Here is a 180,530-nt window from a genome sequence, read left to right as displayed (position 1 = left end):
CCGCTAGTCCGTCTTATGCCTGTCGCATCTATTCAGGCGCCCTACGCTTTTCGTTGTTGTCTAGCTCCGGGCGCCAGATGCTCGGGTCATAAGTCAAATTAGCTTTGCGGCAAAGGGCGCCACGCCGCTAGTCCGTCTTATGCCTGTCGCATCTATTCAGGCGCCCTACGCTTTTCGTTGTTGTCTAGCTCCGGGCGCCAGATGCTCGGGTCATAAGTCAAACTAGCTTTGCGGCAAAGGGCGCCACGCCGCTAGTCCGTCTTATGCCTGTCGCATCTATGCAGGCGCCATACGCTTTTGTTAGTTCTCAGAAATCTGCATAAGAAGTTGTAATTCCTCTTCCGTCAATTCCCGGTAGGATCCAAGTGGTAGATTTTCATCTAAAGTAAGTGGTCCCATTGAAAGGCGCTTCAGATAGACAACCTGCTTATCGACTGCCGCGAACATTCGCTTCACCTGATGAAACTTGCCTTCTGTAATCGTCAATTCAATTTCCGATAGCTCTGCCGACTTCAAGATTTGGAGTTTACCCGGCTTCGTCAAATAAGCATCGTCCAGTATGACGCCTTCCGCGAATCGCTCTACATCCTCTTCCGTCACTACGCCTTCAATATGTGCATAATACGTTTTCGGCACACCTTTTTTCGGAGACAATAAATTATGAGCTAGCTTGCCATCGTTCGTCAGCAACAGGAAACCTTCCGTATCCTTATCCAACCTGCCCACAGGAAATGGCTCGAAGTGACGTTGGTCCTCATCCAACAAATCGATAACCGTACGATCTCTGTTATCTTCTGTCGCCGATAACACGCCTTGTGGTTTATGCATCATTAGATAAACAAATTCCTTATAGACAACTCGTTCGCCTAGTATCGTTACTTCATCTTTCAGCGTATCGATATGCAACGCGGCATCTTTCACTGTTTCCGCATTGACGCGGACTGCACCTTTTTTCATTAACTGTTTAACTTCTTTTCGTGAGCCGAAACCCATATTTGATAATAATTTATCTAACCGCATGTAGTTATCTCCTTAACCCTAACTTGTTGGTCAATCGCGTCAAGCGATCGCCGAATAATTTCTGTGCCAGACCTGTTTTGAACGACAAATAGCCGTAAATAGCCGCTCCTACGATGGCACAAATGATAACGTATAGAAGTGCATGTATCTTTCCGCTAGCGGGACTGATTGCCGTCAACCCTTTTAGGGTAGCAACAACCGAGATCAGCATGACAAGGTTTAACACCCCGATGAGGATTAACCTTCTAAATACCATCTGAGATTTGTAACCCAACGTCTTTTTAATGACTAAGATATTAATACCAACCGCAATGCCATAACCAATAGCAGTCGCTATAATGGCTCCGTTCGTTTCAAACGCTTTAATAAGTGGAATATTGAGCATCAGTTTGAATAACAGACCGAGCAACGACGTGAATACAATCCACTTATGACGATCGATACCTTGCAAGATGGCTGCTGTCACTGTATATAATCCAAACAACACGGCAACGGGTGCATAACTTGCTAAGATGGCAGATCCCATTTCACTCTTATCGTAGAGGGAATAATAGATTTCATTCGATAATGCCATTAAGCCTAGCACCATCGGAATCGTCAAAAACAACACGATTTGATACGTTTGATCGAGTGAGCGAGTAATTCCCTTTTGATTGTTTTTTGCATAATAACTCGTAATAACAGGAATGAGTGCCATTGAAAATCCGGTGGCAACCATGACAGGAATCATCACGAATTTATGTGTAAGCATATTTAACATACCCAAATACGTATCCGAAACTGTCGACTTTCCAATCGATCCCATCGCTTCATTGAATGTAATCATGTCGACAAATTGATAGAGCGGGTTAATGACACCTACCAGAACGAAAGGCACAATATAAGCCAGTACTTCTGTGTACATATCTTTAATGGATACATCACTTGCTGGGGGACTATTTGCTAGCAGTTGATCAAACTCCGGTTTGTAACTTTTCCAATACTTAAACAGAACCGCTAAACCAGCAAGGGCTCCGATAAAAGCCGCAAATACAGAAAAATTCACTGCTACCACCGGTGATTCATGCATGAAGTTAACAACGATGAATGCCCCTACAAGGACAACAACGATTCGGACAATCTGTTCCACTAACTGGGAGACGGATGTCGGCATCATCTTCTGATTGCCCTGCAAGAACCCGCGCACGATACTCATCAGCGGAACAGCGAGTAGCGCGTAACTTACCCAACGGATGACACTTGCAATCTCATCCACCGTAAAGACTTGGTCTTCACTGCTACGAACTAGCCTTGCAAGTGGTTCGGCCATAAAATACAGCGTCAAAAAGGAAACAACTCCAGTTATCGCCATGACCATCATGCCCGACTTAAGCATTTTTCGCCCCGTGGCATAATCACCAAGCGCATTATACTTGGAGACAAATTTTGAAATTGCTAGTGGAGCACCTGAGATTGCAATCGCTAGCGCAATATTATAGGGAACGTAGGCATATTGGTACAACGCAATATTATCTTTCCCGACTATTGCATAAAAAGGTACAAGATATAATAGACCGAGCGCTTTTGATAAAAATAGCCCGATCGTCAAAATGGCACTGCCTTTTACAAGATTCGATGACATGTATGATCCTTCCATTCTACAAAAATCTACTTTATACAGTTTACCCCCAGATGACACATTTCACAATGACTAGCCGAAATTTGTGTATAATAAAGAAAAACTGAAAGTGTGGTTTCCAATATGTATGACGTCATAATCATCGGTGGGGGTCCATCAGGATTGATGGCTTCTATCGCTGCGGCTGAAAATGGTCGCAAAGTTCTCTTGCTCGAAAAAGGAAAAAAGCTTGGTAACAAGCTAGCTATTTCCGGGGGAGGACGCTGTAATGTAACGAATCGCTTGCCGCAAGAAGAAATTGTGAAAAACATTCCAGGGAACGGTCGATTTTTATATGGGCCATTCTCCGTATTTAACAATGAGGATATTATTCACTTTTTCGAAGGGCTCGGTGTTGCATTGAAAGAAGAAGATCACGGGAGAATGTTCCCCGTTTCAAACAAAGCAAAAGATGTTGTCAACGCTTTGCTAACGGAAATGGATCGTTTACATGTGGAAGTGAAATTAGAGACGCGTGTTAAAAAGCTATTGATGAACGATGAAAAAATCCTAGGCGTCCGATTAGAGTCTGGTGAGGAAATCCGCGCACACGCAGTTGTCTTGGCTGTTGGTGGAAAAGCAGTCCCTCAAACGGGTTCGACGGGAGACGGCTATCCATGGGCCGAGAAAGCCGGTCATACAGTGACTACACTCTACCCTACAGAGGTGCCACTATTATCCAACGAACCGTTCATCGTGTCAAAAGAATTACAAGGGCTTGCCTTGCGTGATGTTGCGGTTTCCGTCTTAAACACCAAAGGTAAAACACTGATTACCCATCAAATGGACATGTTATTTACTCACTTCGGATTGAGTGGTCCTGCTATTTTACGTTGCAGCCAATTCGTCGTCAAAGAACGTATGAAAAACGGTAACCAACCCGTTGAAATGCGCATCGACTCCCTACCTGCCATGAATGAAGAAAAAGTATTTCAAACGCTACATGCGATGCTAAAAGAGGATTCAACAAAGGCTGTCAAAAATGTGCTAAAAGGACTCACACCTGAACGCTGGTTGCTCTTTTTATTCGACCGAGCTGGCATTGATCCGACCGAAACCGGCGCTCAAATGTCCGCTGAAAAAATGCGATCTTTAGCAAAATTACTTAAGGCTTTCCCGATGAATGTCAATGGATCACAACCAATCGAAAAAGCATTCGTTACTGGAGGTGGCGTCTCCGTAAAAGAAATCGTGCCAAAAACAATGGCCTCCCGTAAAAAAGACGGGCTCTATTTCTGTGGTGAAATCTTGGATATCCACGGCTACACAGGTGGCTATAATATTACGTCTGCACTTGTGACCGGAAGAATTGCTGGAATGAGTGCCGGGGAGTTTGCTTTAGAACAATGATGCATGAAAAAAATCCGCAGAAGAGGCTCACCTCTTCTGCGGATTTCATTATCTTGCTGAAGCAAGTAATCCTCCGGAGGATGTCACAAATTTTGAAAAGAGTTAATTGCGCAAGCGCAATTCAAAATTTGGACACAATTACGCCGAGGCGTAATTGATTATCCGGCAACTACAATATTAATCAGTCTGCCTGGAATTGCGATGACTTTTTTCACTTCTTTACCTGCTAGAAGTTCTTTCACATGCTCATCTTCCACTGCCAACTTCTCAAGTTCGTCCTTCGTTACATCTTTCGATACAACGATCTTCGCGCGTACTTTACCATTGATTTGAACAGCCATTTCAACTGTATCATCAACCAATTTCGATTCATCATACGTCGGCCATGCTTCGTACGTAATCGTATCGCTATGACCTAGTTTCTCCCACAGTTCTTCAGCTAAATGCGGCACAATTGGTGAAATCATTTTAACGAAGCCTTCCACGTATTCTTGTGGAATTGAATCAGCTTTATAACCATCGTTAATGAATACCATTAACTGAGAAATCGCTGTGTTATTACGCATTGCTTCAAAGTCTTCAGTCACTTTTTTCACCGTTTGATGATACACTTTTTCAAGCGGTCCGCCTGTTTGACCACTGATTTTCGCACTCAATGTACCATCCTCATTAACCAATAGACGCCATACACGGTCAAGGAATCGGCGTGCACCGTCGAGTCCGTTCGTTGTCCATGCTTTTGAACCTTCCAACGGCCCCATAAACATTTCATATAAACGAAGTGAGTCAGCACCGTGTGAATGCACGATATCGTCTGGGTTCACAACGTTCCCTTTTGATTTCGACATTTTTTCATTACCCTCACCAAGGATCATTCCTTGGTTAAATAATTTCTGGAATGGCTCTTTCGTTTGAACCACGCCAATATCGTACAGCACTTTATGCCAGAATCGTGCATAAAGAAGGTGAAGCACTGCGTGTTCCGCACCACCGACGTAAATATCTACTGGTAACCAGCGCTTCGCTAGTTCAGGATCGATAATCATTTCATCGTTATCAGGATCGATGTAGCGCAAGTAATACCAACAACTACCTGCCCATTGCGGCATCGTATTCGTTTCTCGGCGACCTTTCATGCCTGTTACAGGATGTACCACGTTAACCCACTCTGTAATATTCGCTAGTGGTGATTCACCTGTACCACTCGGTTTAATATCAGTTGTCACCGGTAATTTCAACGGTAAATCAGCTTCGTCAACCGGTGTCATTGTGCCATCTTCCCAATGTATAATTGGAATCGGCTCACCCCAATAACGTTGTCTTGAGAACAACCAGTCGCGAAGACGGAACGTAATTTTCTTCTCACCCTTGCCTTGTTCTACGAACCAAGCGATTGCTTTTTCGATTGCTTCTTCTTTCCCTAAGCCGTCTAGGAAACCAGAATTGATATGTTCGCCTTCTCCCACAAACGCTTCTTTTGAAATGTCGCCACCTGCTACAACTTCAACGATTGGCAGATTAAATTCTTTCGCGAATTCATAGTCACGCTCGTCATGCGCAGGAACCGCCATGATTGCGCCTGTTCCGTACGTAGCAAGTACATAGTCTGCAATCCAAATCGGCATTTTCTCGCCGCTCGATGGGTTAATTGCGTAAGCACCTGTGAATACACCGGTCTTCTCTTTCGCAAGATCCGTACGCTCAAGGTCACTCTTCATTTTTACATCATTAAGATATTTTTCAACTGCTGCTTTTTGCTCAGCTGTCGTAATTTTCTCAACCAACTTATGCTCTGGTGCAAGCACCGCGTAAGTTGCTCCGAAAATCGTATCTGGGCGTGTCGTAAATGCTTCAAACGACAAATCTGTACCGTCAATTTCAAACGTCAGCTGTGCACCTTCTGAACGACCAATCCAGTTACGTTGCATATCTTTCAAGCTTTCCGGCCAATCCAACTCATCCAAATCCTCCAACAGACGATCTGCATAATTCGTAATTCGCAATACCCATTGACGCATTGGACGACGCTCAACCGGATGCCCACCACGTTCAGATAACCCATCAATTACTTCTTCATTCGCAAGTACTGTACCAAGTGCTGGGCACCAGTTAACAGCCACTTCATCAACGTATGCCAAGCCTTTATTGTACAGTTGGATGAAAATCCACTGTGTCCATTTGTAATACGAAGGATCTGTCGTATTGATTTCTCGATCCCAGTCATACGAAAAACCAAGGTCATTCATCTGACGTTTAAATGTTGCAATGTTTTTCGCTGTAAATTCAGCAGGATCATTGCCTGTATCTAGCGCATATTGCTCTGCCGGTAGACCAAATGCATCCCAGCCCATCGGATGCAGGACGTTATAGCCCTGTTTCCGCTTGAACGAGCTCAAAATATCCGTTGCGATATAGCCGAGCGGATGCCCAACGTGAAGCCCCACACCTGATGGATATGGGAACATATCTAGCGCATAGAATTTCGGCTTTGACGGATCATCCGTCATTTTAAATGTTTGATTGTCCTTCCAAAACTGTTGCCACTTCTTCTCAATTTGACCGTGATTGTAACTCATGTAAAATTCCTCCTCTTCAAAATCTGTGACATCTGCGGGTCGACAGGATGTCGATCATGCAACGGGGAAGGATTGAATAGCATCCTTCCTTGTCGCCACAGGACGTGGCGCACTTAGGTTGCCTTCCTTTATTTTCATTCAGCAGTAGTTTTCTGTAGCTGACGCTTCGCTTTCAGTACAAATACATTTGATGAATGAAAATAAAAAACTCCCGTCCCTTAAAAAAATAAGGGACGAGAGTACTATAATTCCCGCGGTGCCACCCAAATTGACGGTAAAACCGCCCAACTTGATTCCTTAACGCGGAAAACGGCACGGGTTACTTATAAGTTCACCAATGCAGGCTCCAAGGCGAGTTCATCTCTGTCGTACAGGCTTCCACCAACCGCCTGCTCTCTAAAATCGACAGCAAAGATTACTATTCCTCATCAATGCCAAAGCTATTGCTATTAGTTTACCCGAATCTTAACATTTTAACAACACTCATTTTACGCCAACAATAACATCCTTAACAATTAACGGCGCTTCGGTTGATTCTACGACATTCTGAATCGTGAAACCCTCGAATACTTCTTTCAGTTCTAATCCTGCTGGCGTGACGTCTATCAATGCGCGTTCTGTTATTATTTTATGGACAACTCCTTTTCCTGTTAAAGGAAGTGAACACTGTTTTTTAATTTTTGCAGAGCCATCTTTTGCGACATGATCCATTATGACGATGATTTTCTTAGCACCGTGAACGAGATCCATTGCGCCTCCCATGCCCTTAATCATCTTGCCAGGAATCATCCAGTTAGCAAGATCGCCTTGTTCCGACACTTCCATCGCGCCAAGAATCGCCACATCGACATGTCCTCCGCGAATCATCGCAAATGATTCCGCACTATTAAAATAGGCTGAACCCGGGATCGTCGTGACTGTTTCCTTTCCCGCGTTGATCAAATCGGGATCGACTTCATCTTTGACCGGATAAGGTCCAATGCCAAGTAGGCCATTTTCCGATTGTAGGACAACGGTTTTTTCATCCGCAATGTAGTTCGCAACAAGCGTAGGCATACCAATCCCCAAATTGACATAGTTGCCGTCTTCAATTTCTTTTTCCGCTCGTCTCGCAATACGTTCTCGTATATTGACTTGTGTCATCTGTGAACACTCCCCTTCCCTTATCGTGTGGTTAGACGTTCAATTCGTTTTTCCTGTACAGCTTGCAGTAACCCTTGGACGTAGATGCTAGGCGTATGGACTGTTGCTGGATCTAAATCACCTGTCTCAACGATTTCTTCGATTTCTGCAATCGTGATTTTTCCGGCTGCTGCCATCATTGGATTAAAGTTTTGCGCTGTTTTATTATAAATAAGATTGCCAAATTTATCTGCTTTTGCTGCACGAATTAGAGCGAAATCCGCTCGAAGTGATTGCTCCAGAACATACTCTTTACCGTCAAACACGCGAATTTCCTTACCTTCAGCAACCATCGTACCGACACCCGCCGGCGTGTAAAACGCAGGAATTCCAGCCCCACCTGCACGAATTTTTTCAGCGAGCGTACCTTGCGGCGTTAGCTCCACTTCAATTTCACCAGATAGCACTTGGCGTTCAAACTCTTTATTCTCCCCTACATAAGAGCCAATCATTTTCTTAATCTGCTTATTTTTCAATAGAAGTCCAAGTCCCCACTCATCGACTCCACAGTTATTCGAAATGACCGTTAACTCCTTTACCCCTTTGTCAACAAGGGCCAAAATAAGCTGTTCTGGAATGCCCACAAGACCGAAGCCCCCTACCATTAGCGTCGCCCCATCTTCAATACCTGCAACCGCTTCCATTGCTGATGAATAAATTGGTTTCATCCTAACATCCCCCTTTGAATCGTTCGCAATAGATCCTCTATTTAATTAAATCAGACTATAGGAGATGTTGCAATGGTAGCCAATATAAAAACCGGAAAACCTATGAATGGTTTTCCGGTTCGTAACCCGCTTTCTTCAGCGGTCGATCGTAGAGCAATGTCGGGATAATGGCAATACTCACTAGTGCTGTTAATATGAATAACATGACTTGCATGCCATATAAGTCCACTAGTACGCCCCCTGCAAACGGGCCAAGCATCCGACCAATTGTTGCCGTAGAGTTGACAATCCCTTGATAGAAACCGTCTCTTCCTTTTGGTGCAAGCTTACTAGCCAGCGTCGGTATGGCTGGCCAAGCAAACATTTCCCCAAACGTCACAATAATCATCGACACAACAAACATTTTAAACGATCCTGCAAAACTGACGACAATAAATGAAATAAGGAATATCACAATACCAATGATAATCTGTGCTTTTAATTTGTGCTCTAACCGCTTGATAATCGGACTAATCAACGGCTGTCCCGCTACAATTAGTAGCCCATTCAATGTCCATAGGAAGCTATATTCCGTTAATGTCACACCGAGTGATAGGGCATGCGTTGAAATCGTTGTTGACCATTGCGAATAAATCAGCCAGGTAAGCAAATAACCTGACGTCACAATGAGCAAAGCATAAAAAGGCGCTTTGTGCTTGATTTTCTTCTTCTCTCGAATCACATTGGTATGTCTATCAGGAGCGATTTCGAGTTTTTTATAACCAAAGAATGCGATAAAGAAAAACAGTACATAAAAGACGAGATTCGCTGAAAAAATATAGTCAATGCTAGCAACAGCAACGAACCCGGCCAGTGCAGGTCCAATTGCGACACCAACGTTTTGTGCAAGATAAATGGAGTTAAACGCTTTCCTTCCACCTTCCGGCCAAACCGTACCTACCATCGCATACATACTTGGAAAAACGATTCCCCCACTAAAACCGAGAAGCGTCAAAAATGTGACATAAGGATACCAGTCATGTCGAAATACGAGGCCGACTAGTGCGATGATAGAAATCAGGATTCCCCCAATAATTGATCGATAGCCACCAAAACGGTCAAATAAATAGCCGCCCAGCAAGTTCCCCACGACCCCTGCTCCCGCATTCGCCATCAACACAAGACCTGCAACTGATAGCGATTTCCCTAAATAATCATGCATATAAATCGTATTCAACGGCCATAGAAAGGAATTCCCCATAACATTTATGAACATTCCAATCACGAGAAGCCATACTTTTTTAGGCATATTGTCTGCCTCCGTTCATTTACAAAGATGATTTGAGTGTATTCCTTTTTTTGCAATTCAACAATACGCCTGCAAAAAGTTCGATAATTCAGATGATGCGACTTCTAAAAACATGATACAATGTTCTATTAGAGGAGTTGAATATAGTGGAAAATAATTTATTCCCGTTTCCGTCTGAAGGGAAACGCTATCATACATGGTCACGCCATTTAAAAGATGAATTTGGCTTCAAAGTAATGAAAGTTGCACTTGATGCGGGGTTTGATTGCCCGAATCGGGATGGTACTGTCGCATTCGGAGGTTGTACGTTTTGTAGCGTGGCGGGATCTGGAGATTTTGCCGGCGATCGTGTCGATCCGATTGACGTCCAATTCGCCGAAATCAGCGAACGAATGCATAAGAAATGGAAAGACGGCAAATACATGGCCTATTTCCAAGCCTATACAAATACGCACGCACCACTACCAAAACTAAAAGAAAAATTTGAGGCGGCACTCGCACAAGAAGGCGTCGTCGCGATGTCTATCGCAACCCGGCCCGATTGTTTACCTGATGACGTCGTTGATTATTTAGCGGAATTAAATGAACGCACGTACTTATGGGTTGAACTTGGGCTTCAAACTGTCCATGAGAAAACGGCAAGGCTCGTTAACCGTGCACATGATTTTGCAACGTACGTCGAAGGGGTTGAAAAACTTCGCAAGCGTGGCATCCGCGTCTGTACACATATCATTAATGGTCTTCCCCTTGAAGATTACGATATGATGATGGAAACCACCCGTGAAGTAGCGAAACTTGACGTTCAGGGTATCAAAATCCATCTACTTCACTTGTTAAAAGGAACACCTATGGTAAAGCAATACGAAAAAGGGCAATTGGAATTCCTTGAAAAAGAGGAATACATTAATCTTGTCGCTGACCAGCTTGAAATCTTGCCACCAGAAATGATTGTGCACCGGATTACTGGTGATGGCCCAATTGAATTAATGATTGGCCCGATGTGGAGCGTCACGAAGTGGGAAGTATTGAACGGTATCGATAAAGAACTTGAACGCCGTGGCAGTTGGCAAGGCAAACATTTTGCAAAAGAGGTTGAAACACTATGAAGCTACTACGCATCCTGCCTTTCGCTAGACAGTTACTCCGCGACACAATTGTTCCAGGAGAAACCGTCATCGACGCGACTGCAGGAAATGGTAACGACACAGAATTTTTAGCCCAATTTGTCGGTGAAGATGGACATGTCGTCGCATTCGACATCCAACAAGCTGCACTCGAAGCCACCAGCAAACGCCTTGGCAACTTAAATGAGCGGGTCACTCTTGTACTGGACAGCCACGACAATGTTGAACAATACGTCAAAGGACAAATCGGTGGTGCCGTTTTCAATCTTGGCTACTTGCCACACAGTGAAGACTTATCCATCGTCACCACACCAGGGTCAACCCTTAAAGCCATTGACACCATGCTTAGTATGCTAAAAAAAGGTGGCATTATTGCGATTTCTGTCTATGATGGACATGAAGGTGGTCCAGAAGAACGTGACGCACTTCTCAACTATGTAAACAATCTGCACCAGGCAGATGTCCATGTCATTCGCTATGAGCTACTAAACCAACGAAACAATCCTCCATTCCTCATCGCACTTGAAAAGATGAAGGAATTTAAAACGGCTAGGCAAGTAGAATGATATAGAAAAAGGTTGTCACGATTTATCAGTGACAACCTTTTTTCATTCAAAAATTTCGGATATCCGCAATTGGACCAACCACTTTGAAACCTTCATGTTCCATAAATGAAATCAATTTCTCCGCTGTGTGCTCCGCACTACTTAACATCCCCTGCTCTTTGTAATCAATAAACCGCTCCAGTAGCGGAAACGCCTCTTCCCGACTCGCTCGAATCGTTTCCTGCATCCCCGTATCAATAATCCCTGGTGCGATAGCAACGATGTCAACTGGATACTCAGCATTTGCCTGTTCAAGCGTAACAACTCGCGAAAAATGATCCAGTCCTGCTTTCGTCGCGCAATATGTCCCCCATCCCTCATACGCATTGCGGCCCGCTCCAGATGAAATATTGACGATGCGTTTAGGACCTTTATAATCTTTTAACTTTGCGATAAATGTATTCGATAAAATCATCGGTGCTGTTAAATTGACAGACATCGCCGCTGCCATTTCTTCAGGGTGGACAGAACCAATCAATCCAATCGGATCAACCATCCCTGCGTTATTAACAAGTGTGAAGCTAGTCGCTGTTGCACGATTTTCTTCTATCAATGAATCAATCATCCCAGCAAGACCATCCGTTTGCGCTAAATCGGCAACAACAAAATCCTCCGTGTCCACAGGCACCGTCCTCGCAATGCCAATTACTTTATTCCCTTTCGCTCGAAGCTGTGTTGAAAGTTCTAATCCAATTCCCTTCGAAGCACCTGTTACGATAAACACATCCATTTGCTTTCACCTCTATTCACAATATACAACATAGTCGCAAATAAAAACCAATTTCCCCGAAGGAAAATTGGTCTTCATCGCTAACCTCAAATCGCAATAACTCCGATTGCAATAGCAATTGCTAGTAGAACAATACTGAAACCCCACATCATCATGAATGAATAGCGGATATGACGCCCCATTTCGAGTCCTGCTAGCCCTAAAGCAAGCCATAATGCCGGCGATAGTGGACTGACAAATGTGCCGATGATATTTCCGATAATCATGGCATAGGCGGTAGATAAAGAAGTTACGCCAAAACCGGTCACAATCTGTTCTACAACTGGAAACAGTGCAAAATAATAAGCATCTGTACTTAAAAGTAAATCGAATGGAACACCAAACACACCAATAATAATATGTAAATAAGGAATGATGAATGCCGGTAAAATTGTCACAAGATCCGAAGCAATTGAATTCAACATATCGGTTCCATTCAAGATCCCTAAAAATGAACCCGCTGCCAAAATAATGGTCGCCATAAGAATTGCACCAGGCGCATGATTTTGAATGCTTTTCATTTGATCTTGGACAGTAGGATAGTTAATAGGTAGCGCGATACCAACTCCAATCATAAACGCAAAGCCCGCTGGAATGATCCCCCATACTAATACCCCAATGACACTAATGGCTAAAACGACGTTTATCCAATAGAACTTTGGATTGCCCAATGACTTTTTCACTTGAGAATCTTCGTTGTCATCTGTCTCCAAAGATTCCTCATTTACCAAGCCTTTTTTGGCAATTAACCGTTTTTCACGATAACCCAATGCAACTGCTAATACGATTAATAATACAAGTCCGATTAGTTGAATTTGAATAAGCGGCCTCCACAATTCGGTGACATCCATTTCAAGCACAGCAGCAACTCTGCCTAGTGGTCCTCCCCATGGAACCATATTCACGATACTCGCACTTGTACCGACTAGCATCAGTAACAGGTAAGGATTCATTCTTAACCGTTTATATAACGGTAGCAAAGCTGGAATTGTAATAAGGAATGTCGAAGCTCCCGAGCCATCCATTTGCGCAATCGCAGCGATAATAACTGTTCCAACTGCTACTGCAATGACATTCCCACGTGTAAGCGCAATCATCTTATTGATAAGTGGATCAAAAACGCCGACATCTTGCATAATTCCAAAAAAGATAATCGCAAAAACAAACATGACCACTACACTAAAAACAGATTGCGTACCACTTGTGAAAAATTCACCAATCTGTTCCAAATTGAAACCAGCCGCAAATGCCCCACCAATCGGTACGAGCAACAGACCAACAAACGGAGAAACTTTTCCGCTAATAAGCAACACAACAACAATAAGAATCGTAATTAATCCAATAATACTAAGCATAATTTCTCCTTTCTAGTCAACCGTAGTTCACTAATGAAAAGGAAGAGTTATCTATGAAAGCGGATACATATTTCTGTAATGATAGAAATATAGTCTCTGCACAAAAATAACCTTCTCTATTTCAAGATTTTCTATACTCAGAAATTTATCATAGAGAGGCTAGATTAATAAGGTTATTTACTTTAAAACACTAATGAACATTGTGGACATTTTGTTCATTTTGTTCACGGACTATATTTCCGCTCTGGACGACCGATATCTCCATATTTAAGTTGAGCATCCGCTTTTTTTATCGACACTAAATACTCCAAATAACGCCTTGCCGTCGAGCGGCTTACCCCCACTTTGTTGGCAGCTTCTAATGCAGTCATCCCTAATCCGTCATCCATTTGTAAAATGTCTTTTATTTTATCTAACGTAATCTGATCGATTCCTTTTGGTAATTCCCCTTCATTCTCCTTTTCCAGAGCGTGGAATCGGCGCGATCCTGTCAAACGATCGATTTCACTCTGGTCGAGTTCCACCCTGGATGCTAAAAGATGAGTTTGGTCATAGTACCTTTTTAATGTTTGCTCAAAACGACCAAAATCAACCGGCTTCACAATATAATCAAAAATACCCCCACGTAACGTTTCCGCAATCGTTACCACTTCTTTGGCAGCTGTGACCATAATAACATCTATCTCGTTGAATTCTTGTCGAAGTTTCCAAAACAAACTTAGTCCTGCCGAATCCGGGATATAGACATCCAATAAAATAAGTTGAGGCAAGGCTGAATGACTGCGTAAATAGGCTAATGCTTCCTCACTTGTTTTCACGATTTCTAACACCGTAAACCCTGCTACCCGTTCAACAAACTGACGATTAATATCGGCAATTCGAAAATCATCTTCTACAATTAATACTTGAATGGTTTCATGCATCATTTTCTGTCCTTTCCCCCGAATCTTTCGGTATAGAAATCACAAAGCTTGATCCCCCAAGCTCTCCGACTTCCAAATAGAGTACCCCATTGACTTCCGCAATCAATTGCTGTGTCAAAGCTAATCCGAAACCACGGTGAACACCTTCTTTGGTCGTAAACCCTCGTTCAAATAGCCTGTCTGCATATGCTTCGGGTATCCCTTCTCCAGAATCCTCTATTTCAAAAATAAGATCATTCCCGATATCCGTAAAGAAAATCAAGATTTTCCGATTAGCAGGTGAATTGTCTCTAACGGCATCCATTGCATTATCAATAAGGTTCCCTATAGCGGTTAGCAGTGCTTCAGTTTGTTTTTCACTTAAGGGCGACGCTAATACACTTTCTTCCTGGATCGATAAATCAATACCTAGCTCATTTGCCTGATTTAACTTACCTAACAAGAGTCCGCTCACCAATGGATCAGCTACATTCTGAATCAACAAATAAATCCAGTTTTTCTGCAACGCACTTTCCTTTTGAATATAGGTAATGGCTTGTTCTTTTTTATTTAATTGAAGCAATCCTAGAATCAGGTATAACTTATTCGAAAATTCATGTGTTTGAGCACGTAAAGCATCCGCATATTGCTTGACCCGCGTCAATTCTTTCGTTAAAAAATCAATTTCAGTCTTATTTCGAAAGGTGAAAACAGTCCCTATACATATGTCTTCAATGTAAATGGGTACTTTGTTGACAAAAACGATTTTTTTACCAATCATCAGCTCTTTATCAACTTGGGCGTTACCGTCATTCAAATAATCCATCAACTGATGCGCAGGTGATAGTTCATTTATCTTTTTTCCTATATACTGTTCAGGGTGAATGGTCTGGTCCAAAAGTAGACGCTGTGCAGCAGAATTAATCATCGTAATAACACCGTTTTGATTAACAGCTATGATGCCTTCATGGGTGGACTGGAGAATTGTCTCTTTCTGTAATAATAAATGAGCAATCTCTTCCGGTTCGAATCCAAACAACATTTTTTTGATATAGGAAGCAACAAGTACTGCCCCAATAATCGCAACAAACGTGATGATGACTAACACAAGCCATAGTTGATTGTTATAAGACTGGATAACATCTTCTAAATCATCAGCCAAAAAACCAACTGAAACAATTCCCACAATCTTCCCGTCTAAGTACACAGGTACTTTGGCTCGTAGCGAGCTGCCCAATGAGCCAACTGCTTTTGAAACATACGACTCGCCATAAACCAATGCTCTCTCGCTGTCTTCACCTATCATTTTCTGCCCAATTTGATCGACACTCGGATGCGCATACCGTATTTCTTCCGTATTTCCGACCACAATGAACTCCGCGCCGGTTGCTTCTCGAATTGGTGTAACAATTGGATTGATAATAGAGGCCGGATCTGCGTGTCCAAATGCGCCTGCTAGTTCAGGAATACGTGCCACACTTTCCGCAACACTGAGCGCACGCTCCCCCAATTGATCTTCCAAAGTGTCCGACATGAACTGATCGATGAACAGCCCAATAACAGCAACTATAGCTATAACAAGAATACCTATCAAAAATATCAATTTCATTTTCAAGTTAAACGTAACGTTTGGTTTCAAATGGGTGTTTTTAAGGTCGCTTTTTTGAAAATGAATCATCGGAACAATCTCCTTACAATTGAATAAGTATATAAGCTCGAAATATAGCAGACTTAAGTGGGAATAGCAACGTGTGCCTCTACCAAAAACGTCTACTTTGTTGGAGGTTTAGCCAAAATAAAAAGCTTGCTCATTCTCATGAGCAAGCCTTTCTATCGATTATTCTAGTATTTTAATTTTGACGTTTTTACGGCCCCATTTATACGCTTCGTTTTTTGTTGGGAAAAACACATCAATTTTGTTACCTTTGATGGAGCCACCCGTATCTCCCGCGATTGCATAGCCGTAACCTTCCACATGGACTTTCGTTCCTAGCTTAATGACCTTCGGATCGACCGCGATTACCTTCATGTCCGGGTTACTTTTCAAATTAATGCCCGTTGCAGTGACGCCGCCACAACCATTACAATTCGCCGTAAATGCGCTAGCTGAAACCGTAAACTCTTTGACCACCTTGTCTGAATCTGAACGTGATGGTGTTTTTGAAACTGCTTTGACTGCAGCTTTTGGTGCAGCTGCTTTTTTCGTTTTATTCCCTCCAGAAACGACTGTTAGTTTCTGATTCGGATAAATGATCGTCGATTTTAAATTGTTCCATGCTTTTAAATTAGAAACGGATACATTATGCTTTTTCGCAATAACGGATAGCGAATCCCCACTCTTCACTGTGTAAGTGGTAGGTGCCGCCCAGCTTTCATTTGCCCCGCTGACCAATAATGCAATCGTAATGATGAGTGTTCCAAGAATTTTTCTCAAGTACTCTACTCCCTGCTTTTTTAGTCTATACTTATCTTAGCAGGCTAATATTACAGCAAGATTACAATCGTCCACCTTTCCCGTTACAAAAGCAAATGGAATATTACATGATCGGAGTGTTATAGCGTGGCGAAAGTATCTGTTCGCAGAGCGAATAAGAATGATGCGAAACCCCTTGCAGACGTACTAGTAAGGAGTCAATGGTTTACATACAAAATGCTCTACAGCAAGGAATACATACAAAAACTGATCGACAAATATTACAATGTGGAACGTATTGAGAAAGAAATCGTCTATATTGGTGAAGAATGGCATGGCTATTTTATTGCAGAAATGGACGGTAAGATTGTGGGGGCCATCGGTGGTGGGATGAATGATGATGCAGCAGGAGAAGTATACGTCCTATATTTAGACCCTACCCTACGAGGACAAGGAATTGGTACTCGTCTGCTAGACTTCTTTACGAAAATTCAAAAGCACACATACGGTGCCCAAGAACAATGGGTTTCTGTCGCAAAAGGCAATGATTATGGCATTCCTTTCTATGAAGCACGGGGATTTGTCTTCCAACAAGAAGAACTGGCATACGGGACAACAGAAGAAGATCGAGACATATCCTTAAAGTATAAACGTAACATTTAAGGAGGCTGACAGTGAAATATAAAAAATGATATTGTTAAGCATCGTCATCGCGTTCCTCACGGCTTTTATCCTACCGAAAATGGGGAAGGCTTTGGGCTTCCGTTGTCCTGGGTGATTTATCATGGTTTTAAATCCATCGAGAATGCCATTGAATTATTGCATGTCAGCAATTTTAGTAGCAACAGCTTTGACCTAACGATGCTTCTCGTCAATTCATTTATGATTTATTTTATCCTACTCATTCTGTATAAGGTTTTGAATAAAGTAAATGCAGATATCAAGTAAGAAAGGTGACTTCCATGATTGCAATTGCAGGATACATTAGGGAAATGATTCCTTATATAATCATTATATTGCCCTTCATTCTCATTTTTCGCACCATTTATAATAAGTTACGTGGTGTAGACAGAATTCAGCTACCTCGTGAAATCGGAGTGGTTAGCTTTCTGTTATTTATGACCGCATTATTTTCACAAACGATACTGACGTTTTTATATACAGGTCCAGTTGTTACTCGCACATTTGCGAACATCAATATAATCCCTTTTAGAGTCTTTCGGGATAACTACTATGCGATCACCGAATTGAATTATTGGCAACCCTTTATCATTAACTTTTTAGGTAATATCTGCATCTTCATGCCAATTGGTTTTATGGTTCCATTATTATGGAATCGTTTTAATCGACTTTGGAAAGTTGCGCTCTTTGGATTTGGAATTTCCTTCTTTATTGAAACTATGCAATTATCCCAAGCAAGGAGTACCGACATTGATGATTTATGGCTGAACACATTAGGAAGTATACTCGGGTATAAAATGTATTGCTTCACCGTAAAAGTGTATCCTCGGGTCGCTACCCTGTTTAGAAAAGATTAATTTCAACTCGCGATATATTGCATATATCAATAGCAGTCGTTTTGCTGTATAATGATTACATAATACCTTATACAGGATGGTGATTCACAATGCCGATACCTACAGATCATGCAAAACCGATCCGTATTACCGCAAAGGAAAATGCATTCAACCAGCTTCAGCAATGGATTATTGATGGAACCTTACATGCAGGCGAAAAGCTAAACGATACAGAGCTTGCCAGCGCGCTAGGGGTAAGCAGAACGCCAATCCGTGAATCTTTACAATTGCTTGAAGTACAGGGATTCGTCAAAATGTACCCAGGGAAAGCAACTCAAGTTACCGAAGTGGACAAGAATTCGATTACAGACCTTCTTCCCCCACTTGCCGCCTTGCAAGCATTATCCGCAGAACTTGCAATCCCACATCTATCTGATGAAGCCATTGAATTACTGGAAAGTACCAATGAACGATTTGCAGAAGCGGTGCATACAAAAGATTACTTTTCAGCCTTAAAAATCGATGAAGAATTCCATCAAATCGTAGTCGATATAGCCAATAATTCATATATCCATTCGATGGTTGCCTCGCTTCAGGCACATGTTAGACGATTATTTTTCCATAACTCTATCGTCTTAACTGTACAATCGATTGATGAACACGCCAAAATTATTCAATTACTGAAAGAACGTGACGCTACAACCGTTTCTGCCATCATGCGGGATAACTGGTTGAGAGCGATTGATGAATTTCATTCACTGACGTCTACTAAAGTCGTATAACAAAAGCCGGCTCCCTTCAATGAGGAACCGGCTTTTTATTTGCATCATTCAAGATTTCAGCAATACTTGTTTTGTTGCGGCTTTTTTATATCGAATAATCTGCCGTATGTAGAAGGCAGTGACACCCGCAGTCAGGATTGCACCAATGAAAAGCGATATCGTGTAGTCCATGTTAAAGCCTTCAGGTGCGTAGAAAATATACGTACAGACGACGCCGGTCATAAATAAAGCAGGTACTCCCGCAATATAATGCGATTTCCCGACATTCATTAAAAATGCAACGGCTGTCCACAACATGACCGTTGCAGAAAGTTGATTCGTCCATCCGACATAACGCCATAAAAACGTGTAGTCAATTGTCGACAATAAGAACATCGGTATGCCTAACGCAAGTGTAATTCCAAGAACAATGATCTTTTTATCAGGATTAACCCATTTAGAAATCATTTCAGTCGCAATCATCCGAGAAGAGCGAAGAGCAGTGTCACCCGTTGTAATAGGTAAAATAATCACTGCTAAAATTGCCAGGATGCCTCCAACCGTCCCTAATAGAGAAATTGAAATTTCATTTACAACTCCAGCAGGTCCTCCAGCTGCCAGGGCATCCTGTAAACCACCAGTCCCTCCGAAGAACGTCATCCCTGCTGCAGCCCAAATGAGCGCAATCACACCCTCGGCTATCATTGCACCGTAGAAGATTTTACGGCCTTCCGACTCTTTTTTCATCGTACGAGAAACGATTGGGCTCTGAGTCGAGTGGAATCCTGAAATTGCACCACACGAAATCGTCACCATAAGAAGCGGCCATATCGGCAAGTCACCCGGGTGTAAGTTCTCCAATGTCAGGTTCGGAATTGGCTGCCCCCCAAAAACAAGTGCGACAGCGATTGCAACTGCCATAAAGATAAGGATAGCACCGAATATTGGGTAAATTCTACCGATAACTTTATTAATTGGTAAAATTGCGGCCAGTATAAAATAACCGAATACGAGAATGAGTGCCGCCATAAAGCTAAGTGGTGTAATTTGTGCAATCAACTGAGCCGGCCCTGCAGTAAATGCAGCAGCAACAAGAATCATCAAGACGATCGAAATGAGCGTGATTGATTTTTCAGCAAATCCTCCTAAATATCTTCCGACAATCGTCGGGAACTGAGCCCCACCATGTTTCAGTGACAACATACCGGAGAAATAATCATGGACCCCTCCCGCAAATATGGCTCCAAAAACAATCCATATGAACGCAACAGGGCCATACAGCGCTCCTGCAACGGCACCGAAAACCGGGCCAAGCCCCGCAATGTTCAATAATTGGATGAGCCATCCCCTCCACCAGCTCATCGGCACATAATCCATGCCATCATTCACTGTGTATGCCGGTGTTTCCCTGGCATCATTCACCCCAAATGCTTTTTCAACGACTTTCGAATAAACTGCGTAGCCGGCAAATAGTAAAATCAAAGATGCAAAAAAAGTTACCATTTACGCTCCTCCTCTATGTATATATCGAATACACAAACTATTATATATTATTAGATATATAAAACAAGTGGAAAAATTGATGAAGGCGATAAAATGTTTTTATGCTTTCAATGACACCTCGGCGTAATTGCGTCCAAATTTTGAATGGCGCTTGCGCACGTCTAATCTCCAGGCGCCAGCCGTGCGGGTGACTAACTTCTTTCAAAATTTGTGACTTCCCCTGGAGGCTTAACTTGATTCAGCAAGGGTTTGAACCCCTACTGAAATTGAATGGCTATTTGACAGTCATCTGTCCACCAAGTACCCATGAACGATTTGCAGAAGCCTTGCATATAAAAGATTACTTTTTAGCCTTGAAAACCGATGGGAAATTCCATCAAATCGTTGTCGATAATTCGAATATCCATTCGATGGTTGCCTCGCTTCGGGCCCATGTTAAACAATTATTTTTCATAACTCCATCGTCTTAACTGAACAATCGATTGATGAACACACCCAAATTATTCAATCACTAAAAGAACGTAACGCCACAACCGTTTCTACTATCATGCGGGATAACTGGTTTCGGACGATTGATGAATTCCATTCGCTGACGTCTACTACAGTCGTATAACAAAAGCCGGCCCTCGATGAGGAACCGGCTTTTCATTTGCTTCATACAGGATTTCAGCAAAACTTGTTTCGTTATAGCTTTTTAGAACGGATAATCTGCCGAACATAAAGGACAGTCACAATGGCAGTCAGAATCGCTCCGATAATTAGCGATATCGTGTAGCCCATGTTAAAACCTTCAGGTGCGTAGAAAATATACGTACAAACGACACCGGTCATAAATAAAGCAGGTATTCCCGCAATGTAATGCGATCTTCCTTTATTCATTAAAAATGCCACAGCTGTCCACAACATGATCGTTGCAGATAGTTGGTTTGTCCATCCGACATAACGCCATAAAAACTCGTAGTCGATTGTCGATAAAAAGAACACCGGGATGCTTAGCGCAATTGTAACGCAAAGAATGATTATTTTGTTATCTGGATTGACCCATTTAGCAATAGATTCAGTAGCAATCATCCGAGAAGAACGGAGAGCGGTATCTCCCGTCGTAATCGGTAAAATAATCACCGATAGAATAGCTAAGATACCCCCAACCGTTCCTAAAAGAGTAATCGAAATTTCATTCACAACACCAGCAGGCCCCCCCGCTGCCAAAGCGTCCTGTAAACCGCCAGTTCCTCCGAAGAAGGTCATTCCTGCCGCAGCCCAAATAAGTGCAATCACACCCTCTGCTATCATGGCACCATAGAAGACTTTACGGCCTTCCGATTCTTTTTTCATCGTCCGGGAAACGATTGGGCTTTGTGTCGAGTGGAAACCAGAAATCGCACCACACGAAATCGTCACCATAAGAAGTGGCCAGATAGGCAGGTCGCCCGGATGCAAGTTCTCCAATGTCAGGTTCGGTATTGGCTGATCACCAAATACGAGTGCGATAGCAATTGCAACGGCCATGAAAATAAGAATAGCCCCGAATAGCGGATAAATTCTACCAATAATTTTATTAATCGGCAAAATCGTAGCCAGTATAAAATAAGCGAATACGAGAATAAGTGCCGCCATAAAGCTAAGCGGAGTAATTTGTGCGATCAGCTGAGCCGGTCCTGCCGTGAACGCGGCAGCAACAAGAATCATCAAAGCAATCGAAATAAACGCGACCGCTTTTTCAGCAAATCTCCCTAAATACTTCCCAACAATTGTTGGAAATTGTGCGCCACCATGTTTCAAAGATAACATTCCGGCAAAGTAGTCATGTACGCCTCCTGCAAAAATACAACCAAAAACAATCCAAATGAACGCGACCGGCCCATACAATGCACCTGCAACCGCTCCAAAAACCGGGCCAAGCCCAGCAATGTTCAATAATTGGATGAGCCAACCTCTCCACCAACTCATTGGCACGTAATCCATGCCATCATTCACCGTATAGGCTGGTGTTTCCCTAGCATCATTCGCTCCAAATGCTTTTTCAACAACTTTCGAATAAACTGCGTAACCGACGAAAAGTAGAATCAAAGATGCAAAAAATGTAACCAATTACGCTTCCTCCTCTATGTATAAAAACGTAAAACTCACTACTATGTGATGCCGAAATAAAGATTTTCTTCAAACCCGCTTCAGCGCTTACACGCAGTCTATATAACTATTCAATTGTTCAACTTAGATTGTTGAACAAAGTATTGATAGTAATAAAAAAGACCTTTATCACCACTACTCTTAAAGTGATAAAGGTCCAACTATCATTTTTATGCCTGCACTGAAGTCGTTTTTAGTAAACGCGCGACAATACCTGTTATTAGCATGATCGCAAGAACCGGTAACAACCAACCAAGGCCTTGACTATAGAATGGCAACACGTTTTCATAAAAAGTCACAATCGGCGTCATCCATCCAAAATAGTCGATATTCAATGATTCACAAAGTGATTTTAACCCGTCGATTGTACTAATCATAAATGTGACAACCGTCGCAGATACATATACCAGGCGTGAATGATGGAACAATGGTGATGCAAATGTCAGTAGCATTAATGAAACGGCTAACGGATACAAGAACATCAAAACAGGAATGGAATACGTAATAATATTCGCCAACCCGAAGTTCGCCACCACGAAACAGAACGTTGTAAAAATCGTTACGAACACTTTATAACTAACTTTCGGCATTAATGTATGGAAATACTCGCCACACGCCGTCATCAGACCGATACTTGTCGTCAAGCAGGCAAGTAGAATAACAACCGCCAACATCACCAGTCCAAATGTGCCAAGATAATGTGTAGAAGCTCCACTTAGAACAGGTCCTCCCGTATCAAAATGACCTAGTAGACCTGTACTAGTAGCGCCCAAATACGCAATTCCTACATAGATAATCGCAAGGAATGCTGTCGCAACTGCACCCGTTTTAGCTGTCGCAGCTAAAATGCCACGCTTACTTGTGACGCCCATTGACTTTATGACATTGATAACGATGATTCCAAACACGAGCGACGCAAGTGCATCCATCGTATTATAACCTTCCGTGAATCCTTTCATGAATGCTCCACTTACATAAGGTCCTTGTGGAGATTCCATTGCGCCCATTGGTTTCACAACCACCATGATCAGCAATATAAGAAGTAAAATAATAATACCCGGTGAAAGAACCTTACCAACACGGTCAACAATTTTCGCCGGATTGAGAGATAACCACAATGTAACTCCGAAGAAGATCAAAGTGAAAATAATAGATGCGATTTGCATATTGCCTTCACTAATAAAAGGAGCTATTCCAATATCAAACGCAACTGCCCCTGTACGTGGCGCTGCAAAGAACGGTCCAATTGTTAAATAAAGAAGTGCTGTAAAGATCACAGCATAGAGCGGATGGATACGACTAGCAAGATCTTGTAAGTTCCGGCTACCCGAGAACCCAATAGCTAAAATGCCTAGGAACGGCAACCCAACGCCTGTAATTAAAAAGCCGATTGCTGCCGGCCAAAGATTTGTGCCTGCATATTGTCCAAGCTGAGCTGGGAAAATGAGGTTGCCTGCTCCAAAAAACAAGGCGAATAACATAACACCAATCACAAGATACGATGAAAACGGTAATTTTTTCTGCATAATTTCAGTTCCCCCTTAGATGTCAAACTCGATTACGTATATGCAATATATCACTGAAAATAATAATACCTCTTTCACTAGCGAAATGCAATATATTGCTGAAAGTTATTTGAAAATACTACTCAAATAATTTAATTAACATGTTCCATTGAAGCCTCTTCGGCCTATGGTTTCTATAGAAGTGTTCCGACTATAATAATAGTTGACTCAAAAAACACCCGTACGACAAAGACTTCATGCCATACGGGTTTAGGTTTAGGTTTAGCTTTAAATTTATTTAACTACAAACTTCGTATGACTATGCCCTTCCCTTGACTTGTTCACTTCTAGAATCGCAGGTAATGCTGATTTCAATTCTTCGACATGGGAAATGACACCAATCATCCGACCCGACTTCTGTAAATCAATTAGCGTATCAATTGCTTTGTTCAATGATTCTTCATCGAGCGAGCCAAAGCCTTCATCGATAAACATAGTATCAATCGACACCGAGCCTTGGAAGCTTTGTATGACATCTGCCATTCCGAGTGCTAGGCAAAGGGACGCATTGAATTTCTCACCGCCCGACAACGTTTTCACATCTCGCGTTTGGCCCGTATAAGCATCATAGACATCCAGGCCTAATCCACTCTGCTTGCCACGTACTTCTTGTCGATCGCTACGCATTAAGACAAACTGACCACCCGACATGTCTTTAAGTCGTAGGTTTGCAGATTGAATAATCCGCTCCAAATATTCGATTTGGATAAACCGTTCAAATGACAGGCGTAATCCATTATGCCCTCTCACAACATCATATAGATCGGTCACTTGCCCAAATTCTTTTTCGAGCGCCGCAACGATTGTCATGGATTCTCCTATTTTTGTTTGCAATTCTGTAGCTATTTTTGCAAATTCAACTGAGCCATTATACGCCTTTAAAGCTGTTTCATATGTGACTTTCAATTCAACAAGTACTTGGTCTATTCCGTTTATATCAATTTTCTCTTTCCCTTGTAGCAGTGCCGCAAGCTCTTTTACAGCCTCACGTACAGCATAAAATTGTTGTTTGAAGTTCTCAATCTCTGCTTTCAACTTCTCCCTTGATACTTCGTCCATTTTTGCTTCGTGATAGGCTTGCACTGTTGGAAATTCTGATTTTTGTAACGCCTCTGCAAAACGTTTTTCCGCGATATGTTGTTTTTCTTCCGCCTCAACAAGTGCATGTTTCCCATGAATTTCAGCAGATTTACTAGTCGTTATACGTTCTCTTCCTTCTTCGCGACGTCTCTGAATCATTTCCCATGCAGAATCCAATTCTCGTTTTTGTTGCGTCAATGCGGCAATATGTTGTTCTAGTACTTTCAAATCCCGAATATCTTCCGGAATCGCGTTCAGCGTCTGTTCGAAAAGGGCTTGTTCTTTTTCATATGATGCATGACATTCAAACACAGCTCGTTCGATTACCGCCTTATTCTGCACCAACTCATCAGCTATTTTGCTTTGCTGCGTTAATGTATCCTTCATTTGGCTCAGCTCTTGTCGAGTTGCACGAAGTGCCGTCACTTCTTCTCCCAATCGCTTCTTCCATACATGCAATTTGCTACTTTCTGCCTCTACATGCTCAATATCAACATCCATTTGGACGAGCTCACTTTTTTTCGCCGTCACTTGCTTGAAAGAACTGTCATAATTCGCTATAGTTGTCCGGTAATCACTCTCGATGCGAGCAAGCTTGTCGTTCGCCTTTTCAAGTTCTTCCTTCGTAACCTCAACCTCACCACGATGCGCTTTATCCGGATGATCACCACTACCACATACAGGACAAGCTTCCCCGTCGTGAAGAGTTGCTGCTAATGTTGCCGCTTCGTTCATGAGCCAATCTTGCGCTAACATTTCGTATTCTTTTTTACTCTCCACATACAATATTTCCTGTTTATTACGCTCATCAGCAAATATAGACATTTGTGCTACCAATCCAATAAACTCATCGACAATTCGACACTTTTCAGTAGTGGCAGCCAGTAATTCGACTTGTTCATCAAACGTCATGAGTAGCTTTTCTAATTGCTCTATCTGATTTTTGAGGACGTTCACTTTTTCTATTTCAATTGCTGATTTTTCCGTTGTTACTTGTAAAGTGTCATGGCGTGTCTGCAATTCTTTTTTTAGCGTGACAAGCGCCTCTTTTTTAGATGCCAACGCTGCAACCTTTGGCAAGGAGTCATGTAAACGAATCAAGTTCTCCGCCAATTTCTCACGCTCGGGCTTCTTTCCTTCTTCTATTGTATAAAGCGCTTCAATCTCTTCTACTTCTTTTGCAATCTGCTGAACGGTACGAACAGCCTTTTCAAGATGCTCTGTTTTTGTTCCCACTTCTTTCTTAAGCTCTACAAACTGTATTTCCAATTGTTCAATCGCCACTGCACGTTCTGCATCTCCAAGCCGCTTCGCTTCTGTTTCTAAAAATGGGACCTTGTTCGATAGCTCTGCATATACGTTTTTTCTATGCGCTAACTCATCGAATCGCTCATTTACTCCTTTTGCTACATGGTACTTTTCAAGCATCTCGGCATGCTGTTGAACAGCCGTCTCGTAATGCTGTTTATCAACCTTTCTTTTTTCATTATAAAATAACCGCTCCGTCTCCAATGCACTCATCACTTGATTGTCGTTATAGTTATCATTTGCCAATACGGCAAAAATAGCAGATTCACGCTGCGGTAATAGCGATGGGATTTGCTTAATCAGTCCATCTTTTTGTTGCCTTTCGCTGATAAGAGCAGCCTGCGCTACGTCTTTCTTACCTTTCAGCTTGTCCACAATTTCACGATACGGCTCTGTCCTGAATATTTTCCGCATAATCGTTTCTTTATTTTCTGTATCGGATGTGAGAAACTTTCGGAATTCCCCTTGTGGCAACATAACAATCTGGCTAAATTGGGCCTGTGTGAGGCCAATCAATTCCTCCGCTTTCTTATCAATTTCAGAAACAATTTGTCGATCCACAAACGGTACTTCCCCATCAGCTGTCACTTCGTAAAACTCATATCGGACTGCTGTTTTCGTTTTATTGCCTTTTTTTACATACGGGATTTGCCGCAGTATACGGTACGTTCGGTTATGTATGGAAAACAGCAACTCAACCGTTGTCGGCACTGCATCGTCGGCAAAGTCACTCCGCATGGCTCCACTATCTGTACGGTCTACTCCGCTCGCTTGTCCGTAGAGCGCAAAACAAATACCATCAAAAATTGTCGTTTTTCCAGCTCCAGTTGCACCTGAAATCACGAACAATTGGTTACCTTCTAATTCTCTAAAATCGACGACTTCCGTCCCTTTATACGGCCCAAATGCCGTCATCGTTAATTGGATAGGTCTCATAATTTGTTCCCCTCCTTGTGCATGACTTCGTGAAGCACCTGTGCAAACAGCGCTTCAGTTTCTGCATTAGCCTCTTCACCCTTCATTTCCTCATAAAATGCTTTAAAGAGCGCTAGATCATCCTGTTTTCCATGCTCTACTTGATGTTCGTTTTCTGTCTTACTTGGCGGCATGATCATTTTCCGTTCCACATGCATCGCATTTGGGTATACGGATCGAATTTTTTCCATTGGGAATAAAATCGGTGTGTCATCAAGTAATTTGACGAAAACATAGTCCTCACTTATTGGATGTAAAAGAATATCATCCATCTTACCTTCCACCGTACGCATATCGTGCTGCGGTTTCAATTCTCGTTTTTCCACAGTCACTTGCCCTTTGGCATCCAGTTCAACGACTAAAAATCCTTTATGATGATTTTGTTCCGAAATCGAATATTTCATGGGTGAACCAGCGTAGCGAATGGTTTCATTCAGTACATAATGCGCCTGATGCAAGTGGCCAAGGGCTGTGTAGTGAAATGGCTCGAATAGTTGCGCTGATACATATTCCGCACCACCGATTGCCAGAGGGCGTTCTGAGTCACTAGTATTTTCCTCACTTTCACCGTGAGAAGTCACAAATGCATGTCCAACAAAGACATGACGCGCATCTTCGTGCATGTTTTCACGAATACCAGCTGTCACTTTTTTCATCGCATCATTGTGATTCGAAATCATGTCGTCACCATGAAGATGTTTTACAACAGAGGGGTCCGCGAACGGTACTAGATGAAAATGAACCTCACCGAATTCATCAGAAAGTACGACGGGCTCAATGTCCTTCGTCATTTGACCGGTCATATAATAACCGTTTGCGCGCATCAATCCGCTACCAAAGTTCAGACGCCCCGGGCTATCATGGTTACCACCGATAGCAAGTACGGGTGTCTTCAGTTCCATAATGATTGTTTCAAGCACTTCATCCAGTAATGTAACTGCTTCAGTTGGCGGTACCGCCCGGTCATACAAATCACCCGCAATCACGACTGCATCCGGCTTTTCTTCTTTTATTGCCTCAATGAACTGATCCAGCACGTAGCGTTGACCATCTGTCATATATACACCTTGAACCAGTTTACCTAAATGCCAGTCTGCCGTATGAAAAAATTTCAACTTCATGTCCCCTTTCAAACCTCTTTTATACTACTTTACAGGACTAAGGCATAAAAATGAAACGGCAGTCGGACAACTTTCATTCGTTGTCTTAACTGCCGCTTCATATTCCTTTATTCAAGTAATCCTTTATAAATCATATCCGCATTCCATCTCAGCATTTTTATATACGTGTCGCCTTCGTCTCCTGGTTTCCCCAGAGAATCCGTAAAGATTTTCCCTTTAATCGGCACAGTTGTTTCCCGCGACACCATCTCCATACTTCGGGGATCGACACTTGATTCTAAAAATAACCCCGAAACATTTTCCTCATTGATAATAGAAATAATACTTGTTAGCTGTTCGGGTGTCCCTTCGTGGTGTGAATTGATTTCCCAAATGTAAGCGGCCCGAAAATCATACGCTTCCGAGAAGTATTTGAAAGCCCCTTCACTCGTGACAAGGATTCGCTGTTGTTCTGGAATCTTATGCATTTTATCTGTAATTTCTTCATGAAGAGCTTGTAGCTCATTGATGTAAGCAGACGCATTTTCATCGTAGTTTTCCGCATGGCTAGGATCTACCTGTTTCAATGCATCACGTACATTTTCTACATACGTAATGCCATTTCGTACATCAAGCCAAGCGTGGGGATCTTCTTCCCCTTTATGTTCAGTTGAATTTAGGTGCATTGGCTTAACCCCTTCACTGACACGGAAAACATTAGCATCTTCCCCTGACTTCCCAGCCGTTTCCATCAACTTCGTAAACCATGCATTTCCTTCTTCCAAATTGAGCCCATTGTAAAAGACAACATCCGCGTCTGTTGTCAGGGCGACATCTGCTGGGAGCGGATCATATTGGTGCGGGTCTGATCCGATTGGCGCAAGACTGTAAACTTCTACCAAATCTCCACCGACGTTTTTCACGATATCGTAAACAATTGAATAAGTCGTGACGATTTGTAGCTTGTCACCCTTCTCTTTCAGAGCAGACGTACCTGGACTACATGCAGATACGATAACTGCAGTAACTAGCATGGCAAACAGCCATATACTTTTTTTCATTTATCAACTTTCCTTTCATCCTTTATTGCCACTTACGAGACGGCTGATTTTTGTTTATTGGTTCTGATTGAGCGCCACAATAGACCTTGTTTCGGCGAGAATATAAACGCTATGAAAAATAACGCTGTTGCGACGAGGACAATCGTTGCACCCGATGCCAAATTGTACGTAAAACTTAAATACAAACCAGTGACCGCCGAAATCGTTCCACAAAGAGCCGAAAGGAAGATCATGATAGAAAGCCTATCTGTCAATAAATAAGCTGTCGATGCAGGTGTGATGAGCATGGCTACAACTAAAATAATCCCTACCGTTTGCAGTGATGCAACTGTAACAAGCGTTAGCAAGACCATCAGGAAATAATGAATCATCTTATTTGGAAGTCCGTATGCTTGGGACATAATCGGGTCAAACGAGCTGACCAGCAATTCCTTGTAGAAAAGAAAAACGCTGACTAACACGATAATACCAACAATCAACGTCATCCACATATCCGAAGGTCTAACCGCTAACACATTCCCAAACAAAATGTGATACAAATCCGTACTGCTTTTCAACACCGTAATGAGGATGATCCCCGCAGCAAATGCAGCTGTGAACATAATCCCGATTGAAGAATCATTTTTAATACGACTATTTTGGTTAATGAACCCAATACCAACAGCCGTTAAAACACCAGTTATGACGGCACCGATAAAAAAGTTAATACCGAGCATAAAGGAGATTGCAACCCCCGGCAAAACAGCATGTGAAATCGCATCTCCCATTAGCGCCATGCCCCTCAAAATGATGAAGCAGCCAATAACGCCACTAATAACGCCAACCATCACAGATGTGATAAGTGCTTTCTGAAGAAATCCATAATGCATCACCGCTTCAATAAAGTGAATCATTTCGCCATCACCTCATCTAAAAAGGATAATTGGCCGCCGTATGCACTGGCAATTGTTCGTGGTGTAAATACTTCTTTCACACTGCCCTTTGCAATTAACTCCTTGTTCAACAACAATAGCTCATCAAAGTACTTTTCTGCTTTGGTTAAATCATGGTGGACGACAATAATTGTTTTGCCTTCATCCCGCAACTCTTTTAATATGTTGACAATCATCTCTTCACTCGTCACATCAATTCCGACAAACGGTTCATCAAGTAAAAACAAATCTGCCTGCTGCGCCAGCGCCCTTGCTAAGAAAACACGCTGTTGCTGGCCACCCGATAACTCACCGATTTGCCGATTCTGGAACGCCAGCATATCGACCTTTTCCAGACACTTAAGCGCCAATTCCTTTTCTTTCCGACCCGGTCTTTTCAAGATGCCAAGGGTCGGATACGTGCCAATCAAAACAGTATCCTTTACCGTAATTGGAAAATCCCAGTCAATTGTACTACGCTGCGGAACATAGGCGATTCGTTTACGAACCTCTTTCAACGAAGCGCCAAGGATGACCATTTCCCCCTTATCTGCTTGAATCAAGTTTAGCAATGCCTTTAGTAAAGTAGACTTACCCGCCCCATTCGGACCAATAATTCCGACTGATGTCCCTTCGGAAATCGTAAAGTCAACATCATGCAGCACTTCTTTTCCGTAATAGGACACATGTAAATTCGAAACAGTAATTGCGTTTTTCATTTTACGACACCTCCATATTGCTATTGATATGCTCAAAGTTTCCTTAAGGCAACTTTAATTGTAAATTTTTTTGCCTTAGGGAAACTTTAAAGGCAAAAAAATGTATCTAGCACTCTTTCCCTCGGGAAACTTTCTGTCTTCATAGTAAAAGATTCAAGAGGAAATGTAAAGCAAAAGTTTTGAAATTATTTTTATTTCTCCAGAATACTAGGCAGCTGATAAGCAGTGAACGCAAAGAAGAGGATACCAAGTATATGGAATCCTCTTTTTATAAAACGCAAACCTTATAGATCACTCAACGAAATAATTTCTCCCGTTACCGCATCCACTGCTTCTGCGGCATCTAGTAGTCCGCAGAGTATATACTTCCCAGTTATTTCATCATAAACATAAGTTGGATCAAGTGTGATATACGGTACCATCTTTTCAAACGCTTCGTCATGCGTCACAACAGCTTGTTCGGCTGACGCGAAGGATTCGAATAGACCACCTAGTCCAAGCATCCCTTCATTATCAAAGAAATTCACAGCTACCATCGTTCCTGGGTCAATTTGGACAACTGCTTTCCGCTTAACAATCGACAGGCTTTCCTCGTTCTTTTCACAAAACGCTATGATTAAATCCTCTTCTCGCTTCATACTTTTTAGCGTCCACTGGCCCGATTCATCCGGCAACTCCGAACGCATGACATCACAAACAATCGCAGTCGTTTTGCTAATTTCTTCTGCTGTCAACGTCAGTTTCCCTGCCGTACCTAGCTCACCAAATGCCTCTTCTACAGTCGCCTCATAAACATCATAAGGAAATTCTATTCGATGAAGTTCTTGTTCAAGTGGTTCATCCCATTCCAATCGTTTGCCAACTTCTATTTCTGAACGTTCAGCCCATACAAATGGAATCACTCGTGCTCCATCGACTGCGACATACACTTCATCCATCGCATAAACTGGAACGAAACATTCTTTCGTGTCAGATGGCAGCTCGACAAGCTGCAATTGTTGTTTCACAAGCGGTTCAATGTCTTCAAGCGTCAATGTAAATGCTGATTTATCGACAGACTCTTTTGGAGGCTTGACGCCATCCCAAGGGAAGTTAGTCAATTTACCGGCATCATCAAATCGAACTTCAAACGAACTTGATGGCGATAGTTGAATACCATCTAGTTCGATTTCGAAATCAAATCCAGATGAGTATGCATCCGTCAATTTTATATCTTTTCCATAGACCAAACCGGTTTCTTGTTCTAACCAGTCTGTCACTTCCTTAATGGTCCTGTTCGGAAATTGTTTTTCTGTCGCAAATGATATTTCGCCGGCAAATGAAAGCCCTATAAACTTGTTTTCTGGAATTGAATAGCTGATAAATGCTGTCCCTAATGGAATCGTTCCATCCTCAACGAGTTCAGTTACCTCTTGCGGATACCATGTCATTTCAAACACATAGAATGCCTCACCCATCGTATCTCGTCTTCTATAAACCCCATGTTTCTCCAACTCATACGCATTCAACCCAAACTTCGCGTGCGCTGCGTCTATAATCAGTTGTAATCTCTTATCCATGCTTCCACCCTTTTCCTCAATATGTAGTCAAAAAGAAAAGCCGATTGCACATAGCAGTCGGCTTTTTAAATCATTCAAAAAATACTTTATCGACGTTATATTTCGCCCGTTGTGTATTGATGATATACGTTTCGTAAATTTCACGTTCCATCGGATCTTCAACAATGATAACAGCAATTTCCTTCACTTCATTGCGGTGATCTTTGATTGGAGATACTGTGTCCTCAAAATGCTTTTTGACACGTTGGCGTAATTTACGCGCTTTCCCTGCAAACAACAATTCACCTTTATTGTTATAAAATAAGATGATACCGCCTTTATCGCGTGGAATTTCGTGTAAATCGATAAAGCCGTAAATCGGTTTAATCGGCGCAACACCCGGAGCCATTTCTTGTTTACGCTGCACAATTGTTATATCTGGATTCGGTACTGTTATTGTAATCAAGTTCACTTCACGTCCTCTTCTATTCTGAACTCGAATTATACCACAATACCACGAAAAAGGCGAAGCTTGAAGTTACTCTTCTTGATCTACGAACAGCTTTAATTTCCTTATGACTAGCTCTGTCGATCCACTATTTTCAAATTGGACAGCATAGCTGTCAGATCACTCTTCTATTTATTCAATATATGGGTTTTCTTTGAAATGCCCTATCGTTGACAACACTGTCAATTGGGAGGAAATATATGTTGGTGTTTAAGACATATCATTTTCCAACCAGCAAATAATCACACCTAGAAAAGCCGATTTCAAATAGGCGAACGATTGAAGTCGAAACAGTCATTTCCTAGTACAGCACCTAAGTCAATAAGTAATTGTAATTTTCGTTGACCTTTCTATCAGCATCCTGTAAAATACTGTATAACATTTAAAAGCGTTGAAGAGAAAAGTAAAGTGCATAGTATTTCTAACAGAAAGCTTCGGAAGCTGAAAAGAAGCAGAAAGACTCCACTTGAACAATGGCCTCTGAGCTCTGCGTTGAACGTGCAATTTATGTGCATCAGTAGATTAGCAGCGGGAGTTGGTACCCGTTATCTATACCACAGTCTAAAATCCATCACGAAAGGATTTTGCACTTGCTGAGGTTGCCTATGTGAATAAGCAACAAAAAAAGGTGGTAACACGAGCATTGATCTCGTCCTTTTCAATCAATGAATGATTGAAAGGGGCGGGATTTTTTGTTTTTCAATTTCATATACTAATCAAATGAGGAGAGTGTTTCATATGACAACAGGTTTATTGGTTTTTCAATCAGATTTCGGCAAAAGTGACGGTGCGGTCAGTGCTATGCACGGTGTAGCAAACTCCGTTCAACGTGGGATTCCTATCTATGAAATTACGCATCAGATTCCTCAATATAATATTTGGGAAGCCTCTTATCGGTTATTACAAGCCATCGGTTATTGGCCAAATGACACCGTTTTTGTATCAATTGTTGACCCAGGTGTAGGTTCAGATCGACGTGGGATTGTTGCAAAAACTGTAAACAATCACTATATCATTACGCCCGATAACGGCACGTTGACACATGTGGCACAATTCATTGGCATTAGCGAAGTTCGGGAAATCGACGAAACTATCAACCGGCTTCCGAACTCTGGAGAATCCCATACATTTCACGGGCGCGATATTTTCGCGTATACAGGCGCACGGCTCGCTGCTGGTGTCATCCAATTTGAAGATGTAGGGCCTATACTTAGCACGGAGAAGATTATTGCTCTGCCTTTGAAAATATCGAAAATTATTGATGAAGTCATTACAGGCAATGTCGACATTATCGATAGACCTTTCGGTAACCTTTGGACGAATATTAGCCGGACACAATTCAAAGAAATTGCACAACAGCATGGGGACTCATTCGAAGTCGCAATCACAACGGATGGCCGCACGATTTACAACAACATCATGACTTTCGGTCGATCATTTGCGGATTTACACATCGGTGAGCCGCTCGTTTATGTCAATTCACTTGACAATATCGGCATCGCCATCAACCAAGGATCATTCGCAGATGCTTACCGTGTTGGAACCGGAACAAATTGGCAAGTCACCATTCGTAAAGCCCCAAGGATTGTTTATGAATAATCCAGCCTACCAAAATGAGTAAGATTGAAAAATATTTATATCTGATAAAAATAAAGAATGCCATTGAATCCGCTACAGCACTAGGGTTTGCCTCCCGCCAAAAGCCAAAAGACAGCCTCGCCGTCAGTCTTTTGGCTTCGGCTACCCCTTTGAAGGCGCCTGCGCTGTATTATTTGTTCAACATATATAGGCTGCGTAAACATGAGTGAACACTATTCCCCCAAGATATCCCCACTCACTCATTCACGTCCAATTTCTTATGAAAATAAAGCACTAAATCATCATCATTTTCACATTTTACATACTGCTCTAATTGTTCATCTTGATACCAAACTCCTGTTCCATCCGGTATATAACCTCTTTTTACATACATTCTTTGGGCGGAACCATATCCATAGTGCAACCCTACTGCGAATGATACGAATTCACTGTGCTTTTGTGCTATACTTTCTGCTACGTCCATCATCTTATTTCCAATACCTCTTTTTTGGAATTTAATAAGAACATTAAAGTCCACAATTTCGGGTATGTTTTTATGCGCATAAGGACCGTTAGTAGCATTTGGAAGTAATGTAACATATCCAGCTACTTCACCGTTTACTTCAGCAATAATCACTGACTTCTCATCTTTTTCTTGCTGACAATAATAATCATAGAATAACTTAACTGGCTTGTCCCACTGTTGTTCCGCGAACCCATCCACAAATTCCTGGATATCACTTTTAATCATAGAACGAATAAGGACATGATCATCGTTATAATAAATCATTTTAGTAGCACTCCTTTATTTATCGAATAATATATATACTCACAACTAACCTAACATTTCAAGAAATATAATACTACACCCTCATACAAATAAAAGGTGCGTATCTGCTAGAAAAAGCAGACACGCACCTTTTATTTGTATGATATGAATTGACTTTGGAATCCCTTACAAGACACCTACATACTTGTTCGGCATGTTCTTATAGCGCTCCTGTTCATTTTAGGAACTGCTGATCAATATCTCCGTAATCCCCATCATCGCCAAAAAGCTTCAGTAATTGTTGCTTCGCTTTGTGTTTCACATCATCATCAATATGCTGAATGATTTTAAAGACGGCAGCCGCAATCACACTCGCGTCATCTACAATACCCACCACTGGGATAAAGTCCGGGATAAGATCGACTGGAAAGATAAGATAACTCAACGCACCTACAACAATCATTTTCGATGATTTAGGCACGCCTGGACTTTTTGCTGTGTAGAATAGTAGCAAACTGTAGTATACCGTCTGCTTCCCAGCTTTTTTACCATAATTCTTTATCTTGTCCCAAAATTTTTCGTCTGAATAATGGTTTTCTGTCATTTCTAAATTAGACTCCGGATTAAAGTTCTTCAATATAGTTTCATACTGCTGTTTTTTATTGGACATAGTAAAACCTCCCACATAAGCACTTATTACCTTAATTCTACATGGAACGCATGATAAAGTCATTTGTTAGCACAATGTCCCTCACCTTCTTTTTTCATCCCAACTTTCATACGATGAACTATTCTATTGAAAAGAGAGGACATCTATCATGGAACTTCCTGTATCAATTGTATCCAAGAAATTACCCCATGCATCCCCAAAAGTGACCGTGTACTATCCCGTTGTTGTCCATTTACCAAATACCATTGTGCAAAGTACCATCAACCATGCCATCGTCACGACTTTGAATAATATACTAGTTGAACAGAGTTACTATAAACCCCAACTTGTGGAATTAGTAGCGTACTTCGAACTTAAAACCAACCAACGTGGCATCCTCAGCTTAAATCTCATAGTCTATTCATTCACCGGTGGCGCACATGGCACGACCATTATTAAATCGCTGACGTTTGATACAAAAACAGGAAAACAATACGAGTTAAAAGAGTTATTCAAACCCGGCAGTCATTACGTAAAAATAATATCTGATATCATTAGACAACGCATCAAGGACTGGAATATCGAATTATTAGATCCGCCATTCAAAGAAATTCGTAGTGACCAAGACTTCTATATTGCAGATACTACGCTCGTCATCTACTTTCAGCAATACGAAATCACAGCGGGAGTCTGGGGATTCCCATATTTCCCAATTCCGATTTTGGATCTCGCGGATATTATTGAACCCAATGGACCACTTGACCGAATGATGGCGTTCACCTAAAAAATGCCATTACCGAAACTTCAACACTGTTTCGGTAATAGCATTTTTTATTATGATTTACCTTTCTTAAACCTCATCCATCCAAATACTGCAAGCAATCCCGCGATAAATACGAATCCCCCGATAATTAAGTAAGTTGGTTTCTCACTATATATGGGGCTCGTAACATGTGTTGGAACCTGCCCTTTACCGAGAATAGTTAAATCTTCTGAGGCATCTCCCAGTGCTTTTGTTGGGCTGCAAATTGTTGTAGACAACGATTTCCTTTTATACATATCGGATAGATTAGCGTACACCAAATACGATTGGCCAACAATAAATGCTACGCCGCAGTCTCCACCACCATAACCTGTCGTTATTTCAATTTCCGTCTCATTAGTGCCTTTCCATGTTTCATTGACAGCAAAAAGGACTGTCTTGCCATAATTGCCTAAGAACCCATTGTTGTCTTTTACTTTGATTACTTCTCCACTGAAGACTACCTGGGCATTTGAAAAGCCTTCCTCAGGCGACGGAATTGCCGCGCAAGAACAAGCAGCTGCAGGAATGGGTTTCAGAAAAAACAATAAAAAAACAAGTAGACAGAATGGGTACATATATCTTATTTGCCTCACGAAAACGCACCTCTTCCTTCTAATTCCTATTAGTCCGTTTTGCGTGAAACTAAGTTACAACATTTCAAATTCTTTAAAAGAGTCTATGATCTAATTCTGCTAGTACCTCTCCAATTTTCCGATCATGAATCACTACATCTGCATAATCGTCAAATAGTGTTGGTTCCAAATTCACAATGACAAGCTTTGCCCCCTGTTCTTTGGCCAAAATAGGAAACTGATTGGCTGGCGTGACCGTAAGTGAAGAGCCAAGTACAATAAATAAATCAGCTTGTTCACTCGCATCACTTGCTTTCATGAATGTGTCCTCCGGCAGTCCTTCTCCGAATAAAACCACAGAGGGGCGTAACTTACCTCCGCAAGTACAATAGAACGTTTCCACCTCATACATCTCATTACCATATACTTGACCGCATGACTGACAATGGACTTGTTGCAATGTGCCATGCAATTCCATCACATTGTCAGATCCAGCAACCGAATGAAATCCATCGACATTTTGCGTAATAATCCCTTTTATGACGCCTTCCCTTTCCCATTTAGCCAAAATATCATGGCCTTTATGTGGACTACAATCTTTCATGTCCACTACCCGCTTACGGTAAAACCGGAAAAATCGTTCTACATCTTTGTTCAATGCCTTAGTGCTTGCAACTGCCGACGGATCTTCCTTTTCCCAAAGCCCCGTTTTTGAAGAACGAAAATCAGGCAGCCCACTTTCTGTCGACATCCCTGCACCTGTATAAACAACTATATTACTTGACTTTTTAATTAAATTATATAACAATCCACTCTCTCCCTTCCATTTAACAAACAACACATCTCACATCGCTAACTCCATAAAGAATGAAGAGATAACATTTGTTATTCCCTTCCCATCGAAAAGAAACAGTATTATTGCCCAGGAAATAAGTCACTTTATCTATAGATTACCCAAGTCAATATTACAAATAAAAATATTTTCTATTTTAATAACATCAACAAAACGAAAGATTGCGTATTTTCTATTATCTATTTACATCACTCTACCATTCAGGTACGTTAAATTCATATGCGATAAGATCGAAGGGATGAAGATAGATGACACGGACACTTGTTATAAGCGATATCCACGGTGAACTGGAACTATTTGAACAGCTTTTAGCCAAGGTGCAATATGATCCACATCATGACCAACTTATTCTGCTAGGTGATTATGTAGATCGGGGACCCCATTCAAAAAAAGTACTCGACAAGGTGATTGAACTAAAAGCACAAGGTGCCCTCGTCTTAAAGGGCAATCATGAGGATATGATGATTAAAGCACTGACAACAGACGATGAACACGCTTGGAAGCATTGGGCACACCGCAATGGAGGTAGCAACACTTTACAAAGCTATGGCTTCAGCGAAGAGGAATTTATAGTCCCGGAAAACGTAGAATTCGTCAAACCCGAGCTATACTCAGATAAACTAACGGGTCATCTAGAATTTATTCAATGCTTGGATTCTGTCATCGTAAGTGAGGACTATATCTTTGTCCATGCTGGCATCCATCCAACCTTGCCTATTGCTGAAACAGACCCCTATGTCCTTATGTGGATTCGTGAGGATTTTTACAATGGTTATCACGGGGACAAGACCGTCATTTTCGGTCATACCCCTACAACCATCCTTCATGATAATAAAAACAACCATGCGATTTACTTTGGTAAAAACAATATTATTGGCATTGATGGCGCAGCTGTCTACGGCGGCCAATTAAACTGTCTAGAGCTACCGACTAAAATCATGCATTACGTGAAGAAATGATATACTACATACGAGGTGATTATCCATGACAAATAAAAACTATGAAGAACTAATCCCCACCCGAATTTTTATAGGCGGGGTAGATTCTATTGACGATTTACTTGCCAATGAAAAAATTGATGTCATCTATGACCTACGTGCTGAAGTGAATGGTCCGCTTTCAAATGACATTAGTATTCACCAACCAATCGTTGACGAAGCTGAAGACCAAGATCAATCCATTCAAGCAGCCGTTTCAGAAGTAGTTAATGCCTATAACGCCGGTAAAAATGTCTACTTCCACTGCAATACTGGACGTGGACGAGCTGGGACTGTTGCTACAGCCACACTTTTGGAACTAGGTCTAGCAAAATCTGTGAATGAAGCGGAACAACAAGCTACAGCCATCCGACCAACCATTAATGTAAAACCTCAATTCAAAGAAGCGCTAAAAAGGATTTACGAATGTTAAGATAAATGCCTGTAGACTAAGCACCCCTGTATCATAAACGCCAGTCCCCTAAACTTAACGGAGACTGGCGTTTTTTGTTCATCTACTTAGCATAACTTCCTTTCGCTTCTGATTCCACTTGATCAGCAAATAACCAAGGAAAACGAGGAACACGAGTGCCGCTGATGTCAAATAGACATTCTGATAGCCATAGTGAATGGCAATTACCCCGAGCACATATGACCCAATTGCCAGTCCTGTATCAAACAATGTGAAAAATGTAGCCGTCGCATAGCCACTTCTTTCATGTTTCGTCGACTGCACGGCAAGGGTTTGTAAACAAGGAACAAGTGCACCATACCCCAACCCAATAAAGGCAGCAGCAACTAAAAACAACACAGCTGAATCCATGAATGCCAATAAAATTAGCCCAATGATAAATAATAGCATCCCAGGGATTATTATATAGTGTGGCCCTTTTTCATCAAAAACCTTGCCCGTATATGGACGCGTTAGAAGCATAACCGCCGCAAACACGAAAAAGAATGTGCTAGCAAAAGCCAACAGATTTTTTTGCTGTGCAAAAATCGATAAGTAGGATAGAACACTCGCATATGAAAAGGCGATCAAACTGCCAAGGAAGGCAACCGGCAACGCACTTTTTTCAAACAAATCACCTAGCGCCAACCTAGTCTTCACTTCATTGTTAACCAGAATTTCCCCAGCGGGAATAGACAACGAGGTAAACACACCAATCACCATCAACACGCTCATAACAATAAACAGTACATCGAACGAAAAAGACTGAACGATAAATAACGCGATAAACGGACCCAGCACAACCGCCAAATTCGTTGACATTGTATAATAACCAAGCCCAGCTCCACGACGTTTTACCGGTACATTATCAGCAGCAAGCGACCCACTTGCAGTCGTCGCAATACTAAACCAGACCCCTTGCACAAAACGTAATATCAAAAGGCCCGTAAATGGTTCTATAAAATAATAAAGTATTGTACAAATTAAATAGAAAAACAAACTGAGCCACAACATTTTTCGTTTACCAACAACATCTAAAATTTTCCCTGTAAACGGTCGAACGATAATTGCTGAAAGCAAAAAGATCGTCATCAGCAAACCGGCCTCTTCATCCGTCCGGCTTAATACATCTTTCGCATATAAGGGCAACGTAGAAACCAACCCGTAAAATACCACGAAAACGGAAAAGTTCGTACAGAACAAACTAATAAATGATTTTGTCCAAATAGGGTCTTTCTTCATGGAACTACATCTTCCCTTCTTTGTCCAGCTTTCTCAATAACTCCTTTAACAACTCTTGTTCGTCATTCGACAACCCTTGTAAAAATTCATTCTCAAACCGGATAATCGATGCTTCGATATCTGGAAATTTAGCGGCTGCCACTGTTGATAACCGAACAACCTTTTCCCTACGGTCCTGTCCTTCTTGCGTCGTCAACCAACCGAGTACTTCTAGACGATTGACCGTTCGTGTAACTGTAGGTGCTTCAACATTTAAATACTTCCAAATATGTGTTAGCGTCATCTCGCCATGTTGATGCACACAATATAAAACGGTCCATTGAGCCGCAAACAAATCATATTTTTTCAATACCAGATTTAATTCCTTACTCAATAAGCGCGTCTTTTGAAAAATATCATGGAATAGCGGATTCAATCTTCCATCTCCTTTTATTTACCTAGGTAATTATTAAATTATACTTCGATTGTCGAAACTTGTAAAGAACATAGCTTCAACAGGCGTTTTCGACGCAGGGATCGCCAATATGTACAATAAAAAAACAGACCTGCAAATTCGCATGGTCTGCCTGTTTTCTTCTATATTACTTAGTTTTCGCACTCACTGGCCCTTTCCACTTCATCGACACGAACATAGTCAAAACAAGCACGACTAGTCCAAGGACGAATGGATACAGCATATGCACATCAAACAAAAGCCCTGCAAGTAGCGGTCCCAGAACGTTTCCGATACTCATATAAGCATTGTTCATGCCCATTGCGAATCCTTGTTCATTGCCAGCCAATTTAGAAATAAGCGTGGTCAGAACAGGTCTTAGAATCGAAGTTGATAAGAAAATAATCATTGTTACGCCGAAAAACATGATATAACTCGGCGCAAGAATCGACAGTAAAAAACCAACCGCTGCCACACCAAGGAAAATATTGAGTACAGCTGCTTCACCAAACCGACGGACAACCCGGTCGACAGCGAATAGCTGAATAATTACACTGATAATACCCGTCGACGTGACCATAATCGCAATATCCTTTGGAGATGCCCCGAATTCATTATCCACAAAAAGACCAAGCACCGATTCATATGCCATTAACCCAAAACTCATAACCAATGTAATGACTAAAGGGATAAAATACGGCTTGTTGAATGATTGTGCAATTTCTTTCATCATCGGTTCCGACTTCACATCTGGCGCATCAAGTGTGTAATCCTTACTTTCCTTCAGCATCACTGCGGAAAAGATAACGGCTCCCACTCCGACAATTGCTGAAATAAGGAGCGGCATTTTCAAACCGAAATCTGCTAAAAATCCACCAATTCCTGGTCCAATAACAATCCCAAGTGACATCGCCGCCGAAATATAACTATTGCCCTTCGCACGCTGATCCATAGTGGTGATATCTGCAACGTAAGCAAAAATCGCGGGGATTAATAGCGCTGCCCCTACTCCACCAATCACACGTGACAAATAGAGAATCCAAATGGAGTCAGAAAAGTAAAAGACAAACATCGACAAAGCTAATCCACTTAGCCCTGAAATAATCATAACTCTCCGTCCGTACTTATCTGCCCACTTTCCTGCAATCGGTGACATAATCAGCTGTGCACCGGCAAATATCGCTATCATCAAGCCCGCTGCTGTTCCAGCTTGACCAATCGATAAAAGATATGCGGGTAAAATCGGGATAATAATACCGAAACTTCCTATTGCAATAAACATATTAATCATTAATATGAGCATTTTCTTTTTTTGATCTTGTGACAATTTAATCGACCTTCTTTCTAGGCGCCACTTTCAAAATTGCGCCGATTACCCATTATAATGAGATTCGAAAGAATAAGCCACATATTTATTTCACAAAAACCAACTTTTTTCTTGATGATTCCCTAAATAAGTTAACTAAAGAATATCTTCAAATCCACTTCGCTGCCTACGCTCAGTTTGTATACTTTATACCTAAACTATGCAGCAGTGATTTTCCCATCACGCGGTAACGCCAGCCCAACGAGCCCCATAATCGGTAAAAATGACACAATAATCATTGTCGTATAAATACCTAGATGATCCATCAATATCCCAATGACTACAGCACCAATGGCCCCCATACCGAATGCAAGTCCGACTGTCAGTCCCGCCATTGTGCCAATTTTACTTGGCACAAGCTCTTGTGCATAAACGACCGTTACTGAAAAACTAAGCATAATGAAAAAACCGATAAACAGTAGTAAGACAATAACTCCCCATAATGGAACATACGGCAAGAAAATACAGAGTGGAATAGGAACAGCAAGTGACATGACAATGACATTCTTTCGACCGATTTTATCGGCCATTGGCCCGCCGAAAAATGTTCCGACCGCCCCGAGAGCTAGAAAGAGAAAAATATATATGAGGCCTTCCCCACTTTGCAGACCATATTTCTCCATCAAATGAAAGATGAAAAAGCTTGTAATACTCGTAACATAAAACGAACGAGCAAAAATAATAACAAGGAGCAGTGACAGTGCAATCCCTACTTGCTTTTTTGTTAAATCACCGATAGATGATAACAGTACTTTCTTGCGCTTATTCAATTTTTCTTGGTCCAACTGATCTTTATACCAGGCCGAAATTTTCATCAAAATGAAAATCCCTAACGCAGCAAAAATCATAAATAAGGCGGCACTTTTCTGACCAAAAGGTACCAATATGTATGCACCTATTAATGGAGCGAGTGCTTGTCCTGAATTCCCACCCACTTGGTAGATCGATTGAGAAAGTCCTCGTTTCGAGCCTGCTGCCATAAACGATACACGCGACCCTTCCGGATGAAAAATAGCGGAACCGAAACCAAGTAACATGACCGAAACGACTATCAGCCAATAGTCCGGCGCCAAGGCAAGCCCTCCAATTCCGACAAGTGAAAATAACATACCCGCTGGTAACGCATACGGCATCGGCTTTTTATCGCTTATATAGCCCACGACGGGTTGCAAAACAGATGCAACCATATTCAATGCAAAGGCTATGAAACCAAGTTGGGTAAACGTCAGCCCCTTGTCTTCTGCGAGAACCGGGAATATTGCTGGAATAACCGCCTGTAGTGTGTCGTTTAGCAAGTGACAACCAGCAATCGCAAACATAATTGGATAGACAGGATTGCTTAGATTCGTTGATTCTTTTATTGTTGTCATTTAATCCCTCATTCTTTCTATTACCTCAATAACTTAATAGCCTCATTATAACGCAACTTTAGAAAACTTGAATAACTGAATTCCAAAAAAGATCGATTGCTTCACTCGCCACCGAAAAGACCGGTAATTTATACATAACTATAAATAAGTTCGCACTCTATTGATTATTCAATAGAGTGCGACTAGTGTATAATAGAATTCATCAAACTAATGCGAGGAGATAATGACATGAATATTCTAATTGTCGGAGCTGGCGCTATTGGTGGTTATTTTGGTGGTAGACTCTCGGAAAAGGGACAGGATGTTACTTTTCTAGTGAGGGAAAAACGAAAAGAAATACTTGAAAAGACAGGATTAAAAATTGAAAGTATCAACGGTAATGCAGATCTTGTCCCCCACCTAATTACAGCCAGTGACGTTGGAGAGACATTTGATTTGATACTCGTGTCAACGAAGTCCTACCACTTGGCACAAGCTATCGATGATATCCGACCTTTTGTAAAGGATGACACAATTATTTTACCTCTATTAAATGGCATCGGTCACCTCGATCAATTAATAGATGCCTTTGGAGAAAATGCCGTCATTGGAGGACTTTGCTTTATCGAAACGACACTTGACGAAAACGGCACCATTCTTCAAAAAAGTCCAAGTCACCAACTGATTTATGGAGAAAGGTCTGGTGAAATCACACCTAGAATTGAAAAACTGCAAGAAGTTTTTGATGGAGCAAATGCTTCTTTTGAACTTAGCACACAAATCACTCAAGAAATGTGGCATAAATATTTATTCATCACAACGATGTCTGGTATCACTTCACTTATGGAATCGCCAATTGGTCCAATCATGGAACTAGAAACGGGCAGACATACTGTGAAATCCTTATTGGAGGAAATCGCGGCGATAATGCGCGAAATGGAGGCTCCTATCAAGAAATGCATTACAACTGACCTATTCAATAAAATTGAAACGATGTCCTATGATATGAAATCCTCCATGCAACGTGACTTGGAAAAATCCCTTCCTCTAGAAGCAGATCATCTGCAAGGATTCTTATTACATCATGCACAAGCTACCCCAGTTCCAATTCTTGAAACAATTTATACGAAGCTTAAGATTTACGAAAAAAGTAACTAAAACAAAACAAGACCGAGTCAAAATGACCAGGTCTTGTTTTTTCAATCTTGATGACATCTCCCAATTAAAGCGAATCGAATGAGAGAACAATCACTTCATATCCCACTTATCGCTTCTTTCCCCTTAACAAAGTACGATTCGATTTTATCCACAGCCAACGGTTCGCTAAAGATAAAGCCTTGCACTTCATCGCACCCATGCTCGCGTAAAAATTGGAGTTGCTTTTCGTTCTCAACTCCCTCTGCAATCACTTTCAATCCAAGATTCTGAGCCATCCGGATAATCGTAATGACAATATTCGTGTCACTGACGCTCTTTTCAATATTCCAAATGAACGATCTGTCAACTTTCAATCGATCAATTGGGAATTTCGTAAGATAGCTCATGGAACTATAGCCTGTTCCAAAGTCATCAATACTTATTTTCACGCCAAGCTTTTTCAATTCTTTCAGTGTTGGAATAGCATGTTCGACATCCATCGTCATCGTTTCAGTTATTTCAAGTTCTACGAATTCGGGTTTCAGTCCGGTATCAGTTAAAACGGATTGAACCAAATCGGGTAAGGTATTGCTAGCAAATTGATATGATGATAGATTAATAGCCACACTAAAAGGTGGAATGCCCATACTCTGCCACTTCTTATTTTGTTGGCAGGCTGTCCGTAGCACCCACTCATCTATTTGTGTGATAAGTCCCGTTTCCTCAGCTAGTGGGACAAATTCACTCGGTGATAACATTCCAAGTTCCGGATGATTCCACCTCACCAATGCTTCCACACCAATCATACTATTTTTTTTGATGTCGATTTTCGGTTGATAATAAAGGACCATTTCGCCAGAGTCAATCGCTTTTCGCAAGGATGCTTCCAATAAAATTTTAGCATGTGATTTTGGATCCAATGCATCTGAGTAAAGGACATATTGATTTTTCCCTTGTTTCTTTGCTTGAAACATAGCCGTATCTGCTTTAATACGGAGTTCTTCCGCTGTTCGTCCATTGTCAGGATAGACAGAAATCCCTATACTTGCGGTAATATGAAAGTCATAGCCTTTTATGACGGATGGTTCATTAAAAATCCCTAGTAACCGGTTACCGATTTGTTGAATTTCATCTGGGCAGTTAACTGGGAGAAACAAGATGAATTCATCCCCACCCACTCTTGCGATAAAATCATCTTCTCCAAAATTACCGACAAGCCTTTTCGCTAGTCTTTTTAAGACAAGGTCCCCATCCTTATGCCCTAATGTATCGTTAACAATTTTAAAACGGTCCAAATCCAAATGGATAACGGCAAGTTGATGCCTCACTTTATTGCTATTCATCTCTTCGATCATCGCCGCTAAATTAGTGGTTAGTGATTTTCGATTTGGCAGTCCAGTTTGCACGTCATGATTCGCCAAAAAATTGAAACGTTGCTGTACTTTGTACACATCAGTAATATCACGTATTTGTGAAAATACACCCATAATTTGATTGCTCTTATCATAGATAGGGAATGCATCAAATAAACAGAAACGTTGTTTAGGATCCCCCTCTTCACCTAGCGTAATATAGACTTCATCAAATCGCTTCTTTTCACTGAGAACAGCTACTATGTACTTCCCAATGTTCGGTAAATTCCGTACATGATTCCCGATTACACAACATGCCTGTTCACCAAGAAGTTCTTCTGCTTGAATATTAAATTCAAGCACCACGCCATCCCGATTGGTCGTTAGCACTCCGTACCTGCTATTATCCATCATCACTTGATGAAATACATTCAACTGTCTATTTTGTTTGCGCAAAACTAGTTCTCTTTCGATCGAGTCAACAATCGCAGACAACAATGTTGTAATCATTGGATCTTGAAACGCTATATCTGTCATGATCGTAAACGAACCAAGAATCTCATCCGTTAGTGTATTTTTAAATGCCACACCATAACAGGCAGTAGATTGTAAGGGCAGTTGATAATGTGACTCACCTATTATTTCTACAGGTCCCCAGTGATGAGCAAGTGAAAGATTAATGACATTTGCCCCCATCTGACTTTCCGTAAACTGAATACCTGGTTGAACGCCAAGGTAATTTGCTTGTTTTTCGACTTGATCGTCTCCGACCATGTCAAGAATAACACCATTACAATCTGAGACTGAAACAAGGATGGGAATATTTTTCAATGACTCAATAATTTTTTTGCTAAAAAAACGGGTAACCGAAATGATTTCTTCATTTTGACCCGATTTCGCTAAGCAATCCACGTCAGCTGAAATAGTCGTTGGGCTAGGCAAGTCTTCAGGGTTTATGCCTACATTTCGACATTTTTCGTTCGCTTCAGCAATCAATTCAGCGATTGTTTTCAAGTCTCTTCCCCCTCTTGCTCTTAAAAATTACCGTTTATTTCATTTCATCATACCATGGAAGAATTCAAAACGCATTACATAATTCGACATTTTTCACACTTCAAAATTATTCGTTCAGTTTGCTTAGGTCATTTTAAGGATACATCATCTTGCGCTTTATCTGCCCCCGATACTAGTAAACTCGTTGTCAATCCCACACAAAAAATAGTGGCTAATGATAGAGTCAATTGAACGGTAAGAATCACGAAACTTCCAAACGTAACAATAAATATATCAATCACAAAAATCATCAAGCCCGGGTTAACTTTTAGCTTTCTTGCAATCATTTGCCCCAGTAAATCAGTTCCGCCTATGCTGATGTCTAAACGGAGCATGATACCAACACCCATCCCTATGACAATTCCACCACAAACGGCAGCTACTAAGGGAGATGTGACAAGCTCCTTTCCAATGGTTTGCAATGGAGAGACCAAATCAATGATAAAGGATGACAACAGCATCCCATGAATACCGTTAAAAAAGAACGGGCGATAAAATATCCATGCTACTAAAAAAATCGGTATGCTCACTAGCAAAAACGTAAACCCAACTTTGGCCCCTGTCAAGTAATGGAATATCAAACTAATACCGACCGCACCACCTTCCAACAGCCCAAATGGCACTATGAAAACATTAAGGCCAATTGCAACGAGTGCACTTCCAATCACTATCACTATCGCTCTTTTTAAAATATCCACGGAGCCCCCACCCATTTCAAACACTTTATAGATATATATGATGGACTCGGACAATTCATTTCAATTAAATAGGCGTAACTGGAATTAATTCCACCGAAATGACGCAGAGTATAGGTGTGTACAATCATCAGGTCAAATACCATTAAAAAGGAGGCAATCATTTAATGAAAGAACCATCCCATTCTAAGTCCAATCAAGAACAGTTAGACATATTGACCAACAGACAGGGACACCCCGTTACCAACAATCAAAATTTACGAACAGTCGGTAATAGAGGTCCGGCCGTACTAGAAAACTATGATTTCCTTGAAAAAATCAGCCACTTTGACAGGGAACGAGTCCCTGAACGCGTCGTCCATGCACGTGGAGCTGGTGCACACGGTCATTTCGAGGCATATGGTACCGCTGGCGATGAACCTGTGTCTACGTATACACGAGCCAAACTCTTTCAAGAAAAAGGCAAAAAAACACAGGTATTCGTGCGTTTTTCGTCGGTCATCCACGGTGGCCACTCACCCGAGACATTGCGGGATCCCCGTGGCTTTGCCGTGAAGTTTTATACGGAAGACGGAAACTGGGATCTTGTCGGCAACAATTTAAAAATTTTCTTTATCCGTGATGCGATTAAATTTCCAGATATGATTCACGCCTTTAAACCAGATCCGATTACGAATATTCAAGATAGCGAACGTTTTTTCGATTTTTGTGCGAGCTCTCCCGAATCATTCCATATGGTGACATTTGTTTATTCACCCTGGGGTATTCCTGCCAATTATCGGATGATGCAAGGTTCCGGTGTCAATACGTACAAATGGGTGAATCAGGAAGGTGTAGCGGTACTTGTGAAATATCATTGGGAGCCAAAGCAGGGCATTAAAAACCTAACCCAACAACAAGCTAGCGAAATCCAAGGGACAAGTTTCAATCATGCCACACAAGATTTATATGATGCCATCAAAGAAGGTGATTACCCCGAATGGGAGTTGCTTGTCCAAGTAATGAGTGATGATGACCATCCAGAGCTCGATTTTGATCCGCTCGATGATACAAAGTTATGGCCGGAAGATCAGTTTCCGTGGCTCCCTGTCGGAAAAATGACATTAAACAAAAATCCTGAGGATTATTTCACTGAAGTGGAACAAGTAGCATTTGGTACTGGGGTTCTAGTGGACGGCCTCGATTTTTCCGACGATAAAATGCTGCAAGGGCGGACATTCTCCTATTCTGATACACAACGCCATCGAGTTGGAGCCAACTATTTGCAACTGCCCATCAATTCCCCCAAAAAGCGGGTGGCAACGAACCAAGCTGGCGGACAGATGCAATATAAACTCGACCGTGCTCCTGGCCAGAACCCACATATTAACTATGAACCCTCGATTTTAGGCGGATTAAAAGAAGCCCAGCAAGATGGTAAAGAATATACGCCTTTTATAGAAGGAAACCTCGTGCGGGAGTCCATAGATCGTCAAAGCAATACAAAGCAAGCCGGAGATACTTATCGCAATTTTGAAGAGTGGGAACGAGCTGATTTGATTTCAAATTTAGTGTCTGACCTTGCAAATTGCGACTCGCGCATTCAAGAAAAAATCATTGCCCTTGCTGAGGAAGCTGATAATGAATACGGTCGACGATTACGGGAAGGATTGGCTCAAGCAGCTCAAGGGGGGTCTAGCCAGAAGCCGCTTGGCAATCGCGATGGCAACACAGCACCTGATGAAGCCGTGAAAAAAGGACATGACGCCGAACCTTATTAAAAGCAGCTCACTCAATGGAGACAATCCATTTGAGTGAGCTGCTTTACTTTCTGTTCAGTTTTCACAAAAATATTTTTGATTGCTGAATGAAAATCAACCTGTTCTTATAGCTTGTTCTCAAAAAAAATAATGCGATTACTGAATGGATCAATAACTGTCAGTTCCGTCATTCCCCACGGAGTTTCTTCAAGACAGGGACGTGCGAAATCATAGACTTTCGAACAAAGTGTTGAATGGAGTCCTTCTATATTTTCAACTCCAATTCTAATGGCAGCTCCAGGGCTACAATCACCATGATGCTCTGACAAGTGAATAACACAATTTCCTCGTGACACTTGAAGATAGAGTGGTAATCCCTCTTCGAACCGATGCTCCCAATCTACTGTAAAATCTAAATAATCCACGTAAAACTCCATTGTTTTCTGCCTATCGAAAATGCGAAGTATCGGAATCATTTCACCCATCATCACTTGAGATTTGTAGTCCATCAAAAGCCCCTTTCACATTACATCATGTGATACAAAATAAGCCGCAACATAGGTATCAATTATGATCATTTCTCCGATCTAGGAATAGCAATAGGCAAATCGGTTGTTTTTAAACCTTAAAAATCAAAGTTATCCGGATCTGGACCCACTCGGTGATTTTGATTTAAGTTATTGATGCGTTCTATATCTTCCGCTGTTAATTCAAAATCAAAGACGGTTGCATTTTCAGCAATGCGATGTGCTTTCGTCGATTTTGGAATGGTGACAACACCATTTTGTATATCCCAACGTAAAATAATTTGGGCAACGGATTTGCCATATTTATCGGCGATTTCTTGAAGTTCTGTGTTATCAAGCAACTGGCCCTGCATAAGTGGAGACCATGCTTCCAACTGAATCGCGTGTTGCTGACAAAACGCTTGCAGTTCTTTTTGCGTCAAACGTGGATGGTATTCCACTTGGTTGACCATCGGCCTAATCTCCGCATCTTTCAACAAATCTTCAAGATGGTGAATTTGGAAATTACTAACCCCAATCGCTTTCACGCGTCCTTTTTTATACAACGTTTCTAATGCACGCCAAGCTTCTTTATATTTACCAGCTACTGGCCAATGAATAAGATAGAGATCCAAATAATCTAATCCTAGTTTCGTTAAGCTCTCTTCGTATGCCGCGATTGTCGCTTCGTACCCTAGTTCAGAATTCCATACCTTTGATGTAATAAACAACTCTTCCCTCGCAACCTTTGCTTCATGTATCCCTTGTCCCACTCCTGCTTCATTACCATAAATAGCTGCTGTATCGATACTGCGATAACCATGTTCGATCGCACCCTTGACTGCATTCACAAGCTCTTGACCCTCTTCGACTTTAAAGACACCTAAACCTAACCAAGGCATTTCCACACCATTATGCAACGTTGTTGTAGATTGTAAGTTTTTCATTATTGAATGACCTCCATTTTTTAATTTAAGACAGCTTTAATCGCTGTTGATCTTTTCGTTCCAACCTTCGACTGACACCAGTTAATATGGCTGCAACCAACACCATCACCGCACCAATCCAAGCAGTATGAATGAGCCCTATTGAATCTGTTACCACTCCACCCACATACGCACCAACGGCAATTCCCGCATTAAATGCAGCGATGTTCATAGCTGAAGCGACATCTACCGCACTTGGAACATAACGTTCAGCTAACATGACGACATATACTTGCAGTCCCGGTACGTTCATAAATGCAAACAAGCCCATGAAGAGTATCGTTACTAAACCAGCTACTTTAAATGGTGCTGTAAATGTTAAAATGAACAGCACAATTGCTTGTACAATAAACATATAAAACAGCGCATGAATGGGATTTTTATTTGATAGCCTTCCACCAATCATATTACCGATGGCAATCGCAACCCCATAAAAGAGTAAGATAACTACAATTGTTCCTTGTTTAAATCCAGTTATCGTCTGAAGCAAAGGCGAAAGGTAAGTGAATACAACAAATGTCCCACCATACCCCAGCGCTGTAATGCATAACACTAGCAATATTCTACCATTCGTCACGAGCTTAACCTGATCTCGAATAGTTGTTGGAGCACTCTGCCGTAAATCAGACGGAACAAGAATACTGTTCGCAATAAACCCGACAATCCCTATGACGACGATTGCCACAAAGGCAAAACGCCAACCAAACTGTTGCCCAATAAATGTACCAAACGGAACCCCGGTAATCGTTGCAACAGTAAGTCCCGTAAACATGATCGAAATCGCGCTTGCCCTACGATTTTCAGGAACTAAATCAGCAGCAATCGTCGATCCAATCGACATAAATACACCATGTGAAAAGGCTGCAATGACGCGAGCGACCAACAAAATTGTGACACTTGTTGCACATGCCGCAATCCCGTTCCCTACTATAAAGATTACCATAATCCATAATAATAATGACTTCCGTGGCATTCTTGAAGTGAGTGATGTTAATATCGGCGCGCCTATCATTACACCTACTGCGTACAATGAAACCGTAAGCCCTGCCGTTGTCACCGAAATATCTAAGTCTTGGGAAATCAGCGGTAAAAGTCCCACGCTAACAAATTCGGTTGTTCCAATTGCAAATGCACTGACAGCTAGTGCAAGCAGTGCAAATATACTTCGCTTTTTATCCAAAGTCATTCTACTCCTGTCCTCTCCTATTGTTGTATGAAGATAAAAATCGTGTAATTCGTCGACAAATGTTAGTATGAATCATAGGGATTCAAATGAAAAGTACGCACTTTTAAGTACTATAGGAACCCAAAAGTTACATAGGTACTTATAAGTTCCTATAGATAAGGAGAATATGCATGAAACAAAAAAAGTATAATATATCCGTCGAAGCAACATTAGAAGTAATCGGAGGAAAGTGGAAATGTGTCATTCTATGCCACTTAACACATGGAAAAAAACGGACAAGCGAGTTAAAACGTCTCATGCCCGACATCACACAAAAAATGTTAACGCAGCAATTACGGGAGTTAGAGGCAGATGGCGTGATTAACCGAATTGCCTACAACCAAGTCCCACCAAAGGTAGAATACGAACTAAGCGAGTACGGCTTAAGTTTAGAAAGCATATTAGATTCGCTATGTGCCTGGGGAGAAGTTCATATTACGAAGGTCTATGGAGATAAATTCACCGTCTTAGAGGATAGTATTTTAAATGATAAGCTGAAATAAAGAACTATGATTAAGGTACACCTACCCATAGAATATATTTGTTCAATTTGTCCGCATAGAAAAGGGATTCCATAAAAACGGAATCCTTTTTCTATACACCTAAAAATGCTTCAGGATACTTAACTGTTCCCTGTACATTATCCAACGCACCTTGTTGTAGTTCAATAACCATGAATGCTTCATTAGGCACATCAAATGGGGCTTTAATTCCTTTCTCACTTGCAATAATGAAACCGAACTTTGGATAATAATCGCTATGCCCTAATACAACGACAGAATCGTAGCCAAGCTCCTTACTTCGCTTCAAACCCTCTTTTTTTAACAATGAACCGATCCCTTTGTTCTGAAAGTCTGGCTTGACTACCACTGGCGCAAGAGCCAAAGACTGAACAGAGCTTTCTGCCGTTTCAATGGTGATTAAACTAAAAAGTATATGGCCGATTATCTCATTCTTTTCGCTTTCAAATACTAAAGTGAGCTCGGGTATAAACGAATCTGATGTCCGAATAGCAGTAATTAGATTCGATTCACCTTCCTGCCCAAAAGCGAGATCATTCACTTCCTTGATGGCTATAAAATCTGCCGGTTGTTCAACACGGATTATCGTCAAAACACTTATCCTTTCACACTTCATTCCATTTTTCTACACCAGAAGTATACCATTCATTGACATTGAAAAACGGCTTACGCTTTTATCAGCACGTAAGCCGTTTTTTAAATTGGTTATTTTGTAGGAACGACTTCAATTCGATCTTTCTCAGTACCCGCCACAACTACCGCAGCAGATGCATCACCAACAATATTCACTGTGGTACGCATCATATCCAAAATCCGATCAATCCCTGCGATAAGCGCGATTCCTTCGAGCGGCATATTGACCGAAGTTAACACCATCGCCAGCATAATCATGCCGGCTCCAGGGACACCAGCCGTACCAATACTCGCCAATATTGTGATTAATACAACGGTTAATAGTTCCATGAACGACAAATTCAATTGATAAAATTGTGCGATGAAAACGACCGCAACACCTTGGTAAATTGCCGTTCCATCCATATTTACAGTCGCTCCTAACGGAAGCACAAAACTTGAAATCCTATTTGGCACACCAAGATTTTCATTCGTATTTTTAATCGTTAAGGGCAAAGTCCCTGAACTACTTGCTGTACTAAAAGCGACAAGGGCAGCAGGTGAAATCCCTTTAAAGAATTTAATAGGGCTCATTCTTCCCCAAGTTTTCACAGCAGTTGAGTAAACAATGACAGCATGCAGGATACATGCGATGAAAACGGCTAGGATCAATTTTACGAGTGGCAATAAAACAGATAGTCCATACTGTCCTACAACTGGCGCAAGTAGTCCCAAAACGCCTATGGGTGCCACTTTCATGACAATACCGGTAATTTTGTACATAACTTCTGCAAAACCTTCAAAAAATCGATAGACCGGCTGTGCTTTCTCACCAATTAATGTAATCGCCAAACCGATGAATAATGCGAAAAAAATGATTTGCAAAATATTCCCTGCTGCTAATGATGTGAACGGATTTTCAGGTATGATATTCAAGAGAGTGGTAATAGCGCTTTGCGGTTCCTGTGTAGCCGCCTCAGGTATGCTCAATCCTTCGGTCGCAATCGTTACTCCTTTACCCGGAGCTATTGCAAACGCTACCAAAAGACCAATCACAATTGCTACTGCAGTTGTCGCAAGATAATAGACAACCGTTTTAACCCCCATTTTCCCTAGCTGCTTTGGATCAGATGTCCCCGCAACCCCAACGACCAGTGTAGATAAGATGAGTGGGGCAATGATGAATTTAATTAATCGAAGAAACAATTCTCCAAATGGCTTCAAAAAGTCGATAGAGCTACCAAAAATACTCCCTAAAATAATAGCTAAAACAAACGCAAAGAAAATTTGAGTGACTAGATTGAACTTAATCTTCATTTTCCTATCCCCCCTTTTATGATTTTATTCAACTCCGACCTAGAACATGCTTAAATGAAAAAACACACCCCGCAGAAATTTCTTTACGGAGTGTGTCTTGTTCATCATTTCGTTAAAACCATCTACCCACAATCGGATAATTATACGTTTCGCCATTCAGCGTTTTGATGATTCCCATGATTGGAATGATAATAGTCATCAAAACAAATATAATGAGAAACGGTAGTCCTATAAGAAGGAAAGTAAACAGAACCGACACAAAAATCAACACGCCCATCACAAGTTGAAATAAAATCGCTTGAATCGATACTCTTTTCACTTCTGAATCCGAAACGACAAGATAAATAATAAATGGAACTAAAAAGGGAGCAAAGAAAGCACTTGCGTGAACCAATACTTTCAACCCTTTATTCTCCATAGAATAATGCTTATTATCCATAATAAAAACCTCCCTACCCTATCTAGTATCTTATTATACGAATGAGATAAAAGGAAGTTTCATTTATTTCAATTGGAGCAGTTCAAACATTTCATTGAGCTTATCGACATCGACTTGTTCATTTAGGTCATCTGTTAAACCATATTTTTCTTTTAGGGTTAAAATTCGCTTTACACTTTCATTAAGCCGTTCTTCCGTAATGCTTCCTTCATCAATAGCCGTTTCAAGAGCGTTGACTGTATTTACTTGATTGTTGGTATCGCCAACAACAAGGAGCAAATCACTTCCCGCCATAAAGGACTGAACAGCCGCCTCTGGAACTGTATAGTCATTCGTAATTGCCCCCATCACCAAATCATCTGTAATAATTACCCCATCAAATTCCATCTCAACCCGTAGCAACCCTGTGATAATCTCCTTGGACATGGATGCGGGATACTCTGGGTCCAATTCTGGAAATAAAATATGAGCAACCATGACAGCATCAGCACCTTCATCAATCGCTTGTTGAAAGGGAAAAAGTTCGACATTTCGGAGCTTTTCCAACGTTTTTTCTACTTTTGGCAACACCTTATGCGAATCAACAACCGTATCTCCATGGCCTGGAAAATGTTTCACAACTGGAATAACGCCACTGTCCATCATGCCATGCATCATCGAAACACCCAGTTTCGCAACTTGCTCTGGATCAGCCCCTAACGACCGATCCCCAATCACTGGATTTCCCGGGTTACTATTGACATCTAAAACAGGCGCAAAATTCATATTGTAGCCAAAATCGTGGAGTACTTCCGCTACATAAGTGCCCGCACGATAACTAACTGTTTCATCATGTCGTTTACCGATCTGTGCACTCGTCGGCAGTTTTGGAATCCCAGCTGGCAACCTTGAAACTCTTCCCCCTTCTTCATCGACAGACATGAATAAAGGGATTTTATTCGACGCATTTGCCCTCTTTATGGCATTGATAAACGTTAACATTTCCGGCGTTGTAGAGACATTTTTCCCCATCAAAATAACGCCACCAACATGATAATTGCGAATGAGTTGATCTATCTCTTCTGAAAATGACTTGCCCTCTACTCCTATCATAAGTAACTGTCCAATTTTTTCTTTTACTGACATTTTGTCAATCATCTCATCTATCGGCGAGACGATAACTTCCGGTGGCTCGATATTGACTGGCACTTTTTCCGGAGGCGTAGTCATCGTAGACGATGACTCATTTTCGCTACTCTTCTGTGTAGATTGAAAACAGCCCGAGAGTAAAAGTAAACAACAGCAGACCATGAATATGATTGTAAAGGCACGATTCATCATCACTCCACCTCAAATTTCACAGTTATCTCATGTCATTTCCATCGATCGATTGCGGTTAGAATTGTTGTAAGTGACACAGTTCCTTTCTGCATAGGTGGTGGGCAGGATTGATTATATGTGAATATCTTGCTATTTATGTTATCTATTCGATCGTCCAAATCTGCGGTTGCATTAGCTAAATAACAGGCTGCTATCGCTACCACTTCATCGCGGATCTCATGCTGTAATTTTAACCAACTCGGTTTATAGCCTGCTTCTTTTGCAATTCGTTGGAAATGCTGAAATGTATCCCCGGAAAAGTAGTCTTGAGACAATGGTTTCCCTTGCCCCCTCAGGTTGTCCATGCCGCCCTCTGCCGTATGTTTTTTTAGAATATCCCCCATGAGGTCATTGTACGGTGGAATGAAATGATCCTCTTTCATCAATAGCACCCCTTATTTTTTTAGTTCTAAAATATGCTTCTGTTCAACTGTATAGTCCAATTTCATTTTTTCCAATTCTAGCTTCATTTTCTCAGTTTCCACGATAAAGTTTTGCTGTTTTAATTTTTCCAGTTCGATTTCATCCCGAATAAATTCTGCTTTTAACTTCACAACTCTACGATTATGATCTGTCAAAATTGCAGTAATCGGTACAGCCATGACCATTCCAACTATTATTACCCCTTCTAACAATAGAATCGCTCCCCTACATATTTCTGACTACTCCAATTATACAATATTCCAATTGTTTGTCACATAGTTAATAATCGCTTTATTCAAACTCCAAAAGGGTAAGACATAAATAGATGGGTATACTTGCACAATAGCCTGATGGAAAGGAGATTTTCTACATGAATTACACACTTGAAGAAGCTGTAAAAAAATACGCACTCCCTTTTGAATCAGATGCTGATCTTATGCCAATTCTCGAAGCCATCGGTGATGCAAAAATCGTTCTACTTGGAGAAGCGAGCCACGGGACTTCAGAATATTATACAGTCCGGGCACAGCTGTCAAAAATGTTAATTGAACAAAAAGGTTTTTCTGCCATCGCCATTGAAGGTGATTGGCCATCCGCCCAACATGTCAATCGACATATAAAAGGGTATGATGACGAACAAAAAACGACTACGGAAGTGTTACAAGCTTTTAGCAGATGGCCAACATGGATGTTGGCGAATAAGGAAATAACCGAGTTTATCGACTGGTTGAAAACGCATAATAACGCTAGTATCGGGGATTACAAAGTGGGATTTTACGGGATTGACCTGTATAGCCTGTGGGAATCAATCGAAGAAATTATTCGTTACTTAACCAAAACCAATCCCACGGGTGTGGATCTTGAACTAGCGCATAAAGCCTTCTCCTGTTTTGAACCTTTCAATGGTTTACCGGAACATTATGCAATATCTACTGCACATTTTCCGCAAGCATGCATTGACGAAGTCAGCAACTTACTCTCATCTATCCGTTCTCATGAAGACCATTATCAAGGTAAGCCGGAAGACAGTTTGAATATAAAAGTGAATGCATTGGTCGCCAAAAATGCCGAAGAATATTACCGTGCCATGCTGCAAGACAATGCCCGTTCCTGGAATATTCGGGACGAGCATATGGTAGAAGCCATCCGCGAAGTACGGAACCACTACGGGGAAGATTCAAAAATCATCGTCTGGGAGCATAATACGCATATTGGAGATGCTCGGGCCACGACAATGCAAGAGGATGGCATGCTAAACGTTGGACAATTGCTCCGCGAACAGTATCAGGAGGGGGAGGTTTATGCAGTAGGTTTTGGCACTCATCGAGGTACGGTCATTGCAGCTGAAAAATGGGGAGTACCATTCAAAGAAATAGAAGTTCCTCCTGCTCGCCAACATTCATGGGAAGACCTCTTGCACAATACAGGAGCCGATGACAAGCTTTACATTTTCGATGACGATAACCGAAAACACTTTGCCAGTTGGATTGGTCACCGGGCAATTGGCGTCGTTTACAATCCTGAATTTGAGGCCTTCGGTAATTACGTGCCAACCAAAATTGGAAACCGATACGACGCCTTTATTTTTATTGACCAGACGAAGGCACTGAAACCACTTGTGTTGGAAGAAAAAGCGACCACTGGTTGAAACCCGTGTATCAAAAAAACAAACATGATGGACACTTCCGTCATGTTTGTTTCCCTTAATCATTTTCAGCAATATCTTTCAGTATAGAAAGCTTGTTGTCCCAAAACTGTTCATAGAAAACGAGCCATGTTTGTAATTTTTGCAGTGGCTTAGCTTCTAAGCAGTAAAGCTTTTCACGGCCTACTTTTTGTGAAGTGACGAGCCCAGCTGATTCTAATACATGAAGATGCTTCGTTACCGCAGTCCTGCTCATTGTGAAATGACTACTAATCATTGAAATCGGTAATTCTACACCTGCTAGCAACTCAAGCAGTTTGCGTCGTGTCGGATCAGCGATGGCTTGAAAAACATCGTACTTCTGCGACTCTTCAGCCATTTAGGCTTCAACTACAGTTTTCATTTTTAAAACAAGTCCATCCCATCCGCCAGACATACGTGAACGTACTTCTGTATGCGGCTCACCGAACTCCGTCTGTTTTTCTTCATCCCATCCTGCGTGAATCAATGTCAATTCGGTTTGACCATCTTGTTCTTGTAATTCAAACGTAATGAGCCACTCCTCGCCCCACTCAAACGATAAGCGGTTTGGGGGATTCACTTCCGTCACTTTACATGCGGAATTACCCCAAGGCCCTGCTTGAATGATAAATTCTTTCCCTTCAATCGGCTCCATATCGTTTGGCATAAACCAAGCAGCAATCCCTTCTGCTGTAGCGACATAGCCCCAAACTTTTTCGATTGGTACGTTTATGACGATATTTTTTCTTACTTCTGCGAAATTTTCATTCATTGACATCTGAACTCCTCCTACCTAATAAATACAACCATTTGGTTTCATATCGAATTATATACAACCAAATGGTTTCACGTCAATGTTTTTCATTCAAAAAAAGCTAACTGCACTTGGCAATCAGCTTTTCTACACATCTTTATTTGCCCGCAAATGTTGCTGGCATCACGACACCCAAAACTTCCCCTGTTGCACAAATCGCATCATCAGCAAATACCTCAACAGACACTTTAAATTTCTTCGGATGAATTTCTTCCACTTTCCCAACCGCCTTCAACAAAGCCCCGTGCGGCGTCGGTTTCAAATAATTAACGTTCAAAGAGGCCGTGACAAAACGCGGAGGTTCTTCCCCACTCCCCGGTTCATGTCCATTTTTCCGATGAAGTGCCAGTGAACAGGAACCTGTTCCATGACAATCCACCAGTGAAGCGATTAATCCACCATAGACAAACCCAGGAATTGCGATATGTTTAGACGATGGTTCGTAAAACGTCACCGTCTCCTCTCCTTGCCAACCTGTCCGAAAATGATACCCTTCTTCATTTAAACGGCCACACCCAAAACACCAAGCGAAGTCATCTCCGTAATCATCTTGAATCCCATGGATTACTTCTTTCGTCATCGTCATCGCAACCATCCTCCCCCTTCTACATTGCATCACAATAATTATAACACTCTGTCAATTAGTCATCCAAAATATCTTTCAAAAACTTCTCCCGATGATCCAAAAAATATTTCGTAATCTGATAATGCTCTGTCATTTCGTAATCCACTTCTTTGATTTCTCCATCATCAAAACTCAAGATAGTTGCATCTGGGTAGCCTAAAATAATCGGTGAATGTGTTGCGATGATAAATTGACAATCTTCCTCTTGAACGAGGTCATGCATAACGCGCAAAAACGTCAATTGCCGTTGGGGAGATAAAGCGGCTTCCGGCTCATCGAGTAAGTAAATGGCTTTTCCCCGAAATCGATTTAGAAATAATGACAAAAATGATTCACCATGTGATTGATGATGTAGTGATTTCCCACCATAATTTTGATAAGTACGGTACGCCTCACCTGGTTGACTTGCCACCTCATCAAGATGAGAAGCATAATGATAAAACGATTCAGCTCGTAAGAAGAAGCCGTTCGTCACTTTTGGCATCCACGACAATCGTAGATAATCACTTAATGCACTTTCTGACGCATCCACTTCGTATGCATTATTTCTTCCTCCACCTGCAGGATTAAACCCGCATAAGTCTGCAATCCCCTCCAGAAGTGTCGATTTCCCCGAACCATTTTCCCCAACGAAAAATGTCACTCGATTCGTCAAATCCAATTCCGTCATGGATTGAATGGCAGGAATTGAGAAAGGGTAGTTCTCTTTCGCTGTTACTTCCTTATGAAGAAGTGTTATTTTTCTTAAAAACAATCGTTTCCCCTCCAATGATAAATTTTCCTGTGTGGATAAACATATCCTTTATAGTCACAAGTACGCTACTAACCAACATCAGCTGCGTATACTAAAGAAACAAATGCGGGAGGTATTAAATATGAAAATGAGAGCATTCCTACTCATCGCTATTCTAATTGGCGGCTGTTATATGATGATACAGTCACATAACGACTATAGCGAAAAAGAGTTTACAGAACTTCTTGGCAGCATGGATGCATCATTCAACACATTACTTTTCACAAAACCCTCTACTTCTGGAGATACCATTGAAACTTGGCATGTCAATGATTCTTCCGAAATAGACAGTTTACTGGACTTCCTTCAAGATTACCATGTCCGGAAATTAAAGCCCGAAGAAATAAATGCGAATGACGAATTCCAACAGTTCAGTATCCAGTTGCAAGATGACAACGGGAATAGTCTAAGGATTATTGTCAATGAAAATCTTATTATCCAAAACTCCACCCAGTACTATGAGATTATTGACGGTCCACTTAATGTAAACTGGATGGTACAATTCTTTATAAGTAATCAAATTTGAACGGAAAAGGCATCTGTCTTTTCTGTTCTTACATATATCTTTCTGCAAAGTCCCCTCAATCATATATACTAATGATAACGTTCTAAAAAAGGAGCACGATTATGGATTTTAAAAATATTGGGGAACAGGTCATTCAAAAATATCAAGAAGATGAACAGCTGATGATCCGCTTATTTGTGCAGTGGTGTGCTAATCATCAGTTAGATCCTCACGAGTTGTACAAACGTGCCTATCCACACCAACAGCAAAACGCCGCGATGGAGACCATCATTAAACAAGCAGATGACGAAGATGACATCCACATCGATAACGAAACAACGCTTGATGTTCTGCAACTATTCGGCAATGAAGACCTGGCCTTTGTTGTAGCCGATGAAATTGAGCGGCTCGCTCAAAAATAAGACGCTCACAATTATTATTTATGAAGGTATGACAAAACCTCATCTATGTAGCTATCTAAAGGTTTCCCGGAATCGACTCTGAGACATTCGAGATCTAGGGGCCTTTTGCTATTTCCCACCCATTTTTCAAATGCCTCTTCAGAAGCAACCTGGTGAATTTGACTAATCATCCTTGTTCGGTTCTTTAGCCTCTTCTGAATCTCCTCTATGTCATTCAAATAGCATTCCACATATTTGTAATTAGCATGATGTTTCTCAGAGACCTTAACTCCCCTCTCTACCATTTCTGAATAAAAGCAAGGACTATCCAATATCACGCTATGCCCTTCGGATAAGTGAAAATCGATTAGTGACCATTCGATATCGTACGCTACTTTCCCGGCAGCGTTTGCCTCAATCTGAGTTGTTTCCAAAGATTTTAATATAGCCGATTTGACTATATCATGATCGATAATTATGGCGTCCGTCGATTTAGCAATAATTCTAGAAAGCGTTGACTTTCCCGAACCTGGAAATCCTGACATTTGTAGAAAAAACATTAAATACGCACCCTCTTTACTTTCTTTGTACCGATATTCAAGCACTTACAATTCATAGATAATACAAATACAACACATGATATCCGAATATTCCTAAGAGGTTGATTCATTTGTACTTTTACTCCACTTTACTATATACTACTATTTAGTTCGACATCCGTAATAAAGGGAGAGATGAGATTTGGTTAAAAGTTTGCCACTGCGTTCAGAAGTACATATAGAAGAAACGTGGAATTTACAAGACCTTTTCAACACTGAGGAAGACTACAATGCAGCAATTGCTGAGCTAGAAACAGCAGTCGATACGTATGCCGAAAAATTCAAGGGGCGCCTTTCCGATGCGACAGCGGTTAACGAAGCCTTGAAGGGCTCCGCGGCCATTTATGAGAAAATGGTTCCAATCGGCACGTATACAAGCCTATCGTCTAGTACGGACCAAACAGATGACGTAGCCCAAATGCGTTCCAGTAAATTTGGTTCACTAGCGGCGAAGATCAATAGTAAACTCTCATTCATCAATAGTGAAATTTCCGAGCTGCCTGTTGCAACTTTGAAAGATGCGATGCAACAAACTGCTGAATTTGAAAACTACTTAGAGAAATTGATTCGACAAAAAGACCATCAATTACATCCCGAAGTCGAGAAAACACTCGCCGCATTTTCTTCAACATTCAGCGGCCCATATGGCTTGTATAACACTACAAAAATGGTCGATATGGCATTTGATGATTTCGAAGCGGACGGTCAGCAGTATCCCCTAAGCTATGTCTCTTTCGAAGGCGATTGGGAATCAGAAGCAGATACTACGAAACGTCGGGCGGCATTTGAAGCCTTCTCTACTAAATTGAAAGACTATCAACATACAACTGCAAAAACGTATGACATGCACCTGCAAATCGAAAAAACAACATCTGATTTGCGTGGCTACGATACGATTTTTGATTACCTATTGTTCAATCAAGAAGTTGATAAATCGATCTATGATCGCCAAATCGATTTGATAACTACTGAACTGGCACCACATATGCGTAAGTATGCTAAACTGCTGCAAAAAGTACACGGCTTAGATAACATGACGTTCGCCGACTTGAAGATTCCGCTTGATCCTACGTACGAACCTACCATTACAGTCGAAGAATCGAAAACGTATATCGATCAGGCGTTGGCGATTATGGGTGATGATTATTTGACTATGGTCAAGCGTTCTTACGATGAACGTTGGATTGATTTTGCGCAAAATAAAGGGAAATCGACGGGTGCATTCTGCTCAAGTCCTTACGGCAATCATCCGTATATCCTTATTTCATGGACAGGCAGCATGGAGGACGTCTTTGTCCTTGCACATGAACTTGGCCACGCAGGGCATTTCTATAATGCCAACCGTGAACAAAATATATTCAATGCGCGTCCTTCCCTTTATTTCATCGAAGCACCTTCCACGATGAATGAAATGTTGGTTGCCAATCATTTACTGAAAAACTCGGATGATCCGAAATTCAAACGTTGGGTAATCTCCTCCATCGTATCGCGTACTTACTACCACAACTTTGTGACACATTTACTAGAAGCCGCTTATCAACGTAAAGTTTATGAGCGTATTGATGCGGGTGGTAGTGTGAATGCGGGTGTCTTAAACAACTTGAAACGCGGCGTTCTAGAAGAATTCTGGGGAGAAGACGTCGACATTACTGAAGGCGCTGAATTGACATGGATGCGCCAACCGCACTACTACATGGGCTTATATCCATACACATACAGTGCTGGACTGACTATTTCCACTCAAGTTTCCAAACGTGTTTTGGAAGAAGGTCAAACAGCTGTCGATGAATGGTTGGAAGTCTTGAAAGCCGGCGGAACAAAATCGCCTGCTGATCTTGCCAAAATGGCTGGTGTGGATATTACAACAGACCAACCGCTTCGCGACACAATCGCTTATATCGGCGAGTTGATTGATCAACTCGTTGTGTTAACAGAAGAAATCGAAGGTACAAATTAAAGAGTCGAAACAAAAAAGAAACCATCCAAGTCAATTGGATGGTTTCTTTTTTTGTACTATGCATAAATGATTATTTCATCCACTCCGGTTTACCGAAACCTTGAAATTCCTCATCAATTACTTTTTCAAATTGTGCTGATTCAACAATTTCTTTAATATCTTTAGCAAATTGTTTGTCCAGATTTTCTGTTTTCACTGCTACGACATTACGATATTGATCGGGCATATTTTCTAATGCTAATGCATCCAGCAAATCCATACCTGCCGATAATGCAAAGTTTCCAGGAACCGCTGCTAGATCTGTGCTCTCAACTGAACGGGGAAGCTGTCCTGACTCAATCGGCAAAAACTTCAAATTCTTATGATTCACTGTAACGTCTTTTTCCGACGCTTTCAGTATTTCGATATTCGGATCAAATTCAATAAGACCTTCATCTTGTAATATAATTAGCGCGCGAGCCGCATTGACAGGGTCATTCGGTAATGTAATCTTTGAACCGTCTGTAATCTCTTCAATGGACTTGAACTTATTCGAAAAAATACCCATTGGAGCTGTCGGTACGTTTATCAACTTGGATAATTCAAAGTTATTTTCTTTAACAACATTATCTAGATACACTGTATTTTGAAATAAGTTAGCATGTATCTCCCCATTTGCTAGTGCTTGGTTCGGCTGAATATAATCACTAAACTCTTTCAGCTCCACTTTATAGCCTTTTTCCTCTAATCCCGGGATAATCGCCTTTTTCAACATATCACTATATGGGCCTGCTGTTGCGCCAATTGTTATGGATTTCTCGTCATTCGAAACATTTTTGTCTTTTCCTCCACAAGCAGCCAGTACAGCTACTAGGGCAATCATCATACAAGTAATCAGTAGTTTTTTCATGATGTCATCTCTCCTCTGTTATCGTTTATCAACTGATTTTGAAATCCAATCTCCTGCAAACTGAATAATTTGTACAAGCACAATTAAAATAAGTACTGTTACAACCATGATTGTTTCGTCATAACGGTAGTAGCCATAACGGATGGCCAAATCTCCCATTCCACCTCCGCCGACAACCCCTGCCATTGCGGAATAGGCAACCAAACTGATGACAGTCAACGTCAGCCCTTGGATAATACTTGACTTTGCTTCCGGTAATAATACGTTGCGGATGATCATCCAAGGACTTGCACCAATTGAAATCGCCGCTTCAATGACACCCTTATCGATTTCTCGAAGTGAAGTCTCCACAATTCGTGCAAAAAATGGAATGGCCGCTGCTGACAAAGATACACTAGCTGCCGTCGGACCAATTGACGTACCGACTAGAAGTGTAGTCAAAGGAATGAGTAACACAAGTAAAATGATATAAGGAATGGACCGGACCATATTGGTGATGAAACCTAGAATCGATTTCACTATAATATTTTCTAGGAACAATCCTTTATCCGTCGCAAATAGTAAAATGCCCAATGGTAACCCAATGATCAACGCAACAACAAGTGAGATCCCCACCATGAAAAGTGTTTCACCAAATGCCTTTGTCATATCTGGCAGTAATTCAATGATTTGTTGTACATCAATTCCCATTGCCGATCACCTCCACTTGTACATGACGAGATGATAGATATGCGATGGCTTGCTCAACAGCCGCCGGTTCTCCCAGCAACTCCATCACAAATATTCCCAGTGGCATTTCTTGAATATACTCAATCGATCCATGCAAGAAATTACCCGTTACGTTGTATTTTTGGATAGTTTCAGAGATAACACTCTCACCTGCGACATTTCCTTTGAACATCAATTTCACAATACGTCCTGTGCAATTTGCTAAAATAGCTGCCGGAACGTCAAAGGACACTACACTGCTGATGAATTCTTTCGTTAGTTCTTCTTGAGGATCCGAAAAAACATCATACACTTGTCCTTCTTCAATCACTTTTCCATTTTGCATAATCGCCATGCGATTACAAATTTCTTTTACCACATGCATCTCATGCGTGATTAACACAATTGTAATCTGTAGCTCCAAATTGATTTTCTTTAATAATCGTAAAATCGACAAAGTCGTATTTGGATCCAAGGCGGATGTTGCTTCATCACAGAGTAAAACGGATGGGTTATTAGCAAGCGCTCGGGCAATTCCAACTCGTTGCTTTTGCCCTCCACTCAATTGTGCAGGATAGACATTTCGTTTATCCGACAAACCGACCATTTCAAGCAACTCTGCTACACGGTCACTAATTCGAGCCTCAGGTGTTTTTGCTGCACGTAATGCGAATGCAATATTTTCATATACCGTCTTTTGGCTAATTAAATAAAAGTGCTGAAAAATCATACCGATTTTCAATCTTGCTTGACGCAAGCTTTTCCCTCTTAACTTCGTCAAATTAACGCCATCTATTAAGATTGTACCTTCCGTAGGCTTTTCCAATAGATTCAAGCAGCGAATCAGCGAACTTTTCCCAGCACCTGAATAACCGACAATGCCGAAAATGTCACCCTTGTTAATCTCGAGCGAAACGTTATCGACACCTCTTACAATCCTATCTTTAGTTTGATAAATCTTCGAGACCTTTTGGATTTGAATCATTGACTTCTCCTCTTTCTATTCAATCAACTACGCTGTGGATTTTTATGTAATTCGGAAAAAATTCTGATCAATATAATAAAAAATACCTCTTTCATAAATGAAAGAAGCACCGAAAATATCGTTTCAGCTTATCTTTCAGAATAACATTCACTCTGTAGGAGTTGGCACCTTCCTCGTTGTATACAAGGGGTTGCTGGACGTCATCGGGCCTATCCCTCGGTCGCTCATGATAAGTTACATATGTAATTGTTTGAAGCTTAAGTTATATAGTAGTCTGAACCAACTAAATTGTCAACACAATAATACAATTGACAACTAGTGCAATATTGCTATTAAGTCAATAACTCCTGTATACTAGCATATAAATAATTGACTACTCAAATGAAAGAGGTAATCCTATGACACTCTCAAATCGGTTGAAAAATTTACCACCACACTTCTTTTCATCACTCGTTCGAAATGTAGAGCAAGCACTTTCGGAAGGACGAGACGTGATTAACTTAGGGCGAGGCAATCCAGACCAACCTACTCCACCCCATATAGTCAAGGCTTTACAGGAAGCCGTTGAAGACCCAGCTACGCATGGCTATTCCCCTTTCAGAGGGATTGCAGAATTCAAACAAGCTGCTGCAGACTTTTACAAACGCGAATTCAATGTCGATATCGACCCTAAAACGGAAGTAGCGGTTCTATTTGGTACAAAGCCTGGATTAGTCGAATTACCCCTTGCTTTGATGAATGAAGGGGAATTACTTTTACTACCGGATCCTGGTTATCCAGATTATTTATCAGGTGTGAGCTTAGCAAATATTAACTACGAAACTATGCCCTTACTCGCAGAAAATAATTATTTTCCGGATTACAGCGCCTTAACTGACGAACAAAAAAAGGCAAAGTTAATGTATTTAAACTACCCAAACAACCCAACAAGTGCCACTGCAACCATTCCGTTTTTTGAAGAAACGATTGCTTTGGCTAAGTCCAATGACATTGCCATTATGCATGACTTTGCTTACGGCGGAATTGGCTTTGACGGCAAAAAACCACTTAGTTTCCTACAGGTAGAGGGTGCTAAAGAGGTCGGAATTGAAATGTACACCTTGTCAAAAACGTATAATATGGCCGGTTGGCGCGTAGGATTCGCGGTCGGTAATGCCGAAATTATTAAAGCCATCGGTACCTTGCAAGATCATTTATTCATCGATATTTTCCCAGCCATTCAACGCGCCGCTGCCGTCGCATTATCAGGCAGTCAAGACTGTGTGGATGAGCTGATTGCTCTATATGAAAGTCGCCGCAACGTTTTAATCACTGAGTGCAATCGAATTGGTTGGAATGTGGTGGCTCCCTCCGCGTCATTTTTCGCGTGGCTACCTGTTCCCACAGGCTATACAAGTGAATCGTTCACAGACCTTCTTTTAAATAAGGCCGATGTAGCCGTTGCGCCAGGTCATGCTTTTGGCGTGCACGGTGAAGGCTATGTACGCGTCGGATTATTAGAAACAGAAGATCGTTTAAAAGAAGCCGTTGCGCGTATTGAAAAGCTCGATTTATTTTCGTAATCAAAAAAACTGGCGGACTGCAAATAGTCCGTCAGTGCTTTCAGTTATACGCATAAGTTTCTTTTGCGAGAATCACTTATCGAAACCCCATTTGTCTCCCTAGGTTTTAGGTAAGTTTTTTACTTCGAAACTATTTATTTTATCAATCTATTTTTTGAGCATCCTACTGTTTGCCATAAAAAAGACTACCCAAACCAAAATGGATAGTCTTTACACACTTACATCGATTGATGATTAAAATTACTAATTACCCTTTTTTTGCATCATCTTCTCTTTCCAATCGATCTACAAGTTTTTCTAATAATTTTCCAAGCTTTTCAGTGTCTGGATTTATCGTATTATTTTGCGACTTCTCTTTTTTCAATTCATCGATTTGGCTTTGAAGTTTATCTATATCTTGCTGCTGCTGTGCATCAGAAATTCGCCCTTCTTCTATCGAAATCGCTCCACCAATCGTTTGCAATGCATCACCCAATGTTGATATGGCTGACCCCAAAAGCGCAATTTTAGCGCCCCGATTTAAGGAGTCATCATTAGACAATAGTTTATCATTAATGATTGGATAATCTCGTCGCAAAATCATCGCCCCTCTAACCATTTTGTTGAATGATTATTTTAGCTTTCAGGCTATTATATGTTATCAAGTGTGGTTGAGGACCTTCCAGGTGAGTTTCCGATGATGATGAGTACAGTAGCTTAATGAATTTCACGCATGATAAATCCAAGCTGCACAGAATCGGCAATTCGCTTATAGCCTATTTCTTGATAGATTTTATTGGACGTCGGGTTCATCAAATCCGTATACAGCACGCAGAAATCATAGCTTTTTAATAGTTCCGTTGAACAGGACGCAACCATCGTCCGGGCATAGCCCTTTTTTCGCTCCTCATGTGGGGTAAATACGAGAGATACCGTGACACCATGCTTGCTAGGACGTGATTTTTTCATCATCGACACAACTTTCCCACCATGCTCCCACAAAAACACTTCACGCTCACTTAAAAATGCAGCCACACGCTTTTTCACGTCTTCAATCCGAGTAATTGGAAGCCCCGTATCTTCCTCAAAAATGGTGTACCACTTCTCGATAATTGAACAATCTCCTTCATCCGCAAAACGCCAGCTCCCCGGGCTTTGTAGAAGTGTTTCATTCACTTCATCGAGCCGATACAATCCTTGGTCCATCAACAATTGATGGGTCATTCCTGTTTGCGCCTCCCATTTCTCTACGAAGCAATATGCCCACGCCTTGAGGCTAATGACGGAACTGATTTCAATTTCATGTTGCAATAATTTCTTAATTAATAAATCCATGCTTTCTTCTACTCGTTTTTCATCAACAAAAATTAGGTTTAACGGATGTGGAGGTGTCATTTGAAAGAGGGCTAGCACTCTCCCATCCTCTTCAATTGTCGCCATGAAAGGATTTTCATAGCGTCCTGCTTTAATCGCTTGCAGTACGCCAGAAAAGAGACTGTAGACATCTTCCCCCTCAGCTAAAATCGGCTCTACTTGTAACGCAAATTCATGCACATCAGCATATTGTTTAAACTCCATTCCCATCCCCCCAAACTCTATTTAAAAAAGGATATGATACCTTCCTCAAAAAAAGAAAGGTACCATATCCTTCAAATTACCCGAATACTTCGCCACTGTCTAGGCTTAATTGCCACTCAATACCGAACTTGTCCGTTATTTGGCCGTAGCATTTACTGAAAAATGTTTCTTGCAGCTCCAAGTTTACCTTGCCGCCCTCTTTCAGTTTACTGAACACAGATTTGATTTCAGCCCCGTCTTTACTAACGACCGCAAGGGTAATGTTGTTCCCTTGAGTAAAAGGCGATCCCGGAAAAGTATCCGAAAACATCACATTGCTGCCACTTATGTTAAGCCGTGTGTGCATCACTAAATTTTTCGCTTCTTCTGGAAGAGGATACTCCGGGTTGGGTGGCCCTTCTCCGAAAGTCATGATTTTGGGTACTTCTGTTTCAAAAACCTCTGCATAAAACATCACTGCCTCACGACAATTCCCATTAAAATTAAAATAGATATCAACAGCCATTTCCCTTCACTCCTTCGATTTCATTCTGAATCCAGCTATCCCAACTTTATCATTTACCTAACTGCTTATACAATCGGGAAGTAATTCATTTGTGCCAAAGTTCGTTCGTACTCTATATATTCCTTTGATTGATGAAGTTCGCTACTTGATTTTAATGTAGTTAATGCACTTTCAATTAAAAACTGTCTCGGCTTCTCTTTATTAATCAGTATTTCTTTTTGTATAAAATATAATAACTCTACATACGTCGTTATTTTTGGATCTTCTAGATCAAATTGCTTTTCAATTAACTTTTTCATACTCAAAGTGGCAAATGAAAATTCGTTATTGAAATAATTTTGATTATTCGATTGTGACAGCAATGTACTCATCTTTTCTGGTGCAAATAATTGAATATCCTTTTGACTCACATCATCGAGAATGGTCATCACTCGATGCAAACAATAAGTGGCCATTTGCTGTACCGTTAACATGCCGTTTTGACGGTTACTTGTATACAAAATATTTTGCATCATCCCAGTAAAAAGCACAGCGCAATCTACCAAATATTTCGCTTGATTTTCCGAAAAAATATCTAAAAAACGCTCATAGATCCAGGTCGTAAAAAAGTCTTTTGTCTGCTTAATGTATTTGATAAGTTCCGGTTCATTTGACACAAGTACCTCTTCAATAAGCTGGATTATTTTATTTTTACGATTCATCTCCATTATAAAAACAATCTGTTTGATGAAAACTTCTTTGTCCCTAATATCTTCTCCAATGAGCAGCTCGTCCCTTTTCATTCTCATATCTTCTTGTAGAAGATTGAATACTGCTTTAAATAATTCACCTTTGGAAGGAAAATAATTATAAAAAGATCCCTTTGAAATACTACTATGGTCCAAAATATCTTGAATCGATGTGCCATGATAGCCTTTTTCACTAAATAATTCATGCGCCTTATCTATCACATATCTTTTTTTCTTATTCATGGTTATCTATCTCTCCTAGGTGATTATGTGCTTATATTATTAATTCTATCATAACACTTTTATACCACAGGTACATTTGTGAACTATCAGTATGTTTTTATTGCTCTTTTCGTTTCGAAGGTGTATTATAAACCTCTCAATACTTACGGTTTACATTTGAACCGCCAGTCTAAAAAAGCAAAGGGGAATATTTTTATGTCCGCGAAACAGATAAAGCCTTCATATGGTTTGTTGGCAATTTTAATGACGGGTGCATTCGTGGCGTTACTTAGTAATACTTTGTTAAACGTCGCACTCCCTTCCATTATGAATGAATTTGATGTCAGTCCCGCAACCGTACAATGGTTGTCGACTGGTTATATGCTCGTAAACGGGATTTTAATTCCAACCACAGCATTTTTGATCAGCAAATATACAGCTAGGCGCTTGTTCTTAATTGCCATGGGGCTCTTTACGATTGGTACATTAATAAGTGGATTCGCACCGAGTTTTTCAATCCTCCTCGTAGGACGCATGGTGCAGGCTTCCGGGGCTGCCTTAATTATGCCTTTGTTAATGAACGTACTCTATACATCATTCCCTCCTGAAAAACGTGGTTCTGCAATGGGGATGTTCGGGATTGTTATGATTTTTGCTCCCGCCATTGGACCTACATTATCCGGCTGGGTTATTCAACACTATAATTGGTCCGTGTTATTCTTTATGATGGCGCCTCTAATGGTTCTCGTGTGGGTTTTAGGATTCTTTAAACTACACGATAAAAAAGAAAGTAGTAACGCTAAAATCGATGCACTATCTGTTGCTTTATCAGCCTTGAGCTTCGGTGGTATTTTATACGGATTTAGTTCGGCTGGTAATCACGGTTGGTCTGCTCCAAGTGTGTATTTTACTATTATTGTTGGTGTACTGTCATTAGCTTGGTTAATTCTTCGACAATTTAAGCTTGATGAGCCAATGCTAGATTTCAGAGTCTATAGATATCCAATGTTTGCTTTATCTTCTGCCATTTCGATTACTTTAAATATGGCTATGTTCTCAGCTATGCTATTAATGCCAATCTATCTCCAAAATATTCGTGGCATTTCGGCGATGGATTCGGGCTTAATGATGCTACCAGGCGCATTAATTATGGGGATAATGATGCCGATTACCGGTAAAATATTCGACAAATACGGGCCTAAAATCTTGGCCTATGTAGGATTAACAATTGTGGTCATCACGACATTCTTGTTTGGTCAATTGACCGATTCAACAGAATATATTCACTTAGTTGTAATCTACTCCGTCCGCATGTTCGGGATTTCAATGGTCATGATGCCGATCATGACTAATGGTTTAAATCAAATCCCGCCTGCTTTAATCCCACATGGTACGGCGATGAACAGTACCATTCAACAAGTATCAGGCGCGATTGGTGCTAGTTTGCTCGTCACGATTATGTCGAATCGTACATCTGTACACGCAGAAAATATGCTCGCTGAAGCCATGGCGAAGTTAACGACTACACCCACTGGCGAAGCGTTAGTCGAATTGCAACAACATATCACAATGGAAGCAACCATTTCCGGAATAAATGATTCGTTCCTAGTCTCTACAGGAATCGCCGTTGTGGCATTTATTCTATCGATCTTTATTAAAAGAACAACGTTTCCAAAACCACTAGAAACCAAATAAATAGAAATACAACTAGGGCTACTTCAAAGTCGGAACAACGACTTATGAGGTAGCCTTTTCATGTAGAGCCTATACATGTTTCAACCTAATTGCTTTCATAAATGCTAGCCAATGTGAAGACAATGGAATAGACAAAGAGGAACTGAAAAGGATGTCCGATTTTTGCCCAGCATTATGGCTGGAAGAACAAACACCTGATGACGTCGAAGTTTGCTGCGAATGCAGTCTTGATACACATGGCACACGCATGATTTGAGGCGAAGGAAATCCGGAGGCGCATATTCTAATCATTCTTGATAATCCCGGAGCTCGCGAGGATCGGCAAGGCAATTCATTTATTTGTGGAACACGGCAAACCCCACAATAAGCTGCCATTGACATTGGTTTGAAAACAGCAGATTTATCTGAAGCATGATTGATATTAAATTTCCCAACTGCCCTAGCCTTCTCATCGATGGAATGCAGGTGCTTGTTTTGCTCGATTCAAGCGAAGTAATTGCTTAATTAGAATTAACGGAACCTTCCAATCGATATGAACGTATTAACTAGTAGGGCTTTAATGAATAATCACTAACATTACTACTATTGGTTTCCGATTCTAATCACAGAAGAATATTGGTTGTTAAAATGATAAGGAGGAATGATGATGTATTCAAAACCGTTCAGTAAACATCGATTTATGAAAACAATGGGAGGTATTCTGTTTTTATTTTCTTCTTGTTTTTTGATTGTAGGGTGTTCTCAAGAAAATGTGGAGAATCAAGGCGAAGTAGTTGCTCCATTGGAAGATAAAAACAAAGCTGCGATTCGTGCTGTTCTTGAAAAGGAATTTACGGGTCCAGATGAAGAATACCTGCGTTTAAGCGAGGAATTATATAGGCAACAAACGGATCCATCGTATGAAGGGTACGTCGATACAAGTGTGTTACCTCCAGACACAGAAGAAATCACTTCATATGTAGAAAAAACCTACTCGTCTTATTTTACGGAATTAGGATTTGATTCCTTTGTTAATGCTACACCTGCTTTCATGTACCATCATTACCCAGCCGATCATCAATTAAGTATCGAAGATATCGAAGTGGTGCAAGGTATTAAGCCAAAAGCACCAAATCATTATGATTTTACTGCCCAAGTAGAATATATAAACAATGTTGGAGAAACTACGCAATTCAAGATAAGCGGGACGGCAATTTGTTCAGAAGAAGGAAAAATCGGAAGGATTATGATCGATGACGGAGGACTGTTTAATAAAATCAATGAGGATCAAAATTAGATAAGGTACAGTGTGGTATTTCCTTTATAGGGCACTTTCCCCTTACCTTTTCCATTTAAATTAACCACTGAATTAGCAACGGTATTAACACAATATTTTCGCCTTACAATAATTATTGTTGGTCATGTAATTCGTGAGTCAATTTAAATGTTGAAATAGGCGTGACTTGTGTTTAAACGTTGATGTATAGGCATTTTAAAGACCGCTAATTCAAGTGCGAATTAGCAGTCTATTTAGTGCTTTATTTTGTATTTAGTACCACTCAACTGAACGGGTTACCTGTAAAGATGCATATCTTTTTCTATGTAAGGCAGGTACTACTTCACCAAAGCATCGGTTTTTGCACCATAAGCCAAAGCATGATTAGCATTAAGCCAATATAATACCACGAAGTTTTGTTCAAACGACTCAGCATAACATTTTTATCAGCGCCTGGGTCGTGGAATTTCCGAAGCACTAACGTAAACCCTCTCGATAGGAAAACCGCAGATAACAACAAAACTGCAAGCGTCATGATTACCCATGACGTATACCATGGCCAAGGTCCAAGGATTAATAGGAGGACACCGGTGAAAACGAGGACATGTCCCGCATGCATAACGATACGGATAACGACGTTGATGACAGACAAGTAGGCTTGCTCAATGACTGCATCAACGCCCCGTAAACGTCTAATAATCGGCATAAAAATAAATAATGGACCTATGGAAAGAACCGCACTGACGATGTGTGAATAGACGAGTATTCCATAGATAACCTGTTTCATTTCAATTTATCATTTCTTAACCGGACTATATTCATGTACCCATACCTTCATTTGTGGAAGCCAAGGCATTTTCGCGTGTGCATGCATAGACATCATCGATTGTTTATACGCTTCTAGATCCGCATAGCCTTCTTGCTGCGCAAGTTCGTCTGTCAGTTCACCAAGCGTTTGTACGTAAAGTGCGTCGATTGTAAACTCTTGACCATCTAGCACCATGATTTCTCCTGGATATGCATAGACACCGTTACGGCGAGTAGCAGTTTTTTCGCCATGTAGTACTTTTTGTACGTCTTCTGGTATTGTAACCAATCGTTCAATCGAACATGTTTTTTCTGGAAATCCAGTCATATAAATCGCTCCATTTCTCAATAGTTCTCTACCCTATCATAACGATTTTTCACAGCTTTTGCGACATATCCGCAAGTAGTTTTTTATGCAGTAAGACCGATGCATTCATCTCGACACGCATCGGTCACAATTGACTAGATAGCTTTCACTTAGCAGTTAAATCATTTCACAGAGGATTTACAACTGCTTCATTAAATTCGCCATTTCAATGGCAGCCGCCCCTGCATCCCATCCTTTATTACCGGCCTTTGTTCCAGCACGCTCAATTGCTTGCTCGATGGTATCGGTAGTCAAAACACCGAAGATGACAGGAATACCTTCTTGCATATTGATAGCTGCAACGCCTTTGGCAACCTCGTTACATACAAAGTCAAAATGTGGTGTTGCACCACGGATTACCGTACCGAGTGTGATAACCGCATCATAGTTACCTGAAGCTGCCATTTTCTTCGCAACAAGTGGAATTTCATAAGCTCCCGGTACCCATGCTACGGCAATATTGCTTTCATCTACGCCATGACGACGTAACGCATCTTCAGCTCCACCCAATAGTTTTCCAGTAATGAATTCATTAAATCTTGCAACGACAATCCCTATTTTAAGTCCTGTTCCCACTAAATGTCCTTCATAGATTGTTCCCATTGTAAATCCCCCTTAGCTGTGCAATATATGCCCTAGTTTATTTTTCTTCGTTTCCATATACATCTTATTTGCATCTTTTACTGGCATTTCAATTTGAATACGTTCCGTTACTACTAACCCATGCCCTGCTAATCCGGCAATTTTACGCGGGTTATTGGTCAACAGATGAATAGATGTTAAACCGAGATCTCGTAAAATCTGTGCGCCAATCCCATAATCTCGAAGATCATCTGGAAATCCTAATTTTTCATTGGCTTCAACTGTGTCATAGCCTTCTTCTTGAAGTTTGTACGCCTTCATTTTATTGACAAGCCCAATTCCTCGCCCTTCTTGACGCATATAGAGCAGAACGCCTCTTCCCGCTTTTTCAATCTGCGCAAGCGCCGCATGAAGTTGCGGTCCGCAATCACAGCGACACGAACCAAAGACATCACCCGTTAAACATTCTGAATGAACCCGTACAAGAATGTTTTCAGCGTCTTTAATATTACCTTTCACTAAAGCGATATGTTCACGGCCAGTTAATGTCTCTACGTAGGTCACTGCCTTAAATTGACCGAAATCCGTCGGCAATTGTACATCGACAATACGTTCAATCAGCTTGTCATTCTCCCGACGATAGGCGATTAAATCTTGTATCGTTAAAATTACAAGATCAAATCTTTCAGCAATTTCTTGTAGCTGCAAACCTCTAGCCATCGTTCCATCGGCATTCATGATTTCGCAGATAACGCCAACTGGTTCTGCTTCCGATAGTCGCGCCAAGTCAACAGCGGCTTCCGTATGACCCGCGCGTTTCAACACACCGCCTGGTTTTGCAATCAACGGAAAAATATGTCCCGGCCTTCTAAAGTCGGTTGGCCCCGCGTCTTTTCCAAGCATCTTCAATACGGTTTCTGAACGTTCAAATGCAGAGATTCCAGTATGACAGTCCGAATGATCAATACTGATTGTGAATGCAGTTCCGTGCGCATCACTATTATGTTCTGTCATGAGGCCAAGTTCGAGCTTTTTTGCTTTCGCCTCATCTATCGGCACGCAGATAAGTCCACGGCCTTCCGTCGCCATAAAGTTAATCATTTCAGGTGTAGCAAATTCACCAAGCGCAACAAAGTCACCTTCATTTTCCCGGTCCTCGTCGTCGACAACAATGATAGCTTTTCCTTTTTTCAGTTCTTCGATCGCCTTTTCTACGGTCGTGTACATCTATAATTCCCCCTTAACTAAGGAATCCACTGGAGGTGAGTGTATCCATTGTTACTCCTCCAGTTGAATTCGTTTTGTTTGTCATCATTAGCCGTTCCATATATTTTGCGAGCATATCGCATTCTACGTTCGCTCGATCACCTGGCTTCTTTCTCCCTATGATGGAGTCACCTTGTGTGACAGGAATAAGCGAGATAGTAAAACCCTTATCTGTCACACCAAAGACAGTAAGTGAAGTGCCATCCACTGTTACCGAACCTTTCGGGATAAAATACTTCAATAGTTCAGTAGCAACACTGATGTCCATATAAGTCGCATTTCCTTTTGGTCTAACCGACATAATTTCTCCAGTACTATCAACATGCCCGCTGACTATATGGCCACCAAAACGACCATTTGCGGCCATCGCACGTTCTAAGTTAACCGGATTTCCCGTACGCAACGTATGGAGTGTCGTCGCTTGCACCGTTTCCGGCATAACATCTGCCGTAAATTGCGTATTCGAAAATCCAGACACAGTCAAACAGACGCCATTCACTGCAATGCTATCGCCTTTTTTGACATCGCTTAGAACCGTTGTGCAACGAATAGCTAATTGGAGTGAATTCGGTCCTGGCTTAACTGCTGAAACAGTTCCAATTTCTTCGACGATACCCGTAAACAAATGCGTCAATCCTCCTTGTGGAACTTGGCATGCAATCGGATATCATCTCCAATTTGTCGCACATCTAAAAAACGGAGTGATTCACTATCCGCCATCAAGTTCCGAGTTTCGTCCATGAATAAAGAAGTACCATTGCCAATCAACTTCGGTGCCATATACATATACAGTTCATCTGCAAGTCCTGCATTGATAAAACTAGAATGGATCTGGCTACCGCCTTCAACAAACAACGTCATGATCCCTTTATTCGCAAGGCGCTTTAGTACTTCATCTAAAAAAGATTCGCTTTCTGATATCCTTTCAATTGAAACGAAGGGATGTTCAAAAAAAGCGTTTCTCGATTTTGGAGAATCGAGTGTAAAAATAATCGTTTCTACAGCGCCGTCTGTGACGACATTCGCTATTGGTGGCGTCCGAAGATGCCGGTCTAAAATAATTCGAATTGGATTCTTTCCACCATGGGGCAAACGGGTGGTGAGGAAAGGGTTATCGTGAAGTACGGTTTGTATGCCTACCAAAATAGCATCATGGGTATGGCGGAGGTGATGGACATCGGTTCTTGCTGCATCCGAAGTAATCCATTTGCTGTCCCCAGTCTGCGTTGAAAGACGACCGTCGAGTGTTGCGGCGGCTTTCAAGGTGACATACGGTTTCCCGTATTGAATAAAATGAAAAAATGCTCGGTTCAACTGCTCTGCCTCTTCCTGTAAAATGCCGGTGATCACTTCAATTCCAGCAGCTTTAAGAAGCCCGATTCCTGTGCCATTAACGGCAGGATTCGGATCGATGGATGCCACAAAAACGCGGCGAATACCGCTTGAAATAATGAGATCTGTGCAAGGAGGTGTTTTCCCTGTATGGGCACACGGTTCCAGCGTCACGTAAAGATCCGCGCCGTCCGCTTCTGAGCCCGCCATCCTTAAGGCATGCACTTCCGCGTGCGGCGTTCCCGCCTTCAAATGCGCACCTGTCCCAATAATCTGGCCGTTTTTCACACAAACAGCACCGACAAGTGGATTCGGCGAGGTTTGTCCTTCTGCACTGCGCGCTAAATTAAGGGCTAATCTCATATAATCATAAGGGTCCATTGGCATTCCCCCTTTCAATCATTATGAAAGGGCAGAGATCAATTGCGCCTCGGCATAATTGCGTCCAGATTTTTTCGAGCGGGCTCGAAAAGCACCACTGAAAATCTGTGACATCCGCCGGAGGCTTTAACTTGATTCAGCTGGGATTTGATTCCACTGAAACAAGTTAATAAGCATCATACGTATAGTTAAACAACTTCTCCCATCCAGACTGTAACTGTCGGTGCCGGAATTTCACCAGCTCCACCGCCTTCCACTGAAGGAAGGACGGGTCACGGACTAACGAGCGATTGCTCGATCACCGCCGGTAAGGAATTTCACCTTGCCCCGAAGAGTTTTTCTATAACGTACTGATGCTAAGTTAACATACTACTTCAATTTAAGCAAAAAAATACTCGGTCCGATTGTTCGGAACCGAGTATTTTCTACGTTTCTCTCTTAGTTCTTCAAGTCTTCAATCGAGCCAATATCCATATACTGCGGCACTACAAGACCGACTTTAACACCATCCACACTTACGCCGAGTTCTTCATATTGCCCTTCAAATTTATCGGCATATGCCTTGGCTGTCAATGGCAACCATGCGGCAAGGGATGCATCGGCGCTACCATCTGCCACTGCCGTCCACATTGGTCCCGATTCTACTTGCATTAGGTTCACTTGATAGCCCATGTCTTCCAACACAAGTTTCATAACGTTATGACTGGCGATTTCACTATCCCACGCCACATAAACAAGCTTAATTTTGTCGCCATCTACTTTTTCTACACCAGCTGTCCACTCCGCAACCTTGTCCGGGTTCGCATCTATCCAACTTTGTGCAGCGACTTGTTCCTTTTCACCTTCATAAATCGCTTTCATCACTTCATTCATATCTTCTTCTGTCCACTTGAACCGGGAAAGAATTTGATGGGCTTCTGGGAGATCATCCGCTAAGCCAAGTCTGCCAATTGTACGAATTTGTTCTTCCCCTCCGTACAGTCCTTTTGGGTCTTTCAGGAATTTCAAATCAAATTCCGCAAACTTCCAATGTGGCGTCCAGCCAATTACAACGATTGGCTGTTCTTTATCATAAGCCCTTTTTAAAGCTGCAGTCATTGTTGCACCTGAACCTGAAACGACTTTCATACCTGTTAGCTCATACTCTTCGATTGCTTTTTCCGTTGTCGACATAATATTAGCACCTGGGTCAATGCCAATAATTTGATAGTCAAGTGATTCTGCAACTGACTTTTCTGTATCCGTCTGCCCTTTCCCATCATCTTTGCCACATGCCGCAAGTCCGAATGCGAGTAGAGCAACCGCCCCAAGTCCTACTACCTTTTTCACGATGTTCTTTTTCATAATCCATTTCCCCCTTGTTTTTCTATTTATTTCCCAATCAGTTCAGCTGGATACTATTTCAAGCTGATATAAAAAATAAACCCGAAAAAGCACTGTACCTTACAGCGTTTTTCCGGGTTTATGGTACTATTACTATTTCTTCAAATCTTCAATCGATGTGATGTCCATATACTTCGGTACAACAAGACCGACTTTAACACCTTCCATGTTAATACCAAGTTCTTCGAATTTGCCTTCAAATTTATCGGCATATGTTTTATGCGTTAATGGTAACCAAGCCGCAAGCGATGCATCTGCGCTGCCGTCAGCAATCGCTGTCCATAGTGGACCTGCCTCTACTTGTGTCAATATCACGTTGTAACCCATTTCTTCCAAAACCAATTTGATCACGTTATGGCTAGCAATTTCGCTATCCCATGCAACGTAAGCCAATTTGATTTTATCGCCATCTACTTTGTCTACACCAGCTGTCCACTCAGCCACTTTGTCCGCGTTGTCATCAATCCAGTTCTGGGCAGCAACCGCTTCTTTTTCACCTTCTTGGATGGCAATCATGACTTTACCCATATCCTCTTCTGTCCATTTGAATTGAGACAAAATTTGGTAGGCTTCTGGTAGGTCAGCTTGTAATCCAGTTCGACCGATTGTTCGGATTTGTTCTTCATCACCGTACGCGCCTTTTGGATCTTCAAGATATTTTAATTCGTATTTCGCGAATTTCCAATGCGGTGTCCATCCAGTTACAACAATCGGCTCCTCTTTATCGTAGGCTTTTTTCAAAGCAGCTGTCATTGCTGCACTTGAGCCTGATACAAGGTCCCATTCAGTTAAATCATACTCTTCCATTGCTTTTTCAGTTGCTTCCATAATACCCGCGCCTGGATCAATCCCAGTGATTTTATACTTCACAGACTCGCCGACAGTTTGCGTTGAATCTGCCCCTGCTTTTCCATCATCGTTCCCACAAGCTGCAAGCCCTACTGCAAGTAGAGCTACTGCTCCAAGTCCCAAAACTTTTTTCGTAAGTCTCATTATAAAGTTCCCCCTTGTTTTTTCTTTCCAGCGTGCTGTGTCACTCGGTCCAAAATAATTGCCACGATAACAATCGCTAGACCCGCTTCAAATCCAACACCTGTTTTCAATTGTGTAACCGCCCGGTAGACTTCTTCACCAAGACCTGGTGCACCAACCATAGAAGCAATAACCACCATCGATAATGACAGCATGATACTTTGATTGACCCCCGCCATAATGGTCGGTTTAGCTAGCGGTATTTGCACTTTCGTCAATCGCTGCCAAGTCGTCGAACCAAATGCTTCTGTTGCCTCAATCAAATCTTTAGGAACCTGTTCGATTCCCAGCATCGTCAAACGAATAGTTGGCGGCATCGAGAATATAACCGATGCGACAACCCCTGGAACGACTCCAATATTGAAGAAGAAAATCGCCGGTAACAAGTAAACAAATGCCGGCATTGTCTGCATAAGATCCAAAATGGGATTAATGATTTTGCGTGCACTCGCTTGTTGCGAACCCCAAATACCAAGTGGAATACCTATCACAATCGCTATCGTGACAGAAGTGATCACCAATGCAAGCATCTGCAACATCGGATACCAGTAGCCTAAATAATCGATGAACAATAATCCAATCAACGACATCAAGGCAATTCGGCGCGTGGAGATCAACCACGCTAGCAAGGAGAATAGAACGGCAAGCAGAATAGATGGCACCATGTCAAGTCCTTCCACTGACCCTTCAACAATCCCCGCAAGTACATCTGAAATACCATCAAATACAGTGCCAAATGTAGTCACAAGCCAGTCGACCCCATTATCAATCCAATCAGCAAACGGTAGACGAGGTAAGTTATTCATTTGACTTCACCTCCGAATCTGTTTGTTCGGCAGAATCGACCATAGCATCATTATTTATAAACTGATTATCGCCTGCCAATGCACCGATTAGTGCACCTCGAATAATAATTCCTTGTAGCTTGTTATCATCACTTACAACAGCAACAGGTATCGATGCGGTTGAAACGATATCAAATAGATCAATTAGCAACGTCTCAGCGGGCATCATTGGCAGATTTGAAATCAAAACTTCATGAAGGGTTTTGCCTGATTCAGTTGCATCGACAGCATCCTGCGCTGTTACCGCACCAAGGAGTCGATTCCCTTTATCAACCACATAGATGGATGAAATCCCAAGGCGTTTCATCAGTCGCAATGCAACTCGCGGTCCTCGATCAACTTGTACCGTATCGGCTTTTTTCATAATATGGCCTGCTGTTAATACTTTGGACAAATCAACATCTTCAACAAATCGTTCAACGTATTCATTTGATGGATCCATTAATATTTCTTCCGGAGTTCCGATCTGAACGATTTCTCCGTCCTTCATCAAAGCAATCCGATCGCCGATACGAAGTGCCTCATCCAGATCATGGGTAATAAAGATAATCGTTTTTCCCATATCATTATGAAGCTGTAGCAATTCGTCTTGCATATCTTTGCGTATCAATGGATCCAGTGCACTAAACGCCTCATCCATTAATAAAATATCTGGTCCATTCGCTAACGCTCGAGCAAGACCTACGCGCTGCTGCATTCCACCACTTAATTGGTTCGGATACTGATCTTCGTATCCAGCAAGACCAACGAGTTTTAAAGATTCTTTCGCTTTTTCCTGACGTTCTGCTTTTGCCACGCCTTGAATTTCCAGCCCATATTCCGTATTTTCAAGAATTGTTTTATGAGGGAAGAGCGCAAAATTTTGAAAGACCATACCAATTTTTTTACGTCTCACTTCACGAAGCTGTTCTTTATTCATCTTGACGATATCCTCACCGTCTAGCAAAATTGTGCCCATCGTCGGGTCAATCAATCTGTTGAGCAACCTGACAAGCGTTGATTTCCCACTACCGGACAAGCCCATAATGACAAATATTTCACCTTCATAGACATCAAAAGATGCTTTTTTCACTCCGACAGTTGCACCAGTCGCTTTTAATATTTCGCTCTTCGTCTTTCCTTCATTCAGCAGCTGAGCCGCCCGTTTACTGTTTTTACCGAAAATCTTCGTCGTGTTGTGCACTTCGATTTTCTTCTTAGCAATTTGATCACTCATACGTCCACTCCTTACAATTATCAATTACGCCTCGGCGTAATTGCGTCCAAATTTTGAATTGTGCTTGCACAATTAACTCCCTTCAAAATTTGAAACATCCGCCGGGGGCTTAACTTGAATCAGCAGGGAGTTTAAACTTTTGTTTCCGATGCCCCGCTTTCAGTACAAAAGTATTTACTGATTCAAGTTAAAACTTTATGAACACTCACAAGTATAGACCTAGAAAAATATAAATTCAACTGTTTAGACCAATTTAATAGTTTGTACAGAAAAAACTGTACAAACTATAATTATTATAAATTGCTTTTTTCCTACGGATATAATACGCTATAATAAAATAACTGGGTCGACTTACATATGCCGATAACAGTGGAGGGAAAACTTGCATGAACGGTAAAGAAAGACTTGAAAAAACGCGTGAGCGGGTTATTGAATCCATCGCACAAAATATACATCTTTATGGCCTTACACCTTCTTCCGGGAGACAGTTTGGCACCATGTTTTTTCATAATGAGCCGTTGACATTAGACGATATGACGGAAGAACTCGGGATGAGCAAAACGAGCATGAGTACTTCTGTACGAGCATTATCCGATTTAAAATTAGTAGAGCGCGCTTGGAAACGAGGCGTTCGAAAAGATCTTTATCAAGTAACGGATGATTGGTATCAAAGCTTTATTGATTTATTTTCAATTAAGTGGAGAAAATCTGTAAACCAGCATTCCATAGCGGTTCGTAAATCGTTAGCCGAACTCGAAGAATTAGTAGTGGACCCAACAATCAGTGAAGAAGTAAAAGAGCTTGCCCAGATAGATATTGAAAAATTACAGTATATGCGTGATTATTACGCATGGCTTGATCGACTTGTCGACGCTTTCGAAGATCATGACATTTTCAATCTTGTACCGATTAAAAAACCACAAACAGATACTTCAGAAAAGTGAACATACAAAAAGACGGTGCCAGGAATTTAACCTGACCACCGTCTTTTTATTAATCTTTTTTCGATCCATTATATCCATTTTCCCCAAATGGTCGTAACTCCTCCAGCCATTTCTCCAATAACTTCTCTAGGATTTTCTTTTTACTTATCCCTTGCCAGTCCTTTTCATCTACCACTACTAGCTCCACAAATTCAAATTGTTCTTTCCCATAGTCATTCCAATCCGCTTGAAGTTCCTTCTGTGTGCTAACACCATTGTTTAAGCTAAATTTTAAGCCGTTTAAGGTTTTAAAATTCGGTGTCGAGCCGACAAACAGTTTACCATTGGCTACGTTCTTGATTTGAAAGATACCATATCTCGTTTTTTCCTCTTTCGCCTTCAATTTCAGTTCTTTTTTATAATCCATTTCGCTACCCTCTCCATTTACTAAATTGGACACACGACGGTATTCGCTGCCTTCATCATTACGCACTAGCAAGCCCCGATCGACCAGCTCTCGACGTAACAGCATATAGTCCTCAAAGATGTCCACCAAGATCGTATTGACTTCCTTTTCTGTATAGACTTTTCCAGGTCTAAACAGCAATGCCACTTCCGCTACCAACTGTTCTCTCTCATACTCTTTTAGCTGGTACGATATCAATCGACCGTCCTCTTCAGAAAAATAGCGCACCAATTCTGCCGGCGGTTCAAACGTTTTCTCAATCGACACATCACTAATCGGCCCACTCGCCCCCGTTGCTTGTTGCTGTTTCAATAAATTCATGACAGCCACAAGCGTTTTTGCTTGTTTCTCTTTTTTCCGTAACGCAAAGCGATGATTGCGAATCGTCGATAGGCTACCAATTTGTAGCTCCTGCTGAATTTCCTTATCTGACTTCCCTGCATAGATCAAAGACAACAGTTTCGTTTGCTGGTCGGACAGCCCCGTACTTTCCTTCCCTCCGGACAATAGCTGTTCAAAAGCGGAACCATGCGCCGCCTCAATATGATGCTCCATATAGCGCCAGTCTTCAAAAAGCACCTCTCCAACAGGATAAATAACTCCCATAGCCACCTTTTTATCGCAAAATAAACAGCAATAATCACGATTTTCTTCTACATACCCTATTTCCATTACTTCTATAGAAAAATTCTCCGATATGTCCATAGAGATAAACACCTTTCGCATAAATCTTATTTTACATAGACAATAATACGATTCGTCTACGGATTAGTCAAATTTTATTCAAATCAAAAAAACCGTACCCCATGGGATACGGCTTTCTAGCTATTGACTATACGATTCATCCATTACGTACTCTTCTAGCAAAATCTACAAATTGGAACTTATCTGGACGGTGACGGGATTCTGTATATTGAAACAAACTCGTATCTTCCAAATAAACCCTACTCTTAATGACCACCACATTGGAATGATGCTCCAAATCTAGCAGTTCCCGATCCTCTTGTGTAGGCTCTTCCACTATGATTTCTTTTCGAGCATAGCTAATTTTCAACTGTAGCTCACTTTCCAAATACTCATAAATAGAATCTTCACAGATCTCTTTCGTTAGCATCGGAATGAAATCTTTATTAAAATAATCTTTGTCCAAAATGACTTTCTCGTCGGAAATCTCTCTAATGCGAACAACTTTCCATACGGGTTCGTTCACTTTGACGTCCAATTTAGACTGTAGCTTTTGGTCAGCTTTCACAATGGAAAGTTCGTTTACAATCGTATGCGTTGGAAACTTCAAATTGGTGGCCAGTTCTTTAAAACTAACGATTCCTGAAACAGGAAAATCGAATTTATTGCGACTAATAATGACGGATCCTTTGCCACGTACTTTTTGAATATAACCATCTTGCGCGAGTAAATCTAGCGCTTTCCGAATGGTTTCGCGAGACACTTCGTACGTCTGCGCTAGACTATTTTCCGAAGGAAGCATCGTTGAGTTGCCCCAATATTTCGTCGTTGTTTTATTGACTAAATCGTGATAAATCGTTAAATACTTTTCCATTACTCTACCTCATTATCTTACATAATACACAACGGATTCATAAGGTCTTAGTGTTAATTTCTCAAATGTGATTGCGGAATCTGGATAATTAGAGTTAACTATCGTCGCCATTTCCATTCCCTCTAGAGAAATATCAACGCTAATTTCTTCTTCGTAAAAATTGCTCACTACAAGCAATTTTTCATCATTCCAATTACGCGTATATGCAAAAACATGTGGATGATCCACCAGCAATGGCTGATAATCTCCTGCTACTATAATAGCATATTTCTTTCTCAAAGCGATTAACTGTTGATAATGATAAAAAATAGAGTTCCGATCGGCTATTGCTTGATCCACATTAATGGTTGGATAATTAGCCGTCACAGGAATCCAAGGAGTCCCCGTCGTAAATCCAGCTTGAGATTCAGCTGACCATTGCATAGGCGTTCTCGAGTTATCTCGTGATTTTTGCTGTAAAATACCAATGATTTCTTGCTCTGACTTTCCTTCTTTTTGCATTAATTTATAAGCATTTAATGACTCAACATCACGGTAATCATCGATACTTTCGAAATTATGATTGGTCATTCCTATTTCTTCACCTTGATAAATATAAGGAGTACCATTCATCATGTGTAGCGTTGTCGCAAGCATTTTCGCCGATTCTTCATGATACTTTCCATCATCGCCAAATCTAGACACAGCACGCGGCTGATCATGATTGCACCAAAACAGCGCATTCCAACCGTTTCCTTCATGCATACCAACTTGCCAATGAGTCAGGATTTCCTTCAACTGAATAAAATCAAAAGGCGCCTTGGTCCACTTTTCACCATTTGGATAGTCTACTTTCAAGTGATGAAACTGAAATGTCATATCCAGCTCTCGTCGGTCTACTTGGGTATAAAGAATACAGCTATCCAGTGTTGTTGAAGACATCTCACCGACTGTCATTAATTCATAAGGTGTGAGAATGGCTTCATTCATTTCCTGTAGGTACTCATGAATTCTTGGTCCATCTGTATAAAACCTTCGTCCATCCCCGACATCATCATTTGGGAATTGTTGATTTTTAGAAATTAAATTGATGACATCTAGACGAAAACCGTCAATCCCTTTCTCCGCCCAGAAGCCCATCATTTCATATAGTTTTTTGCGAACCGCTTCATTTTCCCAATTTAAATCCGCTTGTGTCTTGTCGAATAAGTGCAAATAATACTGATCAGTTTCTTCATCATATTCCCAAGCAGATCCGCCAAACTTTGACTGCCAATTATTCGGTGCTCCCCCATCGACGCCGTCTTTCCAAATATAGAAGTCACGGTAGTCATTATCTTTGGAACTGGCAGACTGCTTAAACCATTCATGTTCAGTTGATGTGTGGTTTATCACAAGATCCATAATTAAGCGCATACCTCGTTTATGCGTCTCATCTAGTAGATTTTCAAAGTCCTCCATCGTTCCATAGGTCTCATCGATCGAATAATAATCACTAATATCATATCCATTATCATTCTGTGGAGACCGATAAATCGGTGTTAGCCATATCACATCGACCCCCAATTCTTGTAGATAGTCTAACTTATCCATAATTCCCTTAATATCGCCCGTACCGCTTCCCGCCGCATCCTTAAAACTCTTCGGATAAATTTGATAAACGACGGCTTCCTTCCACCATTGCTTATTCATCTAGAAGCACCTCAATCTACTAATATTAATCTCTATTGCGTTTTGCAATTAAAAATGTAATCACAAATGGCACAACAATCACAACCGCCATCCCAATACCGAATGCAACCCATCCACTAGGTACAATGGATAATATGCCTGGAACACCGCCAACTCCAATTGAAGTTGCTTGAACCTTTTGCATAGTAATAAATGCTGCAGCTATGGAGGATCCAATCACCGCGGCTATAAACGGATATCTAAAGCGTAAATTCACACCAAACATGGCCGGTTCTGTAATCCCAAGCCACGCGGAAAGACCAGATGTCCCTGACAAGCCTCGTAACTTCTCATCTTTCGTTGCAAGCATCATCGCAAATGCGGCGGAGCCCTGTGCGATATTTGATAGTGCTAAAATAGGCCACAAGAATGTAAAACCAGTACTACCAATCAACTGTAAATCTACTGCTAGAAATGTATGGTGCATACCTGTAATGACCAATGGTGCATAAATTGCTCCATAGACTAAACCACCCAAAATCGCATACGAATCAAATATAGCCACCAAACTATCTGTAATAAAGTTTCCAATTGTAAAGGTAATCGGTCCAATCAAGATAAATGTTAAAACACCCGTTACTAATAAGGCAATCGGTGCAACGACTAATAAATGCAAGGAATCCATGACACGCTTTTTAAGAAATAGTTCCATTTTTGCTAATATCCACGATGCAAATAACACAGGTAATACTTGACCTTGATAACCAATTTTATTGACTTCTAAACCAAATAAGTTCCACGTAGGAATACTATCATTGGCTAATGCCTCACCGTACCCCCATGCATTCAGTAAATCGGGGTGTACTAAAATCAGACCAATGACAATTCCGAGTAATTCATTACCACCAAATCGTTTGACGGCAGACCATCCTATTAAGGCTGGTAAAAAGACAAATGCTGTATTAGCAATAATATTAATCATATCGGCTATGCCAGCCCATTGCTGATGCACCTCAATGAGTGACTGTGTTTCGTAGAAAATCCCTTTATTCGCAAGAATATTATTGATCCCCATTAATAGACCAGCTGTCACAATTGCCGGTAAAATCGGGATAAAAATATCGGCCAGCGTTTTAATAGCACGCTGTAAAGGATTTTGCTTTTTAGCAGCAGCATCCTTTACTTGCTCTTTTGTCGCCCCAGCCATTCCAGTTTCCTGTGTCATAGCGGCATGTACTTTATCAACTGTCCCTTGACCAATCACGACTTGAAATTGACCGTTCGCTGAAAATACTCCCTTAACAATTTTCATATCTTCTAATGCTTTTGTATCAACTTTCCCCTCGTCATTCAAAGCAAAACGTAGCCGAGTAACGCAATGTGTAACCGCGGCAATATTTTCTTTACCACCAACCGCCTCAACAATATCTCTTGCTTCTTTCGAATACTCCATCCCTATTTCCCCCTAAATTCAGTTCAAATGAACGTTCATTAATGTAGATTGACCAGCGATAACTGTCGTTGCTTTACTTACATCAAAACTTTTCACAGCATCACCGTTTGTCAAAACGACAGGTGTAATAGTACTACTAGCCTTGTCTTTAATGATTGCCATTTCAAACGTAATCAGCTTATCTCCCACCTTCACTTGGTCTCCCTGTTTAACAAACGCCTCGAACCCTTCTCCTTGAAGAGAAACTGTCTCTAGTCCAATATGAATTAAGACCTCAAGACCAGACGTACTGCGCACCCCTATCGCGTGCTTCGTTGGAAATAGTTGAACGATTTCTCCATCAAATGGTGCGATGACAATCCCTTCACTAGGTTCAATTGCAATTCCCTCACCTACCATTTTTCCTGCAAACACTGGATCAGGCACTTCCTCCAGCGGACGAAGTGTTCCACTCAGTGGAGCCATAATCACTTGTTCTTTCGATTGCACTTTTTTACCGAATAGTTTCCCAAACATTAGTTGCCCTCCCACCTTGTATATACATGTTTTCATTTCATAATAACTTGTACATACATGTTTTGCAAGCGTTTTCACAATTAAAATAATCAGTGAACTTCACACTTAGAATTCAGGGGATGAGACCGAAGAAAAGCATGTGCACACTTTAAAATAAAGTGCGCACATGCTTGAGGCATTCCTATTCCTAGTCGTTCAACTTCGATACTGTCGCTTCCAACTCAACCTCGACATTCCCCTTAATCGCCCGACTAATCATACAAGACGTTTCCGCCTTTTCGGCCAATTTTTGCGCGAGCGCCTCATCTTTCTTCGTCGCATCCGATTTCAATACGATATATGGTTTATGGATAATTTTCTTATATGTAATGACGCCATTCGTCACATCAACAACACCGACAGACGCCATTGTCAACGCTTCCTTCTCTAACTTACTGCGCTCCATCATGGCTGCGAGTGTAATAATATAACAAGTAGCAGCTGCCCCTAACAACATTTCGTCTGGGTTTGTCCCGATCCCAGGCCCATCCATTTCTGGTGGGATGGATACTTCCGTTGTTAAATTTCCTGCATCGATTGTTCCTACATCATTCCGTAAACCAGGCCAGTTCGCTTTCAAATGAAAGTGGTGTTCCGCCATTTTTAATTCCCTCCATTCCTTCTATCATCTATATAGTACTGCTACTCATAAGAAAAAAGCCATTCACAACGTTGTGAATGGCCTTTGCATGTTGTTAATCCGCGAACACGTGCCGCCACTCCTCTTTCTTTGCCAGCATGTTTTTCGCCAGTTCTTTTGCGCCTTCTAAGCTATGACTTGCCGCCCATCCACATTGCACTTCATTGCACGCAGGTACTTCAGTTGCAACGACTACATCTTCCAATGTCTTTTCCAAAATCACAAGGATATCCTCATAATCATCGTGATTGATGACGGATAAATAAAAACCTGTCTGACAGCCCATTGGACTCAAGTCAACAACTTGATCTGAGTGATTGCGAATGTTTTCCGCCATTAAATGTTCAATCGAGTGAAGAGCGGGCATTTCCATATGCGCTTTGTTTGGCTGCGTAAAACGCACATCGTATTTATACACTTCATCGCCATTTTTTCCTTGTTTCGTACCCGCTAAACGCACAAATGGCGCGGCTACTTTTGTATGATCCAAATTAAAACTCTCGACATTCATCTTCACCATCTTCATTCCCCCCAGTAGATAGTCGACCTAATCATGCAATCTATTATTCCGACTTCTTCACTATGCTTAACACCTTAGTTATACCATAATTCCGACTAGAGTGTTAAGTTAATTTATTCAGAGTAAAAAAAAGCCTCCCGACCCATACGTCAGGAGACTTCATACTTTTATTCAACTACAACCTTAAACACTTCATGCTCATGTAACCCATTGTCATCTTCAACGTGAATTTGGATGTTGAACGTACCTGACTCTGCAAATACATAAGAAGCATCATATTCGCCCGCTTTAGGTTCCGCGGCCTCGCTCCAATCATGCTTGTCAGGGTTCGCCTCATTCCAAATTTCATAGCGCACTCTCGCTTTCTCCAGAGGTGCTCCATCCATCTGTAAGTCAACAACAAGCTCTACATCACTTTCCGCCTTCACATTTTCAGGCACTGCAAAACGCATCGCAAACCCTGCTACCGGTTCCGCATGCTCGTGCTCTCCATGCTCTTCGCCGTTATGTTCTTCCTCATATTTCCCACCATTACCGACCGTCACTTCTTTTTTCGGCATGGTATGCAATCCTCTCGCTGTCACATGCACCTGCACATGAAATAATCCATCATGATCAAAAGTCGTTTCGGCAGCATACAAACCGTCCTTTTTATTTACGGATTCAATTTTCACACTTTCGTCTTTCTTACCTTCTTCCCAAATTTCAAAAAGAACTTCATCTGCATCTTCTACTTCTTCGTCACCTTGCGTCACAACTGCCTCCATTTTTACGGTACCATTCACTTCAACTTCTTCCGTCACTGTCAAATCTACGGCGATTGGTTGAGGCGTTTCATCTACAACTGCATCCTTCGGCTTGTCATTGCTACAAGCGGCCATCGTCGCTAACACAAGGACTAGTATAAATATCCACGATTTACGTTTCATTCAAATTCCCTCCAGTGTCTTTTTACTTAACGTCGTACCATTAATTCAGTATTATTATATAAGATAAGTAAGAAATAAATGTGAAGTCCAATATTTCACATGGTCTTCACATCTATTTGAGAAAATAAGGTATGAGGTTTATCTTATATATCAATTACGCCTCGGCGTAATTGCGTCCGAATTTTGAATTGCACTTGCGCAATTAACTCCCCTCAAAATTTGTGACATCCGCCGGAGGCTTAACTTGAATTAGCAGGAAGCTTTGATCCCTCTGATTTATAGGCATATTAGCATCTCCCCCGCGACTTATAGAAGAGGAGACTTCTGCTAAATCAAGTGAAATGAGGTTTTGTGATGAATAAATCCACCATCATGATTATAGACGACGAGGAACAAATGCGGCAATTGGTTCGAACTTTGTTAGAGAAAGAAGGGTACACTGTCATTGAAGCCACAGATGGCGTACATGCACTGTTCTTAATCGACAAAATGGCTCCACAACTCTTAATTGTCGATGTCATGATGCCCTATATGGACGGCTTTACATTTGCGCGAGAAGTGAAGCGTAGTTCGGATATTCCGCTTATCTTCCTTTCGGCTAAAGGAGAAGAGTGGGACAAAGTTCAAGGTCTAAAACTCGGGGGCGACGATTATATTGTCAAACCATTTTTGCCTGGCGAATTACTTGCAAGAGTCGAATCCGTATTAAGGCGTTCTTATCTAAATAGACCAATGACCGATATGTTAACTGTCGGCCCAATTGTAATTGATCCGGAAGCGCATACGGTTACATTGGACGATACGCCCCTATCATTAACACCAAAGGAATTCGGTTTGCTACATTTACTTGCGAAAAATAAAGGACGCGTCTATACAAGAGAACAATTGTTACAACTAATTTGGGGGGATAGCCACCAAAGCAGTTCGCGGACCGTCGACACCCATATCAAGACACTTCGCCTTAAAATGGATGGCGCAGGAGATTTGATCGAAACGGTTTGGGGTCTCGGCTATAAATTCGAGGTGTAAGATGAAAAACCTAACACTTAGTAAGAAAATTTTAATTGTACTAGGTACTAGTATCGGGTTTGCTATTCTATTTTCGTTTTTCTTTATCCATTACTTGTATTCCAAGCTGTACTTATCGACCGTTGAAGAATCCATCATCCATCAAGGTCAAAAAACAGCAGCTCACTACCATTATGGGGAATTAAGCGAAGAAATCATCGATAAAATTCAGTGGTATAATGTTATCTCGGAATACGAAATAATTGTTGTTGATAATTTAGAGGAGCTAACCACCTCTTTCCCCTACAAAATAAATTATGAAACCCTTGTCGATGCCGATGACAAATTGATTTTAGAACAAGGTTCATACGTCTTAAAGGAAGGGTTTGTAGAAGAACTTGACCGCGAAATAATAGGTGCTATTTTCCCTATCAAAAGTGAGGATAAACTACTTGGTTTCATTTACATTTATGTCCCTCTCGCTGCAATCCAAGATGTATTCCGGGAAAGCATTCCCCTATTGATCGCTGTAGGTGTTCTATTTTTCTTCATTCTTTTTTTGGTTGTCAATCGCGTTTCGCAATCTTTGTTTAAACCGCTTCAAGAACTACAACTACTTTCTGGTGAAGTATCAAAAGGGATTTATTCCAAGCGAATTGAAACGGCTAGTGATGACGAAATCGGGCAGTTGGCACAGGCTTTCAACTCCATGAGCCTATCACTAGAACAACAAGAAGTACGAAAAAAAGAGTTCATTTCAAATGTCGTGCATGAGCTGCGTACGCCGTTAACCTATATCGGCGGCTACACACATGTGTTAAAAGAAAAGATCTATTCATCTCCAGAAGAAGCTGAAAATTATTTATCGACCATCGAAAAAGAAACTGTACGCCTTAATAAGCTAATTAATGATTTAATTGAATTGAATCATTTACAAGAAGATATGTATTCAATCGATCGGCAGCCAATCGCCATCGCTCAATTATTATTCGATACAATTGACCTGTTCGCCATTCATATGACAGAAAAAGGATTACGTTTAGCATCAACGATTGAAGAAGAACTGATTATTATGGGTGATGAAAAAAGAATCCAACAAGTTTTTTACAATACAATTGATAACGCTATCAAATATTCTGAAGAGAATGGAGTCATTGCCATTACGATGAAGGATAATGATGACTTTGTTCAATTCTTAGTGACAAACAAAGGCACTCATATTCATGATGAGGATCTTAAACGAATCGGCGAGCGTTTTTTCCGCACAGATAAAGCGCGGACTCGAACAACAGGCGGAACTGGCTTGGGGCTCACCATCGTCAAGGAGATTGTACGCTTACACAACGGTCTATTTACGATTACTAGTGATGCTGAAACAGGTACGACCGTATCCATTCAATTGCCTGGTTTACTAACCCAGGAGAAAGAAGGCACCTAATATGAGAAAAATAACCGGTCTACTCTTTTTTGTTGCCCTCACATTATTGCTGTCTGCCTGTAGTAACAAATCTTTAGCCGGTAAGCCCTTGACGTCCTTTTCATTCACAGATCAAAACGGGCAAGCCTTTGGAACCGACGAGTTGATAAATACCGTTTGGGTCGCCAATTTTGTCTTTACACAATGTGATACCGTTTGCCTACCGATGATGTCCGAAACAGCTGCTATCCAACAGCAACTAAAAGAACAGGGCCTACACGCAGAATTCGTGTCGTTCTCCGTTGATCCTGCAGTCGATTCACCTGAAGTAATAAAAGAATATATCGGGCAATATACGGACGATGAATCGAATTGGCATATGCTGACAGGGTATTCCCAAAAAGAAATTGAAACATTTGCGAGGGATACATTCAAAACCATTGTTATCAAACCAGAATCATCCCAACAAGTCCTTCACGGCACAAATTTTTATTTAGTCGATCAACAAGGAAAGATTATCAACGAATATAATTATATCGATTCTTCCTATGCCGAAGAATTGATCAAGGATATCGAAGGATTACAAAAAAACTAAACAAAAACAGCTCTTGGGTACCGTCACCCGAGAGCTGTTTTATTTTCTTGCATAAAATACTGGTGAGAAGGGCTTGGAAACCTTTATTTTCACTGGACTATTTCCGGTCCGCTTTCGGCAAATTAATCTTGGCAGATTTACCGAGGGGCGGTGTGACTAGAAATGACTTCGTCATTTCTAGTCATTCTTTTTTCGGTTATTCTGTTGTGATTAATTGCCTGTCGCGTACCTACAATGTTCAAGTGAAAAATGCAGTTCTTTTGAAAGAAAAGAATAGATGACCTTCTATAGAGAATCTAAGTGCCCGAAGATACAATTTCGGGCACTCTAACACTCTGTATATCGCGTTTTTTTCTTACTTTTAGCAAAGTGTAAGCTTCTAATCAAAGGAGGAACGCACTACAATTCCACCTCTTGTGACGCCTTATCGCAAGTGACACTTCTTTAATAAAAAATGAAAAAACCATAAAGAAAGCCTCAGCCGCCAAAATTGTATCTTTGCCGGCCACTTTCTAGGTAAGAAGGCAGCTGTTCTTTCGTCCCCAAGAGCTTTAGCACTGCGTGTATCTACTCTGTTGGAGAGCGGCGGATGAAGGACCACCATACGATTACCAAAAAAAATGTGTAGGGATGCGACAAAGTCGTATTCCTACACATCCAGACATTTCGGTAATTGCATAGAAGTCATTCAATCCAAAGTGTTCCAAATGCACCTATACACGTAGTGCCTAGTGTTTGATTCAGTTATCTACTAGTTGCTTTTGATTAATCAACAGACGTGGGATTGTTATTTTCTTTTCGATCGAGATTTTGCAAAGCCGATTAAAGCAGGAAGGACTGACACAAAAATAATGAGTAGCAGGACAGTTGAAAAGTTTTCTTGAATGAAGGGAATATTGCCGAAGAAATAGCCCGCCATCGTACAGAGTCCAACCCATAAAGCAGCACCTACAACATTATAAAAAAAGAAGGAATTATAACTCATACGACTAGCCCCTGCAACAAAAGGAATAAACGTACGAATGAATGGCATAAAGCGTGCGATGACGATCGTTTTACCACCATGTCGATTAAAGAAATTCTCTGCTTTCGCCATTTTCTCTTGATTGATAATTCGACCAATCAAGCTATTTGGTCGAATCGAAGTCCCTACTTTTTTACCAATTTGATAGTTAACCGTATCGCCTAATACTGCCGCTGTAAAGAATACGAGGAGTAGAAGGGCAATGTTAAATGCACCCCTTGTAGCAAATGCTCCACTTGCAAACAGCAACGAGTCACCTGGTAAGAAAGGAAAAATAACAATTCCTGTCTCCACAAAAACAATTGAAAATAAAATCCCATACGACCATACGCCAAACTGTTGAATGATTTCAACCAGATGTTGATCGATATGCAAAATAAAGCTGATTAAGTTCTGAATGATTGTCATATATGTACTCTCTTTCACTATTACTCTTCAGATCGTCTAAATCTATTACACCTCGGCATAATTTATTCCAAAGTTTGTAACACCCTCCGGAAGATCACTTGATTCTGAAGGATTTAAACCCTCATATACTAAGGAAGCCATTTTGCCTTCATCCCACAACTTACAGTAGTTGCCGACTTCGACTAAAGTAACCTGTTTCATCATACTTCTTTCTACGGACGTTGTCACGAAATAGATAATAGAAGATTCACATATAGCTAAACTTATAGGCGATTTGGGATAACAATTTCTTTCAAATTTCCTTCGACGTTTTCTTGTCCTTAATTATTCGGATGAACCACTCCCCCATTTTTTCGTATATAGTAATAGTATCTTATGATAGGAGTGGAAAAACATGCTAACAAATGAACAATTACACACCATTGAAGTTCTTCAAAAAGAGTGCGAACAGACCGACAATATTCAATTAAAGTTAAACTGGGATATGCTGCGACAAAGGGACGACCTAAGCATGGATTTCTTCTATGAAGAAAACGGGCAACTCATTGCTTATTTAGCCTTATATGGTTTCGGCTCCACAGTAGAAGTTTGCGGGATGGTCAAACCTAGCGCAAGAAGAAAGCACCACTTTTCCACGCTTTGGCTACAGGCACTGCAAGTGATTCAAGAAAAAGGCTTTCAAAAGATTTTATTGAACACGCCTGACTCTTCAGTAACCGCTAAAGAATGGTTGGCGACACAATCGTGCACGTATGACTTTTCAGAGTTTCAGATGCAGTGGGAGCAGCAGCTACTTGAAAAAAGCGAAGATATCCTGATACGCCAGTCGCTACCTTCTGATGTTGACTTCGAGGTACATCTCGATGTCCTTGCATTCAATTTGAGTGAAGATGACGCTCGGATTCATCATGAAGATATTAAAGATAGAACGGAGGAACATCGTTTTATCATCGTGGCTGATGGCACCGATGTTGGTAAAATCCGCGTGAGCAAAATTGACGGAGAGGCTTATATTTACGGTTTTGCTATTTCACCGGAATTCCAAGGAAAAGGTTACGGTGGGAAAACGTTACGAAACATCGTCAAACAACTACACGAAGAAGGATACAGCGTTGGACTTGATGTCGAGGCAAAAAATATGCATGCCCTTCGCCTCTATGAAAATATCGGATTCAAGTCCATTCAGGCACAAGATTATTATTTGTGGAATTAACATAGCCTCCCCTGTGCACTCGGGGAGGCTATCATTTCTTACTTATATTTCCGCAATACCAACATGAAGATTGAAATCATCATAAATGCAACAAACGATAAAAATGGTATCGTTATAAAACCAAACCAGTTTATATATTGCCCTGAACATGGCACCCCGTTCGTACATGTACTGAATTCATGTAATGAAGGGATCTTTTGCAAGGCATAATGATATCCTGCAACGAGCATGCCGATAAAGGATACCGGAAGCACATACCTGTAAATCGTTCGGTCGTTCCGGTAAAATGCAATCCCAAGAAAAATGACAAGCGGGTACATAAGGATTCGTTGATACCAGCAAAATGTACATGGACTAAAGCCCATCCGTTCACTAAAAAATAAACTCCCAACCATCGCAATGATCGATGTCAACCAGGCAAGGAGGAGCGGCTTACTGACCACTAGCACTCGCCTCTTCCACCATCTTGATAAAGTCATTTATCGTATTGCCTTTAAACTCTTTACCACCTATAAAAATGGTTGGAGTTGACGCAACCCCAAGTCGATTTGCTGTTTTCATATCTTTCTCCCAAGCATCTTTACCCGCATTTTCACCAAAAGCTTTCATGACCTTATTTGTTTCCTCTTCAGTTGCAATTTCCGCTAATGTCTCTTTCAAAAAGGATTCCGTATATAAGTCTACTCTTTCATACGATAAGTCCGCAGGTTGCTTACTAAACAATAACTCATGGAAAGACCAGAACTTCTCGTTTCCTAGTTCTTGATAGACCGTTTCTGCAAATTGGGCAGATCGATTTGAATCGATGTTAATAAAAGAATAATTCATAAAATAAAACTTGGCTTTCCCGGTTTTAACAAGTTGCTCATTAATAATCGGAAAAAGTCTATCATTAAAATCTTTACAACTTGGGCATTTGTAATCTCCAAATTCAACGATTTCAACAGGTGCTGATTCCTCTCCTAAAAATGGTTGCCCTTCATAGTCAATGACGACCGATTTTTCATTAACATCTGCTAAAACAACGATTCCTACGATTAAAATAACTACTAAACCTACAATCCAAAAAATTTTCTTAGACAAATTAAAACACTCCTAATTCAGACTACACGACGTAGTGTAATGGGGTAAAAAATTTACGCCAACACTAAGGCGTAAATAAAAAGTGCACAAATCAAGCTAAAAATGGTTAATGATAGCAACATCGACTTCACTGGAAGCTTCCACTCAATTTCGGCTAATGGATTTAACATATAGTCTATCCGATAATTTACAGACGTATCCGCAAAAGACGCATAGGCAAAAGGCATTTTTTCATACTTACTTACTTTAAGCATCTTCAACAGCGCACTGCCTAAGTTGACAGATGTCTGTTGTTTTTCGATTGCATATTCATCCGCCAATAATTCCTTAACGATTCTAAAGTTCTGATTACACCACTTTAGAATTGGAATGTACCACATAGTGGACGAGCAAAGTGCCATCAAAAAGATGTTCAAAGGATCACGATGTTCTTTATGATACATCTCATGAGATATGACAGCATGTAATTCCTCATTCGTTAATAGATTCATCAACCCCGTTGATATGACGATTTTAGGACGTATAAACCCCATTGTTATCGCCAGTGGCATTGGGTGCGAGATAACAATACACGCATCTTGTCCTTCTCCATAAGTCCGATTCATGTCGTTTGTAAGCCTAATTTCCCTATATTGCTCAAACCGCTTTTTCATACGAACTGCATGATAGAATTGTGATCCTATTTTCCATAGGGTAATGAATAACGTATAGATCACAAGTATATCCAGCACATAACCTAGTGAGGACAATCCGAATGTTTTCATCCAGCCATGACAGACAGCCACAAGATTATACCGAATGCTCCAGCCCGCTACCTTTGAGATGAAATACAAACCCATTTGAAGAAAAATGGCTCCTGAAATAACAAGTGACACAAGTAGCATGATATTCGATTGACGTTTATACATGCCCTACATATCCTTTTTCAATTCTTTGATTTTCGCCTCAAGCTTTGCGACAAGGTCATCATCCACGTCTTCTAATGCATCTAACATATGACTAACGACAACGCTACCAAACTCATCCATCAGCTCATTGGTCATTTCTTTTGACTGCGTATTTAAAAACTCGATTCTCGATTGAACTGGCTTATACATCGATGATCTTCCTTCTGTCCTCTTTTGAAGAATTCCCTTATCGACTAAGCGATTCATGACCGTCATAATTGTATTGAAATTCATCAATTTCTCTTGTTCAAGTACTTGTTGAACTTCTTTAATGGTCATTTCAACATCATTCCATAAAACGTCCATAATCTTAGCTTCAAGCGGTCCAAAAAAACGATTCAGCCCACTTTCATTCATTTTAAACTTTCCAATCCTCATGGTTTGTCACCTCACACTACTTACTGTAGTTCAACAAATTTATCACGTCAAGAGTTGTTCATAAAAAATAGTTCCGTTAACCATTTTGTAACATTTTCACGCCCATGCTAAAAGGTGTTTACCTATTAAGACAACGTGAGTAAGTTTTTACAGTGAAAACTGTTATGATATGCTTATCTATTTTTCATTTCGGGCATCTTAACATTGGAGGTATTGCTATGCATGAACCAGATTCACATGCCGTCTGCACCATTACGTATCATCTCGTCGAACGTATTGCAGGTTGGTATGATCAAACAACAAACCGCACCGCCCATTTCATCCATTTATATTCCGATACGATTTCAACCGCCAAAAACACATTCAAATTAGAGCATGTATTTGATATGTCTTATAAACCTTTCTCAGGTGGAGCTGGGCTATTCTATTTGCATACAAACCAAGGTGTGTTTATGTTCGAGGTCGATACCGATCCGACGTTCTTCATTCAAGCGTATAGAAAATTACAAGGATGATTTCCTGTCCACGTGTTTATAATGTGACCTTTATTGGCAATGATAAAGGAGACACATTAACGGGAGGGAATTTACAATTGGCCATACAACGAATTGTAGAAAATGCACTACAAGCGAAAAGTGAAATTGAAGATTTGGTAACAAAAGGATATACACATGATGATATCTATGTATTTGCACATGATAAAAAAAGAGATAGTCATATCAACGATGCACTCGATACAGAAACAGTCAGCATGAAAGATCAAGGATTCTTGAAAAGCTTGAAAAACATGTTCACTTCTCGCGGCGATGAGCTACGCAGTAAAATGGAAGCAGCAGGCCTTTCAAAGGACGAAGCAGCACAAGCTGAAATGGAGCTCGACCAAGGAAAACTAGTCATCATCGCGAAGAAATAATCCCATCCCATTTGCCTTCCCCCGGGCGAATGGGATTTTCATTTTTCCGTCTTTTCTACAATTCAATACATTCAGTGGCACAATCCACCCTTCATTCGGTATGATAGATACTGAAAGTAGGTGCAGTTTTTGGATAACAAATTGTGGAAGATTGGTTTTTTCTCTGGACTAACATCTTTTGTTCTTCTCATACTTGGGGTACGTACCGTTTTAGGTCTAGAGCTTGAATGGAAAAACTATTTGGCGTTTGGAATATTTGCATTGATTGTAGGTATTTTCTCCTCCCTATTGTTATTTTACAAGTTAAAAATTGCTTTTCGAATTTTTATGATTGCAGTCGTGCTTGGATTTGTAGAGCTTTTCCGTAGCTTCTTGATGAACACAGATGGTGTTGGCGACTTGGCCGGCATATTGTCTTTATTCATTATCACTTCATTCGGATTAGGCATCGCCTTTATGGTACAGGCCGTTGTGATGATCAAGGGAAAAAAATAAATAAAATGAAAGAGCGTGCGATTCCTATTTAGATAGGAATTGCACGCCCTTTTCAATTTAAGCCCACATCTAGTTTATTCTTTGCTGTTAATGAACAACTTCCCTTTCGCTTCTTGTCGTGCTTCGTTTTTGAATCCATCCACAACTTTCACTTCGATTACCGCACCTTTTGCTACAGTTCCTAATGGCACCGTCCAGTACCCAACGTAGTGGCCCGGAGTTGTTTCAACAATTGGAAGTTCAGTAGCATTCGCCATATGATAATCTACATCTGTTAAAGGCATATGAATGACAAAGCTTGCCTTATGCCCTGGTTCACTATCAAACTGGATTTTCACACTTTTACCAGTAACTAAATGAAGATCTTTGCCCGGTGTTAAGTTTTCGATCGTTGGTGCATTGTATTGAGCCGTTACGGTTACTGTTCTTGTAACTTGATTGTTCGCACTATCGGTTGCGACAACTGTAATTTCGCTCACACCATTATCAAGCAAAATCCGCTTCGAATACTTGCCACCGACAATTGCCGCCTCAAAACCATTCACTTGTACTGATTTGAGGTTGACATCTGAAACCGTCCCTTCGACTGTTATCGTTTCACGATTCGTCTTATCCCCGTTTTTCGGATTGTCGATTGTCAGTTCAGGATTGATCGTATCAAGTGTGACTGTAACTGGAGCCGATTCACCTGTTACTTTACCACCCAATTTCGACACGGCAATCATCTCATTTGCACCCTCAACGAATTTAGTTGGGATCGTAAATTTCCCGTCATCGCCAACTACAACAGAACCTACTTTTTCTCCGTTGTTCATTAATTCGATTGCCGTCGTTGGAGACGCTACTCCTTCGATTACCCCATTTTTCTCATTCGTAATAAAGCCTTGTGTTGGAGATGTAATAACCGGTGCAAGAACGTCATAGTTGACACGTGCACGGATCATATAGTTTCCTTCCTCTTCAGGTGAAGGTGACCATGATCCCGAAGCAAATTCATAGCTTCGTCCAGCGTTCAGCCCATCTTCATCTGTCGCAACTCCAGGTGCATTTGTAATACTCTGCGTCTGAACATAGACCATATAGAAATCGCTATTGACTACAATATTGTATTCAGCCAAATCAACGACTGTCCATGTACCGTCACGTTTTGCTTGTGCGTTAAATGGACCAGCGAGCTTCTTACCTGGTGCACCATCCACACCTGTTGCATCCCACACCTCTACTTTAAAAGCAGTTCCGCCTGGTTTAGGCCAATCCTTATCATAGAAGCGGAAAACTCCATCTGTAACGACCGCAGATTCTTTCCCAGCTGGAAGAGTCATTTTCACTCCCCAAGCATTTCCAGCTTCATAAAATGCTTGGGCATTTTCTACTGTTCCATCATCGTAACCAATTTCACCACCTGGGTACGTATAATACGGCTCAAGTTCAATATTCACTGCCGTATCGTTACCGATTGAAATGGTAGTTCTCTGACCACTGTAACCCCTTGTAAACACTACTAGCGTGTAATCTCCCTCATAAGCAGTGATGGAATAGTTTCCATTAACATCTGTCACTACAGGTGTGATATTGGCATCTTCTAGGAGAAGTAATTTCGCTCCTTCGATTCCTTCACCTGTCGATTTGTCTGTAATTGTACCGCTAACCGTTGCTTTTGGCGTTTCTTCTAATATGAAATTCGCTTGCGTCGATGTATCCGCCTCGATTGTTACGGTTTGTTCTGTAGATTGATATCCATAAGCTTCCGCTTTTGCAGTAAATGTACCGGCACCATGCATTAGCGAATATTTCCCATCGGCAAGGTTTGAATAGACTGAACGCCCTGTTTCAAGTACACTCACTTGCGCTCCTATTGGTAAAACCAAAGGGTTGAAATCCCCCTCGTCTGGTGTTGCAGGCAATGCTGGTTTTATTTTTGTTAAGTCAATCGCTTCTTTGAATAAATCTTTTTCCTTCTCTTTAATCACGTCTGGATTTTTATGGTTTGGTTTTTTGAAACTATCAAGACCACTTATTTCAGGATTCTCCGTTCTTCCTTTGTCATCTTGATTAACCCCTTTTGAGACTTTTCTCATTTGCGATGTATCAACTAAAGAGACATCATCGATATACCAGCCATCTCTGTCAAAGGCACCATCCGATATTGCATTGAACCCGATATAGACGCGCTGACCGCTATACGCTGACAAATCAACTTCCGCATCAAGCCAACTAGTTGACCGGTCTTGAATTTTCACTAATTTTGTCCATTCCCGCTTATCCGTTGAAATGACGATATGACCATAATCAAAAACTCCTGCGGTCGCCCAGGGTTCTTCGAAGTGATACCAGTGTTTGAACTGTAGGTAAACGTTCCCTTCTGGCAAGTCCACTGGAGGCATCTGGAGTGTCGCGTTCATTTTACTGTCATACAGACCTTCAAGGTTTGTGGCATACACTTTTTCACCAGATACTGCACTTCCAGGGCCAGACGTCGGTACGCCCCACTCCCAAGAATCCATTGCCCCAAATGAAGTCCAACCGATTGGTGTCTCCTCAAAATTTTCGAAATAGCCAACTGTAATAGCTGGTTTCACTTCAGCTGTGTAATTTTCACTTATTACTTCATTGTTCCCGAAGTCATTGATTGTCCATTTGTAAGTGAACGAATCACCAGAGATTTCTTCACCTGGAATCGTTACTCCATATTCTCCGGACTTATAATCTCCAGACTTCTGAGTGGCATCCACTGCTATCCATTCGCCGTTCGTCCCTTGGTAGTTCAGTACGACAGATGCAACGCTAATGTTGTCACTCACTTGGATTGTCAAATCGAGATCCATCCCCATATACGTTGCTACAGGCGTAGTATTCGTAAATGTTGGAGCTTCATTATCCTCCCCTTGTTTTCCTACTTGGCCTTCAAGTTTTCCAAGACCATTAATAATTGAATATACAGCCTCATAAGCATCGACAAGTCCATATCCATACCCATGGTTCGGAGACTTTGGATATTCGCTATCCGTCAATGGTGTTGCCGTCTCTAAGAGAATTTGTTCCATTTCATCGACTGTCAAGTTCGCGTTCACTTGACGAAGCATTGCCGCGACCGCAGAAACCGCCGGGCCAGCCATTGATGTTCCATTCCAACCACCTTCATAGCCACTCCCTGGAACTGATGAACGGATGTTTACGCCAGGTGCAGAAATATCCGGTTTAATTTCCTCGTACGGTGATGGGCCACGTAAAGAAAAATCCCCCACTGTATTGTTAATGTCGGTTGCACCGGTTGCAAATGATTCCGGATAGTTTCCCGGAGATGCTACCGATCCTGGTCCCCCGGGGTTATATATATCCGTGTTTCCAGCTGAGAATTCAGGAAAAATTTCTGCTGCTCGCCAGTTTTTAACGACGTCACGATACCACTCATCAAGACCAGCACCCCCACCCCATGAGTTATTCACAACATCAGGAGCTAGGTCGACACGCGTGTTGCCATTTGCATCTGTCGGGGCTAAAATCCATTGTGCCGCTGCCAATAGATCACTATCGTATCCCCCATCCTCTGAAAATGCTTTGACAGCAATCCATTTCGCACCCGGTGCGACACCAATTTGGTTAGAACCATCTGGCTCGCCACCAACCATCGTACCGGTGACATGTGTACCATGGCCCTCGTCATCATGAGGGGTTGTTTGCGCTGTTCGTCCTACGGTTGCATCAAACCAGTTGAAATCATGATTCACTTCACCTGTCGCTGCGTTGTAGCCGCGGTATTTCTCTTTCAATGCCGGGTGATTCCATTGGACGCCCGAGTCGATGCTCGCAACGACCGTTCCCGAACCGTCAATCCCCATGTCCCAAACTTTTGGGGCATTGACCCTGTCAACATTCCATTCAACATTAGCGATTTCGGACTTAGGTGTTACTGCATTTTGGGTTTTCGTTGTATAGAGTTGTCGTGTTTCATTCGGTAGAATTTTTTCAACTTCAGCGAATGTCGCTACTTTTTCCGCCACTTCTTTTGTAGCTGTAACAGCCATTCCGTTGACAATGTAATACGACGTAATATCTTTAGCATTCCCTGCCTTAACTTGCAAGTTCAAATACTGCTTTACATTTTGTTGTGATTCAAAAGATGTCATTTTCAATTCAGATACAACAGCGGAACGTTGCATAAGCACTGACTTCTTTGCCGACAAATTTGCATCACCGGCATCTTGTTTTGCTTGCGCTGCTACTTTTTCCGTGTCTGTATTCTCTTTAAATTTTATGAGAAAAGTAACTTTGTCCTCTTTTTTGAATGTTTCTAGCAAGCCGCTGCTCACTTTGTTCTCCAAAAGAACGTTGGAATCATTTAATGATTGATGCGTTTTTTTATTTAGCTCCGCATGTGCTATTCCCGGTACAATTAAGGACAGTAGCATGATTAGTGTTGCAACAATACTAAAGATCCTTTTACTATTCCCCTTCTTTTTCACCTTCAACTCATTCCCCTCCAACTTTTATAACGATTGCGTCCTACTTTTTCAAGCTGTCCTGCCAAAAATATACCCCTTGTCCCCTTTCAAAATAAATTAATGTAGTACTCTAGTTGCCGACAATTACCATAACACGTCCTAATGGGATATTTTGTCGAAAAAAGTCTTTAATCCCAAAATAGTAGTTTATGGTTATCGAACTCTAGCCATTGTTGACTAGGTAAGAGTACGTTAACCTGGCTGTCATCGAATTGTGGGTTATTCTGTTACAATTTGATGTTTACGACAAAAAAGAGTACCGGGAAAATTCGCCCGATACTCTTTTGTCTTTCAACACTTCAATTACCTTAGGGTATTATTTATCGACATTCCGAGATCTAGTTTATTCTCCGGTGTTAATAAACAACTTCCCTTTCGCTTCTTGCCGTGACTCGTTTTTGAATCCATCCACAACTTTCACTTCGATTACCGCACCTTTTGCGACAGCTCCAAATGGTACCGTCCAGTAACCAACATAGTGACCTGGAGATGTTTCAACAATCGGTAGTTCAGTAGCATTTTCACTATACATGTCTACATCTGTTAAAGGCATGTGAACGACAAAGCTCGCCTTATGACCTGGCTCACTATCAAATTCGATTTTCACACTTTTACCAGTAACTAAATGCAGATCTTTGTTCGGTGTTAAGTTTTCAATCGTTGGCGCATCGAATTGCGCTGTCACTGATACTGTTTTTGAAACCTGATTGTTTGCAATATCGGTTGCGATAACTGTAATGTCGTTCACACCATTATCAAGCATAATCCGCTTCGAATACTTACCGTTGACAATTGCCGCCTCAAAACCATTCACTTTTACTGATTTGAGGTTGACATCAGAAACAGTCCCTTCGACTGTCACCGTTTCACGATTCGTCTTATCTCCGTTTTTCGGATTGTCGATTGTCAGTTCAGGATTGATCGTGTCAAGCGTAATGGTAACTGGAGCAGATTCACCCGTTACTTTACCACCCAACTTCGACACGGCGATCATTTCATTTGCACCTTCAACAAATTCCATTGGGATAGAGAATTTCCCATCATCCCCAACTATAGTAGAACCTGCCTCTTTTCCATTATGCATCAATTGGATTGTCGTCGTTGTAGACGCTACTCCTTCGATTACCCCGTTTTTCACATTCGTACTAAATCCTTGTACTGGTGATGTAATAACCGGTTCAATCACTTCATAGATGACACGGGAACGGATCATAAAGTTTCCTTCATTTGTAAGCGAAGGTGTCCATTTACCTGCATCATATTGATAGCTTCGGTTAGCGTTCCGGCTATTTTGATCCGACGCAAGTCCAGGCGCTAATGATCTACTCTGCGTCTGAACATAGACCATATAGAAGTCGCTATCGACTTTAATATTGTATTCTGTCAAATCAACGACCGTCCATGTACCGTCTCGTTTTGCTTGTGCGCTAAATGGACCAGCCAGTTTCTTACCAGGTGCACCATCTGCACCTGTTGCATCCCACACCTCAACTGCAAAAGCAGTTCCACCAGGTTTAGGCCAACTTCCATCCGTGAAGCGGAAGACGCCATCGGATACGATTGCAGATTTTTTTCCAGCAGGAAGAGTCATTTTCACTCCCCAAGCATTTCCAGCATCAAAAAATGCATATGCATTTTCATCTGTTCCATCATCGTAGCCAATTTCACCGCCTGGGTACGTATAATATGGGTCAAGCTGAAGATTCACTACCGTGTCGTTGCCAATGGAAATAGTAGTTCTCTGACCACCGTAACCTCTTGCATACACTACAAGTGTGTAGTCTCCTTCGTAAGCAGTGATGGAATAGTTACCATTTACATCTGTCACTACAGGTGTAATATTTGCATCTTCAAAGAGAAGTAATTTCGCCCCTTCGATTCCTTCACCTGTCGATTTGTCTGTAATTGTACCGCTGACCGTTGCTTGCGGCAGTTCTTCTAGTATGAAATTCGCTTGTGTCGGTTTATTCGCCCCGATTGTCACGGTTTGCTCTTTAGATTGGAATCCATAAGCTTCTGCTTTTGCGGTAAATGTACCGACACGATGGATTAACGAATACTTCCCGTCAGCAAGGTTTGAGTAGACCGAACGACCTGTTTCAAGTACACTCACTTGCGCTCCAATCGGTAAGACCATCGGGTTATAATTCCCACCACCTGGTGTTGTTTCTTTTGCAGGCAATGCGGGTTTTATTTTCGTCGGGTCAATCGCTTCTTCGAATAAATCTTTTTCCTTCTCTTTAATCAAGCCGGGATTTTTATTGCCTGGATTTTTGACACCATCAAGGCCTCTTTTTTCGGTAGTCACATTACTTTCTTTGTCACCTTGTTTAACCCCTTTTGCTACTTCACCAGTTTGTGATGTATCAACTAAAGAGACATCATCGATATACCAACCATTCCCTGTGACGTTTCCATCCGAAAATGCATTGAATCCGATATAGACGCGCTGACCGCTATATGCTGACAAATCGACTTCCATCTCGCCCCAAGCACTTGATCGACCTTGAACCTTGAGTAGTTGTGTCCATTCCTTCAAATCAGTGGATATGAAAACATGCCCGTAATCATAGGCTTGCCCTGCTGATGATTGCTCAAAGTCATGCCATTGTTTAAATCGCAAGAAGGCATTTCCTTCCGGCAATTCCATTGGAGGCATAAGGAGTGTCGCGTTCATATTACTCTCATATGGACCTTCAAGGTTTGTCGCGTACACTTTTTCACCAGATGCAGCTTTACCAGGGCCTGATGCCGGTACGCCCCACTGCCAAGAATTCATGACCCCAAATGAGGTCCAACCGATTGGTGTCTCCTCAAAATTTTCGGAATAGCCAATTGTAATAGCTGGCTTTACTTCGATTGTGTAATTTTCACTGACTACTTCGTTGTTCCCGAAGTCATTGATTGTCCATTTATAAGTCAACGAATCGCCAGTGATTTCCTCAGCCGGAATCGTTGCTACAAATTCTCCAGATTTATAATCTCCAGACTTCTGAGAGGCATCCACAGCTTTCCATTCGCCGTTTGCACCTTTGTAGTTCAGTACGACAGATGCCATGCTAATGTTGTCTCTCACTTGGATTTTCAAATCGAGATCCATTTCCGCATACGTTGCTACAGGCGCAGTATGAGTGAATGTTGGGGCTTCATTATCCTCCCCTTTTTTCGCCACTTGACCTTCAAGCTTTCCAAGACCATCAATGAGTGCGGAAACAGACATATAAGCGTCGACAAGTCCATATCCATATCCATTGTTCGGAGTTTGTGGATATTCGCTATCTGTCAAAGGGACTGCCGTATCTATGAGAATCTGTTCCATTTCATCGACTGTTACATTCGCGTTTACTTGACGAAGCATTGCCGCGATCGCTGAAACTGCCGGGCTCGCCATCGACGTTCCATTCCAGCCACCTTCATAACCACTACCCGGAACGGATGAACGGATGTTTGCACCAGGTGCAGAAACATCTGGTTTAATTTCCGCATACGGTGATGGGCCACGTAAGGAGAAACCTCCCACTTTATTGTTAATATCGGTTGCACCGGTTGCAAATGATTCCGGATAGTTACCCGGAGATGCTACCGATCCTGGTCCCCCTGGGTTAAACATATCCGTGTTTCCAGCTGCGAATCCAGGAAATATTTGTGCTGCGCGCCAGTTTTTAACGACATCACGGTACCACTCATTAAGACCAGCCCCCCCACCCCATGAGTTATTCACAACATCAGGAGCTAGGTCGACACGTGTATTACCATTTGCATCTGTTGGGGCCAAAATCCATTGCGCTGCCGCCAATAGATCACTATCTAATCCCCCATCTGCTGTAAATGCTTTGACAGCAATCCATTTCGCACCTGGTGCTACACCAATTTGGTTAGAACCATCTGGCTCGCCACCAACCATCGTACCGGTAACATGTGTACCATGCCCTAGGTCATCATAAGCTACTGCTTGTCCTGCAGTTGCATCAAACCAGTTGAAATCATGATTCACTTCACCTGTCGCTGCATTGTAGCCGCGGTATTTCGCTTTCAATGCAGGGTGATCCCATTGGACACCTGTATCGATGCTCGCGACGACCGTACCCGTACCGTCAATACCCATGTCCCAAACTTGAGGGGCGTTGACCCTGTCAACATTCCATTCAACATTGGCGATTTGGGACTCAGGTGTTACTGCATTTTGAGTTTTCGTTGTATAGAGTACCCGTGTTTCATTCGGTAGAATTTTTTCAACTTCAGCGAATGTCGCTACTTTTTCCGCCACTTCTTTTGTAGCTGTAACAGCCATTCCGTTGACAATGTAATATGACGTAACATCTTTGGCGTTCCCCGCCTTCACTTGCATGTCCAAATACTGTTTGACATTTTGTTGCGATTCAAGGGATGTCATTTTCAATTCAGATACAACAGCGGAACGTTGCATAAGCATTGATTTTTTTGTCGACATTTTCGCCTTTTTGGCGTCTTGTTTTACTTGCTCTGCTACTTTTTCCGTATCCGTATTCTCTTTAAATTTTATGAGAAAAGTAACTTCGTCCTCTTTTTCGAATGTTTCTAGTAAGCTACTGCTCACTTTGTTTTCAGTAAGTACTTTGGAGTCATTTCGTGATTCGTGCAGTTTTTTATTTGGCTCCGCATGTGCTATTCCTGGCACAATTAAGGATAGTATCATGAGTAATGTTGCAAAAATACTAAAGATCCTTTTAAAATTCCCCTTCTTTTTCACCTTCAACTCTTTCCCCTCCAACTTTCACAATGATTGTGGCCTATTTCTTCAAGCTGAACTACCAAAAATATACCCCTTGTCCCCTTTCAAAAAAATTTAGTACTCTAATAGTGTCCGTTGTGAAACTCTAGTTGCCGCCAATTAACATAACACGTCATTATGGGATATTTTGTCGAAAAAAGTTTTTCACTCCAAAATAGTAGTTTATGGTTATCGAACACTAACCATTTATGACTAGAGTTCGATAACCTGGACAGCATTGAATTGTAGACTACTTTGTTACAATTTAATGTTTACGACAAAAAAGAGTACCGGGAAAATTCACCCGATACTCTTTTGCCTTTCGACACTTCAATTACCTTAGGGTTTATTTATCAACATTCCGAGATTTAGTTTATTCTCCGATGTTAATGAACAACTTCCCTTTCGCTTCTTGTCGAGCTTCGTTTTTGAATTCATCCACCACTTTCACTTCGATTACCGCACCTTTTGCGACACTACCTAATGGTACCGTCCAGTAACCAACGTAGTGACCTGGAGATGTTTCAACAATCGGAAGTTCAGTAGCATTTGCAATCTGATTGTCTACATCTGTTAGAGGCATGTGAATGACAAAGCTTGCCTTATGCCCTGGCTCACTATCAAATTCGATTTTCACAGTTTTACCAGTAACTAAATGAAGATCTTTGTTCGGTGTTAAGTTTTCGATAGTTGGTGCATTGTATTGAGCTGTTACTGATACTGTCTTTGAAACTTGGTTGTTCGCACTATCGGTTGCGACAACTGTAATTTCGTTCACACCATTATCAAGCAAAATGCGCTTCGAATACTTGCCGTTGACAATTGCTGCCTCTAAACCATTCACTTGTACTGATTTGAGGTTGACATCCGAAACCGTCCCTTCGACTGTTACCGTTTCACGATTCGTCTTATCTCCGTTTTTCGGATTGTCGATTGTCAGCTCAGGATTGACTGTGTCAAGTGTAATCGTAACTGAAGTAGATTCCCCTGTTACTTTACCACCCAACTTCGACACAGCGATCATCTCGTTCGCACCTTCGACAAGTTCCGTTGGGATAGCGAATTTTCCATCATCACCAACTAGAGTAGAACCTGCCTCTTTTCCGTTATTTATCAATTGGATTGTTGTCGTTGGAGTCGCTTCTCCTTCGATCATCTGATTTTTCTCATTCGTAATAAAGCCTTGTGCTGGAGATTTAATGACTGGTGCAAACACCTCATAGTCGACACGCGCACGGATCATGTAGTTTCCTTCTTCTGCAGGTGAAGCAGACCATGCACCCGAAACAGATTGATAACTTCTGCCAGCATTCGGCCCGTCTTCATCCGTCGCAAGTCCAGGTGCACTTGTACCCGCCTTTGTCTGCACATAGACCATGTAGAAGTCACCTTTGACTACAATATTGTGGTCTGTCAAGTCAACGACCGTCCATCCGCCGTCACGTTTTGCTTGTGCGTCAATTGGACCAGCGAGTTTCTTACCTGGTGTACCATCCGCACCTGTTGCATCCCATACTTCTACTGCAAAAGCAGTTCCACCAGGTACTGGCCATTCCGTATCCCAGAAGCGGAAGACGCCATCTGTTACGATTCCAGATTCTTTCCCAGCAGGAAGAGTCATTTTCACTGCCCAAGCATTTCCAGCTGCGTTAAACGCACGTGCATTTTCCGCTGTTCCATCGTCATAGCCTATTTCACCACCTGGGTACGTATAATACGGCTCAAGCTCAACATTTACTGCCGTATCATTCCCGACTGAAATGGTCGTTTTCTGACTATGGTAACCCCTTGCAATTACATTAAGCGTGTAGTCACCTTCATAGGCTGTGATGGAATAATTACCATTTACATCAGTGACTACAGGTGTGATGTTGGCATCTTCAAGGAGAAGTAAAGTCGCTCCTTCGATTCCTTCACCCGTAGACTTGTCGGTAATTGAACCGCTTACCGTTGCTTGCGGCATTTCTTCCAATGTAAAATTCGCTTTTGTCGATTTATCCGCCTCGATTGTCACGGATTGTTCTTTAGATTGGTATCCGTAAGCTTCCGCTTTCGCAGTAAATGTACCCACACCATGATTGAGTGAGTATTTCCCATCAGCAAGGTTTGAATGGACCGAACGTCCTGTTTCAAGTACACTCACTTGCGCTCCTAATGGTAAGGCCATCGGGTGGTAACCCCCCCCGTCTGGCGTTGTTTCTTTTTTAGGCATTGCAGGTCTTATTGTTGTTGGGTCAATCGCTTCTGCGAATAAATCTTTTTCCTTCTCTTTAATCACATCGCGATCTTTGATGCCTGGTTTTCCAAGACCAGTTTTAACCGTATTTCCTTTGTCACCTTGTTTAGCTTCTACTGATAATATACCCGTTTGTGATGTGTCAGCTAGAGATACATCATCGATATACCAGCCATCTCTTACAACGCTGCTATCCGAAAAACCATTGAATCCGATGTAGACGCGCTGACCGCTATATGCGGACAAATCGACTTCCGCATCAAGCCATGCATTTGATAGTCCTTGTACCTTGAGTAGTTGTGTCCATTCCTGCATATCCGTAGATATGAAGATATGACCGTAATCATAAGCTGTTCCTGATGATGATTGTTCGAAGTTATGCCATTGTTTGAACTGCAAATAGGAATTTCCTTCTGGCAAGTCCACAGGAGGCATAAGGAGTGTTGCGTTCATCTTACTGTTATACGGACCAGCAAGGTTTGTAGCATACACTTTTTCACCAGATGCAGCATTTCCAGGACCAGACGTCGGTACGCCCCACTCCCACGTATTATTTTCTCCGAATGAAGTCCAACCAGTAGGCGTAGTTTCGAAATTTTCGAAATAGCCGACTGTAATGCCCTGCTTCACTTCGATTGTGTAATTTTCACTTTCTACTTCGTTGTTTCCGAAGTCATTGATTGTCCATTTGTATTCAAACGAATCACCTGCAATTTCCTCACCTGAAATCGTCACTCCATACACTCCAGCCTGATAATCCCCAGACTGTCGAGTAGCATCCATTGCTTTCCATTCGCCGTTTGTACCTTTGTAATTCAACACGACGGATGCAACGCTAATGTTGTCACTAACCTGGATAGTCAAATCGAGATCCATTCCCTCATATGTTGTGCCTGGCGCAGTATGAGTGAATGTTGGGGCTTCATGATCATCCCCTTGTCTTGTCACTTGGCCTTCAAGCTTTCCAAGCCCAGTAAAGATGGAAGATACAGCCGCATAAGCATCGACGAGTCCATATCCATACCCATGATTCGGAGTCTGCGGATATTCGCTATCCGTCCTTGGTGTTGCTGTTTCTAAAAGAATTTGTTCTATTTCATCGACTGTCAAGTTCGCGTTCACCTGGAGGAGTAATGCCGCTACCGCTGAAACTGCCGGACCTGCCATCGATGTTCCATTCCAACCACCTTCATATCCACTCCCTGGAACGGATGAACGGATGTTCACGCCTGGCGCAGAGATATCCGGTTTAATTTCCGCATACGGTGATGGGCCACGTAGAGAAGAACTCCATACTTTATTGTTAATGTCAGTTGCACCGGTTGCAAATGATTCCGGATAATTACCCGGTGATGCTACCGATCCCGGTCCGCCTGGGTTTGTCGCCGTCGTGTTTCCTGCAGAGAATTCGGGAAAGATTTGTGCTGCGCGCCAGTTTTTAACGACGTCGCGATACCACTCATCAAGACCTGCTCCTCCGCCCCACGAGTTATTCACGATATCTGGAGCCAAATCGACACGCGCATTTCCATCCGCATCTGTTGGTGCTAAAATCCATTGTGCAGCAGCCAACAAATCTCGATCTGTTCCTCCAGCTGCTGTAAATGCTTTAACAGCAATCCATTTCGCTCCCGGTGCGACACCAATTTGGTTAGAGCCATTTGGCTCGCTACCAACCATCGTGCCGGTAACATGTGTACCATGCCCATTGTCATCATAGGCTGCTGCTTGCCCTCTAGTCGCGTCAAACCAGTTAAAGTTATGATTCACTTCACCTGTCGCCGCATTGTAACCGCGATATTTTTCTTTCAAAGCTGGATGATTCCATTGGACACCTGTGTCGATGCTTGCAACGACAATTCCAGAACCGTCAATACCCATGTCCCAAACTTGGGGGGCATTGACCCTCTCAATATTCCATTCAACATTGGCTACTTGGGAAACTGGTGTGACTGCATTTGCTGTTTTCGTCGTATAGAGTTCCCGCGTTTCATTTGGTAGAACTTTTTCAACTTCAGCAAATGTCGCTACTTTTTCCGCCACTTCTTTTGTAGCTGTAACAGCCATTCCATTGACGATGTAATAAGAGGTTATATCATTTGCATTGCCCGCTTTAACTTGCAGGTCAAGATATTGTTTTACGTTTTGCTGTGAAACAAGAGATGTCGCTTTCAATTCAGATACAACAGCTGAACGTTGCATAAGCAATGACTTTTTCGCCGACAGATTTTCTTTACCGGCATCTTGTCTTGCCTGCTCTGCTATTTTTTCTGTGTCCGCATTCTCTTTAAATTTTATGAGAAAAGTAACTTTATCCTCTTTTTTGAATGTTTCTAGTAAGCTACTGCTCACTTTGTTCGCCGAAAGTACGTTGGAGTCATACAAAGATTCGTGTAGTTTTGTATTCGGTTCCGCATGCGCGATTCCAGGTCCGATTACAGAAAGTACCAAGAGTAACGTTGCAACAATGCTGAAGATTTTTTTAAGATTATTCCTCGTCTTCTTCAACTTCATTCCTCCCTCCAATTTTTACAGCGACTAGATCCTACTTCTTCAGGCCCATAAAAAAAAACACCCCTTGCCCCCTTCCTAAAACCTAGTGTAGGTACTCAATGGTGTCTATTGTGAAATTCTAGTTGTCACATATTAACATATCATAACTTAATTGTATATTTTGTCGAATAAATACCAGCGTTAACAAGTTAGTAATTTATGACTATTAAACTACTTTTTGTTCCAGACATAAAGTAATACACCCAACAGCTACTTATAACGAGGTAAGTATAATTTAACTTGTCTATCATTGATTTTTCACGACAGCTTGAATTAAAGATGACTTAGATAGTTTATGAATCATAAGGGAGAAATAAGTAAATAGTACTAGCGAATAATGCTGAATAATATTTCCCAATACTATTCTCGGAAAAAGATGACTTTTCATCTATCATAAACGCTCCCATTACTCCGGATATCTAGTTAAATGGGTACTTAGTCGAGGCTTTCGAATAACTTTATAAGAAAGCACGATAGCAAGCTACACCGCTTCAAATGGTAGATCATGATGTCAGTAAACTTTGAGATTTTCTTGAAAGATTTCTAAGTGCGTCACCTAAGCCGAGTTAGCAGCTGAAGAATATATCTCCTTCCCCCATTTACTGACTTTGTTTATCGCGACAAAAAGACGCATCCACCATGTTACCTGGATGCGTCTTGCGTATTTAATGTGATTACTTCGCTTTCTCTTTCTTAATCTGCTTACTGCGTAACTGACCACATGCTGCGTCAATGTCTGTTCCATGTTCAAGACGGACACCGCCATTGATGCCTTTTTTACGTAGTGTTGCGTAAAACGCATTAATCGCCTCTGGTGTACTGCGGCGATACTGGTCATGTTCATCAACTGGGTTGTAAGGAATCAAGTTGACGTAGGATAAGTGGCGCTTATTTTCAAGGAGTTTTCCTAATTGCTGCGCTTCTACCACATGATCATTGACGTCTTGCAACATAATGTATTCAAACGTGATTCTACGGTTTGTCGTTTCCAAATAATAATCAATGGAATCCATCAACGTTTCAATTGGGAACGCTTTGTTAATTTTCATAATGCGTGTACGTAGATCATTGTTTGGTGCATGCAAAGAAACCGCCAAGTTTACTTGGATATTTTCATTCGCAAATTCTCTAATTTTTTGTGGATTTCCACTTGTTGATACCGTGATATGGCGTGCACCAATAGCTAGTCCTTTTTGGTCATTGACGACACGAAGGAAGTCCATCAAGTTGGTGTAATTATCGAACGGTTCGCCAATTCCCATGACAACAATATGACTTACACGATCCTCTTGCTCTTTTGCATCAAGATGGAACTGCACTTTCATAATTTGTTCCACGATTTCGCCTGCGTTTAAATCGCGGCTTTTTTTCAAAAGTCCACTTGCACAGAAGCTACAGCCGATATTACAGCCGACTTGCGTTGTGACACAAACAGAGTGACCATATGGGAATTTCATCAATACCGTCTCGATTAGATTGCCATCTTGCATTTTAAATAGGAACTTAATCGTTCCATCTGCCGATTCTTGTTTCACGGATAGCTCTAATGTTTGAATCGCAAAGTTGTCTTCCAACAATTGAATACAGTCTTTGTTTACGTTTGTCATTTCCGCAAAACTTGTGACACGCTTTTTGTACAACCAATCCCAAACTTGGGATGCACGGAACTTTTTATGGCCTCGTTCTAATAACCATTCTGTCAGTTGCTCCATTGTTAATCCATATATAGAATTTTTCATTATTACCCTCATTTCAAAAAATGCAATTCACATATTATACTACAAGAAATAAGGAAACGGAACAACTAATTTAATTTATCCGCGTTAATCATGTTCTTTTTTGATCATAAAAAAACTGACGAATCATAAAGATTCCATCAGCTTTTTTACATAATTCAGCTCTTAAGAAACATGTTTATCTAGATTCCGCAAGACGTTAAAGCCGAAACAGAAGATGCCTATTAACGTCACCACTCCTCCAATTGTAGCAACTGGGAAGTACACATCACTTACTCCTAAAATGGCAAGAGCAATTGCAATCATCATGACAGGTAAACCAATATTATGAAGCCAAAAATGTGCTTTTGCTAAAATGGTTTTCTCTAAATTTGGATGATGATGATAAATAAGACCGACCAAAGCCAACGACATCCAACCAAGCAAAGTGATATGAACATGAACGGTAGTCATGTTAAAGACGTGCATAACGGACATATACAATCCAAAAGAAATTCCAATCATGAAATAGACGACAGAAATCTTAAGCAATTTTTTCGCCATTATTCCCCACATCCCCCTATTGTTTCATATACGCCTAGAAGACTAGCGCTCATACATCCTATGATTTCGGCGATCTAATTATTGTTCATCCCTACTATTTTTCTTTCCCCAATAAAAAACTAGGGCACCCAAAATCTCATGGGTCCCTAGTTTCTTAAAGTGCATTATGCATTTTTTGCTCTTGCTTTGTCTTGCTTGATTTTCATCACCAGCGTAACGATGTTCAACAGGCATAACACGGCGAAAAAGATGCCCATGCCTACTTGCCCTTTGGCAAAACGCGTGAATGTGAAATAAGCCATGAATATGATTAGTGCGAAATCTATGTATTTAGAACCCAACATGCCACTAAAACCTCCTCGTCTACCACTATCTATTGTCCAAGTATATCAGCTTCTAGTCGACACACAATATACTACTTGATGGCGGGGTACAGCCTTACCTATTCAAAAATCTTTACAATGTATAAATTATGCATAATCTCCCCTCTGCGTAGCCGCTATCTTCTGTTACCGATCGACTATTTTTTCATGAAAACAGTCCTTCAATACAGTTTCAATAAAATACTTTTCAAAACTTCAAATAGACTCTTGCTTTTCCATTATTCAATAATGTATAGTTTATTCAAATATAAATATTATCTAAAAATTCAATACTGTCAGGAAGGAGAACTTATGGCACAATTCCATTTAACCCCGAACTCTGTGCAAGAAATACTAGAAACCTATGATGAAGATGTCATTGTCACCAATCGTGAAGGAATTATTATTAAAGCGACTCGAATTAGCGGTCAGCATTACGGGATCGAGGCAGAAGAGCTGATTGGGAAATCTGTTTATGATTTGCAATCGGCAGAGATTTTTTCTCCAGCCATCACACCATTAGTACTTCAACAAAAAAAGAAAGTCGTCACGATACAAACGACACCCTCAGGTGCAAAAGTGCTCATTACAGGTATGCCTTTTTTCAACGAAAACGGAGAAGTAGAGTTTGTCATCAGCTATTCTTATGACGTTTCAGAATTACTCGTCATCCAGGAATATATGAAAGAGCTAGAATTTGAAATGTCAAAAGTGCAAGAGGAGTTACATCTTCTTAGGAAAAAGTCGCTTTCCACGAGTGGCTTGACGATTGAGAGCAAAGATACAGAGGAAGCCTATACAGTCGCATATAAAGCTGCTCCCCTCGACGTTTCAGTCATTCTTTACGGCGAGCAAGGCACTGGCAAGACGACAATGGCGAAAGAAATCCATAAAGAAAGCTCTCGCTCCAACGGCCCTTTCATCGAACTGGACTGTGCAACAATTCCAGAATCGTTGTTCGACAAAGAACTGTTCGGTGAGCAAATTGGCGTTGGCAAATCTTCTTCTATTTCACCAGGGCTTCTGTCGATTGCACAAGGTGGCACCTTATATTTGAAGAAAATCGATCGATTGCCTCTCCACTTACAAGCCAAATTATTAAAAACGTTGAAAGAGGACAGCTTTAAACCGCTTGGTAGCGCGAAGCTTCATACACAGGACATACGACTCATTTCCTCTACTGAAACGGAACTATCTCAAGCAACATTCGATAATCAATTTCTTAAAGAGCTTTACTATTTCCTAAATATCATTCCGATTCACCTACAACCACTAAAAAATAGAAAAGAAGATGTAAGCGCATTCATTGCATACTTCTTGCATTATTATTCAAAAAAGTATAACTCGAAAAAGTTATTGTCGGACAGTGTTTTCAATCTACTATTAAAGCTTGAGTGGAAAGGTAATATCCACGAGCTACGTAACGTAGTAGAGCGCATTGTCGTTCAAAGTACAGATGAAATCATTGGCATCAACGACTTACCACCCGAATACCGGATCCAATTTGAAGAGGGATTGACCGACATTGATCTGGACGGACAAACGCTTACGAATATTTTAGAAAACGTAGAAATGAAAGTGTTGAATAATGCACGCCAACGCTATAAGACAACGACTGAAATGGCAAAAATACTCGGCATTAGCCAGCCTTCCGTTGTAAGAAAACTAAAAAAGTATACACTTCCTGAGTAAGAATACTTGTTATTTCATAAATAAATAAAAATTAGTGTTGATTTATAAATATACATTCGTATATACTAATCCACATAACTATATTCAGATATAAATAATTATTCACTATTGGAGGAATCATTATGCAAAATCAAATAGAACAACAAGACTGGCTTCATATGGTCGATTCGATTGGTAATTTCCTTGCTCCTAGCATGGCCAAGGATCATCCAAATCTTCCCGTCGTTAAAGCGGAAGGCTGTTACTACTACGGTGTGGACGGAAAAAGGTATTTAGACTTCACGTCAGGTATCGCCGTCGAAAATGTCGGCCATCGTCATCCCAAAGTTGTACAGGCAATCAAAGACAGTGCAGATCATCTCATCCATGGACCATCTGGAGTCATTATCTATGAATCTATTTTAAAATTAGCAGCAGAGCTACAAAAGATTCTTCCACCGAAACTCGATAATTTCTTTTTCGCGAATAGCGGAACTGAAGCGATTGAAGGTGCGTTGAAACTCGCTAAATATGTGACGAAAAGACCATATGTCGTTTCTTTCACAGGTTGTTTCCACGGCAGATCAATTGGCGCGCTTAGTGTCACAACATCTAAAAGTAAATACCGCAAATATCTTCAACCTTCTTGGCTGACGTACCAACTGCCTTATGCCCTTCCCGAATATCTACCTGAAGGAGCAGATCCGGACGTATACTTCGCCGAAAAGCTTGAACGTGATGCACAGAAATTATTTAATCACCAAGTGGATCCTGAAGAGGTGGCTTGCATGATCATCGAACCTATTCTTGGCGAAGGCGGCTACTTTATCCCCCCTGCGTCATGGTTGAAGAAAATACGTGAAATCTGTGATCGCCATGGTATCCTTCTTATTTTTGATGAAGTTCAAACCGGTTTTGGTCGTACAGGGAGTTGGTTCGCTGCACAAACATTTGATGTTAAGCCTGACATCATGGCCATTGCAAAAGGAATTGCCGCAGGACTGCCACTTAGCGCAACTGTCGCTTCTAAAGAATTAATGGACCAATGGCCACTTGGTTCACATGGGACAACATTCGGCGGTAATCCTATGGCCTGCTCAGCAGCACTCGCTTCGTTAGAAGTTATTCATGAAGAGAAATTGCTGGACAACACAAAAGAGATGGGTGCTTATGCAATTGCCCGATTATTGGAGATGAAAGAGGAATTCCCTATCATTCGGGATGTTCGGGGTGTTGGACTCATGATTGGCATCGAACTTGGGGATCCAAAAACTGGCGAGCCTTCTGGTAAAACCGTTATGGATGTACTCGATGAATGTCTTGAAAACGGAGTACTCTTCTATTTATGCGGCAATTCAGGAGAAGTTATTCGAATGATTCCGCCACTCACCATCAACAAAGAGCAAATCGACACAGGTCTTGATGTATTAAGAGCGGCACTTCAAAAGTATTCAAACTAAAATAATTGTGCTAACGCTCATAAATTACACTTAAAATGGGGGAAATGACATGTCGGTTGTATACAAAAGGGATGCCGTTAAATCAAAAAGTGCCGTATGGAAATTCCTAATTCCATCATTCATAGGCATACTTCTATTTCTCGTTCCGATTAAAGTGAACGATGAGGTGACAATTGGGGTCGGGGTCCTCGCCTCGTCACTGCTAAAAACATTTGGGGACTGGATTCCCCAGTTTATCATTATTATGTTGGGCTTCACTGTCCTTATGACACTAATAACCGTCACACTTAAACCCGGATTCATCATCAACAATACTTTCTTAAAAAGTGTATTCCATGTTGGTATTTTCGGGATTACCATGCGCATTATCGGTTTTTCAGTCGGGATTATGGCGTACTTTCAAATCGGTCCTGAATTCATCTCTTCCCGCAATACGGGTGGGGTTGTGCTCTTTGATTTAGCGCCTGTTCTACTTACTTGGTTCCTTTTTGCCGGAATCTTACTTCCACTCTTAGTCGAATTCGGCTTGATGGAATTTGTCGGGTCTTTAGTAAAAAAAGTGATGCGTCCAGTATTCACTTTACCGGGTCGTTCATCCATTGATACGATGGCTTCATGGATGGGTGCGGGAACTGTTGGGGTCCTTGTGACGATGAAACAATATGACGAAGGCTACTACACTAAACGCGAAGCAGCCGTCATTGCGACGACATTTTCCATCGCATCCGTAGCCTTCTCACTGGTGATTGCCAATGTCGTCGGACTCGGTCACTTATTCATACCGTTCTATATCACTGTTACAGTTGCAAGTATCGTTGCGGCCATCATCATGCCGCGAATTCCACCTTTATCACGTAAGGCGGATACGTATTACGAACCCGTTGGTCAACAAATTGATGAAGCTCAGCCTGAAGGTATTTCAAACCTTCAGTGGGGATGGAAACAAGCACTCGACAAAGCAAACACAGCGAAAAGCCCGAAAAGACTTATTCAAGATGGCGTGGAAACAGTTCTCGATATCTGGCTTGGACTTATTCCACTCGTCATGAGTCTTGGGGCAATCGCACTGATTGTCGCGGAATTTACACCTGTTTTCAATATCATCTCTTACCCGCTAGTTCCGTTATTAGAATGGATGCAGCTACCTGAAGCAGCAAAAGCCGCTCCAACAATGCTTGTCGGATTCGCAGATATGTTTTTACCCGCGGTTATCGGTAGTGGAATTGAAGCTGAAATTACACGATTCGTCGTGGCTGCTTTGTCCTTGACGCAACTTGTGTATATGTCGGAAATCGGCATTCTCATTTTACGATCAAATATTCCTGTTAGCTTCCTAGACTTGTTCGTGATCTTTATCCAACGAACGATTATTACACTACCTATCATTGTATTAATTGCACACTTTATCGTCTTTTAAGTAGTGAGATCAAATTCGGCTTAAAAGGGGTAGCTTCGGCTATCCCTTTTAAGCCATTTACAACTTGTCAAAATAGCGGATCTAACAACAATAATAATTCAGAATGGTGGACATACGATGAAAAAAACGGAAGATTGGATTCCGAGTTTTGAAAGCCACTTGGAATCGCAAGCCTATGAGAAACTTAGGAAAGAAGCCTTCGATTACATCGCAAGAGGAGCGGGTGTGGAAGCGACGATGCAAGAAAATCGCCATGCCTTCGACAAGTGGAAAATTCGTCCGCGCGTTTTGCGAGATGTATCAAAACAAGACCTTACAGTTTCACTTTTCGGTAAGACCATGAAAACACCAATCCTTCTTGCCCCGATCGGCGTACAGCGAATCGCTCATCCCAATGGTGAACTCGCTTCCGCAAAAGCTGCGGGGAATTTAGAAGTTCCCTACATTGTCAGTAGTGCAGCATCCTATTCAATGGAAGAGATTGCGCAAGTGCTGGAAAACAACACGCGATGGTTTCAACTATACTGTTCTCTCGAGGATTCTGTCACAGAAAGCCTTGTCAAACGTGCAGAAGCGAATGGCTACAGCGCAATTGTCATCACAGTCGACACGCCAGTACTAGGTATTCGTGAGGCTGATCGTCGAAACAGCTATTCACCTCTTTCCGAAGGCAATGGCTGTGGCAACTATCTGTCGGATCCTGCATTTTGTAGCCTGCTGGAAAAGTCACCCACCGAAGACCCCGAAGCAGCCTACAAGAAACAAATTGACATCATTGATCGACCTGGGCTCCATTGGGATGAATTACAAAAAATACGTTCCTATACAACATTGCCAATCCTACTAAAAGGTATTTTACATCCCGATGATGCACAACTTGCACTTGAGCATAATATCGATGGGATTATCGTTTCCAATCATGGCGGACGGCAATTGGATCACTGCATTTCATCTTTGGATGCACTGCCAGACATTTGTCACGTTGTAAAGGGACGTATTCCAATCTTGTTCGACAGCGGAATCCGTAGCGGAGTCGATGTTTTCAAAGCACTCGCGCTTGGTGCTAACGCAGTTTTACTGGGTCGTCCTTATATTTATGGATTAGCGGTGGATGGAGAAACAGGTGTAAATCGTATCATTGAAGACATTCTCCATGAGCTAGATGTGACGATGGCGCTTGCAGGCGTACGCACTATCCATGAAATTCATTCGAATCTGCTTGTACAAGCATAATTAAAAAAACTGTAGGCCCTTCAAAAAACAAAGGGTCTACAGTTTTTATGTTGTAAGAATCTCTTTCAACGTTTCAAACAAACGTGCCATCCGCTTATCTGTCCCAATTGTAATGCGTACATAATTATCAATCCCTGGCTTGTTAAAATACCTCACGAGGATCCCCTCTTTTTTCAATTCATCATATAGCGATTCTGCAGAAATTCGTTCGTGACGGGCAAATACAAAGTTTGCTTGTGAGGGAAGGACAGTAAATCCAAGTTGCCCTAACTCCACGGTCACTTGCTCCCTCGTCGCAATGATTTTCGCCGTGGTCTCATTAAAATACGCTTCATCCTCGAATGCCGCTTGAGCACCAACCAGTGCAAGCCGATCCAAAGTATACGAGTTGAAAGAATCTTTAATGCGAACTAAAGCCTCTATTAAAGATGGGGAGCCCATCGCAAAACCTACACGTAAACCCGCCAACGACCGCGATTTCGATGTTGTCTGGACGACCAGTAGATTATCATATTGATGAATCATTTCAGCCGCAGACCTTGATGCAAAATCGATGTACGCTTCATCAATGATGACAACTCGATCTGGGTTATTTTTCACAATCTCTTCAATCAAATCCAGTTCAGCATAGAGGCTTGTTGGCGCGTTCGGATTGGGTAAAATGACGCCACCTTCAGACCGAAAGAACTTGTCGACTGGCAATGTAAAATCCGTATTCAACGCAACTTCCTCATAAGGAATATCAAACAGCTTGGCATACACCGGATAAAAACTATAGGTAACGTCTGGGAATCGAATCGGTTGACCTGGCTCAAAAAATGCCATAAAGGAAAATGCTAATACTTCATCCGAGCCATTCCCAACGAATACTTCTTCAGCAGCTAGCCCATATTGCCGCCCAATCGTTTTGCGTAAATCATCCGCAGTTGGCGATGGATACAATTGTAGATTGCGCTCCATCTCCACACGAATAGCCTCCACTACTTTCGGGCTCGGCGGATAAGGATTTTCATTGGTATTGAGTTTCACAATATCCTGTTGAATCACTTGCTCCCCCGGCACATACGGCTCCGTTCGTTTTACCATACTACTCCAAAATTTACTCATTGCGCAGCACTTCACGATTCGGGCGTCTTTTTCTCAATTCGTTTTTGACATCTGCCACCGTCACGCCAAGTTCTTCCATCAAGACAAGCGAGTGATAGGTCAAATCTGCTAACTCGCTCGTCACCTCTGCTTTATCACGATTTTTCGCACCAATGACAACTTCTGTTGTTTCTTCCCCGACTTTTTTCAGGATTTTATCTAACCCTTCGCGGAATAAGTACGATGTGTACGATCCTTCTATAGGATTCTGATGGCGCTCTTTGATTTCTTCAACTACTTCTTGCACTACTTCCCGATTAGAAATTTCTTGTTCAAAAGCCCTTTTTGAAAAGCAAGTCACTTCACCTGTATGACAAGCCGGACCTTGTGGTACGACTTGTACTAAAATAGCATCTTGGTCGCAATCGAATAGCAAACGTTGCACTTGTTGACGATTGCCTGACGTTGCCCCTTTATTCCACAATTCCTGCCTAGAGCGGCTAAAAAACCACGTTTCTTTTGTATCAATTGTTTTCTGCAATGCTTCTTCATTCATATAAGCAAGCATCAGGACCTTTCCTGTCTGATCATCTTGAACGATTGCAGGAATAAGCCCATTGTTATCAAATGTCAATTTACCGATTTCGATTGTCAAAGTTAGTCAGTCCCAACAGGTGTATTTTTCTCAGCTAGATATTGTTTTAATTCGCCAATCTGAATATCTTCAAAATGAAAGACAGATGCCGCGAGTGCTGCGTCGGCTTTCCCCTCCGTTAATACCGTGTGGAAGTGTTCAGGCGTGCCTGCCCCTCCACTTGCAATGACTGGGATATTGACTGCTTCTGCTATCGCGCGTGTCAATTCGAGATTATAACCATCTTTGACGCCATCTTCCCCGATACTGTTGACGACTAACTCACCGGCACCTAGCTGTTCCCCCCGAACTGCCCATTCGATGGCATCGATTCCCGTATCTTGTTGCCCCCCCTTGGCAAATACCGACCATTTTGAAGGTCCTACTTCGTTGACATCCATCGATAAGATGATCCGGTCAGAACCAAATTTCTTTGCCGCCTCTTCAATTAGAGATGGATTATTGAGCGCTGCGCTGTTAATGGATACCTTGTCGCCACCAGCCTCAAAAACCTTTTCAATATCCTCAATCGTCCCGATACCACCGCCAACTATAAATGGAATTGGTACTTCTTTCGCAATTTCGGCAATCAAATCGAGAAACATCGGACGGTTATTCGTTGACGCAGCAATATCGTAAAATACCAACTCATCCGCACCATCAGCCACATACTTTTTTGCTAATGTTAGTGGATCTGCCACTTCTTTCACCTCTAAAAACTTCTTCCCTTTTACCACTTTTCCGTTATCAAAATCTAGACATGGAATAATTCGATTAGTTGCCATCATTGTCGTCCCCCAAAAGTTTGATTAAGGATAGTTTCCCTTCGTATAACGCTTTGCCGATAATTGCCCCATACATATTCAATTCTCGTAACATTGAGATATCTTGTTCTGTAGAAACGCCGCCCGATGCAATAATGTCGATCGTCGACGCATTGTTCATCATTTCTAATTCAACTAGATTCGGCCCTTGCAACATGCCATCTTTCAAAATATCGGTATAGACAACCGTTTGAACACCAATTTCCACCAACTGTTGGAGCAGATCAACCGCTTTGACGTCACTCAATTCTGTCCAGCCATCTGTTGCAACGAAACCATTACGCGCATCGATGGACACTGCAATTTTGTCACCATATTTCTCCACTGCTGCTGTTAAAAATTGCTGATCTTGGATCGCTGCTGTTCCAATAATCACACGGCTAACTCCAGACGCAATATGGGCATCAACGATTTCCATCGAGCGGATTCCACCACCAACTTGGATGGGAATCGATACACTCTCGGCAATCGCTTGAATAGCATTTTTGTTCAATGAATCACCCGTTTTTGCGCCGTCCAAATCGACGATGTGAATGTACTGAGCGCCTTGCTGTTCCCACTCTTTCGCCATCGCAGTTGGTGAATCATTGTAGATAATTTCTTGGTCATAATCCCCTTGAATCAATCGAACACATTTCCCACCGCGAATATCAATCGCTGGAAATAAAATCATGATGACACCCCCTTTATATCGAGTCTATTTATCTTTCACTTAACCCGCTGCATTGGAGCAGCTGGACAAAGGAAAAACCTTACAGCATGCCTTTCGTCGATGGAACACCTTTCACTGCCGGATTAATCGTACTTGCCACTCGTAGTGCTCGGCCGAATCCTTTAAATATCGATTCGATGATATGATGTGTATTCTTTCCATATTGCAAATTGATGTGTAAATTAATTTTCGCGTTATTTGTGAAGGCTAGGAAAAATTCTTCAACGAGTTCCGTATCGAAATCACCAACTTTATCTTTCATCCCTTCAACATTGAAAACAAGAAATGAACGTCCACTAATATCCAGTGAAACCGTAGATAGCGCTTCGTCCATTGGCGTAGACACTGTCGCATAACGTTCAATGCCTTCTTTCGTGCCGATACTGTCATAAAACGCTTGTCCCAATACAATGCCAATATCTTCAACGGAATGGTGCTGATCTACTTCCGTATCGCCGTCACAATCGACCTTCAAATCAAAGCGTCCGTGCTTTGTGAACAATGTCAGCATGTGATCGAAAAAACCTACCCCTGTTTGAATAGCCGTTTTCCCGCTGCCATCAATGGCGAAATCCAATTCAATTCTTGTTTCTGCCGTTTGTCTTGCAATCGATTTACTACGCATTGAATCCCACCTTTCTAACTTGAATCGAATTTGCATGGGCTGTTAAACCTTCCGCATTCGCTATGGTGATGATGTCATCCGCCACGTCTTGCAATGCTTGCGCTGTATAATGGATAATACTCGACTTTTTCATGAAGTCATACACACCAAGTGGTGAAGAGAATGCTGATGTTCCACTCGTTGGCAACGTATGATTCGGCCCTGCCATATAATCACCCAGTGCTTCTGGTGAATAGTTCCCTAAAAAGATAGCTCCAGCATTATTAATATACGCCAGTTGTTCCATCGGATTTTCTACCATCAGCTGTAAATGTTCGGGCGCCAGTTCATTGACGAATTGAAACGCTTCATCTAACGAGTCTACAAGGACAATACGTCCATTATCCCTAATGGATGTTTGAATAATGTCTTTCCGATCTGCCCGCTCTATTTGCTCCGCTACTTGTTGTTGAAGTGCTTCAGCAAATGCTGGACTTGTCGTCACGCAAATCGCTGTTGCACGTTCGTCATGTTCTGCTTGGGACAACAAGTCGGCGGCCACAAATTCTGGCAACGCTGTATCATCCGCTACGACGCATATCTCACTCGGACCCGCGATCATATCAATCGCAACATCTCCGAACACCCATTTTTTTGCACGTGCCACATAGGCATTCCCGGGACCTGTTATCTTCACTACTTTTTCTACGGTTTCCGTCCCATAGGCCAACGCGGCAATCGCTTGTGCCCCGCCTACTTTATAGACAACGTCGACGCCTGCTTCCCGTGCTGCCACAAGGACATGAGGATTCACTTTGCCGTTTCGTTGCGGTGGTGTCACCATCGCGATTCGTCCAACGCCTGCAATTTTTGCCGGGATGGCATTCATCAAAACCGTTGAAGGATACGCCGCTTTCCCGCCTGGTACATAGATACCTACACTAGCAAGGGGTGTCACTTTCTGACCAAGGACAATCCCTTGTTGTTGATTGATGAACCATGACTTTTCTTTTTGCTCTTCGTGGAATACCGTAATGTTGTTCTTCGCTTTCCGCAATGCAGCGAGGAATTCTTCCGTAATCTGTGCTTGTGCTTCCTCAAACTCTTCATCCGTGACAATAAGGTTATCCAGCCGTATGCCGTCAAATTGTTCGGTATAGTTGACTAGCGCTTGATCACCTTTTTCACGAACTCTTCCGATAATTTCAAGCACATTTTTATCAAAGTCGAGGTCATTATGTTGCACTGCTTTTCCTTGTTCGTTGTCATCTGTATATTGTTCAACTGTCACAATCCGCATGAATTCTCACTCCAATGCCCCTTTTAAGTCTGAGATGAACTGCTGAATTTGGGTTGTTTTTGTTGCGTAACTTGCTTTATTGACGATCAATCGTGCACTGACATCGGCAATCGTCTCTAAGACGACCAAACCATTTTCCCTTAATGTCGCACCCGATTCCACAATGTCGACAATGACATCTGACATGCCGATAAGTGGCGCCAATTCCACCGATCCATTCAATTTGATTGTTTCAACGCGAATCCCTTTGCCTCCAAAATAGTCTTTTGCCACAGCAGGATATTTTGATGCAACCGTCAATGGTGTGCTACTTGAGAACTCCTTATCTGGAAATCCAGCTACCACCAGCTGACATTTACTAATCCCAAGATCCAATAGTTCATAGACATCAACAGGGTCTTCCATAATTGTATCTTTGCCGACAATCCCAATATCCGCTGCCCCTTTTTCTACGTAAATGGGTACATCGACAGCCTTTACAAAAATAAGTTTCACTTTGTTCGCATCATCGAAGATAACCAATTTTCTACTTCCATCATGGAACTCTGAAAATCGGACACCTGCATGCTCCAAAAACGTTAGCGCCTGGTCGGCCGTGCGCCCTTTCGCCATCGCGACGGTAAGATGTGTCATGAAGTCGCCCCCTTAACCCCTACTAGTAGATCCAATACTTCGTTCAAATCAAAGAAAGGAATCGTTTTCTCTTTATAATCCAATCTATTATTTTCATTTTCAAGTTGAATGGTGTAAACGCTTTGCTGTCGGTTCACCTGCTCTTTATGCCTCGGAAACGACAGCACGCTATAATTGCGTTCCCTTAATTCATTGGCAATAGCAATGGCCTGCTCTAACTGTGTGTCTTCGTAGATGATATTGACATCAATCGGGAAACGACCAGTGACTTCTCTATTTTCAGTCGCTTTAACCAATGATTCTATTTCACATGCAAAGCCAATTGCCGGTAGCGTTGCACCAAACTCATCACCTAGGCGATCATAACGCCCCCCCATCAATACGGGTTTGCCAAATTTCTCAACATAGCCCTGGAAAATAACATCCGAATAATAACCCATATGATTGATCAGCCCTAAATCGCTGACAATATACTGCCCTAAACCATACATGTTTAATATCCTATACACATCCATTACATAATCCAGTGTGTCTTGCATCTTCGTTGTCAAAGCGATGCCTCGTGCCCGTTCACATACTTCAACCGGGTTACCATATAACAATGGAATCCGTTCGATTGCATCACGCACTTCCGCATCGATGTCGAGGCGTTGAAGGAATGGACCAATTTCCACCACATTTTTTGCTTGGATAAGTGTCTTCAACTGTTTAATTTGTTGCGCCGTTAAAGGGAGGTCTTGGACTAGTTCATTGAAAAATGCCGCATGACCGATTTCGATTTTAATATCCATAAACCCTAAATCCTTCATCGTATGACAAGCAAGGGCAATGACTTCTGCATCCGCCTCAGGGGAACTTTGGCAAAAATATTCAACCCCAGCTTGTGTACTTTCAATATTGTCATTGCGATCGACTGGCTGACGAAATACTTCTTGAACGTAAAAGTATCGAAGTTCGTTTGCTAGTTCTGGATAATTCTCCGCCAATTCTTTTGTAATTGGAATCGTCATATCAGGACGTAATACTAATACTTGCCCCGTATAATCGATGACTTTAATCATTTCATTTTGATTAATCGAACTTTTTACATTAGAATATAAATCATATTGCTCAAAGGCAGGTGTTTTAATCCGTTTATAGCCGTACGTTGTAAAGCGCTTATTAACTGTCTTAATGATTCGTTCCACTTTTTCATTGTCGTAAAACATTTGTTCAGGATACATTTCATTTTTGACCAATTCCAACAACCTCACTTTACCACTTTACTAGACTAAAGTTATTTAGTACTATAATGCTATACAGACGAAATGTCAACAAGAGGAGATGAATTTTTTTATGTTTGATTATCATGTTCACAGTGCTTTCTCTGCAGACTGCCCCATTCCGATGGAAGAAATGATCGAAGGTGCCATAAAAAAAGGATTAACGGAAATTTGTTTCACAGAACATATCGATTACGACTATCCGTATGATGAAATCACTTTTGATTTTGACAAAATGGACTATGCCAACAAAATAAAAGAGATGCAAAAGCAATACGAAGGGCGTATCCGCATTAAAAAAGGCGTTGAAATCGGTATACAACCACATTTAGTCAATACATATAAGGAGCTAATGGACAAGGAAATATTCGATTTCATCATCTGCTCCATGCACACCGTGGAGAAAAAAGGATTGCACTATGGCGAATTTTTCGAGAATAAAACATTAGAAGAGTCATATGGCATTTATTATGGTGAGCTATTATACTGTGTGCAAAACTACAAACAATTTAACATCCTTGGCCATATTGATCTTGTAAAAAGGTATACAAAACAACATTGCGACAACCCGTTTCACGATGAACTACGAGAGATATTCAAGACGATCATTCCTGAAGGGAAAGGAATTGAGTTGAATACATCAGGCGTTCGCTATGGGATAACGAGTGGCTTGCCAAGTGACGATATTTTGAAGCTCTATAAGCAAAGTGGCGGAGAAATCATTACACTTGGTTCCGACGCACATAAACCAGAGGATATTGCCTTCCAATTCCGTGAGTCACTGCAATTGTTACAATCTATTGGATTCAACTATATTACGACGTTTGACGAGCAACAACCTACATTCCATTCAATCGAACGTTTGCTATAAGTTAAAACGGTCTCACCTTCTGCGAAAGAAGGTCAAGACCGTTTTTGACATTCTTTTATCTACCTTGACTACGATACATAAAATTGACAAACATTTTTGCCGCTTGGGCACGTGTTGTTAGACCATTTGGCATGAATTTACCGTCAGATCCACTAGCTATCTTAAGTTCATACAGCATGGAGATTGAATTGGCTGCATTTGCACTGACGTTGCCTACATCAGAAAATGGGAGTGGTTGCGTTGCTTTATAGGGTACGCCTGTCATACTTAAATACGTACGTTCCAGCATCATGGCAAATTCCGCACGTGTCACTGCATCATCGGGTTTGAAAGAACCATGGTTTCCTACCACTATGCCATATTTATACGCTGCATTGATGTCGGCTTGCATTTGCTTACCGTAGTGAGAAATGTCTTCAAATGGGGCTACCTCATCTGTTCGTAACATCAGTCCCCGAACAAAGATGGAAGCTGCTTGTGCACGCGTTAGGTGTTGATTGGGTTTAAATGTGCCGTCTTCATAGCCACTTATGATCCCAGCTAATGCCGCTTGCTCGATATAGATTTTCAAGTTGCTATCAGCAATATCCGAGAACAACGCCGGCGTTGGTTTCGGGATTGGTTTTACTGCCGAACCTTTTGTCGTTACATTGACGGTTGGATTATAGATGCTTTTATTTCCGGCTTTGTCGACTGCGACAAGTGAAAAGGTATACGCTGTATTCTCTGTCAGCTTTTCTACTTTATAAGAGGTGACATCTCCGTTAACCGTCGCGACTTTTTCTTTCCCTTTGTAAAGTTCGTAACTTGTGACCGCTACGTTATCCACAGCAGGCTGCCAGCTCAGGCTAACTGAACTCCCCTCAATTGCCCCCGCTGTCAGTACACTTGTAGATACCCAAGGATAGTTCTTCTGCATGCTTGTCCAAAATTGTTCCGTTACTTTTTTATAACCCGCCTCACTCAAATGTATGTTTTCCGGATTTGGAAGGTAAGTCTTGTAGTCTGCCGCAATTTGATCACCTGTTGCTACCAAAACTGCTTGTGTACCCGATAGCCCCGTGGCGATGGCCTTGTTTACCGCATCTTGCATCAGCTTGAGCGATGGTTGCAGCTCAGCAGGCATATAAGGATATGAATTATAATAGCCCATGACATATACTTGTGCCTTAGGATTCATTTGCATGATTTGCGCCATCATCTGTTTGTAATTGGCACTGACTTGCTGGAGTGTTGTCGCCAATGCTTGCTGATCAACGGTTGCCATCCCTGTTTTCAGGTCTTTTTTCAGAAGAGGCAAGACATCATTTGCCCCCGCACTGATTGTAATGACTTCTGCGTCTTTGATGGACTGTTGAAGTTGGGCTGTCTTTTCTTTATATCCAATGCCGTAGACATCTTTTGTTACATTCTGTTGAATGTCCTTCAGAACATCTGCCGTTTTATACCCTGGGAATGAAAAACCTTTATTATACGACTTCAACGTTCCTGTAGCCTGAAAGTGCTCCGCAAGGAAATCCGCGTAGCCTTTGCCTAACCCATTGTTCGGTGTGACGCCAGCTGCCAGTGAATCGCCTATAGCGAGATAATCGATTGGCAATGTCCATGTTGGAGCGCTTGTATCTAGTTCATCTGCTGAAATATGATGTGGGACTGCCGCCATTTGTAGCAGTAGTGCACCTGCAAATAGAAATCGATAGTTGAATTTTTTCTTCACTTCGCTTACCTCCTGTTTTTCGATTTAGTGAGTTTCTGTCATTACGCAGAATATGACCATTCTCACTTATTCGACATAGAATAGTTATTTTCCTGCACAACTATTATAATAATAACTATTTTCAGTCAAGTTAATATTGAATTCACCACAATTCGGATACTATCCGGATTTAAAAGCAACCGTTCTATTTACTAATTCCACTTAGAGAGTTGTAAAAAAAAGCAGTTCTATTTCTAAAAAGTTATATTTTTCACGTCAGTTAATTAACCATTTCCTCGCATAAAATACTGGTGAGAATTACTTGAAAACCTCTATTCCACTGGACCATTTTCGTTCCGCTTTCGGCGAATTAATCACGACAGATTTCGGCTATCCTGTTGCGATTAATCGCCTGTCGCGTACCAACATTGTTCAAAAGAAAAATGCGGTTTCTTAAAAAGAAAAGAATATGCATCTAATCAAAGGAGGAATGCACTACAATTCCTCCCTTATGATGTGTTATAGAAAGTGAAACTTCATTACTATAAAAATAGAATTACCATTAAGAAAGCATCTATACACGTAGCGCCTGGTATATGATCAAGTTTGTTATTGGTTGACCTTGGTTAATCAACAGTCGTGTTATTTTATTGAATTAATTATTCAACTTCAATCATTACCCATAAAAAAAACACATCACCTCTAAATAAGTGATGTGTCTATCTCCCCACAATATACGTTTTCACCAACGCAATCCGTTCTCGAAAGTTCGATTTTGCCTCGACCACTTTCGGTGTTTTTGCCGCTACTACATCGGATTTGAGATCCAAACTACCCGCGATTTTCTGTGCTCTTGCTAGATGAAAATCACTTGTAATAATCGTGATGGCATCTACGTCCGGCGGTAGTAGTTCTTTTGAGAAAAGAAGATTTTCATAAGTCGAAGTAGAAGCCGATTCTAGCAACAGTCGACCTTCTTCAATCCCATTTTCCGTTAAAAATTGTCTCATCGCTTCCGCTTCACTCATCGGCTCATCAGGACCCTGCCCGCCAGATAAAATCAGTGTCACATGTGGATTTTCATTCGCATATGCTAATGCGGCATCCAAACGGTAGCGTAAGGTTAATGAAGGGCTATCCTTCTTTACTTTCGCTCCTAACACAATCGCATAGTCGTTTGTCCCATCTGCAGCTGGACGCACACCGGAAGCGATCCACTTTCCAGTTTGCCACCAACCGAAAATCGCAACACCAATGAATGCCATACATACGACGACTACCATTCGACTACGTACTTTCATGTAATCACCTCAATCTCCACTTCTTTTTCCTTCAATAAATCCGTGTAAAACGGATCCTTTCCAATTGCATAGACACGATCGCAAATGTTCATAATTTCGTCCATATCATGTGATGTATAGATAATCATTTTCTCTTCATTCTTCGCTAAATTATGCAGATACGTACCGATTTCCGTTTTCGATTTGAGATCAATGCCGACAGTCGGTTCGTCTAACAACAGCAGTACCGGATCATGCAGAAGACTGATTGCCAAATTCAATTTCCTTTTCATACCACCAGACAGAGACTGGACGCCTTCCTTCCAGTGCGTCAACTGCATGTCCAAGCACAACTGCCTGCACTGGTCTTTAGTACGTCTTTTCCACGACAACTTTTCAAAGAACAGCATATTCTCCTCTACCGTGAATTCATCCCAAATCGAAATATCCTGTGGCACATAACCGATTTTCCGCCGGACTTTCTTCACATCCTTGCTATAAGAAAGCCCTTCTAATTGAATCTCCCCTTGCGTAGGTTGCATCACTGTCGCCAATAGTTGCAACAACGTCGATTTCCCAGCACCATTTTCTCCCACAAGGCCGATAACTTCTCCTGGTTTCATGCAAAAAGACATCTGATGAATAACCGTCTTATCCTTATACTTTTTTTGAAGTCCAGACACTTCAAGCATACGTTCCCTCTCCTTTCCATACCCATAAGCCAAGTAATACAGAAAGCACTAACAGCCAAATGAACGGAATGGACCCATTCAATAATGCGTGAATCGGGCTAAGTGCTTCCACCCATGGCCAATTTCTCAAAAGCCCCTCTATCGGTACAATTGCTCCACCCACAACCACAAGGAACAGCGCGAGTGCTATGCCGCTTATATAGTACATGAATAATTGTTTGAATACGCTAGCCGTTAGGAAGGCCAGCAGATTGATGGTGAGTCGGAATGCGAAAAGTGATACGACAACTTGAATAGAAACTTTTTCGTCAAATAATCTCTGAAAAATGACGACCGCGAGTAAGTCCACAGCCACTAACAACAGCGTATATAGCAAAAATGTACGCTGTGCGTATTGCTGAAATGACATCGTTGTAAATTGCCAACGCGAACGCATCGCCAATCGATTTTCCTTCAACACCCAATCGAACAGGAAAAACACTATAATCATCGCAAACAGCGCCCAAACACCCCAGACTTGAACAATCGACAACGATTGTTCAGTCGCATCTTCCTCTTTGTCAAAAAAAGAAAAACTCGATTGCAGTAATGCTCCGTTTTGCTGCCGTTCCCGACTACTATCTATAATTTCCGCATAACTCCACTCATCTTCTTTCCCAGCATCTTTGAATAAATGCTTGATGACGAATGCCGCTTTTGAACGTGCCGCATCTTGTTGCGCGAATGACGTAATCGTTTCCACGACCGCTTGGTAAGCATACGATCGATTCGAGGAATACGCTTCAATCAGTTGATTGCGCCGCCCTGCAATAATATTATCGGCATAGCCTTCACGGATGACAAATACACTATCTAGCTCATGCTGCTCAAGCTTATGCAGTGCCTCATCCAACTCCATATAGTGAATGTGGAGAAGGTCCGTATTCGCCATATCTGCTACCAGCTGCTGTGCCAGTTCCGATTGCTCTTCTACTATAATCGCAATCGGCACGGTCATCTCTTCCTGCCAAACCCCAACACTTTTCATCATCAACACCGTTAAAACAATTGGCAATAGCAACCAACACACTAAACTTTTCCATTCCTTACGCCAACGCATCCAGCGGGTGGACACAATTGTCATCGGCCCCACCTCTCTTTCCCAACCGTCGATAGCCACACACTCATTAGCCCAACGGTAGCCGCCATGGTCAGCGACGTGAAGTCAGCATAATTACGTCCTTCTACTACAATATCAATCATCCACTGTAGACTATCATAGGAATAGACATAGGGTAATACACGCTGAACCACTAACGGAAAGTATAAGGTCGGTATCACCGCGCCACTTGTAAAAATGAGCGCAAAGGTCAATACCCCCTGCAATAACAACCCCATTTTCTGCGATGAAACCCAGATATCCAGTAACGCAATCCCCACTAGCAACAACAAGGCATACAAAATGGCAAACGATGAAAATCGGATATAGTCAATGAAATACATCTCATACTCAACAAATTGGCTAATCCCAATAAACAGCAACGTAGCGCAGACAAGACTTCCCATCAGAGCTACAACCATGCGCGCGAAAACGCGTTGCCACATGCTTACACCTACTAATGATAAACGTATTTGCATCGCCGGATGTTCCTTTTTCCCTAAAACGGTGTAAAAAGCTAGCAACCAAATCGACAAGCTGATAAACCAGCCCGCCAAAGCATAATAGTGCGTTGGCGTCGACGTTGCAACATTTTCCAGCACTTTTTCATCCAATATCATATCCTTGCCAAGTGTATACATCGTAAAATCCATAAATTGCTGCAGCATCAATTCTTGCCGTTGCTCCTTTGACATGTTCGTCTTTTTAGCATAGTCATTGATGGTCAGAATATTGGCCTGAGCCGCTCCGATATAGCGTGCCATACTTTCTACGAGTTCTTTCACCAGATAACTGTCTGTTGGCCTCGCGGGGTTCCCAACAATCGGTAGTATCACAGACTCCCCTTCATACAAATCCGCCGTAAATCCTTCCGGAAAAGTAAAATACGTACTGATTTCATTTAGAGCCATTAATTGTTGTGCTTGTTCAGCTGACAATGCAATGATTTGGATGTATGAATCTTCCGCACCTATTTCTTCCAACAAGCTACTGAATAGCTGAGATTCCTTCGTTCTATCCTCATCAACCAGCGCCACTCGAATCGAAGAATTATCATCTGGCACTACTAAAGCCATGACGAGCCCCAGCAACAAACCTATCAAAACAATTGGAAATAGAAAAAGAAGAAGAAGGGTCGCCCACTTCTTCCTCAGCAGTTTTGTATTTTGCTGTATAAAAAACAATAATCTTCTAAGGGATAGCACGCGACCCACTTCCATCCTTTAATAAAGTTCCCCTTCAACTTTGCCAATTAGATCATAAAACCAATTTTCCACTTTCGATACTTCAGATTCGATAAAGCTTTCAATCTCCGCCTTATCCATTTGGCCAATATTCACAGTGCCATCTGTTTCTTCAGGCATATTTACTTTTTTCACGATTTTCCCTTGTTGTTTCAGGTGAACATTGAACATTTCTACATCCGCATTTTGGTCACTTACCGAGAATGTGTGATCCGCCTTCATTTCATCACTGTCATGCGTTGCACTGCCTTTCCAAGTAAGGGATGGCTCGTCAAAACCGTTCGAAAATGCAAATGTACGCGTAAATGAACGTTTGTTATCGACCAATTCCTCTTTGCCCTTGTAACTAATTTTCATATCCTCGACAGAAATGGCAATCGTATCATTTGCTTGTTGATCTTTCCATGCCAACTTCCCTGTAAAGTCCACTACACTTTCGTCACCAAAAGAATCAGTCACCGTAAATTTGTAATCCCATTGCTGATCCGCTTTCTCAAGCAATTGCGTACCCGTTAGCTTAACTGTCACTACATCATCCGCACTGCTACCCATTGTTACCACAAAGTCGCGTTGCACAATCTGATTCGATTGAAGCCAAATCGTCGATTGAATCCCATTAGGTATGGCTAATGTATCTACAGCCTTAATCGCCTCTTCAATTCCTTTATCAAATTCTTCAACAACTAGGGTAAGATCACTTGGTGAAAAGTCTCCCGCAAATGAGGAAACACCCAATTGATCCTTCACGATTTCTTTCAGCTTTTCATCTTTTTTCGCTTTAGCCAATACATCTTTCAACAGTGTCTTCACTTGCTTTTCAGAAAGATCCATTGTAATCTTCTTCGCTTTCACCTTTTGATCGGCTACAATAATTTCTTCTTTGACACTTGTAAATGCATCTTCCGGAAGTTCTTTCACCAAAAACTCCACATACTCTTTTTCTATGTAACTTTCCGCTTCTTTCATAGACGCAGGTTTGATTTCAAATAAATCGGCTAGACCAAGGTTTTCATTGCCTTCGAAATCTGCATCAAACTCTCTCATCAATTTACCAAAATCCTTATCATCAAAACGGATAAGCTCTTCCATAAATGGCAATGCAACTACTAATTTTTCTGTCGTCGCAAAAATTGAACCGAAATCAACGGTAACATTTCCAAGCTTTCCACTTAACGCCGCTTCAAGTTCTTTCTTCTTCGGATTGTATACTTGGTCCATAGATACTGTCACACTATTGACGATGCTTTGAATCTCCTGCATTTCAGGGGCAACCGATGGGTCATTCCATTCACCAGAAAGATCATACTTTGTTTCTACCGGCTTCTCTTCTTGAACCTTCACCCAATTCAATTCATTTTTATAACGGTCTTCCACTAACGTACCCATTTGTTTGTACGTCTCCACTTCAGCCAAAAAGTACTGTGTTTTCGATGACTTCGTCAAAATAAAAAAGGCCGATACACTTCCGCCTACTACAACTAACGCCGTAACAATGAGTACAATCAAAGACTTAAACGTTTTTTTCTTTACTACAGTTTCATCCAACTATTTCTCCCCCTTACTATCTATCGTGAATTAGAAATAATTCACATTTTTTCATATTATCATAATCTATGCGGTTACTCAAAGAAAATGTTGGAAATAATTTAAAAAGGCCCTCCACATCAATTGTGTGGAGAGCCCCGCTTATCGCATCGATTATTTTATCTATAAATATTGAAATAAAGAATCTTACCAACAACGCTCGGGGCTTAAGGAAGGATTGAACTGCATCCCTCCTTTGTCTTCCCGCTTCGGCTACCCCAGTAGACACCTTCGCTGGAGATTAGATAGAACCCAATTGTTCACCAAATCTAGACTTCAACGCCTAGGTGTTTACGCTGTTACTTATTAACCGTTTCTGTTTTATTCACCGTGCTATGCACTTCTGTTGGTAAACCCCATAGTTTGATGAAACCTACTGCTGCAGATTGATCAAACGCATCATCTGACGTATAAGTCGCCAATTTTTCATCATACAGAGAATTTGCGGATTTTCTTCCTTCCACAATCGCGTGCCCTTTGAACAATTTGACACGAACTGTCCCGTTTACATACTGTTGTGTTTCTTTAAGGAATGCTTGCAATGCATCACGCAATGGCGAGAACCATAAACCGTTATAAATCATTTCACTTAATTTATGAGAAATCACTGGTTTGAAATGAGCAATATCTTTTACAAGTGTAATGTCTTCCAGTTCTTTATGTGCTTTCAACAAAGTGATGGCACCCGGACATTCATACACTTCACGTGATTTGATCCCCACAAGACGGTTTTCCACATGGTCAATTCTACCGACACCATGTTTACCAGCGACGTCATTCAACTTCAAAATGAGTTCACTTAACGGATAATTGACGCCGTCAATACTGACCGGAACACCTTTCTCAAAATCAATTTCGATCACATCAGCGGTATCTGGCGCGTTTTCGAGTGAAACTGTTAGCTCATAGGCATCCTCAGGCGGTGCAGCCCACGGATCTTCCAAAATGCCACACTCATTGGCACGTCCCCATAAGTTTTGGTCAACAGAGTACGGGCTGTCCAAGTCGATTGGAATTGGAATATTTTTTTCTTTCGCATAAGCGATTTCTTCTTCACGTGACCAGCTCCACTCACGGACTGGCGCGATGACTTCCAATGATGGGTCAAGCGATTTAATCGCGACCTCAAAACGAACTTGGTCATTCCCTTTACCTGTACAACCATGTGCAACCACAGTTGCATTTTCTTTATGAGCTACTTCAACCAATTTTTTTGAAATTAGTGGGCGTGATAGTGCTGACACCAGCGGATATTTCTCTTCATAATAGGCTTGGGCTTGAAGGGCAAGTAATGCATATTCCTGTGCAAATTCTTCTTTTGCATCAATGACATAACTATTCACGGCACCCACTTGCAAAGCTTTCTCTTGAATAAACTTCAAGTCTTTCCCTTCTCCAACATCTAAGCATACCGCAATAACAGCATACCCTTGATCTGTCAGCCATTGCACCGCTACCGAAGTATCTAATCCACCTGAATACGCTAAAACCACTTTTTTCTTTTCCATCATATATGTCCCCTTCCATACGTCTGATTGAATGTTTATACATCTTTAAGTATTTTTATAATAACACATTTAGGATGTAACGCAATAGTTTTTATGCAAAACTCAACAATAATAGGTAGCGGTTGGATCCTTCAAACCTGCTTCGGCGCTAGGGAAGGATTGAACTATAGCTTTCGCTTCGTATATGCACACTATTCAAGAAACTCCTGCATATAAAAAATCGTCTACGCATAAGTAACTTGCGTAGACGACCTTTTGACTTTGACATATCTTAACTAAGACCATGTGCAACCATCGCGTCTGCGACTTTCAAGAAGCCTGCAATGTTCGCACCCATGACTAGATTACCCGGATGGCCAAAACGCTCTGCAGCATCCATGCAACTTACATAAATATTTTTCATCACAAGATGAAGTTTTTCATCCACTTCTTCAGTCGTCCAAGACAGACGCATGCTATTTTGCGACATTTCCATTGCCGAAACAGCCACACCGCCTGCATTCGCTGCTTTTGCAGGTCCAAATAAAATGCCATTCTCATGGAACAATGCCATTGCTTCTAGTGTACAAGGCATATTCGCACCTTCCCCAATCGCCTTCACAGAATTGGTCACTAGCATACTTGCAGCAATCTCATCAATTTCATTTTGCGTTGCACAAGGCAAGGCGATATCGCAAGGAATGGACCAAATCCCTGAACAATCTTCATGATACTCAGCATCTGCATGATCTTTGGTATAGTCGGAGATTCGTTTGTTCTCTACTTCTTTCAAACGTTTCACCGTATCCAAGTCAATGCCGTTCTTATCATAAATATAACCGCCAGAATCACTACATGCGACCACTTTCGCGCCCAATTGTATTGCCTTCTCCATCGCATACGTAGATACATTGCCCGACCCTGAAACGACAACCGTTTGCCCGTCAAAACTCAAATTTTTCTCTTTTAACATTTCTTCAACGAAATAGACAGTTCCATAGCCCGTCGCTTCTTTACGACCAAGGCTTCCGCCATGATTCGGATCTTTTCCAGTGAAAACACCAGCCTCGTATCCGCCTTTCAAGCGATTATACTGTCCAAACATGTAACCAATCTCTCTTTTCCCAACACCAATATCCCCTGCTGGAACATCTCGATCCGGACCGATATACTTACTCAATTCTGTGATGAAGCTTTGCGTAAAACGCATAATCTCCCGATCCGACTTCCCTTTCGGATCAAAATCAGAACCGCCTTTACCTGCCCCAATCGGTTGACCCGTTAATGCATTTTTAAAAATTTGTTCAAAAGCAAGAAACTTCATAATACTGCTGTTGACGGAGGGATGAAAACGGATACCACCTTTATAAGGTCCTAGATCACTATTAAACTGGACACGGAAACCACGGTTCACATGAACTTTCCCTTGATCGTCTTCCCATGCAACACGAAATGTAATGATTCGTTCCGGTTCTGTAATACGCTCAAGTATTCCATTCGCAATGTATTCAGGATGCTTGGCAAAAACGGGGCGAAGGGAGTCGAAGATTTCTCTTGTCGCTTGAAGAAATTCCTTTTCATCTGGATTACGCTTCTTCACTAATTCATATACTTCATGAACGTAATCATTTGCCCTTTTTTTATTATCAGTCTGCATTGAATTCAACTTAGTCATTCGCACTCATCCCTTTCTTAAAAAGCTATATGTTAAAGGAGAATCTATTGAATCTCCAATATCAATCGTCTATCGCTATGTCAAAATATTTACTCTTTTTTACATATTATCACTGAATATGTAGGTAGATACAAACTATTTTTTATGGATAATCAATAATTATACTATATTGTGTTCTGTTTATGTATGGCGAATTGAAAAAATATTTACTTTTCCCCAAAAAGAGTTTATTATGGAGTTATTCAAACTGACTCATGCGAACCATACATGTTTGAAAATCGATGGCTAATAGAAAGTAGGAGAGTAATATGAAAATCGGCAAATTTTTTCGAGCATCAATAGGTGGGGTTGTCATGCTACTCATGACTTTCGCTTTCTTACCTGCCTTAATGATTAATCCAGATATCGAGATCCTTCAAGCCTTCCTCGACTATATCAATAAAGACTAAGTCGACGATTTCATAAAAGCAGCCTAGAGTCTTCATCTCTTGGCTGCTTTTTTAATGTATCCATTCCTCTATCAGCCGATTGAACCGTTCAGGCTGGGCAAATGAAAAGCCATGGCCTACTTTTGAAATCACTACACATGAACAATCTTGATAACTAACCATAATCTTTTCGGCTGATTCCTTCATTACTCCTTTCTCCTTATCACCCACTGTTACTAGGATTCGCGTAGTCGTATCGGACGTATTTTTCGGCAGTTCATACCCCATATTCTCTTGCAGCATTTCAATAAGCGTATAGAGGCTCATTTTCACACTGTCTTCATAATATTGTTCAAAATAGAGGTCATCAATATACAGTTGCTTTGCTTGTATTTTGGAAAATGTCCTGTTCTTGATGAAGGGTGCCGTCAATTTGATGGCTGGGGCAATAAATGGTATCGCCATTTTCATAGGTAAGACAAGAGCACTATTAATAACTGCCGACTGGACAAGGGTCGGTGCTAAACTTATTATTGCAAGCGTGATTTGTGCCCCTATCGAAAAACCGACGATGTTGACCTCGCGTCCGTTCTTTCGTTCTTCGATGAGCTCAATGATTTCCAGTGCATTGCCCTTAATTGAAAAAGAGGATTCTGCACTTCGTTCACCATGTCCTTGCAATGTCGGAACGAGACAATGGTAATCGGTAAAATAATCTACTTGTTTACCCCACATCCAACCGCCAACACCACCACCGTGTAAAAACAACAAAAGAGGCCCTTCTTTATTGCCATATTCCTTAACATGCATACTCGTTATTCACCTCCACGCCTAAAAGTACGAGCAGGTTTCACTCGTACTTCATTCCATCATGAACTATCAGACTACCATAATATTCACAGCACTAGTATAAGTTTACGTAATTTTCCGTATGTTAAAGTTATCCGTCAATAACAACCAGTTTTGTGGGAATGCTAAGCCAAGTTTCCAGTACATCATGCCACGTAAACCAAACTCTTTGACCAAATCGAATTTGGCTTGGATACTTCGCGCATCTTCAAACCATACTTCATGTTGCACACCCGCATCGTCTGTATAGTTAAAATGCGGCGCTTGGGCAACGTAATCATAGCTAATATCTACCTCTTTAGCGACTGCAATCGCTAATGCTTGTTGTGGGCTGAGTGCTTTTGCTGCCGAACCACCTTGAGTTGGATACGGAGTCGACCAATCATAGCCGTATAAATTTTGACCTAAGAAGATTTTCTCGGGCGGAATTTGACTCACTGCATATTCCACAACATCTCGCACTGGACCAATTGGGCTTACAGCTTGCGGTTCGCTATACGTATAGCCCCATTCATACGTCATAAGGGAAACGAAATCAACTATTTCTCCGTGTGCTTTGTAATCATGCGCTCCGTAAATCCCGGTTCGTATATCGCTCGCTTTTGGGGCCAACGCAGTCGACAGTGTCAACCCTGCTGGATGAAAACGGTCTCTTGCTCTTCGCAGAAAGTTATTATAGAGCTCACGATCTTCTGGATATAAGAGTTCAAAATCAAAATGAATATCTTTGTAGCCGATTTCATTGGCAATTTGAATAAGATTGCTGAATAAACGATCTTGGGCTGCTTGGTCTGTAAAGATTGCATGCGCCAAGTCCGCGTTAAATGCAAAATCCTCCAAGTTACTGACGACGAGCGCATTTGCAGCCCCAGCCGACTTTGCAATATTCGGGATGTTAGCAATCGACGGTGCTTTTACTGAACCATCTCGTAACACTTCGTAACTAAACATCGCGAGGTATGTTAATTGGGAGACACGCCTTCTTACTTCATCAATCATCGATTGCGCGACTGGTGTTCTTGGCTCGACATACAATAAAGACTCCGCTGTCACTTTCGGTCTTGGTGGAATGTAGAGACGCTGTCCAACTTGGAGCGTAGCGGATGGAGAGATGCCATTGATGGTCGCTAATTCGTTAACAGTCATTCCGTATAATTGGGCAATCACATACAAAGATTGACCCGGCTGAACCCAATGATAACTTCCTGTTATAGGAATGACCAACGCTTGACCTACTACAATTCGAGAAGGATCTGGAATTTCATTGGCTTGTGCAATATCTTGATAACTAATGCCATAAGCTTGAGCAATTCCGTACAAACTTTGCCCCTTTTGAACAACATGAATTTGCATGCTAATCATCTGCCTTTCATCTACAAAAATGTCCTCTATCTAAGCCTATTTTTGTCGGATGGCAATTATGCCTAATTTTTGGCGTATAGATTGCATGTCTCCATCCATACTACTGTCGATGAAAATATGCAGTCTTTAGGAGGAAATATAGTGACGCAAAATCCATTCGGCCAAACACATGAAAATATGCATACAGGGCCAGTTCCACAACAGATGAATCATGGAGGGCATGAATTATTTGATGTCCACGAAGCATTATCAGGCACTGTCGGAGCGCTTAACCAAGCGATCTTATTACGGCCACATGTCCAAGATCCGGAGTTATTGGATATGTTAGATCGGCAATACCGCTTCACCTTGGACGAATATAATATTACCGTCGAAGCCTTTAAAACCGGACAGAATCCATCGCATCCAACAGGACGGTATGAGATGAAAGAAGGAAATGACTTTATTTACGGGATGAAACCCGCGCAGCCTAAAAAACCGATTCAATCAGCGGCAGAAATATCGGATGAAATAATTTCGGGCTTCTTACTCGCTTCTGCCAAAGCCGGTGCCTCGATGAAAACGGTAGCCGCAACAGAAACATGTAATCCGGTCGTCCGCCGCGTACTCGCTGACTCTGTACCAAATTGCATAGAGATGGCCTATGAATTGTCCATATATCAAAATAAGCATCACTATTACCAGATGCCACAGCTTGCCCAGCCAGATATGCAACAATTGTTGAATTCGTTTGCGACGGTAGGCCAACCGGCTATGCCAAATCATACGATTCAATAATTTCGATATATAGAAAAGGTGCTAACTATAAAAGTTAGCACCTTTTCATGCGTCGTTCATCTCAAAATCGAATTAACAATATGCTTTGGTGAATTTTCGAATAGTGACAAATAATGTAGCGGGTGACTTTTAGGGAACAGTGTTTTTCGAATGGCATGGGGGCTTTTCCCCCTCGTCGCAAGCGCTAATACTTCCCGTTGAACACCTTCCAAATAGTCTAACTTTTTCTCTATCACCTGTCGCCCCTTATGAATCACTCCCGCATGTGAACATACATAAGTATCAAAATCATACGTTAGCAATTTCTTTAAAGAGTCGATAATAACCGGAACGGATTCAAATGCAAAAAAACTTTTCGGTGTTGGGTGCACATACAAATCACTGCCAAACATCCAGCCTTTCTCACGATTAAATAACGCCACATGATCATGCGCATGGCCCGGGGTGTGAATGATATCCCATGTATAATTAGCTGTTGTAAATTGGTCGCCTAACGCAAGTGGTTGGAAAGATTGTCGCTCTCCCCAAAATACTTTGCGATAAAAAGGCAACTTCATCCTCTTTTCGCAGTTTTCAATACCTGATTCATGAATATAAATCGGGATGTTTTGATGCGCTTGAATCCAATGGGCTGCACCCGTATGATCTTCGTGATGATGCGTTAAAATTACATCCTTGACTGCCCACTCCTCGAAACACGGAATAAGCTTGTCCCTCATGATCGGCGGCCCTGTATCAATCAGTAATCCATCTATTACATAGACCGAGACAACCATTTTTTGCTTGCGGAACGATACCATCATCTCTGCTTGCAATAGATCGTCGTGCGCTTTTATGTTCATGCCTACCTCACCTACTCATTTTGATTTTGCGTAAAATGGCTTCGGTGCGTCGGCTTCAAAACGAACAAGCTCTCCCGTTCCTGGATGTGTGAGCACTATTCGAGTTGCATGAAGGCCTAGCCGTTTGATTGGATTGCCTGTTGCCCCATATCGCTTATCGCCGACAACGGGATGACCGAGGTCTTCCATATGGACACGAATTTGGTTTTTACGCCCCGTTTCAAGCTCCACTTCCAGCAAGGAAAACTGTTTATTGGATTGAATCGTTTTGTAATGTGTCACAGCATGTTGTCCGCCGTTGTCCGTTGGATTTGAATACACTTTGAAGGTTTTACTTTCTTTCAACCACGATGCAATCTTACCCGATTTTTTACGTACGGTTCCTTCTACAAGTGCAATATAGACGCGTTCTTTCACGACTTTACTCCAATTGGATTGCAAAGCTTCCTTCACTTCTTCACTTTTCGCAAATAGCATAACACCCGACGTATCTTTATCTAGTCGATGTACGATAAAAATTCGCTTATTCGGATTGCCATTGCTGACATAATCCCGAACTTGTCGATAGGCAGTCATTTCAGTTTCATTTTTCGATGCAACTGATAGAAGACCCGCATCTTTATTGATGACGATAATGTCATCATCTTCATGCAAAATGCTGACACCAACCAGCGTCTCTCCTTTTATCGCCGCTTGATTTTTAATAATTTCAACGGTCTGCCCAGGTAGAAGCGGGTGATTATGTTGTTTCACCATTTCCCCGTCAACAGTTACTTGTCCCCGTGTTAATATAGATTTCACTGCATTTCGACCGCTACCCGCCATACTTTCCAATAAAAAGGGTAATAACCCCGTCGATTCTTTCACTGTATAAACGGATGCATTTACTTTTTTTCCTGCTGAACTTTTACGACTTTTTTGCATATTAAAAACTCCTCACTCTCTCCTTACATTATCCTCAAATTGCCTCCACATTACAAACGCTGTATGATTAAACAAGGGAATTATTTATATTACGGAAGAAAAAGGGGATTTTTATGCGAGTTGCAATATTCGATTTCGACGGAACACTATATGCAGACGAAACGTTTCAGCTATTAATGAATCATCTTAAACATCATCCCGTACACCATCCAAAGTTTAAAAAATTTTACCGAGCCATTCTTCGGCCTTATATCAGCCACAAGCTAAAACTGCTTCCTGAAGCCAAGATGAAAGAACGTTCCATGAAAATCTACTTGGATGCACTTGGTCATCTATCCAAGGTAGAGTTAGATCATTATTTCGAAGAGCTGGCCGATAAAGTGCGACAAGGCTTTAACGCCGACGTCATCTCGCGCTTGGAACAGCATATTGCCGACGATGTACATGTGATGCTCGTCTCAGGTGCCTATACACCACTTTTGCAATCCGTCACTAAGGAATTACAATTCAATATCATTATTGGAACAGACGTCCCTTTAAATGGGAAAATTATAGATGTCCAAGCACCGATTGATCATATCCAAGGCCCACGGAAGAATGAAAAAATAAAAGAGGCATTGGAAGGGAAAGACATCGATTGGCACAATAGTTTTGCATACGGAGATAGTTTTTCAGACATCCCCGTCCTCGAACTCGTCGGGAATCCAGTCGCAGTTCGTCCTGAGCCACGATTACAAGCTCTTGCAAAACAGCGAAACTGGGAAATCATCTAAAAAAACGAAGCCATCTCGGCTTCGTTTTTTACATTCAGAGTCCCTCTCCGGGCAATTTCCAGTGTGTCTAACTCCTGGCGCAAGATGCTTGGGTCATAAGCCATCTAATCAGGCGCCCTGCGCTTTTCTTATGAAAGTGCTTTTAAGCCAACAACACCGGCGACAATAAGCATGACACTCACGATACGCCCTGTACTTTTTGACTCCCCAAAGAAAAACATATTCACAAGAACAGCCCCTGCAGTCCCAACACCAATCCAAACCGAGTAGGCAACACTCACTTGTAAATACTTAAATGACATATATAAAAACGCAAAAGCAGCCCCGAATCCACCAACATACAATAAGCTACTACTCACTGTTTTTTTCTGACTGTATTTCTTCAGTCCCACGACACCGATAATTTCACTGATTGCTGCAAGTAAAACATATAGCCATCCCATAGTTATTCAGTTCCTTTCGCTGCTTTTTTCTCTTCTTTATCATCAACCAGCTTCAAACTGATAACGCCGATAACCAGTACTACGATGAAGAAAATCTTCCCCGCACTCAAACTCTGTCCGAAAAAGAAAACATCCATTAACGCTGTGCCCACTGTTCCTATCCCTGCAAATACTGCATAAACCGTACCTGTCGGCAGATTTTCACATGCCTTCGATAAAAAATGAAAATCGACAAATATAAAGGCAACGATAAAAATCCAATGCCACCACGCACTTGCTACGTTAAAGCCAAATATCCAAACCAATTCGAAAAAACTCGTCATCGCGACATAGAACCACGACTTATTCATTGAAAATCCTCCTCAAGTTATGACTGACTGTCATTCATTATGCTACAAAATGCTATCTATTCATGCATACCCAGCGCATGCCTCAAAAAATCATTCACTTCCACTTGTTGGATGCGTGCCTGATCTTCTTGCTCTGAATCGTATAAATAAATTTGTTCCGCGGCTGACTCAACAAGCCCAATAATCATCTTCGCCGTACGGTCAGCGTGAATGGATGGACGAATGATGCCCTCTTCCTTCGCTTCCTGCAAACGTTCGCTAAGCCATTGATAAAAAGGTGCATAGACTGTTTCCCACTCTTTTAAATGCTCGGTTGAAGCAAGACCTGAGTAGATGAGCGCCTGTATTTCATGATAGTCATGCGTCACCTGAAAAATGGCTTCTACGAGTTGTTCCAGTTTCACTGAAAAAGTGGCAGATTCCTGTACAGATGCTTGCACAATAGTCATCGTTTTCTCCACCATTACCTCAGCAATTGCTGGCATAAGTGATAATTTGGATGGAAAATATAAATAGAACGTACCTTGAGCAATCCCGGCTGCTTTCACGATATCCGAAATCTTTGTTTTTTCGATCCCCTGCTCCCGAAAAACTTGAATCGCGGCATGAACAATCATCTCTTTCTTATTCATCTACGTATCCTCCTCACGCATGACTGACTGTCATTCATTTTATCAGGTCATTAGCCACAATGCAATCTCCCCGGTTGTTGTTCATTCATTCTAAAAATTAATTCTTAAAAGTTCTGTACGCCATAAACTTACTAACAAAGGGAATGGAAGCGCTACGTTTTTATAATTATTAGAATCAATTGAATTTTTAAACTTGTGTTAACCACGGATTTATGGTAAAAATCTATTACTAGCAAAAACTGTTGGGAATGGGGGATGTTCTTTGACGAATCATTATCGATCTTCATTAGAGATGCACCTGGTTCATACGGGAAAAATGGAAACTGTCTCTAAAGTTCCGCTTGCAAACAAAGTGGATCTTAGTTTAGCTTACTCTCCGGGTGTAGCTGAACCATGTATAGAAATCTCCAAAAATCCCACAGCAGTATACGACTACACCATCAAGGGGAATCTGGTGGCGGTCGTGACAGATGGGACGGCTGTGCTAGGTTTGGGGGATATTGGACCTGAAGCAGCACTCCCTGTTATGGAAGGAAAAGCAATGTTATTAAAAAGTTTTGCTGGTATCGACGCTTTTCCAATTTGTTTAGCCACAACAGATGTTCAGGAAATTGTTCAGGTAGTGAAAGCGATCAGTCCAACCTTTGGCGCCATCAATTTAGAAGATATCTCTGCACCACGATGCTTCGAAATCGAAAAAAGATTGCGTGAAGAATGCTCAATTCCAGTATTCCACGATGATCAGCACGGAACAGCCATCGTCGTTGGAGCCGGATTACTCAATGCTTTAAAAGTTGTCCATAAAGACATGAAAACTGTTAAAGTTGTGGTCAATGGCGCGGGGGCAGCCGGTATTGCCATTACGAAACTTCTGCTGAACATTGGTTTCGAACAAATTACCCTCTGCGATTCACAGGGCGTTATATACAAAGGAAGACCGAATGGCATGAATCCCATGAAGCATGAAATTGCAGACATGACCAATCCCCAGGGCTTAACAGGTTCCTTACAAGAGGCAATGACAGGATCGGATGTATTTATCGGCGTGTCTGTCGCTAATTTATTGACGAAAGAGCTGATTGAGTGCATGAATGACGATCCGATTGTCTTTGGTTTGGCCAACCCGAATCCAGAACTCGCTCCCGACAAAGCACACGAATTCGGGGTTCGTATCATTGCAACCGGACGATCTGATTATCCAAATCAAGTGAATAACGTCCTTGCATTTCCAGGTATCTTCCGCGGCGCTCTAGATGTCCGCGCAAGTGAAATCAATGAAAGCATGAAGTTAGCTGCAACCTATGCCATTGCTTCACTGATTCAAGACTCTGAACTCAGAGATGATTATATCATTCCGGATCCTTTTGATGATCGAGTTGTAAAAGTTGTTGCTCAGGCAGTTAGTGATGCTGCAGTCGAATCAGGTGTGTCCACTAGTCAAGAATTTGTAGTTTTGTAATTCTGGTCTACAAAAAGCGTCATCTACACGGTTTTATCCGGTTTATGACGCTTCCCCTTTATTTATGATTATCACTCTTCTCATGAACATGAAGACTTCCATCCGTTTGGATTTCCGCATAAAATACTTGATCTACCTTACCGATCCCTTGTTTTTTCAGCTGATCATAAACCCACTCTTCCGTTAAATGCAACTCTGTCAAATTCTTTTTAACAATCTTCCCGTCAGCAATGATTTCAGATGGAAGATATTTAGGTTCAGGTGCAGGAGCATGTACATCTTTTTTTGTCGCGGGTTCCTGATCTGCTTTTTTCAATACACTTAAGTTCCCATTCGTCTCAAATATCGCATATTGAACTTCTTTAATAGAAAAAATCCCCTGCTCACGTAACATCATGTTCAAATCGCTCAGATGGAGTCGTGATTTTCGCATTGCCTCCTCGACGAGTCTCCCTTCATACATAATGATTGTCGGTTGGTCGTCTAGAATGACTCGTGCCTTCTTTGACTTAAGCGCGATATAACTCATTAGCAATGTCAATAATGCCCACCAGATCATGGCAATAACCCCATCTACAAATGCCGTTTCTTGCTGAGCTGCAATTTCTGCTGCAATCGAACCGATGGTGATGCCTGTTACATAATGGAAGAAGGATAACTGAGAAATCTGCTTCTTCCCCATAAATCTGGCAAGAATGAGTAAAACAATGAATGCAACCGTTGTCCTAAATAGGGTTTCCCATGCATGAAAATCCAGTAATTCATTTATGCCCATGATCACACACTCCTGTCATTCTGAGATTATTCCCCTAAGACAGAGCGCCTATACATAAAACTGAAGAGGTAATAGATGCTTTGGTGTCAACAAGTAAGAAAAAGCCACGAACGGTATCACTTACCGGCGTGGCATCTCAATCATATTTTTGGTTAGTCAAGTTTCACTCTTAAAATGGCTCCTGTATTTGCGTCAACTTTCACTTCATACTTATGGCCTTCTGCTGTTCTAATATCAATCTCATAGACCAACATACCATCGTCGTAATCCAGTTCTGCTTTTATAACCTGTCCTGGCACACGTTGCAATGCAATCGCCATAGCTTGATCGATTGTAATCCTGCGATATTGTGGATTTTGCCAATGGTTTGCCCAATGTTGATTTTGACTTTCTCGATTTTGATGCGTCACCCATTTCACTCCCATTCAAAAGTTATGCAGTCCTTCACATTCTATTCAAAAGGGGGTAAGATGTGCCTAATTCATTCTACAATGGCGGTGAGTATCCTACAGGATGAGGCGATGAATTACTTACATTTCCACTCATGCTCCAATATACCGTAGATGAATGAATCCCGCCAACCGTCTTTAAGAAGCAGAGTTTCCCGGAGTCTTCCTTCCATCACCATTCCAACTTTCTCTAAAACCCTAGAAGAAGCACTATTACGCGGATCACATGTCGCGTATATTCGATGAAGGTTTAAATCGTTAAAACCAAAATTAACGAGTAAAAGAGCCACTTCAGTTGCATAACCACGTCCCCAATAATCTGGGTGAAAGATGTATCCAATTTCTCCTTCACGGTTAACCGTATCCCTGATAGTTATTTCTCCAGAGCCGATCATCGTAGCTGTCTCCTGTTCAAAAACTGCAAAGACAAAACGACTACGTGGTTGTCTCTTTGCATCTTGTAGTACTTCATCAATAAACATTAAAGACTCTTCTTCAGTGTTCGGCCCCCACGGTTGGTATTTACAGACACTTTCCATAGATGCATATTTATGTACATCGGGCCAATCACCCTTCACCATTTCCCTCAATTGAATTCGATTTTCAGATTGCTGTTCATCCATATACTCTATTCCTTTCTTATACATTTCCATAATTGCTTGAATGAACAAAGAAGCACAAAGTACATGATCTGTACGTAGTGCTTCTTTGTTGCTTCAACCATTTTCTTGCAGTTAATAACCATTTCAATCAGTTTTTTCTTGTTTCTCTTCCGACTTTGGATTCATCCAGAAGCGAGCCATAGGCTGTTCTGCGTTCGCCAATAGTTTTGCTAGATAAGCGGCTGTCATCGTATAGCTGTGTTCTAATTTCTCGGTTAAAACATTGGTGCGTTCATACAGTAGGCTACGGAGATGATCTAATTGCCTACCCATTTTCTCCGTCACGCCTTCTTGATTGACCAGTCTGCTAATAACATCTTTTTGGGCATTCTCTTGCCGTAAAATTAATTTAGCTAATTGTTGTTGTTGGTCCAACTGCCTAGTCATTTTTACCGCCATATTGTTCGTTGATTCGCTAATCGTATCCACTTGCATTTTGAATTCCTTGTCTACTGCATGTTTATCCTCCAATATCTGATGGAGTTCTTGCTGTTTCTTATCCAGCTTCGTCAACGATTTTGAGACATTTTTTTCAAATTGCCCATGTCGTGAATCATTGTCTTGCAGTTCTTTTACACGGTTACGAACGTTATTTAATTGATTCGACTGGTTCTTTGTTTGTTGTTTGAGGAGCATTTCCAGGTCGCTGATATGACGATTAAGTGAAGCATTCGCTTCCTGTTGCTCCTGCATCCATTCCGCTAACGTATCTATTTTAGAATGGCCTTGATTTTGCGCTACTATTGCTGCATCATTTTTAAAAACATCTGGGTGCTCATCACTATTCATAAACAACCCCATTTGCCCAACCTCCTCGTCATACTATCTTATGCAACTTGCGACAAGGTGGTCATTGAGCAGTTATGCCCATTCAAACGGTGTCTCTTGATAGACGTAATAATTCAACCAGTTGGAAAAGAGCAGGTGAGTATGGGAGCGCCATGTATTTAATGGTTCTTTGTTTGGATCGTTATTTGGAAAATAATTTTCTGGCATGTCAATATCGACACCTTTTTGGATATCACGTGCATACTCTTCCGCAAGTGTCGTGGCGTCATATTCAAAATGACCCGTAATCATAATGTGTTTAGCATCGTTAGAAATGATGATGAACGCACCAGCATCCTCAGACTTCGCCAGTAGATGCAAACGCTTATCATTTTCGATTTCTTCCACAGAAACAGCTGTGTAACGTGAATGTGGCGCTCTAAATTCATCATTAAACCCACGTGCCAAATCGATGGTTGGGTCTGATAGACGATGAGTAAAGACTCCTGAGCATTTCTTCGGCAAGGTAAATTTATCAATTCCATAATGGTGATACAATGCTGCCTGTGCGCCCCAACAAATATGTAAAACAGACGTCACATTTTCTTTAGTCCAGTCCATAATCTGTGTCATTTCATCCCAATAATTCACATCTTCAAACTGTAAATGCTCAATTGGCGCACCCGTAATGATCATGCCATCAAAACGTCGATGTTTGATATGTTCAAATGTAGTATAAAAATTGTCTAAGTGAGACTTGCTAACGTTTTTCGATTCATGCGTGGCCATATTCATAAACGTCACATTGACCTGCAACGGTGTATTGCCCAATAAGCGCAGAAGTTGCAATTCTGTGCGCTCTTTTTCCGGCATTAAATTCAAAATAATAATATTCAATGGTCGGATGTCTTGAGACGTTGCACGGTTCTCATCCATGACAAATATTTTTTCCTTTTTTAATAATTCCCCAGCCGGCAATCTTTCAGGTATGTTGATTGGCATAAGATTTCTCTCCCTTTTCAGTATATTATGTATGCATTTTAAGCATAAAAAAACCCTCTTTTCTATAGGATAAGAAAGGAGGATTTGCGTTACGCTCACAGTTCTTATCTCTCAAGAAAAAAATCTTGATGGAGGTAGCACCTTTCTGACAATGTCAGAGGTTGCTGAAGCTTCATCGGGCCATTTCCCTCAGCTTCTCTTGATAAGAATATTCAATTAGATTCCATTATACTATTAAACTTTTTATTGTAAACAGTCTTTTTATTTTCTCAGGGCGATATCGGCTATATTTTCCAACTAACTGCGAGGAGCTTACAACCATTTGCGCAAACTCTCCACCCAACTTAAAATCGCTTTTCGACAATACAAGAAGTTAACACCATTTTGACATGATCACCGTCATGATTATTTCTTTTCAAACAAACCTGTTAGTCCTATTTCCAATGTTTTTCATGCTTCTATCTCCGAATAGAACAACCATTTCAGAGCCATATTAACATGGTACTACATGTTGGAAAGGAGTTTTTTTCATGGGAAGAGACAACAAACAAGGTAGCACCAACAATTCGCGTTCGTTACCCCAAACACCGAAAAGGCAAAAGATTCAACCGGGAGATATGCAAGAGGAGATTGCTCGCGAGTTTGAGGAATTGAGCAGTCTTAGACCGAAGCGAGAGCGAATGAATCCAAACGAGCGGAAAAGAAAGTGAATCATTTTTTGCGTTGATAGCGCCTAACCTACCATGAAAAAAACGATACCCCGCGCAGCGAAATAGGCTGTGTGGGGTATTATTTCATCCCCTGTAATCACTCGGGATGCTCCCTTCCTTCTCTACATCCACAGGCCAGGAGATAATTGTTGTGCTATCCCATACATTTTGACTTTCAATCTCCATCAACATCTGTGAAATGCTTTCATCGAGTGCTTCTTTACTCAACGCTTCGACCAGATTTTGCGGATTCGCATAAGGTTCACCCGGACATTCTAGCAAACCATCTGTTGTCATGAAAATGAGATTTGTCCCTTTTCTCAATTCCCTTGTCCCAGATGAGTAGCATGGAACAGTTTTTTCAAATGTATTCACTTGCCCAATCCACTCGAAGAACTGTCTTTGATTCAGTTGAAATTGGTTGAGAGCAATTAGTTCTGGATGCAATAAATAGACCAGGCAGTCTCCGACGGAAAACCACCATATATAGTTATCTTTCCTTACAACGACAAGACAAGCTGTCTCTCCTGTAACATGTCTACATGCAGCCAAAAATTCATCAGATTGAAAAATGTCAAGTAGCTTACCTTCCAATTGTTTAAACTTTGGAGGCCCCTTTATTGATAAGATCCTTAACAGATCTACTTTATATTGTTCAATTGTATGGATGACAAGTTCTGCACTTTCGGCACTTTTATGCGCATCAAGGATAACCGCGAATTCCCAATCTTCATGTTGCCAGACAATGCAGCCATCCTCATTCTTTGTTTGGCCCACCGAAGAATTACCGCCAAAACGCCCCACTGTTACTCGATTGAACCACCGAACATCACGCTTATCAATATAATCCTCTTCACTTCCAACCCAAGAGAAATCATTCATGATGGGTTTCCAAATAGGATTTGATTCGACGGAACCCATCTGTCTTGATTAGCTTGACATGTTTATCAAATATGAAATAATACGCTTTCATCTCATTCTTTCCTCTCGATAGATATAAAACAATCATGGATTACTTAGGACTCTCATGCCCTTCACTACTCAGATTTTTCTCCTTGTAATATGTATTAATAAATTCAGTAATAATAGGCATTTCAGGAGGATTTAGTTTAATTGGTAGCTCATCATAATGAACAAACTTTAAATCCAGCACTTCATTTTCATCCTTCTTCATGACACCGTCATATTCAGTACAAATATAAGTAGTGATGACATTGTACACTTCATCACCGTGCGGATATTTATAATAAAATTCTTCACCCGAATAGACATTGAACAACGATAGATTTTTAGCGACCAAATTAGTTTCTTCGTATAACTCACGCTTCGCTACTTCTTCCAATGTCTCTCCTGGTTCCATAGCGCCTCCTGGTAATCCCCAACACTTGTTATCCGATCTTAATTGCAACAGCAGTCGATTCATTTTGTCTACCACAATCACATTAGCGCCCGGCATAATGAGCGGACGTTGACCAACCAGTGCCCTTAACTCTTGTATATATCCCATATGAAGACCCCTTATAAGTAATTAATAGAACTATTATTTCGATTGTCCATACTCACCAATAGAATTAAAAAACTCCTCTTTCGATGTTAAGAATAACGAAGGCAGTGTTTTTCTGCGCTATAGCACAACTTCATCTTTCCACAAACGAATGTATGTCCAAACCTTGCGATTCTACGACAATTGCTTTCATCCCTTTGGTAGTCGTCGTTTCATGGCCTTCGCCGATTTCCCATACTACTGCATCCCCTGTTGTGACTCTCACTTTATCTTCATTGCCGGTTCGAACCCAGCCTTCTCCATCAATAATTAAAAGGATTTGCGGCACAGCAGCATCATGGTAACCAATGATGCCGCCCTCTTCTAAATGTACGATTCCTACATGTGACGGTTCCTTAGTCATCAATAGCTTTCTCATAATAAAATTCGAATCATAGTTCGTGATGTTCCTTCCGGATATTTCATCCATCCTGAATATTTTCATTCTGCTATCTCCCTGGAAATTCAGAATCCAAATCATATGTTGCCGTTTGAGTTAAACACCAAGTATTTTCCTTTTTCAATACTGAAATTGTACGGTCACTGTAGCGCTAATCGTGATTTGTCCTTGTTCAATCGGTGTAGAAGCGCTCATTTCTTTCGCTGCATACATTCGCGGTGCGACAGGTCCTCCCTTTTGCTCCTCAACAATTTTAATAGGAGTAGGGTCAAGCTGTAGTTGCATTGTTTCAGCTATCGTTTGCGCTTTTGCCAATGCGTTCTTTAATGCCAAACTCAATGCTTGTTGATATTCAACTTGTTCGTTTGCAACTGTGAATTGAATATTGGATACTCGGTTTGCACCATTTTGAACAGCTACATCGATAATATTCCCGGCTTGATTGAAATTTGTGGTCTCAACGGTAATCGCGTTGATGACCTCATATCCTCTAAATAGTTGTTTCCCCTCCACGTAATCATATTGCGGATTAATGTTGTAAGAAACGGTTTGTATGTTCTCCCTAGGAATCCCCAATGTTAAGAGCGATTCAATCACTTGATTCATCACATAAGCATTTTCCTGTTGCGCCTGACTCAGTTGTGTATTCTCCGTACGTACTTCCAACTGGATTTGAACAGTATCCGGTACAACGGATAGACTTCCTATTCCTGTGACCGTCATGATACGCCGAGTCTGATTCATAACTTGATGTACATAAGGATAATACATAGGTCTCCGCCTTTCCTGACATGCATGTAGTGTAGTTAAATACTATGCACAATAACAGGAAAAGAGTATTGCGCTAACACCTAACGAAGATACATCCACTTTTCCAGAACTGCAAAAATGGCCTTGTTACTCTCAGCACCGACTTCTTTTGAGTTCAACATGACATAAACTGACTTTAAGAAATTCTTCACGGTTCGTTGAGTATGATAGGCACCTATAGACCAATTGGCTCGCTCTAGTTGGCTGTCAACACTCACATTTACTTCTTCAATCCACGTTTGAATATCCTTCTCAGCATTTTGATGTTTCAGTAATGAAGCAATGATGATTGCCAACCTTTCCTCCTCTTCATCCAAATAATCGACTTGCTGATACAAGCAATGTTGAATGGCTTGGAGAATTCGACTGATGTCCTCTTGTTTAAGCTTAGGATGTTTGGCCACGGCATCCAACGCATCAGCACCATGTGCAATCGCATGCGCCCAACCTTTACCTTCGATAAAGCCTCGTGCATCTTTTTCTTCCATCATATAGTGAATGACATTATGTACCGTTTGTTTCACAAGTTCTGATTCCACAACATTTTTCTCTAGGTCATATTCGATTATCGCTGCAATGACAAGTGCAGAAAAGGATCGTGTAAAAACGGAATCCGTTCCAGACTCGCCAAGCCCGTAAAATAGGTAGTCCTCTTGTATGACTACATTAAGTAACGACTGGATTTCTTCTGCGTTTAATTGATTCGAAAAAATCATCTTTGCGAAGCTTCCATATATGAATGTATCGCGTAATTCACTATCTGGACTTCCAATTTTCTTCAACATCTCTAGCCTAACTTCCAGAGTTAACTCCGAAATTCTATCATCAAGATAACTTTCTAACGTAGTTGTCAACATCACTAGTCCCACTCCTATTTAGCTGTGCTATATACCAGCACTTTTTCTATTTTTACTTTTTCTTTACGTCAATCAACTCAAATCGTTCGCAAACAAGAAGCATGTCCTCTGAAAACGTAAGTCTATGATGCTGTAATTCATTTGTGAAAAATGTTACGTGAGCTGATTTCCATGCCTCATAAGGCCCTTCTCCTTCAGCAATCGCAAATTCCTCCGACACTTTATTCATCGGTACAAGCGATACTTCAACGGTTTTAATAATGGCAACTGGCTGTTCTTCGCTATTTAAAATAATGCTATAATCATTTATCCTGGGCAATGGCTCATTTTCTAACTCATAAAATACATGCCCTGAACACGTCGCAGTCTTTATTCCATCCATTACAAGTTGTGCGAGCTCGTCAGGTGAACCACCAAACATCCATGCAGTAACAGAAGTTGGTTTCTCCTCCGCCTTCCAGAATTCATGCCAATAGGTTTGTGCTGCGTTATTCATTGTTAATGACCGCCTATTCCTCTTAAACTTTTTATAAATCTTGTTTTAATAAGTCCGCAATGGCGAAATAAGGTGCAAACAAGCCCCGCTGTATTGCGGCTTAATCACAATTGGTTTCATCATGCCATCAAAACTTATGATTACATTCTCTTCTTGTATCCCTTTCAGTGCATCTAGCATAAAGCGACCATCAAATGACATGTTAATGTCGTTCTGCCCATCGATTTGTATGATTCTTTGATATTCTTCAATCATCCCAACTTCTGTCGCGTTTGATGCTATTTTAATCCTTGCATCATCTACAATTTCTAAATGGACGTTGTTATTTTTCCATTCCGTCGAAAAAACACAAGCTCGGTCAATCCCCTCCATTAGTCCTTTCGTGTTAATCGTTATTGTCGATTTTGATTCCGTAGGAACTAGAGATTGGACATTTGGATAAGTACCTTCTACTAACCTCGAATAAAGCGAACTGTTAGCCGTCTTAAATACGATGAAGTTACTCGTATAATAGATATCGACGTTTGAAGAATCTGACTCCTTCAGATGCATCAACTCGGACAAACTTGAACTTGGAACAACGAATGATTCCTCCATTACGGATTCAATATGTACTTCTCTACGCGCTAATCTATGTGAGTCAGTCGCGGTGCAAATCAGTTTGTTTTTTTCAAACTCCATTTTCACACCCGTTAGTGCTGGTCTAGACTCATTTTTTGAAACTGCGAATACAGTTTGCTTAATCGCCTCTGTTAATTTGCCAAACGGGACTTTTACGTTATTTTGATGATCCATCTCTGGAAGTTTTGGATATTCAGTCGCATCAAATCCATTGAGCCTGGTTTCAATATTCCCAGATTGAATCGTAATTGAAGTATTAGATTCCACTTTCATATGTATATCACCAGGTAACTTCTTCAGCAATTCATGTACATATTTTGATAAAACAACTATACTTCCTAATCCGTTAATGTCCACAACTTTTTCTCCATTAATGAATAGAGGAATTATTTTTTCTATAAAAACATCCGAGTTGCTCCCCGTTAACGTTAAACCACTTTCAGTAGCCTCTATTTTTATGCCGGCAAGTATCGGCATGACACTTCTAGTTGAAATCACTTTATTGATATCAGACATCGCACTTGTCAATAAAGCACAACTTACTTTAAACTCCATACGAACACTCCTATATGATTGGGTCTACATTCATCACTTCAACGCGATTCCATTTGGACCCCCAATTCTTTTCCCTAACCCTTTTTTCATACATCACCATGCTATCTTTTGATGCATAGAAAAAAGGAGTCGGCCTCACTATCAAATTGACAGCATCTTGTATACCATGAGGCGCCGTCAAGATGACGTTGTTTTCTTCATCCATTTTCACACCTAACGCCGTTGCCGTTTCTGGAAATTTTGCGATTGCATCAACAGACGAAATATAGGGTGGTAACTTATTTGCCATATGCATTCTCGCCTGATTTTTAACAGACCAAGGGACAGTTGGAAGTAGCTTTTTCAGTACTTCCTCATGACTTTTTTCCACACTCTCTTCAAGATTTGTTGGATCATAATAAATCACGTCAATATCCTGCATGGCAGTCCTGTCATCAAAACCATGCAGTATGTCCCAAATTTTCGAACGAACAAAACCAGCACAAATCCACCAATCAAGTAGATTCAACGATTTGGCGCCTGTTAATAGTGCCATCATCCATTCATCTTCTTGAATAAGGAGAATTACGTCTTTCTCATTTTGAATGGACATCATTAATCCAGTACTCCCTACCATCGTCACTACGATTCATAAAACGGTAATCAATCAAAAACCGTCTAATCGTTGCAAAGTCCCCATGAACGGTCTTCAACAATTCGTTAATCTCTTTTTCCAAATAGACTTTTCCTGTATCAAAACGCTTGATGATTTCTTGTGCAACAATGTATTTTCTTTTTTCCTTACTGGGAAACACCTCAAGCGTGCCATTTACACCCTGCTTGAAATAATTTCCCAACACCTTTTCTCTTTCTTTATCCGTAATTACAAAACGTTCTTCCATCATTCTCTCCCTTTCAAATCGGCAAGTACATCCCATCCAAATGCAACTTCACTCAACTTCTTGCCATCGATCTCGATTTCTGCGGTGTCGATTTTCTGTCCTCCAAGTGCTTCATAAAAACGGCACGCTGGATTTTCTTCGAGTGCCCAAATGAGCATCGAGTTTAGTTTCTTCTCTTTTAAATCCTCTACGACTGATTGGAAAAGCTGTTGTCCGAGTCCTTTTCCTTGCTGTCCCTCTAGTAAATAAATTGCATAGAGCTCACCAACAAAGGCTTCATAGTTACCGGTACGCTCTTTTCCACCTGAAGCGAATCCCACAATTTGACCGTTCTCGTCTTCTGCTATGTATACATTATTCTGATTTATTCCACTCATCCAGATCTGCTCGCGATTTTCATAAGACAGATTTTCTAAGAACGTATCTGGCACAATTCCTTTGTATGTCGTCCTCCAGCTGTCGACATGAACTTTCGCAATGCCAGCCACATCCTGTAACTCCGCCTTTCGAATTAACAATTCAGCCACTCCCTTCTTTATCGTTAAGCTTCTGTTCTAACAGGTCGTAATGAGGCATCGTCAATTCCCTTAATTTCAAACCACCCTCTGCCAAATCGACAGTAAGCCTGTTAAATTCTTTCCAAGCCAATTCATATTCACTAGTAGAAATCTTCTCGTTCTTCAAGGCAACTTCCAACTCATCTCTATCTTTTTCAATGATTTCTCCTGTTGGCAATATAATGAGATCCAAATACAAATCATCCATCCACGGGCCATTTTTCGTGCAATACCCGTTCTCTTTACAGATATCGATATACCATTGAACAATGTTTCCAGATGAATCTAACACAGTCGTGATGGAATAAAACTGCCCTTCGGGAAAATGCTGCATCCAATAGTAGCCGTTATCAGCAATGCAAACTGTCCTACTTTCATAGCTCATAAAAAGGGGTTTCCTTACTTCTTTCATATAAAGTAGACTTACATATCCTTTGAATGTTTCCGATTCGATAAAAAGTTCCGTATATGCCGTTTTCACACGCTTCCAATCATACCTGCTGCCATATTTCCTTTTGAGCATCTATTTCCTCCTTTCATCTGGCCTAAGTTTGTAATATATCCTTCGCCATATAATAAGCACTTACGGAAAACAATTGAGTAATTTTCTGATTGCGGATCATCTCATCGATTTCATCGAAAGGGAACAGCTTCACTTCAATTTCTTCGGTTTCATCTAATTCCTGTTCGCATTCTTTGAATGCATCCAACATCAAAAAGGTAACAACCTTATTCGTTTGAGTAGCTGGGTTTACCATGAACTCACCCATTTTTATCGGTGTCGCCTCTGAAATATAACCGGTTTCTTCACAGACTTCCCTGCGTATCCCCTCCTCATAGGACTCGCCCTCTTCAAGTTTCCCTGCTGGAATCTCCAAAAAAGTTCCTTGACCCGCATGACGGTACTGTTCCACGAAAACAACTTGATAATCTTTCGTTATTACAACTGCATTTACCCAATCGGCATACTCTTGGACATAATAATCATCAATGATGATTCCGTTTGGCAACTGACATGTATCTTGTCTTAAGTTGCCAAACGGAGTTTTATAATGATACGCTGACTTAATCGTTTTCCATTTCCCCAATAAAATCCCTCTATTTCTTCACATACATTAGCCCAATTGCAGTATATGCGTCGTTTCCGAAGCAGAATTATCTAATTCAAAACCATTTGATCGATAAAAAGCATCCGCCTTCGAAGATTCTGTCCTCACCGTCATTTCATTGAATGTACCGCGTGAATGATCGATAATCTCTTTCAGCAACAGTGATCCAACACCTTGTCGCCTCGCATCGTCTAGCACGTAAAACCTTTGCAACCGGGCAACTTGTGTATCATCAGAGAAAGGCGACTGATTGACGCCGCCAATTGCAACAACATCACCGGTTTCATTTTGAACAGCAAATAGCGCTTCTCCTGGTTTGTTAAACCGATTGGTGCCATCTTGAAAATCATTAACTAAACGCGTCAAAAAACGATAGCCTTCCGTTTCACTTTCCTTTACCAAATGAGATATCGGTATTGCCTGTAAATCCTCAACCCGTTCCACTGTAAATGTCATTGCTTTTCCTCCTATCAATCAAATGATTTCAATATACAGTCTACTTCTACAAACGCACCGATAAAACCTTTATAGGAAACTTAATTAAACACACCTTGGCGTAATTGAGTCCAAAGTTTGAATTGTGCTTGTGGGCGACAGGACCTCGCGCTTTAGTGGTAAAATAATATGTAAATTACATGTATTCTGAAAGAAATTACTTCTCATGAGACGGAAAAGTTTTTCCATAAATATATTTTTTTGTATCTATTATTTTATTTGTAGCAGCTAGTAGGGATCTTGTGAATAAAGAAAAGATAGCGCAGTTAGAATACCGCACTACCTTCTTTAACTTAAATGAAGTGGTGAATTTCTGCCGAATCAAGTGAAGGAATCCTCATTCACGGGAAAAACGCCAAGAATCGAATAGGATCCCAAGCATTTCCTTGTTTATTGAAAACGATTAGTTTTTTCTAACACCGAGGTTCTTGAGCAAAAAGCCTCCGTTAAATTGACTTGCTTCATAGGAGATAATAAATGCTTTTGGAGCATATGAGAGTACAAACTTCCTTAACTTATGCTCACAATTCCGCTTTGCTAATACTTTCATCACAAGTCGCTTGCCATCCTTACCGTCCGCTACCCATGACGTTACCCCATAGCCCTGTTCACGAATTTTCTGCGGCAACTCGAACTCTAGTGAATCTACAACCACATCAAAAACGATATAACCAAGTGCCAAATATGCCTCAATCTTACTTCCGATATAAACACCCATTCCCCAGCCAATACAATACGCCGCGATATTGATTGGCTTATCCAAATTATCGAGGACAATTGTCAATCCCATTAGGTAGACAAACACTTCACCCATAGACAAGATGGATGCCACAAACCGGTATCCTTTAATAACAAGAATAACCCTTAATGTAAATAAAGAAACATAAACGATATTAATTGTGATAATGGTAATTAGTATAGTTGACATAGGATCCCCCAAAAAAATTAATATCGAACGTAATTTGATAATCATGATAAAATAGCCACGACCACTAGATAATACTTCGCAATTATTTCAGTCATTAAAAACTCCTTGTGACACACAGGATTTCATTGTAGGAAACCCCGTATGTACAAGGAGAATAACTATATTAGCCAAAGTCCCTTGGCACTTCTGTTGTCCATGTTTTATTGAATACTTCCGTTTCACCTTCATAGGCAACCAGGTGATTCGTCATATAGAATAGCTCCTCATCCGCCGTCATGCTACTGCTACAGGCAAGACTCGTTTGCCATTCCCCACGCCCCACTGTTAGCGTCCAATCGCATTGCACTTTGGCCGACAATGGATCCCCCTCAGCAATTGTGTAGATATTGCGATTCGTGCTGCCATACTCAATCCCATTCTGAACGATTCTCCGTGCTCCTTCATCGGAATAATCATCGAGCGTCCAAACATTCGAAATGATGTCATGCCGAATTTCTCTTGTTCGATTGGCTTCACGTAAGATATCCCGGTCGATCACGGCCGCTGTTTCAGGGTGACTAAAAGGTTTTAATTCATTATCAAGAGCTTTCCCCGACCTCATTGGTAATCGTAAAGACGTCTTGTCATTTGTAAAGACCGTCAATGTGACAGGCTCTGGTGAAGGCCATGCATGTGGCCAATAAGTCGGCGATATTGCTAACTGCCAACGATGGCCAGCAGGTAATCGATGTCCAATGTCATTCATCTTGACTGACACCGTGTATCTTTTTCCAGGCTCTAGATGTTCGGGATATTCGTGGCTATCACGGTGTGTTAAATTCAGCATCCCCCACGTCACCCGTGTGGAAGAACCATCTGGTGCTACGTCATTCAAGCGAACCGCCAGTAGAGCATTCGGTTGGTTGGATGCCAATTCCACTATAAACTCTGGGGACCCTAGGATTTCCATCGCTTCCTCAAGTGGCTCGGACACGAATACGACGGAAAGGCCATTTTCAATCCGCTGATCCGCAGGAAGATCGCCTCGTTGACCAAATGGGCAAAATACCCCAGCATATAGACCATGTTCTTGTACACTTGAAACAATAATTTCTTCTTCCGTCGCAAGTTTCTCACTAAGACGCTGGGTGCTAAGGTAATAAGATGCTTGTTCGTTATCCTGACGTGGCCATTCATTTTCAGCGACCCAATGCCCTGGTCGCATCGTATAATCTGTCTTTGGCGGCACACTATCTTGTACCCAAGCACGTAACATCGGTTCTTCCATAATTCCTGTATCTATGTCTTTTAACCAGTGATCCCACCAGCGCAAACATTCTTGTAAAAAGCCAATTTGCGGACCAGGAACAGCGACTTCAGGGTATTCATGCGCCCAAGGGCCAATCAGTCCTTTACGCGGACCTTTTAATCCCTCGAGCAGGCGTGGAATAGCATTGGTATAGCCATCTGCCCATCCACCCACCGCATAGACGGGAATATCAATCGCATCATAATTTTCACAAACAGAACCGTGTTTCCAATATTCGTCGCGTCGTTGGTGTCTCATCCACTCCTCAACAAATGGCGGTGTTTTTTCTATTCGGTCTAACCAACCTTGCCTCCAAGCATCCCCGACAACCGCTGGATCTGCGGGACGGGCATTATAAGCAAGCATTGTAGAAGCCCACCAAAGCATATCCGATGCAAGAAGAACTCCACCTTTATAGTGAACATCATCCGCATAACGATCATCCGTAGAACAAAGCGTAATAATCGTTTTAAGTGCGGGATGACGGCGTGCGGCAACCTGTAAACCATTAAATCCGCCCCACGACTTCCCAATCATACCTACTCCACCTGTAAACCATGGCTGCTCCGAGATCCACGTTAGCACTTCAAGCGCATCATCCTGCTCTTGTGGTAAATATTCATCATAGAGAATGCCGTCTGAATCTCCACAACCACGCATGTCCACCCGAATACTCGCGTAGCCATGACCGGCAAAATATGGATGACGAATGGAATCACGCAATGCTGTAAAATCATTTTTACGATAAGGAATGTATTCTAAAATTGCCGGTACTGGATTCTGTTCTGCATCTTCTGGCAACCATATTCGTGCGGCCAAACGCGTACCATCAGCCATTGGAATCCAGACATGTTCAATTTCTCGGACCTTCCTAGGAAAGTCAGTCTTGATAGATCGATTTGATTCACGAACGTTGAAAACCATGAAATTACCTCCGTTTTTTTTCAATAGAATGACAATTTATTGCATACCGTTATTTTTTGTTAGCCTTCTTCACTACTGGTTCATCTAGCAATGACGTTGGATAGTCTTTCTTTAACCATCTGATTAAGGAGATAGCCAGTAGCAAGTAAATAATGATAATCGGAACAGAGACGATGACAGCCGAAGTCTGAATTACGCGTAGCCCTCCAACTAACAACAAAGCAATCGCGATAACAGCTAAAATTGCCCCCCATGTCATGCGGTGCCATCTTGCTGGCTCCTGTCGATCTTTTAACTCTTTTGTTGCAATCGCAGAAAGAATATACGTTGCCGAATCCAAAGATGTCGCAAGGAAGATAAATCCTAACACCACAAAGAACGGCAATACAATTTTACTTAATGGCAATGTCTTTAAAATTTCAACAATGGCTGCGGGTCCTCCGTCAGCTTCGAGAATATCCGTTACCGGCAATAGATTCGACAACTGCAGATTTAATGTATATCCACCAAATACGGCGAAATAAATCCAGCCGCCAATTGACCCCCATAATAAGACATGCGTAATGAGCTCGCGGATCGTCCGCCCTTTAGAAATTCGTGCAACAAACAGTCCCATAAATGGAGCTGTTGCAGCGAACCAAGCCCAATAGAAAACCGTCCATGCTTGTGGGAATCCACTTTTGTTAATCGGATCTGTATAAAAACTCATAAACGCGAAGTTCTGTAGCATTAAGCCGAAACTGTTTGAGAAATTTGTCAGGATAAATAATGTAGGTCCTACAAGAAAAACAAACGCAGCTAAAGCCAAAGCTAGATAAACGTTGATGTCACTTAATTTACTAATCCCTTTATAGAGACCAAGATAGGCACTCGAACAATAGATGACTGTAATAACAGAAATAATAGCGATATTAAGCCCAAGTGATTGGTCCACTCCTATAATTTCCCCCACTACAGCTGACATCATAGGTACCCCTAGCCCTAATGATGTACCCAAACCACCTACCAGGCTCCAAATAACGAGAATATCGATGGTCTTTCCAATCCATCCATCTGCATATTTACCAAGAGCGCCCCCTAATGCCACACTCATTTTTAAAGAGGGACGTTTTTTCACAAAGAACGAGTACGCAATGACCACAGTCGGAAGCGCATACAAAGCCCATGCAGATATTCCCCAGTGGAATAAACCGTATGCTACTGCCCATTCTGCCGCCTCCGCGCTTTTAGGTTCAATCCCAAAAGGAGGCCCTAAATAGTAGTACATTGGTTCCATCATGGACCAAAACATAATACTCGTTCCCATTCCAGCGGTAAATAACATCGCTCCCCACGTAAATGTGGAGAACTCCGGTTTACCTTCGCCTAATTTTATCTTTCCGTAACGGCTAAAGACTAACCATAAAAGAAATATAAATGCACCAAAAGTCAGCATTTGAAATGCCCAATCTAACTGATATGTGATGGATGTCATTACATTATCCAAATAGGGTTCTGCTGTTTCCCGATTCAATACCAGCATCACCATTGCACAGACAATGACTACTAACGATGTCCAAAAAACGAACGGATCGATTTTTACTTTCCCCATTACTGCCACCCCTTTACTTCCATTTATTCCTTGTTAAAGGAATTTGAAGATTAGTTAAATATGATAGGATTAGATTATAATCATGATTATAATTTTCCGTACGGTTATGATATCATATAAGAATACCTAAAACAATAAATATTCTAATAGTTCTTATTTGGAAATTTATATCATGAAAGAATGGTATTATTACTACATACGAGGTGAAAAACTATGAACAACAAGAAGATTCAAATGAGTCGAATGTGGAAGTACTTTGTAGATGCTACCGCGGAAATCATTGATGAGGAAGGAATCGAAAGTGTCACGATAAGAAAGATCGCAGACAAAGCAGGATATAACAGTGCGACAATTTACAATTATTTCTCGGAAATTTCCCATCTTATCTTTTTCGCTTCCATGAAGTTCTTAAAACCTTATACTGTTGACGTCACGACTTATATGGAAAAAGGAAATGACCCTATTGAAAAATATTTACTGGCTTGGGATTGTTTTTGTAAACATTCATTTGAAAAACCACAAATCTTCCATGCAGTTTTCATCATGGATCTAGGTGAGTTTCCCGAGAAACTCATTCAAGATTATTACAAAATCTATCCATCCGATCTAATAGCTATCCCAGGGGATTTAAAAAGTTTTATTTTTGAAAGAAATATAAATAAAAGAGGGCGATCTCTTTTAGATAACGCATTAAATGAAGGCTATATCAAAGAAGAAAATATTGACGCCATTAATGAACTGACGATTCTTGTCTGGCAAGGTATGTTGACAAATATCTTAAATAATCGATGCGCTTATAGTATGGAAGAAGCGAAGAAAATTACCATGAACTACATTTCTGAAATCGTAAATAACGCCAATCTATTTGACATGCCCCTAAAAAAAGTGGAATGATTAAGGTCAATAAAAAGCTGTATCCCTTTCGCTTGCCTCAAGGGATACAGCTTTTTAATTTATTCAATTTTACACTTATGGTTTTTCATCTCCATCAATCTGCGCTTGTGAAAAACCACGCCCCAGAATTTCAGAAGCGTTCAAAAAGACAACAAATGATGTCGGTTCATAGGTTTGAAGCAGTTTTTTTATGTAAACAGCCTCAGATTGTTCAACAACACATAAAATCATGGTTTTCTCTTGATTGGAGTAACCACCAATTGATTTGATTTTCGTTAAGCCACGGTTGATTTCATTTTTGATAATGGCTTGTACTTGTTCTTCTTTGTCGGTAATAATCAGTACTAATTTTGTTGGTGATGTTTGCAATTGGACGAAATCGATGACTTTACTTGTGACGTAAATGGCAATCATTGCGTAAAGTGCAAGCTCAAAGTTAAACACAAACGCTGATGTGAGCACAACTAGTCCATCGACAAGTAGCTGCGAAAATCCGCTCGAAAGGCCCGTGAATTTTTTCACCAATTGAGCGATCAAAGCCGTCCCACCTGTCGAACCATTCCCGCGATACACAATCCCCAATCCGACACCGAGCAGAATGCCCCCATAAATCGCACTTAACAAAGGATTCTCAACGTAAAGCTTTATGTCTGACGTCAGCCAGATGACAAATGGCACAAAAAATGTCCCGACAAGTGTTTTTAAACTAAACTCTTTGCCGACAAGGACCACACCAAGTATTAATAAAGGGATATTAATAAGCCACTGTACGTAAGCTGGATTAAATAGAAAAAGCTCGTACAGAATCGTACTGATACCAGAGACACCACCAGCTGCCAGTCGTGCAGGCAAGAAGAAAATATTGAAGGCCAAACCGACTAGTGCCGCCCCAACGATAATTTGAAGATAGTCAAATACAATTGTTTTTTTTAATTGTTGTATCACCATTTTGTATATACCCCACTTTCAACCATTCCATTCTAAGAACAAAATCGCAATGTCCTCATCTTCTTTAAGATTAGCCGCTTTTATAGATAATCAACCAGAGCTTCATAGCCAAAATAGAAAGACATAAGCGTTAAAATACTGAACACTACCTTTTCTACTGTGCCCCCCGTTTTCGTCGTCACTGGAAAACGGACTGTCATGCGCAGCGGAAATAGTAGTTTGATACCATTTTTTGTCGCCATATCCAATACATAGTGGCTAACCATTCCAACTAAAAATCCAGCCTTCACTGCCTCATTGGGTATGAATGCATTCAATAACATTGCGATAAGCACCAAAAATAACAGACTGTGTGTAAATGTACGATGACCAAATACCCCATTGATGAACTTCGATAAAAGGGGTAATTTCCTACCGACTGTACTACCCGAATGGCAAATATCCGGAAGCAGTGCGCCAATCACTCCTGCCCCCAGCATAAGAATCGGATCGTGATTTGTAAATTGTGCATAAGCAAGACTTGCTGCGATGCCGCCTACGATGTGTGTATTTCCTGTCATGCTTTGTTCTCCTTATCTCTCTTCAAAATCATTCCTTCACCAGTATAAGCCTTGTTGCAGTGCCTGGCACGTAGATTTTGTCATAAACAGCAAATCCCTACCTTCAAACAACGGATTTCAGAATAGTTCCACATAATTAAGTATTTAGACCTATATTTGTATATGTTACTTATTCAGTATATTATAGAGAAGTAGTGTAAAAAATATAATATAAAGGAGGATATTATGAGAAGCTTAGGTATTGTAAGAAAAGTGGACCAACTTGGTCGCATTGTCATCCCAAAAGAATTAAGGGGCACACTCCACTTGGACACGGGTTCTCCCATGGAAATTTTCGTAGATGACGACAAAATCATTTTGAGAAAGTATTCCGTTAATGAAGCTTGCATCGTAACAGGAGAAATTACACCCGATAATAAGGTCTACTCGAATGGTATGTATTTAAGCCCACGGGGTGCAAAGATTGTGTTAGAAGAATTGGCGCAGCATAACTAAGACAATTCTCAAGTGGTGAATTGTTCGCTCGACAATTATTATTTGTAAAAAGTGGTCATTTCCCAACTATTTCATTTGAATTTACACTGCAATTGATGTACACTATTTTTAGAAGCTGCGTTGTTCGTATCAACATTAAGTTTTAACCTTTAAGCTGTAAAAGGGAGTTTTATCTAGAAATAGGAATGGCACGCCTCATTCTTTTGATAATGAGGACAAACAGGAATATTTCTGCGAACACCCACTTTGAGGAGTGGTGGTTTAAAACTTTCTAAGACCGTACGGCAAAGGCGGCTATGCTTTTAAACCCTTGTGTATCAAGGGTTTACAGACTAACATCATCCTGCAAAGGGTGATGTTTTTTTGTTAAGGAAATGCCATTGATATAAAACTGCTGTAAAAATTCCTTATAATCGATCAAGACCACCCCACATATAGAATTAAAAAAAATGGCTACTCCACAATGGAATAGCCTTCTTTCTCTATTGGATTACCATCCCCAATTAGAATGTCTGCGGTTACACTCTCTACAGCGACATCTAAAATCATCTTCGCGGCGGCGATCAAAGCGATCCCGATTATCGCGGTTAGACCTAACTTCTCTACACTCACAAATCAATTCCACTCGATCTCTGCGTCTTCTATCTTCAAAACACATGTCCTTTCCCCCCTCCAAACTCTTAATAAGTCGGCCGACCTTCTATATAGTATATGGACGAGCAAAGGTAAGGATTGGACGACTTGTTTACTAACGTGAATCTTTATTTTCAAATTACACAAATCCCTACGATAACATGAATCCTGCATATTAATTAACTTTTAGAAATCTTGCTTTTTTTTAGCTTTTTCGATAAAATTTTCATAACAACATTTTCCAAAGGAGGTTCCCGTGACACATGTCGCATGTCATCTATAAAATAAAAGACTTTGAAAAACAGAAAATGCCCCTTAAACTTGTCTATATTTCACGCTCTGAATATGGAAGGGACTGGCATAGCACGCCACATTCTCATCATTTCACTGAATTTTTTTATATTGTGAAAGGCAAAGGATTCTTTGTTTTGCAAGATCGGGAGGTTCCCGTAAAGGAAAATGATTTAGTGATTATCAATCCTTTTGTCGATCATACTGAAAAATCTAGCCCACAAGACTCCCTGCAATACATTGCAGTAGGGATAGAAGGACTATCGTTTTCAATGCCCGAACATGAAGATGCGAAAAAGGATATCTATATCTATCAAGGGAATCGCGAGGATAATATATTTTATCTGAACAAATTATTAAGAGAGGCTCAAAATAATGAAAGTCAATCCGAGTCTATTTGCCAAAACATTATAGAAATTCTTATTATTAAGATTCAGCGAGAAAAAAATTTCAATGTAGAAAAAAACGATTCTAAGCGAATGAATAAAGACGTAGCTTTCATCCGTCAATACATTAAGCATAATTATCGCAACAAGATTACACTGGACAAATTGGCCGAAACCAGACATATTAATAAATACTACTTGGCGCATTCCTTTAAGAAAGACATGGGTATCTCCCCCATTGAGTATCTAAACAAAATCCGGATTAAAGAATCTAAACTACTGTTAGAAACGACTGATTTCAAGATTGCGGATATTGCTGAAATGACCGGTTTCTCTTCCCAATCATTTTTTTCCCAATCGTTTAAACATATTACCAATCAAACCCCTTCCAAATATAGAAAGGACGCGAAAAAATTTTGAGAATCAATTACGCCTTGGCGTAATTGATTCTCAAAATTTTGAAGGAAGTTAATTTGATTCAGCAGAATGTTAGTCCCCCCTAAATTAAATCGCAAACCGGCATTCATCCCGCTGGTTATTGAAATGGAGGACTTCTGCTAATGCAAGTAAAAAAGGAGGGGCCCAAGTCGTTTTCTCGACTTTAGGCCCCCCTCGCTCGCTTAAGCGCGTTAATCTATTTGTTTTTCAATCACTGTGTAGCCGCACGTTAAACGGAATTTCTGCCATCCTCAGCTTTCACTCCATTTAAGAATCAATGCTTCAGCACTATTTTTTAGAGCGGTATATGCCTCTAAGTTGATTGCTTCATTTTTCAGCTGCTGCTCCAACAGGAGAACGAACGCCTCCATATGCTTCACAACTTTTCCACCTTCCCCTTTCTCTTCATAAAGGGCAACCGCTGTTAAGTGAAGCTTCAACTGGCGGGCTGTACGCTCGTCAGCAATTCCACCATCTTGTTCAAATGACTCGACAAGTGTCTTAATACTTTCTGCACTCACTTCCTCTTCACCTGGATCAGTCGAATCTGGATCCTGGTATTCAATGAGTGGTGTAATATAAACAGATGGAATGGATGGTGTTCCTTCATTCACGATTTCAATTCTCACATAGTCTCCCTGCGACACTTGTATAGACTGTGGAGCAATTATTAACGATGTACCATCATTTGGTAATGTAACTGGCTCTTGTAACTGTTCACCGTTCAATGTGAACAGTAATTTCACATCACCATTTTGATTTGGCCTTGACGCAGATGCTTGACGGAGATATGGTTCATTGTCTTTAAACGTCAATGAAATCTCTCCTGTTTTCGGTGCTCTAAAGGCCATTGAATGTCCTTGTTCACCACTTCCTTTTGTCAACGAATCAACGAGGAGACCATGCGTATTTTCTGTAATTGCATCACCGATTGCCCCCTGAAGTCCGACCGCAGCCCAGCTGCTTCCTTCCCAGGTAGGATACTGCGCACTAAAATTCGCCATGTTCATATATTCTTGATTGACTTTCTTTTGTGCATACCATACATTGCCTTGCTGTCCTTTTGTAAAATCAAGAGCATACTGGTAGGTATTTTTTTCTTTCAATGTATAGCTATTTTCCTCTCCATTTTCCGCAACAACCTTCAAGAACATACCATTAGAAACTGTACCCGTATTCACTTCATTCTCACCGTTGAAAATCTTTACCTTCGCTGTGTCATATACCGCAACGTTATGTTTAACCTCTTCTACAGTTGTTGGATTATTTTCTAGCATTGGCATAAAGATCGACTTGCTGTTCTCGTCAATGATGTATGCCGCAGCAAGAATTTGATTGTGACCATTTTCCATTTCTATATTTGATTGATAAGCACCAATATCTGGAGCACCAATCAACTCATTACCGAAGAAATCCTGCCCACCATTGTTTTCAATGTATTTACCTTTTCCAATGGCTGGAGAAGTCGCCTGTAATTGATAGCCATTAAACGCATCACGATTATGCGTCACGTTCCCTACTTTCGGGTTCATATTTGTCATGATCCCGATAGGACCCGTACCCGGATCAACAAACTGCGGATCCTCCGTTACGGCATATGGATCATTCGGGATATTCTCATAGTTGTAGTACAGATTATGACTATACGTCATATTTGAACCCTTGATCCAATCTTCACTTTTCAAGGCACCTGCATTGTAAATAATATTATTTTCTATCAGCGCTGTGCCGCCCGTCATTCCAGTACGAATAAATGGCACGCCTTCTTTAATATAGAAGACATTATTGTAGAAATGTGCCTTTGGATGGCTTGGTAAATTCAAAACACCGCTTAAATCATTTTGACTTATATTGTAGCGGAAGATACTGTTAATCGCTTCCGGTAAACAAATCATAATCGCACCACCGGCATTGTTATGACTATAATTATATTGATAAATCGTCCCATCCCCAGAGTCAGCATCCCATGCTTGACCATCTTGGTTATAATGAGTATCAAATACTTCATTGTATTGGAAAACGGCATTTTTTGATTTCCAAGGCCAAATACCCGCCGCTACCTTCCCAAACCCGGTTTGATATACTTCGTCATTTATTTCTTTTGCAGCACCATCTGCAACATTATATTCGATAAGCGGTCTATCGAGATACATGGCAGTGATTGCATCGCCGCCAGCGTCTTTAATATAGTTATTGCGAATGATGACATTGCTTGAACCATATTTTGCAATCGTCTCATCAGGAATAGCCGCTTTTCCAGAAAAAGGACCAAAATAGGCGGTGTAACCAACTGCAATTCCCCAGCGACTTACATTATTGACTGTATTATTTTCGATGACGATATCGTTATATCTTGAAATACCCGTCTTAGCTTCATTTAAAGGCTTGAATACAGTAAAATAAATCCCACCGTTATTCATATGTTTATCGTACACATTGCCACGGATATTATGGATATTCAACCCATTCAAATAGATATGATCGATTGTCCCTTTATTTTGCGCAACAGCTGCAACGCCCGTACGATTCATCTTATTAAGATCGCTATATTTTTCTCCGACCATCATCGGATCATTCGAAATCTCTAAATTGTTAATTTCGATGTACTCCACATCATAAAGTAAAATGGAGGAGGAAACATAGCCTTGCCTCTTATGGCTTGGATTATCTAATTGTGTCCCGTAATTTTGATACCAAATCCCTTGTCCATTCGTTTGAATGGCTGGGTCATCTCCTTCTCCGTAGCGATCGATAATAATTGGAGCCTCTTCTGATCCACTACCTTGAAGATGAAGATAGCCATCAATGAAGACCGATCCCGCTTCAAGCAATACCCGATCCCCTGGCTGCAATTCGATGTCATTTATTTTCTGCAAGCTATAAAAAGCCTGATTTTTTGCTGTACCACTATGACTATCTCGCCCATTTAGTGTGCTGACATAATAGGTTGTACCGCCTTCCGCTGCCGCCACTTGTCCTCCTAATATAGGTGCATAAGAGGAAAAAACTAAAATGGCCGTTAAAAACAGGAAAAATATTCGTTTCATCATTCTATTCTTCCCCCCCAGGTTGTATTTCATAGCCAACTCTAATTTCAGCAGCAGAACCGAATAGTTTCCCTGACTCTACTGATGTGCTTTCTTCCGCATGTAACTTAATGTATCGTGCAGAAATCTCGTCAAAATAAGCGTATTTCGTTTCATTATTGGACTGCCAACTATTCTCACCTAAAAGGGCCACTTTTTCCCATTCATCCTCAGCGTTGTCCTTCACATAAATGGAAAACTTCGTAAAGATTCCATTCACTCCACCTGTTTGACGAGGCACATATTTCAACATTGAAATGGGTTTTACTTCTTGTAAATCTACACTAATCCAAACATCCTCTTGCTTGGCTCCAGCCCATGCTGTATGCCACATGGATCTATTATCATCATCAATCGCTTTAGCTGCTTCTTCACCAGCTTGATGACTTCCCGCACTTGCAATCATGCCCTTAGGATCATATTCATGATAGACTTTTGCTGTTTCAAGTACATAATTAGACTTCACGCCATTGCCAAAGGTAACCGCTACTACATCACCATTTCCGATAACATCTCCAGCATTCAATACCTTGTCGTTGCGCTTCACTTCAAGCACTGTGCTAGCTGTCTTTTTAATATTAGCAATAAGTGAATCTACCGTTGTACCCGTAGGAATATTGACAATTTTATCAGCTAAAACAGTATAGACATCTGAATTAATCGTTTGCACATCTTCTTCTACTCCATCAAATTCATGGACTCCGATATCAGGAAGAAGACCGATTGGTTGTTTAAAGAAGTCTGTTGTTGCATTATTGCGGATGTAAGCACCTTTATTGATGGCAGGTGAATCCTTTGTTAATTTATACGCAGCAAATTGTTCAATTGGATGCGCGACACCAGTAGTAGAGTCAGGTGCCTTCCCAGCGTTTTCGAATAGCGGATCTGCAACAATCGCAAACTGGTCATTCGCTGGAATTGACTCATATCCGTAATACAAATTATTTGTAAATGTTTTATTATTCCCTGGATTCCATTCATCATTTGGATTATTCGAGCTTGCATTATAGAAAATATTATTCGCAACATAAGCCACGCCACCACGTTTTTGCGGTTCCGGATGGTGTACTCGTGTGCTACGATCTCCATCTACATAAAACACATTATTATAAACCTTTGCCAACGGATTTCCTTGGAATGTCAGGAAAGCTTTTAAATCATTTTGGCTAATATTATATCTGAAAGTGCCATTCACTGAATCAGTTAAACAGACGAGCAATGCACCGCCACCGTTATTATGACTATAGTTATATTGGTAGATTGTGCCGTCTGAATAGTCAATATCCCAGGCTTGTCCATCTCCGTTTCCTTCGCCTACAGTATCAAATACCTCATTATATTCGAACAAGGCATTTTTCGTTTTCCAAGACCAAATTCCTGCACTAAATGACATCCAGTAACCAGGGTAGCCATCATCTAAATCAGCACCTGACTTATCCGAAACATTGTTTCGAATAACTGGACGATCCGCATACATAATAACAATTGCATCGTTTCCTGCCTCTTGAATGTAATTGCCGTCTATTAAAATCTCAGTGTGACCATACTTACTGGCAGTTTCATCGCTAATTTCAGCTTTAATAAATTGGTTATGCTGATACGTGTACCCTACAGCAATACCTGAACGATGCACATTTTGAATGCGATTATTTGTAATCCGAATATCATGATATCTCGCAATACCTGTTTCCGCTTCGTTTTCCGGCTTAGAAACATTAAATTGAATCCCACCATTATTCATATGCTTATCTTCTAAATTCCCATCAATATCATGGATATAGAGATTGTCTAAATAAATATGCTCCATTGTACCGCTATTTTGCGCAATTCCCGCGACACCCGTACGACTCATGCGCTGTTTAAGCTGTTCACTTTTTGACTGCATATAATCCCAATCATCGGATTGATTTGTAATTTCTAGTTGACTGATTTCGATAAAGCTTGAGTCATATAGTAAAATCGTAGATGACACATAGCCTTCTTTCTTATGTCCTGCATTATCGAGTCCCTGAACATAATCCTGATACCAAACCCCTTGACCATTCCCATTAATGACCGGCTTATTTCCCTCGCCATAACTTGTGATGATAATTGGATTTTCAGCTGTTCCATGGACATTTCTTAAATGGATAAAGTCATTGAAAACCGAACCAGACTCGAGCAGAACCCGATCACCCGGCTGCAGTTCAACTTCCTTTAGTTTCTCTAATGTTTCCCAAGACTTTGCTGCCGTCTTGCCATCACTGTTGTTATTTCCGTTTTGACTACTAATATAATAATCTCTACCAGCCATTTGTTCTGCTTGTACAGTGCTTGCAAATAATAATGACTGCATCGGTAATTGTAAAACAGCTAATAACGCCATCATACAAAAGATTCGCCTAAAGCTTTTCATAGCCATAACCTCCACTTCCCCCTTATCTTAAGTGCTTTTTCGTAAATGAATACAGTTTTTCTCGGTCGTCACTTACTGAAAGTTCCTCTGCCCTTTTCGCAACAATTTCCTCAT

174 protein-coding genes, 1 other RNA gene, 3 riboswitches and 2 other annotated features (1 of these 180 cut by a window edge) are annotated in these 180,530 nt (G+C 41.3%); of the genes, 44 read left to right on the top strand and 131 right to left on the bottom strand.

Annotated features, from left to right (window positions below; genetic code table 11):
- Nucleotides 1–300: 300 nt before the first annotated feature.
- Nucleotides 301–1,020: a pseudouridine synthase gene (locus tag ACIQ0H_RS10395; protein ID WP_403414029.1), complete on the bottom strand. Its 720-nt coding sequence runs from the start codon at nt 1,018–1,020 to the stop codon at nt 301–303.
- Nucleotides 1,021–1,024: 4 nt separating this feature from the next.
- Nucleotides 1,025–2,641, bottom strand: coding sequence for a putative polysaccharide biosynthesis protein (locus ACIQ0H_RS10390; protein WP_403414027.1), 1,617 nt, complete (start codon nt 2,639–2,641; stop codon nt 1,025–1,027).
- Nucleotides 2,642–2,761: 120 nt separating this feature from the next.
- Between ACIQ0H_RS10390 and ACIQ0H_RS10385 the strand changes: the two genes are divergently transcribed.
- The gene (locus ACIQ0H_RS10385; protein ID WP_403414025.1) at nt 2,762–4,027 is read left to right on the top strand and encodes a BaiN/RdsA family NAD(P)/FAD-dependent oxidoreductase; all 1,266 of its coding nucleotides are present in this window, start codon (nt 2,762–2,764) and stop codon (nt 4,025–4,027) included.
- A gap of 158 nt (nt 4,028–4,185) precedes the next feature.
- Here ACIQ0H_RS10385 and leuS read toward each other — a convergent pair whose 3' ends face one another.
- The 4 genes from leuS to ACIQ0H_RS10365 form a co-directional block, all read right to left on the bottom strand.
- On the bottom strand, nt 4,186–6,603 hold the full coding sequence (gene leuS / locus ACIQ0H_RS10380; protein ID WP_403414023.1) for a leucine--tRNA ligase: 2,418 nt from the start codon (nt 6,601–6,603) through the stop codon (nt 4,186–4,188).
- A gap of 226 nt (nt 6,604–6,829) precedes the next feature.
- Nucleotides 6,830–7,044, bottom strand: a binding site (T-box leader).
- Nucleotides 7,045–7,086: 42 nt separating this feature from the next.
- Complete coding sequence (locus ACIQ0H_RS10375; protein WP_403414021.1) at nt 7,087–7,746, bottom strand: 3-oxoacid CoA-transferase subunit B; 660 nt, start codon at nt 7,744–7,746, stop codon at nt 7,087–7,089.
- Between the two features lie 20 nt (nt 7,747–7,766).
- Complete coding sequence (locus ACIQ0H_RS10370) at nt 7,767–8,453, bottom strand: CoA transferase subunit A (protein WP_403414019.1); 687 nt, start codon at nt 8,451–8,453, stop codon at nt 7,767–7,769.
- A gap of 100 nt (nt 8,454–8,553) precedes the next feature.
- Nucleotides 8,554–9,741 (bottom strand): MDR family MFS transporter, encoded by a 1,188-nt coding sequence (locus ACIQ0H_RS10365; RefSeq protein ID WP_403414017.1) that lies wholly within the window; start codon nt 9,739–9,741, stop codon nt 8,554–8,556.
- Nucleotides 9,742–9,884: 143 nt separating this feature from the next.
- Between ACIQ0H_RS10365 and mnmL the strand changes: the two genes are divergently transcribed.
- Nucleotides 9,885–10,847, top strand: coding sequence for a tRNA modification radical SAM protein MnmL/YtqA (gene mnmL, locus ACIQ0H_RS10360; RefSeq protein ID WP_403414515.1), 963 nt, complete (start codon nt 9,885–9,887; stop codon nt 10,845–10,847).
- On the top strand, nt 10,844–11,431 hold the full coding sequence (mnmM, locus tag ACIQ0H_RS10355) for a tRNA 5-(aminomethyl)-2-thiouridylate-methyltransferase MnmM (protein ID WP_403414015.1): 588 nt from the start codon (nt 10,844–10,846) through the stop codon (nt 11,429–11,431). Before mnmL ends, mnmM begins: the two co-directional genes overlap by 4 nt.
- Before the next feature lie 46 nt (nt 11,432–11,477).
- Here mnmM and ACIQ0H_RS10350 read toward each other — a convergent pair whose 3' ends face one another.
- The 5 genes from ACIQ0H_RS10350 to ACIQ0H_RS10330 all read right to left on the bottom strand — a co-directional run bounded on the left by ACIQ0H_RS10350 (nt 11,478) and on the right by ACIQ0H_RS10330 (nt 16,930).
- Nucleotides 11,478–12,200, bottom strand: coding sequence for an SDR family NAD(P)-dependent oxidoreductase (locus tag ACIQ0H_RS10350; RefSeq protein ID WP_403414013.1), 723 nt, complete (start codon nt 12,198–12,200; stop codon nt 11,478–11,480).
- Between the two features lie 86 nt (nt 12,201–12,286).
- Nucleotides 12,287–13,594 carry a CitMHS family transporter gene (locus tag ACIQ0H_RS10345; RefSeq protein ID WP_403414011.1) on the bottom strand — a complete coding sequence of 436 codons (1,308 nt, stop codon included), beginning with the start codon at nt 13,592–13,594 and terminating at the stop codon, nt 12,287–12,289.
- Between the two features lie 224 nt (nt 13,595–13,818).
- A complete protein-coding gene (locus ACIQ0H_RS10340) occupies nt 13,819–14,517 on the bottom strand; it encodes a response regulator (protein WP_403414009.1) in 699 nt (232 codons plus the stop codon).
- Nucleotides 14,510–16,174 carry an ATP-binding protein gene (locus ACIQ0H_RS10335; RefSeq protein ID WP_403414007.1) on the bottom strand — a complete coding sequence of 555 codons (1,665 nt, stop codon included), beginning with the start codon at nt 16,172–16,174 and terminating at the stop codon, nt 14,510–14,512. The genes ACIQ0H_RS10340 and ACIQ0H_RS10335 overlap by 8 nt, the downstream gene beginning before the upstream one ends.
- A gap of 159 nt (nt 16,175–16,333) precedes the next feature.
- Nucleotides 16,334–16,930, bottom strand: a complete 597-nt coding sequence (locus ACIQ0H_RS10330) for a 3D domain-containing protein (protein WP_403414005.1) — start codon at nt 16,928–16,930, stop codon at nt 16,334–16,336.
- A 126-nt stretch (nt 16,931–17,056) separates the two neighbouring features.
- Between ACIQ0H_RS10330 and ACIQ0H_RS10325 the strand changes: the two genes are divergently transcribed.
- The 4 genes from ACIQ0H_RS10325 to ACIQ0H_RS10310 all read left to right on the top strand — a co-directional run bounded on the left by ACIQ0H_RS10325 (nt 17,057) and on the right by ACIQ0H_RS10310 (nt 19,208).
- Nucleotides 17,057–17,572, top strand: a complete 516-nt coding sequence (locus ACIQ0H_RS10325; protein ID WP_403414003.1) for a GNAT family N-acetyltransferase — start codon at nt 17,057–17,059, stop codon at nt 17,570–17,572.
- A 111-nt stretch (nt 17,573–17,683) separates the two neighbouring features.
- Nucleotides 17,684–17,857 carry a hypothetical protein gene (locus ACIQ0H_RS10320; RefSeq protein WP_403414001.1) on the top strand — a complete coding sequence of 58 codons (174 nt, stop codon included), beginning with the start codon at nt 17,684–17,686 and terminating at the stop codon, nt 17,855–17,857.
- Between the two features lie 14 nt (nt 17,858–17,871).
- Complete coding sequence (locus ACIQ0H_RS10315) at nt 17,872–18,447, top strand: VanZ family protein (RefSeq protein WP_403413999.1); 576 nt, start codon at nt 17,872–17,874, stop codon at nt 18,445–18,447.
- Nucleotides 18,448–18,536: 89 nt separating this feature from the next.
- On the top strand, nt 18,537–19,208 hold the full coding sequence (locus ACIQ0H_RS10310) for a GntR family transcriptional regulator (protein ID WP_403413997.1): 672 nt from the start codon (nt 18,537–18,539) through the stop codon (nt 19,206–19,208).
- A gap of 48 nt (nt 19,209–19,256) precedes the next feature.
- Here ACIQ0H_RS10310 and ACIQ0H_RS10305 read toward each other — a convergent pair whose 3' ends face one another.
- Nucleotides 19,257–20,690 (bottom strand): carbon starvation CstA family protein, encoded by a 1,434-nt coding sequence (locus ACIQ0H_RS10305; protein ID WP_403413995.1) that lies wholly within the window; start codon nt 20,688–20,690, stop codon nt 19,257–19,259.
- A 233-nt stretch (nt 20,691–20,923) separates the two neighbouring features.
- Here ACIQ0H_RS10305 and ACIQ0H_RS10300 point away from each other — a divergent pair, with 233 nt between their 5' ends.
- Nucleotides 20,924–21,160 (top strand): hypothetical protein, encoded by a 237-nt coding sequence (locus tag ACIQ0H_RS10300; protein WP_403413993.1) that lies wholly within the window; start codon nt 20,924–20,926, stop codon nt 21,158–21,160.
- A 214-nt stretch (nt 21,161–21,374) separates the two neighbouring features.
- Here the strand turns inward: ACIQ0H_RS10300 and ACIQ0H_RS10295 are convergent, their stop codons facing one another.
- From ACIQ0H_RS10295 to ACIQ0H_RS10255, 9 genes are all read right to left on the bottom strand, one after another.
- The gene (locus tag ACIQ0H_RS10295; RefSeq protein ID WP_403413991.1) at nt 21,375–22,781 is read right to left on the bottom strand and encodes a carbon starvation CstA family protein; all 1,407 of its coding nucleotides are present in this window, start codon (nt 22,779–22,781) and stop codon (nt 21,375–21,377) included.
- Between the two features lie 209 nt (nt 22,782–22,990).
- A complete protein-coding gene (gene brnQ / locus ACIQ0H_RS10290; RefSeq protein WP_403413989.1) occupies nt 22,991–24,346 on the bottom strand; it encodes a branched-chain amino acid transport system II carrier protein in 1,356 nt (451 codons plus the stop codon).
- 273 nt (nt 24,347–24,619) lie between these two features.
- Nucleotides 24,620–27,709 carry an AAA family ATPase gene (locus ACIQ0H_RS10285; protein ID WP_403413987.1) on the bottom strand — a complete coding sequence of 1,030 codons (3,090 nt, stop codon included), beginning with the start codon at nt 27,707–27,709 and terminating at the stop codon, nt 24,620–24,622.
- On the bottom strand, nt 27,706–28,863 hold the full coding sequence (locus tag ACIQ0H_RS10280; protein ID WP_403413985.1) for an exonuclease SbcCD subunit D: 1,158 nt from the start codon (nt 28,861–28,863) through the stop codon (nt 27,706–27,708). The genes ACIQ0H_RS10285 and ACIQ0H_RS10280 overlap by 4 nt, the downstream gene beginning before the upstream one ends.
- 113 nt (nt 28,864–28,976) lie before the next feature.
- A complete protein-coding gene (locus ACIQ0H_RS10275; protein WP_403413983.1) occupies nt 28,977–29,909 on the bottom strand; it encodes a metal ABC transporter substrate-binding protein in 933 nt (310 codons plus the stop codon).
- Nucleotides 29,910–29,941: 32 nt separating this feature from the next.
- Nucleotides 29,942–30,802, bottom strand: coding sequence for a metal ABC transporter permease (locus ACIQ0H_RS10270; protein WP_403413981.1), 861 nt, complete (start codon nt 30,800–30,802; stop codon nt 29,942–29,944).
- Entirely contained in the window at nt 30,799–31,539 is a 741-nt protein-coding gene (locus tag ACIQ0H_RS10265; RefSeq protein WP_403413979.1) for a metal ABC transporter ATP-binding protein, read from the bottom strand. The genes ACIQ0H_RS10270 and ACIQ0H_RS10265 overlap by 4 nt, the downstream gene beginning before the upstream one ends.
- A 284-nt stretch (nt 31,540–31,823) precedes the next feature.
- Nucleotides 31,824–33,098: a hypothetical protein gene (locus tag ACIQ0H_RS10260; RefSeq protein ID WP_403413977.1), complete on the bottom strand. Its 1,275-nt coding sequence runs from the start codon at nt 33,096–33,098 to the stop codon at nt 31,824–31,826.
- 70 nt (nt 33,099–33,168) lie between these two features.
- Entirely contained in the window at nt 33,169–33,543 is a 375-nt protein-coding gene (locus tag ACIQ0H_RS10255; RefSeq protein WP_403414512.1) for a nucleotide excision repair endonuclease, read from the bottom strand.
- Between the two features lie 424 nt (nt 33,544–33,967).
- Nucleotides 33,968–34,245 (top strand) — a binding site (T-box leader).
- 78 nt (nt 34,246–34,323) lie between these two features.
- Between ACIQ0H_RS10255 and ACIQ0H_RS10250 the strand changes: the two genes are divergently transcribed.
- Nucleotides 34,324–35,184 (top strand): SAM hydrolase/SAM-dependent halogenase family protein, encoded by an 861-nt coding sequence (locus tag ACIQ0H_RS10250; protein ID WP_403413975.1) that lies wholly within the window; start codon nt 34,324–34,326, stop codon nt 35,182–35,184.
- Between the two features lie 235 nt (nt 35,185–35,419).
- Here ACIQ0H_RS10250 and ACIQ0H_RS10245 read toward each other — a convergent pair whose 3' ends face one another.
- Together ACIQ0H_RS10245 and ACIQ0H_RS10240 are read right to left on the bottom strand one after the other, a co-directional pair.
- Nucleotides 35,420–35,953, bottom strand: a complete 534-nt coding sequence (locus ACIQ0H_RS10245) for a GNAT family N-acetyltransferase (protein WP_403413973.1) — start codon at nt 35,951–35,953, stop codon at nt 35,420–35,422.
- A 214-nt stretch (nt 35,954–36,167) separates the two neighbouring features.
- Nucleotides 36,168–36,602, bottom strand: a complete 435-nt coding sequence (locus tag ACIQ0H_RS10240; protein WP_403413971.1) for a YkvA family protein — start codon at nt 36,600–36,602, stop codon at nt 36,168–36,170.
- Between the two features lie 148 nt (nt 36,603–36,750).
- Between ACIQ0H_RS10240 and ACIQ0H_RS10235 the strand changes: the two genes are divergently transcribed.
- Nucleotides 36,751–37,365, top strand: coding sequence for a DUF3298 and DUF4163 domain-containing protein (locus ACIQ0H_RS10235; protein ID WP_403413969.1), 615 nt, complete (start codon nt 36,751–36,753; stop codon nt 37,363–37,365).
- A gap of 50 nt (nt 37,366–37,415) precedes the next feature.
- Here ACIQ0H_RS10235 and ACIQ0H_RS10230 read toward each other — a convergent pair whose 3' ends face one another.
- Both ACIQ0H_RS10230 and ACIQ0H_RS10225 read right to left on the bottom strand, forming a co-directional pair.
- Entirely contained in the window at nt 37,416–37,979 is a 564-nt protein-coding gene (locus tag ACIQ0H_RS10230; protein WP_403413967.1) for a hypothetical protein, read from the bottom strand.
- Nucleotides 37,980–38,052: 73 nt separating this feature from the next.
- Nucleotides 38,053–38,766, bottom strand: a complete 714-nt coding sequence (locus ACIQ0H_RS10225; protein WP_403413965.1) for an NAD-dependent deacylase — start codon at nt 38,764–38,766, stop codon at nt 38,053–38,055.
- A 293-nt stretch (nt 38,767–39,059) separates the two neighbouring features.
- On the opposite strand from ACIQ0H_RS10225, the gene ACIQ0H_RS10220 reads away from it, so the two are divergent.
- Nucleotides 39,060–39,770, top strand: a complete 711-nt coding sequence (locus ACIQ0H_RS10220; RefSeq protein ID WP_403413963.1) for a metallophosphoesterase family protein — start codon at nt 39,060–39,062, stop codon at nt 39,768–39,770.
- A gap of 25 nt (nt 39,771–39,795) precedes the next feature.
- Nucleotides 39,796–40,221, top strand: coding sequence for a protein-tyrosine phosphatase family protein (locus ACIQ0H_RS10215; protein ID WP_403413961.1), 426 nt, complete (start codon nt 39,796–39,798; stop codon nt 40,219–40,221).
- A 78-nt stretch (nt 40,222–40,299) separates the two neighbouring features.
- On the opposite strand, the gene ACIQ0H_RS10210 is transcribed toward ACIQ0H_RS10215, so the two are convergent.
- The 4 genes from ACIQ0H_RS10210 to ACIQ0H_RS10195 all read right to left on the bottom strand — a co-directional run bounded on the left by ACIQ0H_RS10210 (nt 40,300) and on the right by ACIQ0H_RS10195 (nt 44,650).
- A complete protein-coding gene (locus ACIQ0H_RS10210; protein ID WP_403413959.1) occupies nt 40,300–41,481 on the bottom strand; it encodes an MFS transporter in 1,182 nt (393 codons plus the stop codon).
- A gap of 4 nt (nt 41,482–41,485) precedes the next feature.
- The gene (locus tag ACIQ0H_RS10205; RefSeq protein WP_403413957.1) at nt 41,486–41,854 is read right to left on the bottom strand and encodes a MarR family transcriptional regulator; all 369 of its coding nucleotides are present in this window, start codon (nt 41,852–41,854) and stop codon (nt 41,486–41,488) included.
- 208 nt (nt 41,855–42,062) lie between these two features.
- Nucleotides 42,063–43,241, bottom strand: coding sequence for an MFS transporter (locus ACIQ0H_RS10200; protein ID WP_403413955.1), 1,179 nt, complete (start codon nt 43,239–43,241; stop codon nt 42,063–42,065).
- Between the two features lie 197 nt (nt 43,242–43,438).
- On the bottom strand, nt 43,439–44,650 hold the full coding sequence (locus tag ACIQ0H_RS10195) for an MFS transporter (protein WP_403413953.1): 1,212 nt from the start codon (nt 44,648–44,650) through the stop codon (nt 43,439–43,441).
- Nucleotides 44,651–44,878: 228 nt separating this feature from the next.
- Between ACIQ0H_RS10195 and ACIQ0H_RS10190 the strand changes: the two genes are divergently transcribed.
- Nucleotides 44,879–45,787, top strand: a complete 909-nt coding sequence (locus tag ACIQ0H_RS10190; protein WP_403413951.1) for a ketopantoate reductase family protein — start codon at nt 44,879–44,881, stop codon at nt 45,785–45,787.
- 95 nt (nt 45,788–45,882) lie between these two features.
- On the opposite strand, the gene ACIQ0H_RS10185 is transcribed toward ACIQ0H_RS10190, so the two are convergent.
- Entirely contained in the window at nt 45,883–48,132 is a 2,250-nt protein-coding gene (locus tag ACIQ0H_RS10185) for an EAL domain-containing protein (protein ID WP_403413949.1), read from the bottom strand.
- A 128-nt stretch (nt 48,133–48,260) separates the two neighbouring features.
- Nucleotides 48,261–48,869, bottom strand: coding sequence for a YitT family protein (locus tag ACIQ0H_RS10180; protein ID WP_403413947.1), 609 nt, complete (start codon nt 48,867–48,869; stop codon nt 48,261–48,263).
- A gap of 164 nt (nt 48,870–49,033) precedes the next feature.
- Here ACIQ0H_RS10180 and ACIQ0H_RS10175 point away from each other — a divergent pair, with 164 nt between their 5' ends.
- Nucleotides 49,034–50,626: a catalase gene (locus ACIQ0H_RS10175; protein ID WP_403413945.1), complete on the top strand. Its 1,593-nt coding sequence runs from the start codon at nt 49,034–49,036 to the stop codon at nt 50,624–50,626.
- A 104-nt stretch (nt 50,627–50,730) separates the two neighbouring features.
- Here ACIQ0H_RS10175 and ACIQ0H_RS10170 read toward each other — a convergent pair whose 3' ends face one another.
- The 3 genes from ACIQ0H_RS10170 to ACIQ0H_RS10160 form a co-directional block, all read right to left on the bottom strand.
- Nucleotides 50,731–51,114 (bottom strand): glyoxalase superfamily protein, encoded by a 384-nt coding sequence (locus tag ACIQ0H_RS10170; RefSeq protein WP_403413943.1) that lies wholly within the window; start codon nt 51,112–51,114, stop codon nt 50,731–50,733.
- A 116-nt stretch (nt 51,115–51,230) separates the two neighbouring features.
- Nucleotides 51,231–52,061 carry an aldo/keto reductase gene (locus ACIQ0H_RS10165; RefSeq protein ID WP_403414510.1) on the bottom strand — a complete coding sequence of 277 codons (831 nt, stop codon included), beginning with the start codon at nt 52,059–52,061 and terminating at the stop codon, nt 51,231–51,233.
- A 22-nt stretch (nt 52,062–52,083) separates the two neighbouring features.
- Entirely contained in the window at nt 52,084–53,283 is a 1,200-nt protein-coding gene (locus tag ACIQ0H_RS10160) for an MFS transporter (RefSeq protein ID WP_403413941.1), read from the bottom strand.
- A 170-nt stretch (nt 53,284–53,453) separates the two neighbouring features.
- On the opposite strand from ACIQ0H_RS10160, the gene ACIQ0H_RS10155 reads away from it, so the two are divergent.
- A complete protein-coding gene (locus tag ACIQ0H_RS10155) occupies nt 53,454–53,825 on the top strand; it encodes a winged helix-turn-helix transcriptional regulator (RefSeq protein ID WP_403413939.1) in 372 nt (123 codons plus the stop codon).
- A gap of 91 nt (nt 53,826–53,916) precedes the next feature.
- On the opposite strand, the gene ACIQ0H_RS10150 is transcribed toward ACIQ0H_RS10155, so the two are convergent.
- From ACIQ0H_RS10150 to ACIQ0H_RS10125, 6 genes are all read right to left on the bottom strand, one after another.
- Nucleotides 53,917–54,435: a GNAT family N-acetyltransferase gene (locus ACIQ0H_RS10150; RefSeq protein ID WP_403413938.1), complete on the bottom strand. Its 519-nt coding sequence runs from the start codon at nt 54,433–54,435 to the stop codon at nt 53,917–53,919.
- Between the two features lie 113 nt (nt 54,436–54,548).
- Nucleotides 54,549–55,766: a dicarboxylate/amino acid:cation symporter gene (locus tag ACIQ0H_RS10145; RefSeq protein WP_403414507.1), complete on the bottom strand. Its 1,218-nt coding sequence runs from the start codon at nt 55,764–55,766 to the stop codon at nt 54,549–54,551.
- A 118-nt stretch (nt 55,767–55,884) separates the two neighbouring features.
- Nucleotides 55,885–56,190, bottom strand: coding sequence for a magnetosome magnetite crystal formation protein family (locus tag ACIQ0H_RS10140; RefSeq protein ID WP_403414504.1), 306 nt, complete (start codon nt 56,188–56,190; stop codon nt 55,885–55,887).
- Between the two features lie 84 nt (nt 56,191–56,274).
- Nucleotides 56,275–57,528 carry a beta-N-acetylhexosaminidase gene (gene nagZ / locus ACIQ0H_RS10135; protein WP_403413936.1) on the bottom strand — a complete coding sequence of 418 codons (1,254 nt, stop codon included), beginning with the start codon at nt 57,526–57,528 and terminating at the stop codon, nt 56,275–56,277.
- Between the two features lie 35 nt (nt 57,529–57,563).
- Nucleotides 57,564–57,953 (bottom strand): DnaJ family domain-containing protein, encoded by a 390-nt coding sequence (locus ACIQ0H_RS10130; protein ID WP_403413934.1) that lies wholly within the window; start codon nt 57,951–57,953, stop codon nt 57,564–57,566.
- A gap of 12 nt (nt 57,954–57,965) precedes the next feature.
- Nucleotides 57,966–58,205 carry a hypothetical protein gene (locus tag ACIQ0H_RS10125; RefSeq protein WP_403413932.1) on the bottom strand — a complete coding sequence of 80 codons (240 nt, stop codon included), beginning with the start codon at nt 58,203–58,205 and terminating at the stop codon, nt 57,966–57,968.
- Between the two features lie 158 nt (nt 58,206–58,363).
- Here ACIQ0H_RS10125 and ACIQ0H_RS10120 point away from each other — a divergent pair, with 158 nt between their 5' ends.
- A complete protein-coding gene (locus ACIQ0H_RS10120; RefSeq protein WP_403413930.1) occupies nt 58,364–59,641 on the top strand; it encodes an erythromycin esterase family protein in 1,278 nt (425 codons plus the stop codon).
- Nucleotides 59,642–59,696: 55 nt separating this feature from the next.
- Here ACIQ0H_RS10120 and ACIQ0H_RS10115 read toward each other — a convergent pair whose 3' ends face one another.
- The 4 genes from ACIQ0H_RS10115 to ACIQ0H_RS10100 all read right to left on the bottom strand — a co-directional run bounded on the left by ACIQ0H_RS10115 (nt 59,697) and on the right by ACIQ0H_RS10100 (nt 61,852).
- Entirely contained in the window at nt 59,697–60,017 is a 321-nt protein-coding gene (locus ACIQ0H_RS10115; RefSeq protein ID WP_403413928.1) for an ArsR/SmtB family transcription factor, read from the bottom strand.
- On the bottom strand, nt 60,018–60,437 hold the full coding sequence (locus ACIQ0H_RS10110; protein ID WP_403413926.1) for an SRPBCC family protein: 420 nt from the start codon (nt 60,435–60,437) through the stop codon (nt 60,018–60,020).
- 133 nt (nt 60,438–60,570) lie between these two features.
- Nucleotides 60,571–61,053 (bottom strand): PaaI family thioesterase, encoded by a 483-nt coding sequence (locus tag ACIQ0H_RS10105; RefSeq protein ID WP_403414501.1) that lies wholly within the window; start codon nt 61,051–61,053, stop codon nt 60,571–60,573.
- Nucleotides 61,054–61,114: 61 nt separating this feature from the next.
- Complete coding sequence (locus ACIQ0H_RS10100) at nt 61,115–61,852, bottom strand: AAA family ATPase (protein WP_403413924.1); 738 nt, start codon at nt 61,850–61,852, stop codon at nt 61,115–61,117.
- 121 nt (nt 61,853–61,973) lie between these two features.
- On the opposite strand from ACIQ0H_RS10100, the gene ACIQ0H_RS10095 reads away from it, so the two are divergent.
- Both ACIQ0H_RS10095 and ACIQ0H_RS10090 read left to right on the top strand, forming a co-directional pair.
- Nucleotides 61,974–62,417 carry a hypothetical protein gene (locus ACIQ0H_RS10095; RefSeq protein ID WP_403413922.1) on the top strand — a complete coding sequence of 148 codons (444 nt, stop codon included), beginning with the start codon at nt 61,974–61,976 and terminating at the stop codon, nt 62,415–62,417.
- A gap of 101 nt (nt 62,418–62,518) precedes the next feature.
- A complete protein-coding gene (locus ACIQ0H_RS10090) occupies nt 62,519–62,818 on the top strand; it encodes a hypothetical protein (protein ID WP_403413920.1) in 300 nt (99 codons plus the stop codon).
- Between the two features lie 14 nt (nt 62,819–62,832).
- Here ACIQ0H_RS10090 and ACIQ0H_RS10085 read toward each other — a convergent pair whose 3' ends face one another.
- On the bottom strand, nt 62,833–63,357 hold the full coding sequence (locus ACIQ0H_RS10085; protein WP_403413918.1) for a P-loop nucleotide/nucleoside kinase family protein: 525 nt from the start codon (nt 63,355–63,357) through the stop codon (nt 62,833–62,835).
- A gap of 181 nt (nt 63,358–63,538) precedes the next feature.
- On the opposite strand from ACIQ0H_RS10085, the gene pepF reads away from it, so the two are divergent.
- Nucleotides 63,539–65,353, top strand: coding sequence for an oligoendopeptidase F (gene pepF, locus ACIQ0H_RS10080; protein ID WP_403413916.1), 1,815 nt, complete (start codon nt 63,539–63,541; stop codon nt 65,351–65,353).
- Between the two features lie 70 nt (nt 65,354–65,423).
- Here pepF and ACIQ0H_RS10075 read toward each other — a convergent pair whose 3' ends face one another.
- Genes ACIQ0H_RS10075 through ACIQ0H_RS10065 form a run of 3 tightly spaced genes read right to left on the bottom strand, consistent with a single transcriptional unit; the run spans nt 65,424 to nt 67,935 of the window.
- Nucleotides 65,424–66,242: a MetQ/NlpA family ABC transporter substrate-binding protein gene (locus tag ACIQ0H_RS10075; protein ID WP_403413914.1), complete on the bottom strand. Its 819-nt coding sequence runs from the start codon at nt 66,240–66,242 to the stop codon at nt 65,424–65,426.
- Between the two features lie 18 nt (nt 66,243–66,260).
- On the bottom strand, nt 66,261–66,932 hold the full coding sequence (locus tag ACIQ0H_RS10070) for a methionine ABC transporter permease (RefSeq protein ID WP_403413912.1): 672 nt from the start codon (nt 66,930–66,932) through the stop codon (nt 66,261–66,263).
- Nucleotides 66,922–67,935: a methionine ABC transporter ATP-binding protein gene (locus ACIQ0H_RS10065; RefSeq protein ID WP_403413910.1), complete on the bottom strand. Its 1,014-nt coding sequence runs from the start codon at nt 67,933–67,935 to the stop codon at nt 66,922–66,924. The genes ACIQ0H_RS10070 and ACIQ0H_RS10065 overlap by 11 nt, the downstream gene beginning before the upstream one ends.
- 125 nt (nt 67,936–68,060) lie before the next feature.
- A riboswitch (SAM riboswitch) is annotated at nt 68,061–68,171 on the bottom strand.
- A 162-nt stretch (nt 68,172–68,333) separates the two neighbouring features.
- On the opposite strand from ACIQ0H_RS10065, the gene ACIQ0H_RS10060 reads away from it, so the two are divergent.
- Nucleotides 68,334–69,497 (top strand): pyridoxal phosphate-dependent aminotransferase, encoded by a 1,164-nt coding sequence (locus ACIQ0H_RS10060; protein WP_403413908.1) that lies wholly within the window; start codon nt 68,334–68,336, stop codon nt 69,495–69,497.
- A gap of 247 nt (nt 69,498–69,744) precedes the next feature.
- Here ACIQ0H_RS10060 and ACIQ0H_RS10055 read toward each other — a convergent pair whose 3' ends face one another.
- The 4 genes from ACIQ0H_RS10055 to ACIQ0H_RS10040 all read right to left on the bottom strand — a co-directional run bounded on the left by ACIQ0H_RS10055 (nt 69,745) and on the right by ACIQ0H_RS10040 (nt 72,530).
- Nucleotides 69,745–70,080 (bottom strand): hypothetical protein, encoded by a 336-nt coding sequence (locus tag ACIQ0H_RS10055; protein ID WP_403413906.1) that lies wholly within the window; start codon nt 70,078–70,080, stop codon nt 69,745–69,747.
- A 113-nt stretch (nt 70,081–70,193) separates the two neighbouring features.
- On the bottom strand, nt 70,194–71,054 hold the full coding sequence (locus ACIQ0H_RS10050; RefSeq protein ID WP_403413904.1) for a GNAT family N-acetyltransferase: 861 nt from the start codon (nt 71,052–71,054) through the stop codon (nt 70,194–70,196).
- 76 nt (nt 71,055–71,130) lie between these two features.
- Complete coding sequence (locus ACIQ0H_RS10045; protein ID WP_403413902.1) at nt 71,131–71,559, bottom strand: VOC family protein; 429 nt, start codon at nt 71,557–71,559, stop codon at nt 71,131–71,133.
- 65 nt (nt 71,560–71,624) lie between these two features.
- A complete protein-coding gene (locus ACIQ0H_RS10040; protein ID WP_403413900.1) occupies nt 71,625–72,530 on the bottom strand; it encodes a TetR/AcrR family transcriptional regulator in 906 nt (301 codons plus the stop codon).
- 195 nt (nt 72,531–72,725) lie between these two features.
- Between ACIQ0H_RS10040 and ACIQ0H_RS10035 the strand changes: the two genes are divergently transcribed.
- Complete coding sequence (locus ACIQ0H_RS10035; RefSeq protein WP_403413898.1) at nt 72,726–74,204, top strand: DHA2 family efflux MFS transporter permease subunit; 1,479 nt, start codon at nt 72,726–72,728, stop codon at nt 74,202–74,204.
- Nucleotides 74,205–74,850: 646 nt separating this feature from the next.
- Nucleotides 74,851–75,480, top strand: a complete 630-nt coding sequence (locus tag ACIQ0H_RS10030; RefSeq protein ID WP_403413896.1) for a hypothetical protein — start codon at nt 74,851–74,853, stop codon at nt 75,478–75,480.
- 322 nt (nt 75,481–75,802) lie between these two features.
- Here ACIQ0H_RS10030 and ACIQ0H_RS10025 read toward each other — a convergent pair whose 3' ends face one another.
- From ACIQ0H_RS10025 to ACIQ0H_RS09980, 10 genes are all read right to left on the bottom strand, one after another.
- Nucleotides 75,803–76,246, bottom strand: coding sequence for a hypothetical protein (locus tag ACIQ0H_RS10025; RefSeq protein WP_403413894.1), 444 nt, complete (start codon nt 76,244–76,246; stop codon nt 75,803–75,805).
- A gap of 9 nt (nt 76,247–76,255) precedes the next feature.
- Nucleotides 76,256–76,594 carry an ASCH domain-containing protein gene (locus ACIQ0H_RS10020; RefSeq protein WP_403413892.1) on the bottom strand — a complete coding sequence of 113 codons (339 nt, stop codon included), beginning with the start codon at nt 76,592–76,594 and terminating at the stop codon, nt 76,256–76,258.
- 177 nt (nt 76,595–76,771) lie between these two features.
- Complete coding sequence (gene ribH / locus ACIQ0H_RS10015) at nt 76,772–77,236, bottom strand: 6,7-dimethyl-8-ribityllumazine synthase (protein ID WP_403413891.1); 465 nt, start codon at nt 77,234–77,236, stop codon at nt 76,772–76,774.
- 12 nt (nt 77,237–77,248) lie between these two features.
- Nucleotides 77,249–78,442: a bifunctional 3,4-dihydroxy-2-butanone-4-phosphate synthase/GTP cyclohydrolase II gene (locus tag ACIQ0H_RS10010; protein WP_403413889.1), complete on the bottom strand. Its 1,194-nt coding sequence runs from the start codon at nt 78,440–78,442 to the stop codon at nt 77,249–77,251.
- 13 nt (nt 78,443–78,455) lie between these two features.
- On the bottom strand, nt 78,456–79,115 hold the full coding sequence (gene ribE / locus ACIQ0H_RS10005; RefSeq protein WP_403413888.1) for a riboflavin synthase: 660 nt from the start codon (nt 79,113–79,115) through the stop codon (nt 78,456–78,458).
- The gene (gene ribD, locus ACIQ0H_RS10000) at nt 79,112–80,194 is read right to left on the bottom strand and encodes a bifunctional diaminohydroxyphosphoribosylaminopyrimidine deaminase/5-amino-6-(5-phosphoribosylamino)uracil reductase RibD (protein WP_403413886.1); all 1,083 of its coding nucleotides are present in this window, start codon (nt 80,192–80,194) and stop codon (nt 79,112–79,114) included. The genes ribE and ribD overlap by 4 nt, the downstream gene beginning before the upstream one ends.
- A gap of 190 nt (nt 80,195–80,384) precedes the next feature.
- Nucleotides 80,385–80,533: riboswitch (FMN riboswitch) on the bottom strand.
- A gap of 99 nt (nt 80,534–80,632) precedes the next feature.
- Entirely contained in the window at nt 80,633–81,538 is a 906-nt protein-coding gene (locus ACIQ0H_RS09995) for a glycine betaine ABC transporter substrate-binding protein (RefSeq protein WP_403413884.1), read from the bottom strand.
- Nucleotides 81,539–81,670: 132 nt separating this feature from the next.
- Nucleotides 81,671–82,570, bottom strand: a complete 900-nt coding sequence (locus ACIQ0H_RS09990; protein ID WP_403413882.1) for a glycine betaine ABC transporter substrate-binding protein — start codon at nt 82,568–82,570, stop codon at nt 81,671–81,673.
- Nucleotides 82,570–83,415, bottom strand: a complete 846-nt coding sequence (locus ACIQ0H_RS09985) for an ABC transporter permease (RefSeq protein WP_403413880.1) — start codon at nt 83,413–83,415, stop codon at nt 82,570–82,572. The genes ACIQ0H_RS09990 and ACIQ0H_RS09985 overlap by 1 nt, the downstream gene beginning before the upstream one ends.
- Complete coding sequence (locus tag ACIQ0H_RS09980; RefSeq protein WP_403413878.1) at nt 83,408–84,670, bottom strand: quaternary amine ABC transporter ATP-binding protein; 1,263 nt, start codon at nt 84,668–84,670, stop codon at nt 83,408–83,410. The genes ACIQ0H_RS09985 and ACIQ0H_RS09980 overlap by 8 nt, the downstream gene beginning before the upstream one ends.
- A 386-nt stretch (nt 84,671–85,056) precedes the next feature.
- Here ACIQ0H_RS09980 and ACIQ0H_RS09975 point away from each other — a divergent pair, with 386 nt between their 5' ends.
- Nucleotides 85,057–85,614, top strand: coding sequence for a GbsR/MarR family transcriptional regulator (locus ACIQ0H_RS09975; protein ID WP_403413876.1), 558 nt, complete (start codon nt 85,057–85,059; stop codon nt 85,612–85,614).
- Between the two features lie 49 nt (nt 85,615–85,663).
- On the opposite strand, the gene ACIQ0H_RS09970 is transcribed toward ACIQ0H_RS09975, so the two are convergent.
- The 8 genes from ACIQ0H_RS09970 to ACIQ0H_RS09935 form a co-directional block, all read right to left on the bottom strand.
- Entirely contained in the window at nt 85,664–86,764 is a 1,101-nt protein-coding gene (locus tag ACIQ0H_RS09970) for a DUF2087 domain-containing protein (protein ID WP_403413874.1), read from the bottom strand.
- A 136-nt stretch (nt 86,765–86,900) separates the two neighbouring features.
- Nucleotides 86,901–87,617, bottom strand: coding sequence for a trehalose operon repressor (gene treR, locus ACIQ0H_RS09965; protein WP_403413872.1), 717 nt, complete (start codon nt 87,615–87,617; stop codon nt 86,901–86,903).
- A gap of 12 nt (nt 87,618–87,629) precedes the next feature.
- Nucleotides 87,630–89,288, bottom strand: coding sequence for an alpha,alpha-phosphotrehalase (gene treC / locus ACIQ0H_RS09960; protein ID WP_403413870.1), 1,659 nt, complete (start codon nt 89,286–89,288; stop codon nt 87,630–87,632).
- Nucleotides 89,289–89,313: 25 nt separating this feature from the next.
- On the bottom strand, nt 89,314–90,720 hold the full coding sequence (treP, locus tag ACIQ0H_RS09955; protein ID WP_403413869.1) for a PTS system trehalose-specific EIIBC component: 1,407 nt from the start codon (nt 90,718–90,720) through the stop codon (nt 89,314–89,316).
- Between the two features lie 18 nt (nt 90,721–90,738).
- Complete coding sequence (locus ACIQ0H_RS09950) at nt 90,739–91,236, bottom strand: PTS sugar transporter subunit IIA (RefSeq protein WP_403413867.1); 498 nt, start codon at nt 91,234–91,236, stop codon at nt 90,739–90,741.
- Between the two features lie 187 nt (nt 91,237–91,423).
- Nucleotides 91,424–91,876, bottom strand: a complete 453-nt coding sequence (locus tag ACIQ0H_RS09945; RefSeq protein ID WP_403413865.1) for an OsmC family protein — start codon at nt 91,874–91,876, stop codon at nt 91,424–91,426.
- 94 nt (nt 91,877–91,970) lie between these two features.
- Complete coding sequence (locus ACIQ0H_RS09940) at nt 91,971–92,435, bottom strand: S-ribosylhomocysteine lyase (RefSeq protein WP_403413863.1); 465 nt, start codon at nt 92,433–92,435, stop codon at nt 91,971–91,973.
- 167 nt (nt 92,436–92,602) lie between these two features.
- The gene (locus tag ACIQ0H_RS09935; protein WP_403413861.1) at nt 92,603–93,364 is read right to left on the bottom strand and encodes a FixH family protein; all 762 of its coding nucleotides are present in this window, start codon (nt 93,362–93,364) and stop codon (nt 92,603–92,605) included.
- A gap of 354 nt (nt 93,365–93,718) precedes the next feature.
- On the opposite strand from ACIQ0H_RS09935, the gene ACIQ0H_RS09930 reads away from it, so the two are divergent.
- Genes ACIQ0H_RS09930 through ACIQ0H_RS09920 form a run of 3 tightly spaced genes read left to right on the top strand, consistent with a single transcriptional unit; the run spans nt 93,719 to nt 96,384 of the window.
- A complete protein-coding gene (locus ACIQ0H_RS09930; RefSeq protein ID WP_403413859.1) occupies nt 93,719–94,393 on the top strand; it encodes a response regulator transcription factor in 675 nt (224 codons plus the stop codon).
- Nucleotide 94,394: 1 nt separating this feature from the next.
- Complete coding sequence (locus tag ACIQ0H_RS09925; protein WP_403413857.1) at nt 94,395–95,810, top strand: sensor histidine kinase; 1,416 nt, start codon at nt 94,395–94,397, stop codon at nt 95,808–95,810.
- A 1-nt stretch (nt 95,811) separates the two neighbouring features.
- Nucleotides 95,812–96,384, top strand: a complete 573-nt coding sequence (locus tag ACIQ0H_RS09920; protein WP_403413855.1) for an SCO family protein — start codon at nt 95,812–95,814, stop codon at nt 96,382–96,384.
- A gap of 787 nt (nt 96,385–97,171) precedes the next feature.
- Here the strand turns inward: ACIQ0H_RS09920 and ACIQ0H_RS09915 are convergent.
- Nucleotides 97,172–97,816: a DedA family protein gene (locus ACIQ0H_RS09915; RefSeq protein ID WP_403413853.1), complete on the bottom strand. Its 645-nt coding sequence runs from the start codon at nt 97,814–97,816 to the stop codon at nt 97,172–97,174.
- A gap of 394 nt (nt 97,817–98,210) precedes the next feature.
- Here ACIQ0H_RS09915 and ACIQ0H_RS09910 point away from each other — a divergent pair, with 394 nt between their 5' ends.
- Nucleotides 98,211–99,029, top strand: coding sequence for a GNAT family N-acetyltransferase (locus tag ACIQ0H_RS09910; RefSeq protein ID WP_403413851.1), 819 nt, complete (start codon nt 98,211–98,213; stop codon nt 99,027–99,029).
- A gap of 38 nt (nt 99,030–99,067) precedes the next feature.
- On the opposite strand, the gene ACIQ0H_RS09905 is transcribed toward ACIQ0H_RS09910, so the two are convergent.
- From ACIQ0H_RS09905 to ACIQ0H_RS09890, 4 genes are read right to left on the bottom strand one after another with little or no spacing between them, the layout of a single operon-like run.
- A complete protein-coding gene (locus ACIQ0H_RS09905; protein WP_403413849.1) occupies nt 99,068–99,472 on the bottom strand; it encodes a disulfide oxidoreductase in 405 nt (134 codons plus the stop codon).
- A complete protein-coding gene (locus tag ACIQ0H_RS09900; RefSeq protein ID WP_403413847.1) occupies nt 99,462–100,112 on the bottom strand; it encodes a DsbA family protein in 651 nt (216 codons plus the stop codon). The genes ACIQ0H_RS09905 and ACIQ0H_RS09900 overlap by 11 nt, the downstream gene beginning before the upstream one ends.
- 53 nt (nt 100,113–100,165) lie before the next feature.
- Complete coding sequence (locus ACIQ0H_RS09895) at nt 100,166–101,020, bottom strand: M56 family metallopeptidase (protein ID WP_403413845.1); 855 nt, start codon at nt 101,018–101,020, stop codon at nt 100,166–100,168.
- A gap of 3 nt (nt 101,021–101,023) precedes the next feature.
- The gene (locus ACIQ0H_RS09890; protein WP_403413843.1) at nt 101,024–101,437 is read right to left on the bottom strand and encodes a BlaI/MecI/CopY family transcriptional regulator; all 414 of its coding nucleotides are present in this window, start codon (nt 101,435–101,437) and stop codon (nt 101,024–101,026) included.
- A gap of 218 nt (nt 101,438–101,655) precedes the next feature.
- On the opposite strand from ACIQ0H_RS09890, the gene ACIQ0H_RS09885 reads away from it, so the two are divergent.
- From ACIQ0H_RS09885 to ACIQ0H_RS09875, 3 genes are all read left to right on the top strand, one after another.
- A complete protein-coding gene (locus tag ACIQ0H_RS09885; protein WP_403413841.1) occupies nt 101,656–101,952 on the top strand; it encodes a hypothetical protein in 297 nt (98 codons plus the stop codon).
- 77 nt (nt 101,953–102,029) lie between these two features.
- Complete coding sequence (locus ACIQ0H_RS09880) at nt 102,030–102,350, top strand: YflT domain-containing protein (RefSeq protein ID WP_403413839.1); 321 nt, start codon at nt 102,030–102,032, stop codon at nt 102,348–102,350.
- Nucleotides 102,351–102,479: 129 nt separating this feature from the next.
- Nucleotides 102,480–102,845 (top strand): hypothetical protein, encoded by a 366-nt coding sequence (locus tag ACIQ0H_RS09875; protein WP_403413837.1) that lies wholly within the window; start codon nt 102,480–102,482, stop codon nt 102,843–102,845.
- Nucleotides 102,846–102,919: 74 nt separating this feature from the next.
- On the opposite strand, the gene ACIQ0H_RS09870 is transcribed toward ACIQ0H_RS09875, so the two are convergent.
- From ACIQ0H_RS09870 to ACIQ0H_RS09845, 6 genes are all read right to left on the bottom strand, one after another.
- Complete coding sequence (locus ACIQ0H_RS09870; RefSeq protein ID WP_403414499.1) at nt 102,920–107,308, bottom strand: S8 family serine peptidase; 4,389 nt, start codon at nt 107,306–107,308, stop codon at nt 102,920–102,922.
- A gap of 382 nt (nt 107,309–107,690) precedes the next feature.
- On the bottom strand, nt 107,691–112,076 hold the full coding sequence (locus tag ACIQ0H_RS09865) for a S8 family serine peptidase (protein WP_403414496.1): 4,386 nt from the start codon (nt 112,074–112,076) through the stop codon (nt 107,691–107,693).
- A gap of 394 nt (nt 112,077–112,470) precedes the next feature.
- Nucleotides 112,471–116,847 carry a S8 family serine peptidase gene (locus tag ACIQ0H_RS09860; RefSeq protein WP_403413835.1) on the bottom strand — a complete coding sequence of 1,459 codons (4,377 nt, stop codon included), beginning with the start codon at nt 116,845–116,847 and terminating at the stop codon, nt 112,471–112,473.
- Nucleotides 116,848–117,560: 713 nt separating this feature from the next.
- Entirely contained in the window at nt 117,561–118,625 is a 1,065-nt protein-coding gene (gene rlmN / locus ACIQ0H_RS09855) for a dual-specificity RNA methyltransferase RlmN (RefSeq protein ID WP_403413833.1), read from the bottom strand.
- A gap of 162 nt (nt 118,626–118,787) precedes the next feature.
- Nucleotides 118,788–119,165 carry a cytochrome-c oxidase gene (locus tag ACIQ0H_RS09850; RefSeq protein ID WP_403413831.1) on the bottom strand — a complete coding sequence of 126 codons (378 nt, stop codon included), beginning with the start codon at nt 119,163–119,165 and terminating at the stop codon, nt 118,788–118,790.
- Nucleotides 119,166–119,329: 164 nt separating this feature from the next.
- Nucleotides 119,330–119,509 carry a hypothetical protein gene (locus ACIQ0H_RS09845; RefSeq protein WP_403413829.1) on the bottom strand — a complete coding sequence of 60 codons (180 nt, stop codon included), beginning with the start codon at nt 119,507–119,509 and terminating at the stop codon, nt 119,330–119,332.
- 330 nt (nt 119,510–119,839) lie between these two features.
- Here ACIQ0H_RS09845 and ACIQ0H_RS09840 point away from each other — a divergent pair, with 330 nt between their 5' ends.
- The 4 genes from ACIQ0H_RS09840 (at nt 119,840) to ACIQ0H_RS09825 (ending at nt 125,308) form a co-directional block, all read left to right on the top strand.
- A complete protein-coding gene (locus ACIQ0H_RS09840) occupies nt 119,840–121,219 on the top strand; it encodes a sigma 54-interacting transcriptional regulator (protein ID WP_403413827.1) in 1,380 nt (459 codons plus the stop codon).
- A 122-nt stretch (nt 121,220–121,341) separates the two neighbouring features.
- A complete protein-coding gene (locus tag ACIQ0H_RS09835; RefSeq protein WP_403413825.1) occupies nt 121,342–122,658 on the top strand; it encodes an aspartate aminotransferase family protein in 1,317 nt (438 codons plus the stop codon).
- Nucleotides 122,659–122,707: 49 nt separating this feature from the next.
- A complete protein-coding gene (locus ACIQ0H_RS09830; RefSeq protein WP_403413823.1) occupies nt 122,708–124,075 on the top strand; it encodes a YjiH family protein in 1,368 nt (455 codons plus the stop codon).
- Between the two features lie 117 nt (nt 124,076–124,192).
- On the top strand, nt 124,193–125,308 hold the full coding sequence (locus ACIQ0H_RS09825; RefSeq protein WP_403413821.1) for an alpha-hydroxy-acid oxidizing protein: 1,116 nt from the start codon (nt 124,193–124,195) through the stop codon (nt 125,306–125,308).
- Nucleotides 125,309–125,353: 45 nt separating this feature from the next.
- Here the strand turns inward: ACIQ0H_RS09825 and hisC are convergent, their stop codons facing one another.
- From hisC to hisZ, 8 genes are all read right to left on the bottom strand, one after another.
- Complete coding sequence (gene hisC / locus ACIQ0H_RS09820) at nt 125,354–126,415, bottom strand: histidinol-phosphate transaminase (RefSeq protein WP_403413819.1); 1,062 nt, start codon at nt 126,413–126,415, stop codon at nt 125,354–125,356.
- Nucleotides 126,408–127,049, bottom strand: coding sequence for a bifunctional phosphoribosyl-AMP cyclohydrolase/phosphoribosyl-ATP diphosphatase HisIE (gene hisIE / locus ACIQ0H_RS09815; protein WP_403413817.1), 642 nt, complete (start codon nt 127,047–127,049; stop codon nt 126,408–126,410). The genes hisC and hisIE overlap by 8 nt, the downstream gene beginning before the upstream one ends.
- 2 nt (nt 127,050–127,051) lie before the next feature.
- Entirely contained in the window at nt 127,052–127,813 is a 762-nt protein-coding gene (hisF, locus tag ACIQ0H_RS09810; RefSeq protein ID WP_403413815.1) for an imidazole glycerol phosphate synthase subunit HisF, read from the bottom strand.
- The gene (gene hisA, locus ACIQ0H_RS09805; protein WP_403413813.1) at nt 127,803–128,525 is read right to left on the bottom strand and encodes a 1-(5-phosphoribosyl)-5-[(5-phosphoribosylamino)methylideneamino]imidazole-4-carboxamide isomerase; all 723 of its coding nucleotides are present in this window, start codon (nt 128,523–128,525) and stop codon (nt 127,803–127,805) included. The genes hisF and hisA overlap by 11 nt, the downstream gene beginning before the upstream one ends.
- Before the next feature lie 79 nt (nt 128,526–128,604).
- A complete protein-coding gene (gene hisB / locus ACIQ0H_RS09800; RefSeq protein ID WP_403413811.1) occupies nt 128,605–129,189 on the bottom strand; it encodes an imidazoleglycerol-phosphate dehydratase HisB in 585 nt (194 codons plus the stop codon).
- The gene (gene hisD, locus ACIQ0H_RS09795) at nt 129,182–130,468 is read right to left on the bottom strand and encodes a histidinol dehydrogenase (protein WP_403413809.1); all 1,287 of its coding nucleotides are present in this window, start codon (nt 130,466–130,468) and stop codon (nt 129,182–129,184) included. Before hisD ends, hisB begins: the two co-directional genes overlap by 8 nt.
- Nucleotides 130,469–130,474: 6 nt before the next feature.
- On the bottom strand, nt 130,475–131,101 hold the full coding sequence (gene hisG, locus ACIQ0H_RS09790; protein WP_403413807.1) for an ATP phosphoribosyltransferase: 627 nt from the start codon (nt 131,099–131,101) through the stop codon (nt 130,475–130,477).
- Nucleotides 131,098–132,339 carry an ATP phosphoribosyltransferase regulatory subunit gene (hisZ, locus tag ACIQ0H_RS09785; protein ID WP_403413805.1) on the bottom strand — a complete coding sequence of 414 codons (1,242 nt, stop codon included), beginning with the start codon at nt 132,337–132,339 and terminating at the stop codon, nt 131,098–131,100. Before hisZ ends, hisG begins: the two co-directional genes overlap by 4 nt.
- A gap of 97 nt (nt 132,340–132,436) precedes the next feature.
- On the opposite strand from hisZ, the gene ACIQ0H_RS09780 reads away from it, so the two are divergent.
- Nucleotides 132,437–133,234: a histidinol-phosphatase HisJ family protein gene (locus ACIQ0H_RS09780; RefSeq protein ID WP_403413803.1), complete on the top strand. Its 798-nt coding sequence runs from the start codon at nt 132,437–132,439 to the stop codon at nt 133,232–133,234.
- A gap of 55 nt (nt 133,235–133,289) precedes the next feature.
- Here the strand turns inward: ACIQ0H_RS09780 and ACIQ0H_RS09775 are convergent, their stop codons facing one another.
- Nucleotides 133,290–134,951: an S-layer homology domain-containing protein gene (locus tag ACIQ0H_RS09775; RefSeq protein ID WP_403413801.1), complete on the bottom strand. Its 1,662-nt coding sequence runs from the start codon at nt 134,949–134,951 to the stop codon at nt 133,290–133,292.
- A 301-nt stretch (nt 134,952–135,252) separates the two neighbouring features.
- On the opposite strand from ACIQ0H_RS09775, the gene ACIQ0H_RS09770 reads away from it, so the two are divergent.
- Complete coding sequence (locus ACIQ0H_RS09770) at nt 135,253–135,387, top strand: hypothetical protein (RefSeq protein ID WP_403413799.1); 135 nt, start codon at nt 135,253–135,255, stop codon at nt 135,385–135,387.
- 262 nt (nt 135,388–135,649) lie between these two features.
- On the opposite strand, the gene ACIQ0H_RS09765 is transcribed toward ACIQ0H_RS09770, so the two are convergent.
- The 9 genes from ACIQ0H_RS09765 to ACIQ0H_RS09725 all read right to left on the bottom strand — a co-directional run bounded on the left by ACIQ0H_RS09765 (nt 135,650) and on the right by ACIQ0H_RS09725 (nt 146,660).
- Nucleotides 135,650–136,231 carry a YdcF family protein gene (locus tag ACIQ0H_RS09765; protein ID WP_403413797.1) on the bottom strand — a complete coding sequence of 194 codons (582 nt, stop codon included), beginning with the start codon at nt 136,229–136,231 and terminating at the stop codon, nt 135,650–135,652.
- Nucleotides 136,228–136,902 (bottom strand): ATP-binding cassette domain-containing protein, encoded by a 675-nt coding sequence (locus ACIQ0H_RS09760; protein ID WP_403413795.1) that lies wholly within the window; start codon nt 136,900–136,902, stop codon nt 136,228–136,230. The genes ACIQ0H_RS09765 and ACIQ0H_RS09760 overlap by 4 nt, the downstream gene beginning before the upstream one ends.
- Nucleotides 136,895–138,025, bottom strand: a complete 1,131-nt coding sequence (locus ACIQ0H_RS09755) for an ABC transporter permease (RefSeq protein WP_403413793.1) — start codon at nt 138,023–138,025, stop codon at nt 136,895–136,897. The genes ACIQ0H_RS09760 and ACIQ0H_RS09755 overlap by 8 nt, the downstream gene beginning before the upstream one ends.
- The gene (locus ACIQ0H_RS09750) at nt 138,022–139,260 is read right to left on the bottom strand and encodes an ABC transporter permease (protein ID WP_403413791.1); all 1,239 of its coding nucleotides are present in this window, start codon (nt 139,258–139,260) and stop codon (nt 138,022–138,024) included. The genes ACIQ0H_RS09755 and ACIQ0H_RS09750 overlap by 4 nt, the downstream gene beginning before the upstream one ends.
- Nucleotides 139,261–139,263: 3 nt before the next feature.
- Nucleotides 139,264–140,829, bottom strand: a complete 1,566-nt coding sequence (locus ACIQ0H_RS09745; protein ID WP_403413789.1) for a hypothetical protein — start codon at nt 140,827–140,829, stop codon at nt 139,264–139,266.
- 338 nt (nt 140,830–141,167) lie between these two features.
- Nucleotides 141,168–142,379 carry an argininosuccinate synthase gene (locus tag ACIQ0H_RS09740; RefSeq protein ID WP_403413787.1) on the bottom strand — a complete coding sequence of 404 codons (1,212 nt, stop codon included), beginning with the start codon at nt 142,377–142,379 and terminating at the stop codon, nt 141,168–141,170.
- Between the two features lie 268 nt (nt 142,380–142,647).
- On the bottom strand, nt 142,648–144,030 hold the full coding sequence (gene gdhA / locus ACIQ0H_RS09735; protein WP_403413785.1) for an NADP-specific glutamate dehydrogenase: 1,383 nt from the start codon (nt 144,028–144,030) through the stop codon (nt 142,648–142,650).
- 500 nt (nt 144,031–144,530) lie between these two features.
- Nucleotides 144,531–145,268 carry an alpha/beta fold hydrolase gene (locus ACIQ0H_RS09730; RefSeq protein ID WP_403413783.1) on the bottom strand — a complete coding sequence of 246 codons (738 nt, stop codon included), beginning with the start codon at nt 145,266–145,268 and terminating at the stop codon, nt 144,531–144,533.
- Nucleotides 145,269–145,373: 105 nt separating this feature from the next.
- Complete coding sequence (locus tag ACIQ0H_RS09725; protein WP_403414493.1) at nt 145,374–146,660, bottom strand: LysM peptidoglycan-binding domain-containing protein; 1,287 nt, start codon at nt 146,658–146,660, stop codon at nt 145,374–145,376.
- Nucleotides 146,661–146,810: 150 nt separating this feature from the next.
- Here ACIQ0H_RS09725 and ACIQ0H_RS09720 point away from each other — a divergent pair, with 150 nt between their 5' ends.
- A complete protein-coding gene (locus tag ACIQ0H_RS09720) occupies nt 146,811–147,446 on the top strand; it encodes a spore coat protein (RefSeq protein ID WP_403413781.1) in 636 nt (211 codons plus the stop codon).
- Between the two features lie 56 nt (nt 147,447–147,502).
- Here the strand turns inward: ACIQ0H_RS09720 and ACIQ0H_RS09715 are convergent, their stop codons facing one another.
- Nucleotides 147,503–148,288 (bottom strand): MBL fold metallo-hydrolase, encoded by a 786-nt coding sequence (locus ACIQ0H_RS09715; RefSeq protein ID WP_403413779.1) that lies wholly within the window; start codon nt 148,286–148,288, stop codon nt 147,503–147,505.
- Nucleotides 148,289–148,303: 15 nt separating this feature from the next.
- Nucleotides 148,304–149,212 (bottom strand): RluA family pseudouridine synthase, encoded by a 909-nt coding sequence (locus ACIQ0H_RS09710; RefSeq protein ID WP_403413777.1) that lies wholly within the window; start codon nt 149,210–149,212, stop codon nt 148,304–148,306.
- Between the two features lie 113 nt (nt 149,213–149,325).
- On the opposite strand from ACIQ0H_RS09710, the gene ACIQ0H_RS09705 reads away from it, so the two are divergent.
- Nucleotides 149,326–149,985, top strand: coding sequence for an HAD family hydrolase (locus ACIQ0H_RS09705; protein WP_403413775.1), 660 nt, complete (start codon nt 149,326–149,328; stop codon nt 149,983–149,985).
- Nucleotides 149,986–150,113: 128 nt separating this feature from the next.
- Here ACIQ0H_RS09705 and ACIQ0H_RS09700 read toward each other — a convergent pair whose 3' ends face one another.
- The 3 genes from ACIQ0H_RS09700 to ACIQ0H_RS09690 are packed head-to-tail and all read right to left on the bottom strand — an operon-like array spanning nt 150,114 to nt 151,410.
- A complete protein-coding gene (locus tag ACIQ0H_RS09700; RefSeq protein WP_403413773.1) occupies nt 150,114–150,428 on the bottom strand; it encodes a DMT family transporter in 315 nt (104 codons plus the stop codon).
- 2 nt (nt 150,429–150,430) lie between these two features.
- Nucleotides 150,431–150,778: a DMT family transporter gene (locus tag ACIQ0H_RS09695; protein WP_403413771.1), complete on the bottom strand. Its 348-nt coding sequence runs from the start codon at nt 150,776–150,778 to the stop codon at nt 150,431–150,433.
- Nucleotides 150,779–150,834: 56 nt separating this feature from the next.
- Nucleotides 150,835–151,410: a TetR/AcrR family transcriptional regulator gene (locus ACIQ0H_RS09690; protein WP_403413769.1), complete on the bottom strand. Its 576-nt coding sequence runs from the start codon at nt 151,408–151,410 to the stop codon at nt 150,835–150,837.
- Nucleotides 151,411–151,702: 292 nt separating this feature from the next.
- On the opposite strand from ACIQ0H_RS09690, the gene ACIQ0H_RS09685 reads away from it, so the two are divergent.
- Complete coding sequence (locus ACIQ0H_RS09685) at nt 151,703–152,869, top strand: NAD(P)-dependent malic enzyme (protein ID WP_403414490.1); 1,167 nt, start codon at nt 151,703–151,705, stop codon at nt 152,867–152,869.
- A gap of 58 nt (nt 152,870–152,927) precedes the next feature.
- Here the strand turns inward: ACIQ0H_RS09685 and ACIQ0H_RS09680 are convergent, their stop codons facing one another.
- The 5 genes from ACIQ0H_RS09680 to metA all read right to left on the bottom strand — a co-directional run bounded on the left by ACIQ0H_RS09680 (nt 152,928) and on the right by metA (nt 156,525).
- Nucleotides 152,928–153,638 (bottom strand): DUF421 domain-containing protein, encoded by a 711-nt coding sequence (locus ACIQ0H_RS09680; protein ID WP_403414488.1) that lies wholly within the window; start codon nt 153,636–153,638, stop codon nt 152,928–152,930.
- Between the two features lie 158 nt (nt 153,639–153,796).
- Nucleotides 153,797–154,054: a PepSY domain-containing protein gene (locus ACIQ0H_RS09675; protein ID WP_403413767.1), complete on the bottom strand. Its 258-nt coding sequence runs from the start codon at nt 154,052–154,054 to the stop codon at nt 153,797–153,799.
- Nucleotides 154,055–154,170: 116 nt separating this feature from the next.
- The gene (locus tag ACIQ0H_RS09670) at nt 154,171–154,740 is read right to left on the bottom strand and encodes a GNAT family N-acetyltransferase (protein WP_403413765.1); all 570 of its coding nucleotides are present in this window, start codon (nt 154,738–154,740) and stop codon (nt 154,171–154,173) included.
- 99 nt (nt 154,741–154,839) lie between these two features.
- The gene (locus ACIQ0H_RS09665; protein WP_403413763.1) at nt 154,840–155,556 is read right to left on the bottom strand and encodes a hypothetical protein; all 717 of its coding nucleotides are present in this window, start codon (nt 155,554–155,556) and stop codon (nt 154,840–154,842) included.
- 60 nt (nt 155,557–155,616) lie between these two features.
- On the bottom strand, nt 155,617–156,525 hold the full coding sequence (gene metA, locus ACIQ0H_RS09660; protein WP_403413761.1) for a homoserine O-acetyltransferase MetA: 909 nt from the start codon (nt 156,523–156,525) through the stop codon (nt 155,617–155,619).
- Nucleotides 156,526–156,626: 101 nt separating this feature from the next.
- Nucleotides 156,627–156,734, bottom strand: a riboswitch (SAM riboswitch).
- Between the two features lie 321 nt (nt 156,735–157,055).
- Between metA and ACIQ0H_RS09655 the strand changes: the two genes are divergently transcribed.
- The gene (locus ACIQ0H_RS09655) at nt 157,056–157,235 is read left to right on the top strand and encodes a hypothetical protein (RefSeq protein WP_403413759.1); all 180 of its coding nucleotides are present in this window, start codon (nt 157,056–157,058) and stop codon (nt 157,233–157,235) included.
- An 84-nt stretch (nt 157,236–157,319) separates the two neighbouring features.
- Here ACIQ0H_RS09655 and ACIQ0H_RS09650 read toward each other — a convergent pair whose 3' ends face one another.
- From ACIQ0H_RS09650 to ACIQ0H_RS09575, 16 genes are all read right to left on the bottom strand, one after another.
- Nucleotides 157,320–158,117 carry a PP2C family serine/threonine-protein phosphatase gene (locus ACIQ0H_RS09650; protein ID WP_403413757.1) on the bottom strand — a complete coding sequence of 266 codons (798 nt, stop codon included), beginning with the start codon at nt 158,115–158,117 and terminating at the stop codon, nt 157,320–157,322.
- Nucleotides 158,118–158,247: 130 nt separating this feature from the next.
- Entirely contained in the window at nt 158,248–158,742 is a 495-nt protein-coding gene (locus tag ACIQ0H_RS09645) for an NUDIX hydrolase (RefSeq protein WP_403413755.1), read from the bottom strand.
- Nucleotides 158,743–158,872: 130 nt separating this feature from the next.
- Nucleotides 158,873–159,223, bottom strand: coding sequence for a cupin domain-containing protein (locus tag ACIQ0H_RS09640; RefSeq protein ID WP_403413753.1), 351 nt, complete (start codon nt 159,221–159,223; stop codon nt 158,873–158,875).
- 75 nt (nt 159,224–159,298) lie between these two features.
- Complete coding sequence (locus ACIQ0H_RS09635; RefSeq protein WP_403413751.1) at nt 159,299–159,949, bottom strand: SIMPL domain-containing protein; 651 nt, start codon at nt 159,947–159,949, stop codon at nt 159,299–159,301.
- 80 nt (nt 159,950–160,029) lie between these two features.
- Complete coding sequence (locus tag ACIQ0H_RS09630; RefSeq protein ID WP_403414485.1) at nt 160,030–160,845, bottom strand: DUF2785 domain-containing protein; 816 nt, start codon at nt 160,843–160,845, stop codon at nt 160,030–160,032.
- Nucleotides 160,846–160,897: 52 nt separating this feature from the next.
- Nucleotides 160,898–161,341 carry an ASCH domain-containing protein gene (locus ACIQ0H_RS09625; protein WP_403413749.1) on the bottom strand — a complete coding sequence of 148 codons (444 nt, stop codon included), beginning with the start codon at nt 161,339–161,341 and terminating at the stop codon, nt 160,898–160,900.
- A 45-nt stretch (nt 161,342–161,386) separates the two neighbouring features.
- Nucleotides 161,387–162,517, bottom strand: a complete 1,131-nt coding sequence (dnaN, locus tag ACIQ0H_RS09620; protein ID WP_403413747.1) for a DNA polymerase III subunit beta — start codon at nt 162,515–162,517, stop codon at nt 161,387–161,389.
- Between the two features lie 10 nt (nt 162,518–162,527).
- Entirely contained in the window at nt 162,528–163,109 is a 582-nt protein-coding gene (locus ACIQ0H_RS09615) for a nucleotidyltransferase family protein (RefSeq protein ID WP_403414482.1), read from the bottom strand.
- On the bottom strand, nt 163,093–163,398 hold the full coding sequence (locus ACIQ0H_RS09610; protein ID WP_403413745.1) for a DUF2087 domain-containing protein: 306 nt from the start codon (nt 163,396–163,398) through the stop codon (nt 163,093–163,095). Before ACIQ0H_RS09610 ends, ACIQ0H_RS09615 begins: the two co-directional genes overlap by 17 nt.
- Nucleotides 163,398–163,925 carry a GNAT family N-acetyltransferase gene (locus tag ACIQ0H_RS09605; RefSeq protein WP_403413743.1) on the bottom strand — a complete coding sequence of 176 codons (528 nt, stop codon included), beginning with the start codon at nt 163,923–163,925 and terminating at the stop codon, nt 163,398–163,400. Before ACIQ0H_RS09605 ends, ACIQ0H_RS09610 begins: the two co-directional genes overlap by 1 nt.
- Complete coding sequence (locus tag ACIQ0H_RS09600) at nt 163,918–164,478, bottom strand: ribonuclease FAU-1 family protein (protein ID WP_403413741.1); 561 nt, start codon at nt 164,476–164,478, stop codon at nt 163,918–163,920. The genes ACIQ0H_RS09605 and ACIQ0H_RS09600 overlap by 8 nt, the downstream gene beginning before the upstream one ends.
- A gap of 22 nt (nt 164,479–164,500) precedes the next feature.
- Complete coding sequence (locus tag ACIQ0H_RS09595; RefSeq protein ID WP_403413739.1) at nt 164,501–165,043, bottom strand: NUDIX hydrolase; 543 nt, start codon at nt 165,041–165,043, stop codon at nt 164,501–164,503.
- Between the two features lie 27 nt (nt 165,044–165,070).
- Entirely contained in the window at nt 165,071–165,520 is a 450-nt protein-coding gene (locus tag ACIQ0H_RS09590; protein ID WP_403413737.1) for a GNAT family N-acetyltransferase, read from the bottom strand.
- 442 nt (nt 165,521–165,962) lie between these two features.
- Nucleotides 165,963–166,487, bottom strand: coding sequence for a DUF2179 domain-containing protein (locus ACIQ0H_RS09585; protein ID WP_403413735.1), 525 nt, complete (start codon nt 166,485–166,487; stop codon nt 165,963–165,965).
- A gap of 163 nt (nt 166,488–166,650) precedes the next feature.
- A complete protein-coding gene (locus tag ACIQ0H_RS09580; RefSeq protein ID WP_403413733.1) occupies nt 166,651–168,699 on the bottom strand; it encodes a CocE/NonD family hydrolase in 2,049 nt (682 codons plus the stop codon).
- A 49-nt stretch (nt 168,700–168,748) separates the two neighbouring features.
- Entirely contained in the window at nt 168,749–170,290 is a 1,542-nt protein-coding gene (locus tag ACIQ0H_RS09575) for a BCCT family transporter (RefSeq protein WP_403413731.1), read from the bottom strand.
- Between the two features lie 213 nt (nt 170,291–170,503).
- On the opposite strand from ACIQ0H_RS09575, the gene ACIQ0H_RS09570 reads away from it, so the two are divergent.
- On the top strand, nt 170,504–171,184 hold the full coding sequence (locus ACIQ0H_RS09570; protein WP_403413729.1) for a TetR/AcrR family transcriptional regulator: 681 nt from the start codon (nt 170,504–170,506) through the stop codon (nt 171,182–171,184).
- 75 nt (nt 171,185–171,259) lie between these two features.
- Here the strand turns inward: ACIQ0H_RS09570 and ACIQ0H_RS09565 are convergent, their stop codons facing one another.
- Nucleotides 171,260–172,132, bottom strand: a complete 873-nt coding sequence (locus ACIQ0H_RS09565; protein WP_403413727.1) for a YitT family protein — start codon at nt 172,130–172,132, stop codon at nt 171,260–171,262.
- 80 nt (nt 172,133–172,212) lie between these two features.
- Entirely contained in the window at nt 172,213–172,692 is a 480-nt protein-coding gene (locus tag ACIQ0H_RS09560) for a metal-dependent hydrolase (RefSeq protein WP_403413725.1), read from the bottom strand.
- 225 nt (nt 172,693–172,917) lie between these two features.
- Between ACIQ0H_RS09560 and ACIQ0H_RS09555 the strand changes: the two genes are divergently transcribed.
- Nucleotides 172,918–173,187, top strand: coding sequence for an AbrB/MazE/SpoVT family DNA-binding domain-containing protein (locus ACIQ0H_RS09555; RefSeq protein WP_403413723.1), 270 nt, complete (start codon nt 172,918–172,920; stop codon nt 173,185–173,187).
- A 109-nt stretch (nt 173,188–173,296) separates the two neighbouring features.
- A non-coding RNA gene (ssrS, locus tag ACIQ0H_RS09550) (6S RNA) lies at nt 173,297–173,488 on the top strand.
- A gap of 152 nt (nt 173,489–173,640) precedes the next feature.
- On the opposite strand, the gene ACIQ0H_RS09545 is transcribed toward ssrS, so the two are convergent.
- The gene (locus tag ACIQ0H_RS09545; RefSeq protein WP_403413721.1) at nt 173,641–173,799 is read right to left on the bottom strand and encodes a hypothetical protein; all 159 of its coding nucleotides are present in this window, start codon (nt 173,797–173,799) and stop codon (nt 173,641–173,643) included.
- Nucleotides 173,800–174,083: 284 nt separating this feature from the next.
- Between ACIQ0H_RS09545 and ACIQ0H_RS09540 the strand changes: the two genes are divergently transcribed.
- Nucleotides 174,084–174,917 (top strand): helix-turn-helix transcriptional regulator, encoded by an 834-nt coding sequence (locus ACIQ0H_RS09540; protein WP_403413719.1) that lies wholly within the window; start codon nt 174,084–174,086, stop codon nt 174,915–174,917.
- 269 nt (nt 174,918–175,186) lie between these two features.
- Here the strand turns inward: ACIQ0H_RS09540 and ACIQ0H_RS09535 are convergent, their stop codons facing one another.
- The 3 genes in view from ACIQ0H_RS09535 to ACIQ0H_RS09525 are tightly spaced (at most 22 nt apart) and all read right to left on the bottom strand, a layout consistent with a single transcriptional unit that may run on beyond the window.
- Complete coding sequence (locus ACIQ0H_RS09535; RefSeq protein WP_403413717.1) at nt 175,187–177,985, bottom strand: FIMAH domain-containing protein; 2,799 nt, start codon at nt 177,983–177,985, stop codon at nt 175,187–175,189.
- A 1-nt stretch (nt 177,986) separates the two neighbouring features.
- On the bottom strand, nt 177,987–180,416 hold the full coding sequence (locus ACIQ0H_RS09530; protein ID WP_403413715.1) for a discoidin domain-containing protein: 2,430 nt from the start codon (nt 180,414–180,416) through the stop codon (nt 177,987–177,989).
- 22 nt (nt 180,417–180,438) lie between these two features.
- A protein-coding gene (locus ACIQ0H_RS09525) for a hypothetical protein (RefSeq protein ID WP_403413713.1) crosses the window boundary here: on the bottom strand, nt 180,439–180,530 show its 3' end. It continues 967 nt past the right edge of the window; the window shows 92 of its 1,059 coding nt (coding positions 968–1,059); its start codon lies beyond the right edge, outside the window — the gene reads right to left on this strand; it ends in the stop codon at nt 180,439–180,441.

Origin of the sequence: Sporosarcina sp. NPDC096371, assembly GCF_044762865.1 — a bacterium.
Taxonomy (GTDB): domain Bacteria; phylum Bacillota; class Bacilli; order Bacillales_A; family Planococcaceae; genus Sporosarcina.
This window is presented reverse-complemented; position numbering and strand designations above follow the sequence as displayed.

Bases quoted from the DNA above. Each gene is read 5' to 3' on its own strand.
- ACIQ0H_RS10395 (WP_403414029.1), bottom strand. From the start codon at position 1,020: ATGCGGTTAGATAAATTATTATCAAATATGGGTTTCGGCTCACGAAAA.
- ACIQ0H_RS10390 (WP_403414027.1), bottom strand. From the start codon at position 2,641: ATGTCATCGAATCTTGTAAAAGGCAGTGCCATTTTGACGATCGGGCTA.
- ACIQ0H_RS10385 (WP_403414025.1), top strand. From the start codon at position 2,762: ATGTATGACGTCATAATCATCGGTGGGGGTCCATCAGGATTGATGGCT.
- leuS (WP_403414023.1), bottom strand. From the start codon at position 6,603: ATGAGTTACAATCACGGTCAAATTGAGAAGAAGTGGCAACAGTTTTGG.
- ACIQ0H_RS10375 (WP_403414021.1), bottom strand. From the start codon at position 7,746: ATGACACAAGTCAATATACGAGAACGTATTGCGAGACGAGCGGAAAAA.
- ACIQ0H_RS10370 (WP_403414019.1), bottom strand. From the start codon at position 8,453: ATGAAACCAATTTATTCATCAGCAATGGAAGCGGTTGCAGGTATTGAA.
- ACIQ0H_RS10365 (WP_403414017.1), bottom strand. From the start codon at position 9,741: ATGCCTAAAAAAGTATGGCTTCTCGTGATTGGAATGTTCATAAATGTT.
- mnmM (WP_403414015.1), top strand. From the start codon at position 10,844: ATGAAGCTACTACGCATCCTGCCTTTCGCTAGACAGTTACTCCGCGAC.
- ACIQ0H_RS10350 (WP_403414013.1), bottom strand. From the start codon at position 12,200: ATGGATGTGTTTATCGTAACAGGTGCTTCGAAGGGAATTGGATTAGAA.
- ACIQ0H_RS10345 (WP_403414011.1), bottom strand. From the start codon at position 13,594: ATGCTTAGTATTATTGGATTAATTACGATTCTTATTGTTGTTGTGTTG.
- ACIQ0H_RS10340 (WP_403414009.1), bottom strand. From the start codon at position 14,517: ATGCATGAAACCATTCAAGTATTAATTGTAGAAGATGATTTTCGAATT.
- ACIQ0H_RS10335 (WP_403414007.1), bottom strand. From the start codon at position 16,174: ATGATTCATTTTCAAAAAAGCGACCTTAAAAACACCCATTTGAAACCA.
- ACIQ0H_RS10315 (WP_403413999.1), top strand. From the start codon at position 17,872: ATGATTGCAATTGCAGGATACATTAGGGAAATGATTCCTTATATAATC.
- ACIQ0H_RS10310 (WP_403413997.1), top strand. From the start codon at position 18,537: ATGCCGATACCTACAGATCATGCAAAACCGATCCGTATTACCGCAAAG.
- ACIQ0H_RS10305 (WP_403413995.1), bottom strand. From the start codon at position 20,690: ATGGTAACTTTTTTTGCATCTTTGATTTTACTATTTGCCGGCTACGCA.
- brnQ (WP_403413989.1), bottom strand. From the start codon at position 24,346: ATGCAGAAAAAATTACCGTTTTCATCGTATCTTGTGATTGGTGTTATG.
- ACIQ0H_RS10285 (WP_403413987.1), bottom strand. From the start codon at position 27,709: ATGAGACCTATCCAATTAACGATGACGGCATTTGGGCCGTATAAAGGG.
- ACIQ0H_RS10275 (WP_403413983.1), bottom strand. From the start codon at position 29,909: ATGAAAAAAAGTATATGGCTGTTTGCCATGCTAGTTACTGCAGTTATC.
- ACIQ0H_RS10270 (WP_403413981.1), bottom strand. From the start codon at position 30,802: ATGATTCACTTTATTGAAGCGGTGATGCATTATGGATTTCTTCAGAAA.
- ACIQ0H_RS10265 (WP_403413979.1), bottom strand. From the start codon at position 31,539: ATGAAAAACGCAATTACTGTTTCGAATTTACATGTGTCCTATTACGGA.
- ACIQ0H_RS10260 (WP_403413977.1), bottom strand. From the start codon at position 33,098: ATGGATAAGAGATTACAACTGATTATAGACGCAGCGCACGCGAAGTTT.
- ACIQ0H_RS10250 (WP_403413975.1), top strand. From the start codon at position 34,324: ATGACAACAGGTTTATTGGTTTTTCAATCAGATTTCGGCAAAAGTGAC.
- ACIQ0H_RS10245 (WP_403413973.1), bottom strand. From the start codon at position 35,953: ATGATTTATTATAACGATGATCATGTCCTTATTCGTTCTATGATTAAA.
- ACIQ0H_RS10240 (WP_403413971.1), bottom strand. From the start codon at position 36,602: ATGTCCAATAAAAAACAGCAGTATGAAACTATATTGAAGAACTTTAAT.
- ACIQ0H_RS10235 (WP_403413969.1), top strand. From the start codon at position 36,751: ATGGAACTTCCTGTATCAATTGTATCCAAGAAATTACCCCATGCATCC.
- ACIQ0H_RS10220 (WP_403413963.1), top strand. From the start codon at position 39,060: ATGACACGGACACTTGTTATAAGCGATATCCACGGTGAACTGGAACTA.
- ACIQ0H_RS10215 (WP_403413961.1), top strand. From the start codon at position 39,796: ATGACAAATAAAAACTATGAAGAACTAATCCCCACCCGAATTTTTATA.
- ACIQ0H_RS10210 (WP_403413959.1), bottom strand. From the start codon at position 41,481: ATGAAGAAAGACCCTATTTGGACAAAATCATTTATTAGTTTGTTCTGT.
- ACIQ0H_RS10195 (WP_403413953.1), bottom strand. From the start codon at position 44,650: ATGACAACAATAAAAGAATCAACGAATCTAAGCAATCCTGTCTATCCA.
- ACIQ0H_RS10190 (WP_403413951.1), top strand. From the start codon at position 44,879: ATGAATATTCTAATTGTCGGAGCTGGCGCTATTGGTGGTTATTTTGGT.
- ACIQ0H_RS10175 (WP_403413945.1), top strand. From the start codon at position 49,034: ATGAAAGAACCATCCCATTCTAAGTCCAATCAAGAACAGTTAGACATA.
- ACIQ0H_RS10170 (WP_403413943.1), bottom strand. From the start codon at position 51,114: ATGGACTACAAATCTCAAGTGATGATGGGTGAAATGATTCCGATACTT.
- ACIQ0H_RS10160 (WP_403413941.1), bottom strand. From the start codon at position 53,283: ATGACTTTGGATAAAAAGCGAAGTATATTTGCACTGCTTGCACTAGCT.
- ACIQ0H_RS10155 (WP_403413939.1), top strand. From the start codon at position 53,454: ATGAAACAAAAAAAGTATAATATATCCGTCGAAGCAACATTAGAAGTA.
- ACIQ0H_RS10140 (WP_403414504.1), bottom strand. From the start codon at position 56,190: ATGGAGAATAAAGGGTTGAAAGTATTGGTTCACGCAAGTGCTTTCTTT.
- nagZ (WP_403413936.1), bottom strand. From the start codon at position 57,528: ATGAATCGTGCCTTTACAATCATATTCATGGTCTGCTGTTGTTTACTT.
- ACIQ0H_RS10130 (WP_403413934.1), bottom strand. From the start codon at position 57,953: ATGAAAGAGGATCATTTCATTCCACCGTACAATGACCTCATGGGGGAT.
- ACIQ0H_RS10120 (WP_403413930.1), top strand. From the start codon at position 58,364: ATGAATTACACACTTGAAGAAGCTGTAAAAAAATACGCACTCCCTTTT.
- ACIQ0H_RS10115 (WP_403413928.1), bottom strand. From the start codon at position 60,017: ATGGCTGAAGAGTCGCAGAAGTACGATGTTTTTCAAGCCATCGCTGAT.
- ACIQ0H_RS10110 (WP_403413926.1), bottom strand. From the start codon at position 60,437: ATGTCAATGAATGAAAATTTCGCAGAAGTAAGAAAAAATATCGTCATA.
- ACIQ0H_RS10105 (WP_403414501.1), bottom strand. From the start codon at position 61,053: ATGACGAAAGAAGTAATCCATGGGATTCAAGATGATTACGGAGATGAC.
- ACIQ0H_RS10095 (WP_403413922.1), top strand. From the start codon at position 61,974: ATGAAAATGAGAGCATTCCTACTCATCGCTATTCTAATTGGCGGCTGT.
- ACIQ0H_RS10090 (WP_403413920.1), top strand. From the start codon at position 62,519: ATGGATTTTAAAAATATTGGGGAACAGGTCATTCAAAAATATCAAGAA.
- ACIQ0H_RS10085 (WP_403413918.1), bottom strand. From the start codon at position 63,357: ATGTTTTTTCTACAAATGTCAGGATTTCCAGGTTCGGGAAAGTCAACG.
- ACIQ0H_RS10075 (WP_403413914.1), bottom strand. From the start codon at position 66,242: ATGAAAAAACTACTGATTACTTGTATGATGATTGCCCTAGTAGCTGTA.
- ACIQ0H_RS10070 (WP_403413912.1), bottom strand. From the start codon at position 66,932: ATGGGAATTGATGTACAACAAATCATTGAATTACTGCCAGATATGACA.
- ACIQ0H_RS10065 (WP_403413910.1), bottom strand. From the start codon at position 67,935: ATGATTCAAATCCAAAAGGTCTCGAAGATTTATCAAACTAAAGATAGG.
- ACIQ0H_RS10060 (WP_403413908.1), top strand. From the start codon at position 68,334: ATGACACTCTCAAATCGGTTGAAAAATTTACCACCACACTTCTTTTCA.
- ACIQ0H_RS10055 (WP_403413906.1), bottom strand. From the start codon at position 70,080: ATGATTTTGCGACGAGATTATCCAATCATTAATGATAAACTATTGTCT.
- ACIQ0H_RS10050 (WP_403413904.1), bottom strand. From the start codon at position 71,054: ATGGAGTTTAAACAATATGCTGATGTGCATGAATTTGCGTTACAAGTA.
- ACIQ0H_RS10045 (WP_403413902.1), bottom strand. From the start codon at position 71,559: ATGGCTGTTGATATCTATTTTAATTTTAATGGGAATTGTCGTGAGGCA.
- ACIQ0H_RS10040 (WP_403413900.1), bottom strand. From the start codon at position 72,530: ATGAATAAGAAAAAAAGATATGTGATAGATAAGGCGCATGAATTATTT.
- ACIQ0H_RS10035 (WP_403413898.1), top strand. From the start codon at position 72,726: ATGTCCGCGAAACAGATAAAGCCTTCATATGGTTTGTTGGCAATTTTA.
- ACIQ0H_RS10030 (WP_403413896.1), top strand. From the start codon at position 74,851: ATGTATTCAAAACCGTTCAGTAAACATCGATTTATGAAAACAATGGGA.
- ACIQ0H_RS10025 (WP_403413894.1), bottom strand. From the start codon at position 76,246: ATGAAACAGGTTATCTATGGAATACTCGTCTATTCACACATCGTCAGT.
- ACIQ0H_RS10020 (WP_403413892.1), bottom strand. From the start codon at position 76,594: ATGACTGGATTTCCAGAAAAAACATGTTCGATTGAACGATTGGTTACA.
- ribH (WP_403413891.1), bottom strand. From the start codon at position 77,236: ATGGGAACAATCTATGAAGGACATTTAGTGGGAACAGGACTTAAAATA.
- ACIQ0H_RS10010 (WP_403413889.1), bottom strand. From the start codon at position 78,442: ATGTACACGACCGTAGAAAAGGCGATCGAAGAACTGAAAAAAGGAAAA.
- ribD (WP_403413886.1), bottom strand. From the start codon at position 80,194: ATGGACCCTTATGATTATATGAGATTAGCCCTTAATTTAGCGCGCAGT.
- ACIQ0H_RS09995 (WP_403413884.1), bottom strand. From the start codon at position 81,538: ATGAAAAAGAACATCGTGAAAAAGGTAGTAGGACTTGGGGCGGTTGCT.
- ACIQ0H_RS09990 (WP_403413882.1), bottom strand. From the start codon at position 82,570: ATGAGACTTACGAAAAAAGTTTTGGGACTTGGAGCAGTAGCTCTACTT.
- ACIQ0H_RS09985 (WP_403413880.1), bottom strand. From the start codon at position 83,415: ATGAATAACTTACCTCGTCTACCGTTTGCTGATTGGATTGATAATGGG.
- ACIQ0H_RS09980 (WP_403413878.1), bottom strand. From the start codon at position 84,670: ATGAGTGATCAAATTGCTAAGAAGAAAATCGAAGTGCACAACACGACG.
- ACIQ0H_RS09975 (WP_403413876.1), top strand. From the start codon at position 85,057: ATGAACGGTAAAGAAAGACTTGAAAAAACGCGTGAGCGGGTTATTGAA.
- ACIQ0H_RS09970 (WP_403413874.1), bottom strand. From the start codon at position 86,764: ATGGACATATCGGAGAATTTTTCTATAGAAGTAATGGAAATAGGGTAT.
- treR (WP_403413872.1), bottom strand. From the start codon at position 87,617: ATGGAAAAGTATTTAACGATTTATCACGATTTAGTCAATAAAACAACG.
- treC (WP_403413870.1), bottom strand. From the start codon at position 89,288: ATGAATAAGCAATGGTGGAAGGAAGCCGTCGTTTATCAAATTTATCCG.
- treP (WP_403413869.1), bottom strand. From the start codon at position 90,720: ATGGAGTATTCGAAAGAAGCAAGAGATATTGTTGAGGCGGTTGGTGGT.
- ACIQ0H_RS09950 (WP_403413867.1), bottom strand. From the start codon at position 91,236: ATGTTTGGGAAACTATTCGGTAAAAAAGTGCAATCGAAAGAACAAGTG.
- ACIQ0H_RS09945 (WP_403413865.1), bottom strand. From the start codon at position 91,876: ATGGCGGAACACCACTTTCATTTGAAAGCGAACTGGCCTGGTTTACGG.
- ACIQ0H_RS09940 (WP_403413863.1), bottom strand. From the start codon at position 92,435: ATGGTGAAGATGAATGTCGAGAGTTTTAATTTGGATCATACAAAAGTA.
- ACIQ0H_RS09935 (WP_403413861.1), bottom strand. From the start codon at position 93,364: ATGAAACGTAAATCGTGGATATTTATACTAGTCCTTGTGTTAGCGACG.
- ACIQ0H_RS09930 (WP_403413859.1), top strand. From the start codon at position 93,719: ATGAATAAATCCACCATCATGATTATAGACGACGAGGAACAAATGCGG.
- ACIQ0H_RS09925 (WP_403413857.1), top strand. From the start codon at position 94,395: ATGAAAAACCTAACACTTAGTAAGAAAATTTTAATTGTACTAGGTACT.
- ACIQ0H_RS09920 (WP_403413855.1), top strand. From the start codon at position 95,812: ATGAGAAAAATAACCGGTCTACTCTTTTTTGTTGCCCTCACATTATTG.
- ACIQ0H_RS09915 (WP_403413853.1), bottom strand. From the start codon at position 97,816: ATGACAATCATTCAGAACTTAATCAGCTTTATTTTGCATATCGATCAA.
- ACIQ0H_RS09910 (WP_403413851.1), top strand. From the start codon at position 98,211: ATGCTAACAAATGAACAATTACACACCATTGAAGTTCTTCAAAAAGAG.
- ACIQ0H_RS09895 (WP_403413845.1), bottom strand. From the start codon at position 101,020: ATGTATAAACGTCAATCGAATATCATGCTACTTGTGTCACTTGTTATT.
- ACIQ0H_RS09890 (WP_403413843.1), bottom strand. From the start codon at position 101,437: ATGAGGATTGGAAAGTTTAAAATGAATGAAAGTGGGCTGAATCGTTTT.
- ACIQ0H_RS09885 (WP_403413841.1), top strand. From the start codon at position 101,656: ATGCATGAACCAGATTCACATGCCGTCTGCACCATTACGTATCATCTC.
- ACIQ0H_RS09860 (WP_403413835.1), bottom strand. From the start codon at position 116,847: ATGAAGTTGAAGAAGACGAGGAATAATCTTAAAAAAATCTTCAGCATT.
- rlmN (WP_403413833.1), bottom strand. From the start codon at position 118,625: ATGAAAAATTCTATATATGGATTAACAATGGAGCAACTGACAGAATGG.
- ACIQ0H_RS09850 (WP_403413831.1), bottom strand. From the start codon at position 119,165: ATGGCGAAAAAATTGCTTAAGATTTCTGTCGTCTATTTCATGATTGGA.
- ACIQ0H_RS09845 (WP_403413829.1), bottom strand. From the start codon at position 119,509: ATGTTGGGTTCTAAATACATAGATTTCGCACTAATCATATTCATGGCT.
- ACIQ0H_RS09840 (WP_403413827.1), top strand. From the start codon at position 119,840: ATGGCACAATTCCATTTAACCCCGAACTCTGTGCAAGAAATACTAGAA.
- ACIQ0H_RS09835 (WP_403413825.1), top strand. From the start codon at position 121,342: ATGCAAAATCAAATAGAACAACAAGACTGGCTTCATATGGTCGATTCG.
- ACIQ0H_RS09830 (WP_403413823.1), top strand. From the start codon at position 122,708: ATGTCGGTTGTATACAAAAGGGATGCCGTTAAATCAAAAAGTGCCGTA.
- ACIQ0H_RS09825 (WP_403413821.1), top strand. From the start codon at position 124,193: ATGAAAAAAACGGAAGATTGGATTCCGAGTTTTGAAAGCCACTTGGAA.
- hisC (WP_403413819.1), bottom strand. From the start codon at position 126,415: ATGAGTAAATTTTGGAGTAGTATGGTAAAACGAACGGAGCCGTATGTG.
- hisF (WP_403413815.1), bottom strand. From the start codon at position 127,813: ATGGCAACTAATCGAATTATTCCATGTCTAGATTTTGATAACGGAAAA.
- hisA (WP_403413813.1), bottom strand. From the start codon at position 128,525: ATGATTTTATTTCCAGCGATTGATATTCGCGGTGGGAAATGTGTTCGA.
- hisB (WP_403413811.1), bottom strand. From the start codon at position 129,189: ATGCGTAGTAAATCGATTGCAAGACAAACGGCAGAAACAAGAATTGAA.
- hisD (WP_403413809.1), bottom strand. From the start codon at position 130,468: ATGCGGATTGTGACAGTTGAACAATATACAGATGACAACGAACAAGGA.
- hisG (WP_403413807.1), bottom strand. From the start codon at position 131,101: ATGACACATCTTACCGTCGCGATGGCGAAAGGGCGCACGGCCGACCAG.
- ACIQ0H_RS09780 (WP_403413803.1), top strand. From the start codon at position 132,437: ATGTTTGATTATCATGTTCACAGTGCTTTCTCTGCAGACTGCCCCATT.
- ACIQ0H_RS09765 (WP_403413797.1), bottom strand. From the start codon at position 136,231: ATGAAAGTACGTAGTCGAATGGTAGTCGTCGTATGTATGGCATTCATT.
- ACIQ0H_RS09760 (WP_403413795.1), bottom strand. From the start codon at position 136,902: ATGCTTGAAGTGTCTGGACTTCAAAAAAAGTATAAGGATAAGACGGTT.
- ACIQ0H_RS09755 (WP_403413793.1), bottom strand. From the start codon at position 138,025: ATGACAATTGTGTCCACCCGCTGGATGCGTTGGCGTAAGGAATGGAAA.
- ACIQ0H_RS09750 (WP_403413791.1), bottom strand. From the start codon at position 139,260: ATGGAAGTGGGTCGCGTGCTATCCCTTAGAAGATTATTGTTTTTTATA.
- ACIQ0H_RS09740 (WP_403413787.1), bottom strand. From the start codon at position 142,379: ATGATGGAAAAGAAAAAAGTGGTTTTAGCGTATTCAGGTGGATTAGAT.
- gdhA (WP_403413785.1), bottom strand. From the start codon at position 144,030: ATGACTAAGTTGAATTCAATGCAGACTGATAATAAAAAAAGGGCAAAT.
- ACIQ0H_RS09730 (WP_403413783.1), bottom strand. From the start codon at position 145,268: ATGCATGTTAAGGAATATGGCAATAAAGAAGGGCCTCTTTTGTTGTTT.
- ACIQ0H_RS09725 (WP_403414493.1), bottom strand. From the start codon at position 146,660: ATGCAAATTCATGTTGTTCAAAAGGGGCAAAGTTTGTACGGAATTGCT.
- ACIQ0H_RS09715 (WP_403413779.1), bottom strand. From the start codon at position 148,288: ATGAACATAAAAGCGCACGACGATCTATTGCAAGCAGAGATGATGGTA.
- ACIQ0H_RS09710 (WP_403413777.1), bottom strand. From the start codon at position 149,212: ATGCAAAAAAGTCGTAAAAGTTCAGCAGGAAAAAAAGTAAATGCATCC.
- ACIQ0H_RS09705 (WP_403413775.1), top strand. From the start codon at position 149,326: ATGCGAGTTGCAATATTCGATTTCGACGGAACACTATATGCAGACGAA.
- ACIQ0H_RS09700 (WP_403413773.1), bottom strand. From the start codon at position 150,428: ATGGGATGGCTATATGTTTTACTTGCAGCAATCAGTGAAATTATCGGT.
- ACIQ0H_RS09695 (WP_403413771.1), bottom strand. From the start codon at position 150,778: ATGAATAAGTCGTGGTTCTATGTCGCGATGACGAGTTTTTTCGAATTG.
- ACIQ0H_RS09690 (WP_403413769.1), bottom strand. From the start codon at position 151,410: ATGAATAAGAAAGAGATGATTGTTCATGCCGCGATTCAAGTTTTTCGG.
- ACIQ0H_RS09685 (WP_403414490.1), top strand. From the start codon at position 151,703: ATGCACCTGGTTCATACGGGAAAAATGGAAACTGTCTCTAAAGTTCCG.
- ACIQ0H_RS09670 (WP_403413765.1), bottom strand. From the start codon at position 154,740: ATGTATAAGAAAGGAATAGAGTATATGGATGAACAGCAATCTGAAAAT.
- ACIQ0H_RS09665 (WP_403413763.1), bottom strand. From the start codon at position 155,556: ATGGGGTTGTTTATGAATAGTGATGAGCACCCAGATGTTTTTAAAAAT.
- metA (WP_403413761.1), bottom strand. From the start codon at position 156,525: ATGCCAATCAACATACCTGAAAGATTGCCGGCTGGGGAATTATTAAAA.
- ACIQ0H_RS09655 (WP_403413759.1), top strand. From the start codon at position 157,056: ATGGGAAGAGACAACAAACAAGGTAGCACCAACAATTCGCGTTCGTTA.
- ACIQ0H_RS09650 (WP_403413757.1), bottom strand. From the start codon at position 158,117: ATGAATGATTTCTCTTGGGTTGGAAGTGAAGAGGATTATATTGATAAG.
- ACIQ0H_RS09645 (WP_403413755.1), bottom strand. From the start codon at position 158,742: ATGGGATATATACAAGAGTTAAGGGCACTGGTTGGTCAACGTCCGCTC.
- ACIQ0H_RS09640 (WP_403413753.1), bottom strand. From the start codon at position 159,223: ATGAAAATATTCAGGATGGATGAAATATCCGGAAGGAACATCACGAAC.
- ACIQ0H_RS09635 (WP_403413751.1), bottom strand. From the start codon at position 159,949: ATGTATTATCCTTATGTACATCAAGTTATGAATCAGACTCGGCGTATC.
- ACIQ0H_RS09630 (WP_403414485.1), bottom strand. From the start codon at position 160,845: ATGTTGACAACTACGTTAGAAAGTTATCTTGATGATAGAATTTCGGAG.
- ACIQ0H_RS09625 (WP_403413749.1), bottom strand. From the start codon at position 161,341: ATGAATAACGCAGCACAAACCTATTGGCATGAATTCTGGAAGGCGGAG.
- dnaN (WP_403413747.1), bottom strand. From the start codon at position 162,517: ATGGAGTTTAAAGTAAGTTGTGCTTTATTGACAAGTGCGATGTCTGAT.
- ACIQ0H_RS09615 (WP_403414482.1), bottom strand. From the start codon at position 163,109: ATGTCCATTCAAAATGAGAAAGACGTAATTCTCCTTATTCAAGAAGAT.
- ACIQ0H_RS09610 (WP_403413745.1), bottom strand. From the start codon at position 163,398: ATGGAAGAACGTTTTGTAATTACGGATAAAGAAAGAGAAAAGGTGTTG.
- ACIQ0H_RS09600 (WP_403413741.1), bottom strand. From the start codon at position 164,478: ATGCTCAAAAGGAAATATGGCAGCAGGTATGATTGGAAGCGTGTGAAA.
- ACIQ0H_RS09590 (WP_403413737.1), bottom strand. From the start codon at position 165,520: ATGACATTTACAGTGGAACGGGTTGAGGATTTACAGGCAATACCGATA.
- ACIQ0H_RS09585 (WP_403413735.1), bottom strand. From the start codon at position 166,487: ATGTCAACTATACTAATTACCATTATCACAATTAATATCGTTTATGTT.
- ACIQ0H_RS09580 (WP_403413733.1), bottom strand. From the start codon at position 168,699: ATGGTTTTCAACGTTCGTGAATCAAATCGATCTATCAAGACTGACTTT.
- ACIQ0H_RS09575 (WP_403413731.1), bottom strand. From the start codon at position 170,290: ATGGGGAAAGTAAAAATCGATCCGTTCGTTTTTTGGACATCGTTAGTA.
- ACIQ0H_RS09570 (WP_403413729.1), top strand. From the start codon at position 170,504: ATGAACAACAAGAAGATTCAAATGAGTCGAATGTGGAAGTACTTTGTA.
- ACIQ0H_RS09565 (WP_403413727.1), bottom strand. From the start codon at position 172,132: ATGGTGATACAACAATTAAAAAAAACAATTGTATTTGACTATCTTCAA.
- ACIQ0H_RS09560 (WP_403413725.1), bottom strand. From the start codon at position 172,692: ATGACAGGAAATACACACATCGTAGGCGGCATCGCAGCAAGTCTTGCT.
- ACIQ0H_RS09555 (WP_403413723.1), top strand. From the start codon at position 172,918: ATGAGAAGCTTAGGTATTGTAAGAAAAGTGGACCAACTTGGTCGCATT.
- ACIQ0H_RS09540 (WP_403413719.1), top strand. From the start codon at position 174,084: ATGTCGCATGTCATCTATAAAATAAAAGACTTTGAAAAACAGAAAATG.
- ACIQ0H_RS09535 (WP_403413717.1), bottom strand. From the start codon at position 177,985: ATGATGAAACGAATATTTTTCCTGTTTTTAACGGCCATTTTAGTTTTT.
- ACIQ0H_RS09530 (WP_403413715.1), bottom strand. From the start codon at position 180,416: ATGAAAAGCTTTAGGCGAATCTTTTGTATGATGGCGTTATTAGCTGTT.